195 protein-coding genes, 7 tRNA genes, 1 other RNA gene, 2 pseudogenes and 1 riboswitch (1 of these 206 cut by a window edge) are annotated in these 230,686 nt (G+C 47.7%); of the genes and pseudogenes, 93 read left to right on the forward strand and 112 right to left on the reverse strand.

Features of this window, described 5'->3' with window-relative positions; genetic code table 11:
• The first annotated feature begins 24 nt into the window (after nt 1-24).
• Nucleotides 25-615, forward strand: a complete 591-nt coding sequence (gene cobO / locus VP504_RS05585) for a cob(I)yrinic acid a,c-diamide adenosyltransferase (RefSeq protein ID WP_325893334.1) — start codon at nt 25-27, stop codon at nt 613-615.
• A 57-nt stretch (nt 616-672) separates the two neighbouring features.
• Here cobO and VP504_RS05590 read toward each other — a convergent pair whose 3' ends face one another.
• The 5 genes from VP504_RS05590 to apbC form a co-directional block, all read right to left on the reverse strand.
• Nucleotides 673-1,716 carry a metal-dependent hydrolase gene (locus VP504_RS05590; protein ID WP_325893335.1) on the reverse strand — a complete coding sequence of 348 codons (1,044 nt, stop codon included), beginning with the start codon at nt 1,714-1,716 and terminating at the stop codon, nt 673-675.
• Nucleotides 1,717-1,895: 179 nt separating this feature from the next.
• Entirely contained in the window at nt 1,896-4,040 is a 2,145-nt protein-coding gene (locus tag VP504_RS05595) for an AsmA family protein (RefSeq protein ID WP_325893336.1), read from the reverse strand.
• A gap of 128 nt (nt 4,041-4,168) precedes the next feature.
• Nucleotides 4,169-4,750, reverse strand: coding sequence for a dCTP deaminase (gene dcd, locus VP504_RS05600; protein ID WP_325893337.1), 582 nt, complete (start codon nt 4,748-4,750; stop codon nt 4,169-4,171).
• Between the two features lie 84 nt (nt 4,751-4,834).
• Nucleotides 4,835-5,476: a uridine kinase gene (gene udk / locus VP504_RS05605; RefSeq protein WP_325893338.1), complete on the reverse strand. Its 642-nt coding sequence runs from the start codon at nt 5,474-5,476 to the stop codon at nt 4,835-4,837.
• Nucleotides 5,477-5,836: 360 nt separating this feature from the next.
• Nucleotides 5,837-6,931: an iron-sulfur cluster carrier protein ApbC gene (apbC, locus tag VP504_RS05610; protein ID WP_325893339.1), complete on the reverse strand. Its 1,095-nt coding sequence runs from the start codon at nt 6,929-6,931 to the stop codon at nt 5,837-5,839.
• A gap of 217 nt (nt 6,932-7,148) precedes the next feature.
• Between apbC and metG the strand changes: the two genes are divergently transcribed.
• Both metG and VP504_RS05620 read left to right on the forward strand, forming a co-directional pair.
• The gene (gene metG, locus VP504_RS05615) at nt 7,149-9,185 is read left to right on the forward strand and encodes a methionine--tRNA ligase (protein WP_325893340.1); all 2,037 of its coding nucleotides are present in this window, start codon (nt 7,149-7,151) and stop codon (nt 9,183-9,185) included.
• 227 nt (nt 9,186-9,412) lie between these two features.
• On the forward strand, nt 9,413-10,225 hold the full coding sequence (locus VP504_RS05620; RefSeq protein ID WP_325893341.1) for a hypothetical protein: 813 nt from the start codon (nt 9,413-9,415) through the stop codon (nt 10,223-10,225).
• Between the two features lie 57 nt (nt 10,226-10,282).
• On the opposite strand, the gene VP504_RS05625 is transcribed toward VP504_RS05620, so the two are convergent.
• The 6 genes from VP504_RS05625 to lrp form a co-directional block, all read right to left on the reverse strand.
• Nucleotides 10,283-11,845, reverse strand: a complete 1,563-nt coding sequence (locus tag VP504_RS05625) for a methyl-accepting chemotaxis protein (protein ID WP_325893342.1) — start codon at nt 11,843-11,845, stop codon at nt 10,283-10,285.
• A 307-nt stretch (nt 11,846-12,152) separates the two neighbouring features.
• The gene (serS, locus tag VP504_RS05630; protein WP_325893343.1) at nt 12,153-13,439 is read right to left on the reverse strand and encodes a serine--tRNA ligase; all 1,287 of its coding nucleotides are present in this window, start codon (nt 13,437-13,439) and stop codon (nt 12,153-12,155) included.
• 158 nt (nt 13,440-13,597) lie between these two features.
• Nucleotides 13,598-14,932 carry a replication-associated recombination protein A gene (locus VP504_RS05635; RefSeq protein WP_325893344.1) on the reverse strand — a complete coding sequence of 445 codons (1,335 nt, stop codon included), beginning with the start codon at nt 14,930-14,932 and terminating at the stop codon, nt 13,598-13,600.
• Nucleotides 14,933-14,947: 15 nt separating this feature from the next.
• Nucleotides 14,948-15,544 carry an outer membrane lipoprotein chaperone LolA gene (lolA, locus tag VP504_RS05640; protein ID WP_325893345.1) on the reverse strand — a complete coding sequence of 199 codons (597 nt, stop codon included), beginning with the start codon at nt 15,542-15,544 and terminating at the stop codon, nt 14,948-14,950.
• 11 nt (nt 15,545-15,555) lie between these two features.
• On the reverse strand, nt 15,556-18,357 hold the full coding sequence (locus VP504_RS05645; protein WP_325893346.1) for a DNA translocase FtsK: 2,802 nt from the start codon (nt 18,355-18,357) through the stop codon (nt 15,556-15,558).
• A 263-nt stretch (nt 18,358-18,620) separates the two neighbouring features.
• Nucleotides 18,621-19,115, reverse strand: coding sequence for a leucine-responsive transcriptional regulator Lrp (gene lrp, locus VP504_RS05650; RefSeq protein WP_040528471.1), 495 nt, complete (start codon nt 19,113-19,115; stop codon nt 18,621-18,623).
• 165 nt (nt 19,116-19,280) lie between these two features.
• Between lrp and ald the strand changes: the two genes are divergently transcribed.
• The 7 genes from ald to infA all read left to right on the forward strand — a co-directional run bounded on the left by ald (nt 19,281) and on the right by infA (nt 27,255).
• Nucleotides 19,281-20,396 carry an alanine dehydrogenase gene (gene ald, locus VP504_RS05655; protein ID WP_325893347.1) on the forward strand — a complete coding sequence of 372 codons (1,116 nt, stop codon included), beginning with the start codon at nt 19,281-19,283 and terminating at the stop codon, nt 20,394-20,396.
• Between the two features lie 121 nt (nt 20,397-20,517).
• Nucleotides 20,518-21,477: a thioredoxin-disulfide reductase gene (trxB, locus tag VP504_RS05660; RefSeq protein ID WP_325893348.1), complete on the forward strand. Its 960-nt coding sequence runs from the start codon at nt 20,518-20,520 to the stop codon at nt 21,475-21,477.
• A 139-nt stretch (nt 21,478-21,616) separates the two neighbouring features.
• Nucleotides 21,617-23,386, forward strand: coding sequence for a heme ABC transporter permease/ATP-binding protein CydD (gene cydD, locus VP504_RS05665; RefSeq protein ID WP_325893349.1), 1,770 nt, complete (start codon nt 21,617-21,619; stop codon nt 23,384-23,386).
• Nucleotides 23,379-25,100 (forward strand): heme ABC transporter ATP-binding protein/permease CydC, encoded by a 1,722-nt coding sequence (gene cydC, locus VP504_RS05670; RefSeq protein ID WP_325893350.1) that lies wholly within the window; start codon nt 23,379-23,381, stop codon nt 25,098-25,100. Before cydD ends, cydC begins: the two co-directional genes overlap by 8 nt.
• Nucleotides 25,101-25,417: 317 nt before the next feature.
• Nucleotides 25,418-26,134 (forward strand): leucyl/phenylalanyl-tRNA--protein transferase, encoded by a 717-nt coding sequence (aat, locus tag VP504_RS05675; protein WP_325893351.1) that lies wholly within the window; start codon nt 25,418-25,420, stop codon nt 26,132-26,134.
• Nucleotides 26,127-26,831: an arginyltransferase gene (locus VP504_RS05680; protein ID WP_325893352.1), complete on the forward strand. Its 705-nt coding sequence runs from the start codon at nt 26,127-26,129 to the stop codon at nt 26,829-26,831. Before aat ends, VP504_RS05680 begins: the two co-directional genes overlap by 8 nt.
• Before the next feature lie 205 nt (nt 26,832-27,036).
• Nucleotides 27,037-27,255, forward strand: a complete 219-nt coding sequence (gene infA, locus VP504_RS05685; RefSeq protein WP_002539157.1) for a translation initiation factor IF-1 — start codon at nt 27,037-27,039, stop codon at nt 27,253-27,255.
• A gap of 88 nt (nt 27,256-27,343) precedes the next feature.
• Here infA and clpA read toward each other — a convergent pair whose 3' ends face one another.
• On the reverse strand, nt 27,344-29,605 hold the full coding sequence (gene clpA, locus VP504_RS05690; protein ID WP_325893353.1) for an ATP-dependent Clp protease ATP-binding subunit ClpA: 2,262 nt from the start codon (nt 29,603-29,605) through the stop codon (nt 27,344-27,346).
• A gap of 58 nt (nt 29,606-29,663) precedes the next feature.
• On the reverse strand, nt 29,664-29,984 hold the full coding sequence (gene clpS / locus VP504_RS05695; protein WP_325893354.1) for an ATP-dependent Clp protease adapter ClpS: 321 nt from the start codon (nt 29,982-29,984) through the stop codon (nt 29,664-29,666).
• Nucleotides 29,985-30,798: 814 nt separating this feature from the next.
• Here clpS and cspD point away from each other — a divergent pair.
• A complete protein-coding gene (gene cspD / locus VP504_RS05700; RefSeq protein WP_325893355.1) occupies nt 30,799-31,020 on the forward strand; it encodes a cold shock domain-containing protein CspD in 222 nt (73 codons plus the stop codon).
• 734 nt (nt 31,021-31,754) lie between these two features.
• On the opposite strand, the gene icd is transcribed toward cspD, so the two are convergent.
• Entirely contained in the window at nt 31,755-33,002 is a 1,248-nt protein-coding gene (gene icd / locus VP504_RS05705) for an NADP-dependent isocitrate dehydrogenase (RefSeq protein WP_325893356.1), read from the reverse strand.
• A gap of 223 nt (nt 33,003-33,225) precedes the next feature.
• Between icd and VP504_RS05710 the strand changes: the two genes are divergently transcribed.
• The 5 genes from VP504_RS05710 (at nt 33,226) to VP504_RS05730 (ending at nt 38,362) form a co-directional block, all read left to right on the forward strand.
• Nucleotides 33,226-33,885, forward strand: a complete 660-nt coding sequence (locus VP504_RS05710) for a pseudouridine synthase (protein WP_325893357.1) — start codon at nt 33,226-33,228, stop codon at nt 33,883-33,885.
• Nucleotides 33,886-33,969: 84 nt separating this feature from the next.
• Nucleotides 33,970-35,082 carry a tRNA 2-thiouridine(34) synthase MnmA gene (gene mnmA, locus VP504_RS05715; protein ID WP_325893358.1) on the forward strand — a complete coding sequence of 371 codons (1,113 nt, stop codon included), beginning with the start codon at nt 33,970-33,972 and terminating at the stop codon, nt 35,080-35,082.
• Nucleotides 35,083-35,095: 13 nt separating this feature from the next.
• Nucleotides 35,096-35,716, forward strand: a complete 621-nt coding sequence (gene hflD / locus VP504_RS05720) for a high frequency lysogenization protein HflD (protein ID WP_325893359.1) — start codon at nt 35,096-35,098, stop codon at nt 35,714-35,716.
• A 22-nt stretch (nt 35,717-35,738) separates the two neighbouring features.
• Nucleotides 35,739-37,109 (forward strand): adenylosuccinate lyase, encoded by a 1,371-nt coding sequence (purB, locus tag VP504_RS05725; RefSeq protein ID WP_325893360.1) that lies wholly within the window; start codon nt 35,739-35,741, stop codon nt 37,107-37,109.
• 119 nt (nt 37,110-37,228) lie between these two features.
• Nucleotides 37,229-38,362 carry a ribosomal protein uL16 3-hydroxylase gene (locus VP504_RS05730; protein ID WP_062660838.1) on the forward strand — a complete coding sequence of 378 codons (1,134 nt, stop codon included), beginning with the start codon at nt 37,229-37,231 and terminating at the stop codon, nt 38,360-38,362.
• A 63-nt stretch (nt 38,363-38,425) separates the two neighbouring features.
• Here VP504_RS05730 and oppF read toward each other — a convergent pair whose 3' ends face one another.
• The 6 genes from oppF to VP504_RS05760 form a co-directional block, all read right to left on the reverse strand.
• A complete protein-coding gene (gene oppF / locus VP504_RS05735) occupies nt 38,426-39,421 on the reverse strand; it encodes a murein tripeptide/oligopeptide ABC transporter ATP binding protein OppF (protein ID WP_062714050.1) in 996 nt (331 codons plus the stop codon).
• Complete coding sequence (locus VP504_RS05740; protein ID WP_002539140.1) at nt 39,421-40,386, reverse strand: ABC transporter ATP-binding protein; 966 nt, start codon at nt 40,384-40,386, stop codon at nt 39,421-39,423. Before VP504_RS05740 ends, oppF begins: the two co-directional genes overlap by 1 nt.
• Nucleotides 40,387-40,395: 9 nt before the next feature.
• The gene (oppC, locus tag VP504_RS05745; RefSeq protein ID WP_442788895.1) at nt 40,396-41,310 is read right to left on the reverse strand and encodes an oligopeptide ABC transporter permease OppC; all 915 of its coding nucleotides are present in this window, start codon (nt 41,308-41,310) and stop codon (nt 40,396-40,398) included.
• Nucleotides 41,311-41,320: 10 nt separating this feature from the next.
• Entirely contained in the window at nt 41,321-42,244 is a 924-nt protein-coding gene (oppB, locus tag VP504_RS05750; protein ID WP_062714046.1) for an oligopeptide ABC transporter permease OppB, read from the reverse strand.
• A 72-nt stretch (nt 42,245-42,316) separates the two neighbouring features.
• A complete protein-coding gene (locus VP504_RS05755) occupies nt 42,317-43,957 on the reverse strand; it encodes an ABC transporter substrate-binding protein (protein WP_325893361.1) in 1,641 nt (546 codons plus the stop codon).
• A gap of 629 nt (nt 43,958-44,586) precedes the next feature.
• Nucleotides 44,587-44,745 (reverse strand): hypothetical protein, encoded by a 159-nt coding sequence (locus VP504_RS05760; RefSeq protein WP_198159558.1) that lies wholly within the window; start codon nt 44,743-44,745, stop codon nt 44,587-44,589.
• Nucleotides 44,746-45,540: 795 nt separating this feature from the next.
• Here VP504_RS05760 and VP504_RS05765 point away from each other — a divergent pair.
• On the forward strand, nt 45,541-48,057 hold the full coding sequence (locus VP504_RS05765; RefSeq protein ID WP_325893362.1) for a glycosyl hydrolase family 18 protein: 2,517 nt from the start codon (nt 45,541-45,543) through the stop codon (nt 48,055-48,057).
• Nucleotides 48,058-48,134: 77 nt separating this feature from the next.
• Here VP504_RS05765 and moaE read toward each other — a convergent pair whose 3' ends face one another.
• The 5 genes from moaE to moaA form a co-directional block, all read right to left on the reverse strand.
• Nucleotides 48,135-48,575 (reverse strand): molybdopterin synthase catalytic subunit MoaE, encoded by a 441-nt coding sequence (moaE, locus tag VP504_RS05770; protein ID WP_062714041.1) that lies wholly within the window; start codon nt 48,573-48,575, stop codon nt 48,135-48,137.
• A 3-nt stretch (nt 48,576-48,578) separates the two neighbouring features.
• Nucleotides 48,579-48,824 (reverse strand): molybdopterin synthase sulfur carrier subunit, encoded by a 246-nt coding sequence (gene moaD, locus VP504_RS05775; RefSeq protein ID WP_325893363.1) that lies wholly within the window; start codon nt 48,822-48,824, stop codon nt 48,579-48,581.
• A complete protein-coding gene (moaC, locus tag VP504_RS05780; RefSeq protein ID WP_325893364.1) occupies nt 48,821-49,300 on the reverse strand; it encodes a cyclic pyranopterin monophosphate synthase MoaC in 480 nt (159 codons plus the stop codon). The genes moaD and moaC overlap by 4 nt, the downstream gene beginning before the upstream one ends.
• A gap of 3 nt (nt 49,301-49,303) precedes the next feature.
• Nucleotides 49,304-49,816 carry a molybdenum cofactor biosynthesis protein B gene (moaB, locus tag VP504_RS05785; protein WP_062714035.1) on the reverse strand — a complete coding sequence of 171 codons (513 nt, stop codon included), beginning with the start codon at nt 49,814-49,816 and terminating at the stop codon, nt 49,304-49,306.
• 37 nt (nt 49,817-49,853) lie between these two features.
• The gene (gene moaA / locus VP504_RS05790) at nt 49,854-50,840 is read right to left on the reverse strand and encodes a GTP 3',8-cyclase MoaA (protein WP_325893365.1); all 987 of its coding nucleotides are present in this window, start codon (nt 50,838-50,840) and stop codon (nt 49,854-49,856) included.
• Nucleotides 50,829-50,964, reverse strand: a riboswitch (molybdenum cofactor riboswitch). It overlaps the preceding gene by 12 nt.
• Before the next feature lie 488 nt (nt 50,965-51,452).
• On the opposite strand from moaA, the gene VP504_RS05795 reads away from it, so the two are divergent.
• Nucleotides 51,453-52,022, forward strand: coding sequence for an LON peptidase substrate-binding domain-containing protein (locus VP504_RS05795; protein ID WP_325893366.1), 570 nt, complete (start codon nt 51,453-51,455; stop codon nt 52,020-52,022).
• 162 nt (nt 52,023-52,184) lie between these two features.
• Complete coding sequence (yvcK, locus tag VP504_RS05800; RefSeq protein WP_325893367.1) at nt 52,185-53,072, forward strand: uridine diphosphate-N-acetylglucosamine-binding protein YvcK; 888 nt, start codon at nt 52,185-52,187, stop codon at nt 53,070-53,072.
• Here yvcK and VP504_RS05805 read toward each other — a convergent pair.
• The 3 genes from VP504_RS05805 to uvrB all read right to left on the reverse strand — a co-directional run bounded on the left by VP504_RS05805 (nt 53,034) and on the right by uvrB (nt 57,177).
• Complete coding sequence (locus VP504_RS05805; protein ID WP_062714030.1) at nt 53,034-53,393, reverse strand: Hpt domain-containing protein; 360 nt, start codon at nt 53,391-53,393, stop codon at nt 53,034-53,036. The genes yvcK and VP504_RS05805 overlap by 39 nt on opposite strands.
• 3 nt (nt 53,394-53,396) lie before the next feature.
• A complete protein-coding gene (gene luxO, locus VP504_RS05810; RefSeq protein ID WP_062714028.1) occupies nt 53,397-54,848 on the reverse strand; it encodes a quorum-sensing sigma-54 dependent transcriptional regulator LuxO in 1,452 nt (483 codons plus the stop codon).
• Between the two features lie 304 nt (nt 54,849-55,152).
• Entirely contained in the window at nt 55,153-57,177 is a 2,025-nt protein-coding gene (gene uvrB, locus VP504_RS05815; protein WP_325893368.1) for an excinuclease ABC subunit UvrB, read from the reverse strand.
• A gap of 176 nt (nt 57,178-57,353) precedes the next feature.
• On the opposite strand from uvrB, the gene VP504_RS05820 reads away from it, so the two are divergent.
• On the forward strand, nt 57,354-58,082 hold the full coding sequence (locus VP504_RS05820) for an SDR family NAD(P)-dependent oxidoreductase (RefSeq protein ID WP_325893369.1): 729 nt from the start codon (nt 57,354-57,356) through the stop codon (nt 58,080-58,082).
• A gap of 2 nt (nt 58,083-58,084) precedes the next feature.
• Nucleotides 58,085-58,930, forward strand: a complete 846-nt coding sequence (locus VP504_RS05825; protein ID WP_325893370.1) for an amidohydrolase family protein — start codon at nt 58,085-58,087, stop codon at nt 58,928-58,930.
• 82 nt (nt 58,931-59,012) lie between these two features.
• Here VP504_RS05825 and VP504_RS05830 read toward each other — a convergent pair whose 3' ends face one another.
• Nucleotides 59,013-60,188, reverse strand: coding sequence for a mandelate racemase/muconate lactonizing enzyme family protein (locus VP504_RS05830; protein WP_002541964.1), 1,176 nt, complete (start codon nt 60,186-60,188; stop codon nt 59,013-59,015).
• Nucleotides 60,189-60,221: 33 nt separating this feature from the next.
• On the reverse strand, nt 60,222-60,989 hold the full coding sequence (locus VP504_RS05835) for a class II aldolase/adducin family protein (RefSeq protein WP_325893371.1): 768 nt from the start codon (nt 60,987-60,989) through the stop codon (nt 60,222-60,224).
• 754 nt (nt 60,990-61,743) lie between these two features.
• Here VP504_RS05835 and VP504_RS05840 point away from each other — a divergent pair.
• The 9 genes from VP504_RS05840 to nth all read left to right on the forward strand — a co-directional run bounded on the left by VP504_RS05840 (nt 61,744) and on the right by nth (nt 69,184).
• Nucleotides 61,744-61,819 (forward strand) — tRNA-Asn (locus VP504_RS05840).
• A gap of 453 nt (nt 61,820-62,272) precedes the next feature.
• Nucleotides 62,273-62,348 (forward strand) — tRNA-Asn (locus tag VP504_RS05845).
• A 225-nt stretch (nt 62,349-62,573) separates the two neighbouring features.
• Nucleotides 62,574-63,155 carry an electron transport complex subunit RsxA gene (gene rsxA, locus VP504_RS05850; RefSeq protein WP_325893372.1) on the forward strand — a complete coding sequence of 194 codons (582 nt, stop codon included), beginning with the start codon at nt 62,574-62,576 and terminating at the stop codon, nt 63,153-63,155.
• Nucleotides 63,155-63,739 carry an electron transport complex subunit RsxB gene (gene rsxB, locus VP504_RS05855; protein ID WP_046302845.1) on the forward strand — a complete coding sequence of 195 codons (585 nt, stop codon included), beginning with the start codon at nt 63,155-63,157 and terminating at the stop codon, nt 63,737-63,739. Before rsxA ends, rsxB begins: the two co-directional genes overlap by 1 nt.
• Entirely contained in the window at nt 63,736-66,144 is a 2,409-nt protein-coding gene (rsxC, locus tag VP504_RS05860) for an electron transport complex subunit RsxC (RefSeq protein WP_325893373.1), read from the forward strand. The genes rsxB and rsxC overlap by 4 nt, the downstream gene beginning before the upstream one ends.
• A gap of 2 nt (nt 66,145-66,146) precedes the next feature.
• Complete coding sequence (gene rsxD, locus VP504_RS05865; RefSeq protein ID WP_325893374.1) at nt 66,147-67,208, forward strand: electron transport complex subunit RsxD; 1,062 nt, start codon at nt 66,147-66,149, stop codon at nt 67,206-67,208.
• The gene (gene rsxG, locus VP504_RS05870) at nt 67,205-67,837 is read left to right on the forward strand and encodes an electron transport complex subunit RsxG (protein WP_325893375.1); all 633 of its coding nucleotides are present in this window, start codon (nt 67,205-67,207) and stop codon (nt 67,835-67,837) included. The genes rsxD and rsxG overlap by 4 nt, the downstream gene beginning before the upstream one ends.
• Nucleotides 67,834-68,526: an electron transport complex subunit E gene (locus tag VP504_RS05875; protein WP_002541120.1), complete on the forward strand. Its 693-nt coding sequence runs from the start codon at nt 67,834-67,836 to the stop codon at nt 68,524-68,526. The genes rsxG and VP504_RS05875 overlap by 4 nt, the downstream gene beginning before the upstream one ends.
• A gap of 25 nt (nt 68,527-68,551) precedes the next feature.
• Nucleotides 68,552-69,184: an endonuclease III gene (nth, locus tag VP504_RS05880; protein ID WP_325893376.1), complete on the forward strand. Its 633-nt coding sequence runs from the start codon at nt 68,552-68,554 to the stop codon at nt 69,182-69,184.
• 212 nt (nt 69,185-69,396) lie between these two features.
• Here nth and VP504_RS05885 read toward each other — a convergent pair whose 3' ends face one another.
• Nucleotides 69,397-70,317, reverse strand: a complete 921-nt coding sequence (locus tag VP504_RS05885; protein ID WP_325893378.1) for an AraC family transcriptional regulator — start codon at nt 70,315-70,317, stop codon at nt 69,397-69,399.
• Nucleotides 70,318-70,355: 38 nt separating this feature from the next.
• Between VP504_RS05885 and VP504_RS05890 the strand changes: the two genes are divergently transcribed.
• The 6 genes and pseudogenes from VP504_RS05890 to VP504_RS05915 all read left to right on the forward strand — a co-directional run bounded on the left by VP504_RS05890 (nt 70,356) and on the right by VP504_RS05915 (nt 77,083).
• Complete coding sequence (locus VP504_RS05890; protein WP_188731582.1) at nt 70,356-70,778, forward strand: organic hydroperoxide resistance protein; 423 nt, start codon at nt 70,356-70,358, stop codon at nt 70,776-70,778.
• A gap of 30 nt (nt 70,779-70,808) precedes the next feature.
• Nucleotides 70,809-71,735 carry an alpha/beta fold hydrolase gene (locus VP504_RS05895; RefSeq protein WP_325893379.1) on the forward strand — a complete coding sequence of 309 codons (927 nt, stop codon included), beginning with the start codon at nt 70,809-70,811 and terminating at the stop codon, nt 71,733-71,735.
• 115 nt (nt 71,736-71,850) lie between these two features.
• Nucleotides 71,851-72,108 (forward strand): annotated as a pseudogene (locus tag VP504_RS05900) (endonuclease III); the annotation flags it as partial.
• Nucleotides 72,109-72,428: 320 nt separating this feature from the next.
• The gene (locus VP504_RS05905) at nt 72,429-73,343 is read left to right on the forward strand and encodes a LysR substrate-binding domain-containing protein (RefSeq protein ID WP_325893380.1); all 915 of its coding nucleotides are present in this window, start codon (nt 72,429-72,431) and stop codon (nt 73,341-73,343) included.
• 91 nt (nt 73,344-73,434) lie between these two features.
• The gene (gene gloA / locus VP504_RS05910) at nt 73,435-73,851 is read left to right on the forward strand and encodes a lactoylglutathione lyase (protein WP_325893381.1); all 417 of its coding nucleotides are present in this window, start codon (nt 73,435-73,437) and stop codon (nt 73,849-73,851) included.
• Nucleotides 73,852-74,185: 334 nt separating this feature from the next.
• Nucleotides 74,186-77,083, forward strand: coding sequence for an HD domain-containing phosphohydrolase (locus VP504_RS05915; protein WP_325893382.1), 2,898 nt, complete (start codon nt 74,186-74,188; stop codon nt 77,081-77,083).
• Between the two features lie 63 nt (nt 77,084-77,146).
• Here the strand turns inward: VP504_RS05915 and motY are convergent, their stop codons facing one another.
• Nucleotides 77,147-78,025 carry a flagellar protein MotY gene (gene motY / locus VP504_RS05920; protein WP_325893384.1) on the reverse strand — a complete coding sequence of 293 codons (879 nt, stop codon included), beginning with the start codon at nt 78,023-78,025 and terminating at the stop codon, nt 77,147-77,149.
• A 164-nt stretch (nt 78,026-78,189) separates the two neighbouring features.
• On the opposite strand from motY, the gene rnt reads away from it, so the two are divergent.
• From rnt to VP504_RS05945, 5 genes are all read left to right on the forward strand, one after another.
• A complete protein-coding gene (gene rnt / locus VP504_RS05925) occupies nt 78,190-78,861 on the forward strand; it encodes a ribonuclease T (protein ID WP_062708346.1) in 672 nt (223 codons plus the stop codon).
• A gap of 291 nt (nt 78,862-79,152) precedes the next feature.
• Nucleotides 79,153-80,439: an outer membrane protein transport protein gene (locus VP504_RS05930; RefSeq protein ID WP_062708274.1), complete on the forward strand. Its 1,287-nt coding sequence runs from the start codon at nt 79,153-79,155 to the stop codon at nt 80,437-80,439.
• A 444-nt stretch (nt 80,440-80,883) separates the two neighbouring features.
• Nucleotides 80,884-82,140: an outer membrane protein transport protein gene (locus VP504_RS05935; RefSeq protein ID WP_325893385.1), complete on the forward strand. Its 1,257-nt coding sequence runs from the start codon at nt 80,884-80,886 to the stop codon at nt 82,138-82,140.
• A 37-nt stretch (nt 82,141-82,177) separates the two neighbouring features.
• The gene (locus VP504_RS05940) at nt 82,178-84,643 is read left to right on the forward strand and encodes a VolA/Pla-1 family phospholipase (protein WP_325893386.1); all 2,466 of its coding nucleotides are present in this window, start codon (nt 82,178-82,180) and stop codon (nt 84,641-84,643) included.
• Between the two features lie 156 nt (nt 84,644-84,799).
• Nucleotides 84,800-86,122 carry a Na+/H+ antiporter family protein gene (locus VP504_RS05945; protein ID WP_325893387.1) on the forward strand — a complete coding sequence of 441 codons (1,323 nt, stop codon included), beginning with the start codon at nt 84,800-84,802 and terminating at the stop codon, nt 86,120-86,122.
• 65 nt (nt 86,123-86,187) lie between these two features.
• On the opposite strand, the gene VP504_RS05950 is transcribed toward VP504_RS05945, so the two are convergent.
• Nucleotides 86,188-86,526: a Grx4 family monothiol glutaredoxin gene (locus tag VP504_RS05950; RefSeq protein ID WP_046302831.1), complete on the reverse strand. Its 339-nt coding sequence runs from the start codon at nt 86,524-86,526 to the stop codon at nt 86,188-86,190.
• A gap of 261 nt (nt 86,527-86,787) precedes the next feature.
• Here VP504_RS05950 and sodB point away from each other — a divergent pair, with 261 nt between their 5' ends.
• Nucleotides 86,788-87,372 carry a superoxide dismutase [Fe] gene (gene sodB, locus VP504_RS05955; RefSeq protein WP_062708262.1) on the forward strand — a complete coding sequence of 195 codons (585 nt, stop codon included), beginning with the start codon at nt 86,788-86,790 and terminating at the stop codon, nt 87,370-87,372.
• A gap of 136 nt (nt 87,373-87,508) precedes the next feature.
• Here the strand turns inward: sodB and asd are convergent, their stop codons facing one another.
• Entirely contained in the window at nt 87,509-88,627 is a 1,119-nt protein-coding gene (asd, locus tag VP504_RS05960; protein ID WP_062708258.1) for an aspartate-semialdehyde dehydrogenase, read from the reverse strand.
• 569 nt (nt 88,628-89,196) lie between these two features.
• On the opposite strand from asd, the gene nhaC reads away from it, so the two are divergent.
• Together nhaC and VP504_RS05970 are read left to right on the forward strand one after the other, a co-directional pair.
• Nucleotides 89,197-90,639, forward strand: a complete 1,443-nt coding sequence (nhaC, locus tag VP504_RS05965; RefSeq protein WP_062708255.1) for a Na+/H+ antiporter NhaC — start codon at nt 89,197-89,199, stop codon at nt 90,637-90,639.
• Nucleotides 90,640-90,648: 9 nt separating this feature from the next.
• Nucleotides 90,649-90,786 (forward strand): hypothetical protein, encoded by a 138-nt coding sequence (locus tag VP504_RS05970; RefSeq protein WP_442788896.1) that lies wholly within the window; start codon nt 90,649-90,651, stop codon nt 90,784-90,786.
• 122 nt (nt 90,787-90,908) lie between these two features.
• Here VP504_RS05970 and VP504_RS05975 read toward each other — a convergent pair whose 3' ends face one another.
• The 6 genes from VP504_RS05975 to yejK form a co-directional block, all read right to left on the reverse strand.
• Complete coding sequence (locus tag VP504_RS05975) at nt 90,909-92,312, reverse strand: TRAP transporter large permease (protein WP_325893388.1); 1,404 nt, start codon at nt 92,310-92,312, stop codon at nt 90,909-90,911.
• The gene (locus VP504_RS05980) at nt 92,309-92,866 is read right to left on the reverse strand and encodes a TRAP transporter small permease (RefSeq protein WP_325893389.1); all 558 of its coding nucleotides are present in this window, start codon (nt 92,864-92,866) and stop codon (nt 92,309-92,311) included. The genes VP504_RS05975 and VP504_RS05980 overlap by 4 nt, the downstream gene beginning before the upstream one ends.
• A gap of 54 nt (nt 92,867-92,920) precedes the next feature.
• On the reverse strand, nt 92,921-93,907 hold the full coding sequence (locus VP504_RS05985; RefSeq protein WP_325893391.1) for a TRAP transporter substrate-binding protein: 987 nt from the start codon (nt 93,905-93,907) through the stop codon (nt 92,921-92,923).
• Nucleotides 93,908-94,626: 719 nt separating this feature from the next.
• Complete coding sequence (locus VP504_RS05990) at nt 94,627-97,122, reverse strand: ATP-binding protein (RefSeq protein ID WP_442788897.1); 2,496 nt, start codon at nt 97,120-97,122, stop codon at nt 94,627-94,629.
• A 9-nt stretch (nt 97,123-97,131) separates the two neighbouring features.
• A complete protein-coding gene (locus VP504_RS05995; RefSeq protein ID WP_232314402.1) occupies nt 97,132-98,571 on the reverse strand; it encodes an Hpt domain-containing protein in 1,440 nt (479 codons plus the stop codon).
• A 37-nt stretch (nt 98,572-98,608) separates the two neighbouring features.
• A complete protein-coding gene (yejK, locus tag VP504_RS06000; RefSeq protein ID WP_062708242.1) occupies nt 98,609-99,622 on the reverse strand; it encodes a nucleoid-associated protein YejK in 1,014 nt (337 codons plus the stop codon).
• A gap of 76 nt (nt 99,623-99,698) precedes the next feature.
• Between yejK and VP504_RS06005 the strand changes: the two genes are divergently transcribed.
• The 5 genes from VP504_RS06005 to VP504_RS06025 all read left to right on the forward strand — a co-directional run bounded on the left by VP504_RS06005 (nt 99,699) and on the right by VP504_RS06025 (nt 104,703).
• On the forward strand, nt 99,699-99,917 hold the full coding sequence (locus tag VP504_RS06005) for a DUF1414 domain-containing protein (protein WP_062660799.1): 219 nt from the start codon (nt 99,699-99,701) through the stop codon (nt 99,915-99,917).
• A 54-nt stretch (nt 99,918-99,971) separates the two neighbouring features.
• Nucleotides 99,972-101,846 (forward strand): DUF3413 domain-containing protein, encoded by a 1,875-nt coding sequence (locus VP504_RS06010; RefSeq protein WP_062708239.1) that lies wholly within the window; start codon nt 99,972-99,974, stop codon nt 101,844-101,846.
• A gap of 115 nt (nt 101,847-101,961) precedes the next feature.
• Nucleotides 101,962-102,038: transfer RNA gene (locus tag VP504_RS06015), tRNA-Pro, on the forward strand.
• Nucleotides 102,039-102,133: 95 nt separating this feature from the next.
• Nucleotides 102,134-102,892: a sulfite exporter TauE/SafE family protein gene (locus VP504_RS06020; protein ID WP_325893392.1), complete on the forward strand. Its 759-nt coding sequence runs from the start codon at nt 102,134-102,136 to the stop codon at nt 102,890-102,892.
• A gap of 215 nt (nt 102,893-103,107) precedes the next feature.
• A complete protein-coding gene (locus VP504_RS06025) occupies nt 103,108-104,703 on the forward strand; it encodes a GGDEF domain-containing protein (RefSeq protein ID WP_325893394.1) in 1,596 nt (531 codons plus the stop codon).
• Here the strand turns inward: VP504_RS06025 and VP504_RS06030 are convergent.
• From VP504_RS06030 to VP504_RS06040, 3 genes are all read right to left on the reverse strand, one after another.
• Nucleotides 104,685-106,619: a DNA topoisomerase III gene (locus VP504_RS06030; protein ID WP_325893395.1), complete on the reverse strand. Its 1,935-nt coding sequence runs from the start codon at nt 106,617-106,619 to the stop codon at nt 104,685-104,687. The two genes, VP504_RS06025 and VP504_RS06030, sit on opposite strands and share 19 nt — an antisense overlap.
• 111 nt (nt 106,620-106,730) lie before the next feature.
• Entirely contained in the window at nt 106,731-107,279 is a 549-nt protein-coding gene (locus VP504_RS06035) for an NAD(P)H nitroreductase (protein WP_062708225.1), read from the reverse strand.
• Between the two features lie 97 nt (nt 107,280-107,376).
• The gene (locus tag VP504_RS06040; RefSeq protein ID WP_325893396.1) at nt 107,377-109,386 is read right to left on the reverse strand and encodes an NADPH-dependent 2,4-dienoyl-CoA reductase; all 2,010 of its coding nucleotides are present in this window, start codon (nt 109,384-109,386) and stop codon (nt 107,377-107,379) included.
• 161 nt (nt 109,387-109,547) lie between these two features.
• Here VP504_RS06040 and sppA point away from each other — a divergent pair, with 161 nt between their 5' ends.
• Entirely contained in the window at nt 109,548-111,404 is a 1,857-nt protein-coding gene (sppA, locus tag VP504_RS06045; protein WP_325893397.1) for a signal peptide peptidase SppA, read from the forward strand.
• Nucleotides 111,405-111,500: 96 nt separating this feature from the next.
• Nucleotides 111,501-112,511 carry an asparaginase gene (gene ansA, locus VP504_RS06050; protein ID WP_325893399.1) on the forward strand — a complete coding sequence of 337 codons (1,011 nt, stop codon included), beginning with the start codon at nt 111,501-111,503 and terminating at the stop codon, nt 112,509-112,511.
• A gap of 58 nt (nt 112,512-112,569) precedes the next feature.
• Here ansA and VP504_RS06055 read toward each other — a convergent pair whose 3' ends face one another.
• Nucleotides 112,570-112,854: a YeaC family protein gene (locus VP504_RS06055; protein ID WP_062708214.1), complete on the reverse strand. Its 285-nt coding sequence runs from the start codon at nt 112,852-112,854 to the stop codon at nt 112,570-112,572.
• A gap of 439 nt (nt 112,855-113,293) precedes the next feature.
• Between VP504_RS06055 and VP504_RS06060 the strand changes: the two genes are divergently transcribed.
• The 4 genes from VP504_RS06060 to VP504_RS06075 all read left to right on the forward strand — a co-directional run bounded on the left by VP504_RS06060 (nt 113,294) and on the right by VP504_RS06075 (nt 116,084).
• Nucleotides 113,294-114,277 (forward strand): calcium-binding protein, encoded by a 984-nt coding sequence (locus tag VP504_RS06060; RefSeq protein WP_325893401.1) that lies wholly within the window; start codon nt 113,294-113,296, stop codon nt 114,275-114,277.
• 31 nt (nt 114,278-114,308) lie between these two features.
• On the forward strand, nt 114,309-114,929 hold the full coding sequence (locus tag VP504_RS06065; protein WP_325893989.1) for a calcium-binding protein: 621 nt from the start codon (nt 114,309-114,311) through the stop codon (nt 114,927-114,929).
• Complete coding sequence (locus VP504_RS06070) at nt 114,853-115,062, forward strand: hypothetical protein (protein ID WP_325893402.1); 210 nt, start codon at nt 114,853-114,855, stop codon at nt 115,060-115,062. The genes VP504_RS06065 and VP504_RS06070 overlap by 77 nt, the downstream gene beginning before the upstream one ends.
• Nucleotides 115,063-115,217: 155 nt before the next feature.
• Complete coding sequence (locus VP504_RS06075) at nt 115,218-116,084, forward strand: DUF2989 domain-containing protein (protein ID WP_325893404.1); 867 nt, start codon at nt 115,218-115,220, stop codon at nt 116,082-116,084.
• 55 nt (nt 116,085-116,139) lie between these two features.
• On the opposite strand, the gene msrB is transcribed toward VP504_RS06075, so the two are convergent.
• Complete coding sequence (gene msrB, locus VP504_RS06080; RefSeq protein ID WP_325893405.1) at nt 116,140-116,535, reverse strand: peptide-methionine (R)-S-oxide reductase MsrB; 396 nt, start codon at nt 116,533-116,535, stop codon at nt 116,140-116,142.
• Nucleotides 116,536-117,025: 490 nt separating this feature from the next.
• Between msrB and gap the strand changes: the two genes are divergently transcribed.
• The 5 genes from gap to VP504_RS06105 all read left to right on the forward strand — a co-directional run bounded on the left by gap (nt 117,026) and on the right by VP504_RS06105 (nt 124,257).
• On the forward strand, nt 117,026-118,021 hold the full coding sequence (gene gap, locus VP504_RS06085; protein ID WP_325893406.1) for a type I glyceraldehyde-3-phosphate dehydrogenase: 996 nt from the start codon (nt 117,026-117,028) through the stop codon (nt 118,019-118,021).
• Between the two features lie 100 nt (nt 118,022-118,121).
• Complete coding sequence (locus VP504_RS06090) at nt 118,122-118,985, forward strand: D-hexose-6-phosphate mutarotase (protein ID WP_325893407.1); 864 nt, start codon at nt 118,122-118,124, stop codon at nt 118,983-118,985.
• Nucleotides 118,986-119,426: 441 nt separating this feature from the next.
• Nucleotides 119,427-121,361 (forward strand): PrkA family serine protein kinase, encoded by a 1,935-nt coding sequence (locus tag VP504_RS06095; protein ID WP_062708336.1) that lies wholly within the window; start codon nt 119,427-119,429, stop codon nt 121,359-121,361.
• A 36-nt stretch (nt 121,362-121,397) separates the two neighbouring features.
• Entirely contained in the window at nt 121,398-122,669 is a 1,272-nt protein-coding gene (locus VP504_RS06100; RefSeq protein ID WP_325893408.1) for a YeaH/YhbH family protein, read from the forward strand.
• 43 nt (nt 122,670-122,712) lie between these two features.
• Nucleotides 122,713-124,257 (forward strand): SpoVR family protein, encoded by a 1,545-nt coding sequence (locus tag VP504_RS06105; RefSeq protein WP_325893409.1) that lies wholly within the window; start codon nt 122,713-122,715, stop codon nt 124,255-124,257.
• Nucleotides 124,258-124,320: 63 nt separating this feature from the next.
• On the opposite strand, the gene fadR is transcribed toward VP504_RS06105, so the two are convergent.
• Nucleotides 124,321-125,172, reverse strand: a complete 852-nt coding sequence (fadR, locus tag VP504_RS06110) for a fatty acid metabolism transcriptional regulator FadR (RefSeq protein WP_325893410.1) — start codon at nt 125,170-125,172, stop codon at nt 124,321-124,323.
• A 669-nt stretch (nt 125,173-125,841) separates the two neighbouring features.
• Here fadR and nhaB point away from each other — a divergent pair.
• Nucleotides 125,842-127,428 (forward strand): Na(+)/H(+) antiporter NhaB, encoded by a 1,587-nt coding sequence (gene nhaB, locus VP504_RS06115; RefSeq protein ID WP_325893411.1) that lies wholly within the window; start codon nt 125,842-125,844, stop codon nt 127,426-127,428.
• Nucleotides 127,429-127,513: 85 nt separating this feature from the next.
• Nucleotides 127,514-128,050, forward strand: coding sequence for a disulfide bond formation protein DsbB (gene dsbB / locus VP504_RS06120; RefSeq protein ID WP_325893412.1), 537 nt, complete (start codon nt 127,514-127,516; stop codon nt 128,048-128,050).
• A gap of 57 nt (nt 128,051-128,107) precedes the next feature.
• Here dsbB and VP504_RS06125 read toward each other — a convergent pair whose 3' ends face one another.
• Both VP504_RS06125 and VP504_RS06130 read right to left on the reverse strand, forming a co-directional pair.
• Entirely contained in the window at nt 128,108-128,494 is a 387-nt protein-coding gene (locus VP504_RS06125; protein WP_325893990.1) for a (deoxy)nucleoside triphosphate pyrophosphohydrolase, read from the reverse strand.
• Nucleotides 128,494-129,138: a YecA family protein gene (locus VP504_RS06130; RefSeq protein WP_325893414.1), complete on the reverse strand. Its 645-nt coding sequence runs from the start codon at nt 129,136-129,138 to the stop codon at nt 128,494-128,496. Before VP504_RS06130 ends, VP504_RS06125 begins: the two co-directional genes overlap by 1 nt.
• Before the next feature lie 204 nt (nt 129,139-129,342).
• Here VP504_RS06130 and VP504_RS06135 point away from each other — a divergent pair, with 204 nt between their 5' ends.
• Entirely contained in the window at nt 129,343-130,017 is a 675-nt protein-coding gene (locus VP504_RS06135; RefSeq protein WP_325893415.1) for an oxidoreductase, read from the forward strand.
• Nucleotides 130,018-130,088: 71 nt separating this feature from the next.
• On the opposite strand, the gene dusC is transcribed toward VP504_RS06135, so the two are convergent.
• The 5 genes from dusC to VP504_RS06160 form a co-directional block, all read right to left on the reverse strand.
• On the reverse strand, nt 130,089-131,063 hold the full coding sequence (gene dusC, locus VP504_RS06140) for a tRNA dihydrouridine(16) synthase DusC (protein ID WP_325893416.1): 975 nt from the start codon (nt 131,061-131,063) through the stop codon (nt 130,089-130,091).
• A 213-nt stretch (nt 131,064-131,276) separates the two neighbouring features.
• Nucleotides 131,277-132,056 (reverse strand): avidin/streptavidin family protein, encoded by a 780-nt coding sequence (locus VP504_RS06145; RefSeq protein ID WP_325893417.1) that lies wholly within the window; start codon nt 132,054-132,056, stop codon nt 131,277-131,279.
• On the reverse strand, nt 132,056-133,246 hold the full coding sequence (locus VP504_RS06150; RefSeq protein ID WP_325893418.1) for a pepsin-like aspartic protease: 1,191 nt from the start codon (nt 133,244-133,246) through the stop codon (nt 132,056-132,058). The genes VP504_RS06145 and VP504_RS06150 overlap by 1 nt, the downstream gene beginning before the upstream one ends.
• A 12-nt stretch (nt 133,247-133,258) precedes the next feature.
• Entirely contained in the window at nt 133,259-134,176 is a 918-nt protein-coding gene (locus VP504_RS06155) for a sensor domain-containing diguanylate cyclase (RefSeq protein WP_325893419.1), read from the reverse strand.
• A gap of 245 nt (nt 134,177-134,421) precedes the next feature.
• Nucleotides 134,422-134,862, reverse strand: coding sequence for a YcgN family cysteine cluster protein (locus VP504_RS06160; protein WP_325893420.1), 441 nt, complete (start codon nt 134,860-134,862; stop codon nt 134,422-134,424).
• A 217-nt stretch (nt 134,863-135,079) separates the two neighbouring features.
• Here VP504_RS06160 and VP504_RS06165 point away from each other — a divergent pair, with 217 nt between their 5' ends.
• A complete protein-coding gene (locus VP504_RS06165) occupies nt 135,080-135,343 on the forward strand; it encodes a YkgJ family cysteine cluster protein (protein ID WP_325893422.1) in 264 nt (87 codons plus the stop codon).
• Here VP504_RS06165 and VP504_RS06170 read toward each other — a convergent pair.
• The gene (locus VP504_RS06170) at nt 135,340-135,921 is read right to left on the reverse strand and encodes a sugar O-acetyltransferase (protein ID WP_325893424.1); all 582 of its coding nucleotides are present in this window, start codon (nt 135,919-135,921) and stop codon (nt 135,340-135,342) included. The genes VP504_RS06165 and VP504_RS06170 overlap by 4 nt on opposite strands.
• A gap of 145 nt (nt 135,922-136,066) precedes the next feature.
• Here VP504_RS06170 and VP504_RS06175 point away from each other — a divergent pair, with 145 nt between their 5' ends.
• Complete coding sequence (locus tag VP504_RS06175; protein ID WP_325893425.1) at nt 136,067-136,666, forward strand: hypothetical protein; 600 nt, start codon at nt 136,067-136,069, stop codon at nt 136,664-136,666.
• On the forward strand, nt 136,653-137,480 hold the full coding sequence (locus VP504_RS06180; RefSeq protein WP_325893426.1) for a hypothetical protein: 828 nt from the start codon (nt 136,653-136,655) through the stop codon (nt 137,478-137,480). Before VP504_RS06175 ends, VP504_RS06180 begins: the two co-directional genes overlap by 14 nt.
• An 86-nt stretch (nt 137,481-137,566) precedes the next feature.
• On the opposite strand, the gene VP504_RS06185 is transcribed toward VP504_RS06180, so the two are convergent.
• From VP504_RS06185 to VP504_RS06250, 14 genes are all read right to left on the reverse strand, one after another.
• Nucleotides 137,567-138,025 carry an FKBP-type peptidyl-prolyl cis-trans isomerase gene (locus tag VP504_RS06185; protein ID WP_325893427.1) on the reverse strand — a complete coding sequence of 153 codons (459 nt, stop codon included), beginning with the start codon at nt 138,023-138,025 and terminating at the stop codon, nt 137,567-137,569.
• Nucleotides 138,026-138,244: 219 nt separating this feature from the next.
• Nucleotides 138,245-138,982 carry a 3'-5' exonuclease gene (locus VP504_RS06190; RefSeq protein ID WP_325893429.1) on the reverse strand — a complete coding sequence of 246 codons (738 nt, stop codon included), beginning with the start codon at nt 138,980-138,982 and terminating at the stop codon, nt 138,245-138,247.
• 9 nt (nt 138,983-138,991) lie between these two features.
• On the reverse strand, nt 138,992-140,875 hold the full coding sequence (locus VP504_RS06195) for a DUF294 nucleotidyltransferase-like domain-containing protein (RefSeq protein WP_325893430.1): 1,884 nt from the start codon (nt 140,873-140,875) through the stop codon (nt 138,992-138,994).
• Between the two features lie 101 nt (nt 140,876-140,976).
• Nucleotides 140,977-142,584, reverse strand: a complete 1,608-nt coding sequence (locus VP504_RS06200; RefSeq protein WP_442788909.1) for a BCCT family transporter — start codon at nt 142,582-142,584, stop codon at nt 140,977-140,979.
• Between the two features lie 471 nt (nt 142,585-143,055).
• Complete coding sequence (locus VP504_RS06205) at nt 143,056-144,687, reverse strand: BCCT family transporter (protein ID WP_325893434.1); 1,632 nt, start codon at nt 144,685-144,687, stop codon at nt 143,056-143,058.
• Nucleotides 144,688-144,894: 207 nt separating this feature from the next.
• On the reverse strand, nt 144,895-146,448 hold the full coding sequence (locus VP504_RS06210) for a cryptochrome/photolyase family protein (RefSeq protein ID WP_325893435.1): 1,554 nt from the start codon (nt 146,446-146,448) through the stop codon (nt 144,895-144,897).
• 108 nt (nt 146,449-146,556) lie between these two features.
• Entirely contained in the window at nt 146,557-147,864 is a 1,308-nt protein-coding gene (locus VP504_RS06215) for a dicarboxylate/amino acid:cation symporter (RefSeq protein ID WP_325893437.1), read from the reverse strand.
• A 444-nt stretch (nt 147,865-148,308) separates the two neighbouring features.
• Complete coding sequence (locus tag VP504_RS06220; protein ID WP_325893439.1) at nt 148,309-149,496, reverse strand: putative manganese transporter; 1,188 nt, start codon at nt 149,494-149,496, stop codon at nt 148,309-148,311.
• Between the two features lie 150 nt (nt 149,497-149,646).
• Nucleotides 149,647-151,272, reverse strand: coding sequence for a methyl-accepting chemotaxis protein (locus VP504_RS06225; RefSeq protein ID WP_325893440.1), 1,626 nt, complete (start codon nt 151,270-151,272; stop codon nt 149,647-149,649).
• A 223-nt stretch (nt 151,273-151,495) separates the two neighbouring features.
• Nucleotides 151,496-152,953: a nucleoside hydrolase gene (locus VP504_RS06230; protein WP_325893441.1), complete on the reverse strand. Its 1,458-nt coding sequence runs from the start codon at nt 152,951-152,953 to the stop codon at nt 151,496-151,498.
• Nucleotides 152,922-154,400 carry a GGDEF domain-containing protein gene (locus VP504_RS06235; protein WP_325893442.1) on the reverse strand — a complete coding sequence of 493 codons (1,479 nt, stop codon included), beginning with the start codon at nt 154,398-154,400 and terminating at the stop codon, nt 152,922-152,924. Before VP504_RS06235 ends, VP504_RS06230 begins: the two co-directional genes overlap by 32 nt.
• Nucleotides 154,401-154,429: 29 nt before the next feature.
• The gene (locus VP504_RS06240; RefSeq protein WP_198159480.1) at nt 154,430-154,918 is read right to left on the reverse strand and encodes a hypothetical protein; all 489 of its coding nucleotides are present in this window, start codon (nt 154,916-154,918) and stop codon (nt 154,430-154,432) included.
• A gap of 156 nt (nt 154,919-155,074) precedes the next feature.
• Nucleotides 155,075-155,923 carry an HTH-type transcriptional regulator HdfR gene (hdfR, locus tag VP504_RS06245; RefSeq protein WP_325893443.1) on the reverse strand — a complete coding sequence of 283 codons (849 nt, stop codon included), beginning with the start codon at nt 155,921-155,923 and terminating at the stop codon, nt 155,075-155,077.
• A 142-nt stretch (nt 155,924-156,065) separates the two neighbouring features.
• On the reverse strand, nt 156,066-156,395 hold the full coding sequence (locus VP504_RS06250; protein ID WP_062708130.1) for a hypothetical protein: 330 nt from the start codon (nt 156,393-156,395) through the stop codon (nt 156,066-156,068).
• 302 nt (nt 156,396-156,697) lie between these two features.
• Between VP504_RS06250 and VP504_RS06255 the strand changes: the two genes are divergently transcribed.
• Nucleotides 156,698-157,909 carry a pyridoxal-phosphate-dependent aminotransferase family protein gene (locus tag VP504_RS06255; protein WP_325893444.1) on the forward strand — a complete coding sequence of 404 codons (1,212 nt, stop codon included), beginning with the start codon at nt 156,698-156,700 and terminating at the stop codon, nt 157,907-157,909.
• A gap of 134 nt (nt 157,910-158,043) precedes the next feature.
• On the opposite strand, the gene VP504_RS06260 is transcribed toward VP504_RS06255, so the two are convergent.
• The 3 genes from VP504_RS06260 to VP504_RS06270 all read right to left on the reverse strand — a co-directional run bounded on the left by VP504_RS06260 (nt 158,044) and on the right by VP504_RS06270 (nt 161,987).
• Entirely contained in the window at nt 158,044-159,525 is a 1,482-nt protein-coding gene (locus VP504_RS06260) for an EAL domain-containing protein (protein ID WP_325893445.1), read from the reverse strand.
• Between the two features lie 273 nt (nt 159,526-159,798).
• Complete coding sequence (locus VP504_RS06265; protein ID WP_325893446.1) at nt 159,799-160,863, reverse strand: hypothetical protein; 1,065 nt, start codon at nt 160,861-160,863, stop codon at nt 159,799-159,801.
• Between the two features lie 74 nt (nt 160,864-160,937).
• Nucleotides 160,938-161,987 (reverse strand): hypothetical protein, encoded by a 1,050-nt coding sequence (locus tag VP504_RS06270; protein WP_325893447.1) that lies wholly within the window; start codon nt 161,985-161,987, stop codon nt 160,938-160,940.
• Nucleotides 161,988-162,598: 611 nt separating this feature from the next.
• Between VP504_RS06270 and VP504_RS06275 the strand changes: the two genes are divergently transcribed.
• From VP504_RS06275 to VP504_RS06285, 3 genes are all read left to right on the forward strand, one after another.
• Entirely contained in the window at nt 162,599-163,852 is a 1,254-nt protein-coding gene (locus VP504_RS06275; RefSeq protein ID WP_325893448.1) for an aromatic ring-hydroxylating oxygenase subunit alpha, read from the forward strand.
• A gap of 144 nt (nt 163,853-163,996) precedes the next feature.
• Nucleotides 163,997-165,112, forward strand: a complete 1,116-nt coding sequence (locus VP504_RS06280) for a hybrid-cluster NAD(P)-dependent oxidoreductase (RefSeq protein WP_062708326.1) — start codon at nt 163,997-163,999, stop codon at nt 165,110-165,112.
• Nucleotides 165,113-165,326: 214 nt separating this feature from the next.
• Entirely contained in the window at nt 165,327-165,467 is a 141-nt protein-coding gene (locus tag VP504_RS06285) for a hypothetical protein (protein WP_198159479.1), read from the forward strand.
• 113 nt (nt 165,468-165,580) lie between these two features.
• On the opposite strand, the gene focA is transcribed toward VP504_RS06285, so the two are convergent.
• Nucleotides 165,581-166,423, reverse strand: coding sequence for a formate transporter FocA (gene focA / locus VP504_RS06290; RefSeq protein ID WP_325893449.1), 843 nt, complete (start codon nt 166,421-166,423; stop codon nt 165,581-165,583).
• A gap of 332 nt (nt 166,424-166,755) precedes the next feature.
• Here focA and VP504_RS06295 point away from each other — a divergent pair, with 332 nt between their 5' ends.
• The 5 genes from VP504_RS06295 to VP504_RS06315 are packed head-to-tail and all read left to right on the forward strand — an operon-like array spanning nt 166,756 to nt 172,371.
• Nucleotides 166,756-167,781, forward strand: coding sequence for an ABC transporter permease subunit (locus tag VP504_RS06295; RefSeq protein ID WP_084387691.1), 1,026 nt, complete (start codon nt 166,756-166,758; stop codon nt 167,779-167,781).
• Nucleotides 167,781-168,827, forward strand: coding sequence for an ABC transporter permease (locus tag VP504_RS06300; protein WP_325893991.1), 1,047 nt, complete (start codon nt 167,781-167,783; stop codon nt 168,825-168,827). Before VP504_RS06295 ends, VP504_RS06300 begins: the two co-directional genes overlap by 1 nt.
• Before the next feature lie 13 nt (nt 168,828-168,840).
• Entirely contained in the window at nt 168,841-170,664 is a 1,824-nt protein-coding gene (locus VP504_RS06305) for an extracellular solute-binding protein (RefSeq protein ID WP_062708109.1), read from the forward strand.
• Nucleotides 170,665-170,677: 13 nt separating this feature from the next.
• Nucleotides 170,678-171,541, forward strand: a complete 864-nt coding sequence (locus tag VP504_RS06310) for an ABC transporter ATP-binding protein (RefSeq protein ID WP_084387689.1) — start codon at nt 170,678-170,680, stop codon at nt 171,539-171,541.
• A gap of 2 nt (nt 171,542-171,543) precedes the next feature.
• Nucleotides 171,544-172,371, forward strand: a complete 828-nt coding sequence (locus VP504_RS06315) for an ABC transporter ATP-binding protein (RefSeq protein WP_325893450.1) — start codon at nt 171,544-171,546, stop codon at nt 172,369-172,371.
• A gap of 100 nt (nt 172,372-172,471) precedes the next feature.
• Here the strand turns inward: VP504_RS06315 and VP504_RS06320 are convergent, their stop codons facing one another.
• The 3 genes from VP504_RS06320 to VP504_RS06330 form a co-directional block, all read right to left on the reverse strand.
• Nucleotides 172,472-172,993, reverse strand: coding sequence for a DUF2058 domain-containing protein (locus VP504_RS06320; RefSeq protein ID WP_325893451.1), 522 nt, complete (start codon nt 172,991-172,993; stop codon nt 172,472-172,474).
• An 86-nt stretch (nt 172,994-173,079) separates the two neighbouring features.
• Complete coding sequence (locus VP504_RS06325) at nt 173,080-175,041, reverse strand: RecQ family ATP-dependent DNA helicase (protein WP_325893452.1); 1,962 nt, start codon at nt 175,039-175,041, stop codon at nt 173,080-173,082.
• 225 nt (nt 175,042-175,266) lie between these two features.
• Nucleotides 175,267-175,866 carry a hypothetical protein gene (locus tag VP504_RS06330; RefSeq protein WP_325893453.1) on the reverse strand — a complete coding sequence of 200 codons (600 nt, stop codon included), beginning with the start codon at nt 175,864-175,866 and terminating at the stop codon, nt 175,267-175,269.
• 494 nt (nt 175,867-176,360) lie between these two features.
• Here VP504_RS06330 and trhO point away from each other — a divergent pair, with 494 nt between their 5' ends.
• Nucleotides 176,361-177,341 carry an oxygen-dependent tRNA uridine(34) hydroxylase TrhO gene (trhO, locus tag VP504_RS06335; RefSeq protein ID WP_325893454.1) on the forward strand — a complete coding sequence of 327 codons (981 nt, stop codon included), beginning with the start codon at nt 176,361-176,363 and terminating at the stop codon, nt 177,339-177,341.
• 249 nt (nt 177,342-177,590) lie between these two features.
• On the opposite strand, the gene xylB is transcribed toward trhO, so the two are convergent.
• The 9 genes from xylB to VP504_RS06380 form a co-directional block, all read right to left on the reverse strand.
• Nucleotides 177,591-179,042 carry a xylulokinase gene (xylB, locus tag VP504_RS06340; RefSeq protein WP_325893455.1) on the reverse strand — a complete coding sequence of 484 codons (1,452 nt, stop codon included), beginning with the start codon at nt 179,040-179,042 and terminating at the stop codon, nt 177,591-177,593.
• Complete coding sequence (locus VP504_RS06345; protein ID WP_325893457.1) at nt 179,043-180,515, reverse strand: mannitol dehydrogenase family protein; 1,473 nt, start codon at nt 180,513-180,515, stop codon at nt 179,043-179,045.
• A complete protein-coding gene (locus tag VP504_RS06350; RefSeq protein WP_325893458.1) occupies nt 180,512-181,213 on the reverse strand; it encodes an HAD family hydrolase in 702 nt (233 codons plus the stop codon). The genes VP504_RS06345 and VP504_RS06350 overlap by 4 nt, the downstream gene beginning before the upstream one ends.
• Nucleotides 181,214-181,254: 41 nt before the next feature.
• Nucleotides 181,255-182,316 (reverse strand): ABC transporter ATP-binding protein, encoded by a 1,062-nt coding sequence (locus VP504_RS06355; protein ID WP_325893459.1) that lies wholly within the window; start codon nt 182,314-182,316, stop codon nt 181,255-181,257.
• An 11-nt stretch (nt 182,317-182,327) separates the two neighbouring features.
• Complete coding sequence (locus VP504_RS06360; RefSeq protein ID WP_325893461.1) at nt 182,328-183,380, reverse strand: NAD(P)-dependent alcohol dehydrogenase; 1,053 nt, start codon at nt 183,378-183,380, stop codon at nt 182,328-182,330.
• Between the two features lie 2 nt (nt 183,381-183,382).
• Nucleotides 183,383-183,634, reverse strand: coding sequence for a DUF2160 family membrane protein (locus tag VP504_RS06365; RefSeq protein ID WP_325893462.1), 252 nt, complete (start codon nt 183,632-183,634; stop codon nt 183,383-183,385).
• 4 nt (nt 183,635-183,638) lie between these two features.
• Nucleotides 183,639-184,475 (reverse strand): carbohydrate ABC transporter permease, encoded by an 837-nt coding sequence (locus VP504_RS06370; RefSeq protein ID WP_325893463.1) that lies wholly within the window; start codon nt 184,473-184,475, stop codon nt 183,639-183,641.
• A gap of 4 nt (nt 184,476-184,479) precedes the next feature.
• Nucleotides 184,480-185,355 carry a carbohydrate ABC transporter permease gene (locus VP504_RS06375; RefSeq protein ID WP_325893465.1) on the reverse strand — a complete coding sequence of 292 codons (876 nt, stop codon included), beginning with the start codon at nt 185,353-185,355 and terminating at the stop codon, nt 184,480-184,482.
• 123 nt (nt 185,356-185,478) lie between these two features.
• Nucleotides 185,479-186,918, reverse strand: a complete 1,440-nt coding sequence (locus VP504_RS06380; RefSeq protein ID WP_325893466.1) for an extracellular solute-binding protein — start codon at nt 186,916-186,918, stop codon at nt 185,479-185,481.
• A 220-nt stretch (nt 186,919-187,138) separates the two neighbouring features.
• Between VP504_RS06380 and VP504_RS06385 the strand changes: the two genes are divergently transcribed.
• The 3 genes from VP504_RS06385 (at nt 187,139) to VP504_RS06395 (ending at nt 189,717) form a co-directional block, all read left to right on the forward strand.
• Nucleotides 187,139-188,122, forward strand: coding sequence for a sugar-binding transcriptional regulator (locus VP504_RS06385; protein WP_325893467.1), 984 nt, complete (start codon nt 187,139-187,141; stop codon nt 188,120-188,122).
• A 103-nt stretch (nt 188,123-188,225) separates the two neighbouring features.
• The gene (locus VP504_RS06390; RefSeq protein ID WP_325893468.1) at nt 188,226-188,957 is read left to right on the forward strand and encodes an SDR family oxidoreductase; all 732 of its coding nucleotides are present in this window, start codon (nt 188,226-188,228) and stop codon (nt 188,955-188,957) included.
• 31 nt (nt 188,958-188,988) lie between these two features.
• Complete coding sequence (locus tag VP504_RS06395) at nt 188,989-189,717, forward strand: SDR family oxidoreductase (RefSeq protein WP_325893469.1); 729 nt, start codon at nt 188,989-188,991, stop codon at nt 189,715-189,717.
• 300 nt (nt 189,718-190,017) lie between these two features.
• Here VP504_RS06395 and VP504_RS06400 read toward each other — a convergent pair.
• The 3 genes and pseudogenes from VP504_RS06400 to VP504_RS06410 form a co-directional block, all read right to left on the reverse strand.
• Nucleotides 190,018-190,404 (reverse strand): annotated as a pseudogene (locus tag VP504_RS06400) (isochorismatase family protein); the annotation flags it as partial.
• Nucleotides 190,405-190,511: 107 nt separating this feature from the next.
• Entirely contained in the window at nt 190,512-191,468 is a 957-nt protein-coding gene (locus tag VP504_RS06405; RefSeq protein ID WP_325893470.1) for a sensor domain-containing diguanylate cyclase, read from the reverse strand.
• Nucleotides 191,469-192,132: 664 nt separating this feature from the next.
• Complete coding sequence (locus VP504_RS06410; protein WP_325893472.1) at nt 192,133-193,038, reverse strand: LysR family transcriptional regulator; 906 nt, start codon at nt 193,036-193,038, stop codon at nt 192,133-192,135.
• 179 nt (nt 193,039-193,217) lie between these two features.
• Between VP504_RS06410 and VP504_RS06415 the strand changes: the two genes are divergently transcribed.
• Nucleotides 193,218-193,874: a LysE family translocator gene (locus tag VP504_RS06415; protein ID WP_325893473.1), complete on the forward strand. Its 657-nt coding sequence runs from the start codon at nt 193,218-193,220 to the stop codon at nt 193,872-193,874.
• 481 nt (nt 193,875-194,355) lie between these two features.
• Here VP504_RS06415 and VP504_RS06420 read toward each other — a convergent pair whose 3' ends face one another.
• The 6 genes from VP504_RS06420 to VP504_RS06445 form a co-directional block, all read right to left on the reverse strand.
• Complete coding sequence (locus VP504_RS06420; RefSeq protein WP_325893475.1) at nt 194,356-195,912, reverse strand: M85 family metallopeptidase; 1,557 nt, start codon at nt 195,910-195,912, stop codon at nt 194,356-194,358.
• Between the two features lie 936 nt (nt 195,913-196,848).
• Complete coding sequence (locus tag VP504_RS06425; RefSeq protein WP_002541868.1) at nt 196,849-197,262, reverse strand: GNAT family N-acetyltransferase; 414 nt, start codon at nt 197,260-197,262, stop codon at nt 196,849-196,851.
• A 39-nt stretch (nt 197,263-197,301) separates the two neighbouring features.
• Nucleotides 197,302-197,835: a cysteine hydrolase family protein gene (locus VP504_RS06430; RefSeq protein ID WP_325893477.1), complete on the reverse strand. Its 534-nt coding sequence runs from the start codon at nt 197,833-197,835 to the stop codon at nt 197,302-197,304.
• A 97-nt stretch (nt 197,836-197,932) separates the two neighbouring features.
• Nucleotides 197,933-198,490 carry a hypothetical protein gene (locus tag VP504_RS06435; RefSeq protein ID WP_325893478.1) on the reverse strand — a complete coding sequence of 186 codons (558 nt, stop codon included), beginning with the start codon at nt 198,488-198,490 and terminating at the stop codon, nt 197,933-197,935.
• A gap of 418 nt (nt 198,491-198,908) precedes the next feature.
• An RNA gene (gene ffs, locus VP504_RS06440) (signal recognition particle sRNA small type) lies at nt 198,909-199,005 on the reverse strand.
• A 136-nt stretch (nt 199,006-199,141) separates the two neighbouring features.
• On the reverse strand, nt 199,142-199,876 hold the full coding sequence (locus tag VP504_RS06445) for a hypothetical protein (protein WP_325893479.1): 735 nt from the start codon (nt 199,874-199,876) through the stop codon (nt 199,142-199,144).
• A 111-nt stretch (nt 199,877-199,987) separates the two neighbouring features.
• Between VP504_RS06445 and VP504_RS06450 the strand changes: the two genes are divergently transcribed.
• Complete coding sequence (locus VP504_RS06450) at nt 199,988-200,299, forward strand: MGMT family protein (RefSeq protein WP_325893480.1); 312 nt, start codon at nt 199,988-199,990, stop codon at nt 200,297-200,299.
• A 6-nt stretch (nt 200,300-200,305) separates the two neighbouring features.
• Here the strand turns inward: VP504_RS06450 and VP504_RS06455 are convergent, their stop codons facing one another.
• Nucleotides 200,306-200,725: a YbaY family lipoprotein gene (locus VP504_RS06455; RefSeq protein WP_325893482.1), complete on the reverse strand. Its 420-nt coding sequence runs from the start codon at nt 200,723-200,725 to the stop codon at nt 200,306-200,308.
• 269 nt (nt 200,726-200,994) lie between these two features.
• Here VP504_RS06455 and tesB point away from each other — a divergent pair, with 269 nt between their 5' ends.
• Entirely contained in the window at nt 200,995-201,858 is an 864-nt protein-coding gene (gene tesB / locus VP504_RS06460) for an acyl-CoA thioesterase II (protein ID WP_325893484.1), read from the forward strand.
• Nucleotides 201,859-201,891: 33 nt separating this feature from the next.
• Here tesB and VP504_RS06465 read toward each other — a convergent pair whose 3' ends face one another.
• Together VP504_RS06465 and VP504_RS06470 are read right to left on the reverse strand one after the other, a co-directional pair.
• A complete protein-coding gene (locus tag VP504_RS06465) occupies nt 201,892-202,071 on the reverse strand; it encodes a hypothetical protein (RefSeq protein ID WP_157515620.1) in 180 nt (59 codons plus the stop codon).
• Nucleotides 202,072-202,291: 220 nt separating this feature from the next.
• Nucleotides 202,292-203,215 carry a porin gene (locus VP504_RS06470; RefSeq protein WP_325893486.1) on the reverse strand — a complete coding sequence of 308 codons (924 nt, stop codon included), beginning with the start codon at nt 203,213-203,215 and terminating at the stop codon, nt 202,292-202,294.
• A gap of 289 nt (nt 203,216-203,504) precedes the next feature.
• On the opposite strand from VP504_RS06470, the gene VP504_RS06475 reads away from it, so the two are divergent.
• Nucleotides 203,505-203,888, forward strand: a complete 384-nt coding sequence (locus VP504_RS06475) for a VOC family protein (RefSeq protein WP_325893488.1) — start codon at nt 203,505-203,507, stop codon at nt 203,886-203,888.
• Nucleotides 203,889-203,897: 9 nt separating this feature from the next.
• Here the strand turns inward: VP504_RS06475 and VP504_RS06480 are convergent, their stop codons facing one another.
• From VP504_RS06480 to VP504_RS06495, 4 genes are all read right to left on the reverse strand, one after another.
• Nucleotides 203,898-204,521 carry a helix-turn-helix domain-containing protein gene (locus VP504_RS06480; protein ID WP_325893489.1) on the reverse strand — a complete coding sequence of 208 codons (624 nt, stop codon included), beginning with the start codon at nt 204,519-204,521 and terminating at the stop codon, nt 203,898-203,900.
• 33 nt (nt 204,522-204,554) lie between these two features.
• Nucleotides 204,555-206,342 carry an ABC transporter transmembrane domain-containing protein gene (locus VP504_RS06485; protein ID WP_325893491.1) on the reverse strand — a complete coding sequence of 596 codons (1,788 nt, stop codon included), beginning with the start codon at nt 206,340-206,342 and terminating at the stop codon, nt 204,555-204,557.
• On the reverse strand, nt 206,339-208,084 hold the full coding sequence (locus VP504_RS06490) for a SmdA family multidrug ABC transporter permease/ATP-binding protein (RefSeq protein WP_325893492.1): 1,746 nt from the start codon (nt 208,082-208,084) through the stop codon (nt 206,339-206,341). Before VP504_RS06490 ends, VP504_RS06485 begins: the two co-directional genes overlap by 4 nt.
• Before the next feature lie 86 nt (nt 208,085-208,170).
• Entirely contained in the window at nt 208,171-208,635 is a 465-nt protein-coding gene (locus VP504_RS06495) for an Lrp/AsnC family transcriptional regulator (protein ID WP_039850363.1), read from the reverse strand.
• A 194-nt stretch (nt 208,636-208,829) separates the two neighbouring features.
• Between VP504_RS06495 and VP504_RS06500 the strand changes: the two genes are divergently transcribed.
• From VP504_RS06500 to queC, 3 genes are all read left to right on the forward strand, one after another.
• On the forward strand, nt 208,830-209,900 hold the full coding sequence (locus tag VP504_RS06500) for a PLP-dependent cysteine synthase family protein (protein ID WP_325893493.1): 1,071 nt from the start codon (nt 208,830-208,832) through the stop codon (nt 209,898-209,900).
• Between the two features lie 162 nt (nt 209,901-210,062).
• Entirely contained in the window at nt 210,063-213,446 is a 3,384-nt protein-coding gene (locus tag VP504_RS06505) for a calcium-binding protein (RefSeq protein WP_325893495.1), read from the forward strand.
• A gap of 308 nt (nt 213,447-213,754) precedes the next feature.
• Nucleotides 213,755-214,441, forward strand: a complete 687-nt coding sequence (gene queC / locus VP504_RS06510; RefSeq protein ID WP_325893496.1) for a 7-cyano-7-deazaguanine synthase QueC — start codon at nt 213,755-213,757, stop codon at nt 214,439-214,441.
• A 77-nt stretch (nt 214,442-214,518) separates the two neighbouring features.
• On the opposite strand, the gene VP504_RS06515 is transcribed toward queC, so the two are convergent.
• Nucleotides 214,519-214,743 carry a helix-turn-helix domain-containing protein gene (locus tag VP504_RS06515; RefSeq protein WP_062711059.1) on the reverse strand — a complete coding sequence of 75 codons (225 nt, stop codon included), beginning with the start codon at nt 214,741-214,743 and terminating at the stop codon, nt 214,519-214,521.
• An 8-nt stretch (nt 214,744-214,751) separates the two neighbouring features.
• Entirely contained in the window at nt 214,752-215,300 is a 549-nt protein-coding gene (locus VP504_RS06520; protein ID WP_062711062.1) for a DUF2975 domain-containing protein, read from the reverse strand.
• A gap of 233 nt (nt 215,301-215,533) precedes the next feature.
• On the opposite strand from VP504_RS06520, the gene VP504_RS06525 reads away from it, so the two are divergent.
• Nucleotides 215,534-216,040 (forward strand): peptide-methionine (S)-S-oxide reductase, encoded by a 507-nt coding sequence (locus VP504_RS06525; RefSeq protein ID WP_325893497.1) that lies wholly within the window; start codon nt 215,534-215,536, stop codon nt 216,038-216,040.
• 41 nt (nt 216,041-216,081) lie between these two features.
• Here the strand turns inward: VP504_RS06525 and VP504_RS06530 are convergent, their stop codons facing one another.
• The 3 genes from VP504_RS06530 to VP504_RS06540 form a co-directional block, all read right to left on the reverse strand.
• A complete protein-coding gene (locus VP504_RS06530; protein ID WP_325893499.1) occupies nt 216,082-216,399 on the reverse strand; it encodes a DUF1244 domain-containing protein in 318 nt (105 codons plus the stop codon).
• A 126-nt stretch (nt 216,400-216,525) separates the two neighbouring features.
• Nucleotides 216,526-219,654 (reverse strand): multidrug efflux RND transporter permease subunit, encoded by a 3,129-nt coding sequence (locus VP504_RS06535; RefSeq protein WP_325893501.1) that lies wholly within the window; start codon nt 219,652-219,654, stop codon nt 216,526-216,528.
• Nucleotides 219,655-220,722, reverse strand: a complete 1,068-nt coding sequence (locus VP504_RS06540) for an efflux RND transporter periplasmic adaptor subunit (protein WP_325893502.1) — start codon at nt 220,720-220,722, stop codon at nt 219,655-219,657. It abuts the gene before it with no gap.
• A gap of 293 nt (nt 220,723-221,015) precedes the next feature.
• Here VP504_RS06540 and VP504_RS06545 point away from each other — a divergent pair.
• From VP504_RS06545 to VP504_RS06560, 4 genes are all read left to right on the forward strand, one after another.
• A tRNA-Tyr gene (locus VP504_RS06545) sits at nt 221,016-221,100 on the forward strand.
• 65 nt (nt 221,101-221,165) lie between these two features.
• Nucleotides 221,166-221,250 (forward strand) — tRNA-Tyr (locus VP504_RS06550).
• Nucleotides 221,251-221,315: 65 nt separating this feature from the next.
• Nucleotides 221,316-221,400, forward strand: a tRNA-Tyr gene (locus tag VP504_RS06555).
• A gap of 65 nt (nt 221,401-221,465) precedes the next feature.
• Nucleotides 221,466-221,550: transfer RNA gene (locus tag VP504_RS06560), tRNA-Tyr, on the forward strand.
• A gap of 48 nt (nt 221,551-221,598) precedes the next feature.
• Here the strand turns inward: VP504_RS06560 and VP504_RS06565 are convergent.
• Nucleotides 221,599-222,561, reverse strand: a complete 963-nt coding sequence (locus VP504_RS06565) for a glutathione S-transferase family protein (RefSeq protein ID WP_325893504.1) — start codon at nt 222,559-222,561, stop codon at nt 221,599-221,601.
• A 130-nt stretch (nt 222,562-222,691) separates the two neighbouring features.
• A complete protein-coding gene (locus VP504_RS06570) occupies nt 222,692-223,138 on the reverse strand; it encodes a hypothetical protein (protein WP_232314445.1) in 447 nt (148 codons plus the stop codon).
• 184 nt (nt 223,139-223,322) lie between these two features.
• On the opposite strand from VP504_RS06570, the gene xthA reads away from it, so the two are divergent.
• The gene (gene xthA / locus VP504_RS06575) at nt 223,323-224,129 is read left to right on the forward strand and encodes an exodeoxyribonuclease III (protein ID WP_325893505.1); all 807 of its coding nucleotides are present in this window, start codon (nt 223,323-223,325) and stop codon (nt 224,127-224,129) included.
• 152 nt (nt 224,130-224,281) lie between these two features.
• On the opposite strand, the gene VP504_RS06580 is transcribed toward xthA, so the two are convergent.
• The 4 genes from VP504_RS06580 to VP504_RS06595 form a co-directional block, all read right to left on the reverse strand.
• Nucleotides 224,282-225,004 (reverse strand): ABC transporter permease, encoded by a 723-nt coding sequence (locus VP504_RS06580; RefSeq protein ID WP_062711094.1) that lies wholly within the window; start codon nt 225,002-225,004, stop codon nt 224,282-224,284.
• An 11-nt stretch (nt 225,005-225,015) separates the two neighbouring features.
• Entirely contained in the window at nt 225,016-225,717 is a 702-nt protein-coding gene (locus VP504_RS06585; RefSeq protein ID WP_062711097.1) for an ABC transporter permease, read from the reverse strand.
• A gap of 393 nt (nt 225,718-226,110) precedes the next feature.
• A complete protein-coding gene (locus VP504_RS06590; protein ID WP_325893507.1) occupies nt 226,111-226,875 on the reverse strand; it encodes a transporter substrate-binding domain-containing protein in 765 nt (254 codons plus the stop codon).
• 115 nt (nt 226,876-226,990) lie between these two features.
• Nucleotides 226,991-227,761, reverse strand: coding sequence for an ABC transporter ATP-binding protein (locus VP504_RS06595; protein WP_062711103.1), 771 nt, complete (start codon nt 227,759-227,761; stop codon nt 226,991-226,993).
• 374 nt (nt 227,762-228,135) lie between these two features.
• Between VP504_RS06595 and VP504_RS06600 the strand changes: the two genes are divergently transcribed.
• A complete protein-coding gene (locus VP504_RS06600) occupies nt 228,136-229,785 on the forward strand; it encodes an ABC transporter substrate-binding protein (RefSeq protein WP_325893508.1) in 1,650 nt (549 codons plus the stop codon).
• A 50-nt stretch (nt 229,786-229,835) separates the two neighbouring features.
• Here VP504_RS06600 and VP504_RS06605 read toward each other — a convergent pair whose 3' ends face one another.
• Nucleotides 229,836-230,686, reverse strand: partial view of a tetratricopeptide repeat protein gene (locus VP504_RS06605; protein ID WP_325893509.1) — the 3' portion only. 310 nt of this gene lie beyond the right edge of the window; only the last 851 of its 1,161 coding nucleotides appear in the window; the start codon falls outside the window, past its right edge; its stop codon occupies nt 229,836-229,838.

The raw sequence follows: 230,686 nt of genomic DNA on the forward strand, positions 1-230,686 counted from the left end.
TCAATTGGAAAGGAAGAAAATCTAATGAGCGATGAGCGCTACAAAGCCCGACAACAAAAGGTAAAAGAACAAGTCGACGAGCGCGTTGCCGCTGCACAGATTGAAAAGGGTTTGCTGTTGGTGATCACCGGAAACGGCAAAGGAAAATCGACATCAGGATTTGGCATGATCACCCGAGCGACAGGTCACGGCCAGACATGTGGTGTCGCCCAGTTCATCAAAGGAACCTGGGAATGCGGCGAACGCAACCTGCTGGAAAAATGTGGCGTTGAATTCCACGTCATGGCGACTGGCTTTACCTGGGATACGCAAGACAAAGAAGCCGACACCCAAGCCGCACAGGAAGTCTGGCAAGAATGTAAACGTATGCTGGATGACCCAAGTTATGATGTCGTCATGCTCGATGAGATGACCTATATGGTGACCTACGGCTACATCGAGTTAGATGAAGTAATTGAAGCACTGGAAAACCGCCCGAGCGAGCAGTCTGTTATTATCACAGGCCGCGCAGCCCACCGCTCACTGACGGAGATAGCAGATACGGTTTCTGAAGTCCGTAGTGTAAAACATGCTTTTGATTCTGGCATCAAGGTACGTAAAGGGATTGATTGGTAATCAGTCCATGCTAACAAAGAACGAGAAGAAAGCCCGGCAAATGCTGGGCTTCTTAGTCTAATTGGAAGATAACTCGTCACGAAAACAATCATGCTCATTACACAACATGGCATCAATGCTTTGCCAACCAAGTAAACGCATCCACAATGCGGGGATCTGTCGCGGTAGCACCGGACCCGGATCGACTTGCACTGGTGGCACCAATTGCCAAACCTGATTCTCTCCTTGCTCTGCAACCACGAAACTGAACGGGTGGTACATGGCCATACCAAGGCGTAAATCCGTAGCCGTTAAGACATCACCATCTTGTTCGTAGCGGACAAAGCCACGGGTAAAGTTTTCAAAATCTGCCATTAACTCCGGCTTACTTGGGAAACTCCAATCACCAAGCATCATTGGCATCCAATCAATGGTGGGGTCATCATCCAGCAAAGACGTTAAGCCTTCCCAGTATTTATCGTCATCCAACACGACGACACGCCAAAGCACAGTATTAAAAGGCGTTGGACCGATAAACACAGGCTGGTCTTCCAAGTGTGTCCCGGCAACATTTTCTTCCACCCGATCTTTCACCATACCAATCGCGACCAGCGACCAGGCGAGATAAAGAGTAGAAATAGCCAAACCCGCGCCACAGAGTTTGGCTGCGCGGCTGCGCCAGATAAACGCGGCCAATACAGTAACAAGCAAAGGAACCGTGTATAGCGGATCAATGATGAAGATACTGGAAATCGCTACAGGTGGTGCATCTAACGGCCAGAAGAGTTGAGTACCGTAAGTGGTGAACGAATCCAGAATTGGGTGAGTCACGAGAACGGCGGTGAATAACGCCCAGAGTTGCCAAAGAGGCCACTCTTTAGCAAAGAACCGCTTCCAGAACACAGCTAAAACAGCCGCGAGAGGGAACAATACAAACAGGGAATGGCTGAAGCCCCGATGTTTAATCATATTGGAAATCGGGTCACCATACTCCAGCACCACATCCAGATCCGGCACCGTACCAAGCGCAGCACCGGCAAGAAGTACTTTCGGAGAGCATCGCTTTCCAGCAACCAAACCAGCCACTGCAGCGCCAAGGGCTGCCTGAGAAATAGAATCCATGAACGTTCGTTTTCCTATAAAGCTCTTTCTTGTTCAGAAGGCTGATTCTAACTCACCTTCTGCCCAGGTGAAGCAAATATACCCAAACGACCTGAATAAAGCTTCATGCCTGAGTCAATGACAGCCAAAAAGAAAGCCGCATATTTTCATGCGGCTTTCTTATTGCGCGTTGGGGCTGATCAGTTGAAAAGACCTTTCAGCAGTTTGTCTGCCGCCTCTTTCACTTTGTCATCTCCAGCTTTATCACCAAGCAGCTTCTTGAGGCCACGCTCAGCTTCTTTACGCGCTTTCTCTTCCAACACTTTATTGCTTGTTAGCAATGCCTTCACATCAAGGTTGTAGCTAGGTGCCGTCCAAGTACCACCAATTTTCACTGGGATAGTGACATCTTTTAGCTCGTCGATGTCCCTGCCGCCTTGTCCTTTACTGGTACCTACGACAGAGACAAAGACTTCAAAGTCGAGGTCTTCTTTCACTAAGTTGGTTTGCCCTTCACTACGAACGCGTAACGCTGGCGCTTCCATTTTCATGTTGCGGGTGGAAGCGATGCCTTTTCCAAGATTGAAAGTCGCTGTCAGCGCACTGAAGTCTGTTTTACGGGTTTCTTCGACGTACTCAGCTCGTTGGCCTTTCAGCGTTGCTTTCGCTTCGCGGATCATTTCGGGAATGTTGACACCATTGATTGCTCCGTCAGCGAAATTAATCGCGATGGTTCCAGTGATGCCTGTACGTAAACGTTTTTCAGACAGGCCGACGCCACTGACATTGGCATCAATGCTGCCTTTACCAGCCAGCATATCCTGACCTGCCGCAGCCAACAGCAGAGGCTGAACATTGACGTTACGGATACCTTTCTTAACCTGATAACGCGCAGGGGAAACCGTGGCATCAAGTTTGCCTTTAACATTAATCGTGCCACCGTAAAGCTTGGCGTCGAACTGCTTAACATCAACCTTGCCACGGTTAACCGCAAAGTCTGCAATTACGTCCCTCACTTCTACATTACTGGCGACGAAATCATCAATGGTGATTTTACCTGCGATATCCAGCCCTTTCAGCGCAGAGAGATCAGGTTCTACATCGCTGAGCGGTTTTTTCTCAGCAGGCTTTTCTGCGGCGCCACCTTGCGAGCCACCAGGTGCTGCTGGTTTGTCTTCTGCTGCAGTTGTATTGCCACCTGGGAACGTATCCAGGTTGATTTTAGGGCTGTGAACATCAAATCTAATGGCTGGAATACCGGCCAGTACAACCGATGCTTTACCATCAAAGTTCAGCTCATCTACCGCCGTTTTCAGATTTTCCAAAGAGAGTTTTTGGGCCTTGTTATCAAAGGCCAAATCGCCACCCATGCTGATTTTCATTTCAGGGCGAGGCAGCGACTTTCCAGCGACAGTGGTATTCAGTTCCAGTGCTTTTGCGGTGATAAGAGAAATAGCTTCATCGACTTCCACTGTAGTTTTGCCTTTGGCATCAAACGACATGTCGTTTGATTTACCCTTGGCTGCAAAATCAAACACCATAGGAATCGCAATACCTAAGCGATCTGCTTTCAGCGTGAAGCTTTCAAGTTGTGTCGCGGCATCATTGGCGCTGGCTTCCAAGGTGAGAGTGCGAAGCTGAGATTTCATGATCTCTTTGTCGATCATGGCTTCAGCATCACCCTTGGAGGAAAAAACCAGAGCATCCTGTTTGCCCACCACATCAAATTCGATTGGCACCCAAACACCGGTTTCAAGTTTACCGATCGTCAGGTTCAGCGAGCTGATTTCACTACTGGTGTGCGTTTTGTCGTCTCTTACGGTGGCGCTGGCATCCAGCAGTTCCAGGCCACCGATTGAAATCGCCCAAGCTTTAGCAGGTTCATCAGCCGGTGCGGACGCATCAGGGGTCGGCTGAGTATTGTTCTCTGAAGAAGTAGTTTCGGTGTTTTGCTCACCGCTCAAACCATCAAGGTTGCTCACGCCATTTGGCAGGGTTTGGATAAACACATGCGCACCATGCAAACTAACAAGGCCGATATCCAGCGTGTCAGAAAGTAGCGGCATGACAGCAACGGACAACTCAGCTTTACTCAGTTTAAGCATATCCGGCTCCGCAAAGCCTTCTGGGTTTTTAAACGCCAGTCGTTCAACGGACAAACCCAAACTTGGCCAGAAACGCCAGCTGATATCGCCGTCAATGACTAACTCACGGCCCGTTGCTTTTTTCACTTCATCAGCGATCATGGGTTTGAAGTCATTGGGATTGATGAATGCAACGATGGCACCAATAGCCACCACTACCAAAAGCACCAGTCCAATTAGAATGTAGAGAAGCTTTTTCATTATGATGTACATTTCCTTTTTAGATGCAACTGAGAGTAACCAACCACAAAGAAAATTTCTGCATTAAATCCAACAATTTCAGCCGTTTTCCATGCGCCTAGGTTCTGCCCTCCTAGGGGCTGTTGACCTTAGTCCTCATCAATCTTCGAAGCGACTGCACCTTGTTGATTTTTATACTTGGCATTTTGTCTTTTGTGATAAGGACGGTCCGCCGGGCTACTCATGGTTTCAAAACTCAGAGCTCCAATCGGCATGCCTGGTCGAAGTGCCAATGGCAGTCGGCCACTGTTATAAAACTCCAGTACGATCTTACCCTGCCAGCCCGGATCAATGCGGTGGGCTGTAACATGCACCATTAACCCAAGCCTGGCTAAAGAAGAACGTCCATCCAACCAACCTACAATATCGTCTGGTAGAGTCACTACTTCATGGGTTACTGCAAGCGCCAACTGCCCAGGATGAAGAAAAAATGCATCGCCGTCGGCAATCTCAATTTCATCGCTCATCACTTTATCCAGCTGTTCTGACACTTCTTCACGTGGACCGGAGAGATCAATAAACGGCGCGCCATGTTCACTAAAGACCCTAAACTTATTTCCTAATGTCACATCTGCCGTAACGCCTGAGATGGCTTCATCCGCTGGTATCGGCTCAATGATGATCTTGCCATCATCCAGGTACTCCCTGATATGTTTGTCACTCAATCTCATTGCGCATTCCCTCGATAAAATGGACTTTGTTTGTTTTTAACCAACTTCAGGTATAAAAAAAGCCGGTCAAAACCGGCTGTTCTTTCACGCTTTCAGCAATTTTGCGATGTGTGCCTTGAGCACATCAATCGCTATTCGGTTCTTACCGCCGCGCGGTACGATAATGTCCGCGTATTGTTTTGATGGTTCAATGAACTGCAAGAACATTGGACGAACGGTTTGCTGGTATTGTTGAAGCACAGTTTCCATCGTACGACCACGCTCTGCTACATCGCGCTTCACGCGTCGAAGCAGACAGATGTCCAATGGGGTATCCATGAAGATGCTCGCATGCATCAGATCACGGAGACGTGGGTCAGTCAGCAGAAGAATACCTTCAAGGATAATAACCTTCTTCGGCGTCAATCTAGTCGTTTCATCCATGCGGGTGTGTTCCGCATAACTGTATTGAGGGACCTCAACTTCGTTGCCTTCCATCAGATCTTGCAGGTGCTTACACAGCAAATCGTGGTCCAGTGCCTGAGGATGGTCATAGTTGGTTTTTACACGCTCTTCCATGCTGAGGTGACTTTGGTCGCGATAATAGCGGTCTTCCGTGATAACACCGATCTGGTGATCGCCAACTTTCTCTTTTAGTTCTTGATAAATAGTACTAGCGATCAGACTTTTACCGGATGCAGATGCGCCTGCAATACCGATAATGACACATTGGTTGTTGTCACTCATAAATGAATACCCGGAGAATTGGCGAGAAATAAACCGCATGATTATAGGGAGTTGAACTCCCTCATGCCATCTAAATATGTGACAAACATCTCAATTAAAAGTAAGGTGCGCATTGTTTCATCACTATGCATAGGATTTGCGCGCCAATTCTCGCTCTGAGTATATACCCAAACAACCTGAAGATGCAGGATTCAGCGATATTGACTGGCGTTGTGATCGCGGCGTTCCTTTGCAGATGTAGTCATCTCCATCAAAAAGGAACAACAAAGAGCACGGCGTCATTCAACTCGCCCGAAGGGAGGCCATCAATTCGAGCATCTTCAGGTCGTTTGGGTATAAAACTTATCAGTATGCTATTTGCTATTCACCGAGCGTAGTGATTGATATTTGTTCTGCCACGGTCTCCCCTCGCCAGAACAACTGACTTGCTACCTTCTCTGCCAAAGCCAGGTACACCTCCGAATGCTCACTTTCCGGCTTGCTGGCAACAGTCGGCGCACCAGCGTCAATATCCTCACGAATACTGATATGAAGCGGGACTTGTGCCAAAAGTGACAAACCATGCTCCGTTGCCATCTTTTCTGCCCCACCCTGACCAAATATTGGTTCGTGATGGCCACACTGACTGCAGATATGGTAACTCATATTTTCCACTACCCCGAGAACAGGAACCGCGACCTTCTCGAACATAGCTACACCTTTGATCGCATCAGCTAACGCCAAATCCTGCGGTGTTGTAACCACAACTGCTGCCGTCACTGGAAACTGCTGAGCCAAACTCAATTGAATATCGCCCGTGCCCGGTGGCATATCCACCACTAGATAATCCACGTCTGGCCAATGCGTTTCGTTGACCAGCTGCGAGAAAGCTTTTGACGCCATTGGTCCACGCCACACCATGGCATTTTCATCCGGAACCAGATAACCGATGGAATTACTGAAAAGGCCATGTGCTTCAATCGGCTCCATGGTTTTACCGTCCAATGTCGTTGGCTGCCTACCCTTGGTACCCAGCATGATGGGAAGTGAAGGGCCGTAGATATCTGCATCTAAGATACCCACTTTGGCACCTTGAGCCCTGAGAGCCAGCGCTAGGTTCACCGATGTCGTCGACTTACCCACACCGCCTTTGGCCGAACTGACAACAATAACGTTCTTCACGCCCTTAATCAGGGGCTTTTCGCTGGCTTTCAGAGGAGCGACTTTCTGGCTGATAGCTAACTCGGGGGCATCTTCACCCGCAACTTTTTGCCTTTCAATCCAACCCCGTAGTTCTTCGATCAAACCTGCCGAAGCAAACGGAAACGTTACGGTTATGTCGCCACTTTTGGCTTGGGTTACGAAGCCTTGCTTATCTGCCCAACCCTCAGCAAGAGAGCTATGGGTAAATTGATTAAGGAAGGCTTTAACTGCATTCAGGTCTGGCTTGGAATTCTTGTTGAGGCCGATAAACATAGGAAACATCTCCAAATGGTATATATATCTAGCCTAATGAATTTTTTACTATTTCACACCCTTTAAGCATAAGGGTTATTCGATACTGTCGTTGATAACCATTTTCACCGTCTCTCGGACACTTCAAACGTTATCAGCCCCTAGGTTTTCCAGGCCTGATCAGGTAAGATTTGCGCCATTCATTCGATTCAATTGTCAAAAGCGAACTATCTAAATTATGGCTGCAAACCAACGTAAAATTCTGGTTACCTGTGCCCTGCCTTATGCAAATGGCTCTATTCATTTGGGTCATATGCTCGAGCATATTCAGGCAGATGTCTGGGTACGTTATCAGCGCCTGCGTGGCAACACTGTTAACTTTATTTGTGCAGATGACGCACACGGTACTCCAATAATGCTGAAAGCCCAGCAACTGGGTATCGAGCCTGAAGCCATGATCGCTGAGATGCAGAAAGAACACGAAGAGGACTTCGCGGGCTTTGACATCAGCTTTGACAACTACCACAGCACGCACAGCGAAGAAAACCGCGAACTGGCGTCATACATCTACACCCAACTGAAGAACAAGGGCTACATCAATAGCCGCACTATTTCTCAGCTGTTTGACCCTGAGAAAGAAATGTTCCTGCCAGACCGTTTCGTAAAAGGTACCTGCCCGAAATGTAAGTCTGAAGATCAGTATGGTGACAACTGCGATAACTGTGGTGAAACCTACAGCCCAACTGAACTAATCAACCCTAAGTCAGCGGTAAGTGGTGCCACTCCTGTACTGAAAGATTCTGTTCACTTCTTCTTTGACCTTCCACAGTTTGAAGACATGCTAAAAGCTTGGACCAAGTCTGGTGCGCTGCAGGAAGAAATGGCGAACAAGATGAACGAGTGGTTTGAGTCTGGCCTGCAGCAGTGGGACATCTCCCGCGACGCGCCTTACTTCGGTTTTGAAATCCCGGGTGAGCCAGGCAAGTATTTCTACGTATGGCTTGACGCACCAATTGGTTACATGGGTTCATTCAAGAATTTCTGTAACAAGAACGGCAATGTCAATTTCGACGAATATTGGAGCAAAGACAGCAACGCTGAGCTTTACCACTTCATTGGTAAAGACATCGTTTACTTTCACAGCCTGTTCTGGCCAGCCATGCTGGAAGGCGCTGGCTTCCGTAAGCCAAACAACGTATTCGTTCATGGCTACGTGACCGTTAATGGCGCGAAAATGTCGAAGTCGAAAGGGACTTTCATTAAGGCGAGCACTTACCTAAAGCATCTGGATCCAGAATGTCTGCGCTACTACTACGCAGCCAAACTGAATAACCGCATCGACGATCTTGACCTGAATCTGGAAGATTTCGTTCAGCGTGTTAACTCTGACATCGTAAACAAAGTGGTTAACCTTGCATCCCGTAACGCAGGTTTCATCGCAAAACGCTTCGACGGCATGCTGTCTGCTGAATGTGCAGAGCCAGCGCTCTATGAAGAGTTTACTTCTGCTGCGGGCCGTATTGGCGAGCTGTTCGAAAATCGTGAATTCAGCCGTGCTATCCGTGAAATCATGGCATTGGCTGACAAAGCAAACCAGTACGTCGACGAGAAAGCACCTTGGGTAGTAGCGAAAGAAGAAGGCAAAGACGCTGAGCTTCAGGCTATTTGTACCATGGGCATCAACCTGTTCCGCGTGTTGATGACTTACCTGAAACCAGTCATGCCAGAACTGGCTGAGCGCTCAGAAGCATTCCTGAACGAAACCCTGAGCTGGGAGGGTATTGCAACGCCACTGACTGCTCATAAAGTTGAAGCATTCAAAGCACTTTTCAGCCGTATCGATCCGAAGAAGGTTGAAGAGATGGTCGAGACGTCTAAAGAAGATGCAGCAGCAGAGAAAGCGGTGGCTGAAAAAGCTAAAGGTCCTTTGAAAGAAGAGCCTATTGCGGATGAAATCGAGTTCGGTGACTTTGCGAAAGTGGATCTGCGTATCGCAAAGATTGTCTCTTGTGAATCTGTGCCAAAAGCTGACAAGCTGCTGAAGTTTCAGCTAGATATTGGTGGTGAGACCCGCCAGGTATTCTCTGGTATCAAGTCCGCTTACAACCCAGAAGATCTGGTTGGCAAGTTCACAGTAGTAGTGGCTAACCTGAAACCACGCAAGATGAAGTTCGGCATGTCAGAAGGCATGATTCTGGCTGCTGGCCCAGGTGGCAAAGATCTTTGGCTGCTTGAGCCACATGAGGGTGCACAAGCTGGTATGCGTGTGATGTAATCACGACGCGAAAACAAAAAAGGAGCTTGGTGCTCCTTTTTTGTTTGTACATCCAAGAGAACACTTTAGCGACCTTCATCACACTTTCGCACCAAGTTGGTTAGATTCTGCTCCATTGTCGCTCATAAAATTCGACAGAAAAACATAACACATTGTTTTTAAATGAAATATAAATTGGCATACACACTGCACCACTTGTTCAGGCACTCAGGAAAGAGGAACAAGTTATGGCACTATTATCTATCATCACTCCAAACTGGTTAGTTCGCATGACGAAAGGTCTGTCGAGCTCACAGAAGTCCCGACGCGACCACTACCGCTCGCAAATCAGCGATCTTCGTTCACTACTTTGGATGCTTCACAACCACAACACCCGCTATATTCGGTGTCCCCAGTCACCTCAGGCCAGCAAAGCTCGCATAGAGATCGAGGAATTTTGCGAGCAGTTACTGGACGAATGTAATAATCCTCAGCGACCTTTATTCCGCGTGTTGAAATCGAGAATGGAACAAGTGCTGTCATCGCTACCAAACCAGTCAAAAGCAGGTTGGTATGCCATTCATCACAGAGCATCAGACCATCTGATTTACATTATCGATGAAGTCACCCGTTCATATTTGGCAGAAGGGACACTTGATGCAACCTATGAAGAATATCAAGTATTCTGGCAAACATGGATTGATACCAAAGAAGCGCAACTTCGTTATGAACAAGCCGTAATGCGTCTGGCTGAAGGCAAAACAGCTGCATGGCAATCAGTAAACTTACAAAGCCGTATTTTGCAAAAACGCATGCACCAACTTTCTTTGATGTCGAGTGGCGATGCAACACTGGCCTTTGATCGCGTAGATAACCGTTTTGACTCCGTTATCCGCTCAACGGAAGAAGAAATTCCCGCATCCTCACTGATTAAAATCAGTCAGGATTTAAGCGTTATTCTTTTGCATCTTTTTGACCGCGAACTCATCGTCCGTACATCAGACAGTGAGCCAGTTAAAGCAACACCAGGCATCAAAGCCCTTACAGTGAAGACTGGTTAAACAATCTGCCAAAAAAAGGTCAGCCCTTGGGCTGACCTTTCTGCTATCTAGCGTTTGCTAACCAACACGTCGGAACTGAGCAACAAGTTGTTTCTGGGAAGTCAGTGCATCGACCAAACCTTGAGCCTCTTGCACCGTTTCTTTCGCTATATTCAAAGATTGGTGAGAGAGCTCTGAAACAGACTGGATATTGCCATTCATTTCGTTTGATACCGCTGCCTGCTCTTCAACTGCTGTCGCGACCTGATGGTTTCGGTCATTAATGTCTGAAACCAGCGTCTGTGAGCGGCGAAGAGCGTCACCAGCCTTTTCGGCACTGGTCACACATTCTTCAGAAAGAGTCGTACCACGCGCCATTGCATCTACCGCTTGTTGCGTTCCGTTCTGGATAAGTGAAATCACATCTTGAATTTCAGACGTTGACTCCTGTGTTCGCTGAGCCAGTGCCCTAACTTCGTCCGCAACCACGGCAAAGCCACGTCCCTGTTCTCCAGCACGTGCTGCCTCAATCGCCGCGTTCAGTGCCAACAGGTTAGTTTGTTCTGCAATCCCTTGGATGACGTCAGATACTGAACCGATACGTTTGCCATGTTCTTCCAACTCAGATATCACGCTCGAAGCATCGCTCAATTGCTTAGCAAGGTTTTGAATAGCATCAACAGTTTGCCCTACCGTCTCCATACCGGTAAGCGTTGCATCCTGAGCTTCTGTTGCTGCTTCCGAAGCACTTTGAGTATTGTCTGACATATCGTTCGCGGTTGCAGACATTTCATTAATCGCCGCTGCAATCTGCTCGGTTTCTGTATTTTGGTTTTCGAGGTTACTCGTTGTTCGCTGACCGTTCTCTTTTGCCGTACTTGCAGAAGCAAGGACTTGGTCGCTACCATCGAGGATCCGACCTACCACAGCGTTGATCTCAGCGGCTCTCATCTTCAATGCCAACTCGATTTCGGAAACATCGTCAATGGCACCGTTGTAAAGATATTCCATTAGCGGATTGTCATACGCCTCTCTCGCCAACTTGGTGACGTTTTCAAGCCGGCGCGTAAGCATAAACATCATAATGATCGAGAAGATAAATTGTATAGCAACTGCGGCCGCAAAGCCGGTAAAGAAGCCCACTGCACCAGACAAGATAAGGCCTGGAACAAACCACATTGACGCTCGCTGCCACATCCTTAAGCGAGGCATTTTCAGAGCCGACGGCGTCTTTCCTGCAAGCAGTAGAGGATATAATTTTTCTGCGCGCTCAACAGCTTTGCGATCCGGGACGGTACGAACAGACTGGAACTCAACAATCTGCCCATTTTGTTTGATTGGCGACGCGAACGCATTAACCCAATAGTAATCGCCATCTTTAGTTCGGTTTTTTACCAAGCCCATCCAATTGTTTCCGGCTTTGATAAAGTCCCACATATTTTGGAAGGCTGCGGGCGGCATACTAGGATGACGAACCAAATTATGTGGTTCCCCAATAATCTCATCGAGTGTGTAACCTGCTACTTCGCAGAAGTCTCTGCTTGCGTATTTCACAATACCGCGCGTGTCTGTAGTAGAGAGCAAGTTGTAATCGGCAGGGAACTTTATTTCTTTATCCGTCACAGGATTATTGACTCGCATACGAAACGACCTTTTCTTATTTGCGACAATCTCTAATTAGTAATAGTAGTAGAATAAATTGACGCAAAAAGAGAAGATTGCGGCCATATAACCATCATTCAAATAAACCAGCCTTTAAACCTTTGATTTATATGGCCGTGTAAAATATGAGAAATAAGTGACATCAGTCCAAGAATTGGAATAATAATTATAATGCTGACTGCTTATTTGAACTTATAAGTATAAATATCAATACAGCAATTAGAACTTGCTTTTTGATTTATAAAAAACCGGCCAAAAGGCCGGTTTTTTTTTGTAAAAATTAACTTTATCCAATATGAGTCAAGCCACCCATATATGGGCGAAGTACTTCTGGAACTTCAATACGGCCATCTTCCAACTGGTAGTTCTCAAGAATAGCTACCATGGTACGACCGACAGCCAAACCCGAGCCGTTCAGGGTATGAAGTAGCTCTGGCTTCTTCTCAGCCTTACGGCGGAAGCGTGCTTGCATACGGCGTGCCTGGAAATCGCCCATGTTTGAACAAGATGAAATTTCACGGTAAGTAGCTTGTGCTGGTACCCATACTTCCAGATCGTATGTCTTCGAAGAGCCAAAACCCATGTCGCCGGTACACAGAATTACCTTACGGTACGGCAGGTTTAGAAGTTGCAGAACTTTCTCAGCATGACCAGTCAGTTCTTCTAGTGCCGCCATCGAATCTTCTGGCTTCACGATTTGAACCAGCTCTACTTTGTCGAACTGGTGCATACGGATAAGACCACGGGTATCACGACCGTAAGAACCCGCTTCAGAACGGAAACAAGGCGTATGAGCGGTCATGCGAATTGGTAAGTCAGCTTCTTCCACGATAGTGTCACGAACCATGTTGGTCAGCGGCACTTCAGCAGTTGGGATCAGAGACATACCCACGCCTTCTTCCGTCGCTGGCTGGGTGTGGAACAGGTCTTCTCCAAACTTAGGTAGTTGACCAGTACCGAACAGGCTGTCTGCATTCACCAAGTATGGCACATACATTTCAGTGTATCCGTGCTCAGTGGTGTGAAGATCCAGCATGAACTGTGCAATTGCACGGTGTAGGCGCGCCATCTGACCTTTCATCACAATGAAACGTGAACCAGACAGTTTCACTGCGCTGGCAAAATCCAGGCCGCCGGTCAGCTCACCAAGATCAACGTGATCTTTGACTTCAAAATCGTAAGTTTTAGGTTCGCCCCAGACTGAGATTTCTACATTTTCAGATTCGTCTTTACCTACTGGCACTGCATCATCAGCGATGTTTGGCACACCCATAGTGATATCGTTCAGTTGTTCCTGAAGCTCTGCCAGTTCCGCTTTCGCTTTGTCCAGCTCGTCGCCCAGGTTTTCTACCGCTGCCAGCAGTGGCTGGATATCTTCACCTTTCGCCTTCGCCTGACCGATGGACTTGGATCGTGAATTACGCTCAGCTTGCAGCTCCTCGGTGCGTACTTGCAGCGATTTGCGCTTTTCTTCCAGATTGCGGAGAGTGTCAACGTCAAGCTTGAAGCCACGACGTGCCAGTTTTTCAGCTGTTGCGTCCAGCTCGGTACGAAGTAGTTTTGAATCCAGCATGTTAATCCTGTGAATCGTTAAACAGTGCCTTAAAAGAAGTTGACGCTGCCACGCACTATTATGGCAACGTCAATTTGAAAGGATTTTTCTTCCTGAGATGGGTGACTCTAATCACCACATTTATTGGGTAAAACAATACCCAAATTGACCTTTATTTCCTAGCGTTTTCGAGGGCTATTTGCATTCAACTGGTCAAGAAACGCCAGCTTTTCTGCGATTTTGATTTCCATCCCCCGATTCACTGGCTGGTAATAGCGTGTGCCTTTCATTTCCTCAGGGAAATAGCTCTCTCCTGCAGCATAGGCGTTTGGCTCATCATGGGCATATCGATACCCATCGCCATACCCCATTTCTTTCATCAGAGTCGTTGGTGCATTGCGGAGGTGGTTTGGCACTTCATAATCTGGGTGCATTTTGGCATCACGTAACGCCGCTTTCCATGCAACATATACCGAATTACTTTTCGCCGCACATGCCATGTAAACTGCCGCCTGTGCAATCGCACGTTCGCCTTCAGCTGGCCCGACACGGGTAAAACAATCCCAAGCGTTAATTGCAATTTCCATCGCACGCGGGTCAGCGTTACCAATGTCTTCTGAGGCGATGGCAAGCAGACGACGGGCTACATAGAGCGGGTCACCACCAGCAGTGATGATTCTGGCGTACCAGTACAGAGCCGCATCTGGATCAGAGCCGCGAACAGACTTGTGGAAAGCAGAAATCAGGTCGTACCAAAGATCACCCTTGTTATCAAAGCGCGCAATCTTCTCTCCAGCGACTTCGGCAAGCAACGGCAAAGTGATCAGCTTCTTGCCGCTGGCGTCTGGTTCTGCCATGTCTGACAAGAGTTCCAAATAGTTCAGCGTCATTCGCGCATCACCAGAGGTAAAATCAGCCAATTGCACTTTGACGCCCTCAGCGAATTCCAGTTTTTCAGCACCCAGTCCACGCTCGTTGTCAGACAGTGCCTGATCGATCACTTCCAACACATCGTCGGTATCAAGAGACTTGAGCTTGTAAACCCTCGCTCTTGAGAGCAGTGCGTTGTTCAGCTCAAATGACGGGTTTTCGGTCGTTGCACCGATAAAGGTGATGGTGCCATCTTCAATATGCGGCAGAAAGGCATCCTGCTGGCTTTTGTTGAAGCGATGCACCTCGTCAACAAACAGAATCGTCCGTCTCCCGACCAGTTGATTTTCTTTAGCTTTATCTATAGCAAGGCGAATGTCTTTTACACCGGATGTGACTGCAGATACCCGCTCAATTTCTGCGTTGGCATAACCTGCGGCGACTTCTGCAAGCGTGGTTTTACCTGTACCAGGCGGTCCCCAAAGTATCATCGAATGCAGCTGCCCGCTTTCGAGAGCCCGGCGCAGAGGCTTGCCTTCATCAAGGAGGTGTTTTTGGCCTATGTATTCGGCGAGGTTAGTTGGCCGCATACGCGCGGCAAGGGGGCGAAAGTCGTCCGCAAAATCCAGACTGAGGTTACTCAAATTAGCTTTCTCTGATTACTGTCGCTGGTCATCCAGCTCAACACCTTCCGGAACAGTAAAACTAAACAATGACGCTTTAGGAATGACATTCTTCACGTCGTCCAGTGTAAAGCGGCTTTGCTGTCCATCCTGCTCCACCACGGCAAATTCGGTAATTTTGCCATCAGGTTTCACACTAACAACAAACTCACCCAAGTTTGAGGCTTCTTTTGGAGACAAGATGAAAGTATCACCATCTTGCTTCACGTTGTAGTTTTCCCAATCGCTTGGATTGTTGCGGGTCAGCAGAACAAATGGCGTCTGTGAAGTCGCATCATCCAGCCGCATAGCTGTGACTTGTTCAATGAAGGGGCTGTAGTACCACAGTGTTTCACCGTCTGAAATCAGGTAGTTTTCGTCTGGCGTCACGGTTTCCCAATTGAACAGGTTTGGGCGCTTCATGGCGAGACTTCCTTCGCCTTCGTTGATCACATCCCCCTCTGGACTAGTGACCGTTTGTTCAAAATTTGCCGTGAAGCTGTTGAGTTTTGACAAGCGAGAATTCAGCTCTTGCTGCGGATTTGCAAACACTACAGGTGCTACCAGCAGCAAAGAGAACAACATTTTTTTCATTCTTATTCCAATCAATCTCTTGGCGGTGGTGGCGGTGCCAACACCTCCCGATTTGAGTTATGGCCTGGCGGGCTGACAATGCCCTGCGCTTCCAGCTGTTCAACAATTCGCGCGGCACGGTTATAACCGATTTTAAAGCGGCGCTGTACTCCCGAGACTGAAGCTCGACGAGATTCGGTCACAAACTCAACCACTTGGTCAAACAGCTGATCGAGTTCTTCACTGCCGCCACCTTCCGGTGCTTCACCTGGCAGAAGGCCATCACTACCCTGATCACCACTGGTGATTTCAGAAATGTACTGCGGCTTGCCACGCGCTTTCCAGTTGCTGACCACGCGGTGAACTTCATCATCGTTAACGAAGGCACCATGCACACGCGCAGGATGGTTTGAACCATTGGGCATAAACAGCATGTCACCCATACCAAGCAGGGATTCCGCCCCACCCTGATCCAGAATGGTTCGGGAATCTGTTTTGGTTGATACCGTAAACGCCATGCGTGTCGGAATGTTTGCTTTAATCAAACCTGTAATCACGTCCACAGATGGGCGCTGCGTAGCTAGCACAAGGTGAATACCCGCAGCACGTGCCTTCTGGGCAAGACGTGCAATCAGCTCTTCTACCTTCTTACCCACCACCATCATCAGATCTGCAAATTCATCGACGATCACCACGATGTAAGGCAGTTTCTCCAACACAGGTGCAGTTTCATCCATACTGTCACCCGGCTTCCAAAGCGGGTCCGGGATAGGGTGATCCGCTTCTGCGGCTTCGCGGATTTTGTCGTTGTAGCCAGCAATATTTCGAACACCCAATGCAGACATGAGTTTGTAACGACGTTCCATTTCCGCCACGCTCCAGCGAAGCGCATTGGCGGCATCTTTCATGTCAGTAACCACTTCGGTCAACAAATGTGGGATACCTTCGTAGACGGAAAGTTCCAACATTTTTGGGTCAATCATGATGAAGCGAACGTCTTCAGGCCCTGCTTTGTAGAGCATACTGACGATCATCACGTTTACACCGACGGATTTACCGGAGCCTGTTGTACCAGCCACCAGCATGTGTGGCGCTTTGGCAAGGTCCGTTACAATAGCTTCACCGGCAATGTCTTTACCCAGAACGACTGATAGCGGTGATTTCGAAGACTGGAAGCGCTCACTCGCCACCACTTCTGACATGAACACGGTTTCACGGCTGGTATTTGGTAGTTCTAGTCCGATGTAAGGTTTGCCTGGAATCACATCAACAACGCGAACAGCACTGGTTGAAAGCGAACGGGCAATGTCTTTTGACAGGCTCATGATACGGCTGACTTTCACACCCGGTGCCAGCTCAAGTTCAAAGCGCGTGATAACCGGACCTGGGAAAATCCCCTTCACAGTGACTTTGATTTTGTATTCTTCAAGGCGTGTTTCAATCAAGCGGGCCTGATACTGCAGCTCTTCATCCGATGCGCGGGTTGCTGTGTTGTGTGGTGGGTTAAGAAGATCAATGGTTGGCAGCGGCTCTTTCGGCTTCGGCAGGTTCGGTTCATCTTTGACTAGGAACGGATGTACAACACCAGCGGCATTTTTCTGCGCTTCACGAATTGTTTCGAGGAAAGGATCCTCTTCTTCATCTGGAATCACCGACTCTGCCTGCGCACGGTCAAGCTCAGACAGCCCGTCAGTATTTCCAATCACAATGTCTTCACGTGCTTCTTCAATCACAACGGACTCTGTCGAACCGAAGTTGACATCATCATCCCAAGGAGCTCCATCGCTCTCGGCCATGCTCTCTTCTGAAAAAGTTTCTTCAGAAGCCGTTTCCGAAATCAGTGTTTGGTTGACCTGCTCTGGTTCAGCAAGTACTTCAGCGTCATCATTTATCTCGGCTTCTTGACTGTTGCTGACAAAAACTGGCTTTGGCTCAGGCGCGATGACATGTTCATCTATTTTTGCATCCATTGTCATCACTGGCTCTTTGCGCTTTGCTGATGCCGCAATTGTCGCATGTATTACTGGTGGAGCAGTGACCGACTGGTTTTCTTCCGCGATATCTACACGCTGAGCTCTGTTAAGTCGCGAGACATCAGCCAACTCAGGCGTTTTTTCAACCGGCTTGGCGAACAATGGATCCAATTCATCGATGTCATCTTCCAGCTCAGAGGTATCAACGGTTGAGCCAATCATCTGTGGTTTGTCACCACGGGCATGGTTTACCAGCCAAGTGATGGCCGACAGCGTTTTCTCACCAAGAGTATCTACAATCGTCAACCAAGAAATACCCGTAAATAGAGTAAAGCCGGCGGCCCAGACGAACATAAACACCAGTGTGGTACCCAGTAGATTGAACATGGGCAATGAAAGCTCTGTTAGTACATCGCCAACAACACCACCGGATGAAAAGAACCAGAAGTCATCGAAGTTGAGATCCGCTAAACCACAGCTGGTTAAAAGCAGCAGCACGACACCGAGGATTCGGGTTGCCATAATGGTGTAGTTCAGTGGTTCTGATTCACTGCGGCGACGGAAGAAAACCCAACCACCAAGTAGCAAGAGAAAAGGAAGTGGATAAGCAAGGGTACCCAACGCAAAAAACAGGGTATCCGCCACCCAAGCACCCGCATTACCCGCAGCATTTTGTACTGGGCCATCCCAAGCAGTTTGGGACCATGATGGGTCGGATGAATCGTAACTGAGCAGAGATACGAGGATAAAGACAGCAGACAGCAGCGCAATAATCAGTGCGCTCTCTTTCAAACGTTGTTTTCCGTTCAATCGACGTGAGGTGTCTGCCTGTTTCTGCTCCTGACGCAAGAAGAACTCCATTATCACCTATCTTTCTAACTGTAAGCCCTGAAATCGTTTCATAACCCATCAGTACTATGGCTGATTAGAGCGGCTTTATTATTCATTATGATTGTCTGTGCCCATTTGACGAAAAACGCTTCAATGATGGGCAAATACTGGGTTAATACCCATGCTTTTGCAAAAGTGTACACCAAACAAAAAAACAAACCGAGCAGCAAGCTACTCGGTTTGTAGAATATAACACTTATCTCAATCCTCTTTGTCCGAGGGCTGTGAGTGTGTTAACGCGTTTTTATCACCAGATGATTTGTTTGTTTCACCTCTTCCATCACCACATAGGTTCGGGTGTCGTTAACACCAGGAAGACGCAGCAGGGTTTCACCCAGCAGCTTACGGTAAGCAGACATATCTGATACGCGCGTTTTCAACAAGTAGTCGAAATCACCGGAAACCAGATGACATTCCTGAATATCTTCAAGCTGTTGAACGGCCTTGTTAAACTGTTCGAACACATCAGGAGCACCACGGTTCAGAGTAATCTCTACAAATACCAACAGCGACGCATCGAGAAATTGAGGGTTCAATAACGCGGTATACCCGGAGATATACCCTTGTCGCTCAAGGCGACGAACACGCTCAAGACATGGGGTTGGCGACAGTCCTACCCGCTTCGAAAGTTCAACGTTTGAAACACGTCCATCCTTCTGAAGTTCATTAAGAATATTCCTGTCAATGCGATCCAATTCCTTGGAGGGTTTCTTTTTGGCTTCAACCATTTTTTATTCCACCTTTTTACTTCCTTGCAACGTTAAATGCCATTTTTTTTAACATATCTTATATATTTAGCATCAAATCCGGCTTTTGGCGAACTATACTAGCCCTAAATACAACAATACCACAAAACAACAGCCAATAACTCTATAAAGAAGCGAGGACTTAGGATGATCATTGGTGTACCTAAAGAAATCAAAAACCACGAGTACCGTGTAGGCATGGTCCCTGCCAGCGTCCGCGAGCTGATATCCCACGGCCACACTGTTCACGTCCAGTCCCAGGCAGGCGCGGGTATCGGCTTCAGCGATGATGACTACATCAAGGCTGGTGCTTCTATTCTTCCAACTGCAGAAGATGTCTTCGCAGCTGCTGAAATGATTGTCAAAGTTAAAGAGCCGCAGGCAGTTGAACGTGCCATGCTTCGCGAAGGGCAAATTTTGTTTACCTATTTGCACCTTGCACCAGATTTTCCACAGACACAAGACCTTATCAAGAGCAAAGCTGTCTGTATAGCCTATGAAACCGTAACAGATTCTAAGGGTAGATTGCCACTTTTGGCGCCGATGTCAGAGGTCGCAGGACGAATGTCTATTCAGGCAGGTGCACAGGCGTTGGAAAAATCGCGCGGCGGTGCCGGTATGCTGCTGGGTGGTGTTCCAGGCGTTGAACCCGCTAAAATCGTGGTGTTAGGCGGCGGTGTGGTCGGTTCCAATGCAGCTCGAATGGCTGTTGGAATGCGGGCAGATGTCACAATTTTAGACCGCAACATCGACACACTTCGTGCATTGGACGAAGAGTTTCAGGGACGCGCAAAAGTTTTATACTCAACAGAAGAAATTCTTGAAAAACACGTTCTCGCCGCAGATTTGGTCATCGGAGCAGTACTTATACCTGGTGCAGCAGCACCAAAATTGGTAAATGCTGAACACATCAAACGCATGAAAGCAGGCGCAGCAGTCGTCGATGTTGCTATCGACCAAGGTGGCTGTTTCGAAACCTCGAAAGCAACAACACATGCCGACCCAACGTATATTGTCGACGACGTGGTTCACTACTGTGTGGCAAACATGCCTGGTGCTGTTGCACGTACCTCTACTTTTGCGCTAAACAACGCCACTCTCCCTTACATCGTGAAACTGGCAAACTTGGGTTATCGTGACGCGCTGCTTTCTGATCAAAACCTGCTGAACGGTCTCAACGTGATTGACGGTAAAGTCACCATCCGTGAAGTGGCGGAAGCATTTGATCTGGAATATGTCGACGCAAAGGCGACACTGGCCTAACTCAAGCGTAATAACAGATAACATTTTTCGATAAAGGGCACCGCATGGTGCCCTTTCTTTAACTCTACAATTTCCCTACAATCGGTACTATTGCATAACACTAAATCCACCCGGAGAAATAATGAGCAACGTAAAGCATGCAAGCCTTCTAATCTTAGGTTCTGGCCCTGCTGGCTACACCGCTGCAGTTTACGCGGCGCGCGCTAACCTGAACCCTGTCATGGTGACTGGTCTGCAACAGGGCGGTCAGCTAACGACCACAACAGAGGTTGAGAACTGGCCGGGTGATGCTGAAGGTCTTACTGGCCCAGCACTAATGGAGCGTATGAAAGAGCACGCTGAGAAGTTTGATACTGAAATCCTCTTCGACCACATCAATGAGACTGACCTGACCCAACGCCCTTTCCGTCTTAAAGGCGACAATAGTGAATACACCTGTGATGCACTTATTATCGCAACGGGTGCATCTGCGCAGTACCTAGGCATGGAATCAGAAGAAAACTTCAAAGGCCGCGGCGTGTCTGCCTGTGCAACCTGCGATGGTTTCTTCTATCGCAACCAAAAAGTAGCGGTAATTGGTGGTGGTAACACTGCCGTTGAAGAGGCTCTTTACCTGTCGAACATCGCATCAGAAGTCCACCTGATCCACCGCCGTGATTCTTTCCGTGCGGAGAAAATTCTGGTTAACCGCCTCATGGACAAAGTCGAAAACGGTAACATCGTTCTTCATACTGACCGCGTTTTAGATGAAGTGCTGGGCGATGACATGGGTGTGACCGGTGTTCGTATTAAAGACACTCAGTCAAATACAACTGAAGAGCTGGACGTGATGGGCCTGTTTGTTGCTATTGGCCATAAACCTAACACTGGCATTTTCGAAGGCCAACTGGACATGCACAATGGCTATATCAAAGTGCAATCTGGCCTTGAAGGTAACGCGACGCAAACCAGCGTAGAAGGCGTATTCGCTGCAGGTGATGTTATGGACCACATCTACCGCCAGGCAATCACTTCTGCTGGTACAGGTTGCATGGCAGCACTGGATGCTGAGCGTTTCCTGGATGCACAAGCTAAATCCTAGTAATTCATCCCTGTTAGGGCCCGTTGATATGCGGGCCTAACATTTTGCCATTTTAGCCTTCCAAAGACCGATATTAACCATAGGGATCGCTCCTGCTAGGCTCATCGTATCGGTAACATAAAAATACCAATGAAGTACTATGGATAAAAAGAAACAGCGATCGCTCTCCCAATGGCTCAAGGGGCAAAGCAAGCTTGGCAAAACCTGGCTTATGGCAGCGATTGGGTTGGCATTTTTGTCTGGCCTTTTTCTCGTTGCCCAAGCCGCCCTGCTCGCCAATATTCTTCATCAATTGATCATCGAGAAAGCTGACAAGTCTGAGCTTTGGCTCTCCTTCGTTGCTCTCGGTATCGTCGTCTGTATACGAGCCCTGTGTAGTTGGGGTAAAGAGCAAGCAGGTTATCGCGCCGGAGAGGCTGTCCGACTTCAGATCCGAAAGCTGATTCTGAATAAACTCCAAATGTTGGGTCCTGCCACCATTCAAGGCAGGCCCGCCGGTACTTGGGCCAGCCTGATCCTCGAACAAGTTGAGGAGATGCAGGACTTCTTTGCCCGCTACCTACCACAAATGGCAATCGCTGTTCTTATTCCTTTTATCATTCTGATTGCCGTATTCCCCTTGAACTGGGCGGCTGGCTTGATTTTCCTAGTAACCGCACCATTGGTACCATTTTTCATGGCATTGGTGGGAATGGGTGCCGCTGATGCAAACCGACGCAATTTTAAAGCGCTACAGCGACTTTCCGGTCACTTCTACGATCGCCTCCGTGGCCTTTCTACCATTCGCCTATTCGATCAGGCAGAAGCCGAAAGCAATCACCTTCGCGTCGCTTCCGAAGACTTCCGCAAACGCACCATGGAAGTATTACGCTTGGCGTTTCTTTCATCTGCCGTTCTGGAGTTTTTCACTGCATTGTCAATAGCTGTGACAGCGGTATATTTCGGTTTCAGCTATATCGGCGAGCTGAACTTCGGCCATTACGGTATAGGCATTACCCTCTTCATTGGTATTTTTGTTCTGGTACTGGCACCCGAGTTTTACCAACCTCTTCGCGATCTGGGCACTTTCTATCACGCGAAAGCGCAAGCGATTGGGGCTGCGGAATCCATCGTTAACTTCCTCGACTCGACGCCAGAACATCAAGCGTCTGGCAGCGCGAAAATATCTGATGAAGCAATCACTATTCAAGCAACGGACCTTGAAGTGCTGAGCCCTGATGGTGCCGTTCTTGCCGGTCCAATCAGCTTTGAAATTCGAGAAGGCCAAAAGGTCGCGCTTGTTGGCCAAAGTGGAGCAGGTAAAACCAGCCTGATTAACGCAATCCTTGGATTTTTGCCTTATCGTGGCAGCCTATCCGTGAATGGTATGGAGCTAAAAAATATAGATTTAGCTTACTGGCGCAAGCAGGTAAGCTGGGTGGGCCAGAACCCACAGTTATTCCACGGCTCAGTGAAAGACAATGTGTGTCTCGCCGCTCCTATGGCAACCAATGAGCAAATTCAACGCGTGACCAAAGCAGCTTATGCTGATGAGTTTATCCAGCGACTCGAGAAGGGTCTGGAACACTCGGTCGGTGATCGTGCATCAGGATTATCTGTCGGTCAGGCGCAACGTATTGCGGTTGCCAGAGCTTTGCTTCAGGAAGGTCGCTTCTGGGTACTTGATGAACCAACAGCAAGCCTTGACGCGTCCAGCGAACGTTTAGTGATGGAAAGCCTCGACCATGCCACCAAAGACACCACCACTTTGTTGGTGAGCCACCGCATCGACCAACTAGGCGGGTGTGACAGCATTTTAGTGCTGCAACTGGGTAAACTGGTGCAACAAGGCACCTTCGAAGAACTAAAACATGAAGGGGTCTTCGCCGAGATGATCCAGGCTGTTGACAGGAGCGATCTCGATGCGTGATTTGATTCCTTTCCTGAAACTTTATAAAAAGCACTGGTTTGGCTTGTCGCTTGGCATGCTGTTGTCTTTCTCGACACTGGCTGCTGCAATTGGTTTGCTTACCCTGTCGGGTTGGTTCATCGCTGCATCTGCAGTCGCGGGCCTGCTGGCGACTGCAAACTTTAACTACATGTTACCAGCTGCCGGCGTGCGCGGTTTTTCTATAGCAAGAACAGCAGGCCGTTGGGGTGAGCGCGTTGTCAGCCACAACGCCACGTTTAAGTTGCTGGCAGACCTTCGCATCTTCTTCTTCGAGAAACTGACCCCGCTGATCCCAGGTAAAGTCGGCAACCTGCGCGACGCCGATATTCTCAACCGTCTGGTGGCGGATGTGGATGCGATGGACCACGTTTACCTACGACTGGTCAGCCCGCTGATTGTCGGAGTGCTGGGCATTCTGGGTATTAGTGGTTTTCTGTATTGGTTTGATCCAGTTATCGGTCTCACGCTCGGTGCCATCCTGCTTTCGCTGATGTTGGTTCTGCCCGTGGTGTTCTACTACCTGGGTAGGTCACATGGCGTTGAAATCACTCAATCCAAGTCACAACTGCGTATTTCTTTGCTTGACTGGCTACAGGGTCATGCCGAACTGCAAATCTTCGGCGCCGCTTATCGTTATCGCGACGCAGCAGTAGAAGCAGAGCAACGTCTTTTGGCATCTCAAAGACAGATGGCGCGTATCACAGGCCTGGCAAATGGCATCTTACTGGCAGCCAATGGCCTGACACTGGTGTTTATGCTTTGGTTGGCAGCTGATGGCATTGGTGGCGCACTGCCTAATCCTTATGTCGCTATGGTTGCATTTGCTACTATGGCAAGCTTCGAATTGATGATACCTGTAGCCGGAGCATTCCAGTACCTGAGCCAGACAATGACATCAGCGAAGCGTCTAAACGAAATCATTGAGGCAGAGCCAGAAACGCCGTTTGATCCAATGGGCCACAACAACACAGCCAAAGGAGATATCACTTTCAGTGATGTGACCTTCTCATACCACGGAGCAGAAAAACCAGCGGTGAATGGTATTTCACTGTCCGTAAAAGCCGGTGAAAAAGTGGCACTGTTGGGTCGAACCGGTTGCGGTAAATCCACCCTGCTGCAGTTGATTACCCGTGCGTGGGATCCATCATCAGGCAGTATCTGTATTGATGGCGTCGCTTTGGATACCTGGCGTGAGTCAGCACTGAGAAGCTCAATTGCTGTCGTCAGCCAACGCGTTGACGTGTTCAACGGCGCAGTGCGTCATAACCTCTCCATGGCGAAGCCCAACGCCTCGGATGAAGAGCTGATAACCGTCATCGAGCAAGTTGGCCTATCTGCTTTACTGGAAGGTCCGGGCCTAGACACCTGGCTTGGAGATGGTGGTCGTCAGCTTTCCGGTGGTGAGAGGCGTCGCCTTGGCATTGCAAGAGCACTGCTGCGAGACGCGCCTATCCTGCTGCTGGATGAGCCTACGGAAGGTTTGGACGTAAAAACAGAGCGACAAATCCTGTCTTTGCTGCTCGAGTATGCCAAAGACAAAACCGTATTGTTTATTACACACCGTCTGGTGGGGCTGACCGAAATGGACAAGGTGTGTTTAATGGATGAAGGGCGAATTATCGAACAGGGCTCTCACCAAACCTTGAAAGAAGCAGGCGGTCGATACAGCCAACTGCTTCAACGAATTCAGTAAAACCTCATACCCAAACAACCTGAAGATGCTGAATTCAGCGAGGTTGACTGGCGTTGTGGCCGCGGCATTCCTTTGCAGGTGTAGTCATCTCCATCAAAAAGGAACAACAAAGAGCACGGCGTCAGTTAACTCGCCCGAAGGGAGGGCCTCAATGCGCCCACCTCTTCGTTAAATCCCACGGAAATAGAACCACTATTCCTCGTGAAATTTGCCTCGAATTAAACACATTGATGACCTCTGAATACAAACACCCTCAGGTCGTTTGGGTATAAACTAAAGGGAGCATTGCTCCCTTTAGTAACAGTGAAAGAAAATATATGACGATCTATCTGCCGCCATTGGATGACAACAACCCCGAGTCCTTCCCTCCCGTATCTTCGGCGCTGGAAGAGCCAGATGGTTTGCTTGCCATTGGGGGAGATTTATCGCCGGAGCGTTTGCGTGCAGCCTATTCACAAGGCATCTTTCCTTGGTTTGGCGTTGATGAACCCCTACTTTGGTGGTCACCCGCCGAACGGGCGGTGATAAACCCAACCTCGTTTGTACCAAGCCGGAGCCTCAGAAAATATGTGCGCAAGCAAGGTTATCGTGTATCCATCAACAGGGCTTTCGACCAGGTCATTCAACATTGCGCGTTAATCCGTGGTGAGCATCAGGTGTGGATAACACCTGAAATGCGCCATGCCTATAAGCGGCTTCATCAACTGGGCTCTGCCCACAGCGTCGAGGTATGGCAGGAAGATGAGCTGGTAGGAGGCTTGTACGGCGTGAATATAGGCTCGCTATTCTGCGGAGAATCCATGTTCTCTCTAAAAACCAACGCCTCAAAAACAGCGCTGTGGTACTTCTGTGAGCATTTCAGGTGCCATGGTGGCAAACTCATCGATTGCCAGATGATGACAGACCACCTCACGTCGTTGGGTGCTGAGCCCATTCAGAGACAAGACTTTACCCAGCTACTCAGTGAATTGAAACACCAGATCACTGACGCTTCTCTCTTCCGCTCACAATGGATTGACGTCAACCATGTTTAGCCAATCGATAAGAATTGGTGTGATGGCTCCATCCGCATGTAGCTATCTGGCCGATCATGAAGAGTCGGTTGCGGTGGTTCTCGATCCCCAACTTCACACCAACAGTGGCTATGGGTTTCTCGTGCAAAGCGGTTTTCGCCGGAGCGGGAACAACATTTACAGACCTTACTGTAACGCCTGTACAGCTTGTCACTCCCTTCGGGTTGATACACACGGTTTTGTTCCATCGAGAAGCCAAAAACGTCACCTGAGCCAACTGAAGCGCCTTAATGTAGAATTTAAGGACGAGATGGATACGAATTGGTTCTCTCTTTACGAACGCTACATTTCAGCCCGTCACCGCAGTGGCTCTATGTACCCGGCGAACAAGGCGGACTTTCATTCTTTTGTGAAGAGCGACTGGCAGACCTCCAAATACCTCCACCTTTATGAGGACGAAAAGCTCATCGCCATTGCCGTCACCGATTTGTTAGACCACGGATATAGTGCTATTTACAGTTTCTTTGAACCCGCCCACGCCTGGTCATTGGGATCGCTCTGTGTTCTGGCGCAAATTGAACAAGCCCGGAAAAGCGATACCCCTTGGTTATACTTGGGATTTCAAATCGATGCTTGTAGTGCGATGAACTACAAACAAAAGTTCAAACCTCACCAGCGTTATGTGGCCGGCAGTTGGATAGATGGCGACCAGTTTTAACCAACGGAGTTCCTGACGTGTTTACCTCTCGGTTTTCTTCAACCCAACCGGCATAAAAGCGCCTAAACCTTAACCAATAGCCGATTTTTGCTGGTCAGTATGGATGCAAAGGGGTAAAATTCCGCCCCTAAACTTTACAGATTCAATCAATCAAGGCATTATCTGCCGGTCAAAAATTGGCTGATCGGTAGCCCAAGAGGATTAAATGGCAAAAGAAGACGTAATTGAAATGCAAGGTACCGTCCTGGATACCCTGCCAAACACTATGTTCCGCGTAGAACTCGAGAACGGCCACGTAGTAACTGCACACATCTCAGGTAAGATGCGTAAAAACTACATCCGTATCCTGACCGGTGACAAAGTTACCGTTGAGATGACGCCTTACGACCTGTCTAAAGGTCGCATCATCTTCCGCGCGCGCTAATCCTCACGTCTCGCGAACACAAAAAACCCGGCAATGCCGGGTTTTTGTCGTTTTACAAAACCGGACTCTAATGCGTCCGGTTTGATAGTTAGGCTGGCTCCATTTCGTCGCTGAAGCTGAACGTCAGTTTGTCGTTCTTCACGCCAACTTTGACCGTTCCGCCATTGACCAAACAGCCAAACAGCAGTTCGTTCGCCAAGTTCTTTTTCACATGCTCCTGCATGACTCGCGCCATTGGACGTGCGCCCATCGCTTTATCGTAACCTTTTTCTGACAGCCAGAGCTTGGCCTTGTCGGTCACTTCCAGCGACACGCCACGGGCATCCAATTGAGCCTGTAGTTCCACGATGAACTTATCCACCACCTGAAGAATAATGCTCTTATCAAGATGGTTGAACCAAATGATGTTATCGAGGCGGTTACGGAATTCAGGTGAAAATACCTTCTTGATTTCCGACATTGCATCATGGCTGTGGTCTTGTTGGATCAGACCAATAGACTTGCGTACCGTTTCAGTCACACCGGCATTGGTCGTCATTACAAGAATCACGTTACGGAAATCTGCTTTACGACCATTGTTGTCGGTCAGCGTACCATTATCCATCACCTGCAGCAGCAGGTTAAAGACGTCTGGGTGAGCTTTTTCAATCTCGTCCAGCAGCACCACACAGTGTGGATGCTTGATAACCGCGTCAGTCAACAAACCACCCTGATCGTAGCCAACATAACCCGGAGGTGCACCTATCAAACGGCTGACGGTGTGACGCTCCATGTACTCGGACATGTCGAAGCGCTGAAGTTCGATACCCATTGCGCGGGCAAGCTGCACTGTAACTTCGGTTTTACCTACACCAGTAGGACCAGCAAACAGGAATGAACCCACCGGCTTGTTTTCTTCACCAAGACCTGCACGGCTAAGTTTAATCGCTTCGCACAACGCACTGATTGCATCATCCTGGCCAAAGACCAGCATCTTGAGTTTCTGATCAAGCGACTGCAGAACATCGCGGTCAGTTGACGATACAGATTTCTCTGGAATGCGAGCCATCTTAGCAATCATGGCCTCAATATCACCCACACCAACCGTTTTCTTACGCTTACTGGCCGGAGCCAAACGACAGCGAGCACCAGCTTCATCGATGACATCAATCGCTTTATCTGGCAAATGACGCTCGTTGATATATTTGGCCGAAAGCTCAACCGCTGCACGGATCGCTTTGTTGGTATAACGCACTTCGTGGTGAGCTTCGTATTTGGGTTTCAGGCCCATCAGAATCTTGGTGGTGTCATCCAAAGATGGCTCAATCACATCGATCTTCTGGAAGCGACGTGCCAATGCACGCTCTTTCTCAAAGATGCTGCTGTATTCCTGATACGTTGTTGAACCAATACAACGGAGTTTACCGCTTGACAGCAAAGGTTTAATCAAGTTCGCGGCGTCGACCTGTCCACCGGAAGCTGCACCTGCACCAATGATGGTGTGGATTTCATCAATGAAAAGCACTGCGTGGTCTTCTTTTTCTAGCTGCTTAAGTATGTTCTTGAAGCGCTTTTCGAAATCACCACGGTACTTAGTACCTGCAAGCAGCGAACCAATATCCAAAGAGTAGATCACGCAGTTCTGAATAATCTCAGGAACCTGACCCTCTACGATACGCCAAGCCAGGCCTTCTGCGATAGCTGTTTTACCGACGCCAGCCTCACCCACCAGCAGCGGGTTGTTCTTGCGACGACGACACAACACCTGAATGGTGCGTTCCAATTCTTTGTCGCGACCAATCAATGGATCTATACCACCAACACGCGCCAACTGATTTAAGTTGGTTGCAAAATTCTCGAGCCGCTCTTCCCCGCCTTCAACGGCAGCTTCATCAGACGACAAATCCGCCCCTGGCAATTCTTCATCGCTGCTGGAAGATTTGGTTGTGCCATGTGAGATGAAGTTAACAACATCCAAACGGCTGATATCATTTTTCTTGAGAAGGTAAGCAGCATGCGATTCCTGCTCGCTGAAAATCGCGACCAATACGTTAGCACCACTGACTTCACTACGACCTGAAGACTGCACGTGGAAAACAGCACGTTGAAGGACACGCTGGAAGCTCAAGGTTGGTTGAGTTTCGCGGTTATCGTCGTCTACAGGGATAAGTGGAGTGGTTTGTTCAATGAATGCTTCCAGCTCTGTACGCAGAGCATCGAGATCCGCACGGCAAGCGAGTAATGCTTCTCTAGCCGCGACGTTTTCTAGAAGCGCCAGTAGCAGATGTTCAACAGTCATGAACTCATGACGTTTTTCACGTGCTCTTGCAAATGCCCCATTAAGGCTTGCTTCGAGTTCTTTATTTAGCATAAGGCACCTCCCTCAAATACCACATTATGGCGTGCCGGAGAAAAACCGGGGTTATGACTTAGGCTTTCTCCATGGTGCACAGCAGTGGGTGTTGATGTTCTTTCGCATGCATCATTACTTGTGCGACTTTCATCTCGGCAACTTCCGCAGTGAATACGCCACAAACAGCTTTACCTTCGTAGTGCACCGTAAGCATCAGCTGTGTTGCTTTCTCTATGTCCATCGAAAAAAACCGCTGCAACACCTCCACTACAAACTCCATGGGGGTGTAATCATCATTATTCAATACCACTTTGTATAATGACGGCGGTTTTACCTTGGTTTCTTCCGCTTCCTTTACATCAGAATCCGGAACTATCCATTCGTGCAATTTGCTCATAAGGGATTACAATCTTTAAGGTAGCTCAAGTGTTTCTTATAAAACAATTATTTATACGTCAGAATCATAGATTGAGACATCAAACACAAGAATCTCTACCACTATTTAAAACGTAATCCACAGATTGTATTCCAGCAACCGTTTCATTGCTACGGGCCGTTCACAATCGCCTGCTATTTCTTCACACAATTAGCAGTGATCATGCCCATCAAAACCAGACCGAGGTTATATCCATTCAATTTCACTTCAATATCTGGCAGTTAGTAAAACCCAATTGTCAGATTTTCCATACAGGAAAAATCAATTTTATTCAGTCTCACTTTTATTAAATCGTCTCGAAAGATGAAAACTTCATTTCTGAGATGAATGTTTGGTGATTTAGTATCACAAATGGAAATATAAGCTTGTTGGTGTATTAACACACCAATTCACAAGTGGACATTTTAGTGGCAAATTACTAGTTTTGAAGGGAATATTATTTGAAGTACGCTCACCTCTAATACCCATGAAGCATATATTCATTGATGGAGTCGCAAATCAACCCCATATATCAATCTCTTATTGAGTAAACTTTAGACCAATTAATGAAACCCTGTTTACAAAAATGATACCCATATCATCCTTCTGCCAGAACAATAGTCATTTTTATTAAAATGTTGTTATATGAGGGCTCATAGGCTTGACTGTCTAAATCTTTCTACTAGAGTGGGAATTGAAGTAAAAACATACCGCATCATTTACTCCTGAGTAACGTGATCGCACAGCTTGGTTTTACTTATAGTTATGCAATTTGAATGCAAGAGGGATGTTTCGCATGGCAACTGGTACAGTTAAATGGTTTAACAACGCTAAAGGGTTTGGGTTCATTTGCCCTGATGAAGGTGAAGGCGATATTTTTGCTCACTATTCCACCATCCAAATGGACGGTTATCGCACGCTTAAAGCTGGTCAATCCGTGAATTATGAAGTGCAGGAAGGTCCGAAAGGTTACCATGCCAGCCAAATCGTTCCTGTCGAGAATGAAGCTTTAAAATAATAGTGTTGCTTTGAACTTTTTCGCTGCCGGAAGGTCGAGAATTCAAAGAGCGGACGTCAAGTTCGCTCTTTCTTGTTTGAGCTAATAATCCTACGCCGCAACCCAATACCCTTTTAGTATCCCCAAACGACATCCTTAAGTTGTCTTTAGCGCCAACCTTTGAACCACAGCCGAAATAGTTATTACTAACTACTTGAAAATTAGTAATTAACCCCCGAATTGTCACTCAGTAAATCGTCAATAAAGTTTAAATTGCTTCATACCAGTGGCGTCAAGCGAAACAGGTGACTTGGGAGGCGTCTTAAAAACATCACCCTATCCACTAGCTCTGTTAGTCACTTTTTTCTATGCCTCTCTTATCGACAACCATAGTGAACGCTTACTCAAACCAAATCAGTATGGATTCACTCACAGCCAAATTTTGAGCTTACCGACCGAGGAGTAAATACCTACAAATTGCCATCGGCCATGTCTCTTCAGCAAGCAATGAGGTTCAGCAAACCTCAGTCACCGTGATTCAACCAATAAATAGACACTGCAGGTATGGCTAAATTCCTACTGACACCGACTGAAACTTGAACACAGAACAGCGAATACCCTCCGCTTTAGCTGGTCGGTGACGACTTTGACCCTGACCGCTTGCGTGTCTTGTCTGCACAGTTGATAAAAACTTAAATCCACTCTAAACGAACAAACCCGGCATAAGCCGGGTTTTCAATTGATAGAAAGCCAAATTACATTTGGTCAATCATGTCTTGCGCGAACTCAGAACACTTACGCAGGGTTGCGCCGTCCATCAGACGCTCAAAGTCATAGGTCACAGTCTTGTTGCTGATCGCTTTTTCCATTGAGCTGATGATCAGGTCAGCAGCTTCAGTCCAACCCATGTGACGCAGCATCATTTCAGCAGACAGGATCAGAGAACCTGGGTTCACTTTGTCCTGACCCGCGTACTTAGGTGCAGTACCGTGAGTTGCTTCGAACAATGCAATGCCGTCGCCGATGTTTGCACCAGGGGCAATACCAATACCACCAACCTGTGCAGCAAGCGCATCTGATACGTAGTCACCGTTCAGGTTCATGGTTGCAATCACATCGTACTCCGCTGGGCGCAGCAGGATTTGCTGCAGGAATGCGTCTGCGATAACGTCTTTGATGATGATCTCTTTGCCAGTGTTAGGGTTTTTCAGAGTCATCCAAGGACCGCCGTCCAGAAGCTCAGCACCGAATTCTTCTTTCGCTACCTCGTAACCCCAGTCTTTAAACGCACCTTCGGTAAACTTCATGATGTTACCTTTGTGCACCAGAGTCATCGAGTCACGCTCGTTGTCGATGGTGTACTGGATAGCAGCACGAACCAAGCGCTTAGTACCTTCTTCGGATACTGGCTTGATACCAATACCACACTCCTCGTCGAAACGGATTTTCGTTGCACCCATTTCTTCTTTAAGGAATTTGATCACTTTGTCTGCTTCTGCAGTGCCAGCTTTGAACTCAACACCCGCGTAGATATCTTCCGAGTTTTCACGGTAGATAACCATGTCAGTCAGTTCTGGTTGTTTCAGAGGGCTTGGCACGCCATCGAAGTAACGTACTGGACGTGCACAGATGTACAGATCCAGTTCCTGACGCAGTGCAACGTTCAGAGAACGGATACCACCGCCAACAGGGGTAGTCAGAGGGCCTTTAATAGCAACTTTGTATTCACGAATAAAATCCAGTGTTTCAGTCGGCAGCCACTGGTCTTCACCATAGACTTGCGTCGACTTCTCACCGGTGTAGATTTCCATCCAGGAGATCTTACGGTCACTGCCATAAGCTTTTTCTACTGCCGCGTCCACAACTTTGAGCATTGCAGGACTGACGTCAACACCAATGCCATCACCTTCGATGTAAGGGATAACTGGGTTGTTAGGAACGACCAGCTTGCCGTTTTCTACCGCAATTTTCTCACCAGCTGGTACGACTACTTTACTTTCCATTTAATTCTCCTAGCGTCCATTTGTTATCTTGCGCTGACCAAACAGAACAATTTTCTGTCGTACTATGATACGTTAACTTCGCCCTGTAGCACGTCAGTCAATTGTTCTGTCTGGTATAACATGCGGGCAAAAGAATACTGTAATTCCCGCAACACGCCAATCACATTATTCCATGTATAATACTAAGGTCTCATTTGTTACTAGACCTGATTGACACGACTTAATGACGTTTAAAACCACCCCTAATAGAGGCGCTAAATCGCCATCTTCAAAGCCGAATTTCCGACGCACCTCACGACGACGCAACGACAAGCCCTCGCGTCCGAAAGGGCCGACGAAAGTTATTCTATTCAATAAACCTTTCAACACCCTGACACAGTTCACGGGCGAGCAGGGGGATTCGACCTTGGCCGATTTCATTCCAGTGAAGGACGTTTATCCTGCTGGGCGGCTCGATAAAGATAGCGAAGGCTTATTGGTGTTGACGAACGATGGCATTTTGCAGGCACGCCTGACCCAGCCACAATCCAAGTCAGCAAAAATCTACTGGGTGCAGGTTGAAGGCGAACCATCCGAAGAATCCTTGAACGCGCTTCGTGATGGCGTAGAGCTTAATGACGGCTGGACACTTCCTGCAGGCGTGGAGGTCATGGCTGAACCTACTATTTGGGATCGCAATCCACCTATTCGACATCGTCCTTCCGTGCCAACAACCTGGCTAGCCATCACGCTGACAGAAGGCCGTAACAGGCAGGTTCGTCGCATGACCGCTGCAGTAGGTCACCCCACTTTGCGTCTGGTGAGATACAAAATGGGCAACTGGACCGTCGATGACTTGCAACCCGGTGAATGGCGTGAAGTACCACCGCCTGCACGCAATTAAATTGTGACTCATATCTCATCTGTAACCGCGTAAAGGTTTCTGTTAAACTCTGCCCCCGATTTTATTGGAGCTAGAAATTTCGTCATGTCAGATAACAGCAGCAAAAAAGTTATTGTCGGTATGTCCGGCGGCGTCGACTCCTCAGTGTCCGCCTACCTACTGAAGCAACAAGGCTATCAGGTAGAAGGCCTTTTCATGAAAAACTGGGAAGAAGATGATAACAACGAGTACTGTTCGGCAGCGGAAGATCTGGCCGATGCGCAGGCCGTGTGTGACAAGCTGGGAATCACCCTGCACACCATCAACTTCGCCGCAGAGTACTGGGACAATGTGTTCGAGCACTTCCTGACCGAATACAAAGCAGGTCGTACACCGAACCCAGATATCCTGTGCAACAAAGAAATCAAATTCAAAGCCTTCCTCGAGTTCGCCGATGAAGTGCTGGAAGCTGACTACATTGCAATGGGTCACTACGTGCGCCGCACTTTCCCAACTCAGGAAGGTGAAAAAGCGCAAATGCTTCGTGGTCTTGATAGCAACAAAGACCAAAGCTACTTCCTATATACACTGAGCCACGATCAGGTTGCACGCAGCCTGTTCCCAGTTGGCGATTTGGAAAAGCCAGAAGTTCGGCGCATTGCCGAAGAGCAAGATCTGATCACCGCGAAGAAGAAGGACTCCACTGGCATTTGCTTTATCGGTGAGCGCAAGTTCACAGACTTTCTGTCGAAGTACCTGCCAGCGCAGCCAGGCATCATTGAAACCGTTGATGGCGACGAGATTGGTGAACACCAGGGCCTGATGTACCACACTCTGGGTCAGCGCAAAGGTCTTCACATCGGAGGCCAAAAAGGTGGGAACGGCAACGAAGCGCCTTGGTATGTGGTTGATAAAGATGTTGAACGCAACGTTCTTATTGTTGCTCAAGGCCACGACCACCCTCGCCTGTTCTCAAAAGGCTTGGTGGCAGGCCAACTACACTGGGTAGATCGTGAAACGATTACCGAACCATTGAAGTGCACCGTAAAAACGCGATACCGCCAGCAAGACATATCATGTACCATCGAACCCATTGATGGTGACCAGATCAAAGTGATTTTTGATGAACCGCAATCAGCGGTGACTCCTGGTCAATCAGCGGTATTCTATAGCGGTGATGTTTGCCTGGGTGGCGGCATCATCGAACAGCGTATTTAAGGAGCACTCATCTGTGGCTAATACTTTGTTTGATCGTACCATCGCGTTCGCAGGTATCTGTCAATCCGTCAAACTGGTTCAGGAGATAGCACGCAAGGGAAGTTGTGATTACGACGCTCTAAGTGCCAGCTTGAACAGTATTATCCTCACGAATCCGTCTTCAACTTTGGAGGTTTTCGGCAATGAAGAAAACCTCACCATTGGTTTGAACACACTGATTAATGAATTAGATAACAGTCCGGGTGGCAGTGAGCTTACCCGTTATCTGATCAATCTCCTCGCGTTGGAACGCAAGCTGTCCGGTCGCCGTGACAGCCTTGCGCAACTTTCGGATCGTATCGAAACTGTCCAGCGTCAGGTCCAACACTTTGAACTGCTCGATGATCAAATGATCAGCAACCTTGCCAGTATTTACCTCGACACCATCAGCCCTCTGGGCCCACGTATTCAGGTAACCGGTAACCCTGCCCAACTGCAACAAACTGGCGTACAACACAAAGTACGCGCCCTGTTGCTAGCAGGTATCCGTGGCACTGTGCTTTGGCGTCAGGTAGGAGGCAAACGTCGCCACCTTATCTTTGGCCGCAAGCAAATGATCGAGCAAGCCAAAATCATCCTAGCCAGAAATTCGTAATATTTAATTCAGGAGAAAGCCCATGGAACTGTCAGCATTGACAGCTGTTTCACCGGTTGATGGCCGCTACGGGACGAAAACGATTGCGTTACGTTCTATCTTCAGTGAATTTGGTCTGCTGAAGTACCGTACTATCGTAGAAGTCCGTTGGCTGCAGAAGCTGGCTGCAACAGATGCCATCAAGGAAGTACCGGCATTCAGCGCAGACGCAAACGCACTACTCGACAAAATCGCTGCAGAATTCAGCGAAGAAGATGCACAGCGCATCAAAGAGATTGAGCGTACCACCAACCACGACGTAAAAGCGGTTGAGTATTTCCTGAAAGAAAAAGTTGCAGACAATGCAGAGCTGAATGCGGTTAACGAGTTCATTCACTTTGCATGTACCTCAGAAGACATCAACAACACCTCTCACGCCCTGATGCTTAAAGAAGCACGTGAGCAAGTAATCCTGCCAGAAATCCGCAACGTGATTGACGCGATTAAAGCACTGGCTGTTGAATACCGTGATGTTCCCCTTCTGTCACGCACCCACGGACAACCAGCTTCTCCATCGACTATGGGTAAAGAAATGGCGAACGTGGCGTACCGTATGGAACGTCAATACAAGCAAATCGAAAGTGTTGAGATTCTGGGCAAAATCAACGGTGCAGTAGGTAACTACAACGCACATCTGTCTGCATACCCAGAAGTTGACTGGCACCAATTCAGCGAAGAGTTCATCACTGAATCTCTGGGCGTCACCTGGAACCCGTACACCACGCAAATCGAACCGCACGATTACATCGCAGAACTTTTCGATGCGATTGCTCGCTTCAACACCATTCTGATCGACTTCGACCGCGACGTATGGGGTTACATCGCACTGGGTCACTTCAAGCAGAAGACCATTGCAGGTGAAATCGGCTCTTCCACCATGCCACACAAAGTTAACCCAATCGACTTTGAAAACTCAGAAGGTAACCTGGGGCTGGCGAACGCAGTATTCGGCCACTTGGCACAGAAACTGCCAATTTCCCGCTGGCAGCGTGACCTGACGGATTCAACCGTACTGCGTAACCTGGGCGTGGGCGTAGGCTATGCGAACATCGCTTACACCTCTACCCTGAAAGGTATCAGCAAGCTGGAAGTGAACCGTGAAGCACTTGAAGCTGAGCTGGACAAGAACTGGGAAGTACTGGCTGAGCCGGTACAAACCGTGATGCGTCGCTACGGCATTGAGAAACCTTACGAGAAGCTGAAAGAGCTGACTCGTGGTAAACGTGTAGACGGTGAAGGCATGCGTGCATTCATCGATGGTCTGGATCTGCCAGAGCATGAAAAAGAGCGTCTGAAAGAGATTACGCCAGCAAACTACATCGGTGATGCAATCAAGCTGACTGACGCGCTGTAATTTAGCGCTTCAGTCTGAAAGCCCGAATACGCCAGTGTTCGGGCTTTTTTAATGCACCTCGTTTATACCCATATAAGGGTATATACTCTCCCCCAATCCCAAGAAACAGCAATCCCACTATGTATCAGTTAAATTTTGATCTGAACGATTTCCTTACCCGCTTCTGGCACAAAGAGCCTGTTGTGATTAAAAACGGCTTCATCGATTTTGAAGACCCTATCAGCCCGGATGAAGTGGCGGGTCTGGCGATGGAAGAAGAAATCGATTCCCGTTTTGTGTCCAATCTGGATGGTAACTGGGAAGTTCAACATGGGCCATTTGAGAGCTTTGAAAGCTTCCCAGACACGCATTCCCAGCTGATTGTTCAGGCTGCCAACCATTGGCACCCGGGACCGCGCGCGTTATCCGAACCTTTCCGTGGTCTACCAAACTGGCTGTTCGATGACGTGATGGTTTGTCTGTCTATGCCGGAAGGCGGCGTGGGTCCACACATTGACCAATATGATGTGTTTATCTGTCAGGGCATGGGTAAACGTCGCTGGCGTGTCGGGGATAAAGGCGAATACAAGGATGCCAATCACAATACTGGCCTCCGTCAGATTGAAGGATTCGACCCGATTATCGACGAGATCCTCGAGCCAGGTGACATCCTTTACATTCCGCCGGGCTTCCCGCATGAGGGCAATACTATTGAAGTGTCACTCAGCTATTCGGTAGGTTATCGCTCGCCGAAGAAACAAGAGCTTCTCAACGGCTTTGCAGATTTTGTGCTGACCAATGAATTGGGTGACAAGCACTTCTACGATCCAAATATCCAAACCCGTGACGAGCACGGCATGATCCCAACAGCGGAATACAATGCGCTAAACGACATGCTGATGAAGCTGATCAACGATGAAGATGCCAAAGCACGATGGATGGGTGAGCAACTCAGTCAGTCTCGCCACGAGCTAGACATCATGCCAGCGGATCCACCATGGCAATCTGACGAGCTTCAGCAGTTTATGGAAGACGGTTTATATCTGGAAAAAGTGTCTGGTCTTAAAGCGCTTTACCACGAAAACAACCCTTCACTGGTTTTCATCAACGGCGAAACCATTGAACTGCCAGAAGGTTGTGAAGCGGCGGCAAAAGTCTTCTGTGACATGGAATACTTCTCGGGCGAAGATTTGGGTGCAATTGCTAACAACCCTGCCCTTTTGGCACTGTTGCTTGATTTCTGCAATCAGGGATTGTGGTACCCGCAAGCCTAATGCGCTGAAATCTAGAAATAAAAAAGCCTTCCGTTTGGAAGGCTTTTTCGTATCAGCTATCGGTTAAAGATGGACCTGCAGACAGGATACAGAATGCAAATCCGTCCCTGCCAGCCTTGGTTTCGTCTGTGAACACGCGTCTGTTGCTTGGGGGCAACGGGTACGGAATACACAACCTGAAGGTGGGTTCATCGGCGAAGGCAACTCACCTTCCAACAGTTGAATTTCCTTGTTCCGTTCTTTCACAGGATCCGGCACGGGAACCGCAGACATCAGTGCTTTGGTGTATGGGTGTTGCGGGTTGTCGAAAAGCGCTTTGCCCTCCGCAAGTTCCACGGCGTTACCCAAATACATCACCAGAACGCGATCAGAAATGTGCTTCACAACTGAAAGGTCGTGCGCGATAAAGATCAGGCTCAAGCCCATTTCTTTTTGCAGTTCTTTCAGCAGGTTTACTACCTGCGCTTGAATAGATACGTCCAGCGCAGAAACCGGCTCGTCACAGATCACCAACTTAGGTTTCAGGATGAGCGCGCGTGCAATACCGATACGCTGACACTGACCGCCTGAGAACTCATGCGGATAACGGTTAATCACGTTCGGCAGCAAACCAACACGGGTCATCATTGCTTGCACCTGCTGTTTTACTTCGTCCTTAGACAGTTCTGGATAGAAGGTTTTCAGAGGTTCAGCGATGATGTCGCCCACTGTCATTCGTGGGTTCAAAGATGCCAGGGGATCCTGGAAAATCATCTGGATTTCTTTGCGCTTCTCGCGCAGATCGTTTCCTTCCAGTTTAGTCAAATCCTGGCCCAACCAGACAACTTGGCCTTCCGTCGCCTGTACCAAACCAATCACGGCACGAGCAAAGGTGGATTTACCGCAGCCAGACTCACCCACGACACCTAGGGTTTCGCCTTCGTAAAGCTTTATGTCTACACCATCAACTGCTTTCAGCGCCGTTGGTTTAGCCCAAGGCCACACCGATGTTGATGCAATATTGAAGTGCACTTTCAGGTCTTCAATATCCAGTAGAAGTTTTTTATCCATTGCACCCATTACCAAGCCTCCTGATCAGAAAAACATGCGCGAAGACGTCCATCAGCAAAAGGCGTCAGGATAGGCGATTCGCTCTTACAGCGGTCACCAACGCGATGGCAGCGGTCCTGATACGGACAGCCCGGTGGCAGTTTCAGAAGGTTTGGCGGGTTGCCCGGAATAGTCGGTAGAATTTCACCTTCCGTATCAAGACGTGGAATCGCCTTCAATAGCCCTTCTGTGTATGGGTGGCTTGGCTTGTAAAAAATCTCATCGACCTTACCGTATTCCATGGTACGGCCCGCGTACATGACCAGCACTTTGTCGCAAGAGCCGGCGACGACGCCCAGGTCATGGGTGATCATGATGATGGCAGTATTGAACTCAGATTTCAGCTCGTTCAACAGCTCCATGATCTGCGCCTGTACGGTCACATCAAGGGCAGTCGTTGGTTCATCAGCAATCAGCAGTTTTGGTCGGCACAGTAGCGCCATCGCAATCATCACCCGCTGGCGCATGCCGCCTGAGAATTCATGCGGGTACATGGTGATACGCTTACGCGCTTCAGGAATTTTCACCGCTTCAAGCATGCGAACAGACTCTTCGAATGCTTCCGCTTTCCCCATGCCTTTATGAAGCATAAGAACTTCCATCAACTGGTCGCTGACTTTCATAAACGGGTTCAAAGAAGTCATTGGATCCTGGAAAATCATCGCGATTTGTTCCGCGCGGATTTTATTCAGTTCCTTCTCCGGAAGGTTCAGAATCTCATTACCTTCAAACTTGGCGCTACCGGAAACAACGCCATTTTTCGCCAGAAGACCCATGATAGAAAACACGGTCTGGCTTTTACCTGAACCTGACTCACCCACAATGCCCAACGTTTCGCCGCGGTCGAGTGAGAAGTTCAGGTCATTAACTGCGGTGACAGACCCATCCTGGGTTTTAAACTCTACGCGCAGATCTTTTACATCTAATAGGCTCATACTTCCCCCTTATCGATCCTTCGGATCCAGCGCGTCACGCAAACCATCACCCACATAGTTGAAGCAAAGCAGTGTGGTGACCATAAACAGCGTTGGGAAAGCCAACTGCCAGATAGCCAGTTCCATGGTTTGGGAACCTTCCTGCAACAGCGCGCCCCAGCTGGTCATTGGTTCTTGAACACCTAGGCCCAAGAAGCTCAGGAATGACTCAATCAGAATCATGGTTGGGATAAGCAGAGTTGAGTAAACCGCTACGATACCCAGCACGTTCGGTACGATATGACGGAGGATAATATTCTTGGTGCTAACACCACATACGTGTGCCGCTTCGATAAATTCCTTGTTACGCAAACTGAGTGTCTGGCCACGTACGATACGTGCCATATCCAGCCAGGCAATGGCACCGATAGCGACGAAAATCAGGAAGATATTACGCCCGAAGAAGGTCACCAGTACGATAACCAGGAACATGAATGGAATGGCATTCAGGATTTCCAGAATACGCATCATCACACGGTCAGTTCGGCCACCAATATAGCCAGAAGTAGCACCATAGATAGTACCGATCACAACAGCTACCAAGGCACCCATCAGACCAACCATTAATGAAATTTGGCCACCAACCAGCGTACGGACATAGATATCACGCCCCAGCGCATCGGTACCAAAAATATGGCCTTCTTCGCCGAAAGACGGTGCAGCGTGCATTGCATACCAATCGGTATCATCAAACGCATAAGTCGCGAACATTGGTCCAATCAATACCCATGCAGTGATACACATCAGAATGAAAAGACTGGTCATTGCAGCTTTGTTGCGCATGAAACGGATGCGCGCATCTTGCCAAAGGCTTCGACCTTCTACTTCCAGCTTTGCCGAGAAATTTTCGATAGCTTCGTTATTTTCTTCTCTTTTTATAATCATGATTTAAACCTCAATAACGAATCTTCGGATCCAGCCACGCCAAAAGAATATCGACGATAGCGTTGAAGATGATGAACAGCGCGCCAATTAATATGGTGACACCCAGAACCAGTGAGTAATCACGGTTGAAGGCTGCGTTAACGAACAGTTTTCCGATACCTGGCAGACCAAAGATGGTTTCGATAACCACCGAGCCAGTGATGATGCCCACGAACGCTGGCCCCATGTATGAGACCACTGGCAGAAGCGCTGGACGCAGAGCGTGCTTGATAACGATGTATCTCATGCTCAGGCCTTTTGCTTTTGCGGTTCGGATAAAATTACTGTTCAAGGTTTCAATCATGCTGCCACGGGTAATACGGGCAAACGTAGCGATATACAGGAACGACATGGCGACAATCGGCAGGATCATGTATTGGATTGCGCCGCCATTCCAACCACCCGCCGGGAGCCAACCCAAACCAATTGAGAAGATATAGATCAGTACTGGGGCAAGAACGAAAGACGGCAACACAACCCCAAACATCGACGTGGACATGATGAGGTAGTCAACCCAACTGTTTTGCCGTAACGCGGCGATGGTGCCAACAGTGACCCCGATGATGACGGTCACAATGAATGCATAAAAGCCTACTTTTGCAGAAACAGGCAGAGCAGAGGCGATCAGTTCATTGACGGTATAGTCTTTGTATTTGAAGGAAGGACCGAAGTCACCACGTAGTACCACGTTCCCAAGATAGGTGGTGTATTGCTCAAACAATGGCTTATCCAAACCATATTTGGCGTTAATGTTTTGCATTACCTCTTGTGGCAATGTTTTTTCTGAAGAAAAGGGATTTCCGGGCGCAAAACGCATCAAGAAAAAGGAAATCGTAATCAATACCAAGAGGGTTGGTATCGCTTCCAGTGTACGAGTAAAAATCAATCTAAACATAAAGCATCCTACTTATGTTCGAAAAAACATGCGCCTATAGCTTAGCCACAGGCGCATGGAGTGGCGCTATTATTATTCTGCGATGATGAACATATCTTTCGAGTAGATATTGTCTTGCGGGTTTTGGTCTGGGTAGCCACCTACGTGCGTGCCAACCAAACGTGGCTGGACGTACTGATAGATAGGTGCAATTGGCATATCCTGTGCCAATTGTGCTTCAGCAATCGCGTAGAACTTATTTCGCTCAGCTTCAGTTTTCGCTACTTTAACCGCGTCATTCATAGCTTTGTCGAAGACTGCGCTTGAGTATTTCTGGTCATTAGAACCATTCTCAGTCATCGCAATTGCTAGGAAAGTAGATGCTTCATTGTAGTCCGCACACCAGCCTGCACGACGTACATCAAAGTTACCCTGCTTGCTGTTGTCCAGGTAGGTTTTCCACTCTTGGTTTTCTAGAGTGACATTCACGAAGTTACCCAGTGATTTTTTCCACATAGACTGGATTGCAACGGCAATCTTCTTGTGGTTTTCGCTGGTATTGTAAAGCAAAGTGAAGTCCAGAGGGTTACCCTGACCAAAGCCAGCTTCTTCCAATAGTTTCTTCGCTTCTGCGATGCGCTCTTTCTGCGTCATCTTCGCGTATTCTGGTGCTTCTGGAGCGAAGCCAGTAATACCGCTATGAGTCAGTGCGTAAGCCGGTTTTTGGCCTTGACCCAAAATCGCTTTGGTTACGATGTCGCGGTCGATAGTGTAAGACAGCGCGTTACGAACACGTACATCATCAAAAGGGGCTTTCTGCGTATTGAAACCGTAGTAGTAAGTACACAGGTTAGGTGAAACCACTACATTGTCTGGGTATTGCTTAGCCAGACGGCGGAACTGCTCGTTAGGCACTTCATAAGTGATATCGATTTCGCCAGAAAGGAAGCGGTTCATTTCCGCATTCTGGTTTTCGATTGGCAGGAAAGTTACCTGATCGATAACTGTATCTTTGTTATCCCAGTAGTTTGCATTGCGCTCGAGAACAATTTTTTCGTTCACTACCCAGTCAGACAATACAAAAGCACCGTTACCCACAAAGTTTCCTGGTTTGGTCCAAGAATCACCGTGTTTTTCAACTGTTGCTTTGTGTACAGGGTACATGGTGGTGTGCGCCATCATCTTCACGAAATATGGCAGCGGAACTTCAGTTTCAATGACCAGTGTGCGGTCATCAATAGCTTTAACAGCCAACTCGCTCGCAGGTTTCTTTCCTGCAATAACGTCTTTCGCGTTCTTCATCTTGGTGTATTCGATGTACCAAGCATATGGAGAAGCGGTTGCAGGATCTGCTGCACGTTTAAAGCTGTATTCAAAATCTTGTGCTGTTACCGGGTCACCATTTGACCACTTAGCATCTTCGCGGATCTTAAAGGTGAAAGTTTGGTTGTCTTCAGTGCTCCAAGATTCTGCTGTTCCAGGAATAGTGTTACCAATAGCATCTTGAATAACCAGGCCTTCCATCAGGTCACGTAATACATGAGACTCTGGCACGCCCTCTACTTTGTGCGGGTCTAGTGACGCCACTTCAGTACCGTTACCACGAACGAGTTCTTGCTTAGGTGCTAATTTCACGCCAGCTGTTACGTCCGTTGCAGTCGCCGTGAAAGAGGTTGCCGCTACGGCCATCCCCGCGCCAAGCAATAGCGCCTGAGTAATTTTGTTCTTATACATGCAGATACTCCAATTTATCCTTCAGTTGCATCCATGACACTCTCCGTCAACATAAAACGGAAAGCGAATTAAGCCACTTACCGGCACAAATAATGTGTGTTATACGGAGAATTGGTTGGAACATTACCAAGCATCAAAGCAATTTGCCACAAAAACGACAAAAAAAGTCACATGTATCTAACATAACAACATTTTACAGTGTATATAACTAGTACACTGCGCCGTGTTGAACATATGCTTCGCCTTCTGATGTAATCAAAGTGAAATATTGTAGATATCTCCTTAAAGGCGTACTTATTGAGCATTAAAATCTGGTGTTATCGGTATCTTTTGCAACAAAAATCGTTAATATCAGTCATTTAAAAAATAATCAAAAGATTATTCATTCACTATCAATGAATAAAATCAACCAAACCTTATTCAAAGTAGCCAAACAGTAAGCGTGCTAAGTGACTGAAGTTATTTCTTAACACATTGTTTTTAAAGTGCATTAAAAATTTCTTGAAATGAAATAAGTGGCTTAAGTATGAATATTGGTCAAAATTACGGCAGGATTTGTCGCACGTTCGCGAAAGAAACAAAAAAAGCCAGTTGGAATCAACTGGCTTATCAATGGATGTAAACGATTTTTATTTTTGCTGATCTTGCGTTTCAAGGGGATCCTGATTAGCGCTTTTCTGCTCTTTACCCTCAACCAACCCGCCTGTCTTGTCCTGGCTAACATCATCGGGCAAAACTTCTTGCAGCATTTGCTTCATCTTTTTATTACTAATACGTCTATGTCCCATTGTGATCCTCCTGATTGATTCATTCCACCATGGCACACTCAACTACGGTGCACATTCATAGGGAGACAAATACAGTGTTTAATTCTCTCCCTATAGCAAAAGTGTAGCAAAACCTGATCACTGCCCCGCCCCACATTTGAAACAATGAGATTGCGAGCGCGTAGGTACCGAAAAACACTACAAATTATGATGTTTTAATAACGTACGGTAATAAAAAAGTTGCTGGTTAGAATTTATTCGCTCCATTTCGAGATGTGACCCAGATTCAATTGTGAAAGTCTTAAATATTGCGCACTATGTCTCTGTACCGATGTAATGAAAGCTTGTTTTATCGGCACTGAGGTGCAACAACCCGAATTAACCAACAATTAAACAAAGAGACGATCAATAAAATGAGACCTGCTGGTTCCCAATCTAGACCTCTGTGCTCTCGCGTCCGACATGGCTTTATTCCTTCTGCCAAAAAGCAGGCGAACGAAGAAAAAGCAAAAGGCACCCGTTGATACACAGTTCATTATGTAGATAAATAGCCTCTCTGATGAGAGGTTATTTTTTTACCAAAAACTTAATTCGCCAAGACGATAAAGCGTGCGATTTTTGTGATGACCTGTTCAAAAACCACCCGCAATGTAACGAGCTCGTTACTATTTTATCTCCCACACCTCTAATTCCTTACTCTCTGATTTTGCTTTAAATCCTTTTCTTACCAAGTATCAGGACAGAGTCAGCGCAGATTGGCTCATATTCACGCGACGGATAGATAATTCTCGCAATAAATTTTCGAGGGATATTAAGATGAACAAACAGGCTTTTCTAAAGGGGCTACTCGCAGCCTCTATCGCCAGCGCTACCGCTACGCCTGCAATGGCGGCACCCGGTGCCCCAATCATTTCATGGATGGAAACCAACTTTGCCATTATTGAAGTGAACGATGCTGCCAGTGCATATAAAGACTTAGTTACGGTTAAGCCGTATGCAGAAGTTCCTGTCACTTGGGACCGCTGGTCCGGTGAACCTGGTGATACCTGGCGCGTACTGCTGAATGGTGAAATCGCTCATGAAGCTAGCGTGGCACCTGCAGCCAGCCAGAAAGAGTCTACGGTTCTTCAGGTTGCTAAAGGCGGCAAGTACGACATGGTCGTAGAGCTTTGTAGTGGTAGTGATGCCGCTCAAGAATGTACAAAGAGTGATCCGAAACAAATCGTGGTTGCAGACACCGACGGCAGTCACCTTGATCCACTACCGATGAACGTGGACCCGAACAACGGTAACTACACCACTCCAGACGACACTGTCGTTGGTGCGTACTTCGTAGAATGGGGGGTTTACGGCCGTAAATTCCCAGTGGACAAAATTCCAGCCCAGAACCTGACTCATATTATTTATGGCTTCGTACCAATTTGTGGTAACAACCCTTCTCTTGATGATGGTCCACTGGCAGCTCTGAACCGTGCTTGTGCTGGTTTGCCGGACTACGAAGTCGTTATTCATGACCCATGGGCAGCAGTTCAAATGCCTCACCCACAATCAGGTCAGAGTCACTCTTCTTCTTACAAAGGTACTTACGGACAGATCATGGCGCTGAAACAGCGTTATCCAGATCTGAAAATCCTTCCTTCTATCGGCGGCTGGACACTCTCAGACCCATTCTACGAGTTTGGCGATAAAACCAAACGTGACAAGTTTGTCGCTTCAGTGAAGACGTTCTTGCAAACCTGGAAGTTCTATGACGGTGTAGACATTGACTGGGAATACCCAGGTGGTTCAGGTGCTAACCCTAATCTTGGCGACCCAGAGAAAGATGGCGATACTTACGCGATCCTGATGCAAGAACTACGCGCAATGCTGGATGAGCTTTCTGCGGAAACGGGCCGCACGTACGAACTGACTTCTGCAGTTGGTGTAGGCTACGACAAGATTCAAGACGTGAACTATGTAGATGCTGTTCCATACATGGATTACATCTTTGCTATGACTTACGACTACTACGGTGGTTGGAACAATGTAGTGGGTCACCAGGCAGCACTGGACTGTGGTAGTCACATGTCTGCTGACGAGTGCGTGGGTAAAGGTGTTGATGCAGACGGCAAACCACGAAAAGGCCCTGCTTACACGACTAAAAACGGTGTAAATCTGCTGCTTGAAAAAGGCGTTCCACCGCAGAAGCTGGTTATTGGTGCTGCCATGTATGGCCGCGGCTGGACGGGCGTGACTGAAGCAAGCATGTCAGATCCCACCAACCCAATGACAGGTGTAGGTAACGGTAAGATTGCAGGTTCTTGGGAAGCTGGCGTTATCGATTACAAAGATATCGTGACTGACTACGAGAACAAAGCGGGTGTGGTTCTTGGCTATGACGAGCAAGCAGAAGCTCCATGGGCTTGGGATCCATCTAATGGTGACCTCGTCACATACGATAATGAGCGCTCAGTCAAGGCAAAAGGTGCTTACGTACGTGAAAACAATTTCGCTGGTCTGTTTGCATGGGAAATTGATGCAGACAATGGCGATATCCTGAACGCAATGCAGGAATCTCTTAAAGGCGGTCCAGTTGACCCAGTTAACAAAGTTCCGGTAGCCAATGCAGGCGCAGATGTTACCGTTAACGTTGCTGGGGCAGTAGCACTTGACGGTTCAGCATCGAAAGATACAGATGGTCAAGTTGTTGCGTACAGCTGGAAACAAACTTCAGGCCCTTCAGTTGCACTGACTGGTACAAGCACTGCAACCGCATCTGCGGACATCCCAGCAGTGACTGCTGATACTCAGTTCGTGTTCTCACTGACTGTGACAGACAATGAAGGCGCAACCGCAACCGATACCGTTGTGGTCACTGCGAAAGCAAAAGTTATCGATCCAGTCAACGAAGCACCAGTAGCAGCGTTGACAGCACCAGCTACAGCTAATGCAGGTGATGTTGTTCTGGTGGATGCTAGCGGTTCAAGCGATGCAAACAATGATGCACTGACTTACACCTGGGATATTCCAGCGGGTGTGACTGCAACACAAAACGGCGCTTTACTGACTTTCACTGCGGGTAGCTACTCAGTAGATACAACACTGACATTCTCTGTGACCGTATCAGATGGCAAGCTGACCGACTCTGCAACCGTATCGGTTGTCGTAGCGAAAGATGAGCCTGTAGTGACTTGTCCTAATGCTTGGGCGGAAGGCACTGTTTACAACTCAGGTGACGTTGTGACTCATAAAGGTGTTGAGTACTCTGCCAAGTGGTGGACCACCAACGAAGAACCTGGCACAACTGGCCAATGGGGTGTTTGGAAAGAGCTAGGCGCTGCAAGCTGCCAGTAATTTACACCTACAACCAGTAAAACGATAAAGGGATGCAATAGCATCCCTTTCTTTTGCTCCGAAGAAACCATTAAACGCTACCAGCGTTTTGCAGCATCCCCATCACTGTCGCGCGCTTCAATCCAACGCTCTTGGTCTGTCAGACGCTCTTTCTTCCAGAATGGCGCTTTGGTTTTCAGATAGTCCATCACAAACTCACAAGCTTCAAACGCAGCACCACGGTGCGCACTGGAGACCCCCACAAAAACAATTTGGTCGCCGATATCTAATGCACCTACACGATGGATAACGCGAACATGTGTCAGCGGCCATCTAGACTGCGCTTGCTCTACAATCTCAGCCAGAGACTTTTCCGTCATGCCTGGGTAATGCTCTAAGGTCAGACCCATGACATTGTCGCCAAGATTCATGTCGCGAACTTTGCCAATGAAGGTCACGATAGCGCCATCGCCAGCATGATCATTCAGTCGCTGGTATTCTTCTGCGACGGAGAAATCCTGTTCTTGTACTGAGATCATTTATCAGCCTCCAGTCACCGGTGGGAAAAAGGCTACCTCGTCACCAGCTTTCACTGGCGACGACAGCTCGGAGATAGTTTGGTTAACAGCCACCAGCAGCTTACCCTGCTCCAGTGCCAATGCCCATTTATCGCCTTTTTCTGCAAGATGCTGGCGGATGTCTTCCGCAGATTGGAACTCACCTTCCAGTGTCAGTGACGCCGTCCCCACCAGCTCTTTAACCTGAGCGAAAAAGAGTACCTGAATCATCCTTCCACCTTAAAGTGTCCTGATTTACCGCCCGTTTTTTCCAGCAGACGAACCTGACTTATAACCATGTCTTTTTGCACAGCCTTACACATGTCATAGATTGTCAGCGCTGCCACTGAAGCAGCTGTCAGCGCTTCCATTTCGACACCTGTTTTACCAGAAAGCTTACAAACTGATTCGATACGCACCTGCGATGTTGCTGGCAAAGCCTCCAGTGATACTTCCACTTTCGACAACATCAAAGGATGGCAAAGAGGAATCAAGTCCCAGGTGCGCTTAGCAGCTTGAATACCGGCGATACGTGCTGTTGCGAACACATCACCTTTATGGTGCTTGCCTGAAACAATTAGCGCCAGTGTTTCCGTCGCCATGGTCACAAATGCTTCCGCACGCGCTTCTCGAACCGTTTCCGTTTTACCAGAAACATCAACCATGTTTGCCTCGCCTGAGGCATTAATATGTGTAAAGCCGCTCATGAATTATTTACCTAGGTGCGGCATGAAGTTACATGGACGGTGGCTCGCATCCAGCTGCTGCTTAATGATGCCATTCCAACCAGTGCGGCATGCCCCCGTTGAACCTGGCATCCCAAAAATGACAGTGTGATTAGCAAAACCAGCAATCGCGCGAGACTGAATGGTTGACGTACCAATTTCTTGGTAAGAAATTGCGCGGAACAGCTCACCAAAACCTTCCACTTCTTTGTCGAAAAGTGGTTTCAGCGCCTCTGGCGTGCTGTCGCGGGAGGTAAAACCCGTACCACCAGTGATCAAAACAGCCTGTACGTTTTCGTCAGCAATCCACTGGGAAACAATCGCGCGGATCTTGTAAATGTCATCAATAACGATTTTTTTATCCGCTAGTCGATGACCCGCATCTTGCAGCGCATCAACCAGGAACTTGCCTGACGTATCGTTTTCTTCAGTGCGAGTGTCGGAAACAGTCAGGACTGCAATTTTTGCAGGCGAAAATTCAGTAACAGCGTGACCCATAAAATTTGAACCTCAACGAGTAATATCTGGAACGGCGTTATCCGCCGATAGAAGCCAGGTGCGGCGTCATGCCTGTGTGCCCCTGATCTAGAAAATGACTTTGCTTTTTGCTTACTAATGCACTCTGGATACGTCCAATCAGCGCCTTTTCCTGCGCATCGTTCTGAAGCAAATCACGGAGTTCGACGCCGTAATCACCAAACAAGCACATGTGGAGCTTGCCCACTGCAGAGACACGGAGACGATTGCAAGAATCACAGAAATCTTTCTTGTACGGCATGATAAGACCAATCTCACCGGTATAGTCTGGGTGGCAGAACACCTCTGCTGGACCATCGCTTTGATTACGGACCTTCATAATCCAACCATTAGCGATCAAGTGATTTCGGATAGACACACCAGACACGTGGTGGTTCTCAAACAGGGAATTCATTTCGCCCGTTTGCATCAACTCTATGAATCTCAGTTGGATTGGCTTATCTTTTATCCAATTCAGAAAGGCGGGTAGCTCGCCACTGTTCAAGTCTTTCAGCAAAACGGCATTCACTTTGACCTGCTCAAACCCCGCATCGAAAGCGGCATCGATACCGCGCATCACTTGATGAAATTTATTCTCACCCGTGATCTCATGGAACATACGCGGATCCAGGCTATCGACACTAACGTTAATATTGGTGAGGCCAGCATCACGCCAATGTTGAGCATGCTTCTCAAGGCGATAACCATTAGTTGTCATCGCGATCTTCTCGATGCCTTTTTGCGCAGCGGTCATAGAGACAATGTCAGTGAAATCTTTACGAAGCGTCGGCTCGCCACCGGTGATACGCACCTTAGATGTTCCACAATCAGCGAATGCAGCCACCACACGATGAAGCTCATCCAGCCCCAGGAAGCTGGAATTTTTTTGCGTAGGCTTGTATCCGTCCGGCAAACAATACGTGCAACGGAAGTTACAGACATCAGTAATAGACAATCTCAAGTAATAAAACTTGCGATTGAAGGAATCTTCAAATTGAACAGCCACGAAACACCTTTCCAAATACGGGAGACGGGCACATTTCTATGACCGCCCTGGTGACTCAGGGTCACGGCCTATCCCACATATTCTGGCGAACTTAGCGAAATAGGCTTCGGAGTTACCTGCGTCGGATTTGTCGTTCATAACAACAAGACCGGAGCTTTAAGTGTAATTTAGCAAAGTTTGTCTTTTGTTAACAAGAAATGTCCCTCATTCCTGTGCAGATTTGCCAACGCTTTAACTTTTTACTCACCGTCTCAAAACATAAACAGATCTGAGACAAAACCTTAAAGCACAATTTTCTCACAACCGATGTGTGGAAATTCAAATTGGGTCTGGAAAAAGGAAAATTCCAACCAATCTGTCTTTTCCGTTCCATACTCAAAACTGGCAAAACGTGGGCTCACATTGCATTTTGAGACGCTCTAATTTGCAATTTCAAATTGCATTTTGCGAGCCAAAAAGTGAAATGTCTGCAAAATCAGTCATGTAGTGTCTGGGCATTGAATTTGCACTGTCGTTTGTACGACACGGGTATCTAAGTAGTTCCGATATTAAATACATATAAAAAGCGGCTCAGGGAAGAAGTGCTAAGCCGTCAGCAAAAACCGGGAGCTAATGATGACAATAACTTTGCCAATCCTTTTCAACAACCGTCATATCCTTCCTTCAGGACGTCTGCCTTTGCGCGTGACCCCCGGAGAGCAATTAAATACAGTGAAGTATGCAATGCGTAACGGCATGGATCTCGGCGTGTGTATGGACGAAACCAGCCCAATCGGAGCTGGGATTGGAACAAGAGTAAAAATTGAAGACTTCAGTCTGGCGCCGGAAAGCGGTGCTCTAACCATAACAGTGTGTGGCCAAGAGAGCTTTGTGATCGACACCATTAAGGAAAATGATGTCGGCATAGTCGAAGCTGTATGTCAAACACTGCCAGCTTGGCCAGAGCGTGCAGTCAGTAACGATGCTCAACCTTTAGCCGAAAGGCTACTTATCATGTTCGAGCGGTATCCCGAGCTGAGCTCGTTGCATAAAAAGCCAAACTTTGATGATTTAAGCTGGCTTTGTCAGCGCTGGTTGGAACTTCTGCCGATTCCGGCAAGTGAGAAGCAAGTTCTGATGGCGGCACATACTTGTAGCGACACTGCTGAGTATCTACTCAGTCTAATGAAAGAACCGCACTAATCTCACCTCAAATCTATTCTCCAAAGACCAGCGCAAGCTGGTCTTTTTTTGCCCATTGCGTGATCGAAAACCGAAAATACAGTGAGAAAATGCGACAAACCGCATTCTTTTTCAGCGCATACTTTATGATTGGCAACAGAAGACGATAAAGAACGAAGTGCGATGAAAGAACCAAAACAAAATATCGTAGCCATTGGCGGCGGACATGGTCTTGGCCGTGTCTTGTCAGCTTTGCGTGAGCATGGCGAACTTGTCACCGGTGTTGTCACAACCACGGACAATGGCGGCTCTACGGGCCGTATTCGAGCGTGTCAGGGAGGTATCGCCTGGGGCGATACTAGAAACTGCATTAATCAGCTGATCACTGAGCCTTCTATCGGTTCGATGATTTTTGAGTATCGCTTCAAAGGCAACGGCGAACTCGATGGCCATAATCTGGGTAATCTGATGCTCACCGCACTCGATAACCTCTCTATTCGCCCCCTAGAAGCCATCAACCTAATCAGGGATATGCTAAAGGTTTCCCCCCATATTGTACCTATGTCCGAACACCCTGCTGATCTTGCGGCACAAACTCCCACAGGAGAAGTGATCGCCGGAGAAACTGATGTTGATGAATTGCCAGAACCACCCGCACGCCTGATGCTGGAACCTGTCGTACCAGCGACCAAAGAAGCTGTTATCGCGATTCAACAAGCCAGCTTGGTAGTACTGGGACCTGGCAGCTTTCTAACCAGCGTGATGCCTCCATTACTCCTACCTGAAATAAGCCGGGCGCTCAAACAGACAGAAGCAAAAATCATTTTTATACGGAATCTAGGAAAGGAGCATGGTCCTGCTGGGCAAATGTCTTTGAAAACAATGTTGACTTGGTGTGAACGTTCGATGGGCGGACGAAAAATTGACATGGTCTTAGGACCAGACATTGATGAAGAGCTGGACGATGATTACCGACAGGTGGTGACAGATTTAGCGTCTGTCAACCACGAGTGGCGTCATGATAGGGATAAACTATCCCAAGCGATCCAGCAGATCTTGCTGACCTGCTAACGCTTTGTATTGCACTGCGGTGCCCTGCAACATCATTGTCAGACGAGGCAGTTGGTCTTGAACCCACGATTCCTGACCCTGTTTTACACGAGATTCACACTCACGCGCCAGCTCTGCCAGTTCATCTGCGCCGAAACTGGCCGCACTGCTTTTTATCGCATGGCTTATCTCTCGTACTTGCATTGCGCTTGGTGCTTCTGAAAGTTGATCAGAATATCGGCTTAGTTCGTCACTAAATACTACCAGGAGCGAAGATACTGTGTCCTCACCTACTTCAACCGCCAGCCGCCGCAACGTCTCATGATTCACTGTCGACGCCATAACTTAGTTCCTTTTTTCTTGTGATTCTTGCCAACTCTGCAGCTTGCGATAAATCGTCGATGGACTCACCTCTAACAGACCTGCAGCCTGAGGAATGTTCCCATCACATGCATCAATAGCAATTTGTATCGCTCGCTTTTCTACCAACCACAGGGGTTCAATGTCGGCTTTTGTCACTACCCCTTGATCCAAAAACGCTGGCGCGACAGAAAAATCATCGTCGCGCGAAGGAGCAATTGCTGTTTGCCTAGTCGCTCTAACTGGGGGAGATGCAATTTTGACACCAGAAACTGTATTTAATGGCGGAGGCAGCATTTGTTCTGTGACTTCTCGCGCATTGTGTAGCACGACAATGTTGCGGATCACGTTCTGCAATTGCCTCACATTTCCTGGCCATTCATAGCTTAACAAACGACCAGTTACTTCAGCATTGAAGGTACGGAAATCTTTTCCTTCCTCCATCGCAAACATCAGAAGCAATGACTGGGCTATCTCTGCAACATCTTCACCACGCTCACGCAATGGTGGAAGCGCCAAAGGAATGACATGTAGACGGTAATATAGATCTTCCCGGAAATTACCCTTCAAAACCTCCTCCCAAGGATCGCGGTTTGTCGCGCAAACAAATCGCACATCTACTTGTTTTACCTTGGAAGATCCTACTTTTTGAAACGTGCCTGTTTGAATAAACCTCAGCAATTTAGATTGAAGATCCAAATCCATTTCGCAGATTTCATCTAAGAACAATGTGCCACCATCGGCCATTTCTGCCGCCCCCTCACGCTCAGAGGCCGCGCCAGTAAAAGCGCCTTTCATGTGACCAAACAACTCACTTTCGATGAGATCTTTGGGAATAGCAGCACAGTTGATCGCGACAAATGGTTTTTTGGCGCGTGAGCTTGCCGCATGGACAGCTTCTGCACAAACCTCTTTACCCGTGCCACTTTCACCTGTGATAAATACCGTTGCCTTACTCGGTGCCGCCGAGTCTATAACGCGGTATACCGCCTGCATTGGGACACTGTGGCCGATGAAACCATAGTAAGCCCCTTCTGGGGATTGTCCGCCAACTTTACTCTTTGGTTTCAGTGCATTATTGACTGTTACTCGTAACAAGTCTGCCTCGCAAGGCTTGATGAGAAAGTCGCTTGCGCCATAGCGCATAGCCTCTACCGCTGCATCAATAGAGCCATGCGCCGTCATGATCACCACGGGAATATCTGGGTGATGTTCACGGATTTTAGAAAGCACGTCGAAACCAGAAATATCAGGCAATCGCAAATCCAACAGAACTAAGGAAAAGCTGCCTGAAGAAAAGTGGTAAATGGCCTCTTCACCTGTACTTGCAATCTCAACCTCTACATCAAGAGGGTTGAGGTATGACTTGTACAATGCGGCTACAGAAGCGGTGTCTTCCACCATTAAGATGCGTTTTTTGGCGCCAGAATCTAGCATTGAACCCCCGCCATCGATTCCTCAATAAATCTATCTTTTCGTTAGAAAGTCAGTACCAAGTATAACGCCGATTTTCATCGGCACAGGCAAATCGGTGCGTTTTGCATTGCAATTTGCAAAAGAAATTGCAAATAAGGTAGCTCTACTTCGATGAAATTGCTACGTCATGCGTTAAAAATGTTGGCACACTTAATGCTTTATTGAAAGTGACCCTTCTGGGTCACCTAGCCAACTGACGTTGTTTGTGAGCACTTCGTTCACTGAAACAAGATAGCCAACCGACCTTTTTGCGGTTGGCTTTTTTTTAGCTATTTTGGATAAAAAGTGACCGCAAATCAGCAATTTCATCTCGCAAGCCCGCCGCTGTTTCAAACTCCAGATTCTGCGCTGCCTCATACATTTTTGCTTCTAATTTCTGAATCTGAGCTTCAATTTGCTGCGGTGATTTAGCCACATAAGCGGCATCTTCTTCTGCCACCGCCTTAAGCGATGAAGACACTTTTGGCTTCTGCGGCCGACGTTTGCCGCCTAATTCCATTACATCAGCAATCTTCTTATTGAGCTTCTGAGGAACAATTCCGTGTTCTTCGTTATGGGCCTGCTGTTTCGCACGGCGACGCTCTGTCTCTTCTATTGCACGCTGCATAGAACCTGTAATGCTGTCCCCATACAGAATCGCCTTGCCGGCAAGGTTACGCGCTGCACGACCGATAGTCTGAATAAGAGACCGGTCTGAGCGCAAGAAACCTTCCTTATCTGCATCCAGAATAGCCACCAGTGACACCTCTGGCATGTCGAGGCCTTCTCGCAGCAAGTTGATCCCCACAAGGACGTCAAACTCACCCAGTCTCAAATCCCGGATGATCTCCACACGTTCAACGGTATCGATATCTGAATGCAGGTAGCGAACCCTAACATCATGTTCTTCCAAATACTCAGTGAGATCTTCAGCCATACGTTTGGTCAGCGTCGTTACCAGTACTCGCTCATCTTTTTGAGTGCGAAGGCGAATTTCTGACAGTAAGTCGTCTACCTGAGTCGCGACCGGACGTACTTCTACCTCTGGGTCAAGAAGACCTGTTGGACGCACCACCTGATCGGCGATTTCACCATCAGATTTTTCCAGCTCATATTTACCCGGCGTGGCAGAGACATAAATGGTTTGGGGTGCCAGAGACTCAAATTCATCAAACTTAAGCGGGCGGTTATCTAACGCAGAAGGTAGTCGGAAACCGTACTCCACCAGCGTTTCTTTACGCGAACGGTCGCCTTTATACATCGCGCCTATCTGCGGCACAGTAACGTGCGATTCATCGATGATGAGAAGACCATCAGCAGGCAAGTAGTCAAACAGTGTTGGAGGCGGCTCCCCTTCCGTTCGGCCACTCAAGTAGCGAGAGTAGTTCTCAATGCCTGAGCAATAGCCCAACTCCTGCATCATTTCTAGGTCAAAAAGGGTGCGCTGGGAAATACGCTGCTCTTCAATCAGCTTATTGTTCTCCAACAGGACTTTTTTTCGATCAGCCAATTCAACTTTGATGTGCTCAATGGCGTCTAGAATTTTCTCTCGCGGCGTCACGTAGTGGGTTTTCGGATAAATCGTCGCACGCGGCAGATTACGTTCAGAAATCGATCCGGTCAGCGGGTCAAAGACGCTGATGCATTCCACTTCATCATCAAATAGCTCAATGCGGATAGCATCACGATCAGATTCTGCTGGGAAGATATCAATTACCTCACCGCGCACACGGAACGTACCGCGGCTAAAAGCTTGATCGTTGCGGGTATATTGAAGCTCTGCAAGTCGGCGCAAAATCAAGCGCTGTTCTATCATGTCACCACGACGCAGGTGCAACATCATCTTTAGATATGAATCTGGATCACCCAGACCGTAAATCGCAGAGACGGAAGCAACAATCACCACATCGCGGCGTTCCATCAGGGCTTTGGTTGCGGAGAGACGCATCTGCTCAACGTGTTCGTTGATAGACGCATCTTTTTCAATAAAGGTGTCGGAAGCAGGCACATAGGCTTCTGGTTGGTAGTAGTCGTAATAAGAAACGAAATACTCCACCGCATTTTCCGGAAAGAACTCTCGCATCTCACCGTATAACTGCGCTGCCAGCGTTTTGTTAGGCGCCAATATCATTGTTGGGCGCTCCGCCTCGGCAATCACATTGGCCATGGTGTAAGTCTTTCCCGACCCCGTCACACCCAACAGCGTTTGGTGTGCAAGACCAGAATCCAGTCCATCCAACAACTGGTTGATGGCGGTAGGCTGGTCGCCTGCGGGTTTAAATGGTGATTGCAGTTTAAAGGTCTTGCCCATCTTGCTTCCGTGGCTCAATCATCAAACCACTCATTTTGCGCGCTCAGTCCCCTAAGTCAACTGACAAGATACTGACAAGGCTCAGAGTTGTTGACACGCTCGGTTTCCACACCGAAGATCTCTTCCATACTAAAGAGGTCGGCACAGCCTACCAACATGAATATCTGAGGAAAACAATGAAGAAAGTAGCGGTAGTGACCGGTGGCTCAGCAGGGATCGGCCTCGCAGTCGTAGATGGATTTATTGCAGAGGGATACACCGTTTACTCGCTGGATATTCAGCAAGGCCCTCGCGGAAACTGGGTGGATTGCAACGTGACGAACTCAGCGGCTGTCGCTGCCGCTGTTGAGCAGGTCATTACAAACGAAGGCCAGATTAATGCCTTGGTGTGTAATGCCGGCATCCATTTCAGTTCAAACATCGAAAATACCAGCGAAGAAGATTTCGATCGCGTCATGAGCATCAATGTAAAAGGTGCTTACTACGCGATTCGCGCTTGCCTACCAACCATGAAAGCAGCGAAATCTGGTAGCATCGTGCTGCTTGGCTCTGACCAATGCACCATCGCTAAAGGCAATTCCTTTGTTTATAACCTGAGTAAGCACGCGATTGCGTCGATGGCAAAAACCACTGCTCTGGATTATGCCCAGTTCAACATCCGCGCCAACGCAGTATGTGCAGGAACCACAGAAACACCGCTTTATCATAAAGCGATTGATGCCTACTGCGAGCGTTCGGGGGCAGATAAAGAAGCAGTAAATAAAGAAGAAGGCAATTTGCAGCCGCTGGGACGTATCGGCCAACCTGAAGAAGTGGCTAACATGGTCGTGTTTCTTGCCAGCGACAAAGCCAGTTTTATTACTGGCAGCCTTCATGCTGTTGATGGCGGCTATACGGCACAGTAACCATGAAGTTTATCGATCCTCACCTGCATTTATTCGATCGCCAGAAAGGTAAATACGGTTGGCTGCAAACTGGCAATCCACCTTTCTGGCAGGATAAAGCGGTTATTCAAAGGGACTTTTCTGAATCAGACTTGCAGGTTTCTGCACCCGCAGAACTCGCTGGTTTTGTGCACGTTGAAGCAGGATTCGATAACGAAGCTCCCTGGCGTGAAGTCGAGTGGCTGGAAAGTACCTGCCAATTGCCATTCAGAAGCATTGCCTACGCCGACCTGACTCTTTCTTCCAAAGCATTCAATGACCAGATTAAACACCTGAAAACGTTGAGTTCTGTCGTAGGCGTTCGACATATTCTGGATGACGACGCGGTAACCTTGCTAAGCAATCAGCAGGTAAAACGGAATCTCGCACATCTTGAAAAGGAAGGTGTGATCTTCGAAGCACAATTTGATGCTAACGATGAAAGAGCTGTTGCTGCATTTCTCGATGTCATTGGTCACTTACCTTCTCTCAATGTTGTCCTTAATCACGCTGGTTTTCCACCACCAGCAGATTCATCGGGTTGGAAGGAAAATATTGGGAAGCTTTCTGGTTTGAATAACCTTTGGGTGAAGGCATCAGGTTGGGAAATGACGGACAGACACTTCCCGGTTAAAGCCATTGCACAAACCGTCGAAACTTTAGTTGCAGCATTTGGACATGACCGAGTCATGCTGGCGAGCAATTTCCCTCTGACACTGTTTAGAACGTCTTACACCGAGCTTTGGCAGGACTATCTGGCACTCAATCTTCCCAGGGAATATTTCCAGAAGATCATGTACAAAAACGCCTCCACGTTTTATCGTTTCTAGGATCTGTTGATCTTTGGCTGAACGGTAGAGAAAAAACAACCCGCTCAAAGGCGGGTTGTTTCGTCATTATCCCATCGAGCGATTACTTAATCTCAATACGTGGTGAGCGCATGACCACTTCATCGTTCAACTCAATGCCGATACCCGGCTCTTCTGACACCTCAAAGAAGCCATTCACCGGCTGAGGATCCTGAATACATAGCTCGCGGTTCCAGGACTTAATCGCATATGTATGATGCTCGTGGATCAGGAAGTTAGGAATTGCCGTTTCCAGATGCAATGAAGCCGCAGTCGCCACAGGGCCACCACAAACGTGCGCCTGAATGCGAACATCGAAGATATCTGCGTAATCACAGACTTTCTTCGTTTCAGTAAAGCCGCCACACAGGCCGATATCCGGCTGCAGCACGTCAACGCTTTGGTCTTCCAGATACGGGCGCACACCCCAACGGTTATACAAACGCTCACCACCGGCAATGGGCACGTTAACGCGGTCAGCCACCTTCTTATGCAGGGAATGGTTGAGGTAGTTCACCGGCTCTTCGTAATACATGCAGTCGAACTCTTCAGCGATCTCGCCCAGCTGAATCGCCGTTGTTGCACCCGGCAAGCTGTGGCATTCAAAAATGATGTCCACTTCGTCACCTACCGCTTCACGAATGGCTTTCATACGCGCGCGATACAATTTCATTTCTGCACGGGAAATGATTTTGGTGCGCTCGTAGTAGGTGTTGCCATCTTTGTCGTACATGATGGGGTCAACCTTGACCGCATCATAACCTTCAGCAATCGCTTTAAGCGCCGCTTCTGCATACTCTTCCGGCTGTGACAGTGCTTTGAACTCTTTGTCCCAATCAAACTGAAGCTGAGAAGCATAAGTACGCAGCTTGTCATTTACCTTACCACCCAGAAGTTGGTAGACAGGAAGGCCAAGTGCCTTTCCTTTGATGTCCCAAAGCGCAGTATCAATCGCACTCATCGCGGCATAGACAACAGGACCACCACCTAATCCCCAGAAACTCTCTCGCAACATACGCGACCACAACATTTCTGTCTGAAATGGGTCATGACCAATTAAGAATGCCTCGGCCATTTCTTTAATCATGTTTGCGGCTGCGCTATGCCCCAAATCGTAAGCAAGGCCTGCCTCTCCCACACCACTGATCCCTTCATCAGTGTGAATACGCACAAATACCGGGTTCCAAGGCGGTCTTTCCGGGCAATGAATATCGAAAACTTCGACTGACGTTACTTTCATCCATGTACTCCAAATCGTCTTTTTATTTTGTCTTTATTCCATAAAGCTTGGGTCAAGGCGCCAAGCTTTTCGAAGAAGTGATGGCCAAGCGAGTTGCCCGCCTGTCGCCCCAGAATGAACAACATTTGCCTGAGCAAAAATATTGTCCTGAATAGGCTGAGGAACAGAAATTGCCTCTTTGCCTGCTGCTTGCAACATTAACTGAACTTCGCAAGAGCGCTGCATATCGTAAAAACGCATGAAGGCGTCGCCCACGGTTGGGCCTAAGGTTAAACCACCATGGTTGACCAACAACATATGATTGGTGTCACCAAGATCTTCCTGTAATCGCTTTCGCTCATCCGCATTTACCGCAAGACCTTCGTAGCCGTGATAAGAAAGCGAAGGCAGTGAAAACATCGAATACTGGCTAAGCGGTAATAAACCTTCTTTTTGGCTCGCGACCGCAATGGTCTCATTGGTGTGCAGGTGGATTACACAGTGTGCATCAGAACGTACTTCATGGATCGCACTGTGAATAGTGAAACCGGCAGGGTTAATCGTAAATGGCGTGTCGTCGAGGATGTTTCCGTCCAAATCGACTTTAACTAAATTTGAAGCGGTGACTTCGTCAAATGCCACACCAAAAGCGTTAACCAGATACGTATCGGTATCAGGAATCCGTAAAGAGAGGTGCGTATAGATGAGGTCGTCCCACCCCATATGGGCAACGAGGCGGTAACAAGCGGCCAAATCAACACGACGTTGCCATTCGATCTCGCTGATTTTTCCCTTGAGGTTGAGTTTGGGTAACACTTCCACAGTTCATTCCTTTTAGCTTGTTCTCTGCCTTTCCAGCTTGTCTTATTTGTGCTCGACAGGCAAATAAGAGCCTAGTTTGTGCTTCCTTGAGAAGAAAATAAATAATCTAGACTATGTGTACAACTCGAAATTGGTATTTCCCAAGGATCAACTGAACAAAAATCACTCAATCACTTTGTATTTAATGATTTTCGTATTGAAACGTTAAATTCTCCTACCACGTCACATACTCAATAGTGAGAACTAATGGGGATAAAAGTGTTGATTAACACACTTATCCACAGATTTTGTGGGTAACCGTCGTCAAGGCAAAGCAGAAAAGTGTTCCGAAAAGTCAAACCCTTTTTCCTATATTCATCAGCAAATCGACTAATCGCACATGAAAAGCACTTATGAGAGGTATATCACACTGTTAATTTACCTCATCCCAATGCTATTTAGCGCATTTGAGCCACCGAGCAAACACATCTGACTCCAACACTGTTTAAGTTTTGTCCAATCTAGGTTAGACCCGTTTTAGAAACGTAAAGACATTCGCAAATACATTGCCTTCTGAGGAAGTTGTGATGATGACTGAAATTTTTAAATAGACAGAGATCCAAGCCCTATTTTGCCCCATACAGTGCCCACAGAACAAAAAAACAGCTAATCTTGATCGCACATTAAGCAGATGATTTAAATTCCTCAAAATGTGCGTTTTCGGTGGTTGACAGCCTACAGGGTGATAGCTAAGATTCGCCCCGCTTTGAGCGATTCCCCCTTAGTTCAGTCGGTAGAACGGCGGACTGTTAATCCGTATGTCGCTGGTTCAAGTCCAGCAGGGGGAGCCACTTTTCGTTAACTTGTTTAAGAACGAGTTAGCCGTCAGGATTGTCGCTTCGCGATATGTCGCTGACCTAGGCGGCTCCGTTGCAAGTCCAGCAGGGGGAGCCACTTTTCGTTAGCTTGTTTAAGAACAAGTTGACCGTCAGGATTGTCGCTTCGCGATATGTCGCTGACCTAGGCGGCCCCGTTGCAAGTCCAGCAGGGGGAGCCACTTTTCATTAGCTTGTCCAAGAACGAGTTGACCGTCAGGATTGTCGCTTCGCGATATGTCGCTGACCTAGGCGGCCCCGTTGCAAGTCCAGCAGGGGGAGCCACTTTTTGTTAACTTGTTTAAGAACGAGTTGACCGTCAGGATTGTCGCTCCGCGATATGTCGCTGACCTAGGCGGCCCCGTTGCAATTCCAGCAGGGGGAGCAACTTTCGATACATCGCCACGGCGGTGAATCACAAAAATCTGTTCCCCCTTAGTTCAGTCGGTAGAACGGCGGACTGTTAATCCGTATGTCGCTGGTTCAAGTCCAGCAGGGGGAGCCACTTTCGAAAACCCAGCCTAGTGCTGGGTTTTTCTGTATTTGTGTTGTAGATATGACGCACACAAATTGTTACCACCTATTATATAGACGGTATGTTACCGCCCAGATCCGGACAAAGTTTGTCCAGTATGGCAATTTTAGTGAAAAACCCTTTCCCCAATCTGTTGTTATAGCGGCTTCAAAGGCCGATAATACAAAGATCTCTTTAGAATTTTCGAAGAATGGCATGACTGAGTATTTACTGCTTCTTGTCGGCACCGTCCTGGTGAACAACTTTGTGCTGGTTAAGTTCCTCGGCCTTTGCCCAGTTATGGGCGTGTCCAAAAAGCTTGAAACCGCCATTGGGATGGGGCTTGCGACCACTTTCGTACTGACACTCGCATCAGTGAGTTCTTATCTGGTCGAGACTTACATTTTGGCCCCATTGGGTCTTGAGTACCTGCGAACTCTGAGCTTTATCTTGGTGATTGCAGTTGTCGTGCAATTCACCGAAATGGTCGTACATAAAACCAGTCCAACGCTTTACCGTTTGTTGGGTATCTTTCTACCGCTAATCACAACAAACTGCGCCGTGTTGGGTGTCGCATTGCTGAATATCAATGAACGCCACAACTTTATCGAATCTATCATTTATGGCTTTGGCGCGGCAGCTGGCTTCTCCCTCGTATTGATTTTGTTTGCGGCGATGCGTGAGCGTATTGCTGCGGCTGATGTTCCTCAGCCATTCCGTGGTGCGTCGATTGCTATGATCACAGCTGGACTGATGTCATTGGCATTTATGGGCTTTACAGGGTTGGTGAAACTGTAATGACTGGAATTTTGATTGCGATTATTGCTATCGCTGTCCTCGCAGCTGTATTCGGTATTTTGCTGGGCTTTGCTTCTGTGCGTTTTAAAGTCGAAGCGGATCCGATCGTCGATCAGATTGACTCCATCCTTCCGCAAACACAGTGCGGACAATGTGGTTACCCTGGTTGTCGACCTTATGCAGAGGCCATTGCCAATGGTGACGCCATTAATAAATGCCCTCCAGGTGGTCAGCCGACTATCGAGAAGCTTGCTGACCTGATGGGGGTGGAAGCCACAGAATCTGCGCACGATGAAGAAAAGAGCGTAAAAAAAGTCGCCTTCATTCACGAAGACGATTGTATTGGCTGTACTAAGTGTATTCAGGCTTGCCCGGTCGACGCCATCATTGGCAGTACCAAAGCCATGCACACCATTATCAAAGATGAATGTACTGGATGCGACCTTTGTGTCGCCCCCTGCCCCACTGACTGTATTGAAATGATCCCTGTCCAAACCACGCCTGAAACCTGGAAATGGCAACTTGACCAAATTCCGGTTGTTCAACTTTCTGTCGATGAAGATAAAGGGGTCAAACAAGCATGATCACCCTAATCGAAGAAATCAAACAGGGACATGTCTGGGATTTTCACGGTGGTATTCACCCACCAGAAAACAAACGCCAGTCGAGCGAAACTTCCATCTTGCCTGCCGATATCCCAAATGAAATTGTGTTGCCAACCAAACAGCACATTGGCACAGCTGGCCAACTGTTGGTAAATGTCGGTGATAAAGTCCTAAAGGGCCAACCACTGACCAAGTCAGACGTTCTGCAATGCTGTCCGGTTCATGCACCCACTTCCGGTGAAGTGGTTGCCATTGAGCCTCGCACTATCGCCCATGCCTCTGGCCTGAGCGATAACTGCATTGTGATCAAACCGGATTTCGAAGACGCCTGGGGCGAGAAAAACGCACTGCCTGATTTCCGCGAAGTCTCTGACGAGGCGTTGATCGATCATGTCCGCATGATGGGTATCGCGGGCATGGGTGGCGCAGGTTTCCCAGCAGCCCGCAAGCTGCAAACTGGTCATGCACGCACAGAAATTCTGATCATCAACGGTGCTGAATGTGAGCCTTACATCACCGCTGATGACCGTTTGATGCAAGAGCGAGCAGATGAAATTGTCCAAGGCATTGAGATCCTTCAGCATATCGTGAGCCCGAAACTCACCGTCATGGCGTTGGAAGACAACAAGCCAGAAGCGATTGACGCTCTGAAATTGGCAACACAGGGTAAACCTGACATTGTCGTTCAGGTTGTTCCGACCAAATACCCGTCAGGTGGCGAAAAGCAGCTCATCAAACTCATCACCGGTAAAGAAGTACCTGCAAAAGCAATCCCTGCCGCAATCGGCGTGATGATGCAAAACGTCGGTACTGCCTTCGCCATAAAACGTGCTGTCATCGACGGTGAGCCGCTGATTGAACGTGTCGTCACCCTGACAGGCACCACGTTGAAAGAGCAGCGTAACCGTTGGGCGCTGCTTGGTACGCCAGTCAGTTTCTTACTGGATAAGCACGGCTATGAAGCAGACAAAAAAGTAGAGCGCGTGATCATTGGCGGTCCAATGATGGGCTACACCATTCCGCACCCTAACGTGCCAGTCACCAAGGTCACTAACTGCGTGTTAGTGCCTTCACGTCGCGAAATTGCGCCGTCGGAGGGCGAGATGGCCTGCATCCGTTGCAGCGCCTGTGCAGAGGCCTGCCCTGCTTCGCTGCTGCCTCAACAACTTCAGTGGTACGCCAAAGATCAGGATTACGACAAGTGCGAAGAGTATAACCTGTTCGATTGTATCGAATGTGGTGCTTGTGCCTTCGTCTGCCCAAGTGAAATTCCGTTGGTGCAATACTATCGTCAGGCTAAATCTGAAATCCGCGCGCGCGATGCGGAGCAGCAAGCCGCCGAGCGCGCTAAAGAGCGTTTCGAAGCCAAAAAAGCGCGTATGGAGCGTGACAAAAAAGCACGTGAAGAACGCCATAAGCAAGCTGCGGAAAATCGTCGCAAAGCGATGGAAAAATCCGGCGATGGCGACGCGATTGCCGATGCCATTGCACGTGTGAAAGCCAAATCAGAAAATGAATCTGCAGCTACGGCAATGAAACCAGCTGTGGCTGCTGCTATTGCCAAAGCAAAAGCCAAACAGGCAGAGGCTGCCGCACAAGGTCAGGCCGAGCCAGATAACAGTGAAATGGCGAAGCTGCGCGAAGAGCGCAAGCGTCAGGCGCGTGAACGTAAAGCACAAAAAGCGTCGGAATCAGAAACTGAAAGCGCAACAGACGATAAGAAAGATGCTGTTGCGGCGGCAATAGCCCGCGCAAAAGCGCGTAAAGCTGCTCAGCAAAGCGAGTCTGAATCCGCCTCTGATAACAGCGCCTCAGTACAAGATCCGAAGAAAGCCGCAGTTGCTGCTGCCATTGCCCGAGCCAAAGCACGCAAAGAAGCGCAACAAGCTGATGCGGCGACCCCTGCTTTTGAATCTGAATATGCAGAAAAAGCAGCTGTTGAAGACGATTCGAAGAAAGCCGCTGTCGCTGCCGCCATTGCCCGAGCCAAAGCACGCAAAGAAACGCAAAAGGCTGAAGCAGCAACACCTGCTGCTGAATCTGCATCAGCAGAAAAAGCACCTGTTGAAGACGATCCAAAGAAATCTGCTGTCGCTGCTGCTATCGCCCGTGCTAAAGCACGCAAAGCCGCACAACAGGCAGAAGCTGAAGCTCCTGCCGTTGAGGAAGATCCGAAGAAAGCCGCTGTCGCTGCTGCCGTTGCCCGTGCTAAAGCACGCAAGGCCGCACAACAGGCAGAGGCGGAAGCACTCTCCGATGAGCCAGCACCTTCGGAAGACACTCCCGTTGAAGAAGATCCCAAGAAAGCAGCGGTTGCTGCTGCCATTGCGCGCGCAAAAGCGAGAAAGGCAGCGCAAATGAAGAATAAGAATGAGGAAGAGTAATCGTGGCCTTTTTTATCGCCAGTAGCCCACATAGCCACAGTCGCAAGAGCACCAGCGACATCATGATGACAGTGATACTGTGTACTTTGCCCGGCATCGCTGCGCTTTGTTACTTTTTCGGTTGGGGTGTTTTACTACAGGTAGTCATGGCAGCACTGACTGCGGTGGCTGCAGAGGCAGCTGTTTTAGCTCTTCGCGGCCGCCCTGTTAAACGCTATCTTAAAGACCACTCTGCCCTGCTGACGGGTGTGCTTCTGGGTATCGCCATTCCACCGTTCGCACCATGGTGGATTGTGATTATCGGTATAGTCTTCGCCATCGTCATTGCTAAACATCTCTATGGTGGGCTGGGTCAAAACCTGTTTAACCCTGCCATGGTCGCTTATGTCGTCCTGCTGATTTCGTTCCCGGTTCAAATGACCACCTGGCTGCCACCAACTGAATTGTTGGTTCAGCCACTTGACTTTACTGACAGCTTCGCCGCTATCTTTACTGGCCTCACCACTGATGGCTTTAGCGTGAACCAACTGCGAATTGCTGTAGATGGCTCAACCATGGCGACGCCGCTGGATACCATTAAGACCTCTTTGCTGGCCGGTGAAACCGTCTCTGAGGCGGTTGAGAAGTCAGTATTTGGCAGTTTTGCAGGTATCGGTTGGGGCTGGGTGAATGTCGCCTTCCTTGTTGGCGGTCTTATTCTGCTGAAGAAGAAGATTATCCAGTGGCAAATCCCCGTTGCTATGCTGGCATCTCTTTTTGTGTTCAGCTTGGTAGGTTATGCCATCAGCCCAGATGGCGTGGCTTCGCCATTGATGCACCTATTCTCCGGTGCCACCATGTTGGGTGCGTTCTTCATTGCCACAGACCCTGTTTCTGCTTCAACCACTACACGAGGCCGACTGATCTTTGGTGCAATGATCGGCGCGTTGGTTTATCTGATCCGTACCTTTGGCGGCTTCCCAGATGGCGTAGCGTTTGCCGTGCTTATCGCAAACATGTGCGTACCGCTGATTGACTACTACACCAAACCAACCACTTACGGTTACAGGAAGGAAAGCCAATGATCCGCGCGATGCGAAATAATGGCGCAATCCTCGCGCTGGCGGCACTGCTTTCAACGGGCTTAGTTGCCGTCACCAATACACTGACGAAAGACACCATCGCAGAGCAGCAACGCATCCAGCTTTTACGGGTGCTAAATCAAGTGATCCCAGAAGACATGCATGACAATGCGTTGGCGAAAACCTGTACTTTGGTGACCAGCCCAAACCTTGTTACCAGTGAACCAATGCCAATCTACATTGCCACCAAAAACGGTGAGCCGACAGCCATGGCAGTTGAAGCCATTGCACCGGACGGTTATAACGGCGCCATCAAAGTCTTGGTCGGCGTCGATACTAATAACACTGTGCTCGGTGTTCGTGTGCTGAGCCACAACGAAACCCCGGGTCTTGGCGATAAAATCGATCTGAATGTCTCTGATTGGGTGCTGTCTTTCAATGGTAAAAATATTGAAAGTGAAGACGATAAGCGTTGGGCGGTTTACAAAGATGGCGGTCAGTTTGACCAGTTCACCGGTGCCACCATCACACCGCGTGCCGTCGTTAGCGCAGCGAGAAATGCTGCTTGGTATGCCATGCAGAACAAAGACACTATTGTCCGCCAACCTCTGAATTGTGGAGCTGCATCATGAGCCAGAATAAAGAGTTAATGACAAACGGAATGTGGGCCAATAACCCTGCGCTAGTGCAGCTTCTGGGTCTTTGTCCCCTGCTTGCAGTTTCCGCGACAGTGACCAACGCATTAGGGCTTGGCATCGCAACGCTGCTGGTTTTGGTGGGCTCGAACCTGACCGTTTCACTGGTGCGCGAATATGTACCAAAAGAAGTGCGTATTCCAATCTTCGTCATGATCATTGCGTCACTGGTAACCTGTGTACAGCTGCTGATGAACGCTTATGCATTCGGCCTTTATCAGTCACTGGGTATCTTTATTCCCCTGATCGTGACCAACTGCATCATCATCGGCCGCGCAGAGGCATTCGCCTCCAAGAATACGCCATTACCTTCGGTGTTGGATGGCTTTTGGATGGGCATGGGGATGACTGCGGCGCTGGTCGTACTGGGTGCCATTCGCGAAGTACTGGGAAACGGTACTTTGTTTGACGGCGCTGACCGACTGCTTGGTGATTGGGCTGCAGGACTTCGTATAGAAGTGTTCCAGTTTGATAGCCCATTCCTGTTAGCGATGCTGCCGCCGGGTGCCTTCCTGGCTGTAGGTTTCCTCATCGCTATAAAGAACGTGATTGACGAAAAACAAGCGAAGAAACAACCAAAAGAGAAAGCCGTGATCGAACGTGTTCGAATCACGTCCACAGATTAAAAGTTAAGCATTCAATGGATGAGCAATGAATAACGAAAAACGTGTTCAGATACTGGAGCGATTAAGAGCAGAAAACCCTCACCCGGAAACTGAACTGAACTGGAACACACCGTTTGAGTTGCTGATTGCGGTATTGCTCTCGGCGCAGGCAACGGATGTCAGCGTGAACAAGGCGACGGATAAACTCTATCCGGTGGCTAATACGCCGCAGGCATTGTTAAACCTAGGGGTTGATGGCGTAAAGGAATACATCAAAACCATTGGCCTGTTTAATTCCAAGGCAGAAAATGTCATCAAGACCTGTCGCATCATCGTTGAACAACACGGTGGTGAAGTGCCTGAAAACCGCGAAGCACTGGAAGCTCTGCCAGGCGTGGGAAGAAAGACAGCCAATGTGGTTCTCAACACCGCCTTTGGTTGGCCAACCATTGCTGTCGACACCCATATCTACCGCGTTTCAAATCGCACCAAGTTTGCCATGGGCAAAGACGTCGTTGCCGTTGAAGAAAAACTCGAAAAAGTGGTACCGAAAGAGTTTAAAGTTGATGTACATCATTGGCTGATTTTACACGGCCGCTATGTCTGTGTTGCCCGCAAACCAAAATGCGGTGCCTGTATTATTGAAGATTTGTGTGAGTTTAAGGAGAAAACTGAGTAGCTTTGTGCTGTTATAAGCAATATTCAGATATTCTTTTTAAAAATGTTTTATGTATGGAGTAGATTTTTATCTTAAATATCATGTAGATACTAGCGTACTAGAACCTGTCAACCCTGTTTATGTTTAAGACGTGCTAATACGTCCCATCGTCAACCCTGACGTAATTGTGTCTTTATAGTGTGCCACTGACGAATAGACATTCTAGTGCTAAGCTATCCGTCACTTTTTGCTTTTTCATTCAATAGCCATTGCCTTGGCGATAGGCCTATTTGAGTTTTAAATGCTCGAGATAAAGCTGATTCACTCTGATACCCCGCTTCTTCTGAAATTAAACTCAGTGTTTGACCTTCTTTCAACCACTTTTGTACCAAGCCAATTCGCCAGCGTTGTAAATAGCGAACCGGAGTTTCTCCAATGGTTGTACGAAACAAATTAGAAAAGACACTACGTGACATACCACATTTGGCAGCAAGATTATCTACGGTCCATTCTTTTTCAGGATTATCGTGAATTGACACTAACGCCTTTCGCAATCGACGATCAGACAACCCTGCTAACATACCAACTTTAATACTTCCCGCTTCCATTAATTCTCTAAGTAACTGCACTAAAAGAACTTCAAACAAACGGTCTAACAAAACTTGTCTGCCACAATAACACTCAGCAGACTCTTCCAATAATAAATTAAGGACTTGTTGGCAATGAGGTAAATCAGATAAAGGTAAACACAAACTATCCGGCAGCGCATTTACAATAGGGTTTGCCTCTTTACCTTCAAAAGATACATCAGCACAAATAAAGTGAGCTCCAGTGTTTGGTGCTGACACGAAGCTTCTTGTTAAAGGTTTAGGGTAAAGTAATAGACTAGGTTCATCGATCTTGTACGCCAACTTTTTACCGTGCCAAACTTCAACATTCCCTTCTTTTATTAAATGAAGCTGACCTAAATCACCGCGTTTTTCAATCGTATTTAAACCACATAAAGGGCCAGACTGAAACGCATGGGCTTTTAACGAAAAATGTTCAAACAATGCTGCTAAACGGTCTTTCATAAAAATACGATCTGCAATATATAAAATATTTATTGTATCAAATCGTTTTCTAATGTCACGCAAAATAACAATCGTCAACAAGGCAACAGCCTGACATTAACTCAATGAGGAAATACATCATGAAGATAGAAAACGTTTTATACAGAACACAAGCAACTTCAACTGGTGGCCGTGAAGGTCGCTCAGTAACAGACGACCAAGCTCTTTCTGTAGAACTGTCAACACCAAAAGCGTTAGGTGGTGCTGGTGGTTCTGGTACTAACCCAGAACAATTATTTGCAGCAGGATACTCAGCTTGTTTCTTAAGTGCACTTAAGTTTGTAGCACAACAGCAAAAAGTGAAATTACCAGCTTCAGTTGAAGTTTCCGCCGAAGTCGGTATTGGTGAAATTGAAACTGGCTTTGGTTTAGAGGTAAAACTGTCCATCTTCTTAGAAGGGGTTGAACAAGCACAGGAGCTGGTTGATAAAGCGCATATCGTATGCCCTTACTCCAATGCCACACGCAACAATATTGATGTGCAATTAATCGTAAATGCATAAAACCTAACTCAAATACTAGAGCAAAATACAATGAAAAAATTTATCAAAACTTTCGCTTCAGGTTTAGTCGCAAGTGCAGTTGCATTGAGTTCTCTTGCTATTAACGCAAATGAGTACCAACGTACAGCCAGCTTTATAACTACTAAAGATAATGTTGAAATCTATTACAAAGATTGGGGCCCAAAAAATGGTGAAGTCGTGACCTTTAGTCATGGCTGGCCTTTAAGCTCAGATAGCTGGGAATCACAAATGAAGTTTCTAGCCGAGCATGGCTATCGCGTTATCGCCCATGATCGCCGTGGTCACGGTCGCTCTAGCCAACCTTGGCATGGTAATGACATGGATCATTATGCAGATGACCTAAAAGCCGTTATTGATGCGCTAAAAGTGGATAATGTGACACTTATTGGATTCTCAACTGGTGGTGGTGAAGTCGCACGTTACATTGGTCGTCATGGTACAGATAAAGTCAAACGAGCTGCTTTGATCAGTGCAGTTACGCCTTTGATGATGAAAACGAAAGACAACCCTAATGGACTAGCAAAAAGTGTTTTTGATGGCCTTCGTAATGCACACGAAGTTAACCGCTCACAATTGTATTTAGATATCGCGGCGGGTCCATTTTTTGGTTTTAATCGTGAAGGTGCAGAAGTCTCACAAGGTTGGATCCAATCATTCTGGCGTCAAGGCATGATGGGTGGAGCAAAAAATACTTATGATTCCATTGAAGCATTTTCTGCTACTGATTTCCGTCCTGATTTAGCTAAGTTTGATGTACCAACTTTAGTTATTCATGGTGATGATGACCAAATAGTACCATTTGAAATCTCTGGTCGTGCAGCAGAATTGGTAAAAGATGCAAAATTAATTATTTACAAAGGTGCACCACATGGTTTGTCTGATACTCACAAAGACAGATTAAACCAAGACCTGTTGAAATTTTTGCAAAATAAATAACCCTTTTTAACTCGTCATATCAATAATGCCGGAGCTAAATGCTCCGGTTTTTTCAATCACTTCAAAAAGTAGCTAGAACCTAGCATTTCGCACAATTCAAAATCTACCTTTGTTGTCTTTTGGCTGGCCGACTATTGCAGTAGACACCCATATTTTTCGCGTATCAAACCGCACCAAATTCGCGATGGAGAAAAACGTCGATCAGGTAGAAGAAAAGCTACTGAAAGTCGTGCCAAAGGAATTCAAGGTCGATGTTCACCACTGGCTTATTCTGCACGGCCGCTACACTTGTGTGGCTCGCAAACCGCGTTGTGGCAGTTGTATCATTGAAGACCTCTGCGAATTCAAAGAAAAGATTTACCCAGATGAATAAAAAGAAGGCTGCCATTGGCAGCCTTCTTTATAAATATTTCTGATAGTCATGGGAGCCACCACTGTCACATCTCGTATCGTTGATACCAATATCTTTCTTCAGGTGGCAGTTCATTCCATCGCTCCTAATCACGACTTTACGCTCCCTGAAACTACTTCCTAACCCAATAATTTTAAATATTTTCTCTATTATCATATTTATAGTCCTCTTTGCTGACGGTCTCATCATTCGTTCTCTGTTGTTATGGTTTAATGTCATTTTGTTAGTATTCTGTACTCAACACGAACGATGAAATCTGACACCAGATATAAGCTGAACTTATGGACAAGCAACTTCGCTATCTCAGTGCACTCCGCTACTTTGAAGCCGCTGCGAGACTGAAAAGCTACAGCGCAGCAGCAAAAGAATTGAATGTGACCCAGGCAGCCGTCAGCCAACAACTGAGAGGGCTGGAAGATAACCTTGGCTGTAAGCTGTTTTTTAGAAATGGGCGGGAAATGCAGCTCACCGATAAAGGCCACCAGCTGCTTGCCCCTATTACCGAGGGGTTTGAAAAGATTATCGTCGGTTTAAACCGTATTCAGACTGAACCTCTGGAAGGCGTGTTGACCGTCACCGTCCCACCCTCATTCGCGTCGCTGTGGTTAATGCCAAGACTATGGCGATTTACGTTGGAAAACCCCACCATCACGATTCGCATACATAGCGATATCAAACGGGTGGCAATCCTACACAGCGATATTGATCTAGCCATTCGGCAGGGGAAAATCACAGAGAGTGACATAGCCGGCAGCATTCGTTGCGAACACCTTTATCAAGAGGAGGTTTACCCGCTTTGCTCCGCAGAACTTGCCCGTTCTATACAATTTGATTCCCCGGAAAAACTCAAGCGGTGTTGGTTGATACATGGCGTGAATTCTAAAGAGATAGTTTGGTCAAAGTGGTTTGAAAAAGCTGGTGTGAAGTTCGACAACAGCGCGCTGAGATGGATGGAAGTACCTACATTCGATATGGCGCTCAATGCAGTGATTGCGGGTCACGGTGTATGTTTGGGGACGGAAAGTTTGTCGAAAGCACTTATCGATCAGGGTCTTCTGGTCAAACCTTTTGATATCGGACTCACGCCCGGCATGCAGTTTAGTTTGTTGTATGATGGCGCTTCCTCAAGGCTTCCGCGCATTGAAGCATTTCGAAACTGGTTGTTCCGTGAGTTGGAACAGTCACAATATCGCTGAAACCTTCAGAGGATCTGTTTACTTAAGGCTCTTGGGGTTACGAAAATTTTGTTGGTAAACTGGGCGCGACAATACAATTAAGGAGAATGTCATGAGCACTGGTCGTATTCTGCATACCATGATCCGCGTTGGTGATTTGGATCGTTCAATTGCCTTCTATACCGACGTGATGGGCATGCAGCTTTTGCGTAAAAGCGAAAATGAGCAGTACGAGTACACACTGGCTTTTGTTGGCTACGGTGATGAATCACAGGGTGCAGTGATTGAGCTGACCTACAACTGGGGCACATCTGAATATGAACACGGCTCTGCTTTTGGCCATATCGCGATTGGTGTAGACGATATCTACGCGACATGCGACAAACTGCGAGAAGCGGGCGCAAACATTACCCGTGAGCCAGGCCCAGTAAAGGGCGGCACCACTGAGATCGCATTTGTTGAAGACCCAGATGGCTACAAAATCGAGCTGATCCAGAACAAGAGTGCTTCTTCAGGCTTAGGTAACTAGCAAGCTTCCTCTTCACTGCACCTCTCATTGGGAGGTGTAGTCTTCCTCGCCCACATTTAAGCTTAAAAATAAACATACTTATCCATGCATTAAAAACCGAACCCATCATCTACCCAAACATTTGACAGTGGGAAAAGCGTATAAACAATAACCGCTTGATGTGATGGCAACGTTTTTAGTTGCGATATACCCAAGCAACCTGAATCCTGCTTCTTCAGGTTGTTTAGTTATAAATATTCGTGACTTAATTCAAAGGCCTCATCAAAAAAATTTGTAACCGGATACTGTCTGGTAGTCTTAACCGAGTGTCTCATAAATAAGATAATGGACTATCATGGCTAAGCGCCGTTACACCCTTCAAATACATATCGCGGGCATCTTTTTTATTGTTGTATCCCTGCTTTCTGCACTACTCATTGTGTTGAGTTACCAAAACTCAAAAGAACTCAATCAACAATTGGCAGCAGAGCGCACTGCGCAAAATGCAGAACGTATAAAGCTTTCCTTTCAAAAGCTGACCTCACCCGTGGTTACCGCCATGGATGCGCTAGCCAACTCAGATTTCGGCCATAGCTTATATGCCTCTTATGACGATGGCTGGCTATCCAGTATCAATGCTATTCTTGAGCGCAACCCTGACGTGTTATCAGTCTATGTCGGCTATCCCAACGAAAGTTCAGCATTCATCCGATCGACCAAACTCGACTTTATGAAAGAACAATTTTCCACCCCAGAAAACAGTCATATCATGGTGGATATCAACAGCAAAGTCGGTCACCAGATCCGGACGCATTACGACGGAAATCTTAAAACTATCCGAATTGATACTGACCTTATCAGTTACAAGCCAACTCAACGCCCGTGGTACAAAGCCGCACCTGAAGATGGAAGCATTCATGTCACTGACCCATATTTTTACCTGTTTATCCAGCGTATGGGGATCACACTGACACGGAAATTTGCCAAGATTAACGGCGTTCTCGCGGTAGATATCACACTCGATTCGCTGAACAAGTTTCTCTACTCCCTGGTTGACACTGAAGAGACCCAACTCATGCTTTTGGACGACCACAAAAGCGTTTTCGCCCACACAGGATTTCTCCCTGATTCATCTTCAGGTATGAACCAGCGCATGTATCTAGAAGCAATGTCTGCTTCGCCGTTTAACCACCTTTTTAAAACCAGCGATTGGGAGGAATCAAATACCACGATTCATCACAATGGAGAAAAGTGGGCACTAAACTTGGTCAGGATAAGTTTTGGCGGCGAACGAGGTTTGTGGCTGGCAAAAACTATTCCAGAACGATTGATGATTAAGAGCGCGCTTGAGGCGAGAAACAACCAAATTACTATTAGTATGTTCGGTCTCTTAATCGGTACCTTCATGGTACTTTGGGCATCTAAACGTATCGCTAATCCTCTGAAAGTTCTGGTTGACGAAACCCAGAAGATTCGCCGACTTGACTTCTCTAGTGTTTCCACCCCAACCTCAAAGATTGTGGAAGTCCGTGAGCTTTCTGAATCCGTTCACATGATGTCTGAAACCATTCAGAACTTCCTTCAAACCCTGCACCGTGTCTCCAACAGCTCTAACTTCGATTCGTTGATGGCAGACATCGCGCTTCATTGTCAGCAAACTTCAGGTGCAGATTACGTCATGCTCTGGACCCATTCTTCTGAAAGCCACGATAAACTGACATTGACAGCCCAGTATCCTTGCCAGACAGAAGCAAACCAGATTGACTTACTGAAGCTACTTGCTGACTCGCCAGATATGGAAAAAGCACTGCAGGGACAACACTTCTTAAGCTTTAAACCGTCTTCCTCAGATATTGAACGCGGACTACTGCCTGATTCGCTGAAACACGCATGGCTGGTTCCATTGTACAATCGCGATAAAGACTGTGTCGGTTATGTCTTGATGGGCTTCAATGGCTGCCCAGGAAACGATCAGGATGACAAGCTTCAATTCATCCGCCAATTCTTGGGCTTCGCTTCCCTAATCAAAGAGAACTGGGATCGTGTGGCTGCGCAAAAACAACTGTTCAAATCCTTTATTGAAATGATGGCATCGGCTATCGATACCAAATCGCCTTATACGGGCGGTCACTGTCAGCGTGTACCTGAGCTGACCTTTATGCTCGCCGAGGCAGCCAGCAAAGATAAGAAACGCTTCCCAGATTTCACATTGAACGAACAGTCACGCGAAGCACTCTACTTCGCGGCCTGGCTTCACGATTGTGGTAAGGTCACCACACCAGAGTTTGTCGTGGACAAAGCCACCAAGCTTGAGACCATATACAACCGTATCCACGAAGTCCGTACTCGTTTCGAAGTACTAAAGCGCGATGCCGAAATCACATATTGGCAAAAACGTTTGGAAGGTCAAAGCTCAGAAATACTGGATGCTTGGTTAGCAGAAGAACATAAAACCCTCGACGAAGAGTTTGCTTTCATCGCCAAGTGCAACGTCGGCGGAGAGTTTATGGATAAGAGTAACATCGCCAAACTCGAGAAAATTGCTGAACGCAGTTGGATGCGTACCATCGACGATATTCAAGGACTTTCATGGGAAGAGGAAGCAAGACGTTCTGCCCGCGGAAGCTTAATGCTGCCATGTAAAGAGTATGTCCTCTCGGATACTGTTGACCAAAAAATCCCATGGCTGCCGCAGCAGCTCAATACGTTCAAGGATTGGGAGTTCAAACTGCCGGTGCCACAGCTTCAGTACAATCGTGGTGAACTCTATAACCTCTCTATACAGCGTGGCACCTTGACCGAAGAGGAACGCTTTATCATCAACGATCACATTATCCAGACTATCAATATGCTTCGGAAACTGCCTTATCCTAAGCACCTTGAACGAGTTCCGGAAATAGCAGGCGGGCATCATGAGAAGCTGGATGGTAAAGGTTACCCTTACGGACTAGATGAAAGCTCGCTGTCAGTCGATGCACGTATCATGGCAGTGGCCGATATCTTTGAAGCCCTTACCGCGAGTGATCGTCCTTACAAGAAGGCCAAAACACTTAGCGAGGCTCTTAAAATCCTGGCCTTTATGGCTAAAGACAAACATATCGATGAGCAACTTTTCCGACTATTTATTGAAGAGAAAATCTATATCCACTATGCAGAGCAGTACCTCCCAATAGAGCAGCATGATGAGGTCAATGAAGAAGCCTTGATGGCTATCATCACTCCAAAGCCGGAAAAAGAAACTGAAACTGCATAAAAGAAAAAGCCCCGCTGCAATCAGCGGGGCTTTTTCTTAATAATGAGGTTTTAGGTATTCACTCTAGATAATTGTTCGACCCAGCGAGATCACTACACGACGGTTTTTGTTTCGGCCGATTGGACTTTCATTTTCGGCAATTGGGCGACGCTCACCATAAGCTTCTACCTGAATCCTGTCTTTAGGCAATCCCAATGACATAAAGTACTGCTCCAGTTTTTCAGCGCGGATTTCAGACATTCTCTGGTTAGCTGCTTTCGCCCCGCGGCCATCGGTATAGGTCGCCATCAACACTAAGTCGATATCCGGACTGTAACGGACAAACTCTGCAATTTGCGCGAGTCGCGACATAGAGGCTTTGTTCAGCTCATCACCGTTCTCATTGTAATGAAGTACGGTGAATGCAATGTCTTCAAAAGAATAAGGCAGTAGACGCGCCACACAGCTACTGAATTCGTTGTACGGTTGCTGAAAGGAGACTGAGGACAAAGCAATATCGACCCGCTTCCCCTTACTTTGCCACTCTTTAAAGCTAAAGGTCGGGTAACGGCCATTTTCTAGTTCAGACAACATACTCCAGGCTGTCTGCCCATCTACGTAGCCATTAAACTGCTTATAGAAACGCAAGCGATCGATATATTCCGCAGGCTCACCAGCAAACCAAACCGGAGGCATTGATACTAAGGAGACATTTTGCGTTTGTCCCATTGCCCGGCGCATCTCCAACTCAAAATCCAGATTGATTTTCTTGCTGGCGCGCGAAGTAAATGTCGCCATACCGTAGTTTGGGATCATATGCTCAATACGGCACTCGATCGGTGTATCTACCTTCACCTTCCAAACAGATTCCGTAGGCTTCGCTCCGTAATACTTGCTCGCAGACGCCGATAGCGGCGCAAAGCTTGCGGCAATGCATAATGTCAAAAGCGATGCTTTCTTCATACTGGGGCTGTTCCTGTGACTAAGTGGGACGGTATTGCTTACCTTATCGGAAGGCGAGCCCGTATCTTTAGCCTTATTTTAATCGCTCGCGTCAAAACTAGAAAATGAAAATCCAGTCAGCTTCTGACATAATGCACGCCTCATTTTCACAAGTTATCCGAAGCATGACCCAAGAAACCAACCTGAACACGCTAAAAGCAAGATTTCGTGGCTATTTTCCCGTTGTTATTGATGTTGAAACCGCTGGATTTAATTCCCAAACAGACGCTCTGCTGGAAATCTGCGCTGTCACATTGAAAATGGACGAAGACGGTTGGCTCTCTCCTGATAAAACCATTCACTTTCATGTTTCTCCGTTCGAAGGTGCAAACCTCGTCAAAGAGGCGCTGGAGTTCAACGGAATTAAGGATCCTTTCAGCCCGCTACGTGGCGCCGTTGAAGAAGAGCATGCGTTGAAAGAAATCTTCAAACTGATCCGCAAAGAGCAGAAAGCGGCAGGTTGTCAGCGCTCCATCATGGTCGCGCACAATGCAAACTTCGACCACAGCTTCGTGATGGCCGCTTCGGAGCGCAGCCACCTAAAACGCAATCCATTCCACCCATTTGCTACTTTTGACACTGCCGCACTAAGCGGATTGGCATTTGGACAAACCGTGCTGGCAAAAGCCTGTCAAACCGCAGCTATCCCTTTTGATAACCGTGAAGCGCACTCAGCACTTTACGATACAGAACGTACTGCCGAACTTTTCTGTGAGATCGTTAACAAATGGAAGAAATTAGGCGGCTGGCCAATTTTTTCAGCGGACGAAGAATCCGAACAAAGCGCAGACGAATAGCAGTTCAGTGAAACTCGAGAAAAATGGCGGAATAGCATAAATTTAAAGGTGTTTTGCCGTTTTTTTTACCAGTCAAATCAATCGTTTTAAACAAAAGTCTGAAATTATTCTCAACAACTGCTCTTTTAGCGCCTAGATCTCGCGCAAACTATTGATAACAAAACTACAACATTTGGTAAATTGCTACGTATACTGTCTTAGAACGATTCGACACCTGCGCTGAAAAGTTTTGAGCGGCTAATGTCGAAGACGACAAAAATAAAAAAGGCAGTGACAGAGAGGCAATTCCAAATGAAACGTGTAACGCAACGTACCCTACTTTCAACAGCCATTGCGCTGGCCACATTTCAGGCCCATGGCGCTGGCTTCCAAATCAGTGAACATTCCGCCAGCGGTTTAGGTCGCGCATTTGCCGGTGAAGCAGCAATCGCTGACAATGCCGCAGTCGCTGTTCGAAACCCTGCAGCAATGACTATGTTCGATGCCGCACAAGTGTCGGGTGGTCTTTCGTTTATCCAGCCGGATGTGGATGCCAAAGTTAGCGACGCTTCTTTAAACGGAACCACTCTAGGAGCCGACGAGCATAGTGACGTTGCTCCAGACGCTCTGGTTCCAAACTTTCACTACGTTCGTCCGCTGAATGATAAAATGGCGGTTGGTTTTTCAACTTTTTCCAACTTTGGTCTGTCCACAGAATACCCAACAGATTCACCAGCTGGTGCAATCGGGGGGCAAACTGAATTATTGACAGTAGACTTCAATGCCAACCTTGCTTACGAAGTTAGCGATCAGTTGAGCCTTGGTGTTGGCCTCAACGCAGTATATGCAGATGCTGAGTTAAAACGTCAAAAAGGTATCCTTAGTAGCGGCTTTGTTTTAGGGGGGTCAGCAACTGATGAGATTTCATATTTGGCTGGCGACGGTTGGGGCTTTGGTTGGAATGCAGGTGCACTTTGGCAATTTAATGAAAACAACCGAGTAGGCGCTAGCTACCGCTCAAAAGTTGATATAACCCTTGAGGGTGATTACAGAGGGACTTCCGCAACAGGAACCGTAGCAGGTGAATTAGAGCTTAACCTTCCGGATATTTTCGAATTCTCTGGCTTCCACAAGCTTGGGGAACAATGGGCGGTTCACTACAGTGCAATGCGTATTGGCTGGAGTAGCTTCCAAGAACTCAGAGCAACAAGCTCTCAATGTCTCAGTTTGTCAGGGCAAGGAGTATGCCTCCAGAAAGACGAAAAATGGGAAAACACTTGGCGCTATTCCTTGGGAGCAACCTACTACCTAAATGATAAATGGGAACTAAGAGCGGGCTATGCAAAAGATGAAAGTCCAGTTCCAGATGCCCATAGAACGCTTAGCATTCCAGATACAGAGCGTGATTGGTACAGCTTAGGTGCAACTTATTATGCCACAGACAACCTAAGTATTGATGCTGGTTTCGCTTATTTGAGTGGCGACGACGTAAATGGTACGGAAAGCGAAAACCTACCTGGAGGTGCCGTCGCAAGCTATGACTTTACCGCTGGCGGTGATGCTTACATTTACGCTCTTAGCGCAAACTACACCTTCTAAGTAACTGTTTCACAAACGAGAAAAGCCGATTCTTTGCAATCGGCTTTTTTGTTTTCAGTCACAAAAGTGAAATTCACCGGTAACAGCCGTGAATTGATTTTCTTCAGTTTTCACGTCAAATTCAAACGCACGCTTAGAATCCAACCACTTTGTTTCTATTCATTAACGCGTTAATACAAGCACTTCAGAAAAACCCAGCCTATTTTAGTGTATTTACTTAAAACTCAAGTTTTAAAAATAGGCATAAAATACCGAAAATTCAGGCACTCATGTCGTATTTAACACCTATTTAACATCAATGCATGTCATGACATATTAAGCATCGTAAAGATCCGACCAGTAGTCATAACAAATTGCTATAGGCTGCAACGTTTTTCCAACTTATTGAAAATATTGGATTTTGGTTAATTAATGACCGATAACTCAATTTGGACGAGAGGCTGTATGTCAAAAAAACTATCAAGAAGCGCCCTAGCGGTCGCCATTGCTCTCACCGCCCCAAGTGCTTGGAGCGCGGGTTATCAAGTTGCTGAACACTCAGCAAGCGGATTAGGTCGAGCTTTCTCGGGAGAAGCGGCTGTTGCAGATAATGCTTCTGTGCTTGCGCGCAACCCTGCAGCCATGACGATGTTCGAGAAAACCAGTGTTTCTGGAGCACTGAGTTTTATCGACCCTAACGTTGACATCTCACATGAAGGACCTTCTCGAAATCAAACTGCCAAAGATGTTGCTCCCTACGCGATTGTTCCCGCTTCATACATGATTTCACCAGTTAACGACAAACTTTCTGTCGGTCTAGGATTCTTTACTACGTATGGGGTCGCTACGGACTACCCAGATGATTTCAACCAGGGCAGCTCTGCTGGAGATACTTCTCTTGTTTCGGTAACCATCAACCCAACTATTGCGTGGAAAGCAACTGACCAATTGAGCGTTGGTGCAGGAATAAGTGCGGTGTATGCTCATGCTGAACTCAACCGCCATAAAGGCATTACCGCCACCTTCTTAGGGGGCAACGCGTCAGATAAGACCATAACAATGGAAGGTGATACTTTCGGTTTTGGCTGGAATGTTGGTGCGCTATACGAGCACGATCAGCACAACCGATGGGGATTGGGCTATCGCTCACAGGTAACTTTGGATTTCGAAGGTGACTTTACCGATCACACTGGTGTAGCCGCGCAACTTCCCCCTGGAACAACCATAAAAGGTGATCTGGAGGTTGTACTGCCCGCTACATTAGAAGCTTCAGGCTTTAACCAACTCGATGAAAAATGGGCTATACACTACAGCGTTTTGTGGACCCAGTGGAGTAAATTTAAAGAACTGCGCGCTACCAACAATCAGTGTGACTCCTCCTTAGTGGGTGGAGGAGCTGGTATTTGTTTCCTAAAAGAAGAGCACTATGACGACGCCCTACGCTGGTCATTTGGTTTTACACACTCTCTAAACGAGCAATGGTTGCTGCGTGCTGGCTTTGCATATGACGAACAAGCTGGAGAAGCGACACTCAGCATCCCAGACACAGACCGCTACTGGTATTCCACTGGAGCAACCTATCAATACAGCCAAGACCTCTCATTCGACGCCGGTTTTACATACATCAATAGTCAGTCAAATACCTTTACTGAAGATGGTGAAACGTTCAGAGGCGATGGAAACGCACTGATTTATGCCTTGCAAGCAAATTATCAGTTTTAACTTTTCAACGGATGATTAAGTAGTTACGAGGCATATTATGAAAAAGAGAATACTCGCCCTTTTAGTATCAACGGCTTTACTTTCTGCATGTAACGATTCCAGCCTATCTGGTGACGCGACGGTAGATCCAGATCTTAGCAATAGCCTTAATGCAGCAACAAAAATTCAGTTTGATTTAATTTCAGATCCAGACAATCCACAAGTTGTTACCCCAAGCTTTATCGCCATGGACGCGAATGATGGGACCTTAGCAACCGACGGAACGTTAGGTAGTGCTGGCTATTCGACAAATATTGGAGACCCAGAGGTTACGCTAGGAAAAACTGACGGATGGGGTACTTCGGTCCCTATGACCTTTACATTCACTGGAGAAGACCTAGACAGTAGCACAGCAAATCTGGGGTTCAAGCTTATTGAGAGTGGGGATCCAACTAGTAGTGAGTTTGCTCAAAGCACACCTGTAGAATTGGTCGCGGGTAAAGACTTCGTCGCATCAACTAGTGGTAAAACACTTATCGTGTATTTAGAAGATAAGCCACTGAAGCCGGCGACAAACTACATGTTGGCCATTACTAATGAACTAAAAGATGTCAACGGTGAAAGTGTTGGTACTACAAGTTCATATGCAGTGTTGAAAGATAAAGCCACACCACCATCTGATGCACTTGTCCCAGCGCAAACTATAACCCGAGCAGTAGAATCCGAGTTTTCCAAAGTTGGCGTATCATCTTCAGACATTATTTTCTCCACATGGTTTACGACAGCATCAGCGGGAGACGTACTCTATGGCGCTAAACTTGCTACCGCTCAAGTGTATAACGCAAGAAACATTGGCGGTAATGCGTCTTTGGTCTGGCAAGGCTCGGCGGCAAATGTGTCACTTACCGAAGCTGAAATCAACTCAGTATTCAGTATTAGTGCAGGCTCAGGGGCCTCTCAAACAACAACTGAGGGACATTCTGTCATCTCATTGAGCGTTAAATTACCTTACTATTTGAGTAGTGATCCTAGCGCCTTTGCCACCACACCATGGCAAAGTGGAATGCCCAGCCTAGCCGTCATCAGTAGTACCCTTTCCTCAGGTGCAGACGAAGATAAAGCAGCAATTTTAGGGCAGTTAGCATCGATAGGTATTTCGGAGAGTGACTTATCTCTAGTTGCAACAGACAGTGAAAAACAAGCCGAAGTTGTCGAGAAACTAGTCGGTAAAACGCTAACGACAGCAGATGGTTCTCAATTAGATTCTGAAAGACTCGTGACACGTTACAGTCCCATACCAAAACTTCAATCTATTGAAGACGTTGCTCTGACAATGGTGGTGTCAAAAGAATGTGTAGCACCAAACGATTACGGTACTGCACAAACTGTTATTTTCCAGCACGGTATTACAACATCCAAAGATGTCCTTACCGATAACAATGGCGAACTTGCCGATGCGATTATCGATGATAGCTGCATGGCAATTTTAGCCATCGACCATCCAATACATGGTGAACGTGCGCTAGCAAATGGAGCAATAACCGCAACCGTTAACGAGTCAGATCCCAACGACGCAGGAAATGCATCTTACTATCTCAATCTAGCGGCTCTTCCTGTAGCAAGAGATAATCTGCGCCAAAGTGTGATAGATATTGTTAATCTCCGAGCAGCAATTGGCGGTGAGGTATTTGGGATATTGGCTGCAGGCGGACAGCGCAATGATATAACGGAACTCAATTTCCTTGCTCCCACGAAAGGTGTGGCGTTCATAGGACATTCCCTTGGTGCGATTACTGGCGTTGATGTCGGCAACATTGCTAACCGAAGCGTGGGAAACACTCAAGCTGATGCTCTTCTTTTCAACGTAAGAGCTCTTGCGTTAGCTAACCCTGGAGCCGGAATTCCCTATTTACTGTTGAACTCGAATGAGTTTGGCAACTTCGTAAAAGGAAGTTTGGTCGCAGGGTCTGATGCGAGCTTTGCTGAAACATGTGCAAATGCTTTTGGTGGTGACGTGGCAGCTTGCTTTGCCGCTACGCAATCGGCACTTATTGGTGCAGGGGATAGCGAGAGTACTCAAAGTCTTGCAGCGATGTACAACAGCTTTAATTCTTACGCTTACGCTGCACAAACGATTCTCGACACTGTTGATCCAATCAATCACGGAGGCCTAATCAGTGAAAATGTTCCAGTTTACCTAGCTTCTGTAGCTAACGACCAAGTCATACCAAATCAGCTTCAGCGAACGCCTGTCACCGGCGCAATTCTGGAGCCTTATTCACCGTTTGGTGGCACTCTGCCACTTATTCCAGTGATGGATCTGAGTGCTACGACATCCCCTCAATCTGGGTCAGTAGTAAAAAGTGCTCTGTTGTTTACCGAAGGGGACCACAGTTCACTGAATGGCACTCCAGCGAGCACAACAGCAACCGAAGTAATGCGTAACAGCATTTCATCTTTTGTTCTAGGTGACGGTACTTCGCTGACTATTTCGAATAGCAGTGTCCTTTCTGAAAGTCAGTAAACTCGCTCTAAAAGGCCAGCATCCGCTGGCCTTTTTTCTCTCCAAGCCAATTCCTTTCAAATTCCCCTCGACAATGTAAAAAATATCAGCAAACTGTGATCTTTGTCTTTTGGGGATAGATTTTGCCCCGTCGGGTGCTTGTAGGGATAGGAAGTAATGAATCCAGTTGTTATTGCTGTTTGCGTGATGCTGGCGTTGGCACTTTTAAGAGTCAACGTGGTGGTTGCGCTAACATTTAGTGCCGTCTTGGGCGGTATGGTCAGTGGTCTAACACTGCCCGAAACCATTTCTGCGTTTGAAGGTGGCTTAGGTGGTGGTGCAACCATCGCACTGAGTTATGCCATGTTGGGTACCTTTGCAGTAGCGATTAGCCGCTCAGGTATCACGGATCTTTTGGCGCAATCCGTTGTGAAGAAACTGAATGGTAAAGGAAGCCAAAATGCCTCTGCGGCGTTGAAGTACATGGTGCTTGTGGCTCTTGGCCTATTAGCAATCTCGTCTCAGAACGTGATTCCGGTACACATCGCATTTATCCCTATTGTGATTCCACCCTTGCTGCATGTGTTTGCCAAGCTAAATCTCGACCGTCGATTGGTGGCCTGTGTGCTGACCTTTGGTTTGATCACACCTTATATGGTGTTGCCAGTAGGTTTCGGCGGCATTTTCCTGAACAACATTCTGCTGAAGAATTTGCACGATAACGGTTTGGATGTCGTCGGCAGTCAGGTGCCTCAAGCCATGTTGCTACCAGCAGCTGGTATGTTGTTTGGTGTGTTGGTTGCTGCCTTTATCAGCTACCGTAAGCCTCGCCACTATTCGGAAGAAAAGATCCTAGCTGCAGAGCCGGAAAAAGCAGAGTTCAAACCGCAGAATGTTGTGGTTGCTGTGATTGCTATCGCCGCCGCACTGGGTGTGCAGCTCACCACTGGCTCTATGATTGTCGGTGCACTGGCTGGCTTTATGGTGTTTACCTTTGGTGGTGTCATTAAGTGGAAAGACACGCAAGACGTGTTCACCCGCGGCGTTCACATGATGGCGATGATTGGCTTTATCATGATTTCCGCAGCTGGCTTTGCGGCAGTGATGAAAGCGACAGGCAGTGTAGAAACACTGGTTGCTTCTCTGGCATCCACTATTGGTGACAACAAACCACTGGCAGCACTATTGATGTTGGTTGTTGGCCTTTTGGTGACTATGGGTATCGGTTCTTCGTTCTCAACGATTCCGATTATTGCAACCATTTACGTGCCACTGGCACTCGCATTTGGCTTCTCACCGATGGCGACCATTGCCTTGGTAGGTACTGCGGCGGCGTTGGGTGACGCTGGCTCTCCCGCTTCCGATTCAACCTTGGGCCCAACTTCAGGTCTGAACGCCGATGGTCAGCACGAGCACATCTGGGATACCGTGGTGCCAACCTTTATCCACTACAACCTGGCGCTGATTGCGTTTGGTTGGATTGCAGCGATGACGCTGTAACCAGAACGACAGATACAAAAAAGCCGCGGTTTTGTCAGCGGCTTTTTTTATGAGAAGGAAAACGCTTAGCTGTTTTCTTCTGCGTCGCGGCGTGTCGCTGCGTTTTTGATCAAAGGCTGAAGCTCACCCTTCTGGAACATTTCCAGGATGATGTCACAACCGCCGATCAGCTCACCATCAATCCACAGCTGTGGGAAAGTTGGCCACTGCGCGTAGATTGGCAGCTCAGCACGGATATCCGGGTTTTGCAGGATATCGACGTACGCAAATTTCTCACCACACGCCATCAGCGCTTGGCTTGCCTGAGAAGAAAAGCCACAGCTAGGCAGCTTCGGCGAGCCTTTCATGTAAAGCAGGATTGCGTTCTCTTCAATCTGCTGTTTGATTTTATCAATAGTTTCCATTACTTCCTCGAACACCAAGTGTGATGATGACAACGATTCTAACTGTGTTAGCGATGGAAAAAAACGCCTAAAATCTCTAGGGTCAAAATCCGCCGCTTTTTTTAAAATTATTCTTTTAATAAAGTAAAAACTTGCTAAACTGTTTCGCAGTCGGTCTATAAGTAGATCCGTCCACTTATGGGTACTACCTAGAGTGTACGACAAATCTACAGGAAGCAATAATGTCAGGGGGCAACCCCGCCTATCATGGAGAATCGAGTAATGGCATTTCAACTACCAGCTCTTCCTTACGAGAAAAACGCGCTTGAGCCACACATCTCTCAAGAAACTCTGGAATTCCACCACGGTAAACACCACAACACTTACGTTGTTAAGCTGAACGGCCTGATCGAAGGTACTGAGCTTGAGAACAAATCTCTGGAAGAGATCGTTAAGACTTCTACTGGCGGTGTTTTCAACAACGCAGCGCAAATCTGGAACCACACTTTCTACTGGCACTGCCTGAGCCCAAATGGTGGCAGCGAGCCTACTGGTGATGTTGCAGATGCAATCGCTAAATCTTTCGGTTCTTTCGAAGAGTTCAAAGCGAAGTTCACTGATTCAGCAATCAACAACTTCGGTTCTTCTTGGACTTGGCTGGTGAAGAAAGCTGATGGCTCTCTGGACATCGTGAACACGTCAAACGCAGCAACTCCACTGACTGAAGACGGTGTAACTCCACTGCTGACTGTTGACCTTTGGGAACACGCTTACTACATCGATTACCGCAACCTGCGTCCAGACTACATGAATGCGTTCTGGGCTCTGGTTAACTGGGAATTCGTGGCACAGAATCTGGCTGCTTAATTCCAAGCGTAACGCTTAAGACTTGATAGATACCTCGCCTCGGTGGGGTATTTTTTTGCGGTTTACCAAAGTTCGGGCACAAAAAAGCCGCTGTAGCCAGCGGCTTTTGTTCAATCTGAAGGTAACGTTTAAACGTTTAGGCCACTTCAGAAAGGATGATGCGCAGTGTACGACGCAGAGGCTCTGCTGCCCCCCAAAGCAATTGATCACCTACGGTGAATGCATTGAGGAAGTCGTTACCCATTGCCATCTTGCGCAGACGGCCAACAGGAACAGACAGTGTACCGGTCACTTTGGTTGGAGAAAGCTCTTGCACAGTGATGTCACGCTCGTTCGGGATCACTTTCACCCAATCGTTGTGTGATGCAATGATGCTTTCAACTTCGTCCATTGGTACGTCTTTTTTCAGCTTCAACGTCAGAGCCTGGCTGTGACAGCGCATCGCACCGATACGCACACAAGTACCGTCGATAGGTACTGGGCTGTCTTGAATGCCAAGGATCTTGTTGGTCTCAACCGTACCTTTCCATTCTTCTTTGCTCTGACCGTTCTCACGTTTCACATCAATCCAAGGGATCAGTGAGCCTGCCAGCGGTGCACCGAACTCAGACGTTGGAAAATCACCAGAACGCATGGTTTCTGCAACCTTACGATCAATGTCCAGAATAGACGTGGCAGGGTTTGCTAGGTCCATGCTCACAGCGTCGTTGATGGTACCCATTTGGGAAATCAGCTCTCGCATGTTTTTCGCGCCTGCACCAGATGCAGCTTGATACGTTTGCGCTGTCATCCACTCAACCAGACCTTCTTGGTAAAGTCCACCCACTGCCATGAGCATCAGGCTTACGGTACAGTTACCACCCACATAAGCTTTAGTGCCTTTGTGAATGCCTTCTTGAATTTGTTTGAAGTTCACTGGATCCAGCGTGATGATCGCGTCATCTTTCATGCGTAACGTAGAGGCTGCATCAATCCAGAAACCTTTCCAGCCAGCAGCCAGCAGTTTTGGATATACCGCTTCGGTATAGCTGCCGCCCTGACAGGTGATCACGATATCCAGCGTTTTCAGGCTTTCAATATCAAATGCATCTTGCAGCATACCTGCATCTTTGCCGTAGTTCGGCGCAGGGATGCCTACTTGAGAGGTACTGTAGAATACCGGCTCGATGACATCGAAATCCCCTTCTTCTACCATGCGCTGCATCAGTACAGACCCAACCATACCGCGCCAGCCGACTAAACCTACTCTTTTCATTCCCACTCACACTCCATGTTATTAAAGCTTTGCCTCTATCTTGAAAATTAACGACTCAAATAACAAGCAAAAACTGCATCTTTTTGCCCATAAGCTGGGCACATATCAAGGCGTTTGTGCCGCACATCATGACTTTGTCAGAAAAATAGAAATGAGGGGGTAATGAGAGCGTATTACCCAGATAAAACACAATCCCTTAAAAGCCCTATGATCGAATATGGATATATAAACCATAATTTTGCCACTTTATCAGATTTAAATATCACCAAATAATAAAAAATCAAAATTAAAACTAGGATTAAAACATTTATTCACATCTCAAATAAACAGTAGCACAACATAAAATCCATACTTTTTATAACATCATAAGCACAAAAATCACCATTTAAACCAGTAAAAATAGCCTATTCAGCTCAAAGCTCACATAAAACGAAATACTTGTTCACCTATTCCTAGCTGATTAGATAAAGTAGGCGCCGCCAACAGGAAGGCAGCATTGATCAGCCCAATATGGATATCGAGCAACAGTGGCAGTTGACGGGCTAAATACAAAACAAAAGGTTTGAACTATGCAAAGACACCTGGTGCGACTTCCTTCTATATTCCAAGTATTCGCAGCGTTAGGTCTGTTCCTGTTAATGGCGTTTTCTTTTACCGCCCAACTGGACCTCCCTATCCAGCTTGCTCTTTACATCGGCTGGTTTGTTATCATCGCTCTCGGCATCAAGCTGGGACATAACTATAAAGAACTTGAACAAGCAGCCACACAAGGCATTTCAAATGGTCTGGGTGCAGTATTGATCCTGCTGGCAGTTGGTGCTTTGGTTGGTACATGGATAGCTGGCGGTATCGTACCTACTATCATTTATTACGGTTTAAAAGCGATTCACCCTTCTATCTTCCTCGCGGCCACCATGATTATCTGTTCACTAACCGCACTGGCAACAGGCACATCCTGGGGCGCAGCTGGCACGGCAGGTATTGCCATGATGGGTATTGGTCAGGGTCTTGGTGTTCCTGCGCCAGTCACCGCAGGCGCAGTACTTTCCGGCTGTTACTTTGGTGACAAACTCTCTCCGCTTTCTGATTCCGTGATTCTCGCTTCTTCAATGTCTGGCGTGGAAATCGTCGAACACATTAAGGGCATGCTCCCTATTGCCCTTATCAGCTACATCATCACTGGTATTCTCTTTACGGTATTGGGCCTGCACTATGCGGGCAATGTTGAATTGGCTCAGGTGAACAACGTGATTCGGGCGATGGAGCAGCAGTTTGTTATCACACCGTTGAGCTTTGTACCTGTAGCTATTGTGTTGTTGCTGCTGGCGATGCGCCTGCCCTCTTTCCCAGTGATTTCCCTTGGTTCGGTGCTTGGTATCATCTGGGCGATAATCGTCCAGAATATGGCCCCTCTGGCAGCAATAAACACCGCGTGGGCACCTTTTTCGATTGAATCCGGCGTTTCTTTCATCGATGCGATTCTCAACCGTGGAGGCATGGAATCCATGCTGGGTTCCGTTGCAGTTATCGTCTTCGGTCTTGGCTTTGGCGGTCTTCTCGATAAAGTGGGCGTGTTGGAAACCATCGCCAAACTGTTCGAGCGAAAGGTTGAATCTGCAGGAACCCTGGCGACTTCCACCATCGGTACCGCGTTCCTGGGTAACGTCTTTGGCTCTGCTATGTATGTGTCTCTGATCTTAACCCCTAAAATCTGTGCCAAGAACTATGACCGTCTGGGCTACCAGCGTAAAAACCTCTCCCGTAATGCCGAATTCGGTGGCACGCTAACCTCTGGCATGGTGCCGTGGAGTGACAACGGTATCTACATGGCGAGTATCTTGGGAGTAGCGACGCTCTCCTACGCACCTTTCATGTGGCTGAGCTTCGTTTGTATTATCGTCACTATTCTGACCTCATACATGGGTTGGTTCGTCGACCGTTGCCCACCAACAACTGAAGCGTCAGAAGTAGCACAAACTGTCACTCGCGACACGGTTGCGCAGAAAGCCTGATGGTATTGATTGAAAAAACACGCCGTGGGCAACAGTTCAGATGCCAACCTGACGAATTTACTGGGTTTACCGACGCTGGGCGAATTAAGTCAAATCGGAGCAGGCTTTCACGGTGCTGAAGAATATTTGGTATCGGATTTTATTTAGCCGCGCATCGAGCTTCTTAAACACTGATTCCCAAGCTAACATGCTGACAAGCCCTTAAGATCAAAATAAGGGGCGTTTAAATGCCCCTTGTTTTACCTCTAATTGGCCGGGGTCTCTTGACCCTAAGATTTATAGCCCCTGAGGGAATCAAGATAATCCGGCAGGAACAGCGATATTTGCGGAATGTAGGTGATCAATATCAGGAAGAACAGCAGCAGACCTAACCAAGGCAGAGCAGCCTTGATTGCCCAGCCCATGCTCTCTCCTGTTATCCCCGCTGTCACGAATAGGTTCAGTCCAACAGGTGGCGTCAGCATTCCGATCTCCATATTCACCACCATAATGATGCCAAGGTGGATAGGGTCAATGCCCAACTGAGTGGCAATCGGGAACAGGATAGGTGCCATGATCAGCAAGATGGCTGAAGGCTCCATGAAGTTACCCGCGATCAGTAGCAGGATATTCACAACGATCAGGAAGCCCCAGGCCGGTAAGCCCCAAGCCACAATAGTTTCTGCGATAGTATGCGGTATGCGTTCAGTCGTCAGCACATGGGCAAATAACATGGCATTGGCGATGATAAACAGCAGCATGATGCTGACTTTGGAAGCATCGCGTACGACGTGGCTCACTTCTATATCCGTGAACGATTTCACCATCACCGCCGGCAATGCAGCGAAGTTACGCAGCAGCATTGAGATAGTGCCTTCGCCTTCTTTGCGCCAAGGTGTGTTCTTCAGCGGACCAATATCACGATAACCCCAAACGCTCACCAACCAAGCATACACCGCAGCCACGGACGCTGCTTCTGTCGGACTGGCGACACCACCGTAAATCGAACCCAGTACGATAATGATCAACATCATGCCGCCAAGTGCATGGAGTCCTGATCTTGTCAGTGCACCAACACCAGGGAATGGCTGAGAAGGAAGCCCTTTGATGCGAGCGACAATATAAATCGCGATCATCAAAATACCGCCCATCATCAGGCCAGGAATAAAGCCCGCCATAAACATCCGAGACGCTGATACTTCGGTCGCTGCGGCATATACCAGCATGACGATGGACGGAGGGATCAAAATCCCCAAGGTTCCCGCATTCGCGATAACGCCCGCCGCAAACGCCTTCGGGTAACCCGCTTTCACCATGCCCACGATAACAATAGAGCCAATGGCTGCCACCGTAGCCGGAGAGCTGCCAGACACCGCAGCAAATAGCATACAGGCCATGACAGATGCCATAGCCAAACCACCGCGAATATGACCGACGGAATCAATCGCAAAATTAATCAGCCTGCGCGCAACACCGCCCGTTGATAAGAACGCGGAAGATAGAATAAAGAAAGGTATAGCCAACAGAGTATAGTGTTCACTGGTCGCCTCAAACAGCTTGAGCGCGATAGAGGCCAGAGAGTCATTAGAAAACAGCAGAATAGTTGCAACGCTCGACAAACCCAACGCAATCGCGATGGGCATGCCCATAAACATGCAAAGGAACAGCAACCCAAATAATACGGCGATGGTCATTTGTTTTGCTCCTTCCTGCTTTCCATTTCCTTCGTCATTTCTTCTGCGAGATGCATACTTTCTTTGGCTTCATCCACCAGTCCAAATCCAGCACGGGTACCTGTCAACACTTCATAGCCAATAGTCAGAACCCGCAATGTCAGCAGACCAAAGCCCAACAACAAGCAGGACATGGCTTTCCACTTTTCAATCGGCATGTCTTCCATTTCAATGCCAATCATTTTCATCTTGCTGAGATATACCCATGAGCCATAAATAAACAGGCCGCAATAAACCAAACACAGCGCAAGTGCGACCAGGGTCACTGCTTTCTGCTTATTCGGTGGAAGATGTTTAATGGCGGCATCTACACCGATATGCGCGCCTTCGCGCAATCCCCAGGATGCGCCCATCAGAACTAACCATGCGGAAAGATAGAGCGTCAACTCCTGTGCCCAGAGCAAGCCCTCATTGAAGAAGAAGCGAAGAATCACTTCGAAAAACACCAGCAGTGTCATTGTCACCAAAAGCAGACCAATCGCGCCCTCTTCGAAACGGTGTAACAACTTAACCATTTGTAACTCCTGAATAAAAAAGCCCGACCTTTTTCCCTGGCCGGGCTACGACATTTACTGGTTTGAAGAGACAGCGGCTTCAATCACCTCTGGACCGATTTCATCCTGAAACTCCGTCCATACAGGCTTCATCACTTCTACCCACTGCTGACGCTCTGCGTCGGTCAGGGTAATGATTTCACTGCGACCAGAGTCCAGAATGTTCTGGCGGTCTTTCATGGCCTTGTCGTTGGCAATGGCATTACCGTGAGCAACCGCTTCATCCAGCGCTTTTTTCAGCACTGCTCGGTCGCCATCTGGCAAATCATTCCAAAACTCCATGGAGGTCGTCACCATGTAATCCAATACACCGTGATTAGATTCGGTGATGTAAGGTTGCACTTCGAAGAACTTCTTGGAGTAGATGTTTGACCAGGTATTTTCCTGTCCATCAATCGCGCGGGTTTGGAGCAGGGTGAAAACTTCTGAGAATGGCTTCTTAAGCGGCACAGCTTCCACAGCTTCAAACTGTGCTGCAAGTACATCTGAACTCATGATACGAAACTTCTTACCATCCGCATCGGCAGGAACACGTAATGGGTCGTTAGCAGAAAGCTGCTTCAAACCGTTGTGCAAATAGCCAAGGCCAATCAAACCTTTACTGTTCACCGAATCAAGTAGCGCCTGACCCGCAGGGCTTTGCTGAAAACGGTCGACCGCTTTCATGTCCTTAAACAGGAATGGCAGATCATATACCTGCAGTTTTTTAGTGTATTTCGAGAACTTGGAGAGAGAAGGGGCAATAAACTGAACATCTCCAAGCAGCAACGCTTCCATTTCCTTACCATCGCCGAAAAGCTGAGAGTTTGGATAAACCTCAACCACATATTTGTCACCGATGCGCTCTTCAACCAGATCACGGAACTTCAGCGCCATTTGGCCTTTGGGCGTATTTTCAGCCACCACATGTGAAAACTTGATGGTATCCGGTGCTGCTTGAACGCCAGCGCTCATACCCGCGTAAAGCGCCAACACTGAAAACATCGTCGTTAGCTTTTTCATAGCTTTTCCTCTCATTCCTTGTGTCGTTATGTCCCAAACACAACATTGGGAACATTTGCCGTTTAAGGTCTAGTAGAGGAAAAAGAAAAGCATCAGGAGCCAAACAAATAATTAACAAAAATAAAACAAAAGTGGGATGTGCAAGGGAGCAAATGGGTCGAATTCTACCCATTTGCTGTTTGAAACGACTAAGGTGGAAGCCTTAAGGCAATGCGAGGAAATATTACATAACCATTTAAGTGGAAGATAGCATGTCAAAGACCACCGCCAAACGTTCATATTCGTTTGGTAATATTAAAAGCTGTGCATTGAATTCAGCAATGAGCCCATATAGCGTTTCGCTATCCAAATTGGTTTTCGCCATCTAGCTTTGGGTTCTGCCCATCGGATGATGTGATTAATCTCCAGGCGCTTAGCATCTGGGTAACACTACCTCAGGCACTCACGACATGACAAAGTGCCACTGTCGCGACAACACAGCTCTGACCGCTGAGTTTCTAACACAATCAAGTCTGAACATTGCTGGCAAAGCTTGCTGCCGCGGTGAATGTGCTTGCAATAAAGCGTTGTCATCGCGCGAACTAGCCATAAAGGCTGGCGTTTAGGCGCGTACGTTGTCGGTTGAATTTTCATAGCCGCGCTATTTTGCTCAGCCGCATTTAAATTCCTTTGACAAAGATCAAGCTTTGGTGAAGAAGTCGCCGGCTTACATTTGTGCTTCAAACTTCAATTTCTGCCGATAACACTTTCGCGCAGGCGACATAAATATCATTTTCACGCAGCGGCTTACCAATATGTCCTTGCATACCGTTACTGATGCAACGCCAGATATCATCTTTCAATACATTCGCAGTCATCGCTACGATCGGGGTGTATTGATTGAAGTTATTCGTTGAACGGATTTGTCGTGTTGCTTCAAGGCCATCCATCATCGGCATCTGAATGTCCATAAATATGATGTCATAACCCTGAATTCTGGCTTTATCGACGGCAGCAACGCCATCTGTGGCCTTATCAACCGTGAAACCGAATTTAGCCAACATCTTTTCTGCAATCATCAGATTAATTGCATTGTCCTCAACCAGCAGGCAATGTTTGCCCCTAAACGCCCCGTTATGTTGTTTAAGGATCTCCTTACCCTTAGCATCACAGCCATTTTTCTCAATTTGCAGAGGGAGGAAGACTTCAAACTCGGTACCACGTCCCAGCTTACTGTCAACACCAATGGTACCGCTCATCAGATCAATCAGCTGCTTGGTGATAGCAAGTCCTAACCCTGAACCGCCAAATTTGCGCGTTGTAGAAGCATCTGCTTGCTGGAATTCATCGAAAATCACCTGGTGCTTTTCGGGAGGGATCCCAACACCCGTATCCTTAACCCGAATGCATACCCCTGTGTATCCTCCAATTTCCTGCTGCATAGATATACTCAGGCTAACCACGCCGTTTTCAGTGAATTTCAATGCATTGGAAACCAAGTTCAACATCACTTGCTCAATACGGTGCGCATCGCCTAGAAAACGTCGGGGGCAAGCATCCTGATAACTGAACTCAAACGCGAGCTGGGGCTTGTCATTGATAGTGGGAAGCATCAAATCACGAACGTATCGACCCAGCTTTTCCAGATCAAAAGGCGCTTCTTCAAGTTTAAGATGATTCGACTCTATCTTGCTGAAGTCGAGAATATTGTTGATGAGCGACATCAAGCCACGGGATGAGTGAGCAATCACTGACAAGTATTCAGCCTGCTTGCCAGACATAGGCTCATCCTGCATCAGGGATGCGGCACCTAGAATGCCATTCATTGGTGTGCGGATTTCATGGCTGATATTGGCAAGAAATAGCTGCTTTGCTCGCGCGGCTCCAATTGCACGCTCCCTTGTCTCAACAAGGTTCGAACTGAGTTGATTGAACTCAGATACCAGCATACCAAGCTCGTCTTTCTCAGGGTAATCAATCGGCGAAAATGGGGCATCGCCCTTCTGTTGGATAAGTGCATTCCGCACCTTCGCCATGGGGCGCACAATTTGGAAATGAATCGAGACATAAGTAATACACATCAACACAACAGCAACGAGTGCCATTGCGAAGAAAAGGTCATTCTTAAGCTTGGTCGCTTCAACCAGCAACAGGCGCTCTGGTAGAGCTCCCACCAAGGTCCAGTTGGTGTCAGGTAAGGTACGACCAAACACTAAGGTCGTTTCATCCAAAATAGGATCAGTTTCCAGCTTATGGATGAACAGACGCTCCGTACTCTTGAACACCGACAGGTTAGGCATCAGATCAGACGCTACAGAAACTGCGTAGCCCAAATCAATTTCAGGTGATGACGCCACCATCGCTTTTGCCAATTCCATGACATTCTGGTCGTTCTGTCGAAGTAATCGCTCACCTTGTGTTGCCTGACTGATTACTAGCGCTAGCTCTGCAAAATCAGGCTCAGAAGCAGCAATTTCTTTCACACTAGGCAAAGGCGTTAGGGAAGGGTCATCGGAATACTTGGCTTCGGGGAAAGACATCATCGCGCCGCCCCGATCAAACATTAACATGTAGCCGCCGAGCTTCTCTCCACTGCGTGTCAAAAACGCCTGGAGTCGCTCCAGTTTGACATCAATAGTCACCGCACCGACAAACTGTTTTTCCCTGAACATAGGCACGGTGCAGGTAACCATAGGCTCATTGGTGTAAGGGTCAATATATGCGCGGGACCAATAAACCTTATCTCTGGCATATCTTGCTGGTGCGTACCATTCAGACAATTGATAAGGTGTCGCATCAACTTTGTTGTAATCATTGATACGATGATAAGAACCATCGTCATTGATAGCGATGAAGACCGAAGACTTCACGGCGTCAGCTTTGTAGAGGTAAGGTTCAGGCCAGAATCCACCACTGGCAACCATATCGCGGATATTAGGGTTTCGGAACATGCTCGCCAGTTGCTTCTCAATCTCGGCGTCCGTATCTTCAAGTGAGAGCGAATTAGCAAGAGAAAGAGCGATAGTGCCCACACTGTTGGAAAGCTGTCCAAGGCTCTGCGCGACAGTTTCAACCTGCGCTTCAACACGCTGGTTGGTGCTGTCCCGTACCATGCTGTTTCCGGTAGTATCAAGTACATAAACGATGGTCACCACAACCACCGCAAGCATCATTCCCAAAATCCCCTGAGCTTTGAAGCTCATTGTTTTGTACCAAGGAACGTCCTTTGTAAACACAATGATTCCTTAAGATGCCGTGACTTGGTGAGTTTTTTCTATCTCTTTCAAAACAGCCTGAATACTAACACTCAGAAGTCTTTCAAACTGCTTCACTTCATTCTCATCAATCGACACACCATTTCTCAACTGAGAATCTGCAGAGGTGCAAAACTGCTGCAATGCAGACGCACCAATGTTACCGGATACACCTTTAAGGTTGTGGATCAGCGTGCGTGCGCGCGCCCACTCCCCCACCTCTACATGTTTCCTCAGTGTTTTTCCATCATTTTGATGCTCAGCCACAAACATAGTCAGCACAGATTCTATCGCGTCTTCGTCATCCTCGAGTTGTTCTTTCAGTATTGACGGTTCGAAAAGAGGCTCATCCGGCTCAGTAAACCTGAACGCCCCACCCCCTTCGTTGAGCTTTTTATCTGCCTTTAACTTATTTGTCTTCGGCTCTATCGCCAAAGCTTCATCATCATTTTCTTTTCTGAAACTGAGAGCGAGCAAGCCAACGAGAAAACCAAAGCTAATAAACATAGCTGTCATTGTGTTATCGAGAAGCAGCAGCGTCCGCGTTGTCCAATAGCTCTGCAGTTGGGTAATTGAGCGCACAAACTTATGGTTGATGACCGCATCAACACTTCTAAGCTGACGGTTTAGCCGCTCCAAGCCGGAATAAAGCGCAAACAGTTCACTACGCGTCATACCATTGGGCATTTTGGAAAACTCAGACTCCAGTTTCGTTACATAGCTGTTAAATCGCGCTATTCGACTGCGGTGAGGTGAATCATTAAGACCATGTAATTCAAACAATAGATAGCTACTGACCTCTTGCAGCAAGCTCTTCAGTTCAGGATCTCTCGTACTATCATGTAGTTTCTTCAGTTGTTTGGTTACAGATGAGATGGAATAAATTGAGGCAAGGAGATTATCAACATCTTCAACAAAGGTATCAGCCTCCAACAAAGTGCGTTGAATGTCGTCCCAGCGGTCTTCAACAGTATGTGACTTGGTGCGGAGCAAAAGGTAACGGAAATGCTGGACTTCTTTTTCCAACTGAACCAGTTGGGTTTTCTGGTTGATCATCGAAGCCGATACGGTTTGCCTTAACTGTTGAGCCGCATTATTCAGTTTTACGACATGTCCCGCATGGTCTCTCGTGTGGTTCATATCTGAATAAGAAATCAGCGCGTAAGTCACTGAAATGCCGAATCCAGCCCATAAAAAAAGAAACAGCAATTTTTGGCCGACGCAAGAATTGCCTGAAAACATTGAGAGTTTTTTTAATCGAAGCATTTCGGACAGTGATGTCACAATCAATCCTTTGTGTAGCAATTCTGTTCCCAAACAGGAACGGAGATACGTTGTTTTAAATATTTTTGGTTGTTTCTTATAAGTTAGGCAATTTGTCTTTTTTTGCAAACAATGGCTTACAAACATGTATGACCAAGAAGACGCCATAGAGTAACGTTTGTCATCCCATGGCGTAACTCTAAATTTATTCGTCGACGTTCAAGCGCCGAGTCAGTTGTTCACGAAGGTTAGGAGGCGTGCCTTTGATTGTCAGCGTGTCAGTATTCTGATCATAGAAAATGCGCTCTCCTAGCAGCATGCTATCAAAGTTAATCGATAGGCCACCGCCACCGCCAACAAACTTTGTCAGCTTACGCATGGAAGTGCGATCTGCTGGGAAACTTTCTTCCAATTCATAGCCTTGTTCAGAAGCAAACTGGTAGAAGTCCACACCTTGATCGTTTTGGGGTAATTCGCCCGCCAGTTCTTTTACAACCACTTCATCGCCCGATTGCAACTGACCGTTGCAGTAGTCGTAAACCTGCTTACGGTATTGCTGCTTCTCTTCTTTATCCAGGCGAGAATCGGCACAGTAATCTTCCACAGCCTGCATCAGCACCAGATTTTGCTGTTTGGAATCCATGCCCACTTCTGCTTGCATAAAATCAAGGAAGAAGTCTGCGACTTTGCGGCCTACGCGACCTTTAACATAGGTCAGGTATCGGTTGGATTCCGCGTCGCTCTCCCATGTAGAGAGGTCAATACGCGCAGCGATGTCCATCTTGGCAACATCAAGATAATCCGTGCTACTGATTTCAAGGTCATCCGTGACTTTCATGCTCGATTTGGATTCTAACAATCCAATGAAGAGATATTCTGTTGCCAGCGAGCGGTACTCAGCGATGACCAGAACACCTTCATCAGCAAAAGGATACTTCGACAACTCGGTCTTAAGACGCTCGGCAGAGTGCGAAGAGAACGTCAAAAACTCCATTTCTTGCTTGCGGCTGGCCTTCAACCACCCACAAAACTCACTATCTTCAGCAAACTGGCCAAAACCTTTACCCGCTTTCGCGTTATATATACGATGGATTTCACTGATAAGATTTTCCGTCGAAGGTGAGTGGTTTAATGGTTGATCTCTCAGTTGAACAACCAGTGTGTCTTCACCCTCTTTTTTGATTTGATGAAGAATAACGTTTGAAAGCGTGAGGCTCATAATTGAAAACATTTTTCGTCGGACTAGAGTGTGAGGTATTATACGCGGCTTCTCCTGATACAAGACAAGAGTTTCTATGCCTGTTACTTCTAAATATCAAGATAAAAACGTTGAACAGATCCTGAGCGATGTGGTCAATGTTCTTGAAAAGCACAAAGTATCTACTGACCTATCGTTGATGGTTGTTGGTAATATTGCAACAAACATCATTAACAACAATTTGCCAGCAGCTCAGCGTAAAGTTATCGCTGAAAAATTTGCTCAAGCTCTGCTGTCTTCTATCGATACAGAGTAATAAGCCGCGTCAAAAAACGACACGCAAAAGAATAAAGAGAAGAATAGACCTTATATGGTAGACAGTGGAAACACCTACAGGGATAAAGTATCCCAGCTCGTGAGCTGGGGGCACTGGTTCAGCTTTTTCAACATTATCGCAGCCATGTTGCTGGGCACTCGCTATATCGCTCAGTCTGGTTGGCCAGAAACTTTGCTAGGTCAGACCTATCAATTGCTGACATGGATTGGTCACTTCGGTTTTCTGGTTTTCGCTGTCTATATTCTGGTTATCTTCCCAGCAAGCTTCATTATCCCTTCACAACGGTTAATGAGGCTATTTGCTGTTCTGGTTGCCACTGCAGGCATGACTGTCCTGCTGTTGGATATCTACGCCTACGAGACCATGCATCTCCACCTCAATCCTTTGGTTTGGGAATTGCTGCTCAGTGGCGAAAAGACGGACATGAATGCCCACTGGCAATACCTGTTTGTTGTCGTACCCGCTATCTTCTTGCTAGAGCTCATTATTTCGGAATGGGTCTGGCGTAAACTCCGTAAACTTTCACGTAAACGAGTCGGTGTGCCCATTGCCACCGTGTTCGCGTTCTGCTTTATCGGTAGTCATCTGATCCACATTTGGGCAGATGCTTTCCTTTACAGCCCGGTTACCGCACAGCGCTCTAACTTCCCAGTTTCTTATCCCATGACGGCAAAAACCTTCATGGAAAAATACGGTCTGCTTGATCGCCAGGAATACCAGCGTAGGAAAGATGCCATTGGCGATCAGGAAAGTGACGTCATCCGCTACCCTCTGGAAAAACTGTCTTTTGCTTCAGACGCACAGAGCTTTAATCCGAACCTATTGGTAGTGATGGTCGAAAGCTTACGCGCGGACATGCTTGACCCTGTGGTAATGCCAAACCTTAATCACTTTGCTAACAGCAACCTCAAGTTCTCGCACCATTACAGTTCGAGCAACGACGCTATGGCAGGGGTTTTCGGCCTCTTCTACGGCCTACCAGGAAGCTACGCACAAAGTGCACGCACCGAGGGTTTGAGTCCGCTAATTATCGATACATTAGCAAAGCGTAACTACCGCTTTGGCCTGTTTAGCGCTGACAACTTTGAAAATCCAATTTATTACCAGAGCATTTTTGGTAAGCATTTAGAGCAAGCCTCAAATGTCCAAGCCTCAGAAGCCTGGGTCGCAGACCATATTTCCACTGACAATCTCGATAATTGGATCAAAGAAGGTGATGTGAAGAAGCCATGGTTTGCTTACCTTGAGCTGAAAAGCGTCACAGAGTTTGAACAAGGCGGGGATTACGAACGTCCATTCCAGCCCTCGCTCGACAATGACATGGCAAGTGTTGGCGAACAGACGTCGTTAGTGCTTAAAAACAGCTATAACAACGCGGCGTACTATGTGGACACTCTGCTAGGTGAAATGCTTGACACACTGGAAGAAAATGGTCAACTCGACAACACGGTGGTTATCATTACTTCTAACCACGGTACTGAATTCAACGAAACTGGATCTAACAGTTGGGGTGCAAACACTAACTACAGCAAATACCAACTTCAGGTTCCACTCGTCATGCATTGGCCAAATCAAGAAGCGCGTGACGTCGACGTTTATAGTTCGCACCTTGATATTGTTCCGACACTGATGGAATCCATGTTGGCGGTAGACAGTCCATCGACCAATTACACCAGCGGCCGTAACTTGTTCGAGCTTTCAGAAAAGCCAAGAAAGTGGGTGATAGCAGGTGATAGCCGTGACATCGTTGTGGTTCAGCCAGACAAAACTACTGTGGTGGATAAATTTGGCAACTACCGCGTGTATGACAGCAATTACAAACTGCAACCTGAAGGAAAGCCCCAACTATCTGTGCTGATGCAAGTGATGCACGAGTTGAAGCGCTTTTATCACCCGGAAGAAAATTAATTGAAGTAGTCACCGTCAAGGTGGCTTCTTTTTATCCAAATGATTGAAATTCGCGGATTTAACAAAGAAAGACGATTGACAGTCTCATACTGTGTTCGTACCATGCACTAATTGTCGGTCTGTAGCGCAGCTTGGTAGCGCACTGTCATGGGGTGTCAGGGGTCGGAGGTTCAAATCCTCTCAGACCGACCATCTATTTAAGCCCACAGCTTTTTAGCTGTGGGCTTTTTCGTTTCTACTTTCTTGGTTAGTATTCATTTCCTCATTTAAATTATTTGGATAGCGAAATGGACGTCTCTATCGAGTTTGGCGCCTTACTGGTTGTGCTTGGCTTTGTCGCAGGCATTATCAATACCCTTGCAGGTGGCGGCTCAAACCTCACCATACCGGCACTAATTGTGTTGGGTATGCCTGCTGAAGTAGCGAACGCTACCAACCGTGTTGGTGTGTTTATGCAGAGCGTCTCCGGCGTAGCTGGGTTTCGCCACCACAAGCGTCTGGATAGCCAAGACTTACTGCCTATCCTTATTCCGACTCTGATTGGCGGCGCAGTTGGAGCAGGAGCTGCGGCCTGGCTTCCTTCTTCCATCATCAAACCTCTTCTACTCGGCACCATGCTATTAATGGCTTTTATCATGCTGGTAAAGCCCCAGGCAGTCATGCCCGAAGAGGGTGAGCTCTCTAGAAAGGTCAAAGACACACCTGCATCCTGGATTGGACTTGGCATTGCAGGTTTTTATGGCGGATTTGTACAGGCAGGTGTGGGGTTTGTATTGATAGCTGCGCTCTGCGGCACCTTACGATACGATCTCGTACGCGGCAATGCCCTAAAATTGGTCTGTACCCTCGCTTTTACTTCTGTGTCTCTCGCCATTTTCATTTGGCACGATTTGATTCTTTGGTTGCCCGGTTTACTGTTGGCGTTCGGCTCTACGTTTGGCGCGTGGCTAGCCGTGAAGTTCGCCATCAAAGCAGATCCTAAGCTCCTTAAGTGGTTCCTGTTTTTGATGACACTCGCGGGCGTTATCTTTGCGTATACAAGCTAACAAGATGCATAGATTTTTACCGATATATCAATAGAATAACCTTAAAAAGGACAAACTCATTACCTAGATCACACGCCAGTGAACTCCGCTGTGAAGTCTGTCGAATATGAAGGGAAATTAGACATTGCTAAAAAGAATTGCTGTCATACTGTTCATTTAAAGATTAGAACTAAAATCACATTTTTCGTCAGTAGTCAGTAAAGGGAGTCGTGGGCATGATCGCTTTGGATTACGCATTCTGCCTGAAAACAGGCGAAGCGATTTGTCCGCAAGAAAACCTGAATGCATTCTGTTTGGCTTTGGGTCAAACGTTCAGCACTCTTGCTGGAGATAGTCACTGCCAAATATTACTCAAGTCTGAGCGTAGCTCAGACTGGAAGCAACTTGCTGATATTCAGCCTGATAATCTAAATGTCGCCTTGCCTACCGTTGAGCTAAATAAATCAAATCAAGCTTTGCTTTTGAATCTTCTCGCCGCTGACGATCATAAGCTTCGGAATAACCTGTACCATCTGTTGCTCCCACTAAATATGCGTGGTGAGTTATTAGGTTGTCTGGTGATTTCAACAAGCCAAGAAATTAGCGTCGATGCCCATGCGAAAAGTATGCTGGCATTACTGCTTTCTGGCGCACTGGACAGCCACCTACAACACCAGTTATTGGCTTGTGAACAAGCCAAGCACAAAAATACCGAAAAGAAACTGGTGCAAGAAGTCTGCTCACAAAAGGGGCTCTTAGAACAACTCCATATTCTACACAAAATCTCGTTGAGACTCTGGCATGCCCACTCCATGGACAACATGCTTCATACAGCCGTCTATGAATGTATTCATGCACTCGATTTTGACCGCATGGCGATATTCCTGCTTAACAGCCACACCGGCTTGATGCGGGGCACGTATGGAACAGATATCGAAGGCAAAGTCACCAACGAGCAATGGTACTGTACAGCGATTCATGAGCATCACCACGCCAAGACAACGCTGGACAAGAAGCGCCACATCACTATTAACGAGGACTCTGAGCTTTATCATGACAGCAAGGAAGTTGGCACTGGGTGGAATGCCACTATCTCGCTTTGGGATGGTGATGAACCGATTGGTTGGATAGCCTGTGACAACCTAATCACTGGGACTCCGTTAAAAAGCTATCACAGTGAGCTGTTGAAGCTATTAGGTGTCACCATGTCGCAACATCTTATTCAACGTCGCGCTCAGGACGACCTCAAAGCCTTGAACCTCTCATTAGAACACCGCGTCGCAGAAAGAACTTCTCAGCTAGAGGATGCCAATAAGCGCTTAAACCAGATTTCCCGTGAAGACAGCCTGACCCATGTGCCAAACCGCCGAATGTTGGATGAAAGGCTGGAAGAAGAATGGCGTCGTGCTCTGAGATACCAAACACCACTAACGATACTGATTGTCGATATCGATCATTTCAAACAGTACAACGACAAATACGGCCATGCTTTGGGCGATCAATGCCTGACCCAAGTTGCTGAAGCGCTTAGTCAGGTTGAGAGACGCGCAGGCGCCCTGTTGGCACGATTCGGCGGAGAAGAGTTTGTTTTCCTACTACCGGGCAGTAACCGAGAGAATGCGATATCTGTGGCTAACCGCGCGCTAGAAGCCGTTCGCAAACTAGAAATCCCTCACGGTGATTCGCCAGTTGCGCCGTTCGTAACCATCAGTGCGGGCGGTAAAACCACCATTCCAGAAAAACCAAACAATCAACAACAACTGTTTATTGATGCAGATGTCGCGCTCTACGAGGCGAAGAGCGCGGGAAAAAATCAGGCTTTCGTTTTATAGCGGCGCTTCTTATTAGGCGCTCTTCCCTTACCTTTCTTAAAACGGTTAGGTTGTGCTGGCAGCGAGCGCAAGCTGTCAGGCACAGGGCCTTGTCTGACGGTTTGCATCAACACATTCAGCTCTGATTCCAATGCTGTCATAAAGGGCTGGTAAGCGCCTTTCTTCTCTGCCATATCATGCAACTGACGCTCCCATTGCGCCGTCATATCCGGATAAGCTGCTTTCTCTGGCAACGCATCAATCAAACCTTTGCCAGAAGCAGTAGAACGGATCTGCTTTCCTTCCCGGGACAGAAGACTTCGCTTGAACAACAAATCTAAAATTCCAGCCCGGGTTGCTTCTGTGCCTAGCCCGTCTGTATCGCGCAGAATTTTCTTTAACGAAGAATCTTTCACGAATCGGGCAATCCCTGTCATTGCCTGCAGCAACGTCGCTTCTGTGAAACAGCGCGGAGGCTCTGTCATGCAATCTTTGATGTTGCCACGGGCGCAAGTCAACACAGTGCCTTTATCCAGTGGAGGTACCAGACTTTCGATATCTTCATTTTGCGCTGATTTATCTCGGGACATCAGCGCTCGCCACCCCGGAGACATCAACTTTTTCCCTTTTGCGATGAAAAGGCCACCCGCTATTTCAAAATCCAGTTTGGCTTCTGCATACTCCGCTGCAGGGTATAACTGCATCAGATACTGACGGGCGATCAACTCATACACATCACGTTCACGTCCACTCAATGCACCACTGCTTTTCGAAGTAGGAATAATCGCGTGGTGAGCTTCGACTTTGCTGTCGTTCCAAGCTTTCGATTTGAGGGAAAGGTTGGCATTGCTGACGGCGGTCGATAAAGCCTCAGACGTTTTTGCTATTGCTGAGGAGACACTTTTCGCCTCACTGAAATGACCTTTTGGTAAGTAGCGGCAATCTGAACGAGGATAAGTGATCACCTTGTGCTTTTCATACAACGCCTGACAACATGCCAGTACATCAGCGGCGCTCATATTAAAACGCTTAGCCGCATCAATCTGCAATGCAGACAGGCTGTAAGGTAACGGCGGTGTTTGCTTGGTGGTTTTACGCTCTGATTTGGTCACTGTCGCTGGCTGGCCTTCAATACGACGCGCAACGTTTTCGACGAGGTTTCTCGCTAATACCCGCCCTTCTTCATCCTGCCACGGTTGGCAGGCTTCACTCGGCTGCCAACGTGCAATAATATCACTACCTTGGTACGGAATAACCGCATCCAATTGATAGAAAGGCTTTGGGATAAAGGCTTCGATTTCCCTGTCTCGACGAACCACTAGCCCCAACACTGGCGTTTGCACGCGACCGACGGAAAGCACACCCTGATATCCCGCCTGCTTTCCAAGCAAGGTATAAGCGCGGGACATGTTCATGCCGTAGAGCCAATCCGCTCTTGAGCGCGCCAGTGCTGACACTGAAAGCGGCACAAAGTCCATGTTGCTACGTAGGGATGACAACGCCTTTTTCACCGCCGAGGTGTTCAGGTCATTGATCAGCAGACGCTGGATTCGTTTTTTCTTGGCTTCAGAAAGCTTGGCGTGACTGAACACTTCATCCACCAGCAACTGACCTTCACGATCCGGGTCGCCTGCATGCACGATATCATCAAACTGCTTGAGCAGTTTTTTCACCACGCCTAATTGTTTAGCGGCAGATTTGCGCGGTTTTAAGATCCATTGCTGCGGAAGAATAGGAAGATCGTCGAGTCGCCAGGTTTTATATTTTTCGTCATAAGCTTCTGGCTCTGCCTGCTCCAGCAAATGGCCGATACACCATGTCACCGTGTCACCGTTTCCGGCAACAACATAGCCTTCATGATTTTTGTGGGGCTTGGGAAGTGCTGCGACAATCGCGCGGCCTAGGCTGGGTTTTTCGGCGATAAAAAGTCTGGTCATATCGTTGGAGGTCTCGGACGATGAACCCACAATTTATCGAAATTCAGACAAGTTAACAAGAATTAACTGGATATACATCCAGTTAATTCTTCAATAGTGCGAAGGCCGATTTTACAAGTACGTCACGTACTTTGCGGTATCACGCTTTGGTGCGCTAGCGGGTGTGCAATCCGGTGTACCCACGTAAAGGAACCCCACGATCTCGTCATCACCTGACACGTTAAACGCTTCTCGAACAACAGGGTGATAGGCCCATTTCCCGGTGCGCCAAAAACCCTGAAAACCCTGTGCAACTGCTGCCATCTGCATTGCCTGTGCCGCACAGCCTGCAGAGATGTACTGCTCAATCACAGGCACTTTATCATGTTGCTTGGTGCGGGCAATCACAGTGATGACCATGGGGGCGCGATAAGGTGACTTGGTCGCTTTCTCCACTACCGCGTCCTCTTCATTGTCGGCTTCTGCCGCACTTTTCAAAATGGCAGATAGCTTATCCAGCCCATCTCTGGTCGCGACGACAAACTCCCAAGGCGTCAACGCGCCATGATCCGGTGCCCTGAGGCCTGCTGCCAACATGTTATCTAATGCTTCGCCAGTTGGGGCTGGAGCCAGTAAACGAGGAATTGAGCGGCGCTGGGTAAGAAGAGTTATCGCGTCCATATATCGTCCTGATAAGAATTAAACATTACTTCCCCAAAATAACACAAAACCCGAGAGGCGAATCCACTCGGGTTTTGTGGTTTTTCAGACTATTGGCTTAAAGCGATATCGCTAACTTAACGCCTTGTCGAATCGCGCGTTTAGCATCAAGCTCGCCGGCATGTTCTGCACCGCCAATCACATGGGCTTTGATGCCTTGCGCTTCGAGTGTAGAAACCAGACCATTCACTGATTCCTGTCCGGCACAAACGATCACATGATCTGCCGGCAGAATGTGGTGTTGGCCTTCAAGAGTGATATGCAAACCTGCGTCATCGATCTTCTCGTACGCCACACCGCCAAGTAATTCCACGCCTCGTTTTTCCAGCGTTTTCTTATGGATCCAACCTGTGGTTTTACCTGGCCCTTTGCCGACGCGACCAGCCTTACGTTGCAGTAACCATACCTGACGCTGCGCGACATAGTGAGGTTGTGGGTGTAAGCCGCCTTCATACGAAATGGTTTTATCGATACCCCAATCTTTCAACCAGTCATCCAGCGTGTGGTTTTCTGGCTCAGTAATCATGGTGGCGACATCAATGCCGATACCACCAGCACCAATAACAGCCACTCGGCCGCCAAGCTCGGGCTGCTCACGGATAAAGGTCTGATAGTCGATCGCTTTCGGATGGTCGATACCCGGAATGGATGGAATGCGAGGTTTCACACCCGTTGCCACCACCACTTCATCAAATTCTTTCAGGGCATCCGCATCAACTTCGGTGTTCAAACGGACTTCAATGCCGGATTGCTCTACCTTACGGGTGAAGTAACGGATAGATTCTTTGAATTCTTCCTTACCGGGAATTTGCATGGCGAGATTGAACTGTCCACCAAGGGTGTCGCGCTTCTCAAACAAAACGACATCAAAACCGCGGTCTGCGGCTGTGGTCGCGAAAGACATACCCGCCATTCCGCCACCTATCACGGCAACGCGACGTTTGTTGGAAGCAGGTGTGACTACCAGTTCTGTTTCATAACACGCCTGTGGGTTAACAAGGCAGCTTGCGCGTTTACCTTTGAACACATGGTCAAGACACGCTTGGTTACAGGCGATACAGGTATTGATGTCATCTGAGCGATCTTGCTCAGCCTTTGCCATAAACTCTGCATCTGCCAAAAATGGGCGCGCCATAGAAACCATATCAGCCTGACCCGAAGCCAGAATATTTTCAGCGACTTCCGGCGTATTGATGCGGTTACAGGTCACCAAGGGGACGTTTACCTCACCTTTTAAGCGCTCAGTAACCCACGCGAAAGCTGCACGCGGAACTTGTGTGGCGATGGTCGGCACACGGGCTTCATGCCATCCGATGCCAGTGTTAATGATGGTAACGCCCACTTTTTCTAACGCCTTAGCAAGCTCAACCACTTCATCATGGGTACTGCCCTGCTCTACCAAATCCAGCATCGACAGGCGGAAAATGATAATAAAGTCGCGGCCTGCACGTTCGCGTATAGCTTTAACGACTTCTACCGCCATACGAATGCGGTTCTCATAGCTGCCACCCCAACGGTCATAACGGGTATTGGAACGTGCACAGATAAACTGATTAATCAGGTAACCTTCTGACCCCATGATTTCCACGCCGTCGTATCCCGCTTCGCGGGCCAACTCCGCACTCTTCCCAAAATCTTTGATGGTATTCAGGATTTGGCGCTCACTCATTGCTGACGGCGCAAATTTGGAAATGGGCGAACGCATATCAGAAGCGCTCAGCGCAAAAGGATGCATCGCATAACGGCCTGCGTGCAAAAGCTGAAGGGCAATTTTACCGCCGTTTTCGTGCACGGCATCGGTAATAGTGCGGTGTGCCCGCGCAGCACGGCCGCTACTAAACTGGGCACTCAGTGGATGAAGGCGACCACGGAAGTTCGGAGAAAAGCCACCTGTTACAATCAGGCCAACACCACCCTTTGCCCTTTCGGCGTAGAAGGCGGCGAGCTTCTTAAACCCGTCATTCGATTCTTCCAGTCCAGTATGCATTGAACCCATCAATACGCGGTTTTTCAACTGCGTAAAGCCAAGATCCAATGGCGCGAGTAGGTGTGGGTACGGCGAATTCATGATGCGCTTCCATGGTTATTATTAGTTCTGGTCAGACCAAGATAAGATACTAAAACAAAAGTTTCAAACGTTTGTTTACATTTTTACAACATTAATCATCTCTATTCTAATTGAGTAGGATTCGTTACGATTAGGAGCAATAAAAGAAGCTGGATAACCAAATGAAAACGCTTTTTAAATTTATTGGCACACTGCTGAAGTGGTGCTGGAAAGCACTCAGTTTTGCCCGTCAGTTGATCTTGAATATTCTGTTTATCGCCGTGTTGGTGGGAGTCTACTTCCTGTTTACCATGGAACACGCTGCGCCAACCAAACCGATTGAACAGCCAGAGCGCGCGCTTCTGGTTGATATTTCAGGGCCTATTGTTGAAAAACAGCGTCGCGTCGACCCTTATGATTTCGCTACACGTAATCTCTTCGGTCAGCAAATGCAGTTTGAAAACGTGCTTTACGACATCGTTGATCAAATCCGTGCGGGCGCGAAAGATGACAAAATCAACGGCATGGTACTGAGCCTGTCAGACATGTCAGAAACCAGCCTGACCAAGCTTCGCTACATCGCGAAAGCGATCAACGAATTCAAAGCGAATGGCAAACCTGTGATTGCCATTGGCGGGCACTACAACCAGAGCCAATATTACCTCGCCAGCTATGCCGATGAGATTTTCATGGCCCCTGATGGCGCAGTGCTTTTGCGTGGCTACGGCACCTATAATCTTTACTTCAAAGACCTGCTGGAAAACCTCGATATCACTACACACGTTTTCCGCGTCGGGACTTACAAATCTTTTGTTGAACCATATACTCGCACAGGCATGTCTGAGGAAGCGCGCGAAGCAAACTCTGTGTGGCTGAATCAGCTGTGGGGCGCTTTTGTTGATGACATTGCCACCAACCGTAATATCGAAGTTTCAACGTTATCACCGAATGCAGACACCCTGATTGCCAACCTAAAAGCAGCGAATGGTGATTTCGCTAAGCTTGCCTACAACATGGGTTTGGTGGATCAGTTGATGACTCGCCAACAAATCCGCACCCGATTGGCGGAAGTATTTGGCAGCGATGGGGAAGACAGTTTCAATTACGTGAGCTTCTATGATTACGCACCGCTGAATTTTGAATTGCCCAAGACCGACCAAATCGCCGTGGTCGTCGCGAGTGGAGCAATCGTTGATGGCTTCGAGTCAGAGGGCACTATCGGTGGTGATACCACGGCCGCGCTTCTTCGTGATGCACGTCTTAACGACCAGATCAAAGCTGTCGTCCTGCGTGTAGATAGCCCAGGAGGCAGCGCTTTTGCCTCTGAAGTGATCCGCAATGAGGTGGATGCTCTTAAACAAGCGGGCAAACCTGTCGTCGTATCCATGTCCAGTGTGGCGGCGTCTGGTGGTTACTGGATTTCCTCAAGTGCGGACCGCATTATCGCGCAGCCAACCACCATCACTGGCTCTATTGGTATCTTCGGCATCCTGACCACCTTTGAAGATGTGCTGGCAAAATACGGTGTTTATAACGATGGTATCGGTACAACGCCGTTTGCCGGTGTAGGCGTGACCCGTGCGTTGCCGGAAAAAATCAGCAACATCATGCAGCTTGGGATCGAAAACGGTTATCAGCGCTTTATTGGTCTGGTCGCTAGCCAACGTAACCTATCGCTCGAAGATGTTGATCAAGTGGCGCAAGGCCGTGTATGGACGGGTTACGATGCGATGAAACGTGGCTTGGTTGATCAAATGGGTGATTTTGATGATGCGATTACCGTCGCAGCAGAATTAGCCCAGGTGACCGATTACTCGCTGAACTGGATGGAAGAACCCCTCACGCCAGCACAGCAGTTTATTTATGAGTTCATGAACCAAGCGATGGTAACGCTGGGATTGAAAGAAACCGTCAAACTTCCTGATGCAGTTCAACAGTTTGCTAACCACGCTGTTACCGAGATAAACAACCTGACTAACTTCAATGATCCAAACGGACAATACGCGCTCTGTCCGAATTGTAGTTATTACGAAAACTGAGACCTCTCGATAACCCCCAGTGAAATCCGGGGGTTTTTTTCGTGCATCCACTCCGTATAATGCGCGCACTACCTCGGCTACATTTAAGTTGTGAAGATGGAAAGAAAACATATTTATATCGCCTACACTGGCGGCACAATCGGCATGCTGAAATCAGAGCAGGGCTACATTCCTGTATCTGGCTTTATGCAACAACAACTCAAACAAATGCCGGAATTCCATCGACCAGAGATGCCTGAATTCACCATTCACGAATACAGCCCGCTGATAGACTCGGCGGACATGACACCAGCAGAGTGGCAGCGCATTGCTGATGACATTCGTGATAACTATGACAAATACGATGGCTTCGTGATTCTCCATGGTACTGATACTATGGCGTACACCGCATCTGCACTGTCTTTTATGCTGGAGAATCTGGAGAAGCCAGTCATTGTGACAGGATCACAAATTCCACTGGCTGAGCTCCGTTCTGACGGTCAGGCAAACCTGTTAAATGCGCTTCACATCGCGGCGAATTACCCTATCAATGAAGTGACCTTGTTCTTCAACAACCAGCTTCTTCGGGGTAATCGCAGCACCAAATCACATGCAGATGGCTTCAATGCTTTTACGTCACCAAATCTGCCACCACTGTTGGAAGCGGGTATTAACATCCAGCTTCACGGAGGAGAAATCAATAAGAAGCCTGAAGGTACTTTCACGGTTCACACCATCACTGAACAACCCGTTGCCATCATCATGATGTACCCGGGTATTTCCCCGGAAGTCATCCGCAATGCGCTGAAACAACCCGTTAATGCGATGATCTTACTAACGTTCGGTGTGGGTAATGCGCCTCAGAACCAAGAGCTACTTGGCCTGCTTCGCGAGGCGACTGATCGCGGTGTTGTGGTGTTGAACCTGACTCAATGTCTGGCTGGTAAAGTGAACATGGGCGGTTATGCAACGGGCTGTGCGCTAGCAGAAGCAGGTGTTCTAAGCGGCTATGACATGACACCGGAAGCGGCATTGGCAAAGCTTCACTTCCTGCTGAGCCAGGACCTACCTATGGATGCGATTCGCACCCAACTTCAGCAAGATTTGCGTGGCGAGCTTTCACACTGATATCCAGCAAGCAAAAAGGCCAGCATGATTGCTGGCCTTCTCAATAGTATTTTTTTAATCATTCGTCATTCAGCTTAGTCTGAACAATCGTTTCCTGGTCCGGAGCAAACTCCCGCTTGAGTTGTGCTTTGGATTTCATCGTAATATCACCACCAGCAGCAACTGTCATGTGTTGCGGCTCAGTGTTATGACGCGATTGATAAAGCATAACTAGCTGCATAGCATTGTCGCGTTGGTCCGCATTGAGCGGCGTACCTTCTGGCCATTTTCCGGTTTCTACCGCATACAGCAAACGCTCATAAGCTTCCGGCGTAATGGTGGACAATAACTGCTCAATATCCATTATTTTTCCTTTTTCGTTTGCAACCAAAAAGCAGCACTGCACGTTTAGATAAGGTGAAAGTCAGCTATTTTGGGGTTCAAATCACCCAAGTAACTTACAAGTAAAGACTATTTGCCCAAAAGACAAACAAAACCTAATTCTAGTCATTGCCCATGCTGGAATTCAGTTTTTCATGGCACTTTAGTGCCAGTTTCTAATTTACTGCGTCCGTAATACTACTGATTTTAATCTGAATACGCACCTCGTGACTTGAGGGATTGCAGACCTTTTGCCATTTTACGTGACGACGCTCGGCCAGCATAAACTGGCTTTATTAAAACCAATTAGAAAAACAGTCACCTTTTCGTGAAAGAAAACTGTCCCGTCCGTCTAATACTCTGATTCCACGAGGCTGTACTCGTGGTCACTAGAATCCCACTTTTCGAGCAAGGTACGCCTTATGGCATCCATTTCTGGTGAAAACACAAATAATAATCTCGTTGGAACAAGCGACGACGATCAAATATACGGTTTACTTGGAAACGATACACTGCGGGGCTATGAGGGCAGCGACGTTGTCTATGGTGATTCTTCTAGTTCGGAAATCACCACCTTATTTCCTGACACCGACGGTTCTTACTCTTTGCAAGAAGATACATTTATCAGTGTCACTTTGTCACAGTTTAATTTTCCTTCGAGTGCAGAAAAAAGCCTAGGGTACACCATTCTCGATGCCTCAGGAACAGTGTTGAGCCGAGACATCATCATTGATTACGTCAGCCTTGCTGAGCGCGGTTCAGCTATTGATATCAATGTACCGGGCGGCGCCAAACTGGTTTTCTTTACCCTTCCCTCAAGCGAGCTGCCGAGCTTTGAGTGGCGCCCGCTGGATCTTGACGACGTTGACACTAACATCCCGCACTCTGATGTCACCATCACCGTAGAAGAGATCGACAGTGACGCCACCATCCATGGTAACGATAACCTTTATGGATACGAGGGTGACGATCGTCTATACGGAGAAGGGGATGATGACTCCCTCATTGGCGCAGATGGTAATGACATCCTCTCAGGCGGAGATGGAAAAGATACCCTTTGGGGAGGTAATGACGATGACCATCTTCATGGCGGAGCAGGTGATGACATTCTCCAAGGCCAAAATGGCACTGACAAACTGGAAGGTGGCGTGGGTGACGACACCCTATATGGTGGACTTGGGAATGACTCGATAGCTGCCGGTGGCGATGATGACTTGGTCTTTGGTCAAGATGGCGATGATTACATCCGTGGCGGAAGAGGCAAAGATGAAATCTGGGGCGATCTCGGCAATGACACCATTTGTGGCGATCAAGGCGACGATTACATTGATGGTGGCGATGGTCAAGACTTGATCTTTGGCGGAGCTGGCGACGATGAAATCTATGGTGCAATAGATAGGCAATGATGACCTTCGTGGTAACGCAGGTAACGACACCATTTATGGTGAGGCTGGCAACGATTTTCTGAGAGGTAATGGCGGTAACGATTTCCTTGATGGTGGTGATGGCAACGATACTATTTACGGTAACTTAGGTAGCAATACACTACTCGGTGGTGAAGGTAACGACTACATTGTTGCTGGCTGGAATAGTTTCGACAATCTGCTTGATGGTCAATCTGGTGAAGATATCCTAAAAGGTGGAACAAATTCGGACACTCTGATTTTCGATAATAACGACTTTCAGGGTCAAACCTTCTCTCTTCCAAGCGGCAAGGTAATAAATAAACAGATTTATGATGCTTCTACCGGTTTTGATGTTCTGAAAATCTCTGGTACATCGCATGCCGACTTTACCGGTGCAGCCTATCAGACAATGCCAGGGATTACTGGTAACATCGTTGCAGGTATAGAAGCAGCTATTGGTGGCAATGGTCATCAAACAGTCACCATTAACATTCATGCAATTGATGCGCAATCAGACACACTAGAGAGACGATTGGCAAGGATTTATTGCTTGGCTTGGGGAAGGCGACGACACCTTGAACCTAACTGGAGTTCAATGGCAGTACGAAGCCACCGTCACATCAAATGCTGGCATCACACCGGCAATGATTGAGAAAATGGGACTAACTTCTACCCAAGCAGCTGATTTGCAAGCCTATGTCTTCACTGATATCTACAGCGACGACCAAGTCACCGTTTGGACAGATGCTGAAAACATTACTTATCTCGGCACTGATATTGTCTGAACCAGTCGGTCTCCAATGACAGACCAGCTAATGCGCTGGTCTTTTTTATCTCTGTGGACTCACGCAAAACTCGCCAAATGAACATAAACTGTTAGATGCCGTTTATGTTATAAGTCATTTGCGTATCAATAGAGACAGAAAGAGCCAAACATACGATGAAGAAAGGCTTACTGAATAATCCGATGAAGCTAGCAGTCGCCGCTATTCCCACACTTTTCATTGCGGGCTGCTTTGAGAGCAATCGCAGCACCGCACAGCTTTGTGAAAATTACCCTCAGATCTGCCAAAAGCTCAATGTTAGCGATGGCCAGTGTCGTCATGAACGCACAGATCTGATCTGGAAGCGCTATGACGTCGTCAAAAAAGGCTCTGATCTGAACAAATTTGATGAACTACTACTAACTAAGAAATACGCCAAGTGTATGGAACTGGCCGCGCAGATTGAAACCACCACGCTAAAGGAAAAGAAAACGCTTCGTACTGAAGTCCTTTTCCATGCTTACGACACAATCGAAAAGCTGGAGCAGAAACTAAAGTCGTCCTACCAACCATCCATCATTTACTACCGATGGACACAGGGAGACAACGAAGCATTGGAGCAATTCCTTAAACTGGAAGAAACCGAATACCTGAATACACCGGAATTACAACTCGGCCTTGCCACCTACTATGTTGACAAAGACAAAGAACACACCATCAAACTTCTGGTAAAATCACTCACCTTATACGATGGCCGAGCGGGAGAGACCAAGGATAAGGCGATTCCTGAAGTAATTAAATCACTGGCAACAGCCAACCACTCGATCGGAAAGCTTGACGACGCTTATCTTTGGGCCTTAGTCGGTGGAGAGCTAGGACTTCCGATCGCAAAGAAAGCACAGCTTAAGTTGTTGTATCCAATGACAGATTCTCGCCGTGAGACAATTGCAGACATCGCGAAAGACATTGCGTTAGAAATTGAGGACGGGGATTTCGATAAAGGGCTGCTGATACAACTCGCGGCACTGGCTGAACCGAAATGAATTTCAAATACCAGTAAAAAAGTACAGCTGTTTTACGTTCAAACCTGGAAAGCACTCAGTTGCGATTGTTATCATCTTGCTCTAAAAATGTCATCGAGACAGAGTTCACGCAATAACGCTGCCCAGTTTCAGTCGGGCCATCATCAAACACATGCCCAAGGTGACTATCACATGCTGCGCAGCGTATCTCTGTTCTGACCATCCCATGGCTTTGATCTTCTAGGTAACGAACAGCACCCTCTACAGCCAAATCAAAACTCGGCCAGCCACAGCCAGAATCAAATTTCGCACTCGAATCAAACAAAAGGGCACCACAGCATACGCAGTGATATGTGCCTTTCTTATGATTGTGTAATAAAACACCAGTATATGGCGCTTCGGTATGGCCCAACCGACAAACCTTATAAGCCTCTTCGGACAGCGTTACTTTCCATTTCTTATCTGATGTCATGACTTCCTCTTTTACGGGAAATTTTGATTTCCGGTAAGCCGAAAATGTGCAAAAGAGTTTTTACCTGCTAATCCAATCTGGTTCCACCTTCTAACAAAAGCTTCGCCCGTCAGGTCACAGCATTCGGGGCTTGGACACTTTTATACCGCTAACAAAAGCTTACGTTCAGTAGCGACAAACTCGTTTTTGATTCTCAGTTTTCGCACTTACCGAACGTCATATTGTCACCATACTTGGTTTAGTGACGCAGATATGCGCCTTAAAGAGTATGGTAGGTGGCGTTGTACGATTATCAAGCTAAGGTGTTTTATGAAGTTATTTAAAATATTTTGCAGCATACTCAAATATTGTTTGGGCGATGTAAAAATAATCCGTACTAATTTTTGACTTTAAGCAATTTAGATGGGTTTTTTGCTTGCATGGGTGGTACCGATTCTGTAATTTTACTACCAATTTCCTTTCACTAGATATTAAGTTGTGGAGCAACATAATGACTATCAAAGTAGGTATTAACGGTTTTGGCCGTATCGGCCGTTTCGTTTTCCGTGCATCTGTTGAGCGTAACGACATCGAAGTTGTAGCAATCAACGACCTGATCGACGTTGATTACATGGCATACATGCTGAAGTACGATTCAACTCACGGTCGTTTCAACGGCACTGTTGAAGTTGTAGACGGTAATCTGGTTGTTAACGGTAAGACTGTGCGTGTTACTGCTGAGCGTAACCCAACTGAACTTCAGTGGGACGCAGTAGGCGTTGACGTTGTTGCTGAAGCAACTGGTATCTTCCTGACTGACGAAACTGCACGTCAGCACATCACTGCTGGTGCGAAGAAGGTTGTTCTGACTGGTCCATCTAAAGACGCAACTCCAATGTTCGTTATGGGTGTTAACCACGAGACTTACGCAGGTCAAGACATCGTTTCTAACGCTTCTTGTACCACTAACTGTCTTGCACCAATCGCGAAAGTACTGAACGACAAGTGGGGCATCGAGTCTGGCCTGATGACTACTGTTCACGCGACTACTGCAACTCAGAAAACTGTTGACGGTCCTTCTGCGAAAGACTGGCGTGGTGGTCGTGGTGCTTCTCAGAACATCATCCCATCATCAACGGGTGCAGCTAAAGCAGTTGGCGTAGTTCTTCCAGAACTGAACGGCAAACTGACTGGTATGGCTTTCCGCGTACCAACTGCAAACGTTTCTGTCGTTGACCTGACTGTAAACCTGAAAGAAGCGGCCTCTTACGCAGACATCTGTGCGGCAATGAAAGCGGCTTCAGAAGGCGAGATGGCAGGCGTCCTGGGTTATACTGATGACGAAGTTGTTTCTCAAGACTTCATCGGCGAAGTTCAAACTTCTGTATTCGACGCGAAAGCGGGTGTTGCTCTGACTGACAAATTCGTTAAAGTTGTATCTTGGTACGACAACGAAATCGGTTACTCAAACAAAGTTCTGGATCTGATTGCTCACATCTCTAAGTAATCATTCCGGATTGCCATTAAGGCATGAGAGACAAAAAGGCGGCTGGTGGCCGCCTTTTTTGTACCTGAATTTTTGTAGCTAATTTTCAAAAGGCACCTTCATGGACGTTAAACAGCTCCCCACTCTTGCTGTTCTCTCTGACTATGTCACCGTCTGCCAACTGGACGGTTTAAAAGTCGTTCGTGTCATTCATCCGAAAGCCACTGCAGCCATTTCCCTGTTTGGTGGTCATGTGCTGAGCTTCACACCAGCCGATAAAAAAGAAACCATCTGGATGAGCGAGAAAGCAGACTTTACCGGTAACAAAGCTATTCGCGGTGGCGTACCTGTATGCTGGCCTTGGTTCGGCAAAGCTGCAGAGCCTTCACATGGTTTTGCCCGCACCAGCGAATGGACACTCAACGAGCATCGCGAAAATGATAAGGGCGTGATCATCAGTCTGACACTGTCAGACACCCCAGAAACCCGATCGATTTGGCCTCATGCATTCCATGCGGAGCTTCTTATTGAAATCAGTGACACACTCAAGGTTAGCCTGGTATCGACCAATACTGGCGAGCATGAAATGCAAGTCGGTGGTGCACTACATACCTACTTCAACATTGGCGACATTCATCAAACCACCGTTACCGAACTCGGCAACGAGTACATTGAAGTGGGCGAGCGCAAGCCAAGCACAGGTAAAGCCACGTTCGAAGGCGAAGTCGACCGAATCTATACTCAGGCAGCTGAGACCGTGATTATCGAAGATGCGGCTAATCAGCGCCATATTGCAGTAGTGAATCAGGGTAACAATGGCGTAGTGATCTGGAACCCATGGCAAGCACTTGCCGAAGGCATGGCTGACATGGCAAACGACGGTTTTTTGACCATGGTTTGTGCAGAATCTGCGGTTTACGACAGAAGCGTTATACTTCGGCCAGGTGAAAAACACACGCTATTAACGGAAGTGATTTGTAAATAATCCGTTAACTAACAGCAAGTTCATTAAAGCCGGAACCTCAATGTTCCGGCTTTTTCGTTTTCTGGCACGAGCAATGCAAGTTTGTCACTACGTTTTATGGCAATTACCTAAAGGTGGCGAAACACACAGTTTAGGAGGTCTTAAGTATGACGGGAATTAGAAACCCAAAAATTAGCGTCTCGTTGGTGAGAATCGTCTATTGGGGAGGGATCGACAGAAGAATTCCCTGTGTATATACGGTTGAATAGAGATATTCACACGATCAAATCGTGATGGGCTGAATACAAAGCCTTATCACAAAAGGGAAAAATATCGAAAAAACAAGTAATTCAACAAAGCAAATTGATCAGTTGCTACTAGTCTTAAAAGAGTGAGGATATGAAAGCAACTGCGCCGATATCCTTTCTAATTGATAACAGCACGATTTTAGGGGGCAGGACCATGAGTATTTTCGACCACTATCGTCAGCGCTACGAAGAAGCAAAAGACGAAGAGCTGAGCCTTCAAGAGTTTCTGGACCTTTGCCGGGAAGACCGCAGCGCATACGCTAATGCGGCTGAAAGGCTGTTAATGGCCATAGGCGAACCTGAAATGATCGACACCGCGCTCGATCCCCGCTTAAGCCGACTATTCTCAAACCGCGTGATCTCTCGCTACAAAACCTTTGAAGATTTTTATGGCATGGAAGATGCGATAGAACAGATCGTTTCTTACCTCAAGCATGCCGCTCAAGGATTGGAAGAACGCAAGCAGATTCTTTATTTATTGGGCCCAGTGGGCGGCGGTAAGTCCTCTCTGGCTGAAAAACTCAAAAGCCTGATGCAGAAAGTCCCGATTTACGTGCTGACTGCTAACGGTGAGAGAAGCCCAACTAACGACCACCCTTTCTGCCTTTTTGATGCAGCGGAAGACGGTGCACTGCTGGAAAGCGAATACGGCGTTCCTCAACGCTACCTTCGTACCATCATGTCACCCTGGATTGCCAAACGTCTGCATGAATTTGGCGGTGACATTACCAAGTTCAAGGTCGTCAAAGTCCGTCCATCCATCCTCGACCAGGTAGCTGTTGCGAAAACAGAACCTGGTGATGAGAACAACCAGGATATTTCTTCACTGGTTGGTAAAGTCGACATCCGTCAGCTTGAGCATTTTGCACAAGATGATCCAGACGCTTACAGCTATTCAGGTGCGCTGTGTAAAGCCAACCAGGGTCTGATGGAATTCGTTGAAATGTTCAAAGCACCGATCAAAGTGCTTCACCCACTGCTGACTGCAACGCAGGAAGGTAACTACAACGGTACTGAAGGTCTCTCTGCCCTGCCGTTTGATGGCATGATCCTCGCTCACTCTAATGAATCTGAGTGGCAGACCTTCCGCAACAACAAAAACAACGAGGCGTTCCTTGACCGTGTTTACATCGTGAAAGTGCCTTATTGTCTGCGTGTCTCTGAGGAAATCAAAATCTACGACAAATTATTGGAAGGCAGCGAACTGTCGAATGCGCCTTGTTCACCAAGTACGCTCGATATTCTTGCACGATTCAGTGTGCTGTCGCGCCTTAAAGAGCCGGAAAACTCCAGCATCTTCTCGAAAATGCGCGTCTATGATGGTGAAACGCTGAAAGACACGGATCCAAAAGCCAAGTCTTACCAGGAGTACCGAGACTATGCAGGCGTCGACGAGGGTATGAACGGCCTTTCTACCCGCTTTGCGTTCAAGATCCTCTCCCGCGTGTTTAACTTCGACCATTCCGAAGTGGCGGCAAACCCTGTCCATCTGTTCTACGTGCTTGAGCAACAAATCGAGCGTGAGCAGTTCCCTCAGGAAATTGCCGAGAGGTACCTAGAAAACCTGAAAGGGTATCTGATTCCAAAATATGTAGAGTTCATCGGCAAAGAAATCCAGACTGCCTACCTCGAATCATACTCAGAGTATGGCCAGAATATCTTTGACCGTTACGTGACCTATGCGGACTTCTGGATTCAAGATCAGGAATACCGCGACCCAGATACCGGCCAACTGTTTGACCGCTCTGCGCTCAACAGTGAACTGGAGAAAATCGAGAAGCCCGCAGGTATCAGTAACCCTAAAGACTTCCGTAATGAAATCGTGAACTTCGTACTTCGAGCGCGAGCTAACAACGAAGGAAAGAACCCGGTTTGGACCAGCTACGAGAAACTTCGCACTGTTATAGAGAAGAAAATGTTCTCGAACACCGAAGAGCTGCTTCCGGTCATTTCCTTCAATGCGAAAACGTCGACTGAGGAACAGAAGAAACACGACGACTTCGTCGCCCGTATGATGGAAAAAGGATATACCCGCAAACAAGTTCGCTTGCTGTCCGAGTGGTACTTGCGTGTGCGTAAATCCTCGTAAGTCTGTCTAGGGATATATTGAAATTACGGGGGGCTTATGGCGCATTTTATTGATCGAAGGCTCAACGGGAAAAACAAAAGCACGGTGAACCGTCAGCGTTTCCTGCGACGTCACAAGCGACAGATTAAAGAATCTATTGCTGATGCCGTGAACAAACGCTCCATCACTGATGTGGATAGTGGCGAAAGCGTCACTATCCCTTCCCGAGATATTCGAGAGCCAGTATTCCGACAGGGCAAAGGTGGACAGCGTGACGCTGTCCACCCTGGCAACGACCAATTTATCCCCGGCGACCGCATTGAACGTCCACCAGGCGGTGGACAAGGTGGCGGTGCAGGTGAAGGTCAAGCAAGTCCAGATGGCGAAGGCCAAGACGACTTCGTATTCCAGATTTCCAAAGATGAATATCTGGATTTACTGTTTGAAGATCTTGAACTACCAAACCTACAAAAGAACCAGATGAACAAACTGGTTGAATGGAAAACCCACCGCTCCGGCTTCAAAGCCACCGGTGTTCCTGCCAACATTGCGATTGTACGTTCGCTCCAGAACTCTTTAGCACGCCGCACTGCCATGTCAGCAGGAAAACGTCGCAAGCTTCGTGAACTCGAGGCAGATCTTGAGGCGCTGAAAAGTACTGAGCCGGGACAACCACTCGAAGAGAAACGTATCCAGGAAGAAATCGATGAACTGAAGGCGAAGATCGCTGCAGTCCCTTTCATAGATACCTTCGACCTGCGCTACAAAAACTACGAGAAGCGTCCACAGCCAAGCAGCCAGGCGGTGATGTTCTGTCTGATGGATGTGTCAGGTTCGATGGACCAAGCCACAAAAGACATCGCCAAACGCTTCTATATTTTGCTTTATCTCTTCCTCACTCGAACCTACAAGAACGTTGAAGTGGTGTTTATCCGTCACCACACACAGGCGAAGGAAGTGGATGAGCATGAGTTTTTCTACTCACAGGAAACAGGTGGCACCATAGTATCCAGTGCGCTTCGACTCATGAACGACATCGTGAAAGAGCGTTATCCCTCTAATGAGTGGAATGTCTACGCCGCACAAGCATCAGATGGTGATAACTGGGCAGATGATTCACCAGGCTGTCGCGAGTTGTTGGAGCGACAACTGCTGCCTGTTACGCGCTACTACGCGTACATTGAAATCACCCGTCGAGCCCACCAAACGTTGTGGCGCGAATACGAATCAGTGGCAGACAGCTACGAAAATTTTGCCATGCAAAACATTCGCTCTGCCGACGACATTTTCCCAGTCTTCCGGGAGTTGTTTAAGAAACAGGTGAGCTAACCCCTCACCTCTTTTTCCGGGATAGAGTTCCAAGGAGGACGCTATGGCAGTCGCAGCAAAAAAGAAAAAGAAGACGCTCAGTGATGGTCCTGACTGGACATTTGAGCTGCTAGAGAACTATCACACAGAAATCAAACGTGTGGCAGCACACTATCGCCTCGACACCTTTGTTAACCAAATTGAAATCATCACCGCCGAGCAAATGATGGATGCCTACTCAAGCGTAGGCATGCCAATCAACTACAACCACTGGTCTTTCGGCAAGAAATTCATCGAAACTGAACGTGGTTACAAACATGGCCACATGGGCCTTGCGTATGAAATCGTGATTAACTCCGACCCTTGCATAGCCTATCTGATGGAAGAAAACACCATCACGATGCAAGCACTCGTGATGGCGCATGCCTGTTATGGGCATAACTCTTTCTTTAAAGGCAATTACCTGTTCCAAACCTGGACAGATGCTGGATCAATTATTGATTACCTGCTCTTTGCCAAGAACTACATCAGTGAATGTGAAGAAAAATACGGCGTCGATGAAGTCGAGAAGCTACTCGATTCCTGCCATGCGCTGATGAATTACGGTGTAGACCGCTATAAACGTCCACAGAAGATCTCGATTGCAGAGGAGGTAGCGCGTCAAAAGTCCCGTGAAGACTACCTGCAGAGTCAGGTGAATGCCCTTTGGCGCACGATTCCAACCAGCGAAAAGAAGCGTGAAGTGGAAGTCGATCGGTTCCCATCTGAGCCGCAGGAAAATATCCTCTACTTCTTTGAGAAACATGCACCATTGCTGGAGTCTTGGCAACGTGAGGTGATCCGTATCGTCAGAAAAGTCAGCCAGTATTTCTACCCGCAAAAGCAAACGCAGGTGATGAACGAAGGCTGGGCGACATTTTGGCACTACACTATCCTCAACCACCTTTATGATGAAGGCCTCGTGACTGACCGTTTCATTATGGAGTTCCTGCACAGCCACACCAATGTAGTTGCACAACCCCCTTATAACAGTCGCTTTTACAGTGGTATCAACCCGTACGCGCTAGGATTTGCGATGTTTCAGGATATCCGCCGTATTTGTGAAGAGCCAACCGATGAAGACAAGTACTGGTTCCCGGAAATTGCAGGCAGTGATTGGCTTGAGACTCTTCACTTTGCGATGCATAACTTTAAAGACGAGAGCTTTATCAGCCAGTTTCTGTCTCCAAAAGTGATGCGGGACATGAAGTTCTTTGCCATCAATGACGATGACAGACAAAACTTCATCGAAGTGACCAGCATTCACAATGAGGAAGGTTACCGCCAGATACGTGAGAAACTGTCGGCGCAATACAACCTAAGTAACCATGAACCCAACATTCAGGTGTTTGATGTGGATTTACGTGGCAACCGCTCGCTGACCCTGCGTTACGTACCACATAACCGTATCCCGCTAAACGATTCCTACGAAGAAGTGCTAAAGCATGTCCACCGTTTGTGGGGTTTTGAAGTCGTACTGGAAGAAGAATTACCGGACGGCAAGAGCAAGATTATTTCCACGTGCCCAAAGCGTCCCCAGTTTGATCCCGACTTGATACCGGGTAGCTAGCTAAGAGCACAGCTACAAAAAAACCGCCTGCGATGGCGGTTTTTCTTTTTAGAAAAAGCGCGATTACGCTTCTTCCTGCTCCATCAGTCTGGCAATTGTGTCGCGGTTAGAGAACCAAATTGCACCACTCTCACGACCATATTGCTTAATGCGGTCAGCCACATCCAGATGACGGCCTTCATTCGTGATAACCAGCAAATCACGGTAAAACTGAATCGCCAGCTCACAGGCACGCTTGTCCATGAAGTAGTAGCCGCCAACGCGAGAGTAAATTTTACGCATACCGTTCATGGTCAGTACGTAAACTTTGTTACCTGAACGTTGGGCCATGCCTTGGAACAGCATGTAATCGAAGTGATTGAATGCACGACCACGGCAAACAGATTCACAGGTCTCTAAGTCAGTTTTGCCGAAGGTATCATAAATCTTCTTCACATCCTGCTGGATAGCATCTTTCTCTTCAGCAGTTTCAATGAAGCTCGAAAAGCTCTCGCTCGCCAGCAAAGCCTCACAGCGACCAATCACTTTCTCAATCAGGTCAGCACAGATTTGTGGGTCATTTTTCACGGCATAGCGCATAAAAACGCCGCTGATATCAGTACGTGCTGAGAGTAGGTTTTCCAACACACCATGCACGTCTTCACCTTCAAGGGTGACTAGCGTATCAAGGATGTTGAGACCAGAGGTATTCATATAGTCATTTACACGTGTTGGCTTACCGTGTTGAATCGTCAGCCAGCCATCACGAGCCAGACGCTGAAGCACCTCTCGGAGGGTAGTACGTGTGACACCAATCAGTTCTGACAACTCGCGCTCTGCGGGAAGAATTGAGCCTTGAGGAAAATGATTATTCCAAATGCTCTCTATAATATATTTCTCAGCAAAAGTTGCCGGGCTATCCGCCTTAATAACCATTTAGTGTTGTTTCCAAGTTGCTTCTTACCTTGATTAATAACTCATCATACCACTTATCATCACAACCTAGAAACCTATGAAGAGGGTGCTTTGCGCCCATTTGACCATGATTTGACGGGCGTACATCACAGTTAATTAAATTTTCATCTGACTTGAACAGAGGTGTTGTTTGGTTTCATAGCCACAACATGCACTTTTATGTGCGTTTTAAACCGCAAAAACTTGCCAGCTACCAATTTTACAACCTCATCACGCTCAGCAATGGGAAAAAGAAGAGCGATTGTTTTCTGCTGCGCGCTATCCTTTGATCGCCATCACTGTATACAACCAATCTCATGCATAGAATATCGGCGCCAAAATGTTACAGGATATTACAAAAGCCCAAGGTTGGAGTCGCGTTTTTTCGTAACATACTCCAGTAATTTAATTAACATGCAAAGGATTGTTGACTGTTTGAAAAGTCGCTGTATTGTGTGCTCCAAGTTTGCCTATGCGATAGGTTTCAGCGGTACTTTTCGTCGATTTATCGGCGTTTAGGGGTCAGATTCCAGTCATTTCAACAAAATTTGAAATTATGTAATTTTTCCGCCCCCTTTCGCAACAGAGCGTTTACATCTTCATTTCAAGCCCCCAAAGATACTTGCTTATATAAGAAACAGAGACATAAACATGGCCATTACGCTAAGGAATGCTTTCATCAAGAACTTTCTCGGTAAGGCGCCCGACTGGTACAAAGCGGCGATTATTGCGTTCTTGATTATCAACCCAATTGTTTTCGCTATTGATCCGTTCGTCGCGGGTTGGTTGCTTGTGGTGGAATTTATTTTCACTCTGGCGATGGCGCTTAAATGTTACCCACTCCAGCCAGGCGGCTTGCTGGCTATTGAAGCTGTAGCCATCGGCATGACAAGCCCGGCCACAGTCAAGCACGAACTGGTTGCGAACTTCGAAGTTCTGCTGCTGCTTATCTTTATGGTGGCGGGCATCTACTTCATGAAGCAGTTGCTGCTGTTCATCTTTACTAAGATTCTGCTAGGTATTCAGTCAAAAACCCTATTATCTCTAGCTTTCTGTTCTGCAGCCGCATTGCTTTCTGCATTCCTTGATGCGCTGACAGTGATCGCCGTAGTCATCAGCGTGGCAGTGGGCTTCTACTCTATCTACCATCGCGTTGCTTCAGGTAAAGACTTTCAGTCAAGCCATGACCACACCTCAGACGAATCCGTACGTGATGATCTGAGCCGTGATGACCTTGAAAACTACCGAGCGTTCCTGCGTAGCCTGTTGATGCATGCTGGTGTAGGTACCGCCTTGGGTGGTGTAATGACCATGGTGGGTGAGCCTCAGAACCTTATCATTGCTGAAAAAGCGGGCTGGCAGTTTGGTGAGTTCATTATCCGTATGTTGCCAGTTACCCTACCGGTATTATTCTGTGGCTTGGCAACCTGTGCATTTGTTGAGAAGTTTGGCCTGTTTGATTACGGTACAAAACTCCCTGAAAACGTCCGCCAAATACTGGTTGAGTTCAACAATGCTGAGCGTGCAAAGCGCACCAACTATGACGTTGCGAAGCTTGTTGTTCAGGCGATCATTGCAGTTTGGCTGGTGATTGCGCTGGCAATGCACCTGGCTGCGGTTGGCTTGATTGGCTTGAGCGTTATCATTCTGGCGACCTCTTTCACCGGCGTTATTGACGAGCACCACATTGGTAAAGCGTTCGAAGAGGCTCTGCCATTTACTGCCCTGCTTGCGGTTTTCTTCTCAGTGGTTGCGGTTATCGTTGACCAAGGGCTGTTCACACCTGTCATCAGCGCAGTACTGGAACTGGAAGGCGGCGCACAGCTCACCATGTTCTATATTGCGAACGGATTGCTTTCCATGGTGTCAGATAACGTGTTCGTAGGTACCGTTTATATCAACGAAGTGAAAGCGGCCCTGATGGATGGCATCATCACTCGTGAACAATTCGAACTTCTTGCTGTCGCAATCAATACTGGTACTAACCTTCCGTCGGTTGCAACACCGAACGGTCAGGCTGCATTCCTGTTCCTGCTGACATCAACGCTGGCTCCGCTCCTGCGCTTGTCGTACGGCAAGATGGTTTACATGGCGCTGCCATACACCATCGTAATGGGTCTGGTAGGTCTCGCAGGTATCGAATTGCTGCTGCTTCCAATGACGGAGTGGTTCTATGAAGCGGGTTGGATCACACTTGGAACGGTTGAAGCGGCTGGTGCAATGAGTACTGGCCATTAAGGCTTGATTTCCAGCTCCGTAACTTTTTGAATAGCAAAGTCCCGCCTTCGGTGGGGCTTTGTCTTTTACAACGGATTCGTATTCTATGTTGTCGTATTTCAACGAAATATCCCGTGGGCGTGGCGCTTGGTTTCTGCTGATGCTGTCGGGTTTAATCCTCGAAGGTTGTGCGCTGTTTTTCCAACACATGATGGACTTAGCGCCTTGCGTCATGTGTATCTACGAGCGTGTTGCCATGCTGGGTGTGGTGGGTGCAGGTCTCATCGGTATGATTGCTCCGCAAAACGCACTGGTACGCTGGTCAGGACTGATTGCCTGGGGTGTTGCGGCAGGTTGGGGCCTTAAACTTTCCATCGAACATGTCGGCTACCAATTCCCGGATCCGAACGACCTGTTCGGTGCGACCTGCGATATCTTTGTTTCTTTCCCTTCATGGGCGCCATTGAACCAGTGGGTTCCTTGGATGTTTGAAGCCAGCGGCGATTGCAGCAAGATTGTTTGGCAATTCCTTACGCTGTCTATGCCTCAATGGCTGGTCGTGATTTTTGCAGCCATGCTGGTTGTGTTGGCTATTGTTGTGTTGTCTCAGCTGTTCGGCAAGCGCGAGCGACGTCTTTTCTAGTTGCAACCATCGTGTCGATAGAATTATCAAAAATCCCAGCCTAAGCTGGAATTTTTGTTATTTGCTTTTCAGTAGTTCAACCAAAGGTTTGTCCGCATCACTGAAGAGATAGTCGTCCAATTCTGATTGAGTCACCCAAGCCTTAGCCTGATGGCAATGTAGGGTGATATCACCTTCCAACTGCTCGCATCGATAGCTTCTCAGTAGAATTGATTTGGTTGGGTAGTGATGGAGCGTTTCCGTCAGGTACACCCCAACCTTCACTCTTATTTCTAACTCCTCCCAAAGCTCTCTGGCCAAAGCATCAGGCTCACTCTCACCCGACTCAACTTTGCCACCAGGAAACTCCCAAAGACCACCTTCACTATCAAAGCGCTGAGTAATAAGAATGCTATCACCGTCCGTGAGCACACCCGCGACGACCAATATTGGGGCTTTCGTCATCACTTACCGCAACACTTTTTGAATTTCTTTCCACTGCCGCAAGGACACGGATCGTTACGGCCAACGGATTTGTAAGGATTCACCGCTCGCGCACCAGAACCCTGCTGCACTTCATCAGCGGCGAGTGCCACTTCATTAATCATAAGAGGCAGTTGTTGGTAGTATTTTTCAGGTGATGGCAATGCTGCCAACCCTGCTTCTTTCATCTGTTCCAGCGTCCCTTGCTCATCATGCAGGAACAACATGGTGGTCATCAGCGCTGAAAGCATACGTCGACTACCGTCAGACACTTTGATTTCCTGCCACGCTGGCTCGATATGCGGCCATACTGCAAGAAAGCCTTCCGAAAATGCCTGATGGTTGTCATTAAGTGATTCATCGAGTGACAACTCAGCAGGTAATTCGTAGGTATGCTTCATCAGGGATGCATACTGCTGCTCAAATCGCAGCATAACTGCATTTTTCTGCTCCACAGTCATCGGCTCTACATCGTCTTCGTCCATGCCGCCGGTGACAAGAACAGGCAACCAACTAATTTCAGGATCCAAAGGTGCGGGAGACAGATTAGCAGCCAGAAGCGCGCCTTCAATAAAAGTGGCTGGCATACCTTCCCAATCACTTTGCAATTCGACCATCGACGTCATTGTGGTTCTCTAAAGATGTAAAAAACGGATCATAACCCAAAACGCCCACCGTCGCTGACTTTCCCCTTGTTCCTTATGAAAATAAGGTCATTTTCCCACCACCAGAACTACGCGATAAATCGAATATTTGAAGCAAGGGGTTGAGTTAAATCTCTCAAGTCATGGTAGTCTTAGCCGCAATTGATTAATGAGGACATTCACTCAGTGCCATCGTCTCGAAGTGTCATTATCGCCGGTGCAACCGGGCTGATAGGTGACGAGTTATTACATCAATTATTGGGAGACCCTGACGTCTCACACATCCACGTTGTGACACGACGCCCAGTCGCTGTGGTTTCTGATAAAATCATCGTCCACCAAAGCCCAGATCTTTCCGTCACCCATTGGCAACCTCAATGGCCAGTGCCTCTGCAAGGTTATATTTCTTTGGGTACCACCAAGAAACAGGCAGGCTCAAAAGCGGCGTTGGAAGAAGTGGATTATGACCTTGTGGTTAAAGTGGCGCGTATGATGGCCGTCGTCGGTGTGAAACACATGGCAGTGGTTTCCAGCATGCTGAGCCATCCTTGGTCACCGTCCCATTATCTACGTTGTAAAGGTAGAATGGAGCGTGCGCTATCTGAAATGGGCTTTGAACGCCTTTTAGTCGCGCGTCCAGGGCCATTGGTCGGAGAACGAGAAAAACCACGGAAAGACGAACAGTTCCTGCAGCAAATCATGCGGCTACTGAACCCGTTCCTTGCCGGGCCTTTAGCCGATTTTAAACCCGTTGAGGCAGTGCGTGTTGCCCGCGCAATGATTGCCGCCCTGTCCGAACAAAACTGGCCGGGTCGTATTGACCACCTTATTTTGCCGGGTCGAATACTGAACCAGTACTGAGTCTTGGTATAGAAAACGAAAAGAGAAAGGCAGACCAAAGTCTGCCTTTTTCATGTTTCTTGAGATCAATTTTAAGCAAAGCTCTCAACAGCAGTCTGACGCTCCACATTGTTGAGCGTGCTGATGATTTCACCCAGAATTTGTTGTTTGTCTTTAAGCTGGCGAATACGCACAAACAGCTCTTTCGCTTCTGGATATTCCGCCTGCAGATAACGGAACCATTGTTTTACTCGGTTCGGGTAGTACATACCCTTGTCACCACGAATTTCAAATTCTGAATAGCGAACCAAGAGCATCAGCACTTGATGCCAAGACATGGGCAAAACGTCCGTTTTAATGTGTGCCGCAAGATTCGGCATGTTCAAAGCTCCACGGCAAACCATTAAGGTTTCACAACCCGACACTTCCGTACACTTTAGCGCGTCATCTCGACACCAAATATCACCATTGGCAATCACTGGAATAGCCAGGCGTTTTGCCAAATCGCCAATTAAATCCCAGCGAATAGTGCCCGCCTTATACGCATCTGCCTTACTCCGGCCGTGGACGACAATTTCATCTGCCCCACCGGATTGCACTGCATCAGCAATTTCACGATAGGCAGAAACATCATCAAAGCCCAGACGCACTTTGGCGCTGACCACTTGTTCAGAAGGCACCGCTTCGCGAACGGCTTTCACCACCTGATACATCAGCTCAGGCTCTTTCAGAAGAGCCGCCCCACCTTTGTTACCGTTTACCGTCTTGGATGGGCAGCCAAAGTTAATATCAACCCCAGACGAGCCAAGCTCTGCCACCAGTGCGGCGTTTTCACCCATGTATTGCGGAGACTGACCTAACAGTTGCACGCGCACTGGGGTGCCGGAAGACGTTTTACCGCCGTTTTCCAGTTCAGGGCTTAGCTTGAAGTAGACGCGGGGAGGCAGTTTCGCATCGACGACACGGACAAATTCGGTCACGCAAAGATCGTAAGGGTTAATCTCAGTCAGCATTTGACGCATTAAAGGGTCAAGCACACCCTCCATTGGGCCCAAGGTCAATTTCATAGCGGAATCGCTCTATTGATGGCGAGCGTGTGAAATATAGTGGGGGGATTACTCAAAGACAGCCTCAATGTTATTGCGCACTTGGATCATCAGACACCATCGTCTCCAAGTGACCTTGTAAACTCTCGCGCATCATATCAGTGAGGCTTGACGATGTGTAGCGAGATGCACCTCTTGTTCTAGAGTACAAAAAGATAGGGAGACCGTACAAAGCTATTTTTCAATGTTAAGTCTCCGAAAAGTTGTACTTTCCATGCGTGTCTGCATGAAACTGTCTTCTTGGGAGGTTTGCTCTGCATGCCAGCTATTCAAGGTCATTGTATCTTTTCCAGGCTCAAGCATGCCTGACAAAGAGAAAGCAGATTGCTCATCTGATTCATACCCAGATAACGACAAGCTTTGCGCCATTTCCGGTTCGGCGTCGACGTCTATAAACCCAGTAAGTATCACTTCCGAATCCCCGCGTACCAGCCATGCTGACGTTGAGCCAGAAGCCCCTTTCACATGATAAATATCAAGCAGTTGGCGCTGGTCGAGACTGACCCACTTTCCAATGACAGGGCGTTCTTCAATGTTACACTCTTCAGGTAAGTCACTCTTTACTGACTCATGATCAACGTCCGCTGAGGACTTGTTAAAAATTAACTTATCAACGAAGTTGCCTTTCTGATAGCTGCCAAATGGTACGGAAACAACGATCACATTGGTTAACGTTAGCTTGCCATCATGCTGAAGTTGCCCAACCATGGAGCCAGCCCAATGCCAGCTTTCATCTTTCTCTCCTTCTGCGATATTTTTCCAATAAATGGAGAGCGCCACAGATTGCCCCATCGTCTGAGTTGGGGCTTCGCCAGAGCAATGACCTACAAGTTGATAAACCCCTTTGGAGCCAGTGTGTGAGCTATACCGGCCAATGATCCTGTTCTCTATCGCGAGGAGTTCCATCTTGGATTGAAAATCATTGTGCCAAATTCCCGTTAATTGCTTATGCATTATTTTGCCTTTAGCTTATCAAATAGACTGGCGGGCTCTTTTTGCTTGGTCTGGATAATTTTTGACCCACCAGGCTTATTAAAAATCCATACGCCTTTAGGTACCAATTGACCGTCTGATGGCTCTTCGTACTCGTAAACCGTGTATAAGTGGTCCATCAATACAGAGCCCACCAATAACATGTCTTCCGCACCTTTCAGCCACTGAAACTGTGAGACCGATTGCCCTTTGTGCTGTCCTTCCTCAATGTCACGTCGATATACATCGCTGGTGATTTCCAATAACCCATATTCGTCACCCGCACTGTCGGTCAGAGAAATTGAAACCACAGGACTGGTCTCTGTCGTCTGTTCAAAGACCTTTTTCAGTACTGTTTTGTCTCCTTTGAACGCAGAAGAACCACTGTCTAAAGTAAAATAGAGGTCTTCTCCAATAAGGTTATCACCAACGCTTATTGAGGCATTCTCGGAGCTCCAAAGGTAAGGGACTTCTTCCCGATAACGTGCCCACGGTAAAAAGAGGTACTCAAGCGACGTTGAATACGCATCATCGAGCAATCCAAAACTAACGGTTCCTCTCGCTGATTTGTCTTCGCTCATGTCGCTTAAAAAGCTGATAAATGGTCTCTTTTTACTGACGAACCCTTTATCCATAAGATCGAGCAAAAAGTGGGAGTGAGTAGGTTCCCCTTCATGAGATTGTGCCAGCCTGAAAGTACCAGACAGCTTATCGAGAGGAACTTCAGACACTTCGCCGCTAGGTAGCCCAATACCACCATCCCAGTCCAGCTCATCAAACTGTATGCCTGAATATTTTTTGGACAAGTACAAAGATATGAATAAACAGGCGTCCAATTCCTTTTGAATTGGCATACAAAGTTTATCTCTGCCCTCTTCAACTTCCATGCTCCCCCACGGACCGAAATCAACCGTTGTCCCAGTCTGATCAATCCATTCAAAGGTTGATGATTCAGAAAACATGAAGCGACCATTCGCATAATGTTGGCAGCCATCATCAGAACAAAGGCTAGATGTCACCCAGTTAAAGTTACTCCCTGTATCAAAACAGAATTTAAGCGTTTGTCCCGGCGTACCTATATTCAACTCGCAGAACCAGGGGGTTGCACCATTGTTTTGGAAAGGTCCTTTTTGGAGTGGCAAGGAGAAACCATCAGTTTTTTTCCGTAGCATAGTTCTTTTCTTTTAGCGGCAAGAGGAGAAACGGCTGACTTTATTCCTGCCCGTTTTCTTCGAGTGGTACATCGCAGTATCGGCTCTTGCCATGATGCTTTTTATGTTGTCGTCTGAATCACGGACCTCAGTGACACCGATACTCACCGTCAGCTTTATACTTTTCTCTTCCGCTACGAAGCGACTGCTTTCTAGCGAAAGCCTTAGTTCCTCTGCTTTTTGGTAGGCAGATTCTATGCCTGAATGTGAAAGAATAATGGCAAACTCTTCACCGCCAATCCGCCCGAAAAAATCAGATCCCGTCAGTTTTTCATTCAATAAGTTAACCGTGAACTGAATTGCCTCATCTCCGCAATAATGGCCAAGCGAATCATTAATTTGCTTAAAGTGATCAATGTCGAGCATAAGCAAAGCGAAGGGAGTACGGTCGGTTTGAAACTGTTTCAGTGCGCCTCGCAGTCTTTCAGTAAAAGCGCGCCTGTTCGCGATACCAGTGAGATCATCCGTTTCCGACAGTTCTTTTAGACGTTTTTCCAAGAGGTGACGCTCAGTAATATTTTTCGCTATCCATACAACGGTGCGCTCGCCATTTTCAATCAGTGGAATAGGTTTAATGGTGGCTTCAAACCAGATCTGTTCAGGTGCGATAACATCGTCAGGTAGGTCGATCATGTTATCGGTATCAAACTTATACGAGGCGAGTTGTACCTGATTCGTTTCAAGCGCTTTTTTGATATACGAATGAAACGTTTCAGCCAATTCAGCCGGAGCGACGTCATATAGCGATGAGCCGATGAACTGCTTACAGTCAAAGCCAGTCGCGTTATCTTCTCCACCGTAAACGTCGATATATATCCCAGATTCGGAGAAGATAAACGTATGCTCTGGCAAGGAGTCCAAAACCGTGTAATAGCGGTCCTTCAATTCCATCTGATGGCCTAGCTTGTATATTGTTTGATAATGAGAGTATCAATAAGTTAGAAACAGGAGATTCAAAGTCAATCAAGCACAGCTACTTACGATATATCACTCGCAAACATATCAGAAACTTATGAGTCAAAGTTTTTACAGCAGGCGGAGAAATACACCCAACAATCGAATGTCATAAAAATACCGCCTTGATAAAAGCGGTATTTCAAAGAGTCGCCATGGTTGCAAAAAAACGATTTAAAGCGCTATCTGCGCGAAGGATGATTGATGATGTGGTCTTCCCAATCAATCACGTCGATTTCGTAAACCACTTTCTCACGTACTGATTCGTTCGCAGCGTGCATCGCGTCTTTCGACCCAGTAATTAGCGGATGCCAGACTGGAAGTGGTTTGTCTTCTGCCAGCAAACGGTAAGCACAAGTATCTGGCAGCCAATAGAACTCTTCAATCTTCTCGCGGGAAAGCTTCAGGCAGTCTTCGTCATAGCTAAAACGGTTCTGATAGTCTTTACACGAGCAAGTTTTATCATCCAACAGACTGCAAGCAATGTTGGTGTAGTACAACTCCTCGGTGTCTTCATCGATCAGTTTATGAAGACAGCACTTACCGCAACCGTCGCAAAGCGATTCCCACTCTGCGTCAGTCATTTCAGTCAGTGTTTTTTGTTCCCAGAAAGGCGTTGTCATGCTTACCCGTTCCTGCCAGTCAATCTTGATAAAGGCGCTCGTTATACCACCCAGAGCAGAAACTGCAAGCGCAAGACGGAATCCCTGCTTTCAGTGGCTGTCAATCAAGGGCTTATGGGTGATGACTATCAACACTTTGCGTTTACTCATCGTGAGTGATACTGTGCGCGCCCATCATTGGATTATAACCAAAGACCCCATTCATTGAGGCTGAGAGATGACTGATACCGCTGTAAGCTGTCGTTTAGGTTGTGGTGCTTGCTGCATCGCGCCAAGCATTTCTTCGCCTATTCCAGGTATGCCCAATGGCAAGCCGGCCGGGGTCCGTTGCATTCAATTGAATGAAGCGAATCTTTGTAAGATTTTCGGCCAGCCTGAGCGCCCTGCCGTGTGTGGGCAATTCAAAGCTGACCGGGATATTTGTGGCAGTACCAACCAATATGCGATTGATGTGCTCACAGAGTTGGAATCGGCAACTTAACCGCGCTGAGCGATTTCCTCAGCAGTCAGCTCACGCACCACTTTGGCAGGGTTGCCGACGGCGATGGTGTTATCGGGAATATCTTTGGTCACTACACTCCCTGCGCCAATCACACAGTTTTTTCCAATCGTCACACCGGGCAGCACAATCACTCCGCCACCTAACCATGCATTTTCACCGACGGTAATGGGCAAGCCATATTCTTCCAAATCATAAACGCGGCGCTGAACATCCAGTGTATGTGTTGCTGTCAAAAGTTGCACGTTGTTCGCCATCATCACGCGATTGCCTATGGTGACAGGCGCGACATCCAAAATCGTACAGTTGAAGTTCATAAAGACATGCTCGCCAAAGGTCACATGAATTCCGTAATCACAGAAAAATGGTGGCTCGATATACACAGACTCCGGTGCGTTTGGTAACAAATCACGCTTGGCGGTTTTCCACTCATCACTTTCTGGCAGGCTTTGGTTAAAACGGCGCATCGCTTCCCGGCAGCGCATTTTATCTGCCACCAGCTCTTCATCACTCGCGCGATAAAGCTCACCACTTAGCATTTTTTGCTTCTCGGTTTTCATTTTTTGTCCTTTGTACCGACACTGTTATATGCCCAGACGCCCTGAAGATGTCGATTCAGCAAGTTTGACTGGCGTTGTGATTGCAAGCATCTTCAGGTCGTTTAGGTATAGTTCAAACCGAACAATAACTTACAGATAGGGCATAATGCTGAGATCTCGGTTCTTTTTCTTGCTATTGATGACAACACTGGTAGGGTGTGCAGTTGCACCTGAGCCCGCTTTGTTCGGTAATAGCCAAGCGGTTTGCGAAAAACGCCTCTTTACTTATTACGAGGACGTAGAACAAGAGCGTGATTTCAAACTGCCTTACCATCAGGATGGACGCTTTCCCCATCTGGCCTTTGACCGTTTCAGTACATCCCTTGCCAGTGAGTTAGACCATCCATCAGCTCAGGCGCAATGGCTCACATACGTTTCCCAGAAAGGAAAACTTCAACTAGAAACCGCATTGGCGTTAATGCCAATTAACCCCGCAGAACACGAGCTGATGATGCAGTGTCAGGAGTTACTGTTTAAAGAGAGCATCAATAATCCGCGATTCTGGAATGAACTGAAAAACACTCCCCCAACCGTACCGACTTCATACGAGCACTGGAAACGTGTGCTGGGTGCTTACCCTGTCGCCAGCCTTGTCGCTAAAGGACAAATTGAAGACGAACAGGAGCGCATAAAGGCAGACTTTGGTAGACCGCTGACACAACCTTTCCGTTATGGTGAAGCCCCCCTCACCCATGGCACAGAGTGAGGTTGCCAAAGTGCTATCAGAAGCTGCCAAATACTCATCCTTGAATTGGCCTTTGCTCAGTGATCGGGAGTCAGAGGCACTTCTCGATCGCTTTTCACCGCTTTTCTTGGTAGAGACATTATCAGCAGACGATATTCCCGGTGCCCTAGCAATGAATGACAGCAAAGACATCTATATCGATACCCGAAAGCCTACGCTCTATCGCTCGATCACTTACACCCGCTTTCACGGGAAAGTATCGCCACAGCTCAACTATGCATTGTGGTTCCCAGCTAGAACAGCACAAAATCATTTCGACCCTTATGCCGGAGAATTTGATGCTGTCATTATCCGGATTACGCTCGGCGAGGATGGGATGCCTTTGATACTCGACTCCATCCACCAGTGTGGCTGCTATCACATGGTGTATGCTTTGAACCCAACACTGCGCTTTTTAGAGCGTGATGATGAAAATCCGATCCAAAACTATTTGTTCCTAAACGCTGAGGCTGGACGTTTTGAAATCAGCCTTACTGGTAAAGAACATATGATCAATGCCATTCATGTTATGCATAACATTTTGCCAGATATTGAGCTTCAATCTGCAGGATTCAGCGAAACACTAGTGCTCGCAGACAATCAGGGAAACAATCACAGTCTATTTGATGAGTTCGGTATTTTAAATGACAGCCTTCGCAGCGAGCGCTGGTTCCTCTGGCCTTTCGGTGTGCGCTCACCCGGAGCAATGCGACAACATGGTCAACACGCTATCGCCTTTATTGGTGAGCGTCACTTCGACGATGCTTTCATCCTTGAAACTCTATTAAGCCCTTAGGGGCTGTTGACCTTCGGTGATGATTTTTGCAGCACATACAAAAAAGCGAGCCGATAAGCTCGCTTTATCTCTTCGCATGTCAGCAACTAGTGAACGTGACCGTGCTCTATTTCTTCGGCTGTCGCATCACGGACTTCACGAATAACACCTTCAAATTGAAGCACCACGCCAGCCAAGGGGTGGTTACCGTCGATAGTCACTTCGTCGCCTTCAATCGCGATAATCGTAACCTGGATGTTACCTTGTGGGCCCTGAGCATTGAAAACCATGCCCACATCCAGTTCTTCAACACCTTGGAAAACACCGCGCTCAACCACCTGAATCAACGCTTCGTTACGCTGACCATACGCGTCATCTGGTTGGATCTGAACAGCAAATTCTTCGCCTTCTGCACGGCCTGCCAATGCTGTCTCCAAACCAGGAATAATGTTTCCTGCGCCATGCAGATACGCTAAAGGATCTTTACCTTCCGACGTATCAATCAGCTGTCCTTCTTCGTCTTTTACCGTGTAGTCGATTTTTACGACTTTGTTTTCTTCAATCATCTTGCCATCCTTTGTCGGCAGCGAATTTACGTATCGTCTCTTTATACCGGGCAATCGGCGCAAAGATATGTCAAGGACAGAGCGTCAAAGACAGATACCAGCTCGTCTCTTTGACTGTAACACAGTGAGCAAAGCACTAAAAAAATCGACCCAGTTGCAGCGTTTTGATTGCCAAAAACGTGAACTCGGGCCGATATCATTGATTTTAATAGCCGAAATTTATCGCCACAGCGCCTTGATGGGATAATTACGGCCGAAGCGATGCGCAATTTGCGCCTGAAGCAACTCAGCAGTGGCGATCGCATCCGTCAGCGCATTATGTCCCTGATAAAATGGCAAGTTGTAACGGCGACGACTGTCTGCCAACCGAATGGATGTTAGTGGTTTTTTCATCAGGCAGGACCAAAATTTCTGGGAGGGTTTGCGATAGTACCAAGACTCAATCTCCAAGGTATCTACTACCGGAAACAACAAGGTTTCACCCAGTCGACTTTTAACCGCTGCCTCAATAAAATCACGCTCAATACGGCGGTAATGCACCACCACAATCTTCCCTTCGAGAGTTGCCAACACTTCTTCCAGAATTCGGCGTAAATCCGGTGCATCACTGACATCAGAATGGGTAATGCCATGGAACACCACGGAGTCATCTTCCAGCGGTTTTCTTGGTTTCACAATCCAATGTTTGGCTTCACGGCAATGAATACGGCTGAGCGTAAACGGAACCAAGCCAATACTAACAATATCGTTTTTACTGGGATCCAGCCCTGTGGTTTCCAGATCCAGTGCGACGAACTCCACGTCCGATACCGGAGTCTCCCCATTAACAACACCCGCTTCGTAAAAACGCTTCAGTAGAGGCACCTTGGCTTTATGCTTCAATCGCTCATTGAGCGTTGACCAGTCAGGACCCGGCTTAACGTCTTTTGCACCGTTTTTAGGTTCAAGAATTAACACAGCGGTCCTCTAATTACTGCGGTTTTGCTGGTAACGATACTTCAGGAACTTCTGCGCGTTACTCATGATTTGGAATGCATCCTTGAGGTTACGGCGCTCAAATTCAGATAGGTTTTCCGGCTCAATATTGTTATCCGGCTCAATCTCCTGCTCGACATCAATGGCCTGATGGCGAATACGAACCATGGAAATGAATTCCATCGCATCGCGAATATCTTCACCACGGCCTTTTGGCAAAATGCCCGCTTCAATGATGTCGTCCAGACGCTCAAACGAGTTCTGTGAGCGGGAACCCACCGCCAATGCGTGGACGCGGATCAGATCTGCCAACGGCGCAGTCCCTCGACGTTTCAGGTTCATTGAATTCTTGTGGCGACCATCTTGCTCCATCACAAAGCTTTTGAAGAAGCCCAGTGGTGGCGTGCGGTTCAGAGCATTGCGAGCCATGCAGGCCAGGAAGCGGTTATTACGACGGGCACGCCGGGAGATAAAGGCTTTGAGCGTTTCCGCCCAGTTCGTCGCGCCGTAAACACCATCAAGATCGAAGAAGATATTGCTGTTAAGCAATGATTGAGGGTTTGGCTGATCAATCCAGTCTGCAAACGTCTCTTCCCACTCGGCACGAGTCTTACGCCACTCTGGATTGGTCGCCATGATGTTACCGGTACAATAGCTGTAGCCGCATCGCGCAAGTCCGTCGCTCACAAACTTCGCCAAGCTCACGAAGTATTCTTCATGCTCAGCGGGGTCATACTTGTCATCAAGGATCAGGGCATTGTCCTGATCGGTCACGATAAGCTGTTCATCGCGCGCCATGGAACCAAGGGCCAGAAAACAATATGCGACAGGTGGTGAGCCAAATTCTTCTTCAGCCAACTCCAAAAGACGTTGTTTGAAGCTTCTTCCAATCACAGCCATCGCGGAGCCGATCATGTGTGAGTTCGCGTCTTCAGAAACCATGCGAGAGAAACAGGCCGGAACATCTTTCGACAACGCAGCCAGATCGTCGATGGTTTGCTGACGGAAAATGCTGCTCACGATAACAAGGCTACTTTGGGATTCGTAACGCACGATATCCGACAGCGCAACCACGCCCACTGGTTTCTGATTTTTCATGATTGGCAAGTGATGCAGGTTATTACGAAGCATGGTCAGCATGGCTTCGAATACATAGGCATTGTGATCCAGAGTGATGATTTGCGGCGTCAGGATCTCAGTGATCGGCGTATCGTACTCCAAGCCAGGTGCCACAACCCGGGAACGCAAGTCGCGGTCGGTAATAATACCCGCAATACGTTCTTGCTCTAATCCTTCGTCATCCGCTTCTAGGGTCATCACCAAGAGTGAAGACACCCCTTCATCAGTCATTACTTGTGCAGCATGTCGAACGGAAGACTCACAATCCACCGTCACGGGATCACGCAAAATCAAGTTGGTGACTTTAGAGGTAGTGAGGTCGTTGCTGTCGCGATGGTTCTCCACCGCCTGACGCAAACGGGTACCATCTTCCACTTCCATAAAATCTGAGAAAGCTTCAAAACGTTCACTGAGATCATCAAAAACAGTGTCAGGGATAAAATACACCAAACTGTCTTCAATCGCTTTGGCAGGAAAACGAACACGGCGGTTCATCATCAATCCCCATTGACCAAAGGTACCCCCTTCAGACAATCGGTTGAACAGCTCCCCTTTACGGCGATAAATTTCCACCACACCACTTCTGACAATACACAAATCCTGAATCGGTTGGCCGTATTCATGGATCTGAGTATCCGCCCGGAAATAGGAGATTTCTACCTGCTTGGCAACTTCGTCTACTTCCTCTTCAGGCAGTTCATCAAATGGGGCATATTGTTTGAGAAACGCTGCGATTTCTATTTGTTCCGCTTCCATTACTTCTCAATCTCTCAGTGAGTCAGGGATCACACTGACTACAAACCAGACGAAACAGGGCAGACCTTTGTCTGCCCCGCTGCGCTTACAAGGTGGCTAACCTATCCCCGCGGTTCAGACATCAAACCTTTGATGACCGAGACACAGGCAACCAACAATACTATGGTGAACGGGAATCCGGTCGATACCGCCATTGCCTGAAGGGCAACCAACCCGCCCCCTAAAACCAGAGCGATAGCAACCAAGCCTTCAAACGTACACCAGAACACACGCTGAGGAACAGGTGCATCTACCTTACCGCCAGCAGAAATCGTATCAATAACCAGTGAGCCGGAATCCGACGATGTGACAAAGAACACAACCACCAGAATAATACCGATAAACGAAGTGATTGATGCCAGTGGAAGTGCATCCAGCATCGCGAACAGCTTCAGTGGCAGATCGGCTTCAGTGACTGCTGTGTAGCCATCATTCACAACCTGACTGATCGCTGTGCCACCAAATGCAGTCATCCAAAGCACACAGGCAAGAGACGGGATCAGCAACACACAGACGATGAATTCACGTACGGTACGGCCACGTGATACACGTGCAATGAACATACCAACGAATGGTGACCAGGAAATCCACCAAGCCCAATAGAACGCCGTCCAACCCGCTGCAAAGTTGGCATCTTCACGGCCAAAAGGACTCGACAGTGCCGGCAAGTATTCAACATAAGAGGCAAGATTGCCAAAGAAGCCAGTCAGAATAGCGATCGTCGGGCCCATCAGAATCACGAACAGCAGCAATGCTATTGCCAATATCATGTTGATTTCGGACAAGCGCTTCACACCGGCATCCAGACCAGCCATAACAGATACGAGCGCCAACGCCGTAATCAAAATAACCAGAATGACTTCGGTGGTTTCGCCCAACGGGATACCAAACAGATAATTCAGGCCGGAAGCTGCTTGCGATGCACCAAGCCCCAATGAGGTTGCCAAGCCAAATAAGGTCGCAACCACTGCCAGAATATCAATGATGTGGCCGACCCAGCCCCAAACACGTTCACCGAAAAGTGGGTAAAACACAGAACGCATGGTGAGCGGTAGGCCTTTGTTGAAAGAAAACAGCGCCAGCCCCAATGCGAGAACCGCATAAATAGCCCAAGGGTGCAGGCCCCAGTGATAAATAGTTGCTGCCATTGCGAGATCTGCAGCCGCAGCTGGATCACCAACTGCTGCACCAAGCGGAGCCCAGTCTGTACGCACACCATTTTCGATCGACGTTCCACCCAAAGCAGCTCCGTAATGAGAGAGCGGCTCTGCCACACCCCAGAACATCAGTCCGATACCCATACCTGCAGCAAACAGCATTGAGAACCATCCTGCATAGGTATAGTCAGGCGTCGCTTCAGTACCGCCTAAGCGAACTTTACCCAACGGGCTCACAACTAGCACAAGACAGGTAATGACGAAAATATCGCCAGCAGAGAGGAAGAACCAATCCAGGTTTGACGTCAACCAGCCACGTATTTCACCAAAAACTGGGGCAACATCTTTTTGGAAGGCAAGCGTAACGAAGACGAAGATAACAACCGCCAAGCCAGAAATCAGAAAAACACGGTTATGAATATCCAGGCCAAAAGGCCCTATTTTCATCGCAATGTTGTCCTGTCCGACCTGATAGTCTGTGTCTATGGGGTTGACGTCACCATCCGGTTTCATCAACTCTTCATGACTTTTATCGCTCACAGTATAACTCCTTAATCCGTTCAGCGAGTTAAGCAGTTAATGGCGTTGAATATGCAGGGTGAAATAATGAAAAACTACGTTTTCCATTATCCAGCATATTGAACGCACACTAACTTAAGGCCTAATGACCTAAACACTCTAACATATCCTTAGTGTTCAATGCTTCAATAGTGAGAAATGGGTCGAATTAATTACTGTAATTGCACGATAATCAACCAAGTTATCGTACTAATTAGGCAACTAGCCAACGCAAATAACCATTGAGCTCTAAACATCCATTTTCGTGCAGTAGCCCAATAGTTCTATCTGTTGTCTTACTTTTCAGTTTACGTAAAAGCGCCGTGACTGATCCTTTTTCGACCAATGTGTCAAAGCTAGTTTCCAATTCTCGAGATTATGAAAAGAAAAATCTGGACGGCTTGGTCCAGATTTTTCGTTCATCACTTATTTGCGTGGTTCGGACATCAATCCCTTCACCAGAGAAAACGCACACATCAGTAGTACAATGCAGAATGGCAAGCCAGTCGATACCACCATTGCTTGCAGCGCCCCAAGGCCCCCACCTAGCAAGAGAGAAATAGCCACAAGACCTACAAACGAACACCAGAAGATGCGCTGTGGGACTGGGGCATCAATTTTACCACCCGCAGAAATGGTATCGATCACCAGAGACCCGGAATCTGAAGAGGTCACAAAGAACACAACCACCAGAACGATACCCAGCAGTGAAGTGATGCTAGACAGAGGCAGGCCATCCAGCATATTGAATAGCTGCAGCGGCAGATCCGCATCGACCACCGCGCGGTAGCCATCCTGAAGCTGCTCAATCGCCGTCGTACCGAATGCTGTCATCCACATTACACATACAGAAGTGGGGATCAGCAGTACACAAATGATGAATTCACGAACCGTGCGGCCACGTGATACGCGTGCGATAAACATACCTACGAATGGCGACCAGGACATCCACCATGCCCAGTAGAACGCCGTCCAACCTTGCGAATAGTTAGCATCTTCACGACCAAATGGGTTTGAAAGCGCAGGCAGGTTCTCAAAATAAGCCACCATGTTGGTACCCAGGTTGGTGAAGATTGACAGGGTTGGACCCACAACAATCACAAACACCATCAACAATGTCGCCATTGCCATGTTGAATTCAGACAAGCGTTTCACGCCAGAATCCAGTCCCGCAACCACAGACGTTAGCGCCAGACCCGTGATACCGATGATAAGAATAACCTGAGTGGTAATACCGCTTGGAATACTTAACAGGAATTCCAGACCCGCAGCCGCCTGCGACGCACCAAAGCCCAGTGATGTTGCCAGACCAAACAGAGTGGCAACGACAGCAGTGATATCAATGATATGACCCGGCCAGCCCCAAATGCGCTCACCAAAGATTGGGTAGAATACAGACCGGATAGTCAGTGGCAAGCCTTTGTTAAACGAGAACAGTGCCAGAGACAGAGCCAGCAATGCGTAGATCGCCCATGGGTGCAAACCCCAGTGGTAAATCGTAGCCGCCATACCCAGATCTTTAGCTGCTGTCATGTCTCCCACAGCACCGCCGAGTGGTGCCCAATCAGTCCGAACGCCATTAGCCTCAACCACACCGCCAAAGGACGATGCATAGTGGGACAGTGGTTCAGACACGCCATAGAACATGAGACCAATACCCATCCCAGCAGCAAACAGCATGGAAAACCAACCTACGTAGGTGTAGTCAGGCGTCGCTTTTGTGCCGCCAAGGCGAACGCGTCCCAATGGGCTGAAGATAAGGATCAGACAGAGAATAACAAAGAGGTTACCTGCACCGATGAAGAACCAGTCCATCTGAGCAGTGAGGGTGTTCCGCATGTCGTTGAACAGAGGTGCAACAGAGTGACGGAATAGCAGAGTGATTAACACGAAAAGTGCAATCATACCGCCTGAAACCAAAAACACGCGGTTGTGGATATCCAGACCAAAAGGGCCGATTTTCAGGGCGATATTATCCTGACCTACTTGGTAGTCAGTATCGATAGGCGTCACCGCACCATCCGGTGACATTAATTCATCGTGGCTTTTATCACTCACAGCGACAACTCCATTTTACTTTCGCAACATTCGGGCAAGTCCACCCAAATAAACGCAAACTATTACTGTTTGCGTAAGCGAGGTAAAACAAAAATAACTTGTCGTAATGGATTGTTTTCTAGATATAAATCACGCGAGATATGCTTAACCCGAAATGAATACAGATAACCAATAAAAGAAAATGGGAAAGTGTTTTAAAATATATATTTACAGCATCTCAATATTGGTTAAATAACACTCTGCTTGTGTAAGGATGTCATTGCGCTCTTTTTCTGATTTTACATCCCATCCCCGATAAACCATTCCAGCACGTGGATTTACCGCGATTCGTGCGCGGTGACGCTCCATAAAATGCCAGTAAAGACTATTCAGTGGACATGCACCCTCACCGACTTTTTCTTTCACCTTGTAATGACAACTTGTGCAGTAATCGCTCATTTTGTTGATGTAATTACCGCTTGCGCTGTAAGGTTTGGTTGCGAACAGTCCACCGTCTGCGAACAAAGCCATTCCACGGACATTGGGTAGCTCTACCCACTCAATGGCATCAACATAGATTCCCAAATACCAGGCGTCCACGTCTTCCGGTACAATGCCCGCTAGCAGGGCAAAATTACCCGTGACCATTAAACGTTGGATGTGATGCGCATAGCCGTAATCAAGCGACTGCTGAATAGCCTGTTTCAGGCATTGCATCTTGGTTTCGCCCGTCCAAAAGAATTCCGGCAATGTCCGTGCGCCACCCAATGCGTTCATCGTCGAGTAGTCCGGCATGTTTGCCCAGTAAAGACCGCGGACAAACTCACGCCATCCCAAAATTTGCCTGACAAAACCCTCTATCTGATTGATGCCAATACCGGAGTCAGGCTGACGATACGCCTCTATCGCAGCTTGAATCACCTGCATTGGATGCAGCATCTTGCTGTTGAGTGCAAAGGAAAGGCGCGAATGGTAGAGACTCCAACGATGTGGACTGTTAATTGTCATAGCATCCTGAAAGCTGCCGAATTTGGGTAGCAGGTACTTACAGAAGTAATCGAGCAGTTCCATCGACTGTCTTCGAGTAACAGGCCAGAGAAGCTGGGGGGCAGCAGTACCTATGGTTTTCACACCATGACGCTCCAACCGCCCAAGAATGTCCGAAACATCATTGGTGAAAACTAATGGCTCAGGGATGCATTCAAGTTCGGAGGTGCTCAGTTTAGCCCTGTTCTCTTTGTCGTAATTCCACTTTCCACCTTCCGGTTTGTCACCTTCCATCATCACGTCAAATTGCTTGCGCATCTTGCGATAGAAAGACTCCATCAGGTGATGCTTGCTTTTTGTGAAGTGCTGACTTAAGGCGTCATCTGGCACCAGAAAATGCTCACTAGTTGTCGTATTGATTTCAATGCCCAAAGAAGCACAAAACAGGCGCAACTGTTCCCACAACCGGTATTCATCCGGGAGCTGGTATTCAAACTGTGTGATACCGTGTTTTTCAATCAGCGCAGTCAGCAAAACTTCCAACGAGGGGAACCTCTGGGTTTCATCCAGCGTCAAATGCAGCACCTGATGGCCTGCCTTTTCTAACGCCAGAGCAAAACCTTTCATCGCAGCGAAAAAGGCACAGACTTTCTGAACGTGATGGGGGGCGTAGTCTGTTTCCTGACGAAGCTCAGCTATCAAGTACAAGACACCATCATCACACTCGCTGTACCAGGAATGGCTCGCATTAAGCTGGTCACCGAGAATCAGTCTGAGGGTGTGGAATTGGTTCATCGAGTCGCTACCATTTCTGTAATTTTTCAACAGTAGGGATTACGTGAGATGAAGGAGAGAGATCAAAAAACGCCAGACAATCTGGCGTTTTCCTTAATTGGGGAAGATTTACTGCGCGTGAGGTCTGAAGACGATTTTCTCGTCTTCTTCCGCTGCTTTCATATCATTGAAGCGTTTCTCATCCAGTGCGTCTTCGCTCTTCGCGACAATACAAGTCACCGCACAGTCACCGGTAATGTTCACCGCGGTTCGAATCATGTCCAGTAGTCGGTCAACACCCATGATCAACGCAATACCTTCAAGTGGTAGACCAACCTGATTCAGCACCATTGCCAGCATGACCAGACCCACACCCGGTACACCCGCGGTACCGATAGACGCCAATGTTGCCGTCAGGATAACCGTCATGTAGTCCATCATGGTCAGGTCAACATTGAACGCCTGCGCGATAAATACCGTCGCCACACCCTGCATCATCGCCGTGCCGTCCATGTTAATGGTCGCACCCAGCGGGATGGTGAAAGAGGCGATTTTGTTGTCCGCACCCATACGGCGGGTCGTGGTTTCCATCGACACCGGAATCGTCGCATTCGAAGACGCGGTAGAGAACGCGAACATAACGGCGTCTTCCATTTTCTTCAGGAATGTTACCGGACTCAGGCCAGCAAACACCTTCAACAGCGTGGTATAAGTCACCAGTGCATGCAGCACCAGACCACCTGCTAGTACGAAGAAATATTCTGCCAGGCTGACAATGGCAGACAGGCCCAGCGAGGTAAACAACTTCGCCATCAAACAGAACACACCAAATGGTGCCAGATTCATCAGCAGGGCAACCAACTTCAGGATCACTTCGTTAAGATCACGGAAGAATGCCGCTACGTGCTCACCCGGTTTGCCGGATGCGCTGATCGCAATACCAAACAGCAGCGCAAAAATGATGATTTGTAGCGTATTGCCTTCGGCCATAGAACTGATTGGGTTAGTCGGGAACATACCCACAATCACGTCGCCCAAAGACGGGGCTTCAGATGCCTGGAAGGAAGATGCTGCAGACAAATCAGCACCTTTACCCGGGCCAAACAGCAGCGCAAGGCTCATAGCCAGTGTGATTGCCAACGCCGTGGTTCCCAGGTAGAACATCAAGGTCTTGCCGCCCAATCGGCCCAGCGTTGCGATGTCTTTCAATGCACTGGTACCGCAAACCAGAGAAACAAAGACCAGAGGAACAACCAGCATCTTCAAGCTGGCTACAAAAATTTGGCCACCAACATCAAATAAGCCATTCACGATGTATTCATTGACGAAACCCTCTTCGCCAAACAGAAAACGAATTGCAAAACCGGTCACGATACCCAGCACCATGCCAATTAGGACACGGGTGGTCAGAGACATCTTGTTAGTTTCCGCATTCATTATTGAGAACTCCTTTTCAAAACAAAACGCCAAGGAGATTAAACTGGTGATTTATATTGAACTGAAGAACACGAGCCGACAAAAGTCCTAGATTCGTTTCCACGGAACTAAATGAGCCAAATTTTAATCTGATTGGTTAACTTGCTATTCACAGTCAAGCGCGATGAGATTAGCAGTGGAGTCCCAACGAAATACATTCCTTTTTTACAGCATTTAGTCATTTTTATGCGACACATCACACATTAAATGGCAACTCTTCATACTCGTAAACATATGATTAACAAAATAAATAACTATTAGATTGTTTTTCACCCAATGCAAAAAGCTACCTCTGTTCAGTAAACCTTCAAGCCAGTAAACAAAGTTCGGCACTGGAGTAACGACGCTCATTCTTTATTCGCATGAGCGCCGGAATCATGACAAGAAAAATCGAAGAACAGAGGATTAACTTTCCACCAACCAGAAGTAACTATAAGCCGCAATCAAAGCAGGAACAGATGAATATAAAGTAGCCACTATTGCCGCTTTGGGTGCCAGAGCAATCGCAGGGAAAAGGGCATCACCATCATTGGAAATGGCATTACCAATTTGGGCTGACATCGGTATCGCACCACTAACATAAAGGCTGGTGACCAAAATTTGCGGTCCGCACCCAGGTAAGAAACCAACAACAACGCCCATCAATGGCATGAGCGCGGCCCAGCCTGAGAAAACACCCGCCAAATCAATATCGAGCCAAAGCACGATCAATTCGAACATCAAAAATGCAGCAATCACCCACACAATCACGAAGTTGGTGTCTTTTGCTACCCGCTGAAACAAGTGGGAAGAGCGGCACTTAGGGTCTTCTCCCACCACAGACTCATAGTTGTCAGCTTCACGCTGCAGTGCCCAAAATGTCACAGATATGACTGCCAACGCAGCGCCCAGCCATTCTGTCGTGCCTACTGGTAGATGAAGCACCTCATCGGGATTCATTTGCATTGAACCCAATATCGAAACTAACAAAGCTGGCAATACAAGCCATTGCCAGAATCGTCCTTGGTTGCTGATGAAAACTTCAGTGCTAGATTGGCTATTCTCTGGATTCTCCTTCGCCACTCGCTTTAGGCGCATAAAGTTTGCGCCATGCAAAGCATCCACAATACGACCAGAAACCAGGCCTACAGCAAAACCAAGACCAATCATAAAAATACCATCGGACGGTTTTGTCGCCAGCAACAGGAAAGCAGCATCCCCCATGGTCGCTGTCAACACCGCAACAACGCTTCCAAAGCTAAGATTTCCACGAACGTATTGGGTAATCACTACAATGGCGCCGCCACAGCCTGGTAAGGCTCCCATAAAAGACGCAAACACGACTTGTAGATTACTGTGCTTAGACATCAAAAGAGCCAGTTTCCCCTTGCGGTCAAAGCGCTCTGAAAGAAAATGAAACAGCGCTAATGTTGCCGCCACATAAGCAGCAACCTGCCAAAAAGCGTCAGAAAGTGTTGGCAAAGTCACCATACGTGTCGAGTCAACCGCGAGCAGTGCCACCAATGTTACTGGCGCAAGCAGACGGCGTTTTCGGATCCCCCAACGCTGTCCTTTCAGCATGGGAAAAATAAGTCTGGAGAGCATTCCTGTCATTATTGTTTACTTATGATAATGAGAATTATTATCAATGATAGGTTGTGTATTATGAATTGCAACAGGAACTTTAATAAGTATGAGGAAACAGACAAGAGATAAAAGAAAACCGCCCAGAAAGGCGGTTTTAGGTATCGTTGAATCGGTAGATTAAACGCGGAAGAATGCGAGCTCCTGCTTCTGGCTTTCCGCAAGCTGGGACAGCTCCTGACTCGCTGATGCACTCTGGCTAATACCGGTAACATTCTGGGTAATGATGCCAGACATATTGGTAATGTTGCGGTTAATGTCCTGAGTAACGGCCGACTGTTGCTCCGCTGCCGTGGCGACCAATGTATTCATGTCGGTGATCTGTGCCACTGACTGGGTAATGCCGTTCAGGGCATCGTTAGCCTGCTGACTGAGCGCTTGTGTGCGGGCAAGAACATCCATGCACACTCCCATGCTGTCACCTGCCTGAGAAGCTTGTACCTGCAGACCTTCGATGATCTCTTGGATCTCTTTGGTCGAAGCTTCTGTGCGTGCCGCCAGCATACGCACTTCATCTGCCACCACCGCAAAGCCACGACCAGAATGGCCTGCCCGCGCTGCTTCAATGGCTGCATTCAGGGCCAACAAGTTGGTTTGTTCTGAGATACCACGAATCACTTCTACCACATGGCTAATACGCTCAGATTGCTCACGTAGGGTAGTCACCACCGTTGCGGTATTTTCAATTGATTCCGCCATTTGCACTGCAGCTTGTGTGCTTTGTTCAAACACAGCCAGACCTTGCGCCGCTAACTCATCGGTTTGACGTGCAGCATGATCAGCATTCACCGCGTTGTCAGAAACGTTATCAGCCGTGCTGGAAAGTTCAGTCACCGCAGAAGCAACCTGCTCAATCTCAGCCTGCTCTTGCTGTGCGTTCACCGCTGACTGGTTCATCACTGCCGCAAGTTCCGTAGAAGCAGCTGCCACTTCATCACTGATACCGAACAGAGTTGTCACGGTGTGACGAAGTTGGTTGATCGTTTGATTGGTGTCACGCCCTAAACGCGCTAGTTCATTTTCACCGTTTTCATCCGCCTGAACATTCAGGTCACCCGTCGCCAAACGGCGCATCACATCCTGAAGTTCCTCCAATGGCTTCACGATGACACCTGATAGCCACCAGCCAAACAGCATCGCGAGAGTCAGTGCACCGCCCATCACTAAACCCACTGCCACCATCATCTGGTCAGCATCATGATCAGATTTCTTCAGATCCTGCTCTACCAACGGGTCAATGAATGAAGACATCGAAGTGATGTCTTCCATCAAATTTGCACCCAGTTCACGGTACTCATTCACCATTGTGTTGTAGCGTGGCATCGCAATTTGCTGGTTAAAATAGGCTTCTATAGTTGGTTGCGCTTGAGTCTCGGTATAGCGCACGTAGTCGCTCACACTTTCTTCGATGTTAAGCGCCAAATCGCGAAGGACGCTTGTTTTCGCCATTTCACGGGAAATCGTCAACGCTTCATTCCCCAACTTAGCAACGCTATCACTCATTTGCTTGGTACGCTGTTCGTCATAGATACCGTAAATCGCCTCAACACGCATCGCCCAAGCAATGTCTGCCAGTTTAGACGCCCGGTCTTTGTCACCTGCTGCCTGACGGGCAGTATTGCTGACGGAGTAAACCGCAGATTCGACTTCGCTTTTAGCAAAGAACATCACTGCGAAAGTGCCAAAAACCAAAATAAAGATGGGGATCAGAATTTGATATCGAATTGAGATATTTTTTAGTGACATTTGTCGCTTAAACCTAAGCCTGATTAATGAAATTGCGCGCATTATGAGACTTAGATCAATATTTGCCAACTATGAATCTTCTTTTAGAATCACTTATTTTGGTATTTTTTTAAGCGCCAAATTTACGTCAGAATCGTCAAATTTTTGAGGGAGGTTGTTCAGATAAAGCAGGTGTTGTAACTAGTGGTACCTTTGGGCTAAAGGCACCACCAAATCTGGATTACTATACGATACCTCTAGAGACTCCTACGCGTCGCCCCTCCTCCATTTCCCACTGTATTCCGTAACGGTCAATCCAGTAGAAGAATGTTATGGGGAAACCATCTAACTCAACCGGATGATAATCTTCAGATGGGTTGATCATTCTAACGCCTTCCTGCTCCTTCAAGTAATGGAAGACCTCGTTGCAGTTAGCGACTTCCATCGCAATATGGCGCGGGCCACCAAGATCATACGTCTTTGGCTGAGGAGGTAATTCACTACTCCCCTGAGGCTTGCGGTAATGCATCAATTCAATATAAATACCTGCATTGGGGTGCTTGATAAAAAGTACATCCAACTCTACCTGCTGTTTTCCAAGACCCGCATCAAGCGCAAAGCTCTGCATGGTCACGCCAGGGTAATACATGGCATTACTTTGTTCATCTTGCGCCCGTTCAAAACCTAAAACCCGCTGGTAATAGTCAGCCGCTGCTTCGACATCGTCCACAATCACGTTGATATGAGACAGCCCGAGCACCTGTTGCGCGATGGTCTGCTTCGAAAGTCTCGCCAGCATGTCTGCTTTAACGCCGCTTTCGACATCAACGCAGTAGGATACCGGATAACCCGTCGCTTCTTCATTACAAACCAAATAAGGCTTGTTCACCCCTTTTTCTGTATCACTTGGGGCAGACACTATATGCGCAAACCGTGTCTCTTGGGTAAACCAAGACGGACTTAACACATAGGCTGCGGCCACCATATCGAATGGGTTAAAGCCTTGACGGGCACCAAAAATAATTTCCCACTCTGCCCACCACCCCATCGCATGTCTTGCAAGGAAACTTCCCATTGGCCCTTGTTTGCGAAGCTTCGCCAGATCTTCAAAATCCACCCAGACTTTCTTACACACGCCGAATGGCACGAGCACAACAGGTACGCCGCTTTTTAACACCGCTTCAAAGGCGGCAGTGTCAAACTCGAAATTCAAATCGCGAAAAGGTTTTAGCTGGAATGTGCCGGATTTGAATATTTCATCCACCGACTCTCTTCCTGCAACAGCAACAACTTTTTCTATCTTCCCAGCAAGATCTGGGCGGGCTTTCAACAAAAGCGCGATATTTGTCAGTGCACCGATCGCTAGGATGGTCATTGGCCCCTGTTCGAGTTGCTTAGCCAACTCCGACACAGCGTCAGGAATAGAGTCAGCATCTTGCTTAAAATCTGTCGCTGCCCCCTGATAAACCTTGTAGCTATTCGCCCCAAAGTCCTGAACAAACTGCTTAGCTATTTGAGTAGATTCGTTGATGTCATCAGTGTTTCCGCGGGTTGAGCTAATCCCAAGGATTTCGATTTCAGAGCTATGCATTAGACTGCCTAACGCGTAGCCGTCATCTACATCTTTGTATTGTAAAAACTTATGATGAGCACCAATAGTAATATCTGTGTCAATCCAAAGTCTTGATTGCTTGTTTATCACAATGTTCCTTCCCTGGGGTTTGTTGTTTATCTATTTCCTTAAAAATGACTCGGTTGCGTCCTGCCCGTTTAGCGACATATAGCTGCTTGTCAGCAAAATCGAACACATCTTGATAGCTCAAGGACGTCGCGCGCGGAGAAACCATCACAGCACCAACCGACAACGTGACAGCGCCATGTTCAGAGACATGATGAATACCCATCTCCTCCACCTCAGACCTCATTCGCTCCGCAATGCGTATCAGGCTTTCTGCTTCATACACCTTAAGCAGCACGACAAATTCCTCACCACCAATTCGAAAACAAAGATCGTTGTTGCGGGTAGCACTGAGCAAGACATCTGCGATCTTCTTTATCACCTCATCTCCTTTACCGTGACCAAAAGTGTCGTTGTAGAGTTTGAAGAAGTCGATATCACACACAATGACCCCAAAACTCGCTCCCTGGTTACGAGTGGTATTAAACAAGGCTTCCGCACGGTTTTCGTAGTTGTGCCTTCCGCTTAATCCGGTCAGGGCATCGGTATCAGACAAATGCTTCAGCAGCTTAAGCTGTGACTGTGTTTTACGAGTCAGACGGTGAAGACCACGAGCAAGGGTGCCAATTTCGTCGCTACGGTTTATCTCGTCTAACGCCGCGATATTCAGTTGTTCAATATCTTTGTCCATCTGTTCCGCCAGTGTTCTAAGCGGCGCAACCAACCAATGGGTAACCCCTACAATAAGGAGAAGAGAAACCATCAAAGCAATCACGGCTTCGATAGCGATGGTGAGATAAATTTCATGTTTGAGGGAGAAGAGGTTTGAGGCATCAAATACAGCGTAAATATTGCCGCCATTTTTATTAAACAGCGGTAATTGCAGTGTCACAATACCGTATTCAGGTAGTAATTCGTACTTACCAGATTGCGGCTTCAAAGGCCAAGGCGCTGAAAACTCGCTGGTTCGCGCCACACCTAGTTCTAATGCAGCCAAATCATCGTCGGCTTTTTTCAAAAGAAAAGTCAGTTTCCTCTTAGTAACGTCATTCAGGTTGTGTTGCTGCAAATTTATCGCGAGGTCTTTACGGCGTTGTCGTGCGATAGACAGTTCTTCACTACTGACGTCAGTTCGCCAGATCTCGCCTCTCTCACGGAAATAGCGAACACAGACCTTATTGTCTTTGTAATCAGAAGTGCCTTGAATATCGAGGAACAACAATGCTTCGATATTAGTGAGAGATTCTTTTTGCGAAGGCATAGTAAGTGCCGCATAGTTGCGCCCAGCGACGGCTGACGATACTTCCCTCATCATTGGCAGGATGGCGCGCTCAATGAGCGCAGCTTCGTGGTTAACCCGTGTCGTCCATTCACTCTGATACCGTGAGTAGCTCATACCCGCGATCAAAATAACGACCAACATCAAATGAGAAACAAAGAGCAGCTGGTTAATCGTAAACCTGTTCAGCATTCAATGCTCCTCACTGGTAAACAGGGGCTTTACTCGTAAGAAGAGAGCACAGGCTCAGTGCACGTTCCATTGATACAGATATCCTTATAGGTATCATGACAACGCGCGCAAAATTCAGGCTCGAGTGAAGGATGCATATTTGAGATATCCTCGCCTTTACGGTTGTAGCTTCCATATAGAGGCAAGCCACTGAAGTGCTCTGTCACCCAGATAATTCCCTGAACTTCAGACACTGCTACCACAGTAGGGCCATCAGTGTATGGACCGTGTGTTTTGTATTGCTCAAGTTTTGCTGGATTGACGCGAATGGTAAGAGGGGAGCCCTGACCATCATTAATCCATGAATAGGAGCGGACGGCTTCCTGAATAAAAAGAGAGGTATCCGGTGGCAGGACTGTATCTGCTGGGAGATTCATTGATTCCTTTACTACGGGCCAGGTTTCCCAACCCTCGGGATAACTTGCAACAGAATCCGCATAAGAAACTGAATTAATTGAAAAAGTCAGCGCGAACACGATAGCCTGACATACTTTTTTTAAAACCACTTGTTTCTCCTAAACAAAACACTAGAGTCAGAAACTATCCAACTTAAGTATTTTAACGGTTAAAAAAAAGTATTTAAAACGCGGATCGTCAATAATCGAGCCCGCTAACATTAACGCGAGAAAAGCGCGTTAACTTTCCTTTTCAAGACTGGCAACAAGCAGTTCAATATCTTCATGTTTGTCGCTGATAGAAAGCCAAACCAGATAAAGTTCATTAGCCATGGCCGGGCTGTCTTTTACAACGTGCAGCGCGCCTGCTTCGATCCAAGGCTCAGCAACCGTAGAAGGCAAGTAACCAACGCCACCACGATTCAAAAGGAATTTCAGGGCAGGTTGACAGGCATGACTGTGCAGAATTGGCGTTCGCTGCAACGTCATGATGCGGCTGTGTTCCAGTCCAAAGCGGGTGCCCCAGTCGAGATACACCACCTGCAATTCGCCTATCGTATCCATGTCTTGATCCGGCTCGCTGGAAACCAGCAACAACTCGAACGATGTAATGCGATGCTGCTGCAAGTCAGCCAGTTTTGGAGGTTCGGTGGTCAAAACAACGTCTACTTGCTTCTCAAGCAGTGCCGTAGAAATTTGCTGGCGGTTGAGAGAGTCCGTGCGAAGTGCCCAGTCTGGTTGCCTGGCTTCCACTTGCTCCAACCAGTCGCTACAACTGTCCATTTCCCAGATCAGCGACGTCGCACCCACCGTGAGCTGCTGCTGATAGCTACCGGTCAGCGCAACATCCTGACGTGCCCTTCCCCACGTCTGCAAAATGCTCTCCGCGTAGGGAACAAAACGTTCACCTGCTGACGTTAAACGCAAATCGCCACGTTTACGCGTAAACACTGGCGTGCCCAGTTTGATTTCCAACTGGCGAATGCGAAAACTAACAGCAGACTGCGTCAAATATAGGTTGGTCGCCGCCTTACCAAAATGGCGAGTTTTGTTCACTTCCAGGAACGTGCGTAGTAGATCGGTATCCATAATCAGCAATAAATCAAAATAATGTCGTCTACTTGCGTTATCAGGGAAAACCCGTATTGGGTCAAGGTTAAAACGCACAAATCAGTGCGATTGCAGATCAATTGAACGCGTTCTACAAATTGAGCAAGAGCACTGCGTGAAATTAGAGAGTATCATGCCGACGAGAAACGGGTTTTGGCATTGAGAAACAGAGCGCATACACAGCCATCCCTAAGCACCATGCCACAATGAAAAGGCCCCAGCTTTCCACCAAACTACCGATCAATGCAGACGCTGACAGCAGGAATACCACCACCAGCACTATATTGATGAAGGTTGACAGGTACCTGTTTGCCTTAAAACTCCTTCCCCAAAAAACAAACACGCACAGGTTAATCGCCATGACTTGTCGACGGTAAAACCTGTCGAGGTACATCACGAGCCAAAATCCCCACAGTGAACCCACTGCAATGTCAAACCAAGTCTCAAACATCGAGCCTCCAAGCCCTCTCCACCTTGCCCTTTGCAAACTGCCGCTTCTTCGTAAATTGCGTAAACAGTGTAAACCTTAAGCAACCAGTTACATGTCTCAATAAGGAGACCAAGGATGTCGAAATGCTTGCCATAAGTTACTGAATATAGCGACAACAGTAAGTGCACCAAATTGCGACGAGTTATCCCCCAATACACGTGGAAATCCCTGTTTCACTGTGCGACCATGCCCTCCTTCCCGAAAATGATGCAGAATTTCCGACAGGAAGTCGCCCAAGCACAGAACCAATACAGGAGCTATACGTGCACATATCTGCCCCCATCGTCGAATCACTGGATACCATCCTCCCCGAAGAACCGCTTTTGATGATGGGTGCTGGCCCGGTCCCAATTCCCGCCAAAGTCGCCGCCGCCAACGGTATTGTGATTAACCACCTCGGCGAAACCATGTCTCGCATCATCGAGCAGGTTAAATCTATGTCCCGCTATGTTTTCCAAACCGAGTCTTCACATATCCTCGGCGTGGCAGGCCCTGGTTCTGCAGCCATGGAAATGGCAGTAGCAAACCTTGTCGTGCCAAATGATAAAGTGCTGTCCGTCAGCAACGGATTTTTTAGCGGTCGATTGGCGGAAATGTCTGAACGTGTTGGTGGAGAAGTTATCCGTTACACCATCACCGAGGGACAGGCAGCGAACCCGGAAGAAATCGCTAAAGCAATTGTTGAAGTGCAGCCGAAAGTGCTCACTATCGTGCAGGGTGAAACCTCCAATACGGTTTATAACAGTGCGCTGCCTCAAATATGTCGCGCCGCCAAAGCAGCGGGATGCTTAGTGATTATCGATGCAGTCTGTACACTCAGTACCATGCCACTCAATATGGACGCGTGGGGGGTAGATGCAGTGATCACTGGCGGACAAAAAGGCCTCAGCTGCATTCCCGGCGTCTCTTTGGTCGCCTTTTCTGAGCAAGCTTGGGCTAAAATAACCACCCGGGAAGACACGCTTCGTCACTGGTGTCTGGATGCCAAACTGGCCGATAAATTCTGGTACCAAAGCTCGTACCATTACACAGCACCGGTTTCCGGCATCATGGCCATCCACGAAGCGCTGCGACTGATCTGTGAAGAAACCTTGGAAAAGCGCTTTGACCGCCACCTGAAATGCTCTCTAGCCCTGCAGGCAGGTATTGAAGGCCTGGGCCTCTCCCTTTATGCAGATAAAACATCGCGCCTGAATTCCGTCGTTGGTATCAATGTGCCGGAAGGATTGAACCAAAAAGAGATTCTGGCCGCCATCTCCCGCGATTTCAAAGTGGAGATTTCAGGCTCTTTCGGCCTGAATATTGTTCGTATCGGGCAAATGGGCGAACAATGCCGCGTGCATAATATCTTCCGCACAATCCATGCTCTGGGATCAACGATTCAAAAGTTAGGTGGTGAAGCGAACTTGCCGCTGGGTGTAGCGATGTTGGAGAAAACCTTGCAGGAGTATCAACCGCAGTTTGCTAACAGTTAGCACGTTAAAGCTCTATACAGGCAAGGCTAAATGGCTCATCGTCGATATGTATCACGTCATCTCTAAAGGTGATCACAACTTCATGATTTAGTGAGTACTTGCTGCTAATTTAACTGAGGTATCAAAACCCTATATCAAATGCGTGGCGCTGTAGTTTCAAGAAGCTCATCCATTGTCAGTGGCTTAGCATAAAAGTAACCTTGCTGATATTGGCATCCACGCTGATTAAGGAAATCAACCTGTTTGGCGCTCTCAACGCCTTCCGCAACGATAGTGATATTAAGACGATGCGCCAATTCGATAATAGATTCAAGCACCGGCGCATTCACCGAATCGATGCCAACGGTATCCACAAAACACTTATCGATTTTCAGGTAGTCGATATTAAGTCGCTGAAGCATAGATAGAGAAGTATGCCCGACGCCAAAATCATCAATCGCAATTTTCACACCAAGTCGGCGCGCCATATCTATCTGTTCAATGGCAGCTTCGTCCAGTAACTGGCGTTCAGTGACCTCAAGGGTGATAGCAACAGGCAAGCCGTCAAATGTCTTCATCAGGGTCGACAACGTGCTTTCAAAGTTTGAGCACATTATAAACTCTGGTGGAACATTAATGCCCAAGTGATAGTTTTTGCCAGGCTCTAGTAACGCCATATCCTGAGCGGCACGAGCAAAAACATAGTAGGTAAACTCAATGCCTAACTGGTTCTTCTCAATGGCGGGGATAAAAATGTCAGGCCCTACTACACCCATTTTTGGATGCTGCCAGCGCGCCAAAGCTTCAAAACCATAGAGCTCTCCCATCGCATCATAGACTGGCTGATAAACAAGATAAAACTCGCCACGTTTCACAGCAGATTTGATCTCTTCTACTAGTGAGCAACGCGGTTTCAAGCGAATGATTACCAAATGGATAAACAGCGAAATCAGCAGTCCAAGAGGAATACTCGACAAGGTGAACATCAACATGGAGTAGCAGATATAGTTTTCTGTCGGCTCTATGCCCAACTTAATGTGAAAACGCTCTGACTTGAAATAGTGCATGTTGTCAAAATCGTACTGACTTCTGTCAAACAGACAATTAGCGCCAATCCAGACCGCCAATTTCTCATATTGCAATGAATCAGAGATGTCCATATAGCTGATAAATTCATCCAACGACACGATTGCCATACCAAGCGATGCTGGATTCAAGTTGTCCTGCGACACGATTACCAATACGCGCTCTTTATTTGCAGAACCTGCTTTCGGGTAGCTATGGATACCTGGCGTTAGATCTGCCGTCACCAACAAAGGGTCAACCCAATCAAACACGCTATCTGATTGACACATAATCTGGCCATTTTTCACAGTCAGATATCCATGAACACTCGGCCAGACCTTCAGCCGACGCCTGATGGAATCACAGTTAGAGGTATCGCTCATGAGCACCCTCGCCTGGTTGGTCAGAGAGTCAATTTTCCGCTCAAGGGTTTTCAGATAAATCGACCCAAAGCTATCAACGTGCTTATCAATGGATAATTTGGAGAGATAAAGCCCCAGCAACACAGCAAAAAACATCGGCACACATACCAGTGTTAGGTAGTAAACCAAATCTCGCCCATTGCGTTTCATGCTCGAAAACCTTGTAGATTGAAGATGATAGACCCCATAAATGCGGGGAGGCCTGCCCACTTTGCCGCGCATCATGCGCTTTAAAAGCGTATTTCGATTTATTTATAGCAACTCACCAACAGCTATCAAGTCAAAAAAGGTGGACATTAAAAATTGGTTGCGATGTATATCACATCGAAAAGTGAAGTGTTATAGATATTCTAGGGTTAGTACTCATATTTTGATGTGAAGCAGGAGTTTATAAAAAGGGAGAAACCAATAAAGCCTTTATGATCAGGCCTCACCGGCCAGGTGTTTTAAAAATTGAAGTTGCTGACGTTCTTGCTCCGAGGGTTGATATGGCAGATCACTCAACGCATCCACGTCCAACTCGCCAAGTTCAATTTGTCCAACTTTACTGACACCATACTGTGTTTCCTCTCCGGGACGTCCAGACATTCGTTCGAGCTGTAAGTCCTTTAGCGAATACACACCATTTTTTCCAGATAGAACCGATTGATGCGCCTTCAACACAATCTCACCTTGTCCTTCAGATAGCTTCTGTTTTTCAGTCAGAACGGCAATCGGTGTGCCATCGTCACGATACAAATTGGCACGCAGACGATAAAGACCCGCTTTTTTGGCATCGATAGTGACAGGTATCATCCAGTCAGCTTGTTGGGTATAAGCGGGTTGGACTCCCATCACAAAAGCCACGGGATTGACATAGTTGATGTCTGCAGTTAACACATCACTACCCCCTTCAAAACGTACCGTGACTTTCAACCTAAGTTGGGTAGACGATGATTCATCCGGCTGCATTTCACCGCTCGCCCAGTCACTATTGCCTCTGGCTACTTCTTCACGGCTAGCGATATCAAACAATGAATAGCGCATGCCCAAGATGGGAAGCGAGCTTTTCACTTTAAAAGGCACTGGTTCTGGATAGAAGAAGCGGTATTTATCAAGAAACAAGACTGCCGATTCCTTCCCATCCAGCACAGGCATTTCCACTTCAGCAAAACGGTTCGGTGTCAGATACGGGCTGTCGGCTGATAAGATAGGCTGGGAATAAGGCGGGTAATGCAGCTCTTGTTCAAACGTTTGCGCCACAATAGAAAATTGCGCGGTCATGGCTTCGGGGATCTCCACCACAGGTAAGGTTTCATTTGTATTCGGTTCAGTTGCGCTCTGCTTAGCGAGTGGCAAAGGCTGAGGCTCAGAAGCGGCTTTCCTTTGATTGTCTGAGGCCATGACTGCAGATTCCTGCAAGGGTGCTTCTGCTTCGGTATCTTCAAGTAACCAAACACCCAATCCAGCAAGTGCCATAGTTATCAGCACCGTCCCCGCTTTCTTCATTGAATCATCCTTGTATTTGAGCGCGCTTTAGCGCAGAAACCAGTAACGGAGGAGCCATGCCCCTCCGTTGTCTGCTATCGCAGGTTCGACACCAGCTCTGACATGGTTTGGCTATCAGAACCGTTTACATAACGGTAGTATGTCCAGCTCCACCAAGACCAAGAATCAGATGTGTTGACAGAAACCTGCGAGCCGTCCCCTAAAGACACGCGATTGTTCGCTGCAGTCACTTTTCCTTGGTGAATATTGCCAATCACCCCAACATGGGTATAACCCTTGCCCATCAACATAGGGTAATGCTGTGGCATAAAGCTCGAGACGCCGCCCGATTGATAGCTCAGTTTGCCGTCGTATGCGACAGAACGTGAACAACTGCTGAACCTGCCAACAGTGCTTGAACCACAAGTGGAGTGAGAAGCCACAACTCCATCGTCATGGCCAGGCAAGAAAGACGAGGTGATGCCCAGAAACTCGCTTGAATCCCCAGTAAAACGGATGCGAGGAACTCTACCGTCAGGGAAAGGGGCAATTTGTCGAGCATTAGATACTTTGAGATCATTTAATACGCCAGTATTACTACTATTTGGTATTTCGCCGAGCCAAAGCGCTATTGCAAGTCGTAGTGTTGTGTTTAAAACACCACCACCTTCGATAATATTTACCGCTAAATCAGCAAGCTCAGACCCTCCTCCTGCGCCAGCAAAATCAAACGTAGATATAATATTTAATGGAGGTAAGCCTTCGTTTAAAAGCCAATTTTCTTGGTTATCTAAAATATAGCGTGTCACCAAGTCACCCGTGGAATGCGTAACAAATATACATCCATTAGAACAAGTATTACTTTGCGCAAGTTGTTTTAATTTTGGCCACGCATAATCACTAGCGATCTTACCCGCTACCCGCTCGTGGGCTGGCCAGTCAATGCGGACATCTGCGTGCGTATTCCAAAACTTTTTCCAGTATTGTTCACCATCGGCAGAAACCTCGGATGGACCAGGCCTTTCAGCCAGTTGAGAGGCTTGCAAGCCATGAACCAGCACCACAGGATGCTGGCCAATGGCGGCAGTTGCTGAAAAAGAAAGAGCTGCTGTTGAAAGTGAGAGCATTGCTATCGTTTTTTTCATTTTTAACCACCCTTTTTTATTGGTCTCGCTCAGCGTAGGGCAGATCTGAAAATATAACAATTTCTTAACATAGATCTTCCTCCCGTTATTTAATAAACGATATGGAAATTTATTTTTCGTGTAATGTGAAGTGACATAACTTGTATAAATGCGACAATAAATCGGGTTTCATAACACCCACCTCCTAAGCTTCATTGTAATAAAATGACTTTACCAAACCATGAAAATATAAAAATTAATTGCATATAACTTTTCTATTAATATTTCCATCATAAAGAAATGCATTATGCCCAAATAACCTGAAGATGCAGGCATCGGCGAGATTAACTAGCGTTGTCATCACGGCGTTCCTTTGCAGGTGAACTCATCAGCGGCTAAGCCAACTCTCGTGCCAAACTACCTTAGCAAAGTCCGTGATGCCGCGGGCTCTATCTTCTTGGTCGTATACAAGCAATCCCGAAGTCGTAATTAAATAATTTTCTACTGAGAAACAAAGCCATTATGCAGTTAGACCCAAGCAGCCCAAGAGCCGTTTGGGGACGCAGACGGCCCCGCGTTTGGATGAACGTTCTGATGAACTTAAACGACCGGTACTTCACTAGGGAAAGAAGATGACTAAAGTGCCTACACAACGCATAGATAATGCACTCATAGACCGTAATGCAGTTAAAACCATGCTGGAAAGACGTATCCCGGACCATACGCTGGAACAGCCGTTCTATAACAGTGAGGCACTTTTCCAGATCGATATGGAAGAGATTTTCCATAAAGAGTGGATATTTGCCGGCGTGAGCTGTGACCTACCTAAACGTGGTAGTTTCATCACTGTCGACATTGGCCTGAGCTCCGTCATCATTCTTCGCGACAATCAGGACCAAATCAGGGCTTTCCACAACACATGCCGTCACCGTGGTTCCAAGATCTGCCTGACGGCAAAAGGGAAGTCTCCAAAGCTTGTCTGTCCTTACCATCAATGGGCCTATGACCTTGACGGCTCTCTTGTATTTAATGGGCAAGACATGGATGAGAGCTTCGATCGCTCGACCCATGGGTTGTCACCTGTCCATTGTCAGGTCGCTGGCGGATACATTTTCGTTTGTCTGGCTGACAACCCACCACCTATCGAAGACTTCGTTCAGGACATGGAGTACTACCTGGAACCCCATGATCTCTACAACGCCAAAGTGGCAGTACAGAGTGAAATCATCGAAAAAGCCAACTGGAAACTGGTAGTTGAGAACAATCGCGAATGCTATCACTGCGACAGCTCCCATCCCGAACTACTGAATTCCCTTTTGGAATGGGACGACAACAACGACCCCCGCGCCACACCAGAATTTATCGCACTGGTTGAAAAGCAACAGACCTTCTGGTCTGGCATGGACATCCCTTACCAATACCAAATGCGTTACAACAATCGAAACCGTATAGTCAGGACACCGCTGAAGGAAGGGACACATTCAATGACAATGGATGGTCAAGCTGCCAGTAAGAAATTGCTGGGACGTATTACCTCTCCAGACCTTGGTGCCCTGCGTATCCTTCACCTTCCAAACTCCTGGAACCACGGAATGGGTGACCACCACATTGCTTTCCAAATCCTTCCTATCAGCCCGCAGGAAACTAAAGTCATCACCCGCTGGTTGGTGCACAAGGATGCTGTTGAAGGTGTTGATTACGACCCGGAAAACTTACGACGTGTTTGGGACGCCACCAATGATCAGGACAGAACCCTGTCGGAAAACAACCAACTTGGTGTGAATTCGATAGGCTATCGTCCAGGTCCTTATTCCAAGACCTATGAATTTGGCGTGATCAACTTCGTCAATTGGTATTGTGAAAGGCTGAAGGACAATCTGGGCTGAGGTCTTTGACTTAAGCGAACGAATAAAACCAACAAAAGAGCGCAGTGGATTCAGGTAAGTCTGTGTCGTGCCTGTGTAATTTAAATCACTGAATCCACCACACAATCGCTTCAAGAAACCATGAAAAATCTTGGGGAAATCAATATGAACGAACTAGAAGCCTTACCCGAAGACAGCCTCAACCCGGTCAACACACAGACCTGGGCAAATGGGCGTCATGTGGTGCGCTGCGTAAAGGTGATTCAGGAAACACATGATGTAAAAACCTTTTGCTTTATGAGCCAGACGCCCATCATGTTTTTCTTCAAGCCGGGTCAGTTCGTGACGCTAGAGCTGGAGATTGGTGGTGAGCAGGTGATGCGCAGCTACACCATGTCTTCTTCTCCTTCTGTACCATACAGTTTCTCCATCACGGTCAAGCGGGTGAAAAACGGTTTGGTCTCCAACTGGCTGCACGACAATCTTCGTGTAGAGGACGAAATCGCCGTACATGGTCCAGTTGGCAACTTCAACTGCATGGACTTCACCACGGATAAAGCACTATTCCTATCTGGCGGTGTTGGCATTACACCAGTGATGTCGATGGCAAGATGGTGGTATGACACCAATAGCGCCGTCGACATGAAGTTTGTTCACAGTGCCCAAACCCCGAAAGATATCATCTTCAAAAAAGAGCTTGAGTTGATGGCGTCCCGTATCGACAACTTCGAACTCAGCATCATCTGTGAACGCTATGACACAGGCGAAAGCTGGCATGGGTACCGCGGGTTCCTGAACCAGCAACTGTTGGAGCTAATGGCACCAGATGTTCTCCAGCGGGAGGTTTACTGTTGTGGGCCAGAACCCTATATGAGAGCCGTTCGCGCCATGCTGACCGACATGGGCTACGACATGTCGCGCTACCATGAAGAAAGCTTCGGCGAGACCCCCCCAGAAGCGATTGAAGATGCAGAAGAATCCGCAGAGCTGGCGCAGATCGCCGACGAACTGCCGCAAGCGGGATTTTGCGTGGAATTTATCGATGAAGGTATGTCAGTCACAGTCACTGAGAATGAAACCGTGCATGCCGCAAGCACCAAATTGGGCATTCATGTTCCCAAGGCCTGTGGTATGGGGATCTGCGGTTCATGCAAAGTGAAGCTGCTGACCGGTAACGTTAACATGGAACACAATGGCGGGATCAGTGAGGAAGAGATTGAGGAAGGTTATATCCTCAGTTGCTGTAGCAAACCATTGGATGACGTGTCGATAGAAACCTAACCTGTTTCTGTCCAACTGACTGAAACCAAAGAAGCTTCTTTACGGGGCTTCTTTATTTTTATCACCAAATGTATAATTTTTCAGACAAATAGTCTGCCTAACACAACCATTACCAAACGCTAACAAAACTCAGTGGGTTATGAACCAAAGTGTATGTGCTGCAGCAAATACACAGATAGCAATTATTAACTCCAATGGAAACAGGAGAATCGAAATGACGATGTTCAAAACACTGATGTTAACCTTTGCCGTACTTTTTTCAGGCTTGGCACTCGCCAGCGAAACCACCACTGATTGCACGGACGGCTCTGAAGCACCGGAATGTCAGGTAAAGGATGACAGCAGCACTAACTAATCGTATTTAATTGCGCCTTGTACTGACGCTTACTGTTCAAAGCGCTTTGATGCCTTAGCATGAAAGAAAGGCCAGTGATCACTCACTGGCCTTTTTGTCTTTCCTGCCTTGGCTTAGTCGCGTAGGTAAATCATCCAATACCACATACCAACAAACAGACCACCACCGATGATATTACCCAAAGTCACTGGTACCAGATTGTTGAAAAAGAAATTGGTGAACGTCAGATCAGCAAAATCTGCCACGTTCATGCCTGTTGCCGCCCAAAAAGACTCTGGGGCAAAGTATTTGATACCAATCGCCATTGGCACCTGAAACATGTTAGCGATGCAGTGCTCAAAGCCTGATGAAACAAACATCGCCACTGGAAGAATCATGACCAGAATCTTGTCAGTCAGTGTCCGACCCGAATAGGTCATCCATACCGCAATACACACCAGCACATTACACATAATGCCAAGCGCCACAGCCTGCAGGAAACCATGGTGTAGTTTATGCTGGGCAATATTCATGGCGTTGATACCCACCTTACCATTGCCAAACATGTACTGCTGGGCAATCAACATGCAGATCACCAGCAGAATCGCACCAATCAAGTTACCGCCATAAACAACCAGCCAGTTCTTAAACAATGCGCCCCAGGTAATCTTACCACTGGCTCGCGCCACCAAAGTGAGTACCGAACTCGTGAATAGCTCGCCACCGGTAATGATCACCAGGATTAAACCCAGACTGAAGGCCAGACCACCGACGAAACGGGTCATCCCCCAAGGCATGTCGCCAGCACCTGTCGTCACAGTTGTATAGAAAATAAATGCAATACCGATATGAATACCGGCTGATATCGCCAGAAGGAATGATTTGAATGGGTCTTTGGTTGCTTTCGCTACACCAATTTCCGCAGCACGCTCCGCGATCTGCGGCGGTGGCAGAGAGTCAAACTGAGTAAAGTTCATGGTTAATAGCACATAGTGTGAACAGGAGGGCGCGGATAATCTCTCCATTTCTTAATTTTTTCAAGGGCTAATTTTGTCAAGATTCATATAAAAAAATTTGAACTTTGATCGGTTAAAGACGTTCGAAACGCGTTAGCTGGAATTGGCACCAACTTGCTGCGATTTCTCGCGCATTTGGCTTGCGAATAAAAAGAAAGTACGAATCAATGATGACAAACCTGAGGGTACACACATTTATTGATCTGGGGGGTTGAGATGTTTCTCCAACTACCACATTACTTTAGTTAGCCAACTTCTACTGTTCCGCACATAGACAAGGAGAGAGTCTTTCGGTGCTAGCCTATTTACTACGACGGTTGTTACTCGTCGTTCCCACATTTCTTGGCATCACATTAGTGATCTTTGCCATCACCCGCTTTGTACCGGGTGGACCGGTTGAGCGCATGCTCGCCCAATCCCAATTTATGCAGGAAGGCGCGGCACAGACCCAGAGCTTTCAGGACAACTCCTCGTTGGATGAATATCAGCTCGAAGAACTGAACGCTTTCTACGGTCTCGACAAGCCCGTAATGGAGGCATATTGGGAATGGCTGAACCGCCTTCTGGTTCTCGATTTTGGTGAGTCGACCCGTTACTACGAGCCCGTATTGGATATGATTATCGAGCGGCTCCCTGTCTCTATGTTCTACGGTGGCATGACTTTCCTGATTGCCTATTTGGTCTCGATCCCTCTCGGCTACTACAAAGCCGTTAAGCACAATACTGCCTTTGATAACGCCTCTTCCGTGCTGATCTTTGTGGGTTATGCCCTTCCGGGTTACGTGGTCGGCATCCTGCTACTGAGTGTTTTCTCCTTCCACCTCGATTGGTTCCCCATGGGAGGGTTTACCTCTGACGACTTTGACGATTTAGAGTCCAAAGGCGAGATGATCAAAGACGTGCTCTGGCATGCCGTGCTGCCGCTGATTTGTTACATCATCGGGGATTTTGCCACCCTGACCATCACCATGAAGAACAACCTGATGGAGAACCTCTCCGCGGATTACATCCGAACGGCAATCGCCAAAGGTCTACCATTCAAAGACGCCGTGCGTAAACACGCAATGCAGAACAGTTTGATTCCTCTGGCGAGCCATTTCGGTAACTCGCTGTTGTTCTTCCTGACGGGCTCCTTCCTCATCGAAGTGGTGTTCAACATCGATGGCATTGGCCTGCTTGGCTATGAAGCCATTATGGAAAGAGATTATCCGGTGGTCATGGCCATTGTGGCCCTGAACGCCGCTATGCTTCTGGTGGGTAACATCGTTTCTGATATCTGTGTGGCACTCGTGGATCCGCGGGTAAGGTTTGGTGAATGATGATGACTCTCAGCCCACTGACGCAAAAGAAGATAAAACGCTTCAAAGAGATCAAACCAGGTTACTGGTCTTTCATTGTCCTCTCTATCTTGCTGGTCCTTTCCCTATTTGCAGAATTTTTCATTAACAGCAAAGCCCTGATGGTGCGTTACAACGGCGAGCTGTTCTTCCCTGTGGTGAGCGATGTGCGCCTTGGCACCGAGTTTGGACAGGATTACCAAAGCGAAGCCAACTACCGCGAGCTTCAAGCCCTGTTTGAGGAAGAAGACAACAGCAACTTCGTGATCATGCCGTTGGTGCCTTGGAACCCTTATGAGCAGGATTTTATCGAGGGTGAATTCCCGCCGTATGCGCCAAGCATTGAATCACAGCACTACCTCGGCACCGATGTGATTGGCCGTGATGTACTGGCGCGCCTATTCTATGGGTTCCGCATCGCCATGATGTACGCCCTTACCACCATGACCATCTGTTTTGCGATTGGTACCGTGATTGGCTGCGCCATGGGCTTTTTCGGTGGCAAGTTCGACCTCATCAGCCAGCGCTTTATTGAAGTCTGGTCGATGATCCCTTTCCTTTACGTCATCATGATACTGGTGTCGATCACCAAGCCCACCTTCACCCTTTTTGTTGCCATCAACGTCATATTCGGCTGGATGGGGATAACTTGGTACATGCGGACCATGACCTACAAAGAATCCGCACGGGAATACGTGATGGCTGCGAGAGCACTCGGCGCTTCTACTTCGCGTATCCTGCTGAAACATATTCTGCCCAACACCATGGTCATGGTGGTCACTCTGGCACCCTTCACCATTGTGGCTAACATTACCGCGTTGACCGCGCTAGATTATCTAGGCCTTGGTCTTGCGCCACCAACACCGAGTTGGGGCGAGTTATTGCAGCAAGGTAAGTCTAACCTCGACAGCCCTTGGATTGTCACCTCGGTGGTGACCGCCACCGTGTTGGTGCTCACCATGGTGACCTTTATTGGCGATGCGGTTCGCGCTGCATTTGACCCGAAAAAATTCACCCGTTATGTCTGACAAGGAAGTGACCATGTTTAAATTGACCACACTTGCCGCTTTAAGCGCACTCGCCTTCACCGCGCAAGCCGCTGAACTTCCTGCCAACCTTAACTGGCAGACAAACTGGGACGATCCGGTTTTTGCGTCTGATAAAGCCAAACGCGGCGGCACATTACGTACCCATTTATCCAGCTTCCCACTGACGCTGCGAAGCGTAGGGCCTGATTCCAATTCAGGCCTCCGTGGTTATTTTCTCGATGAAGTACCCGGACTGGTGACACGTCATCCCGATACACTCAATTGGATACCAGCTATCGCGACAGATTGGGCTTACGCTGGCGACAACAAAACCATCTACTTTAAGCTCAACCCAAAGGCAAAATGGAATGACGGCAAGCCTCTGACTGCTGATGATTTTGTGTTTATGCTTCAGTTCTACCGCTCGAAGGATATCGTCGCCCCTTGGTACAACGATTACTACACCAAGACTATCGCCAATGTAGTGAAAATTGATGACCATACAATTGCCGCTAGTACAGTGGATGAGAAGAACCCAGAGGAGTTGATGCGAACGGTCGGTGGGCTCGTTCCTCGCCCACAGCATTTTTATGCATCCGGCAAGGACAAGAATGGCGATGGTGTTGACGACAACTTTGTCCGTAAATACAACTTCAAGCCCGAACCCAGCACGGGGCCATATTTTGTAGATGATATTAAGAAAGGCAAAAGTGTAACCTTTAAGCACGTAGGCGAAGATTGGTGGGGTTACGACAACCGTTATTACCAAAACCGCTACAATGTCGACAAAATCCGCATGACCGTGATTCGCGATACGGATGTGTCCAGACAGCATTTTGAAAAGGGAAAACTGGATATCTACGATCTCACACTCCCGGAAATCTGGCATGAGAAAACTGACGGGGACGCATACAAAAAAGGGTATATCCAGAAATTCTGGGGCTTCAATGAAACACCACAAGGCGGCGGTGGCCTTTGGCTGAACACAGCCATGCCAATACTGGATAACATCAACGTACGTCGCGGTATTATGCATGCCACTGACTTTGATGGCCTGATTGAAAAGCTAATTCGAGGAGATTACCAACGCAAACCCCATGCCATGGGCTCAGGACACGGTGAATACTCCTGGCCTGATGCCAAAGCGCCTGACTTCAACATCGATAAAGCAACAGAGTACTTTATCAAAGCTGGCTTCGACAAAATCGGCTCAGACGGAATTCGTGTCAATGATAAGGGCGAGCGCCTATCATTTGAGCTGGTATACCCCCTAGCCTTTTTCACTCCTCGAATGGCCTACCTCAAAGAGCAGTCAAAGCTGGCAGGCTTGGAATTCTCTCTAAAGCTCATTGATGGTGCCACAGGCTTTAAATATGTGTCGGAGAAAAAACACCAGATTGCATTCATCAACATGGGTGCCAGTGAAACCCCAGGTTATTGGCAGTACTTTCATTCCGACAACGCCAACAAGCCACAAACCAACAACTTTACCAACTTCAGCACCCCCGAACTGGATAAGCTGATTGAACAATATCGGGTTGAATTCGACATCAGCAAAAAACACCAGCAGTCAAAGGAGATGCAACGCATCATTCAAGAAGCTGCTGTTGTCTCACCAAGTTATATCGTTCCATGGACACGACAGGGTCATTGGCGTTGGGTTAAGTACCCAGAGAACCCAATGCAAAAGTGGACAGATACCCTGTTCACAATTGGCGGTGCGATGGGCTATAGCACCTTCTGGCTTGATGCAGACGTAAAAAAAGAAACCCTCGACGCCATGGACGATGATAAGACGTTTGAACCGGTGACTGTGATTGATGATCGCTACAAGTGATAAGGTAGGAAAGATGACGGCACCGGTTCTCAGCGTCCGCGGATTGGAAACCGAATTCACCACCGATGACGGTGTGGTGAAAATCCTCCACGGCGTGAATTTTGATGTCATGGCAGGCCGAACGCTGGGTTTAGTTGGCGAATCAGGCAGTGGTAAAAGCGTGACTGCTATGTCTATCATGGGCTTGCTACCCAAGCCTTATGGGCAGGTCACCGCAGGTGAGATCCTCTATCGCGGCACGAATTTGATCAGCCTGCCGCCGGAAGAAATGTACCAAATGCGCGGCAACCGGATTTCCATGATTTTTCAGGATCCGATGACCGCGCTGAATCCGGTGCATTCGATTGGCAAACAGCTCACCGAAGTGCTCGCTCTCCATCACCCAGAGATGAACAAAAAAGAACGGCAGGCTGCCGCCCTTGAAATGCTGGAAAAAGTAAAAATTCCGATGCCGGAAAAACGGTTCAATGAATACCCGCATAACCTTTCAGGTGGCATGCGACAACGCGTGATGATTGCGATGGCATTGGCCTGCAGGCCCGATATTCTGATCTGTGACGAACCCACCACCGCATTAGATGTCACCGTTCAAGCCTCCATTCTCGACCTGATGAATGACCTACAGGAAGAAACTGGTATGGGGATGATTTTCATCACTCACGATTTGGGCGTAGTCGCGGAAATCTGTGACGACGTGGCGGTCATGTATGGCGGGAAAATCGTCGAGAATGCCGACGTGTTCAATCTGTTTGACTACCCTCAGCACCCTTATACCAAGCGCTTGCTCGGCCTGATACCCGATCTTACCACCGAACCCAAGCAGTTGATCGATATCCCTGAGATCGACCCTGCGCTGTTTCCGGAATTTCGAGGTTAACCATGGAAGAGTTGCTAAGAATCGACAACCTTTGCAAACACTTCGTTTCCGGCAAAGGCATTTTCAAAAAGGGCTACACCATCAAAGCAGTGGATGGCGTTTCTTTCAGCGTGAAACGTGGCGAAACCTTAGGTCTAGTGGGCGAATCCGGCTGCGGAAAAAGCACCCTTGGGCGCACCATTCTTAAGCTTTATGAGCCAACCGGTGGCAAGATTTTCTTTGAAGGTAAAGATATCACCGACCTCAGCCCGCGTGCTATGCGTCCGCTTCGTAAAGACATGCAAATCGTGTTTCAGGATCCGCTGGAATCACTTAATCAGCGCCACACCGTGGGCATGATTCTGGAAGAGCCCTTCGAGATCCACAACATCGGCACCCGCGCAGAGCGCAAACTGTGGGTAGAGGAACTCTTAGTAAAAGTTGGCTTGCCCGTAGAAGCCGCCAGCCGTTATCCCCATGAGTTTTCCGGCGGTCAACGTCAGCGCATCGGCATAGCACGAGCGATTGCACTCAAACCTAAGCTGCTGATTTGTGATGAGTCCGTCTCCGCACTGGATGTATCTGTGCAGGCGCAAATCCTGAACTTGCTGTTAAAGCTGCAACAGGAAATGAACCTGGCGATGATTTTCATCTCCCACGACCTTTCTGTGGTGCGTCAGGTCTCGGATAACGTCGCGGTGATGTATTTTGGCAACATGGTGGAATACGGTAACGCAAAAGCCCTGTATGCCAACCCGCAACACGAATACACCCAAACACTGCTGTCGGCAGTGCCGGTGAATCACCCGAGAAACCGCAAGAAAAAACGGCCTGCGGAAGCCACCAGCTAATACCAATCGTAGTAAGTATCTGCTACCTACTGTGATTGGTATAAAAGCAAACAACCCTGTCCGGAGATAGGGCTTTTTCTTATTCATCAACTGGCTGCGTTTACCACATCAGATCGTCAGGGATCTTGAAGTCTGCATATGGATCGTCTTCGTCCATCGCCTGCTCATCCACCGTGTTGTTCAGTACGATGGTGTTTTCATCTCGCTGAACAATTTTGTCCGCCACCACGCCAGGAACAATCGCATAACCTTCACCGTCGCGGGCAATCGCCAAACGGCCATTCACCAACTGGTCTTGCGTCGCTTTGTCGACGTAAATCTTTTTCACCAGCGTGCCGTCAGTGAAGTTGTAGCCAATATCACCGTCTTTACGGTCAATCTTGTTCATCTCAACCAGTTGCTTCACCTGCGCTGTAATGGCCTTTTTCTCAGCTTCCTTCTGCTTCTGGCGGTTCAGCTCCTGATCCTGAGCTACTTGCGCGGCGCGTTTTTCTTCGACTGCCGCTTTGGCTTCTTTTACCAGCGTGCGCGATTTCTTCGAGCTCTTACCGGCCTTCTTCATTTTCTTTTTGTCGATAAGACCAGCTTGAAGCATCTGCTCTTGTAAGGATAGTTTTGCCATGTTAACTCCGTAGCGGGCGCTATTTTCCCGAATTAATGGCCGAATAATACCATTTAAGCCAGATTAGGCGCACTCCCACGAACAGCTTAAAGACGCGATGCCACCACTTGTGCTTTCACCTGAGCAAACGGATAGGCAGCCAGCTTGCCGAACCCTTCCATTTTCCCAGCGCGTAAACGTCCGGTCAGCGGCGTTGCAATGCCGCAAAGGAACCTTGTCACCGCTTCTGCCGAGACTTGCGTGCCGTCTTTCGCAGCGGCTTCGAGTAAAGGCTGGATCAGACGCTGCAACTCAGCAGCATCCACCTCCGCCTGAGCACTGGCTTTCGGCAACAGCGCGATATTACCGCGACACACCGAGCAATGACCACACTGCGCAGGCGCATGCTGATCAGCGAAATATGTCGCCAATCGGTGACTCAAACAGGTGTCGGTTTCAAACAGCGACAGCATGGCTTCTACACGTTGAATTTCCGACGCTTCTTTGGTGAGGAAGAGTTGATGCATCTGCTCGCTCAATGGTGCCGCGTGCTCGCCCTGACACGCCTGAAGCTGGATGACGCGGTAAACGTCCATCATCTGCTTGCTTTCAAGCTCAATCCAGCCTTTATCAGCAAAGTAATCCAATGCGGTGACAGCTCGCTTTCTTTCCGCACTGTAGCCTTGCCAAAGCGCATCAAAGTCCACGCTATGCCAAGTGCGCGATTTTGGCGAGCATTGGAAAATCGCCTCCACAAATTGCCTTCTCTCCCCCTCAAACTGGCTCAATATCTGTTCTGCACCCACCAGCATTTTAAAACGGTAATCGGCAAAATAACTGAATTGAGGCTCAATGATTCCTGCAAGCTCCAAGTAAACCAATAAGGTTTTGAGCGGCAATTGGCGCACATTGGATTCTTTGGAAAGGCGGGTCAGCATCACTTCCCACGGTTTGCCTGCAGGCGTCGAACCGATGTCATCAATCACGGCACGAATGGCAATCAAATCTGGCGTATCACCATAAACAAAGTTTTCCAGCACACTGACCGATTCGCGGTTGGCAAGTACCGAACAGACCGATGGCAAACCATCACGCCCAGCGCGTCCAATTTCCTGACTGTAGTTTTCCACTGATTTGGGCAAATTGTAGTGGATGACAGCGCGAATATCGGCTTTATCCACACCCATGCCGAAAGCAATCGTCGCCACAATGCAGTTGATTTCCCCACGCATAAAGGCGTTTTGAATCTGCTGGCGATCGTCGCTTGCCATACCCGCGTGGTAAGCCTGTACGGTAACGCCAGCTGCTCTCAGCTTGCCCGCCACACTCTCTGCAGTTTGCTGCAAGGTGACATAAATGATGGTTGATTGATGAAGGGGTACCGTCTTCATCAAGTTCAGTAGGGCCTCGTCTTTGTCTTCTTCGCTGCAAGGAAGCACATTGAGATCCAAGTTCTGACGATAAAAACCCGTTACCTCGACGTTTTCAGAGGTGATCCCGAACTTATTGCGCATGTCTTCGATAACCTGCGGTGTTGCAGTCGCGGTGAGAAGCAACACTTGAGGGATATTGAGCTGAGTGCGGTAAGCCGGCAGCTTCAGATAATCAGGACGGAAGTTATGTCCCCATTCTGAAATACAGTGCGCTTCGTCCACCACCAGTAAGGAAATTGGCACCGAGGAAATAAACTGCCGGAAGCGTTCATTCTTCAAACGCTCAACGGAAATCATCAGGATTTTGGTTTCGCCTGCTTTCACCGAGCGCATCACTTCGCGCGATTCATCATAGGTCAGGGAAGAATCAATCGAGGCAGCAGCAATGCCCTTTCCACGCAGAAAATCGAGCTGGTCTTTCATCAGCGCGAGCAACGGAGAAATCACCAAGGTCAGATGCGGCAAGTGCAATGCGGGAAGTTGATAGCAGAGTGATTTGCCCGAACCTGTCGGAAAGATGGCCGCCGAGGAATGCCCTGACAGCACCCTTTCGATCACATTCTGCTGACCACCGCGTAAGCCCTCAAAGCCAAAAACTGTTTGGAGTGTGTTCAAGTACGCACCCTTTGCTTTCATCGTTCCTTGCATAGTTTCTTGCGAAGATGCTTGCGTCGTTGGCAGCATCATTTGCCTCATGTTATTGGGTCAGTTCTGCCAGCAGTCTACACTGCGCAACCTAATGCTTCGAGTGCAAACATCTTCAAGGCGGAGCGCGCTCCGGTTTCCAGTGAAACCCAGCTAAACGGCGACATTAGCGCCACAGAAAAACGCAGAAAATTCATGCTCTGTCCGAGCAATTTATCACCAGAACTTCCACCACGGCTTTTTAATTTCAAGGGTAAATGTCGTTTCTGGTGCTTGGCTAACTGAAAGCTTCAAAGGGAGGCCATTAGCTAGCACATCACTGCAATCTTCATCATGCTTAAAACCCACCAAGGTACTGGCAAGTATCAGCGGAATGTCGAAGATAAGATCGATGTCAGCAGACTCACCAGCTTCCGCTTTCTGCTCTGCCATATACTGCGCTTTCAACGTCTCAAACCTCGCTGGCAATTGCCCCTCAGCAGCCAAGTTCAAGCGGTCTTTCTGCCCGTCATGAGTTACCTGCCAGCGGCGCTGCCCGAAAAACCAACACTCAGCAGAAGAGGTCATCACGTGCTCTTCCACCGCACAGGCGATGACCATGCCGACTTGGGAAAGCGCAGTCAGCGATTCCTCGGAAATCAATTGGTTATCCGCTTTCTTTGCGACCACCAGATACCAATCATCCAGCAAGGCCGCACCCGCAAAATCAGATTCAAAATACTCGTCAGTTTCTGTCGTTGCGGTTAACCCTAAGGATTTCAACACTGCGCTTTGATCGTCGGTTTTGACTGCCACCCAAGAAAGTGAAAAGCCCATTATCTCGTCCCTTAGAAAATTTGATCAGAGTGATACCCAAGCAACCTTAAGATGCTCCCATTCAGAGGTCATCAATACATTCAATTCGTGGCAAATATTACGAGAAATAATCGTTCTATTTCCTTGAAATTTAAATAAGAAATGGGCGCATTGAGGCCCTCCCTTCGGGCGAGTTGAACCATGCATCTTCTGATTGTTTGGGTGCAGACTCAATACGATAGCGACATGCCATGCCAAGTTTTGTCTTTTGTTTTTGATAATGGGTAAAAAAACTATGGCTAGTTTCTATGGTCTGTTGACCTTTGGTGATGATTTTTGCAGCAGTTTGTGGGGATTTTATGCAAGGCAGAGGCTTCGATGTGTAATTGGCCTACATGAGAAGCCGATAACCACACACTCTATCCGTATTTAGCCGTTTCCTGCTTCGCTATACTTCAACCGTTCAACTAAGGAAGCTCTGGATTTACGCTCCAGCCCGCTAAATGGAAAATAAAATGAATCAATACGTTGTATGCGCGCTCTACAAATTTGTGCGCCTTGAAGACTATGTGGAACTCCGTGAGCCATTGAAGGCGCTAATGGAGAAGAATGAAATTCGCGGCACCTTGCTGCTGGCGAATGAAGGGATTAACGGCACCGTCGCCTCCACGCGCGAAGGTATCGACACCCTATTGGCATGGCTTAAGAAAGACCCTCGCCTTGCTGATACCGTCTATAAAGAGTCATTCGACGAAAACCAGCCATTCAACCGCACCAAAGTAAAACTCAAGAAAGAGATCGTCACCTTGGGTGTAGAAGGCATCGACCCGCGTCATGTGGTCGGCACCTATGTGAAGCCTGAAGACTGGAACGACCTGATTTCCGACCCGGAAGTGTTTGTGGTGGATACCCGCAACGATTATGAAATCGAAATCGGCACCTTCAAGAATGCGGTTAACCCAAAAACCGACACCTTCCGCGAGTTCCCGGAATACGTCGCCCAGAATATGGATCCGGCCAAACATAAGAAAGTCGCCATGTTCTGTACGGGCGGTATTCGTTGTGAAAAGTCGACTGCCTATATGAAAGAGCAAGGTTTTGACGAGGTTTACCACCTGGAAGGCGGCATTCTGAAATACCTGGAAGAAGTGCCTCAGGAAGAGAGTCTTTGGGAAGGCGATTGCTATGTGTTTGATGGCCGGGTGGCAGTAAACCACCAGCTTGAGAAGAGCGGCTACGCCATGTGTAACGCCTGCCGCCTGCCTATCACTGAAGAAGACATGCAGTCAGAAGCGTTCGAGCAAGGCGTCAGCTGCCCTAAGTGCATAGACAAACACACCGACGAGCAAAAAGCCCGTTTCCGTGAGCGTGAAAAGCAAGTGCAACTCTCTAGAGCGCGCGGCGAAATTCACGTTGGCGGTGAAGCAGACCAAATCATTACCCAGCGGAGAAATGAAAAGCTGGCTAAGAAGGCGGAGCAGCGAAAAGCGAAGTAAGGCTGTTTGATTATCCTTGAACAAAAAATCCCCTCTGCGGAAACGCGGGGGGATTTTTTCTAGTTAGCTAGTAATTCAGCATCATGTTGCCAAAAAGTAATGATGACAAACCCAACAAACCCAGAGATGCCTGAGTTCAGAGATCATCAATGCGTTCAATTCGAAGCAAATTTCGCCAGAAATAGACAGGTTCGAGGTAATCAGGCCCACGCATTGAATCAACGTTATGTTTTTGACCGTTCCTATCTTTTATTGAATAGCTTTGATACCAGAGTATGCCATTCGAAATTTGCCGTAAGCCTCTTCCCAAACTGCACGATTAGTTATGTCCGGCTGAATTTCATAGCGAATACTCGGTGATAACATTATGTTCTCAGCACTCTCACCTGAGGCTGCAATCATGCCAAGTCGAGCCGCACCTAGCGCTGCGCCGAATTCTCCAGATGCGGGCAACTGGAGTGGGATACCAAGGACAGTTGAAATGAGCTTAAGCCAATACCGAGAGGCACTCCCCCCGCCAATCGCTATGAGAGAATCAAGCTTTGCATCTGTTGCTGCTAAAGCTTCAAAACTGTCTCGTAGGCCAAAAGCCACGCCCTCTAGCACTGCACGGGTTAAGTCCTCTTTTGTCGTGCCAGTAGATAGCCCTAAAAATGTCCCCCTGACTTCAGCATCATTGTGGGGTGTCCTTTCTCCAGACAGGTATGGAAAGAATCTGACCGAGGACGGTGGACTAAGATTTTCACCGAGCAACGCTGTCAGTTCTTCCGGCTTATTCCCAACGGTATGAGCGAGCCAATTCAGGCTGTCTGTCGCTGATAGCATGACGCCCATCTGATACCAACGATCGGGTAATGCGTGACAAAATGTATGGACCGCCGTCTCCGGATCGGGCTGGTATCCGCGGCGTGCTGTGAGCAAGACGCCTGAGGTACCCAGCGAGACAAAACCCCGTCCCTCATCTAAAGCACCAATACCACATGCAGCAGCAGCATTATCACCCGCGCCACCAGCAATCGTTACTTTTCTACTGACTCCCCATTTCTCCGCGAGTTCTTTACGGAGCTGACCAGCAACCTCCGAGCCTTCAACCAGACGCGGCATCTGGTCAAGGCGCATATGGCTAACCTCTAAAAGCCGATCAGACCATTTTCGTTTCCCAACATCCAGCCAGGATGTTCCTGCACTGTCCGACATATCAGCAACATAATCACCAGTGAGATAATAATTAAGATAGGCAGCAGGGAGAAGAACCTTGTCGATCTTGGAAAAAACCTCAGGCTCATGTTGACGGATCCATTCTAGTTTTGGTGCAGTGAATCCTGGAAAGACGATATTTCCTGAAATCTCGCGCACACCATTAGTCGAGTCAAGAAGTGCTGCCTCAGCATGCGAGCGAGTATCGTTCCAAAGAATACAAGGCCTGAGGACGTTACCCGATACGTCAAGTAAAGTCGCCCCATGCATATGCCCTGCAACCCCAATTCCCCGCAAGTTCGAGAAAGCGGGATAGGTATTTCGCATCTCGTCAATGGCATCATTCAGTGCTCTGATCCAGTCATGAGGATCTTGCTCCGACCACCCTGGATGAGGGTGAATTGCTTCATAGTGTCGTTCTGTAGCGCCGATAGGATCTCCATGATCGTTGACGAGTAACGCTCGGAGGCCGGAAGTCCCGAGGTCAATACCAAGAAAGGCCATTCAAACATCCTTTAAGTAGGTTTTTATTGCTGCTTCCATGCCCTCACTATAAATGAGGTTCAGCCAGTAAGAAAAATTAATAGTAAACGTCTGATTATTGTATAGATCACCATAAATCTGACTTTGCTCAAGCCACGCAACGGGCGAAACCTTAGCCGCTTTCGCCGCAGAGTTAAGCTTAGCCCAAATAGGATCGTTAGACGCTATCTCTGAACCATCTTCCCGGGTACCTTCGCACATGCGAGCCCATGCCGCCTCAACCAGCGTGAGGCCGCTAACCCGAGAATCTGCAGCAAGAGCGTCACGGATAGTGGGTATGACCATACCCGTATGGCGAGAAGAGCCATCAAAAGCGATACGGCGAATAGTATCCACAATCCTTGGGTTCGAGAATCTCGCCTCAACAAGATCAACATACTCCGCCGGTGTTATACCTGAAACAGCCTTGATATGAGGCACTATCTCTTCATTCTGGACCTTACGGAAAAGAGCAGAAATCAGTGGATTTTTCATCGCCTGAGAGACGGTATCGATTCCAAGAACCTCCGCGACGTTTGCGATAATCTGATGGCCAGCATTCAAGATGCGTATCTTCTGTGACTCGTAACCTTCAACGTTGTTTGAGAATTGCGCCCCAACTTTTTCCCAGTCAGGACGACCTGCACAAAAGGCATCTTCAATGACCCATTGCCTAAAGTTCTCGTGTGTGACGGGAGCGGCATCGCCAATACCCAAATCGCGCACCAATGAGAGTTCCATTGCCCCCGTGGAAGGAACAATACAATCAACCATCGAGTTAGGAAACGTGCAGTTGTCATTGATCCAACTCGCCAACGCCGGATCACTCAGTTGGGCAAGAGAGACGACTGTCTGGCGGAGAATGGTTCCATTGCCTTGCAGGTTGTCGCAGCTTTGTAGCGTAAAAGGCCCGATGCCCTCATCTCTTCGCAACTTCAGGGCTGCGATGATCGCGCCAAAAACTGTACAAGGAACTTCCGGGTTTGAAGCATCGTGCTGGATATCAGCGTGTTGCTCATCGAACTGCTTCGTCACAGGGTCGATGTAGTAGCCGCCCTCGGTCACAGTGAGAGAGACAATACGTATATCAGGCGAGGCGAGCTGTTGAATCAGTGGCCAGTTACCCTCTTCAATAGGAACGTATCCAATCATAGATCCAGTCACTTCGGCGGATATACCACCAGGATCCAGCTCGATAAGCGTCGTTAGACAATCTTGATCTAAAAGCTTGGCACGCATGTCATGGTCGTATTGCCGAACGCCCGCACCTATGATTGCCCAATCTGACGCTAGCCCTTGCTGCATAAGGCGATGCAAGTACCAAGACTGGTGCGCTCTGTGAAAATTACCCAACCCGATGTGGACAATGCCCGGCGTTAGCACTTTTCGATCATAATTGGGGCCTTCAATACCCTTTGGCAACGACCTAATAGATTTATTTGAAAGCGCAATCATTTGATCGCACCACCAGCATATGAATGAATAAACTGCTCAACACCTGAGAGCGTATCAAAGACCTCTATGGCATCTGCTTCTCGCAACAAAGCAGCATGCTGCTGTTTTTTCTCATTCAGATGGCTACCACCCACAAAACCGATTGCCGCAATTCCAGCTGCACGAGCGCCAACTATGCCGTGTGGAGAGTCTTCAACAACCAAACACTCAGATGGCTTCAAGCCCAATCTATCCAGCGCGAGCTTAAAAAGATCCGGCGCAGGCTTGCCGTTTTTAACTTCTTCAGCGCTAGACGTATTACCCTTGAAGTCATCAGCAATGCCGGCCAGTTCAAGCGTGCTTTTCATACGTTTCAGGGAACCTCCAGTAGCTATAGCGATTGCAGTTCCACGTTTTTTAAGACCCGCTATTAGCTTTTCCGTCCCGGGAACCAGTTTTAACTCGGTCTGATACGTAGTCAGCACATGGTTTTCTACCCGGGCGGCAAAATCCTCAGGAACCCTCCTTCCCAGTCTCTCGGACACATACTCAACAATCACTGGCATAGCAATTCCTAAGAACTGATCTCCAATTTCACGGGCGCTGGCATCTCGGATCCCTAGCGCTCGCATTTCGATGGCTATCGCCTCCAGTATTAACGGCTCACTGTCAACGAGGCAGCCATCTAGATCAAAGATGACAGCCTTGATCATGGTCATAGCGCTTACCTCTCTCTAACAAGTTTTAGTTCGAGACCAGCTTAAATCCGCTGTTCGGTATTACGGTCGAATAAATGCACGTCATCAGGATTGATCACAAAACCCAATTGAGAACCAAAACGCGCATTGATGCGTTCCTTCACTAGAGCATCAATTGAATCGCTGCCGGATTTGGCAAAAATATGTGTTTCTGAGCCCGTTAGCTCTACCACACCGACTTCCATTGGTACGCCAGTTTCTCCAATCTGAATATGCTCTGGGCGGATACCGTAAGTCACTTCTTGCCCGTCAGCTGCCGTCGTCTCCGGAAGAGGCAGCAAAAGACCACTGTCTGAGATAAACATGCGTGTTCCATTCTTAGATGAGATTTTGCCGTGTACAAAATTCATAGAAGGCGATCCAATGAATCCAGCGACAAACAAGTTATTGGGCGTGTCGTAAAGATCCAACGGACTACCAATCTGTTCTACGCGGCCGTCACGCATCACGACAATTTTGTCTGCCATTGTCATCGCTTCGATCTGATCATGGGTGACATACACGATGGTCGTGCCGAGACGCTGGTGTAGCTCCTTAATTTCGATGCGCATTGTTACCCGCAATTTTGCATCAAGATTAGAAAGAGGCTCGTCAAATAGAAATACTTGCGGATCTCGCACAATGGCTCGTCCCATCGCAACACGCTGTCGCTGACCACCAGATAATTCTTTTGGATAGCGCTTCAGGTACTTTGTAAGATCGAGTATCTCTGCTGCTTTAGTGACCTTCTCTTCGATTTCAGATTTTGGTCTGTCAGCCATCTTCAGAGGGAAACCAATATTGTCGTAGACCGTTTTATGTGGATACAGAGCATAGCTCTGGAAGACCATTGCGATATCACGTTCCTTGGGTGGTGCATCGTTTACTACACGATCTCCAATAGAAATCGTGCCCTCGCTAATCTCCTCCAAACCTGCGAGCATTCTGAGTAGCGTAGACTTACCACAGCCAGACGGACCGACAAGCACAACAAACTCACCGTCTTCAATATCAACACTCACTCCATGCATTACCTGCACCTTTCCGTAGCGTTTGATGATGTCCTTAATTGCTACGTTAGCCATGTTTTATTCCCCTATTGCGGTAGTACAATTTGCATCTTCACATCTGCCGGTGGAGCAGATGCAGCGATGTCGAACGCATTAACGCTGTCCGAAAATTCGAATGTTCTTGTGATAAGAGGTTTTAGGTCGATAGCACCAGAACTCAGCATACCGACACAGCGCGGAAAGACATGCGCATAGCGGAAAATATTCTCGACACGCGCTTCCCGAACCATAGCAGCGCCCGCATCGTAAGCGACCGGATCAGCCTGCCCACCAATCATCACAACACAGCCACCCGGGCACAGGGATTCGAAAACCGTCTTGGCGGCTTGGGGGGAGCCAGACGCCTCAAAGACAACATCAACGCCCCAGCCGTCAGTGTCACGTTTTATCACATCGGCGATATTCGAAGATTTAATGTTTACCGGAACAATAGCGGGGCTGAGAGAGCCTGCGATTTCCAGTTTCTTTTCGGCTAAATCGGTCACATAGACTTTGGCACAACCCGCCGCTAATGCGGAAAGCGCAGTGACAAGACCAATTGTTCCTGCACCCATCACCAAGGCATTGTCACCGGGCTTAATTTTTGCCTTTGTGGAAGCATGAATACCCGTAGCTAAAGGTTCGACCATAGCGGCTTCACCAAAACTAATGTTGTCGGGAAGCTTGAATGTGAAAGCCTCGGGATGAACACAAGTCGAACGTAAAATCCCATGTACAGGCGGCGTCGCCCAGAAACGCACTGCAGGGTCAACGTTGTACATACCTAATTGAGTCGCTTTGCTATTAGGGTCCGGAATTCCTGGTTCCATACACACTCGATCACCGACCTTAAGCGTTTTAACGTCCGAACCGGTTTCAATCACGGTTCCAGATGCTTCATGCCCCAATATCATCGGTGCGTTAACAACAAAGGGACCAACACGCCCTTGTGTATAGTAATGAACATCTGACCCACAAATGCCGACGGTATGAAGCTTAATGCGAACATCACGAGCACCGAGTGTTTCTTCTATTTTGTCAATAGCAGGAAAGTCCCGAAGACTAAGTTCTTCCCTCTTTTCGAGAACAAGCGATTTCATATTCAACCCCTTCTGATAATGATGTATGCCAATGCAAGTGATATGGCATTTGATACCCAAATGGAGATCCCTGCTGGTTCGACAAAGCGGAACCAGAATAGTGATAGAGCAATCCAAATAACGACTGAAATGAACAATCTATCGAACCAGTTGGTTTCAATTGGCAAGAAACCAGATCTCTCATCAGGGATTGGCGGTAAGCTCTCATCTTTTTTGTGAGCCTTAGTCATTGGCACTTTTTGTTGATCACTCATAGCATCACCCTTTAACCGCACCGAAAGTCAGACCTGCGACAATGTGCCTTTGAACTAAACCGAAAACGATCAGAGCAGGGATAAGCGTAAAGACTGAGATTGTTGCCATTACTCCCCACTCAGTGCCTGTTGTCGTCACATATTCTGAAAGACCAGTCGTCAGCGTGCGCGCGTTGAAGTTAGTCAAGGTTGCAGCAAGGAGGTACTCGTTCCAGGCAAAAACCCAGGTGAGAATCAAAGTGACGGCCAGCCCAGGACGACAAAGCGGGAAGATAACTTCGGTAATCACTTTCCACGAGCTGGCGCCGTCTACGTAAGCGGCCTCGTCAAGTTCTTTTGGAATGCTATCCAGCGTGGGTCGGAGCGTCCAAATCGCGAATGGCAGGTTGAACGTACAATAGACCAGTATCATGCCTATGCGCGTATCTAACAGGTTCCAATCGCCAACCGCATAGACCTGCGTCATCAAAAGAAAAAGCGGAAGAAGGAATACGGCTGGTGGCGCCATACGATTGGTAATGGTCCAAAAGAAAATCGACTCCTTACCCGTCATTTTGAATCGCGAGAGCGCATAGCAGGCAAAAAAACCGAGCACTGTGCAAAGTACTGCGTTTCCCGTTGAGATGATGACCGAGTTGAGCATATAGCTCCGTAAAAGACGATCACCCCAAACCTTGGCATAATTACCCCAAAACGGGTCGGATAAAATTAACTCAGGCGTTGAGAACAATTGAACTGCAGGCTTGACCGAAATGACAAACAGCCAGTAGATCGGAAACAGTGTTAAAAAGCTGACTAAACTCCAAAAAACAATGCCGACAACGGGGTTTTGCTTTTTCATGGCTTCAGTCCTTTTTATTGCGCGGCGCAAGCATGGAGACATAAAGCAACCAGCAAACGACGATAGTTAAATAGAGGACGATGACGGAAATCGTCGATCCGTACCCATAGTTAGTTTTGGGGAACACCTCTTTGAAGATATGCACGCCCACGAATCTTGTTGCTGAGCCTGGGCCGCCACCTGTAAGCATCCAAACCTCATCCACTGTCCTTAATGCATCCATAAGACGAATGAATACGGTAGCCACGATAGCGGGAGTGATCATAGGCAAAGTAATGTGCCAAAATATCTGGCGGCTGTTTGCACCATCAATCTGCGCTTGCTCAAAAGGGTCTGGTGGCAACGAGACCAGTGCTGCCATGAGCGTTAGCGTGACGAGCGGCGTCCAGTGCCATATATCCATGATCACCACTGTTGCAAAAGCCGCCGTGGTGGATGTACCAATGTTCATGGTTATGCCAAACCATTCATCCAAAAAGTGAGGAATAATCCCAATTGACGGTGTCGTCATCAGTTTCCAAACTGAGCCAACGATGATCGGAGCCATGATCAGTGGAAGCGTGTGAATAGTCCGAAAAATCGCTTTACCGGGAAAATCACGCATAAAAGCTTGCGCCAAAAAGTAGCCAAGGATTAATTCTGACGAAACAGCAAAAAAAACAAATGCCACTGTCACGCCAAGCGAATTGAGGACCGCTGGGTCAAATACGATTTGACGAAAATTATCGGCAGCGTTGAACACCATCTCTGGATTCACCGCAAACGGGTTCCATTGATGGAAAGATACGAATACGACGTAAAAAAATGGGAGCACCCCGAAAAAGAACAGGATGACTAGTGTTGGAGCAAGAAGAATCCAACCAAGTCTTTTTGATTGCATGACGCGCTTCTACCTATATCTGAACTCGACTTCGGCATACGTCGAGCGAGCGAATGAGTACTTCTGATATCGCCGCCGCCAGAATCGGCGGCGGCTGATTTAGGTACCTATCAAGAGGAAGCCTTACTTACGATAGCCCAGTTCTTTGAGCGTCGCTTCAGCAGCGACTGCCATCTTGTCCAAACCTTCTTGGGTACCCAGATCACCTGTCAGAATCTGGTAGAAGATAGGGGCAGTTGCCTCACGAACCTGCGCATGGAATGGGTAGGCTGGCGCACCGGCGAACAGGTAGCCCTTATCCTTAAGCAGGTCATAATAGCCACTGAGCTTGTCGTTCATTTCTTGAACTTTAGGATCGTCATAGGTTGCAGTGTTGGTGACGCGCGGTGCCGCAACTGCCCAGTCAGGCTGAACTTCATTCTGGCCGATATATTGCAGAAACAGTGCTGTCGCCTCCTTGTTTTTAGAGGAATGTGGAATACCAAAAGCACCACCGTCATAGTAACCGATGTACCCCTCACCACTCTCCGCCTCCTCTAAAACACCTTCTTTTAGCGGTGGCAAAGCAACACCTACTTTACCGACAACCAGAGACTTGTTTTTGTCAGCCGCAATCCAGCCTGCATTTTCGCCGTAGACCAACCCTTGAGCTGCGCGACCCGCACCAAATGTCGTACCCACTTCAGTCCACGTTGATGCAGGGCTTTCTGGTGGCGCAATGTCACGCATCGCCAACCACCAATTCATCGCTTCGACCGCTTCCGGCCCGTTCATTTCGCCGCCATTCTTTACTGATGCAGCGTAGTTGTTATCAGCATCGATACCCCAGTTATACACACCAAAGGTCGGCGCTACTGACTCGTTATACTCGTACCAAGACGCTACGTGACCAGTGTGCGCTTGAGCTGTGGTGCCCCACAGTTCCATATCATTCTTCTTGCCGTAGTTTGTAAAAAACGCCGCGATTTCAGCATATTCAGCATGCGTCTTTGCTGGCACCAGGTCGCGACCAGCTTCTTTTTTGAAAGCTGCCTTGATGTTTGGATCGTTGAAGAGATCGGTACGATACAGATACACCTTTAGGAATGCTTCCATTGGTACTCCGTAAAGATCACCAGAAGCGTCCTTAAAGTAATCGGCGAACGTGGTGAAATTGCTCTCATCGAACGTTGATGCCTTCAGGTCAGGATTATCTTTTAGAAATTGGGTCAAGTCGGTTAGAAAGTCGCGGGATAGATAAGAGTAGATAATATCCTGTTCGATATAAGCCATGTCATAGATGCCTGTTCCGGCTTCCATATCTTTAATCGCTTTATCAAACATCTGATCCCAAGAAGTGGTTTCAACGTCAACCCGAATTCCAGTAAGGTCTTCAAATTCTGGAGCGAGTACTTCACGAATGTAAAGTGACGGAGGTGACGATTCGGTTACACCACGAATAGTTACACCCTGATACGGCTTTGCAGCCTCCTTCCACCAAGCTTTGTCAATCTCAGCATATGCAGACGTAGTAGCGACGGTAAGTACCACCGCGATTGCGCTCTTTACCAATATAGAGTTCACTGATTTTCTCCAACTATTGTTATTGAACAGAATGCAGCAGGCCGAATCATTCGCTCCATGCGACTGGTCCGCGCCACCTCCCACTCAACAAGTTATACCTTTGTATTTTTTGTTATTCAAGTGTAAATATTCAAATGTATTTGCTGGTTAACAATTGTATAACCCACACCTTCGGTCATATAATATTGTTAGCAATTATTGAATAACTTGGAGAATTGTTTTGCCACGCGAGCTTATAGAAGACAGCGACGCCTTTATTACAGAAGTGTGCTGGCATTATTACGTCAACGAAATGACTCAAGCAGAGATCGCCCGTCAGATGAACGTGACGAGACTGAGGGTCAATCAAGCAATTCAACGAGCTAAGTCGCTCGGATTTGTAAAAATTAAGATTGAATCGCCGTTTACCCAGAAGGTTCAACTTCAAGAACAGTTGAAGCAAGTTTTAGGACTAAAGCGGGCCATTGTAGGTCCTGCCAATAGAGCGGCATACGACTACCACAAGTCTGTGGGGGCAGCCCTTGCAGAACTTTTAGTCGAAAGGCTAGCAACAGGTGAATGGAAATCACTCGGTGTTTCTTGGGGATTAACACTGGATGCTACTATCCAAAAGCTCCCCTCTCTAAAGTACCCCAACCTTGAAGTTGTCTCGATACTGGGAGGAACCGCAAAGGGGTCAACGTTAAACTCGTTCGGCGTTGCATCAGGGTTTGCGCATGTCCTTGGCGCAAAGTTTTCCCTTCTAGCCGCGCCCATTTACCTGTCCGAGGGAATAGATCGTGACCTCTTTCTCTCTCAGGATGTGCTGAGACAGCACATTGAGAAATTTAAGTCGTTAGACGCCGTTTTACTTACCTGCTCGAACGTTTCAAACAAATCTTTCCTTATCGAGCATGGTCTGCCCAAAGGGCTTACATCTGAACGGCTGATCAGTTCCGGGGCGATTGGAGATGTACTTGGACAATTCTTGGATAGACAAGGATGCTCTGTTTCAGAAGACGTGGACAACCGAACAGTAGGGATGCCGCTTAGCGACGTCATGAGTGTTCCAGAGAAGATTCTCGCTGCCGCTGGACCGCATAAAGTGGAGGTTATCAGAGTTGCATGCCGACGAGGTCTTGTTGACACGTTGGTCACTGATGATGTGACCGCCGAGCTTATTCTTGGAGGTGATTCGTCAAAACTGACCATGAAAGATCGCTAGGCATTTCTATCAACCGCATCAGAGATGCCTCCTTTAGCCACCAATAGATATTGTTAAATGCGACGAATTATTCAACACAATTAACATTGATAGGATGACAAAAATGAGTACCCAATTCGACGGGAAAAGCGTCATTGTAACCGGCGCAGGTAAAGGTATTGGGCGAGCCTGCGCGATCGAGATGGCTAAGCGAGGGGCAACAGTTGTGGCCATGGCGAGAACAGCGTCAGACCTAGAAAGCCTAAAGGATAAAACCGGTTGCACGTCGATCATCGTTGACTTGTTAAATAATGATGCGGCACGAGCAGCAATGAGAGAGGCCGGAGCGTGCGACTTTTTAATCAATTGTGCCGGAACTAATGTTCTCGAGTCCGTACTTGAGATGACAGACGATGGTTATGAAGCCGTCATGGGGATTAACCTTCGCGCAGCACTCATCTGCGCGCAAGAGTTCGCGCGTGCTCGCGTCAATGTTGGGGGCGGGGGTTCAATTTTAAATGTGACATCTATTGCCGGCCATCGTGGATTCAATGAGCACATGTGTTACGCCGCCTCTAAAGCGGGGCTGGAAGGAGCAACGCGTGTGATGGCAAAAGAGCTTGGCGCGTTCGGTATTCGCGTCAACGCAGTTGCTCCAACAGTTACAATGACCGAGCTTGCTGTCGCCGCTTGGTCCGACCCTGAAAAGAAAGATCCAATGATGGCAAGGCACCCAATTGGCCGTTTTGCAGAGGTAGAAGATGTGGCAAAGTCCATCGTCATGCTCCTTTCTGACGATGCCCCAATGATTACGGGGGCCGTTCTTCCAATCGACGGCGGCTTTCTTGGCGTTTGATCTTTTCAACTCAATTCAATAGGAGTTCTTAATGGCCGAATCTCTCAATGAAAAAATTGCAGTCATAACAGGTGCTGCTTCTGGTATCGGCCTTGCGGCTACAGAGGCATTACTCGCAGAGGGTGCCACTGTTGTTATGGTGGATCGCGACGAACATGCACTAATAAACTGCATCGACCGCCTGGGTGATAAGGCCATTGCACAGGTCACTGACCTACTTGATGCAGATAGCTGCAACGCAATGATCCCATCGATCCTAAAAAAAGTGGATCATATCGACATACTCTATTGTAACGCTGGCACCTATATCGGCGGCGACCTAGATGATACTAATCCTGAAACCATTGACCGGATGCTGAACCTTAACGTTAACGCGGTTATGAAAAATGTTCATGCGGTTATCCCACACATGAAAAGCCGTGGCATTGGTGATATCTGGGTGACCTGTTCCGTTGCTGGCCACTCAGCGATTCCATGGGAGCCCGTCTATTCAGGATCCAAGTGGGCGATAACCTGCTTCGTACAGACTATGCGTAGGCAGTTGCGTGAGAGTGGTATCCGCGTTGGTCAGGTATCCCCCGGCCCCGTAGTGTCAGCGCTGTTGGCAGATTGGCCCAAAGATCGACTACAAAAAGCCAAGGACAGTGGCTCTCTCATTGAGCCTTCCGAAGTCTCAGATGCACTTGTTTTTGCGCTCACACGGACTCGCAATGTCACTATCAGAGACATGATAGTGCTTCCGACAGCATTCGATGTCTGATTGGCCCGTTTTTTACATAATAATCAAAAGATAGGCGCACAAGAGAGACAGAGCAGCTTAACCGAGAGTCGTTCAGTTTGTTTATCCAATAATAAAATCCCTCTGCGGAAACGCGAGGGGATGTTTTGTTCAAGGATTGAAGTCATTATCCCTAAATGAGTTTTACGCGAAAACACAATGACACAAAACGTTCTAATTATGGGCGTTTCTAGACCAAACTGATTGAAACACCTGAATTACTGTGTTTCGATGAAAAAGTGCGCTTCGAGTAAACATCTTTCGTCCACATTCTTAATAGCCCTATACCCAAAGTTTGCCTGCCTCTACCGCTTCTATTTTGACACCGAAATTCGAAATATTAGGTAACGTGGCATTGTGGTGCGCTCGAATTTGAGCACCACTAGCGTGCTCCTTATCACGGGTCGTATGAGCATCCGAAACCAAAGTTACAGGACAACCTAAACCCACTGCTCTGCGAATGGTGGTATCAACGCAAAACTCAGAGGCGTAGCCACACACTATTAACCGCTCAACTTCTAGTTTGTTCAAAACACCATGAAGATCAGTATTCAAGAATAAGTCTAGCGTTGTTTTACACACGAAATAATCACCAGCTTGTGTTACTAAACTCGACTGCAATGCCCAACCAACGCTTTCGTATTCAATGACAGACTTATTCAGATCATGCATGCTGAGTGAGCCCGAGTTGGCGCGCATACAAGGTTGAAACCGATAATTGTGTTTTTATGGCACTGTCTATTCTTCTAGTGGAGTCCGCTGGAAACGCCCTGTGATTAGCGTGCGTTTTTCTGTTTGTACATTTCGTTGTCAGCTTGCATTATTCTTTCTTCTATCGACAACTGACTATCATGATCGTAATGGCTAAAACCAAAACTAAACTCAATATTGTAAGGTTTGTTACTGTTTCTATTTATTCTGGTCATATTATCAGTGAACCTAGATAAGCAATGTTTGACAATATCTGGAGTGGAGTCAGCTAGAAACACTACAAATTCATCTCCCCCCAAGCGACCAACAACATCAGACTCCCGAAACGAGTTAAATAACTCCATAGCAATGGTTTTCAAGGCATGATCTCCTTCATGGTGACCATATTTGTCATTTATTGGCTTAAACTTATTGAGATCAATAACGATAATAGAACTACTGAGTTTCTTACGCTTACACAGTTTGAGAGAAAAGTTTGCGAGTGATAAGAAGCCACGTCTATTAGAAATCATTGTGAGTTCATCCAAAGTAGCCATATGTAGCGACTTAATTTCTTGCTCGATCATCGACCCCAAATCTTGAAGAAGCGAACGATCTTCCTCGCCCATTTCCCTAGGTTCAATATCAAACAAACAGAATGTTCCAATGTGAAGACCAGGCCTGAGTTTCAGAGGGTATCCCGCATAAAAACGAATGTTAGGAGCATCGGTTACAAGAGGGTTATCACAAAACCTTTTATCATCTTTCGCATTTGGAATAACAAACAAGTTGTCATTATTGATCGCGTGACCACAGAACGAAATTTCTCTCGGTGTTTCTTTCACTTTCAAGCCCTGAGCTGATTTAAACCACTGTCTGTTCTCGTCAACAAAGCTAACAAGTGAGATAGAAACACCAAATAAGCGTTTAGCCACTCTCGTTACCCTATCAAATCGCTCTTCGTGAGAGGTGTCTAAGATTTCGAGTGCCCTAAGCGCGTGTAAGCGCTCTGCTTCATTATCGGGTATCTGTGGAGTTCTCATAGCCTTCCCTAATGTCAAGAAAATTAGTCATCACACACAACAAATAATCGAATGTTGATAGATTAATACTTATAAAGAGTCTGAACGACGATGGCGGCAACACCCAGATGACTTTCTTAAATACATCATATGTCCTCAAACAACAGCTTCAAATAACTGCAAAACGTGTTAAACCCATGACCCCAATCAGTACACCCTGAATACGGGTAAAGATAAATTTTAGCATCGAAAAATAAGCTAGTCGGGATGTGGAAAAATTCAATATTGAGAATACCGGTTTACCTATAACGTCTGGAAGCTGAGAAAATAAATTTAATCGTTAAAGCAGATAGTTACCGACATATATTCGGTAAATGAATCAATGAGGTTTTACATATGAGACAGTCCTCATCTTTTAAAAAATGCGGCCGACTTCAACATAATACCTTTTGTCTTGTTAATCATCGTATCAGCGCTATCACACTCCGGGCCAACAAGAATGGTATGGCAATGGTGATCACCCCGAACGTATTCTTTGTTTGCCCTTGGCATTGAAAACTAAAAGGATTAAGGGCGCGCGGCGAAGGGTGGTACTCCATTACACGATATGGTTAAAGTACGAGTTAACATCGTCAACTCGCTTTGTTCGCTTCCCTAGGGTCTGTTGACCTTTGTCCCTTGTTGACTAATTTAGACGGGCTACATCGTCTGGTAATGGACCTGGTACTGAGGACTTGAGCCACTGATAGAGTAAATCGATGTACTTTTCTTTAGCACAACCTTTAGGCCAGACTAGATAATAACTATCACCGGTTACAACCGCTTGCTTAAATGGCAACACCAGTAACTCACTCTCAATAGCTTTTAGACTGAGTAACAAATCTCCAACGGAGATCCCATGGCGGCTGATGGCCGCTTGATTGCCCTGCTCAAGAGTATCGAACACTTTACCCTTATTGATGTTCAAAGACTTATAGTCACCAGTGCGATCTATCCAACGACGCCAGTCACGGCGGTCCGAAGTGGGGTGAATTAACTCACAAGCACTTAAATCATGTTGAGCCTCACTCAGTAACGCTGGTGAACAGACTGGAATCAGTAGCTCTTCGAACAACGGAAGGCATTCGGTATCAGCACCAAAATTGCCTTGTCCCAGTAGAATCGCGCAATCGTAGGGCTCTCGGACAAAGTCAACGTTGTCGACATCCATCCATACACTGACAATTTCAATGGCTGGCACGCTGAACTTATCTCGAAAATGACTCAATACATCCAATAACCAACTGATGGCCAGAGTGGATGGTGCTTTTAAACGCAATTGACGATTTTTACGACCAAAATGAGAACAGGCATTTTCCAGACTCTGGAAACTTTTAGTTAGCTGACTGGCTAGGGATTTACCAGCAGGGGTAATGATGACTTTCGGACCATGTCGCTCAAACAATTTGCATTCAAACCACTCTTCCAGCGTTCGCACATGGCGACTGATCGCACTAGGCGTAACATTAAGTACTTCAGCGGCTTGAGAAAAAGATCCTAAACGGGCAGCCACCTCAAATGCCCGTAACGCATAGAGTGGAGGTAATGTCATGTCCATGTTCCATTGTGAGTATTACTCACAATAATACATAGTTTTTTCCGTTTTTCCGCACTGATTAGCGCTTACATAATCGTATTAGCTCGATACGTAAATTCGCTCTCATGATCTTCGAGAGATTGATTTTGAGCCATCTACAGGCAATCAAGTATCTCAACAAGGAAAAACACAACATGAATCTCTCATTACTTTTCAGCTACAGTGTCGTCGTAATACTGTTAATTGTAACCCCCGGCCCAGTTGTTGCTCTGCTTACCTCCACAGCAATCCGTGAGGGACAACGTGAGGCATTTATGACCTTGCTCGGTACTAATGGAGCTTCCCTGTTGTTGCTGACGATTGCAGTATTGACCCTGGCAGGTGTAGTTCATCTACCTCCCCAATATCTATATTTACTGGGTATTGTCGGTTCATTTTATATTGGTATTGGAGCTGTGATAGACCTACGCACGCTATGGCGCGTATCAAATATCTGTAGAGATACAGAATCAACTTCGGATCACAGCGAAACCACCAAAAATAGTGGGTTTGTTAGAGGTTTTATTACTGGCGTAGCCAATCCTAAAGATATATTATTTTTTGTCGCTTTCTTTCCACAGTTTATTTCAGTGACACACAGTTTTCCTGGTAGCGTTATAACGCTTTCTTCTGTCTGGGTACTACTTGATGTAAGTATTCTCTCTCTATACATCTTGTGCGTTAAATGCTGCTCAAGAGTATTCAACTCGCTTTGGATCGAAGGATTATGTTCAGGTATTTTATTAGCTATAGCTATTAGTAGTGTTTTTTATAATTTTAAATCACTACTTTTGTTGTCGGTACCCAGCTAGATTGATTTTGGACAATTATATATCTGATATTTAGCCAAATTAGTAATAAATACCATGAAATATCGCAAACTTGATTGTAAAGAGTAAACGCAAGTAGAAAACTCGCAATCTAATTATGTCTTTAGGTGTGATGTTTGGGATTCGAACAATACGATAACTCTATCCAATAAAACCCTAGTGAGTTAACCTTAACTTTATTACTAATATTCAATATAAGTAATTCCTATGAAGTCTATAAATAATCCAGTTAGAATAAAAAATGTTATGAAGCAAAAAAATCGCGATTTTTAGAAGGCTAATAAGGATAATTACATACAAGGATAGACACCGTATCTATTCATTTTGGGAAATAAAGGTAGCAGAAATAATTATAACTACCTTTTAACTCAGATTATATCTTAATATTACGCTTTAATATTTATCAAAGTATTTTTCACTTCCGTAGTAGTAACCCTAGGTATTCTTAAAGCTTCCACAATTATTAATGGGTACTGAATTTTGGCGCGTAAGGATCCAACGATAATGTCGAGCCTTGAAATAGACGAACATCCCAGTCATCTTTAGACTCATATTGCCATTTCCCATTATTATATATAAAAGACCATCCGGAACCGAATCCGCCAGTCAAAGCGTCAGTGATAACGAGTGCAACAGGTCTTCCATTCCTGTCAAAAAACATTTGACCAGCGTACTTTATGGTATGCCAATTAGTACCCGATAACTTCGTAAAATTATCACTACTCGTACTTTCCTTAACATCTTGACCTACGACACCAATGGAAAATGAACCATCATTAAAAGTTAAGCCATATGGATTATAAAGATCATTCCCCTCAGCTTCCTCCAGCCCGTATCCATAGATACCGTACCCAAACAGGTGCTTCCATCCAGAATCTTTATACCAATGTTTCCAAGATTCCCAATTCTTACTGTAAAACCCCCCTTTATTTTTTGCTCTCAAAAAGGCTAATTTTGCTACGAGCAAGTTTAGGTTTTTCAGATCTCTTTGAATCAGCAATTGCCCCCCTTCAAATGTGATTGAAGAACTTACTGGATCGACTCGTCCTGCTGCATCTAGGCTACACTCACCTAAGTTGCTGGCACTAGCACCTGTAAAAAAAGCGGCCCCCATGCTGAAATCATCATCATCAAAATCAGGGAGTTTGGGTAAATCAATGATACCTGATGAGCAGAAAGAAGTTAGCAAGCTAAATCTAGCTGAAGCTTTCAAGCCTCTGGAAATAGTAGCAAGTCTATTCAGCAGCGCCTCTGCTTCAGAGGGATGTCTATCGATAGTATGAAGCAGCGCCTGAAAATTACGTTCTTTTAAAGCTTGGGTTCTCTCGGGGTCCGCATATCCTTTAAAGGTTGGTATTGGCCAATGAAGTTCATTCGCGATTCTTTGAGCTAAAATTTCAGTGGGCCCGTGCCTGCCTACTTCATCAGTATCTGAGGAGTCCGTAATATGATGAATAACTTCATGAATTAACGCTTCTTGCCACCAAGGATATTCATTGGAATCAATACGAGGGGCTGCACCAATATTTACGACTGGAGTACCATTATCATCTTCTCGGGCTTCATGACTTGCAAATATAGGAACCTGATTAGCGTCAGAATCTTCGATATCATCGATTTCAACATCATCTACATCAGAAAAATCTCCTTCTCGCTCCTCGTTAATTTCATACTCATTGGTGAATAGAATGTGGCCCACATTTTCTATATTGTTATTTAAACCAAATGCGACAGAATTTTGGAATGTTGGAGAATTAAATAGTGCATCAATTAATGTATATTCGATTGCTGCTGCAGTATGACGATCTACTATACTCCCATAACTAGAAACAACAGATCTCGATATTGCAGAGGAAAGTGCAACTATTTGAGAGTACGTCAGTTGCTGGCCTGCTCCTCTAGTTATAACATAGTTTGCATACTCGTCACTATCTTTATCAGGTACATCATTATTTGCTAGGACAAACTTTGTGTTCATCACTAGAAAAAATACAATAATTAATACTTTATTAATCATCATTCGCCTCGATTACTATATAAAAGTGTCAAATGATATTAATTATCATTAATACGTGAAGGAAGCAGATGATCGTATATTCGTGAATATCATTCTAATTGTGTAAAAATTAACATTAAAATTTCATTTATATAACAATCTGTGGAGCTTATATTATTTTTTATTGTAAATTAAAAAACGTAAAACTATTGGAAGGCTATACGAACAAAAAGGCACGAAAGTACTGCTTATTCTCAAACGTATAGAAGCGAGAGTGAATAAATTGATTATCAAGTAGCTCTGGGGTAGGCATAATAACTAATCACTGTAGATCATTATTGAGTATCATGGTTAATTGGATAGAGTTTATGGTACGTCCGTTTTTTAAGTAATAAATCAAAAATAATAGTGTTGGTTTGCGCTAATGTATTCAGAGTCTATTTGATACTTGCGATAGTCCCAGCTATACGGTGAGAACCGCGTGAGATTTTCCTCAAAAGCGTGAAGGCATGCTATGTTGCCGCTCTGTCTGTCAGGTCTTCAATCTGGTGGTCTGTTCTGGTCAACTCCACCAGGACACTCTTCTAAAGGAATTTTCATACTCAATTGACTAGGTACAGGAAATTGTTTGCCATGGGGTATATTGCAACGCCCCGTGTATGCCCAAGCTTTGTCGGACACTTTTACTGTCTGTTTCAGATTATTTTTATCAGGGTAAACCTGCCCTCATACCATCTGGCCAGCTAAAATCGCAAACTTTTTGGGGCAAATCTGAGCTTGCCACGACAGCTAGCTCGTTGTTGGACAGAAACGGGTTGGAACTAAAGCTCTATAGCGTCTACTTCGGATAACTTCAGATTAGGAAAAACAAAGTAGACTGCTTTGTTGTTCGAGAGCATTGGCTGCTGACGCAGCCAAAAGAATGCTATTGCCTATTAACCGGAGAAGGGCTCATATGTGTTATAAGCGACTTTTTCTAAGCCTCTTATACATTCCATAAGCTTCTGGCGCTGTGTAATTAAAGCCTAACTTTTCGTAGAACTCTGGTTTGTCGGCTATTAGTGATACGTAAGAGCCGTCATTTGCCGCTTTTTCAAGATAAGACTCTATTTTCTCCATAATCGTCTTACCTAAACCCAAACCCTGATGGTTTGGATTGACTGCTATATCTACTATCTGGAAAAAGCATGCCCCATCACCGATAACTCTCCCCATGCCTACCAAACCATTAGAATCTCTAACACATACTGTATAAAGCGAGTTACTTAAACCTACATGTGCCGCTTCAAGTGATTTAGCAGACAGGCCAGCATCCAATCTTAGTTGACAATATTCTTCCGAACTTGGAGTTTGCTCCAGTACTTCATAATTCAAAACTGAAATTTCCTTGTAGCTTATAACAACTTATTAGCCCTATGCCCAAAGGTTGTGTGCCTCTACCGCTTCGATTTTGATACCGAAACTCGAAATATTAGGCAACGTAGCATTATGGTGCTCTCGAATTTGAGCCCCACTGGCGTGTTCCTTATCATGAGTTGTATGAGCATCCGAAACCAAAGTTACGGGATAGCCTAAACCTGCTGCTCTGCGAATGGTGGTATCAACGCAAAACTCTGAGGCGTAGCCGCACACAATTAAGCTATCTACATCGAGTTCATTCAAAACACTTTGAAGATTAGTATTTAAGAACGAGTCTGGTGTTGTTTTGCGAACAATATAGTCACCAGTTTGTGTAATTAAGCTCGACTGCAATGCCCAACCTTCACTTTCGTATTCAATAACAGATTTAGGTTGCTCGTGCTGGATAAAGATAACTGGAACAGACTTAGCTCGCGCGAATTTCGTAACCTCATTAATTTTGGTGAGTACGATTTGTGATTCAAATGGTTGAGGTTCCGGGTCGAACAGAATCGACTGAACATCAATAACTAATACCGCAGATTTCATTATTTTCCTCTGATAGGGCTAACGCCCAAAACAGCGGCGAGTTTACGAGTCCGGCTGATTTTTCTTGTTATGTTTAAATTTGACCTACCACTAAAAGCTATGTCATTAAGTACTTTTCAATTAGTTGAAAACCATACCTTTCTCCCGCCAAGTCATATGCAGAAGAACACCTATTCATAAAGCCATGCTGAAATGGGGTTATCTCAGTACTTACACCTTCATAAACTGAAATGTGATTACTAATGCTTTCCACATCGAATGATTTTTCTGCACAAGGGAAAATCACTTTTGTTGATATTTTGGGATTAATATCAAGGTGATTTCGTATTTGTGTTGGATAAAAGCAAATCGCCTCCATGTGATCTAAACCAACATAATTGGAAGCTCGCCACACTGCACTCGCTCCCGCACTGAAACCAATAATCAAATCAGGTCTCTCTACTAAAATTGACTTAGAAACCAAAGATAAGTATCTGTCATGACCACATTTTTCCACAAAAACACCGTAGGCCTCTTGCTCGTTTAAGAAGCTATGACGCGCACCTTGATAAGGTTCGACAACTTTAGCTTCTATCGTATGAAGAGACAGATATTTGATTAAGTTATCCGATGATTCACACAAGCCAAAGATATCTGCAACTATCACAACTTTCATCTAATACTCAGCCCTTTTTGTGATGCTTCTACTTACACATAACAACTTATTAGCAGGCATAAAGCCCGTTTAGTCCAAAACCGAGATGCCCGATTAGTCCGCGTACACTTAAGTCACTTTACCATATAGCTTAGTAGAATCAGTGGATTAACTTATTGGCTTGTGGTCCAAAAATGAGAAATCGGGCGTCCCGAATTTAAAGCGTTCACATTTTTACTATATACATATCCCTGTATTTTTATACATAAGGAATGCATTAGAAAAATTTGGCCACTGTAAGTCGATTTAAGTGCTGGATTGTTCGAAATGCTAACTCACTTTGGGGCAAAGGCTAGATAGGAAAAACCTCAACGTATTGATCAATACATCGAAAAAATACACAGAATAGGAGCTTTTCAGAACGCTAGATGGGTGGAAGCCCCCTCAGCCACATCCCGGCACACACGTCCCAAGCGCGGGCTGCTTCCTTCCGGACCTGACCCAGTACACAAGTTAGTGTTGCGGGAGGACCAAGGGGGCCTCCATAGATTTGATACACCAAAAATCTCTTGAGAAAGAAACCGTTGGTTCGGGCGCATTATGTGGGATGCCTGCGACCAATGCAAGGGGTTATCTGGCTTTCAGCAGTCAAGTGGTGAGAATTTACCCGCCCTACTCTTCTTCGTTTTCTGTGTGGAGAAGGTAATCGCCGAGCCAAGCAATGGTCAGAGACAACAACCAAGCGACAAACACAGGGTTTGGCACGGAAAATTGGGGGAAGACGACGATAGTGGCGAAAGCAATGGCTGGCAGAATCACGCAGAGTTTATCGCCACGCTGCTCACCACCAACGCGTTGCAGCTCTTGAAGCGCCAACACCAGCATACTGCCGCAAAAGGCGAACATGGCTCCTTGGGTTTGCCCGCCTGCCAGCAGCGCCACAATTAGAGCGACAGGCCACCAGCTAATTCTTTTTACTGGCTTCCAGAAGTAGGTCGCGACCCACACCATGATGACGCAGAAGATCTGGATGAGGGTGTAGCTGATGGCACCACCGAGCTTCTCGTCCCCTTGCAGGGCAAGCACGCCACATTCCATGGCGATTACCACGGAGATCACCAATAGCGAGACCTGCCAGTTACGGCGCTCTCCGGTGATAAGCACCAGCGCGGGAAGGATCATCCAAAGGCTGAGAGAAATGGCAACGGGTTGGTAAGGCATCATGGCGCCGAAGCCAATCAGGCCGGAGGCAAGAATCCAAACGGCGACGCCGCCGGAACCTGTAAAAAAGAGAGCGGGAATGGCAAAAGCAAGCAGGGGGATATCACCTTCAGCAAAGGCAGAAGAAAGTGCAGCGCCCATGACCATGACTGCTGCTGTCACCATTAATGTCGTCGCATACCACATTTAGCACCTCCTGCGCTTCATGCCGACAGTGATACCTCATTCCTTGTTTGATGTATTTGTAGTCAGGTGAGGTATGATGTTTCTAATTATAATTTCTCCGTTTGTTTCAATATGCCCAATTTTGATGACCAAATCTATGCAGTACTTATCCAAATACCCTCTGGAAAAGTAACAACTTACGGTGATGTCGCAAAATTAGCAGGGTTTCCCCGTCACGCGCGCCATGTCGGCAAGCTTCTTGGCTCGCTGCCGAATGATTCCAAGCTACCTTGGTTTCGGGTGATCAACTCAAGTGGAATGATTTCGCTGAAGGGCGAGAGCTTCGTCAGACAGCGTGAGAAGCTGCTGGATGACGGGGTGGAAGTCAAAGAAAACGGCGCAGTGTCATTGCGCCGTTTTAAATGGGATGGAGAGCCTGCCTAGTGGCAATTAACGTACAGCGCTTACTACCTGCACTTCTACATTCTGGGTTTTCGCGGGGTCGTTAATCACGTGGGTGGCTGTATCACTGATAAACATCAGTTGGCCGTCGACTTCAATGCGCGCGCTCACGTTGTAGGTGTGGCCCGGTTTAATCTCTGAAGGTGAGTAAGTCAGCGAAAATGGTAATGGGACCTGACGGCCTTCAGTCATGTAAGACTGGCTGCTAATCACATCCATCGGCGCGTCTGCCAAGGACACATCCGCCAATGTCACCGTCAATTTTGCGTTTTCAGGCAACGCAATACGCTGTAAGTAGTAAACTTCACCTGTCACTGTTGCCATGTCTTGGTCCTTTATGATGTCTGTACATGCGGTAAACGCCAATGCCGTTAACGCAGCAAAAAATCCAAAAAAGGCCTTCTTCATGGTAAAACTCCCAGTAACGCAAGCATCTAAAATACTGATAAAAACAACAACAAGTGTATCACCGTTGCATATTCAACCACTGGGAAAATGTGGATTTGAGATCACACCTTTTAACATCCGATGGTTGTCACGCAGGGCAGCGTAATGAGCCGCCTCGCAACGTTAGAGAGCATACATGCTGAATAAGTTCGAAATAAACGACATCATAAGTGCAATCTGTCATTTTTCTGTCAAAACAATGAGCAATAAGACCGGCTTAAAGGGGATTTATGAGTACGAAATTGGAAGAACTACTGGCTTTGCTTAAGCTCGAAAAAATAGAGGAAGGCCTCTATCGTGGGCAGAGCGAGAACCTTGGACTGCCACAGGTTTATGGTGGTCAAGTAATAGGACAAGCACTTTCTGCTGCCAAAGCCACGGTAGCGGGTGACCGCTTTGTTCACTCCTTCCATAGTTACTTCCTTCGCCCCGGCGACCCTGAAAAGCCCATTGTCTATGACGTGGAAAACCTTCGCGACGGGCAAAGCTTCAGTACCCGCCGCGTGAAAGCCGTGCAGTATGGTAAACCGATTTTCTACCTTACCGCCTCTTACCACATGAATGAGCCCGGATTTGATCATCAGTTTGCTATGCCGCAAGTGCCGGGACCAGAAGGGTTGATGTCGGAGCAAGAGTTAGTGGAGTCCATTGCCGAGCACCTTCCAAAGAAGGTGACTGAAACCTTTGGAAGGGAACGTCCGATTGAGGTTCGCCCTGTCGTGGTGGTGAATCCGCTCGCGCCGGAAAAACTCGAAGCCAAGCAGTACATCTGGATCCGAGCCAATGGCAAGATGATTGATGACCCCCGTGTCCACCAATACCTGTTGGCGTATGCATCTGACTGGGGCTTTCTTGTGACTGCATTGCAGCCGCACGGCGTGACCTTGATGTCTCCAGGGATCAAAATGGCGACCATTGACCATGCGATGTGGTTCCACCGTGAATTCCGTATGGATGAATGGCTACTGTTCGCGATAAATAGCCCTTCAGCCAGTGATTCACGTGGCTTGGTCCGCGGTGAGATCTACAATCAGAAAGGCGAGCTGGTTGCATCCGCGGTTCAGGAAGGTTTAATGCGCAAAAGTCAGCGCTAGTTGCCAATTTGCTCCCTGTGTTTTCGGGGAGCACTATTTTGGTAGAGATTCTAACTCTTGGTTTTCTTCTGCTATCTGCGGTGAAATTGCATCGCTATTGCTTTCGAGTTGCAGCAGTTTCTCCTCATTACTCCTTGAGTCATCTCCCCCATATTCCGCTTGGCTTCCCGGTTCCAATACTGGTTGATTGTAGGGGTCTGGCTGTAATGCCATGGGCGGAATACCGTTAGGATCACTATCTGTTTCTGCGTACAAATTGACAGTGAATAGAAGTAATAACGTTGCGAGTCGTCGGAACATTCTTCAGTCTCTCATGCGATGTCTTATGCCCCAAAGATAGGCAAAGCGGAATCATTGCTGTTGTCGCGTTTCAGAAAACGGGCACTAAAAAGCCAGCTCGGAGGCTGGCTTCTTCTTAAGGGCCGCGACTAACTTAGAAGTCGTAGCGCATACCCGCTTGCAGTTGGTCGTCTTTACCATCCAGGCTTTCGAACTTGTAACCCGCGTATGCACGGAAGTTACCGTTGAATTTGTAAACTGCTTCCGCCGCAAAGTTGTTGGCTTCTTCAGTGTCAGCCTTATCGAACTCAGCGAAGTTATAAACAGCGACCAGTTTCAGTTTCTTGGTTGCTTTATATTGCGCTGCCAGCTCGTAGCCGGTGTAGTCCTCGTTGCTCTTTGAACCGATCGTGTAAAGTGCACCCAGCGTGAAACCGTTTTGTGAGTATTCAGCGGCCAGGTTGATTTGGTCATCGCTGTCAGTGCCTGCATCCTGAGAGACGTAGCCAGCACCGAGGCTTACTACACCAAAACTGTACAGCGCTGAGATTCCGTAGCTGTCAGCGTCTTTTTCATCTGCCGCGATGTAGTTAGCTTGGATAGACAGAGAATCAAATTCACCCGCGTAAAGGAAGTTGTTATCACGCTTGTCTTTGTTGCCTGAAACCAGGTCTGCCGCATCACCACCAAAGGTTGCCATTACGTCAGTAATGTCTGTCAGCTGAACTTGCGCGGAGTCTTGCTTACCGTAAGAAAACTCACCGGCAGACGTACCGAAACCAGCAAAGAAATAACGGTTCTTCAAGCTGTCGCTATCGCTGAACTCTGCTTCGTATTTACCAAAACCGTAGAAGCCGTCAGAGATTTCTGTTTTGCCTTTTAGGTTAACGCGCGCACGGGATTTGTCTTTGAATGAGCTGTCTTCTGCGCTCTCGTTGTTGTCCGACACATTGAAGCGTGCTTCAGCACGGCCGCCGACTTTCAGGGTAGTGCCATCGTTGTCATAAACGGTCGCTGCAAAAGATGAAGTTGAAGCCAGTGCAACAAGCAGTGCCGAGGTTAACGTCGCGTATTTCATTTCTTACTACCTTATTGTATTTGAGGGGCTTTCTTGCCCAATAAAGAAAAAGCGGGGGCTAAGGTAGGTTGAAAAAATGACAGTTCGGTTTCTGTCGGGTGACGTTTATGTTCCACGGGAATGACCAAATGATGACTGTCGACCAACCTCTCAATACGTTGAAATTTCGGGATATTAATCACACAGGAAGTTACGAGGCATATCTTCCCTTTTAGGCTGTCGGAAATCTTCAAGACTCCTTTCCCACCAAGAGCCAGAATGGACAAAACATCAACAAGGAGAGGGAATAATGAAATTTCGATACACGATTATGTACGTGGAAAACGTTGAACAAACATTGGCGTTCTACGAACAAGCCTTTGGACTGGAACGCGCCTTTCTGCATGAAAGCGGCGATTATGGCGAGCTGAACACCGGCGACACCAAACTCTCTTTTTCGTCACTAGCGCTGATGACTTCGCTCGGCAAGCACCCAAGTTCTGGAAACCCGCATTCACCCAACTTTGAAATCGCCTTTGAGACTGATGATGTTGCGGGAAACCTTGCCAATGCGCTGAAAGCAGGGGCGGAGTTGGTGCAAGAAGTTGAAGAAATGCTCTGGGGACAAACCACCGCTTACGTACGCGATTTGAATGGGTATCTGGTAGAGATTTGTAACGCTGTGGCGGGCTAGCCTTGGCTCTCAATAACCAGGAACGTAAAGCTGTTCGGTAAGATCTTTTCTGAGTTGTAATTCACTTGGTGTCACGCCAAACCAGCGTTTAATTTCGCGGCTGAAGTGCGCCTGATCGGCGTAGCCAAATTCAAAGGCAGTATCAATCAAGGGGGCACCTTCGGCAATGGCACGGGCACTTTGTCTTGCCCTTGCCAATTGAACCCAGAACAAAGGCGACTTACCGCTCAGTTTGAGGAGGTACCTTTGCAAAGTTCTCTCACTGACACCAAGCGAGCGCGCAATATCAGCCACAGAGCCCAACCGCTCGCCTAGGCTGAAAAGCGCTTCATCGACATTGCTACAGCGACGTGAACAGGCAGCAATCTTATCGAAAAGATCATGGGTGTCTTTTCCAATAGCGGCGATCAATTGGCTTTCGTCCACCCATGTTCCCGGTGCTAAGCGATAACCAGTCATTTTTGCGTTTGGCCCTATATCAACGGCAATAGTGGCATCAAACAGCGGGGAGACATGCACCTGCTGCATACCCTCGGTTTCTGTCACAATCACATCACGGCAGCCGTCAGGCACCACATAGGCAGTCCCTTTTTCTGTCGGATTAGATGTCCAGATATCGATGATGGTTTCCATACTCTCCCCGCCCAGTGTTGAACAGCCTTTAGCTTAGGCGACTCCTTCCTGCGTTTCTGTCTCACCAGAGGCAATTTGCTCCAGCTCTTCCAGATGTGCTCGGGTTTGTTGTAGCTCGTACATCTGCCAGTAACGACCTTTGTTCGCCAAAAGCTGCTGATGGTTACCCTGCTCTTCCACATGACCACGATGCAGCACCAGAATGTTGTCGGCATCTGCAATGGTGGAAAGACGGTGCGCAATCACCACAATCGTCATGGTATTTCGCAGTGCTGCCAGTGCTTGCTGTACACGCTCTTCGGTGCCGGAGTCGATGTTGGCGGTCGCTTCATCCAGAATCAGGATGCGCGGCTTATCCACCAGCACACGCGCCAACGCCAGAAGCTGCTTCTGACCCGCAGAAAGTGTAATGTCACCAGTGCCAATGGCCGTATCTAACCCCGATGGCAAGTGCTTCACGTAGTCCGCCATATCGACCTGCTCCAGCGCCTGCCAAATCGCTTCATCTGAAATATCACGGCCAAGGCTCACGTTGGCGCGGAAGGTATCAGAGAGCACGTGAGGATCTTGCTGAACCATGGCAATACCAGAACGGAGCGCGTTTTGGGTCAGGGTCGAGAGTTCTCGTCCTCCCAGTTTCAACGTGCCACTTTGCACCGGATAAAAGCCCATCAGCAGGGAGGCGAGCGTACTTTTGCCACTGCCGGTATGACCAACCAGCGCCAGGAAGCCGCCTTCTTTGACTGAGACATTCACATCGGTCAGTACCTGGGTTTTACTGTCGTAGCTGAAGTTCAGTCCTTTGATATCAATAGTGCCGGATTCTATAGCGCGGTCATCGTCGCCATAAACATGCTGCTTGGCATCCATCAGCTCGAACAGACGCTCGCCCGCCATGATCGCTTGTTGTAACAAAGACAAACGCTGCATCAATTCAATCAACGGCTCAGTGACACGGCCAAGGTAGCTGATAAAGGCATAAAGCACACCGACACCAATCACTTCATTGCCATACCAGCCAAACAGCGCAGCCAGCGCCACCAGGGCAACACCAGACATCAAATCAATCAGCGGGCGAAGGTAGATACCATTGATTTTCACGATACGTACTTCGGTGTTGAAGTGTTTCTCCGTCAAATCGGCAAAACGCTCTGAAAAACGATGCTCCTGCCCCATCAACTGAATCAGGCTCATGCCCTGAATTGACTCGCTCATCACACTGTTAATGTCAGTTAGTAAATCACGCGAGTCACGGTAAGCAGGTGACGAGCGGCGCTGGTAGTAATACATCACTAAAACCACGGATGGTATAAGAATCGCCACCACAACCGTGAGTGTCGGGCTCAACAAGTACATAGCCGTCAGCATGGCGATGATCAGCGCCGTCGCTTGTAGGAAACTCGCAACCACTTGTACGTATAGCTCTTTCAGCGATTCGGTATCGTTGGTGACGCGCGATACCAATTTACCTGCTGGCACATAGTCAAACGCCGACAAGGGCTGGTTGATGATGCTGGCATACACGCGTTTGCGAATAGTTTGGACAATTTCAATCGCGATACGGCTAAACCGGATCCCATAGGCGTAGTGCAACAGACCTGAGAGTACCGTAACCGCAATATAGGCTAAGGCCAGCCCCCAAAGGACGTTCGGTGGGTAACAATCCTGGGCAACATAATCATCGAGGAAAATTCGAATCAACCACGGGCCGCTGACATCGGCCACCACGGCAAACAGCAGGAATATAGCCGCCACCGCAAAACCGGCTTTGTCATTAAGCAGGTAACTCAGCAGGCGTTTTAAGGTTTCACGTTTACTCACAGCGCCTCCTCCAATGCCTGTTCCAGTTGCTGATAGCGCTGCATCTCTGAATACCAGCCATTGGCATTCACCAAGGCTTTGTGCTTGCCACGCTCTTCAATATGCCCCTTTTGCAACACGATGATCTCATCGGCCGATTCCAGTGCCGACAAACGGTGTGCAATCACGACGGTCGTCTGGTGCTGTGCGCGGTCGTGAAGATTTTTGAGAATGTGGTGCTCCGTGCGGCCATCCACCGCTGATAAGGCATCGTCCAAAACCAGAATTTCCGCATCCAGCAACAAAGCACGGGCAATAGAAATCCGCTGTTTTTGACCACCGGAAAGCGTAATACCCTTTTCTCCTACAAGCGTTTCGTAGCCTTCCGGGAATTGCATGATATCTTCATCAATACAGGCAAGCTTTGCCGCTTCACGGATTTCTTCGCGTGTTGCGTCCGGCTTACCCAGCGCAATGTTGTCCGCAATGCTTCGAGAGAACAAAAACGGCGCCTGCGTAACAACCGCCAGCTTGCCGCGCCACTCGCCCAGTTTGAAATCACGAAGGTCTGTGCCACCGTAACTCACGCGCCCCTGAATAGGGTCTTCCAAGCGAAGCATCAAAGACAGAATAGTGGTCTTACCGCAACCCACTGGCCCAGCAACACCCAGCATTTTTCCGGGCGCTAATTCGACATTCACATCGCGAAGCGCAGGAATCTCATGTCCGCGCCAAGTGAACTGATCAATCGCGATAGACAAGGTTTCACGCTCAGTAGGTAAGGCTTTGTCGCCGTCGACCAAATCCGGCTTTTCTTCCAACAACTCTTTAATACGTTTCCACGCTGCTGAGCCACGCTCGATGATGTTAAACAACCAGGCAACTGCCAGCATCGGCCAGATCATCAAGCCTTGATATAGGGTAAAGGCAGTCAGCTCGCCCAAAGTTAAAGTGCCATTTGCCACCATGTAGCCACCGCCCGCAATCGAGCAGAAAAACGAGGTGCCAATAGTCAGGAAGATCACCGGGTCAAACATTGCATCGACTTTTGCCACGGCCATGTTCTTCTCGCCTGTGTCATCCGCCACCGCATTAAAGCGGTCAACCTGCTGGGACTCCAACCCGAACGCGCGGATCATCCGAATACCGTTTAGGGAAGATTGGGTTTCTTCAGACAGCGATGAAAAGGCAGCCTGTGAGGCGCTGAACCTATGATGGAGCTGTTTACCGAAGCGATTCACCATAATCGCCATCACTGGCATGGGTGCCAGTGCCAACAGGGTCAGCTCCCAACTGATGGTGGTGGTCATCACGATCAATACCGCAATCCCCATGATCATTGAGTCGGCAAGCGTCAGCACGCCTTCTCCGGCCGTCATCACCACTGCCTTCACATCATTGGTGGAACGCGCCATCAAATCGCCAGTACGGTAGCGCTCAAAGAACCTCGGTGCGTGGCGGGTAAAATGCTGATAGAGCTTGTCACGAAGCACAGTCCCGAGCTGCGCCGCAGCGCCAAACAACCATACGCGCCAGACCACACGCATGAAGTAAACGACGACCCAAAGCGCAATGATTGCCCCTAGCGCCAATAGCATTTGGTTTTTGCTGATCTCACCTGCCATCACACCGTCCACCAGCCAACCAATGGCTTTAGGCGGGATCAGTTCAAAACCGGCGACGAAAAATAGGAGTACAATGGCACCGATATAACGTTTCCACGCCATTCGGAAAAACCATCCAAGTTCTAAAAATATGCGCATTCATCCTCCCTGCGCGAGCCAACTTACTTATCAGGTCTCTGACTTGCCTGACTTTTATTGCTCAAACTTTTATTCGCTGAGTCTTTTTAGAGCGGTAATGCTGTAGTGTATTTCAAAGGCTCCATCGCAAACGTCGACGTGACGTTGGTCAGGCCATCAATACTGTTCACCAGCTTTTTATAGAAGCGGTCAAACGCCGCCATGTCTGCGACCTGTACCTTTAACATGTAGTCGTATTCACCCGCCATGCGATAGCACTCCATCACTTCAGCAAAAGGGGTAACGACATCCACAAACTTGCGGTACCAGGTTTCAGAGTGGTTTGAGGTTTTAATTTGGACAAAGGCAGTGAACGAGAGCCCCAACGCTTCGGGGTCTAAAAGGGCGACACGCTTTTGCAAGATGCCACTTTCTTCTAGACGTTTGAGACGTTTCCAACAAGGCGTGGTAGTCAGGTTTACCCGTTCGGCCAGATCTGACAGCGACAATGATGCATCGCGTTGTAACCAATCTAACAGTTGGCGATCTACATTATCCAGTGAAATTGTCATGACTGTTTTACCATTTTCGCGATTGCAGGCGAAAAATTCTCTCTCACGATAAGCGGGAGAAAACTTTTCCTCAATGGCGACAATAATAGAATGATTTTCTACGGTGAGCGACATTTAGACGAAAAATGGCAAAACTTTACTTCATAAGAGGGATTATATTGTTGGTATAACCTTGATTATTATGAAGTACGCCAATGATGACTGAAGTAAACGCCCCTGCTAATTCCTCAAACTGGGTTTGCGACGCAATTCGTAAAATCGAAGCGGATTTCCAGCGCTCAGCGGATACCCACCTGATCAAGCTGGATCTACCGTACTTCCCAGAGATCGATATCTATCTGAAAGATGAAAGTACCCATCCAACTGGCAGCCTGAAACACCGTCTTGCGCGTTCCCTTTTCCTTTACGCACTTTGTAATGGCTGGATCAAAGAAGACACCACCATCATTGAATCATCTTCGGGCAGTACGGCAATTTCTGAGGCTTACTTCGCCCGCTTGCTTGGCCTTCGTTTTATCGCTGTTGTGCCCCGCACCACGGCGAAAAAGAAAATTGAACAAATCCAATTCTATGGTGGCGAGGCCCACTTTGTGGATCGCTCCGACGAAATATACGAAGAATCCCGCCGCCTCGCGCAGGAGTTGGACGGCCACTATATGGACCAGTTCACCTACGCCGAACGTGCGACTGACTGGCGCAGCAACAACAACATCGCCAAAAGTATTTTCAGCCAGATGAAGTATGAGCGCTACCCTGTGCCAAACTGGATTGTGATGAGTCCTGGTACCGGCGGCACTTCAGCCACCATCGGCCGTTTCATCCGCTACCGTTGTCAACATACTCAGTTGATGGCGGTTGACCCAGAAAACTCGGTTTTCCATGAATTCTACAAAACCGGTGATCAGTCACTCACTTTGGATCGCGGTGGAAAAATCGAGGGCATCGGCCGCCCTCGCGTTGAGCCAAGCTTTATCCCGGGTGTCATTGACCGTATGGAAACCATCAAAGATGTAGACAGCGTCGGCACGGTCCGCTGGCTGGAGAATATTCTTGGCCGCAAAGCGGGCGCTTCTACCGGAACCAACCTTTTTGGTGCTCTGATGCTGGCAGAAGAGATGCAATCACGCGGCGAAACGGGTTCTATTGTCACCCTGCTTTGCGACAGCGGCGAACGTTACTTAGATACCTACTTCAATGAAGAATGGGTAAAGGAAAACATAGGCGATATTGCGCCGACGCTGGAATACCTGAAAAAGTTCGGGTGACAGAAATCGCTTTTTTCCGCTCGTTAAAGCGCACTTCGGTGCGCTTTTTTATTGTTTACAACCAAATGTTTGGTAGCAAATCCCGCTTCTTATTTTAGTGACAAAAATCTCTCAGCTCCTTGGATTAGATAACTTGTGTATCTATTCAAAGGGACTAAAAGCATGCCTATAAAAAAAGCAATTGTTCGAACCGCCCAAGATTATTTAGATCTTTACTCTGACGCAAAATACAGGCTTGAAAAAGCGGGCTATCCAGAACTGGCAGATAAATTTGATCTGTTTAAGAGGAGTGTTGAGGAACTCTTTGACTATATCGATGAAGAGGGAAACATCACCAACCAAGATGAGGTTGACCGAGTCAAACAAGACATTGCAAGTGAGCTTGCTAGCCTTCTCCCTTCGGACAAAGTTGCTATTGCAGCAGGTGCTGCAGTGATACTTGCATTCGGTTCAAGTGCAGCGGCTGTTGCAGGCGCCGCAGCAGTCGCCATTGGAGCTAAATTTGCTTTTGATCAAGTTGCGGAAGCCGCACTGGTGGAGGTACTTCGGATAGTGGAGGATCTAGGCATCCACCGCTTCGAGCCAGTAGAGTCTGATTTTTCAAACTTTAGCGGGGGCGTAGAGGTTGTAGGAAGCTCGAGCGGTGACACTATTACAAGTTCACTTCACGACGACGTAATTAAGACAGAGTTGGGCCCAGACATTATCAACGTTATTTCTGGAACTAACATCATTGATACAGGATTGGATAGTGATACCGTCAACATTCAAGGAGGCAACAATCTAATCAACATGGGAGCCATAGGCGTTGAAACAAATAGCGTGGTCTATACAAACGGGAACGGAAAACAGTTCCTTGTTGACATGAAGAGAATCGACAAAGTTATTGTCAACAGAGGTACGGAGCAAGACGAGATAACGGGCGCAGACATCATTGCCTTTGATGGTATACCCGCATCAAGCAATGGTAGTTTTTCGGTCAAAATGACATTTGACTCAGCCAATGATCTGCTCAACACGCCATCGGGCTATCACATTGCTCCCATTATTGCTTTCATGGGACAGGGCGACGATGTCGTGCAACTCCGGCCTTTCACCGCCCTTGGGCACACTTCCACAGAACATGAATTTTGGGGAGGGGCAGGTCAAGATACTGTGGCCTTTGTTGACCCAGAAGCTAACTCTCTAATCCAAACATTTATTAATCTGGAAGAGGAAACCATCTCACTAGGAAAGTCATCCGGAAGTCATTTCATAATCCATGAATTTGAACACGCAATAGGTACCGACAAACAGGACTTCATCACAGGAAACGAACTTGATAATCAGTTGACTGGACTGGATGGCAATGACTTTATTACCGGAAATGAGGGTGTCGATGTCCTTGACGGAGGCGACGGAAGAGACACGTTAATTGGCGGTCGTGAAGGTAGCAGAAAAGACGTCAATGATGGAGTAAACGATTACCTTCAAGGCGGCGATGGGTATGATACCTATTACATTTCAGTCGAGCATAATTTCGACAGCGCCAATACTACAGCTATCCGCTATAACCCACTTTCAGAGCAATACTACAAAAACTCCAATGTCCTTAACTCTATCGATTACATCAATGATTCTGACCAATCCGGCCAAGTGAAGTTTTCTTTTGATGGCGGTGATGGCTGGTTATCAGGGCTTAGTGACAGCATTGAGTTAAGCGGTATCAGCCTTACCAAAGTAGAATTCGACACTGGCATCTATTTTTATCAGGCAGTCAATAGCTATATATTCGGCGGTCTGCCGCTGGCAGCGGTAAAAATTGGTAATGATCTGGTTTTTGTTGAACAGGAGGTCTTTGGAGCCATTTTCGCCATAAAAGACTTTAAAAACGGTGATAGCGGCATAAGGCTCCATGATAACGCATTGGTCGGTACAGAACTTACAGGACGTTTGGAGGGTACTGAGGCCGATGAATCTCTCTCCTCTGCACCTTCTGCCAATGGTGGGATCAAAATGGAAGGTAAAGGCGGCTCTGATACCTACTCGGGAATGGGCAAAGACACAGGTGATGACGAAATAACTGACGTCGGTAGCGAATACGACGTCGATCGTCTGGATATGTCTAACCTTTCTGCCGCCGATGTTTCCATCTCACGTGGCGGGTCTTCAGGGCAGCAAGACCAACGTTCCAGCCTAGATTCAACGACCAGTAACGACCTGATCATCAAAGGTCTGGCAGGCTCTAACTACGGTGGCAGTGTCACCATTAAAGATTACTTTGGCAACCGCGCCACGAGTATTGAAGAAATATTGCTTGGTGGGCAACTTCTCAACGTCGACGACGTAGTGCGTTCTTTCAATGATTATACACCCTCTCTTCTGGCAGATGATATTTCAGGAAGTGAACTTCGAGATGTGATTGATGCTTCCGACGGTGACGACGTGGTTGCAGGCGAAGGTGGAAACGACCTGTTGATTGGCGGCAAAGGAGCAGACAGCCTAGACGGAGGAGATGGCAACGATTTGATAGTCGCTGACGCAGAAGACACCCAATATCTTGGGGGGAGCGGCGAAGATACCCTGCTGTACATTGGATCCGACGACAGAACGTTCTTTATGGGCGCAGAGGGATTTGAACACCTTGAGGCGGGTTCCGGCAATAATGTCGTTTACGCTTCTTCCAGCAAGGCTGATGACAATAACATCAATGGTCAAGGCGGCGATGACAAACTGTTCGGCTTTGGTGGTAACGATAAACTTCAGGGCGAACAAGGTAATGACACTTTAATTGCTGGCTCAGGAAATGATGAGCTCTATGGCGGAGAAGGTAAGGATGTCCTGAAAGGTGGTAAAGGTGATGACTATCTTGAAGGTGGTGACGGTGACGACCTGCTTATCGGCTTTTTGGGCAGTGATCGCCTAATTGGTGGTTTCGGTAACGACCGCTTGGACGCGCGTTTAGGCGACAACAACTATCTGGATGGTGGATTTGGTGCTGATACGTATATTGGGAGTAACTTGACCGATACCATGATTTTCGATGCCAGCGATTTCGTTGGAAAAGCCAAATACACCTCAAGCGGTTGGGTGAATGACATCGTCTACCGCGCCAGCAACGGCTTTGATGTACTTGAGGTTTCGTATGCTGAAGAAATCGACTTCACCGGAGAAGCCTACAAACAGGAAGGCTCTGCTGCAAAAGGTAATGTGATTACCGGTGTTGAGGCACTCACTGCAGATTGGGGGGAGCAGAATGTGACCATCAACGCCTATGCCATTCAGGCCCACTCTGATACCGAAACAGTCGAAGATTGGGACGCCTTTATCGCCTATCTTGGCGAAGATGAAGATACCTTCAATCTTGTTGGCACAGGCTGGTCTTATCTGGAAGAAGGCACTGTTGATACAGCGATCTCTCCAGAAATGGCGAGGATCGCTGGCCTCTCAGAATCTCAAGTGGCTGAACTATCAGCATATGTCTTCGAGCAGACATTCAACGGATCAACCATAACCATTTGGACAGATGCTGAAAATGGCTATGTGAATGGAGAGATGTTTGTGTGACGGCGAAAGCTATTTGAATGTGGTTTTTAAGCTACTTCTTCAGAACTGAGCGCACTTCAGTGCGCTTTCATTTTTCACCGATAAACGATCTCACTCGAAAGGGACGCATCAAAATCAAAGCAGCCCCCAGATAACCTTGGCGCACAAAAGTTCTGCGAGTCGTTGGGTTATGTGAAAGATGAGACCTACTTTCACTGCTTCCTCAACGTATGAACAGACAGGCAATTATCACGCAGCCATAGAGCTGGGCAATCAGTTAGGCTAAACTCCTGCTCCTATAAACCATCTTTCCGGTAAAGGATGTAGCCATGAAAAAAGCTGTTGTCGTCTTTAGTGGCGGACAGGATTCAACCACCTGTCTGATTCAGGCGCTGTCTGAGTTTGACGAAGTGCATTGTATTACCTTCGACTATAACCAGCGCCACAAACAGGAAATCGACGTAGCACGGGACGTTGCGAACGCGCTGGGTGCGACTTCGCACAAAGTGATGGACGTTGGTCTACTGAATGAACTGGCGATCAGTTCGCTGACCCGTGACAACATTCCGGTTTCCCATGAGCTTCAGGAAAACGGCCTACCTAACTCTTTTGTGCCGGGTCGCAACATCCTGTTCCTGACGCTGGCAGGGATTTACGCTTACCAACTTGGTGCGCAAACTGTTATCACCGGTGTGTGTGAAACCGACTTTTCTGGCTATCCCGATTGCCGTAATGATTTTGTACAGGCGATGAACAAGTCATTGGTATTGGGGATGGATCGCGAGCTTGAAATCCAGACGCCGCTGATGTGGCTCAACAAAGCAGAGACCTGGGCGCTGGCGGATAAATACGGCAAGCTGGAGTTTGTACGCGACCACACCCTGACCTGCTACAACGGCGTGATTGGTAAAGGCTGTGGCGATTGCCCTGCCTGTGACCTTCGCCAGAAAGGTCTGGACAGCTACCTCGAAGATAAAGAGCACGTGATGGCGTCGCTGGACAGCAAAAGTGTCTGATTGCCCTAAGTAAGGTGGATACCCATCTTAAGAAAAGAGGGCTCACTTGAGCCCTCTTTTCTGTTCAAATTTCGCGTCTATTCAGATTCCGCGATTTCGTCAGCAGTGTAGATCAGTATATCCCCTGGCTGACATTCCAGAACCTCACAGATTTTTTCTAACGTACTAAACCTTACTGCCTTTGCTTTTCCGTTTTTCAGTATTGAAAGATTCTGCTCCGTCACGCCCACGAGTTTTGACAGCTCTTTGAGCCTCATTTTGCGTCTGGCCATCATAACGTCCAGATCGATTGTAATTCCCATAGCTTTCCCTAAATCGTGTGCTGGTGTTCTTCGGCGATGATTTGTGCCTCACGCATTACCCAGCCAACTGTCAGTATCATAAAGCCACAGAGTACAGTGACAATATCCACACTTCCCAAAGAGAGTGAAAGCACACGCTCGCCCGGCGGGTTATTGAAGCTGAGAATAACGGATATCAGACCACCAAAAGCCAGATTTGCCAGAACCCAATAGAAAAAGGTGAACCCCAGCATGCGGTAGCAGTTTGCGGTATCTACCGAGAAGATATCGGCAGATTCATAGCGGCGGAACAGTTTGACCAACAAAGCCATACCGTAGAGCAAGACACCGATAGGCAAGGCACTCGCAATAGCGGCAAAAATACGGGTTTCTAAGGTCAACGGCGCTGATGTATAGGCACTGATATCATGCATATCGGTAACAATCCCAAACCGCGAGATAAAATCCAAGTCGGTTTGCGCTGTCATCCAGTAGTAAATAGCGCCTAACGGTAAAAGGCACATCAGTAGTTGGATCGCCCTTCTGATGTTCCGACTGTAAGTTTGTATTTTCTGCATAGCACTCTCTCCTAAAGTATGGGGTTAAGATACCATCACCAAAAAATAGGTCAATAATAAATTATCGTTTATCGATAATTTATTATTGAAAAATACCAAAGGGGGAACGTCCCATTTTAGACTATGTGAAAGCATATTGGCCTCTATCCGGTTCTACTCTTTATATCCAAACAACCTGAAAATGCAGAATTCAGCGAGTTTGGGTATATCTATCTTGTTCATTGGGAGGTGATATGTATCTTGCCGTCAGTGGTACTTGTTACTGGTGCATGGAAGCCATCTTCAATGCGTTAAAAGGCGTGTCGGATGTCGAGCAGGGATTTTTAGTCACGGAAGACAGTAAGCATGTTGAAGCGGTGTTGTTTCGCTTCGACGAAGAGGTTATTTCGTTAGATGAGGTGATCCGTGTACATCTGGACTCGCACGCTTGTACTTCAAACCATTCGTTTCGGGAAAGCTACCCGAGTGCTATTTATCCAACCAATGCCGCACACATGGAGAAGTGTTCAAAGGCACTGGCAAGCGCGGCTTCAGATTACGTAAACCCTTTGGTCACCAAAGTGGTGCCCATGGTGGCGTTTTACCCAACACCAGCGCGCCAGCAGAACTACTTCTGGCGCAATCCATCGAAGCCCTTTTGCCGTCGCGTGATTGCGCCGAAGATGGAAGTATTGAAAGAGCTGTATCCGCAACTATTAAGCCGCGATGCCTTCACCTACCTTTCCGGCGAAACCTCATAAAAAAAGCGCCAATCGGCGCTTTTCTTTTTTGATATTGAAGCTTACTTAGCTTCTTTCGCTTTCTGGCGTGCGTTGAATGCTGCCATTTGCTCATCCGTCGCTGGTAGTTGATGGTTAGCTTTCCACTCACTGTAAGGCATGCCGTAGACGCGCTCACGAGCTTCTTCATCACTCACTTCAATGCCAGCGTTATCAGCTTCGGCTTTGTACCATTTGCCCAAACAGTTACGGCAGAAGTCAGCCAGAATCATCAAATCGATATTCTGGACTTCTTTGTGATTATCCAGATGAGACAGGAAACGACGAAACGTTGCTGCATCCAACTGATCTTGCTGTTCTTGGGTCAGTTTATCCGACATGACTGGCTTCCTTTATCTTCGATTTTTATTTGGTGGTTATGGTAATAAAACATACCAACGGATGCTTTAAAACGAAAGAGCGGACCTAGGATTCTAGGACCTGGACCTGCTCTTCTTGTGTTTTCATCAGTGCGGTTCAAAGTCACCATGGCCTGGGCGGTGTGGCTTGAATTTCTCTAGCTCCGCATTGAGCTGGGCTTCCACATAACCCGGCGAATGCGTCTTCACAGACAGCAGACGGTACATCGCTGGGATAACTAACAGAGTAACCGCTGTGGCAAATGCCATACCGGCGAAAATGACCGTACCGACAGCCACACGGCTTTCGTAGCCTGCGCCCGTCGAGATGATCAACGGAATAGCACCGATAATGGTGGTGAACGCTGTCATCATGATTGGGCGAAGACGGCGCACGGAAGCGTCGATAATCGCTTTCTCAAACGGTTCGCCGCGGTCACGAAGCTGGTTGGCAAATTCGACGATAAGAATACCGTTTTTGGTCACCATCCCAATCAACATGATCATGCCAATCTGCGAGTAGATATTGAGCCCCTGACTGGTCAGCCACAGGCCAACAAAACCGCCAAAGATCCCCATAGGTACTGTTAGCATCACCACTAGCGGATTCACGAAGCTTTCAAACTGGGCAGCCAGAACCAAGTAAGCCACCAACAGAGCCAAACCAAATACAATCAGAATGCTGCTTTGGTTGTCTTTGAACTCTGCCGACTCACCGGAATAGCTGATCGTGATATCTGCAGGCAGCAACTCGATCGCTTTGACATCAAGGAAATCCAACGCATTACCCAAGGTGTAGCCATCACCAAGGTTGGCTTTCAGGGTGATCGACTTCTGTTTGTTAAAGTGACGAAGCGTCTGCGCTGACGCGACCTCTTCCACTTCAGCAAGGGTGTCGAGACTCACCAGATCGCCGTTGCGGGTACGCATGTAGATTTGGCTGATGTCGTCTTTGCTGTTGAACCGGACTTCATCACCGCGCAGGTAAACGTCAAACTCTTCACCGCGGTCTACAAAAGTGGTTTCACTCTTACCACCCAGCATGATTTCCATGGTGTTAGACACTTCATCTGCGCTGATACCCAGTTCAGCCGCACGCTTGCGGTCAATGCTCACCACCAGCTCTGGGGTGGTTTCCGCGTAATCCAGATCCGCCCCCTGAAGGATCGGGCTGGCTTTGACTTCATCCAGCAGTACTTGTGCCCATTTGTTCAGCTCTTGATAGTCAGGGCCGCCCAGAATGAACTGAACAGGCTCGCTCGAACCACCGCGGAACCCCGGCATAAAGGCACGGACAAAGATATCCGGAATACCGCCCAGTGCTTTACGCACTTCGCCCAGCACCTGCGCTGCAGTCTGGTCACGCTTATCCCAATCTTCAAGCTGCATAATCACGAAGCCTGTCTGATCGCCCGCCATACCGCCAAACGCTGGCGCTTGCATGCTGATAGAGGTCAGAACACCTTTATCAACCAATGGCATCAAGCGGCGTTCCACTTCTTCCATGTTGCCGACCATACGGTTGTATGCGGTGCCTTCTGCGCCTTTTACAAAGGCCATCAATACGCCACGGTCTTCCTGCGGTACCAACTGCGCTGGCAGGTTTTTCATTAAGTAAGCACTGCCGCCAATACACGTGAGGATGATCAGCGGAGCCACAAAGCGCGCTTTTACAGCGACGGTGACTGCTGAGCGATAGCCACTCTCGAATCGCTCGAAGAAGTTATCAACCAAGCGGTTGAACGCGCCGCGCTTCACATTGGCTTTGAGGATTTTACTGCCCAGCACCGGCGTCAGCGTCAGTGCCACGATTGAAGAGAAAATCACCGACATCGCCAGCAGTACCGAGAACTCGGTAAACAGCTTGCCGACCATGCCTTCCATAAAGGAGATTGGCAGGAAGACCATGACCAGCACTGCGGTAGTCGCCACCACGGCAAAGCCAACTTCGCGGGTACCTTTAAATGCTGCTACCAGTGGAGTTTCACCTTTCTCAATGTGGTGGAACATGTTTTCCACTACCACGATGGCATCATCCACCACCAGGCCGATCGCCAGGATAAGTGCCATCAGGGTCAGCAGGTTAATTGAGAAACCAAAGAAGTACGCGGCGATAAAGGATGAAATCAGGGAAACCGGAACTGTCACGGCCGGGATCAGTGTCGCCCTCACCTGTCCGATGAAGATATACAGCACCAGAATCACCAGCGCGCCAGTAACAAACAGGGTGCTGTAGACCTCATCAATCGAACGTTCGATAAATACGGTGGAGTCATAATCGACCCACAGTTTCGCGCCTTCTGGCAGGAAGGGCTGAAATTCATCCACCAGTTCGCGAACCGCGATTGCCACGTTCAACGGATTGGCATCAGACTGCGGCACAATACCCAGACTGAGGTTATTCACGCCGTTGTTTTTGTAGGTCGCGTTTTCGTTTTGGGAGCCGATGTATACATCGGCCACATCTTTGAGGTAAATCGGGCTGCCGTCGCTCGCCGTGCGAACCACCAAATAATCGAAATCTTCCGGTGTCTGGTACATGCGTTCGGTACGCACCGTCATCTTAGTGATGTCGTTGCGGATTTCACCACCCGGGCTTTCGAGGTTTTCGCGGCGAAGCGCGGAAGTAATGTCAGACGTCGTGACGCCACGTCCCGCCATCAGTACCGGATCGAGTCGCACATACATCACTTTGTACAGCGCGCCGTAAAGTTCCACCGAACTCACGCCCGTCAGCAGGCTGAATTTGTCTTCCAGCACACGCTGCGCGTATTCGGTGAGCTGAGTACGGTCCATTTCCGGCGAGGCAAGGTTGATATAAATGGAGGCTTCACCGGAGCCATTGGACTTGGACACAATTGGCTCGTCGGCTTCATCCGGCAGTCGTCGCTGTGCACGGGCGACTGCATCACGTACATCACTGACCCCTTCGGTCAGGTTCCAGTCGATATTGAATTCGACGGAAATACTCGACATACCGTTTCGGCTGACAGAGGTAATTTCCTCAATGCCGCTGATGCCGGAAAGCTCGTCTTCCAGAACCTGAGTGATCTGGCTTTCCATGATGCTGGCGGACGCCCCGGCATAGCGGGTCATCACTGACACAACCGGGCTATCGATATCCGGGTATTCACGCACTGCAAGCTTACTGAAGGAAACGATACCAAAAACGAGCAGCAGCAGGCTCAGAACAATCGCGACAACGGGTCGCTTAACAGAGACATCTGAGAGCCACATTTACTTACCCTCACCCTTCGCCGTCAGGTCGTTCACTTTGGTGCCATCACGCATGCTCACCAGTCCCTGAACGACGATGCGATCGCCAATTTCTAAACCGCTTTCTACTGTGACCAGATTATCGATACGTGCGCCAAGTTTCACTTCAGTACGGTGAGCAATGCCTTTGTCATCCACCAGATAAACAAAGCGCTTAGTGCCAGAATACTCGATGCCCTGAACCGGGATGACTGCGCTTATCATAGGCGCGAAACCCATTGTCGCTTCCATCATCATACCCGGACGCAGAAGGCGTTCGTCATTATTGATGTTAATGCGTGCACGAAGGTTCAGAGAGTCATTGTTAACACGCGAGTCGACCGCCGTCAGTTGACCTTCGAAGAACTGACCACGCCAGGCTTTGGAGCTTGCAACAACATTGATGTCCTTGCTCAGCTCTGACAGGTATTGCTCAGGCACATTCACGTCTAATTGCATCTGGGAAAGATCGTCGAGGTTAAGCAGCGCTTCACCAACTGACACTAACTGACCGCGGGTAATGTCTACCAGACCGACCGTACCATTAAATGGCGCTTTGATAAAACGATCATCCAGATCGGCTTTGGCCGAATCCAGACGCGCTTTCGCCACATCAACACTCGCCTGTTGTGCGTCGAGTTCAGTTTTGGTCAGCGCGCCACGCTTGTGCAGCTTGGAAAACTCACGAAGCTTGCGAAGCTCGTCCTTATGAAACGCCTGAGCTTCATCGACAGCCGCTTCAGATTTGGCCGTATCCAGCGTCAGCAGCGCATCACCCTCTTTCACTTGCTGACCCGCTTTCACATAAATAGCCTCAATCTTTCCAGCCACTTCAGGCGCTATAATCACTGAATTTTCAGATTTTAGGTTACCAATCAAAGAGAGGTTTCGCGCAACCGGGCGTGATTCAACTTGGGCAGTAGCGACTGCAATAGCGGGTCTTGCAGGACGCGCTAAAGGTTTATCCGCGGCTTCGGTTTTACCCTGCCAGGCAAAATAACCGGCAGTGCCAAGCACAACAATGGCAGCGAAAAGGACTTTATTTTTCATTTTTTTAACCGTAAATAACAACTCGCGATAGTCTACTCTATGCCTATCCTGCGTGCGGTAAAGTAATGTAAATCTCGTTAAAGATTTACCCGCAAGCAGTCGGCGAAAAAAGCCTCTGGAATATCTTTTGGATACCCCAGAAAACCCCTGTTGGATTCTCGAAATGCGGTAAAATTCCACGTTTCCTATCAGTCAACCGTTTCAACGCCGAAAAAACCAGCAAACGCGCGGCATTTTCGAGAAAAATGCTTTACAGACATGCTTCGTTTGATAATATGCGCCCCGCACAACGTGGTGGGATTCCCGAGTGGCCAAAGGGATCAGACTGTAAATCTGACGGCTCCGCCTTCGAAGGTTCGAATCCTTCTCCCACCACCATCTTTCAGCTTCATTGCGATGTTCATTAGATTTCCGCAGTGCAGCGTACAACTAGAATAACTCGTGGTGGGATTCCCGAGTGGCCAAAGGGATCAGACTGTAAATCTGACGGCTCCGCCTTCGAAGGTTCGAATCCTTCTCCCACCACCATCTTTCAGCTTCGTCGCGATGTTCAATTGATTTACGCAGCGCAGCATACAATCAGAATAACTCGCGGTGGGATTCCCGAGTGGCCAAAGGGATCAGACTGTAAATCTGACGGCTCCGCCTTCGAAGGTTCGAATCCTTCTCCCACCACCATCTATCAGCTTCATTGCGATGTTCATTAGACTTCCGCAGTGCAGCACACAATCAGAATAACTCGTGGTGGGATTCCCGAGTGGCCAAAGGGATCAGACTGTAAATCTGACGGCTCCGCCTTCGAAGGTTCGAATCCTTCTCCCACCACCATCATTAAAAAAGCCAGCTCATCGAGCTGGCTTTTTGCTTTCCTGCAAACTAAACGCTTACGCTGCCATGTGGCGTGGTCAAATCCTGCACTGGCCCTTTTGGCACAACACGGGTTGGGTTGATGTTGGCGTGGCTATAGTAATAGTGACGCTTGATGTATGGCATATCGACTGTCTCAGCCACACCCGCAACCTGATATAACTCTTTCAGATAGCCGAAGATGTGCTCATATTGGGCAATCTGCTGGCGATTACATTTGAAATGCCCCACGTATACCGGGTCAAAACGCACCAGCGTGGTAAAGGCGCGCCAGTCTGCCTCTGTAATTTGATCACCTACCAAGTAACGGCTGGTCGCCAAATGCGCATCCAATTTGTCCAACGCGGAGAACAAATTGTCGAACGCTTCTTCATACGCTTCTTGCGTGGTCGCAAATCCACAGCGGTATACGCCGTTGTTGATGTTTGGATAAACATAATCGTTCCACTCATCAATCTTGCTGCGCAGTGCTTCTGGATAAAAATCTTCCGAATTACCTGTCACCTGGTTGAAGGCGCTGTTTAACATACGAATGATTTCAGACGATTCGTTGCTGACAATGGTTTCGGTTTTCTTGTCCCACAGCACAGGCACGGTGACGCGCCCGGTGTAATCCGCTTTCGCTTTGGTGTACACCTGATGCATGTAGTTAAAGCCATAAAGCGACTCAGGCTCATCAAACTGCCAACCTTTCTCCAACATGTCAGGACTCACCACAGATACGGTGATGTGCTCTTCAAGGCCTTTCAATTTACGGAAAATCAGCGTTCGGTGTGCCCATGGGCATGCCAGCGACACATAAAGATGGTAGCGACCAGATTCTGCTTTAAAGCCACTATCCCCCGTTGGACCCGCTTCGCCTGTTGCCGTCACCCAAGAACGGAAACCAGCATCTTCACGCACGAATTTCCCGCCAGATGATTTGGTGTCATACCAAACATCATGCCAAACACCTTCGACTAATTTTCCCATATCCAATCTCCTGAATTTATCATTCAAAAGTATATGAGAGGGTTAGAAAGAAGTCCGTAGGAGGAATTCGTCAGAGTCGTTCGAATATTTGGAACAACGTGAAATCACCCTGACGATAATCCCTTTACATTCAATTGGACTCGCTAGGCTTACCACCAAGCATGTAGATGCTATAAGTGACATTCATTGCCGTGCTTCCATCAGGGAAGGTTTCGTTAATGTGAAGATCCTGGCCTTCTATTTGGAATCTAATCGTTGGATCTTGAGCCTGATCGCGCCACCTTCCCTCTTTGCCCTGCGCCAAAACAGCGCGGGTTCTAACAATTCGGCATTTATAGTGCCATTTCTTTCCATCATCTGGGCGCTTATAAGAAATGAAAAACACTTCCCTTTCGGTTTCCGGATCTTTCCTTACTTCTTCTATGGTCATGATTGTTGGGCTTTTCCCCTTTACAGCAGCGAGACTCGCCCGACAAATCTGCTCTTGTGTGAAATCACCGTACTCGCTGCATCCAGCCACCAAAGTCATCATCAGTGAAGCCACTGACATTTTCACCAAAGAAACTGTGTTCATCATTTGCGCTCCCTTCGCTCAAAAACTGATAACATCTTGAGTGTCAAAAGATTCTTTATTTAACAAGCATAGTTGCACTATTGAGATAATGCGCGATTAGCAAATTGAATCTAAGCAGCGAGTCGTTGTATTTTCAGATAAACTGTTCAGAACTCAATGGATTTCAGATAAAGAGAAGTAAATCAGCATGAAAGTCATTTCTTTTAATATCAATGGATTGCGCGCCCGCCTCCACCAACTTCAGGCGCTGATTGAAAAGCACCAGCCAGATGTTATCGGTCTGCAGGAAATCAAGGTTCACGATGAGGCTTTTCCAGTAGAAGATGTAGAGGCGATGGGCTACAAAGTCTATTTCCATGGTCAAAAGGCACATTACGGTGTCGCAATGCTTTGTAAACAAGAGCTAGTCAAAGTACAAAAAGGCTTCCCAACAGACGAGGAAGATGCGCAGCGCCGCATGATCATGGCAACGTTTAAAAAAGACGATGGCAGTGAAGTGACGGTGCTAAATGGCTACTTTCCGCAGGGTGAAAACATTGCCCATGAAATCAAGTACCCAGCCAAGCGCAAGTTTTACAAAGATCTGATGACCTACCTCAACACCTCCCACAGCAACGGAGAGCAGTTGATTGTGATGGGGGATATCAACATCAGCCCGATTGATTTGGATATCGGTATTGGTGAAGTCAACCGTAAGCGTTGGCTGAAAACCGGTAAGTGTTCATTCCAACCAGAGGAACGCGAAATGCTGGCAACCCTCATGGACTGGGGTTTTGTAGATACTTTCCGTCAGCAATTCCCAGATGTGGACGACAAATTCTCCTGGTTCGATTACCGCTCCCGCGGCTTTGACGATAACCGTGGGCTGCGTATCGACGTGATTCTGGCAACGCCTTCACTGGCAGCAGATTGCATAGATACAGGTATCGACTACGAACTGCGTGGCATTGAAAAACCCTCCGACCACGCGCCGATTTGGGCTAAGTTTAAGTAGATCAGGGCCTAGGATAGAAGGATCTAGGTCATAGGCAAAGAAAGGTCCTAGGAAGAGCAAGATACAAAAAACCGCCAGTGAATGGCGGTTTTTCTTTTTGGGGTTTGGCTCTTCCCTAGGATCTGGGACCCTGCTCTTCCTAGGACCTGCTCTTACGACTCCAACGGCCTCAAGTGCCTGTGCCAGCGGTGCTCTAAGCGTTTAAAGCCATAAACAATAGCAAAGGTAAGACATAGGTAGATTGCCGCCACAAACAGGAAGGCATCAAACGGGGCATAGAAACGCGCGTAGATATCCCTTGCTGCGCCTGTAAGGTCGATGATGGTCACGACTGATGCAATCGAGCTCGCATGCAGCATGAAGATGACTTCGTTGCTGTACGCGGGTAATGCGCGGCGGAAGGAGGATGGCAGGATGATGCGACGTAGTATCGTAAAGCGCGACATACCGTAGGCTTTACCTGCTTCGATTTCACCCACAGGCGTTGCCACCATCGCACCACGGAGGATTTCTGTAGTGTATGCAGCCGTGTTAAGTACAAACGCAAACAGACATGGATAGAAAGCATCTTCGACAACCGCCCAGAACATGCTTTGCTGAATGCCTTCAATCGTCGCGACACCATAGTAGATCAGGTAAAGCTGGATAAGCAGTGGCGTGCCACGGAAGATGTATACGTAAATCCAAACTGGACGGTTAATCCAAGGATTCTTTGAGGTCCTCGCGACCGCCAATGGAACGGACAGGATGAAACCCAATACCAGTGAAAGGAACACCAGCTGGACAGTGACCGTAAGACCACTCCAGTAGTGGAGAATGGTGGTCGACGTAAAAATCTCGTTTTGGTCGAGGTAAGCGTAAATTGATTCTAACATTCCGTGTCTCCTTAGCCTCTTACTACACCGGCGCTGAATTTACGCTCCAAGCGCTTGAGCCCAAGCTCAGAGATGGAGGTGATCAGCAGGTAGACCATTGCTACCGGAATAAAGAATTTGAACGGTTCGTTCACTGCACCTGCCGCTTCCTTAGCAAGGCGCGTCATGTCCGCGAGACCAATCACTGAGACCAATGCCGTGGTTTTCACCAACACCAGCCAATTGTTACCAATACCGGGCAACGCGTGACGCATCATTTGCGGGAACATGATGCGACGGAAAATCATCCAAGGGCTCATACCGTAAGCCGTGCCCGCTTCCAACTGGCCGCGGTCGACCGCCAGAAATGCACCGCGGAAGGTTTCGGCCATGTAGGCGCCGAAGATAAATCCAATGGTAGAAACACCCGCTGTGAACTCATCGATGTTGATGAACATATCAATGTCATACTTTTCGTAAAGCCAGTCAGAGAAATTGTTCATCATGATTTGTGCGCCGAAGAAGATCAGCAGCATCAACACCAGATCCGGTACCCCCCGAACAACGGTGGAGTAGACCGTCGCTGCCCCCCGGGCAAAACGATTCTTAGAAAGGCGGGCCAATGCAGTTACCAATCCCAGTAACACTGCAATCACAGCAGAAAGTACCGCCAATTCGACGGTCAATATTGCGCCCATGAAAATGGAAGGGCCATAACCATGCAGATCTAACATCCTTTCCTCCTGCACGAATAAACCGATAGCGAAACTACCGCTTTATGGATCTTGTATTCAGTTTTCGCTTATCAGTCAAAAGGGAGCGAATCCCGCTCCCCCTAGAGCTTTATCAGCCCCGTAAATCAGAGGGCTGATAAATCTGCCATGTGTTGCCATTTAGGCCTAGCAGATTTCCTGCAAAGTAGTTGGAGAGTGTTTTCCAACTATAGATTGCTGTAAATAGATGGTGCTGTATCAAGGGAGTACCAACTATGCCCAGTAATCCAATCTGCAAAGATGTTGGGGTTAGAATAAGGCATCAAGTGAACGAATCCACGGGAGCATAGTTTCTATGTGACCGTGGTGAGTTCGCGCAGATAACGCAGTTATCACCCCAATAGCGAAGCAGATTTACATTTTGATATCGTAGGCAAAGTACTTCTTACGAATCTCGTCATAAGTACCGTCCGCTTTCACTTCTGCCAAAGACTTGTTGAAGATCGCCGCAAGGTCTTTGTCACGTTTACGGAACGCAGCACCTACGCCACCACCCAGTTGCAGGGTGTCACCGACTGCTTCAAAGTTGCCACCATCTTTCCCGCCCAGAATTGACGCTTCACCCACTGGGAAGTCAATCAGAACGATATCCAGACGACCACCTTGCAGATCCAGTACCAGATCATCACCTGTAGTGTAGCGTTTTACATCAGCAATTTTGCCGAAAGTGTCGGTTGCGTGGCCATCTTGGATCGTGCCGCGCTGTACTCCGATGCGCTTGCCTTTCAGCGTTTCGATATCAGCTGGATTAATGCCTGAACCTTTAGCAGCAAAGTAGCCACTTGGGGTGTTGTAGTATGGTTCTGAAAACAGCACCTGCTTGGCACGCTCTTCAGTGATAGACATTGACGAGAAAATTACGTCGTACTTACGGGCTTGCAGACCTGGAATGATACCGTCCCATGCCTGGATAACCCAGCTACAGTTCAGTTTTGCGTTTTCACATACAGCGTTACCCAGATCCACTTCGAAACCAGTCAGCGTGCCATCTGGCGCTTTGTATTCGAATGGTTCATAAGGTACATCCACAGCGATGCGTACGTCTTTCCAGTCTTTTGCCTGAACCGCTGTTGCGCCCAGTGCAGCTGTAACAGCAGCAGCAACTAACCATTTTTTCATCTTTCTGTCTCCTTATGGAAATATTGTCCAGATGGCGTCACTCCATTGCCATCTGCCGTATGCGTTTACACGCGTTGGGACTTTCGTATTACAAAATCGTTTCGAGTTGAATACCCTAGTAAATCGAAGAGATAAATTGTTGTAACCGCTCCGATTCAGGGTTAGTAAATAGCTTAGCTGGGTCGCCCTGCTCTTCCACTAATCCTTGGTGTAAGAACATGACATGGTTGGAAACATCACGTGCGAATGCCATTTCGTGGGTCACCACCAGCATGGTGCGGCCTTCTTCAGCAAGGATTTTCATGACATTGAGAACTTCACCCACTAATTCTGGATCGAGCGCTGAGGTAGGCTCATCGAACAGTAACACTTCTGGCTCTACGGCAAGAGCGCGAGCAATAGCCGCTCGCTGTTGTTGACCACCTGAAAGGTGTCCCGGGTAGTAATCGCGACGTTCCCAAAGGCCAACACGTTGCAGAAAGGCTTCTGCACGCTCCATTGCCTCTGCTTTTGATACGCCTAGAACATGGATAGGCGCTTCAATGACATTTTCAAGCACTGTCATGTGAGACCAAAGGTTGAACCCTTGAAACACCATCGCCAGACGCGAACGAATACGTTGAACTTGCTTCTCACTCACCGGCACAGCTTCACCATGACGGCCGTTTTTCATTTCGATGAGTTCGCCATTAACCCAAATCTCACCTGCTGTTGGGGTTTCTAGCAAATTGATACAGCGAAGGAAGGTACTTTTTCCTGAACCGGAAGATCCGATAATAGAGATGACATCGCCACGGTGTGCGTCCAGTGAAATCCCTTTTAGTACTTCGTGTTGACCAAAGGTCTTGTGAAGGTCTTTGACTTGTAGCGCTACTGCTTCCGTCATGCGCTTGACTCCTGTCTTTCTATTTTCACACCGAGCTTCGTTTGAGTGCCCGCATCTTAATAAAGATGGTTTAGGCTCTCTGGTTTATGTGGCTGAGTGGTACGGAGTTCAGCGTATCTATGACGTAAATTGTCATTTTTCACCGTGCCACAACACATTTCACTACTGATGCTCGTTTCTCTGAAAATAACATCCATCAGTTTCAACAGCAACAATTTGTTAACCTTTAAGTGAATAAAAAACAAGTCATTTTTAATGCATAATTAAACACAACAAGTGCTTTATCAAGAGTTCGAAGCGATTGATGGTTTTGGGTGGTTAGTGTAGGGTGTGTTTCGATAAAAACTTGCTTGTAGATTAATATCGAGAGAGCTATGTTGCCACGCTTGCTGACCCTGTGTTTCGCGCTCATCTCATTCGCCAGCTCAGCCACGACAAATACACTTACCATCATTCCTGAGCTATCGAGCGGCTTTGTCAGAAACTACAACCCTTTCCGCGCCGATACACTGGCGACGACGAAAGACTTTATCTTCGAGCCGCTGATGGTTTTTGAGGAGGGTGTCGTACACTTCCGCCTCGCCAAGAGCTATACCTTATCCCCCGACCTTAAAGGCATTCTTCTTACCCTACGTGACGGCATTAAATGGTCTGATGGAACCCCATTCAGCGCCGATGATGTGGTGTACAGTCTTTCACTACTCCAAAGTGAACCCAAACTGGATTACAATTCACTCGGTGACTGGATTGAGCGTATCGAAAAACATAATGAAAATGAGGTATACGTCTCGTTAAGTCGCCCCAATGCCCAGATCGCCCATCGTTTGCAGGAAGCTATTATTGTCCCTAAACACCAGTGGGAGAACATTCCTGACAAGCGCTTCTACCTCAATGCCCAGCCTGTCGGCACTGGACCTTTTACCGATATAAAAGCCTTCAGCAGCAATAACATCGTTCAATGCCGTAATCCGCACTATTGGCAGCAGGATGAACTCAAGGTTGATTGTATCCGCTACCCACAGGTAAAAAGCAACGACGAGCTCATCAGCCGTCTCAGTAATGGAGAATTTGACTGGGCGAGCGCCTTTATTCCAGATATTGAACGTAACTACGCTTCCTACTCGCGCGATTACCATTACCACCACAAACCATCGACCATTGTCAGCCTGATGTTTAACTTCAAACATCCAAATGAAGAAATACGAAAAGTTATTCAGGACGTGCGCTTTCGCCGTGCTGTGTCGATGAGCCTTGCCCGGGAACTTTTAACTGATATTGCAGTTTTTGGGCAAGGTGAAAAAGCCGCTTTTGCTAGTGGAATGGAATCAAAATTTGAGGATTGGGTACCAAATTCGGCCGCCGAGCAGCATCTTTACTACATTCGCTCTCATCCCAAGGCTGCATCGCGCCTGCTCGACGAGTTAGGTTTGAAAGATTTCGATGGCGACAGGTTCCGTGAGTTACCATCAGGAGAGCCACTGACACTGCAGATCATCGCACCTCACGGTTGGAGCGATTTTATCTCGGCCTCCAATGTGGCTGCGGAGATGTTTGCTGCGGTAGGCCTTCGCGTGAAAATAGAAGTTTTGCCATTTCCTGAATACGAAGCCCGTATGGCTAATGCGAGCTATGATCTGGGTATCACGAACTATTTCTCTGGCCTGACACCGTTTAAGTACTTTAACTCAGCATTTAACAGCGCCTATCAAACGCCTACCTCTCCGCGGTTTGCGCAGCACTATTTTAGAGATAAGGAAGTCGATGGACTACTGGCTGACTTCCTGCTTCAAACTGATCCTCAAAAACAACGTGACATTATAACCAATCTCCACCTTCGCGTTGCCGAACAGCAGGTCACTGTGCCGCTTTATTACAAACTGGAAACCGTTGAGTTCACCACTACCCGTTACAAAGGCTGGCGAAAGCACGCTGATGGTTCTCCAAATGTACCGCCGATTTGGTATACCGAAAGGCCAAGGCTTATCCAACTTCTGGAACTGGAACCAGTAGTAAGCGCTAAATAGAAAAAGAAAAAACCAGACAACAGCCTGGTTTTTTCTTTGTTCCGTTAACGTTACTCTTTACCCATCAACTCCAGAGTTTTAAGCCAGACATCGGCATCTCCGTTAGGGTCAAGTACTTTTAGTCGCTCATAAGCTGAACGTGCACGTTCAAACTGGTTAGTTTTCATGGCACTGTAACCTAGGATTTCCCAAAGGAAATCATCACGGCTACCGCCCATATCAATCGCCTGCTGGGCCAGATTTGCCGCTTCTTGCCAACGCTTTAGTTGGGAAGCTATTCGCACCTGCACTTTCACAAGCGACAATTCAGGTTCTTTGTTCAACACAGAAACCACTTCCCAAGCATCCATCCATTCCATCGCCTGCATGTGGTACTGGAGTTTTCGTTTCAGCACCTCGCGGTTTACCGTCACCGCTTCTGAGTTGATACCTTGGTTTAGCAAGCGCTTAGCCTGATCGATATCCCCAAACATACTCGCATACTGGGACATATTAAGGTAATCCGCTTCTGTCAGTTCAGCACCTGCTTTAGCTTCATCCTGCAGGGTTTTCAGCGCAGCACGGGCTTCACCCAAAGCCGCGTAAGATGCCGCCCTCTTACGTTGCCAGCGCACATCATGACCAAACTTGTCCTGAATCACACGTGTTGTATTGATCAGCGCGCGATGCTGTTGAAGTTGCTCCTCGCTCAAGAGCTTAATCTGCCAGATAAATTCAGGTACATCGGCATAGCGGGCAATGATGGCATTGGCTTGTGTTAACGCATCGCCATATCGCTGTTCACTGAACAGCGCACGGGTATAAAGATTTTCTACGGGCTGAAAAGGCGGGAATTTCTCTAGATAGGCTTTACCATGTTGAATGGCCATTTCCGGCCTGCCGCGTTTCATCGAGAGTGACA

This window comes from Grimontia sp. NTOU-MAR1, assembly GCF_035758505.1.
Lineage (GTDB): Bacteria > Pseudomonadota > Gammaproteobacteria > Enterobacterales > Vibrionaceae > Enterovibrio > Enterovibrio marinus.

Bases quoted from the DNA above. Each gene is read 5' to 3' on its own strand.
- yejK (WP_062708242.1), bottom strand. From the start codon at position 99,622: ATGAGCCTCACGCTTTCAAACGTTATTCTTCATCAAATCAAAAAAGAG.
- VP504_RS06025 (WP_325893394.1), top strand. From the start codon at position 103,108: ATGATCGCTTTGGATTACGCATTCTGCCTGAAAACAGGCGAAGCGATT.
- rsxA (WP_325893372.1), top strand. From the start codon at position 62,574: ATGACTGAGTATTTACTGCTTCTTGTCGGCACCGTCCTGGTGAACAAC.
- VP504_RS06470 (WP_325893486.1), bottom strand. From the start codon at position 203,215: ATGAAATACGCGACGTTAACCTCGGCACTGCTTGTTGCACTGGCTTCA.
- VP504_RS06160 (WP_325893420.1), bottom strand. From the start codon at position 134,862: ATGACAACGCCTTTCTGGGAACAAAAAACACTGACTGAAATGACTGAC.
- gap (WP_325893406.1), top strand. From the start codon at position 117,026: ATGACTATCAAAGTAGGTATTAACGGTTTTGGCCGTATCGGCCGTTTC.
- VP504_RS05980 (WP_325893389.1), bottom strand. From the start codon at position 92,866: ATGGTTAAGTTGTTACACCGTTTCGAAGAGGGCGCGATTGGTCTGCTT.
- VP504_RS06325 (WP_325893452.1), bottom strand. From the start codon at position 175,041: ATGAAAGCAAAGGGTGCGTACTTGAACACACTCCAAACAGTTTTTGGC.
- VP504_RS05985 (WP_325893391.1), bottom strand. From the start codon at position 93,907: ATGAAAAAGCTAACGACGATGTTTTCAGTGTTGGCGCTTTACGCGGGT.
- VP504_RS05590 (WP_325893335.1), bottom strand. From the start codon at position 1,716: ATGGATTCTATTTCTCAGGCAGCCCTTGGCGCTGCAGTGGCTGGTTTG.
- purB (WP_325893360.1), top strand. From the start codon at position 35,739: ATGGAACTGTCAGCATTGACAGCTGTTTCACCGGTTGATGGCCGCTAC.
- VP504_RS06420 (WP_325893475.1), bottom strand. From the start codon at position 195,912: ATGATGATTAATAAAGTATTAATTATTGTATTTTTTCTAGTGATGAAC.
- moaB (WP_062714035.1), bottom strand. From the start codon at position 49,816: ATGGGTCACGCTGTTACTGAATTTTCGCCTGCAAAAATTGCAGTCCTG.
- VP504_RS05905 (WP_325893380.1), top strand. From the start codon at position 72,429: ATGGACAAGCAACTTCGCTATCTCAGTGCACTCCGCTACTTTGAAGCC.
- serS (WP_325893343.1), bottom strand. From the start codon at position 13,439: ATGCTGGATTCAAAACTACTTCGTACCGAGCTGGACGCAACAGCTGAA.
- VP504_RS06275 (WP_325893448.1), top strand. From the start codon at position 162,599: ATGACTAAAGTGCCTACACAACGCATAGATAATGCACTCATAGACCGT.
- VP504_RS05995 (WP_232314402.1), bottom strand. From the start codon at position 98,571: ATGGCGTCTTCTTGGTCATACATGTTTGTAAGCCATTGTTTGCAAAAA.
- VP504_RS06035 (WP_062708225.1), bottom strand. From the start codon at position 107,279: ATGGACGCGATAACTCTTCTTACCCAGCGCCGCTCAATTCCTCGTTTA.
- VP504_RS05950 (WP_046302831.1), bottom strand. From the start codon at position 86,526: ATGGAAACTATTGATAAAATCAAACAGCAGATTGAAGAGAACGCAATC.
- asd (WP_062708258.1), bottom strand. From the start codon at position 88,627: ATGAAAAGAGTAGGTTTAGTCGGCTGGCGCGGTATGGTTGGGTCTGTA.
- VP504_RS06195 (WP_325893430.1), bottom strand. From the start codon at position 140,875: ATGGAAGCGGAACAAATAGAAATCGCAGCGTTTCTCAAACAATATGCC.
- VP504_RS06185 (WP_325893427.1), bottom strand. From the start codon at position 138,025: ATGATTGAAGAAAACAAAGTCGTAAAAATCGACTACACGGTAAAAGAC.
- VP504_RS06505 (WP_325893495.1), top strand. From the start codon at position 210,063: ATGCCTATAAAAAAAGCAATTGTTCGAACCGCCCAAGATTATTTAGAT.
- VP504_RS05890 (WP_188731582.1), top strand. From the start codon at position 70,356: ATGAAGATAGAAAACGTTTTATACAGAACACAAGCAACTTCAACTGGT.
- rnt (WP_062708346.1), top strand. From the start codon at position 78,190: ATGACCCAAGAAACCAACCTGAACACGCTAAAAGCAAGATTTCGTGGC.
- mnmA (WP_325893358.1), top strand. From the start codon at position 33,970: ATGTCAGATAACAGCAGCAAAAAAGTTATTGTCGGTATGTCCGGCGGC.
- VP504_RS06540 (WP_325893502.1), bottom strand. From the start codon at position 220,722: ATGAAAAATAAAGTCCTTTTCGCTGCCATTGTTGTGCTTGGCACTGCC.
- clpS (WP_325893354.1), bottom strand. From the start codon at position 29,984: ATGAGCAAATTGCACGAATGGATAGTTCCGGATTCTGATGTAAAGGAA.
- VP504_RS06235 (WP_325893442.1), bottom strand. From the start codon at position 154,400: ATGCTGAACAGGTTTACGATTAACCAGCTGCTCTTTGTTTCTCATTTG.
- VP504_RS06265 (WP_325893446.1), bottom strand. From the start codon at position 160,863: ATGAAGAAAGCGGGGACGGTGCTGATAACTATGGCACTTGCTGGATTG.
- VP504_RS06030 (WP_325893395.1), bottom strand. From the start codon at position 106,619: ATGACCAGACTTTTTATCGCCGAAAAACCCAGCCTAGGCCGCGCGATT.
- moaC (WP_325893364.1), bottom strand. From the start codon at position 49,300: ATGAGCGGCTTTACACATATTAATGCCTCAGGCGAGGCAAACATGGTT.
- VP504_RS06225 (WP_325893440.1), bottom strand. From the start codon at position 151,272: ATGTCACTAAAAAATATCTCAATTCGATATCAAATTCTGATCCCCATC.
- VP504_RS06480 (WP_325893489.1), bottom strand. From the start codon at position 204,521: ATGGAAACCATCATCGATATCTGGACATCTAATCCGACAGAAAAAGGG.
- VP504_RS06535 (WP_325893501.1), bottom strand. From the start codon at position 219,654: ATGTGGCTCTCAGATGTCTCTGTTAAGCGACCCGTTGTCGCGATTGTT.
- VP504_RS06570 (WP_232314445.1), bottom strand. From the start codon at position 223,138: ATGATGAACACAGTTTCTTTGGTGAAAATGTCAGTGGCTTCACTGATG.
- cydD (WP_325893349.1), top strand. From the start codon at position 21,617: ATGGATAAAAAGAAACAGCGATCGCTCTCCCAATGGCTCAAGGGGCAA.
- VP504_RS06355 (WP_325893459.1), bottom strand. From the start codon at position 182,316: ATGGCTAACGTAGCAATTAAGGACATCATCAAACGCTACGGAAAGGTG.
- VP504_RS05825 (WP_325893370.1), top strand. From the start codon at position 58,085: ATGAAGTTTATCGATCCTCACCTGCATTTATTCGATCGCCAGAAAGGT.
- oppC (WP_442788895.1), bottom strand. From the start codon at position 41,310: ATGATTATAAAAAGAGAAGAAAATAACGAAGCTATCGAAAATTTCTCG.
- dcd (WP_325893337.1), bottom strand. From the start codon at position 4,750: ATGAGATTGAGTGACAAACATATCAGGGAGTACCTGGATGATGGCAAG.
- icd (WP_325893356.1), bottom strand. From the start codon at position 33,002: ATGGAAAGTAAAGTAGTCGTACCAGCTGGTGAGAAAATTGCGGTAGAA.
- cobO (WP_325893334.1), top strand. From the start codon at position 25: ATGAGCGATGAGCGCTACAAAGCCCGACAACAAAAGGTAAAAGAACAA.
- VP504_RS06005 (WP_062660799.1), top strand. From the start codon at position 99,699: ATGCCTGTTACTTCTAAATATCAAGATAAAAACGTTGAACAGATCCTG.
- cydC (WP_325893350.1), top strand. From the start codon at position 23,379: ATGCGTGATTTGATTCCTTTCCTGAAACTTTATAAAAAGCACTGGTTT.
- nhaB (WP_325893411.1), top strand. From the start codon at position 125,842: ATGGCCATTACGCTAAGGAATGCTTTCATCAAGAACTTTCTCGGTAAG.
- lrp (WP_040528471.1), bottom strand. From the start codon at position 19,115: ATGGTTGAAGCCAAAAAGAAACCCTCCAAGGAATTGGATCGCATTGAC.
- VP504_RS06475 (WP_325893488.1), top strand. From the start codon at position 203,505: ATGAAATTTCGATACACGATTATGTACGTGGAAAACGTTGAACAAACA.
- VP504_RS05620 (WP_325893341.1), top strand. From the start codon at position 9,413: ATGGCACTATTATCTATCATCACTCCAAACTGGTTAGTTCGCATGACG.
- VP504_RS06415 (WP_325893473.1), top strand. From the start codon at position 193,218: ATGAATCTCTCATTACTTTTCAGCTACAGTGTCGTCGTAATACTGTTA.
- VP504_RS06580 (WP_062711094.1), bottom strand. From the start codon at position 225,004: ATGTTAGAATCAATTTACGCTTACCTCGACCAAAACGAGATTTTTACG.
- VP504_RS06600 (WP_325893508.1), top strand. From the start codon at position 228,136: ATGTTGCCACGCTTGCTGACCCTGTGTTTCGCGCTCATCTCATTCGCC.
- clpA (WP_325893353.1), bottom strand. From the start codon at position 29,605: ATGCTAAATAAAGAACTCGAAGCAAGCCTTAATGGGGCATTTGCAAGA.
- aat (WP_325893351.1), top strand. From the start codon at position 25,418: ATGACGATCTATCTGCCGCCATTGGATGACAACAACCCCGAGTCCTTC.
- VP504_RS06350 (WP_325893458.1), bottom strand. From the start codon at position 181,213: ATGACCATGATCAAGGCTGTCATCTTTGATCTAGATGGCTGCCTCGTT.
- rsxG (WP_325893375.1), top strand. From the start codon at position 67,205: ATGATCCGCGCGATGCGAAATAATGGCGCAATCCTCGCGCTGGCGGCA.
- VP504_RS05625 (WP_325893342.1), bottom strand. From the start codon at position 11,845: ATGCGAGTCAATAATCCTGTGACGGATAAAGAAATAAAGTTCCCTGCC.
- VP504_RS06310 (WP_084387689.1), top strand. From the start codon at position 170,678: ATGACGGCACCGGTTCTCAGCGTCCGCGGATTGGAAACCGAATTCACC.
- VP504_RS06450 (WP_325893480.1), top strand. From the start codon at position 199,988: ATGCCCAATTTTGATGACCAAATCTATGCAGTACTTATCCAAATACCC.
- fadR (WP_325893410.1), bottom strand. From the start codon at position 125,172: ATGGTTATTAAGGCGGATAGCCCGGCAACTTTTGCTGAGAAATATATT.
- gloA (WP_325893381.1), top strand. From the start codon at position 73,435: ATGAGCACTGGTCGTATTCTGCATACCATGATCCGCGTTGGTGATTTG.
- lolA (WP_325893345.1), bottom strand. From the start codon at position 15,544: ATGAAAAAAATGTTGTTCTCTTTGCTGCTGGTAGCACCTGTAGTGTTT.
- hdfR (WP_325893443.1), bottom strand. From the start codon at position 155,923: ATGGATACCGATCTACTACGCACGTTCCTGGAAGTGAACAAAACTCGC.
- VP504_RS05935 (WP_325893385.1), top strand. From the start codon at position 80,884: ATGTCAAAAAAACTATCAAGAAGCGCCCTAGCGGTCGCCATTGCTCTC.
- VP504_RS06500 (WP_325893493.1), top strand. From the start codon at position 208,830: ATGATGACTGAAGTAAACGCCCCTGCTAATTCCTCAAACTGGGTTTGC.
- VP504_RS06145 (WP_325893417.1), bottom strand. From the start codon at position 132,056: ATGCATAAGCAATTAACGGGAATTTGGCACAATGATTTTCAATCCAAG.
- msrB (WP_325893405.1), bottom strand. From the start codon at position 116,535: ATGACATCAGATAAGAAATGGAAAGTAACGCTGTCCGAAGAGGCTTAT.
- VP504_RS05830 (WP_002541964.1), bottom strand. From the start codon at position 60,188: ATGAAAGTAACGTCAGTCGAAGTTTTCGATATTCATTGCCCGGAAAGA.
- VP504_RS05915 (WP_325893382.1), top strand. From the start codon at position 74,186: ATGGCTAAGCGCCGTTACACCCTTCAAATACATATCGCGGGCATCTTT.
- focA (WP_325893449.1), bottom strand. From the start codon at position 166,423: ATGAACTTTACTCAGTTTGACTCTCTGCCACCGCCGCAGATCGCGGAG.
- nhaC (WP_062708255.1), top strand. From the start codon at position 89,197: ATGCAAAGACACCTGGTGCGACTTCCTTCTATATTCCAAGTATTCGCA.
- rsxC (WP_325893373.1), top strand. From the start codon at position 63,736: ATGATCACCCTAATCGAAGAAATCAAACAGGGACATGTCTGGGATTTT.
- VP504_RS06020 (WP_325893392.1), top strand. From the start codon at position 102,134: ATGGACGTCTCTATCGAGTTTGGCGCCTTACTGGTTGTGCTTGGCTTT.
- VP504_RS06210 (WP_325893435.1), bottom strand. From the start codon at position 146,448: ATGAACCAATTCCACACCCTCAGACTGATTCTCGGTGACCAGCTTAAT.
- motY (WP_325893384.1), bottom strand. From the start codon at position 78,025: ATGAAGAAAGCATCGCTTTTGACATTATGCATTGCCGCAAGCTTTGCG.
- VP504_RS06305 (WP_062708109.1), top strand. From the start codon at position 168,841: ATGTTTAAATTGACCACACTTGCCGCTTTAAGCGCACTCGCCTTCACC.
- VP504_RS05740 (WP_002539140.1), bottom strand. From the start codon at position 40,386: ATGAGCCTATTAGATGTAAAAGATCTGCGCGTAGAGTTTAAAACCCAG.
- VP504_RS06330 (WP_325893453.1), bottom strand. From the start codon at position 175,866: ATGGGCTTTTCACTTTCTTGGGTGGCAGTCAAAACCGACGATCAAAGC.
- VP504_RS06150 (WP_325893418.1), bottom strand. From the start codon at position 133,246: ATGCTACGGAAAAAAACTGATGGTTTCTCCTTGCCACTCCAAAAAGGA.
- tesB (WP_325893484.1), top strand. From the start codon at position 200,995: ATGAGTACGAAATTGGAAGAACTACTGGCTTTGCTTAAGCTCGAAAAA.
- VP504_RS06300 (WP_325893991.1), top strand. From the start codon at position 167,781: ATGATGACTCTCAGCCCACTGACGCAAAAGAAGATAAAACGCTTCAAA.
- udk (WP_325893338.1), bottom strand. From the start codon at position 5,476: ATGAGTGACAACAACCAATGTGTCATTATCGGTATTGCAGGCGCATCT.
- VP504_RS06410 (WP_325893472.1), bottom strand. From the start codon at position 193,038: ATGACATTACCTCCACTCTATGCGTTACGGGCATTTGAGGTGGCTGCC.
- VP504_RS06390 (WP_325893468.1), top strand. From the start codon at position 188,226: ATGAGTACCCAATTCGACGGGAAAAGCGTCATTGTAACCGGCGCAGGT.
- sodB (WP_062708262.1), top strand. From the start codon at position 86,788: ATGGCATTTCAACTACCAGCTCTTCCTTACGAGAAAAACGCGCTTGAG.
- ald (WP_325893347.1), top strand. From the start codon at position 19,281: ATGATCATTGGTGTACCTAAAGAAATCAAAAACCACGAGTACCGTGTA.
- VP504_RS06090 (WP_325893407.1), top strand. From the start codon at position 118,122: ATGGACGTTAAACAGCTCCCCACTCTTGCTGTTCTCTCTGACTATGTC.
- VP504_RS06445 (WP_325893479.1), bottom strand. From the start codon at position 199,876: ATGTGGTATGCGACGACATTAATGGTGACAGCAGCAGTCATGGTCATG.
- VP504_RS06125 (WP_325893990.1), bottom strand. From the start codon at position 128,494: ATGACGAAAGCCCCAATATTGGTCGTCGCGGGTGTGCTCACGGACGGT.
- VP504_RS06285 (WP_198159479.1), top strand. From the start codon at position 165,327: ATGACGATGTTCAAAACACTGATGTTAACCTTTGCCGTACTTTTTTCA.
- VP504_RS05805 (WP_062714030.1), bottom strand. From the start codon at position 53,393: ATGGCGTCGACAGTGAATCATGAGACGTTGCGGCGGCTGGCGGTTGAA.
- VP504_RS06360 (WP_325893461.1), bottom strand. From the start codon at position 183,380: ATGAAATCGCTTGTTCTCGAAAAGAGGGAAGAACTTAGTCTTCGGGAC.
- VP504_RS06515 (WP_062711059.1), bottom strand. From the start codon at position 214,743: ATGGGAATTACAATCGATCTGGACGTTATGATGGCCAGACGCAAAATG.
- VP504_RS06095 (WP_062708336.1), top strand. From the start codon at position 119,427: ATGAGTATTTTCGACCACTATCGTCAGCGCTACGAAGAAGCAAAAGAC.
- yvcK (WP_325893367.1), top strand. From the start codon at position 52,185: ATGAAAGAACCAAAACAAAATATCGTAGCCATTGGCGGCGGACATGGT.
- oppB (WP_062714046.1), bottom strand. From the start codon at position 42,244: ATGTTTAGATTGATTTTTACTCGTACACTGGAAGCGATACCAACCCTC.
- VP504_RS06565 (WP_325893504.1), bottom strand. From the start codon at position 222,561: ATGGGAAAATTAGTCGAAGGTGTTTGGCATGATGTTTGGTATGACACC.
- VP504_RS05975 (WP_325893388.1), bottom strand. From the start codon at position 92,312: ATGACCATCGCCGTATTATTTGGGTTGCTGTTCCTTTGCATGTTTATG.
- VP504_RS06075 (WP_325893404.1), top strand. From the start codon at position 115,218: ATGAAGAAAGGCTTACTGAATAATCCGATGAAGCTAGCAGTCGCCGCT.
- VP504_RS05930 (WP_062708274.1), top strand. From the start codon at position 79,153: ATGAAACGTGTAACGCAACGTACCCTACTTTCAACAGCCATTGCGCTG.
- VP504_RS05755 (WP_325893361.1), bottom strand. From the start codon at position 43,957: ATGTATAAGAACAAAATTACTCAGGCGCTATTGCTTGGCGCGGGGATG.
- oppF (WP_062714050.1), bottom strand. From the start codon at position 39,421: ATGGGTGCAATGGATAAAAAACTTCTACTGGATATTGAAGACCTGAAA.
- sppA (WP_325893397.1), top strand. From the start codon at position 109,548: ATGAAAACGCTTTTTAAATTTATTGGCACACTGCTGAAGTGGTGCTGG.
- VP504_RS06180 (WP_325893426.1), top strand. From the start codon at position 136,653: ATGGCACAGAGTGAGGTTGCCAAAGTGCTATCAGAAGCTGCCAAATAC.
- VP504_RS05895 (WP_325893379.1), top strand. From the start codon at position 70,809: ATGAAAAAATTTATCAAAACTTTCGCTTCAGGTTTAGTCGCAAGTGCA.
- apbC (WP_325893339.1), bottom strand. From the start codon at position 6,931: ATGTTTATCGGCCTCAACAAGAATTCCAAGCCAGACCTGAATGCAGTT.
- metG (WP_325893340.1), top strand. From the start codon at position 7,149: ATGGCTGCAAACCAACGTAAAATTCTGGTTACCTGTGCCCTGCCTTAT.
- VP504_RS06320 (WP_325893451.1), bottom strand. From the start codon at position 172,993: ATGGCAAAACTATCCTTACAAGAGCAGATGCTTCAAGCTGGTCTTATC.
- VP504_RS06490 (WP_325893492.1), bottom strand. From the start codon at position 208,084: ATGCGCATATTTTTAGAACTTGGATGGTTTTTCCGAATGGCGTGGAAA.
- VP504_RS06010 (WP_062708239.1), top strand. From the start codon at position 99,972: ATGGTAGACAGTGGAAACACCTACAGGGATAAAGTATCCCAGCTCGTG.
- VP504_RS06455 (WP_325893482.1), bottom strand. From the start codon at position 200,725: ATGAAGAAGGCCTTTTTTGGATTTTTTGCTGCGTTAACGGCATTGGCG.
- VP504_RS06040 (WP_325893396.1), bottom strand. From the start codon at position 109,386: ATGAATTCGCCGTACCCACACCTACTCGCGCCATTGGATCTTGGCTTT.
- trhO (WP_325893454.1), top strand. From the start codon at position 176,361: ATGAATCAATACGTTGTATGCGCGCTCTACAAATTTGTGCGCCTTGAA.
- VP504_RS06585 (WP_062711097.1), bottom strand. From the start codon at position 225,717: ATGTTAGATCTGCATGGTTATGGCCCTTCCATTTTCATGGGCGCAATA.
- VP504_RS05710 (WP_325893357.1), top strand. From the start codon at position 33,226: ATGACGTTTAAAACCACCCCTAATAGAGGCGCTAAATCGCCATCTTCA.
- dusC (WP_325893416.1), bottom strand. From the start codon at position 131,063: ATGAAATTGACCTTGGGCCCAATGGAGGGTGTGCTTGACCCTTTAATG.
- VP504_RS05760 (WP_198159558.1), bottom strand. From the start codon at position 44,745: ATGGGACATAGACGTATTAGTAATAAAAAGATGAAGCAAATGCTGCAA.
- VP504_RS06105 (WP_325893409.1), top strand. From the start codon at position 122,713: ATGGCAGTCGCAGCAAAAAAGAAAAAGAAGACGCTCAGTGATGGTCCT.
- VP504_RS05795 (WP_325893366.1), top strand. From the start codon at position 51,453: ATGATGACAATAACTTTGCCAATCCTTTTCAACAACCGTCATATCCTT.
- VP504_RS06590 (WP_325893507.1), bottom strand. From the start codon at position 226,875: ATGAAAAAATGGTTAGTTGCTGCTGCTGTTACAGCTGCACTGGGCGCA.
- VP504_RS06375 (WP_325893465.1), bottom strand. From the start codon at position 185,355: ATGCAATCAAAAAGACTTGGTTGGATTCTTCTTGCTCCAACACTAGTC.
- VP504_RS06250 (WP_062708130.1), bottom strand. From the start codon at position 156,395: ATGTTTGAGACTTGGTTTGACATTGCAGTGGGTTCACTGTGGGGATTT.
- nth (WP_325893376.1), top strand. From the start codon at position 68,552: ATGAATAACGAAAAACGTGTTCAGATACTGGAGCGATTAAGAGCAGAA.
- VP504_RS06525 (WP_325893497.1), top strand. From the start codon at position 215,534: ATGTATCTTGCCGTCAGTGGTACTTGTTACTGGTGCATGGAAGCCATC.
- ansA (WP_325893399.1), top strand. From the start codon at position 111,501: ATGGAAAGAAAACATATTTATATCGCCTACACTGGCGGCACAATCGGC.
- rsxB (WP_046302845.1), top strand. From the start codon at position 63,155: ATGACTGGAATTTTGATTGCGATTATTGCTATCGCTGTCCTCGCAGCT.
- VP504_RS05595 (WP_325893336.1), bottom strand. From the start codon at position 4,040: ATGAAAAAGCTTCTCTACATTCTAATTGGACTGGTGCTTTTGGTAGTG.
- VP504_RS05645 (WP_325893346.1), bottom strand. From the start codon at position 18,357: ATGGAGTTCTTCTTGCGTCAGGAGCAGAAACAGGCAGACACCTCACGT.
- VP504_RS05945 (WP_325893387.1), top strand. From the start codon at position 84,800: ATGAATCCAGTTGTTATTGCTGTTTGCGTGATGCTGGCGTTGGCACTT.
- VP504_RS05875 (WP_002541120.1), top strand. From the start codon at position 67,834: ATGAGCCAGAATAAAGAGTTAATGACAAACGGAATGTGGGCCAATAAC.
- VP504_RS06130 (WP_325893414.1), bottom strand. From the start codon at position 129,138: ATGACGTCGATGGTCGAATTGCAAAGTGATTGGGAAGGTATGCCAGCC.
- VP504_RS06395 (WP_325893469.1), top strand. From the start codon at position 188,989: ATGGCCGAATCTCTCAATGAAAAAATTGCAGTCATAACAGGTGCTGCT.
- VP504_RS06430 (WP_325893477.1), bottom strand. From the start codon at position 197,835: ATGAAATCTGCGGTATTAGTTATTGATGTTCAGTCGATTCTGTTCGAC.
- queC (WP_325893496.1), top strand. From the start codon at position 213,755: ATGAAAAAAGCTGTTGTCGTCTTTAGTGGCGGACAGGATTCAACCACC.
- VP504_RS06270 (WP_325893447.1), bottom strand. From the start codon at position 161,987: ATGAAAAAAACGATAGCAATGCTCTCACTTTCAACAGCAGCTCTTTCT.
- VP504_RS06260 (WP_325893445.1), bottom strand. From the start codon at position 159,525: ATGAAACGCAATGGGCGAGATTTGGTTTACTACCTAACACTGGTATGT.
- VP504_RS05730 (WP_062660838.1), top strand. From the start codon at position 37,229: ATGTATCAGTTAAATTTTGATCTGAACGATTTCCTTACCCGCTTCTGG.
- VP504_RS05940 (WP_325893386.1), top strand. From the start codon at position 82,178: ATGAAAAAGAGAATACTCGCCCTTTTAGTATCAACGGCTTTACTTTCT.
- xylB (WP_325893455.1), bottom strand. From the start codon at position 179,042: ATGGCCTTTCTTGGTATTGACCTCGGGACTTCCGGCCTCCGAGCGTTA.
- VP504_RS06370 (WP_325893463.1), bottom strand. From the start codon at position 184,475: ATGAAAAAGCAAAACCCCGTTGTCGGCATTGTTTTTTGGAGTTTAGTC.
- VP504_RS06365 (WP_325893462.1), bottom strand. From the start codon at position 183,634: ATGAGTGATCAACAAAAAGTGCCAATGACTAAGGCTCACAAAAAAGAT.
- VP504_RS06165 (WP_325893422.1), top strand. From the start codon at position 135,080: ATGACTGATACCGCTGTAAGCTGTCGTTTAGGTTGTGGTGCTTGCTGC.
- VP504_RS06315 (WP_325893450.1), top strand. From the start codon at position 171,544: ATGGAAGAGTTGCTAAGAATCGACAACCTTTGCAAACACTTCGTTTCC.
- VP504_RS06345 (WP_325893457.1), bottom strand. From the start codon at position 180,515: ATGATTGCGCTTTCAAATAAATCTATTAGGTCGTTGCCAAAGGGTATT.
- VP504_RS05680 (WP_325893352.1), top strand. From the start codon at position 26,127: ATGTTTAGCCAATCGATAAGAATTGGTGTGATGGCTCCATCCGCATGT.
- VP504_RS06220 (WP_325893439.1), bottom strand. From the start codon at position 149,496: ATGACAGGAATGCTCTCCAGACTTATTTTTCCCATGCTGAAAGGACAG.
- VP504_RS06170 (WP_325893424.1), bottom strand. From the start codon at position 135,921: ATGAAAACCGAGAAGCAAAAAATGCTAAGTGGTGAGCTTTATCGCGCG.
- VP504_RS06055 (WP_062708214.1), bottom strand. From the start codon at position 112,854: ATGGATATTGAGCAGTTATTGTCCACCATTACGCCGGAAGCTTATGAG.
- VP504_RS06155 (WP_325893419.1), bottom strand. From the start codon at position 134,176: ATGGAATTGAAGGACCGCTATTACACGGTTTTGGACTCCTTGCCAGAG.
- VP504_RS06060 (WP_325893401.1), top strand. From the start codon at position 113,294: ATGGCATCCATTTCTGGTGAAAACACAAATAATAATCTCGTTGGAACA.
- VP504_RS06405 (WP_325893470.1), bottom strand. From the start codon at position 191,468: ATGAGAACTCCACAGATACCCGATAATGAAGCAGAGCGCTTACACGCG.
- VP504_RS06175 (WP_325893425.1), top strand. From the start codon at position 136,067: ATGCTGAGATCTCGGTTCTTTTTCTTGCTATTGATGACAACACTGGTA.
- VP504_RS06520 (WP_062711062.1), bottom strand. From the start codon at position 215,300: ATGCAGAAAATACAAACTTACAGTCGGAACATCAGAAGGGCGATCCAA.
- luxO (WP_062714028.1), bottom strand. From the start codon at position 54,848: ATGCTAGATTCTGGCGCCAAAAAACGCATCTTAATGGTGGAAGACACC.
- trxB (WP_325893348.1), top strand. From the start codon at position 20,518: ATGAGCAACGTAAAGCATGCAAGCCTTCTAATCTTAGGTTCTGGCCCT.
- VP504_RS06435 (WP_325893478.1), bottom strand. From the start codon at position 198,490: ATGAAAGTTGTGATAGTTGCAGATATCTTTGGCTTGTGTGAATCATCG.
- VP504_RS05765 (WP_325893362.1), top strand. From the start codon at position 45,541: ATGAACAAACAGGCTTTTCTAAAGGGGCTACTCGCAGCCTCTATCGCC.
- VP504_RS06100 (WP_325893408.1), top strand. From the start codon at position 121,398: ATGGCGCATTTTATTGATCGAAGGCTCAACGGGAAAAACAAAAGCACG.
- cspD (WP_325893355.1), top strand. From the start codon at position 30,799: ATGGCAACTGGTACAGTTAAATGGTTTAACAACGCTAAAGGGTTTGGG.
- VP504_RS05820 (WP_325893369.1), top strand. From the start codon at position 57,354: ATGAAGAAAGTAGCGGTAGTGACCGGTGGCTCAGCAGGGATCGGCCTC.
- moaE (WP_062714041.1), bottom strand. From the start codon at position 48,575: ATGATCTCAGTACAAGAACAGGATTTCTCCGTCGCAGAAGAATACCAG.
- moaD (WP_325893363.1), bottom strand. From the start codon at position 48,824: ATGATTCAGGTACTCTTTTTCGCTCAGGTTAAAGAGCTGGTGGGGACG.
- uvrB (WP_325893368.1), bottom strand. From the start codon at position 57,177: ATGGGCAAGACCTTTAAACTGCAATCACCATTTAAACCCGCAGGCGAC.
- dsbB (WP_325893412.1), top strand. From the start codon at position 127,514: ATGTTGTCGTATTTCAACGAAATATCCCGTGGGCGTGGCGCTTGGTTT.
- VP504_RS06215 (WP_325893437.1), bottom strand. From the start codon at position 147,864: ATGAATGCGGAAACTAACAAGATGTCTCTGACCACCCGTGTCCTAATT.
- infA (WP_002539157.1), top strand. From the start codon at position 27,037: ATGGCAAAAGAAGACGTAATTGAAATGCAAGGTACCGTCCTGGATACC.
- VP504_RS06495 (WP_039850363.1), bottom strand. From the start codon at position 208,635: ATGACAATTTCACTGGATAATGTAGATCGCCAACTGTTAGATTGGTTA.
- VP504_RS06280 (WP_062708326.1), top strand. From the start codon at position 163,997: ATGAACGAACTAGAAGCCTTACCCGAAGACAGCCTCAACCCGGTCAAC.
- VP504_RS06200 (WP_442788909.1), bottom strand. From the start codon at position 142,584: ATGAAACCGGATGGTGACGTCAACCCCATAGACACAGACTATCAGGTC.
- VP504_RS06595 (WP_062711103.1), bottom strand. From the start codon at position 227,761: ATGACGGAAGCAGTAGCGCTACAAGTCAAAGACCTTCACAAGACCTTT.
- xthA (WP_325893505.1), top strand. From the start codon at position 223,323: ATGAAAGTCATTTCTTTTAATATCAATGGATTGCGCGCCCGCCTCCAC.
- VP504_RS06465 (WP_157515620.1), bottom strand. From the start codon at position 202,071: ATGGCATTACAGCCAGACCCCTACAATCAACCAGTATTGGAACCGGGA.
- VP504_RS06530 (WP_325893499.1), bottom strand. From the start codon at position 216,399: ATGTCGGATAAACTGACCCAAGAACAGCAAGATCAGTTGGATGCAGCA.